Raw genomic sequence first — 225,349 nt, 5'->3', positions numbered from 1 at the left:
ACCAGTTTTCTGGCCCTGAATGGAAGTTCAGGCACGTCATGGCCCGGCATGCTCTGAACGCAAGAGTACGCGGGATGGGGCTGGACCGCCTCGCGAAGCTTTTTCCCGCGCCAGCCAGCCCGGACGAGTTGACCTAGGGCTCCGGCCTATAGGACTCAACATAGGGTCGATCGACGCGGCTCTGTGCCATCCAGAGCTTCCATGCATCTTCATGCTTGGCATATAGCTCCAGCCAGCGCTGCTCGCCGGGAGCAGGCGGAGAGCTCTGCTCTTTCCAGATCGCTTCGGTTCGACCGCCATCCGGTTCGCTGTCGAGCCGCTCGAACTCAAAAGTCTCCTCGGGCGTAAGACCGATCAGAACGCGCCTGCCGACCGCATCGACGAAATATCGCCGCGGCGCATTGGTGTTCCTGACGCTCGTCATGCCGCACCACCTCTTTCGCAATCCACGGGCCGCTCAGACCAACAGGACAACGCCTGCAAGAACTGTGCGCAACTCAATAAGGAGATCCAAGGGGAACAATGTCCGGCACGGTCCAACCTGTCAGGTATGGTTGCTTTCGCGCCGTATGCTTTCGGCGGAATCCACTCAGAATGCACGGCGCGCCCTGGCAAACGACACGTGCTGGCGCTCCCATGCAGCATGGCCCGGTCGCTGCTCCCTGTGCGCCCGCCGCGCGCGCATCGCATAGCCGACGCAGAAGCCAATGAAGATCGAAATCAGAATCGAAACCAAACCCATCCGAACGTCTCTCTATTTATTTGGCCGCGCGTCCGTCGCCTCCATTCGGCGAGCAAACATTCTCATCTTCGAGTTGTGTCGAGATCGTGATCACGGTCGCTGATTTTGTCGTCACAGGCGGGAATTTTTGGGCAGCAGCGTGCTTGCTTCCTGGCCGTTCGCATCAACCAACCAGCCAGATGAAGAACTTCACTGACAGCAGAATGATGAAATAGGCCCACCCCGCCATTGCGATCAGCGCAACGCCGAGAAAGGCACCTTCGAATGCCCGCTCTCTGATCTTCGCCAGAGGCTTGGCAGATAGCGTTTTTTGAAGCATCTCGATCTTCTTTTTTATTCGTATCGCTCGCACGATCATAGCCGAACGAATTCGACGATCTCGTGACAGGTGCAGACGAGAAACGGACGATGCGCACGCGGACTCCTTCACGACATCGATCTTCAACGAATTTTGAATCGATTCGGCGCGCAGCATCGGGTGACGGAACAAATTTTCCCAAGGGTGCGCCCAAGCGGGATTTGAACAACACAATGGTTTGCAACTTTTACGAGAGACCGTCCGACTGCATGTGAAATTTTCGCAAGCGGTCTTGTCGGGAGAGCCGAGACCGGCTCGGCGGCAACCGGACATGGTGGCGGAACGTCAGGCCGGATGGCTGCGACCGTCGTTGATCGGCGCGCGAGGCAAGAAAAACCCCGGAGTTGTACGGAGCGCCAGACGCCGATTTCCTCGCGGTAAGGTTGAGGGGTTAGCTTAATCCCGGTTGTTTGTTGCGAAGTCTCACCGATCGCATATCCATCTTCGCACCCGGGTTTCCCCAAGCCCGGCCCCACCCAAGCAAAGCCGTCGAGCGACATGGGTCCGCTTGGCGGCTTTGTCGTTGTGTCGATGCAAGAGGATCATTTCGGTTATGGCGCGGAAGCCCTGGTCGTTCAAGGAAGACCGCCGGCTCATGGAGCTGGCCAAATCTTCGACGTCGTTGGAGGAGGCGGCAAAGCAGCTCGGGCGATCGCCCGACGCGATCAAGCGCATGGCCTTGCGTCTCGGCCTGGCGCTCAAGTCAAAGGCCGCAAAGAAGAGCTAGTCGGCGTACGCAGCGCGAGCTGCGTACGCAGCGCGAGCGACAATTCGTGGACGCGGGCCAATGCCGTCGGCACCAGCCGAATGCAAGTCGCAAAACGACGCATTCCAGACGCTTCAGCACCCTCGATCTCTCCGCGTGCGGATGTTAGACTCTTCAATTGAACGTCGGCTGTTTGCCGCCGAGGACGATCGCTCGGCGGCCTCGGTACCCGATCGATGATTCGTTGGAGGATTGCACCATGTTGTCCCGCGTTCTCGTCGTAGCCTTGCTGCTGGCTCTGCCCTCCGTGGCGTCGGCGCAAGTCCCCGTGGGGTTCGGATTCCCAAAAGGCGCACCCTGGTGTGCGTTCGGCTTCGATTGCAGATTCCTGAATTTCCACGAATGTGCGGACCGGATCTATGATCCCGCGCGCAACTGCCTCAAGAATCCCTACTTCGCGGCCCGCTACCCGACCGATGTCGACAAGGGCTGGTCCTACAATCGGCGTTGAACGCCGCGCCTCGCCGGCGCCATCGTCTTGCAATGAGACGATCGTCGTCGCGCCTGCCCCGACGGGCCAGACCCGCGGATGACGAGAATTTGGGCAGCGCCGATGGGCTGGCCTTTACTTGACAAGCGGAACTCTCGGACCGCCTCAGCATTGTTCCCTAAAGGAATGCGGAAGGCGGAGGCCGTCATGGCAAACTCTTTCCTAATCACGATGTCGATTTGGTTCGCAGTTAATATCCTGTTCGTGGCGTGGCGATTGTGGGTGACCAGGCCGGATAGCTGGAAAATGGGCACCGGCGCTCGCCATCTCAGTCCCGTCAGCGTGAAATCGCATTTGCGCCGCCACTTCTGACGCTGCCGAGACCACCGGTCGCGGCAGAGATCTTCGGGCGCTGCCGCGTCGCTTGATCCTGACGTTCACGCAACCGCATGCGATCGCCTTAAACCCTATCTTAGCGCCTCCAAGCTTAGAGTTCTGGTCATTCTCTCTTAACCTCTGCGGGCCGGATGAAAGCAGCACGGCCGAAATTCCTACTGGCGGCGCTCGTGCTTGCGGGCATGGCTGCGTTTGCGCTCGTCGGTCATATCGCGGCGACGCGGTTCATCCGGGATCAGCAGACGCGCCAGCTCGACGAGTTGACCGAAGTCGTGCTGCGCCGGTCCGAATTCGCCGTCGACTTCGCGACCGCGAGCCTTGACGAGCTGGCCGGCCGCGGGCTCGCCACATGCGCCCCCGCCTCGCTCCAGGCAATCCGCCTCCACGTCTATCAACGCTCCGCCGTGAAGGACGTCCGCCTCGTCAATTCCGACGGCTCGGTGATCTGCTCGGCCTATTCCGAGACGCTCGAATTCGACAAGGGCTGGGTCGATCGGGCCGACATGCTTGCCTCGCGCGATTCGAAGCTGATGCTGTTCCGTGTCGAGCAGTTCGGCGGCGACGCGCTCGGCGTGCTCAGGGACATCGGCGACAACAAGGCACTGGTCGCCATCCCTCGGCATCAATCCCAGCCTGTTCGACATCATGCCGGCCGAGCTGCGCGCCCATGGCGAAGTGCTGCTTGCGCTCAAGAACGGCGCGCAGCTCGGTGAGTTCGCGCTCGAGGCCGACAAGACCCTGGCGCATCCGGTCGATTTTGAGAAAAGCTCAGCGCGCTATCCGTTGCGCGCGGTCATCCGCATTGACAAATCCGTGCTGTCGACATGGAACAGCGAGGTCTACTGGCCGGCGATGGCGGTCGCGGTCGCACTCGGCGTGCTGTTCGGTATCCTGCTGTCGCGGACGCGGCGCATGGAGGGGCCCGTCGCCGATCTCGATCGTGCGCTGGCTCGGGGTGAATTCAAGCCTTACTTCCAGCCCAGCTCTCGTTCAATGTCGTGCCTAGGCATATCCTCAGCGCCGGCTTCGAGTTTTTCGTCGACACCATCACGGTGGACGCCTCGACGACGACAATCGTGGAGATGCTGGTGGCGCTCGCCAGGGATTTCCACATGACCGTGGTTGCGGAAGGCGTCGAAACCGAGGAGCAGGTCCGCGCGCTGATCTCATGCGGCGTCGAGGAAGGGCAGGGCTATCTCGTCGCCGCGCCCCTGCCCTTTGCGAAATTCAGCGAATTGATGGCGTCGCGGCGTGCCGCGCCCGCAGTCGCGGCTCCGGCCGGCGACACACTGGTGGCCTGACCGGGCCGTCTGGCCCGAATTCGAACAGTTGTCATCCGAACATGTCCCGGCGCGAACCACCAGTCATGAACACACAATCGACGACATACGCCCCTTAACGATATTCTCCGCTTTCGAGAGCGGCACGCAGGTCGACCGGCTATGATGCTGCAATGCGCCGAAATCATCTCATCGCAGCTGCGGCCATCTGCCTTGCGCTGATCATCTATGCCACGCTGGCTACGCTTGCGGGCAGGCCGGTGCTGATCGGCCATGCCGAGGCCTATTGGGTCGTCGTGATCGAGCGCTTCAGCGCCTATTGCCTGCTGGGCTTCCTGCTGTCCTTCCTGCTGCCGGGACGCTTCGGGCTGGCTTGCGCATTCGTGATCGCCGTCGCCGTCGGGCTCGAAATTTTGCAGGCGATGGTCCCCGACCGCGATCCGCGGTTCTTCGACGTGCTGCAAAAGTCTGCCGGCGGCATTCTCGGCGTCAGCCTCGCCCAGACCATTCTGGCCTTCCTGCCCAGACCGCCGTCCTGACGCGAGCGGCGTCAAATCACATCGCGGCCGCGATGTGCGGGATAAACCTGACAGCCTATTTCGTCATCTGCCCCCGCAGCTCGCCACCCGGATTGGCCGCGGTGTGGACGTTCGCATACCATTTGCTGGCCAGCAGATCAGCAGCCTGCGCCTCGGTAAGGGTCGCCGTTCCCTGGATCGGGCTTTGCGCAGATTTGAACGGAAGCGCGATGCCGGCATTCTTGCCGGCCTCGCTCGGTCCATGGAAATGCGCGCCGAGCGCGGGACCGGTCAGATTCGCGTAGGTGACCGTGTAGGTCAGGACCTTTGGTATCGGTGTCGAAAGCCGCCTCGGCCTTGCCGGAGCCGGAGCTTGTGTTGGGCGGCACCTCGTTGCTCCCCTTGAGTTCCGCCTGCAATTTGATCACTTCGGCACTGGCGGCCGTCACGAGAAGAGGCGGGAGCGCAAATACCAACGCACCCGCCAGGCACACGGCTCTCATCATGGCAACCTCCCCAGCCCGGATCGCGTTGGCTTCGACCTGTTCCGGTGTGAAACACCAGAGGTCGCGCCAAATTCCGGCTGGATGATTATGCCTGATTCGAACGGAGCCGACTGCTGCCGGAGCGACGGACTTACGCCACGCCGCGCCTGAAGCTGTCCTGATCGGAGCTGAGGCCGCCGGACATCTGCCGATGCGCTTCCCGCAACGCCATGATCGCGTCATCAAGGCCGAATTCGCCTTCGCGAATGGTCTCGAAGAACCGCGCCATCAAGGCGACGTCCAGCTTGACGCGGGTGTTTCCATCGCGGCTCTTGCGGCGATCGAGCGACAGATGCAGCGCCTGCACCCTGGCCTCGGCGGCAGTGCAGCCGCTGAGTGTCGCGAGTTCTTCATAAGTCATCCAGATCTGAGGCATATCCCTGTCCGCCTTTTGTTATGGGCCTCAACCTAGATTTCACATCTAAAAGCACTGTTGCCGCGGCGCGGTCTCCAGGCACTTTCGCGCCAACAGCGTCAACGCAAAGCTAAGGCGCAAGGCACACATCAGGACGCGGGGGGCCTGGAAGGCGTAAACGGCGGTCGCGGCCGCGACCGGCTGTCGAGCCCCTTGGGCAGTTTGTCGGGATTGAGCTTGAGGACCGCGCATTTGGCGTCGGCTGGCAGCGCTTCTTCCTGGCTGTAGATCAGCGTGCAGTCGAACCTGACCTCAGGCGCCTCTCGCGCCGTACCCGAGCATGTCGCCATCGCGCCGCTACACAGGCCGGTGAGATCGACCTCGACTTCATCGGGACCAAACACGCTCGGATTGCCTTCGGCATGGCGCTTCACGGTCAGCACAGCCGAGAAACGCTGCTGATCGAGCTGATAGGAACCGCCATAGGTGAAGAAGCTGTCGCGGCCCGAGATCCGCCCCTCGACCAATTCGACGAGGCCTGTGCCCTGGCCGCGCGGGGTTCTGAACCAGGCCGCGTATTTGCCGTCTCTCAGCATGAGAATCATCCGTCGCAATACCCAAACGTATTTGCGACCAACTCTGGGGCGCGGCAATGACAAATAAGGCGCGTATTCCGCGACGGTTAACGCCCTGCAAAACCAACTCATCAAATTGCCGGTGCCGCATGTACGCGACGTCGGCACAAACTCAAAACAGTTCGATGCCGTCATCCGCAGGCGCGACCGCCTCGACCCGGCGGGCGGCGGCGCTCGACGACAGTCCGAGAGCTTGCAAGAACTCCCGGTGGACGTCGCGCTCGCGCTCCATCGTGTAGCGCGCGAAGAGATCGTCGAGCAGCGCCGCGTCCTGCGGCTGCGGCCGACGCGTGCCGGCGCTTGCCGTCTCGAGACGCGCAGCGACGGTCGGCAGTGCCGCAGAGCTCTCGCCAAGCGAGCTCATCAAGCCTTGCGCCGAATTCATCAGGCCCTCGAACTCGGCGCCTTCGTCGACGAGCCGGCTCATCAGCTTGCCGAGCCGTTCGTTGCCGGCTTCGACCTCGCGTAGCGCCTGGAGAATCTGCGGCTCTAGATTGGCGAGCTGCGTGGGATCGCCCTGGATGCGGAGCTCCTTCAACTCGTTGGCGGAGCGCTCGATGCCGTCGAGCACGGGCCGCAAACGCCCGGCGCCGGCCGAGACGTGGTCGGCGGTCGCCTTGAGCTCGTTGGCGATGACGACGAAGGCGCTACCGCGGCTGCCGAGATGGCTCGCCTTGAGGCCAGCATTCATGCCGATCAGCGTGATGTCGACAGAGGCTTCAGCCAGTCCCGCAATGGCCTGGCGGAATTTCGCCAGCGTATCCTCGACGACCGCGAGCGCCTCATCGACCGAGCGTCCGGCGCTCTCGCAAGTGCCGATCAGGATCGAAGCCTGCGCCAGCGTCTGCTTGATGCGGGTCAGGAACGAGGAGGACGAATCGTTCTCGCCGCCGAACAGCGAACGACCGTGACCGACGACGCCACTTGCATCGTTCAGGATCGCTGTCAGCGCGCGGATGATATGGCCGATGTCGCCGCCGAACTCGCGCTGCGCGTCCCTGAGCTGGGCCGCCTGCAACTTTCTGATCGCATGCGCGCCGTCATCGCTTGTGACCGGCTTCGGGGCAAGGCTCGGCGCGGTGTCGGACGAGAGGCGTAAGCCGTGGCAGACATGTTCGAGGCGCTGCCGCGTGCTGTCGCCGGCTTGCAAAGAAATGATCGCGCCACCGACCGCCTCGGCGATCTTTCGCGTGCTGCCGCTGGCGAGATCGGCGAGATGGCTGCTCTTGCTGCGCTGATCGCGCAGGCCGGAATAGGCGGCACCGAGTTCGGCGCTCTCCGCGACCAGCTGATCGCCGTAGCTTCTCTCGAACTCCTTCTGCCGGCCGGAGGCGGTGGCGACCGCGTCCGACAGTCGCTGCTGGTCTCGCGCGCATCCCTCGATCGAACCCTGCACGGCCTTGCCGAGATCATAGGCCTCCTGCGTGAAGGCGAGAAAGCCCTCGCGATCACCATCGAGCGAAGCCGCCTCGATCCGCGCGCTGCGCGCGATGATGGTGATCATCTGGATATGCTTGAACAGCGGCTTGAGGAGCGCGGAAGCCTCGCTCGTGCTCTTGCCGATCGTCGCCAGCAGCGCACTCTCGGCCGGCAGCGCCCGCGCCAGCTCGCTCAGCCGTGCCGCGATCTCCTGCAGGGCGGTCGCGGCGCCCTCGATCTCGGCACCGGAGAGTTCTCTGGAGAGAGACGCAAGACCTTGATTCAGCTCCTTGAATATGATGTGGCCACGACCGAGCTCGTGGCCGACGCGCGCGAACACGTCCTCGATGCGCGACGAGACGTCCTCGACTGCGGCGATCGCATCTGTCAAACTGCTGGCCGGAATGGCAGACATCGCGATCAACCCACCGCCGCCGCGTGTCCGGCCTGGTACCACTGCATGATCTCGCGCGGGATCTGGTGCAGCGCGACCACCTTCTCGACCCCGCCATGGGCGATGGCTTCCTTGGGCATGCCGAACACCACGCAGCTTTCTTCGTCCTGCGCACGGGTCGAGGCGCCGAGCTTGCGCATCTCCAGCATGCCGCGTGCGCCGTCATCGCCCATGCCGGTCATGATGACACTAAGCGCATTGGCACCGGCATGCTGGGCCGCGGAGCGAAACAGCACATCGACGGAGGGCCGATGCCGCGACACCGGCGGGCCGTCCTTGATCGCGACCTGATAGCGCAGGCCGATGCGCTGGAGCAGCATGTGGCGGGCGCCCGGCGCGATATAGGCCCAGCCCGGCAGCACCGGCTCGCCGTCCTCGGCCTCCTTGACGCGGATCTGGCAGACGCCGTCGAGGCGCTTGGCGAAGGCAGCGGTGAAGCCCGCCGGCATATGTTGGACGATCAGGATGGGAGGACAGTTCGCCGGCAGCATTTCGAGGACGTCGTTGAGCGCCTCCGTTCCCCCGGTCGAGGCACCGATGCACACGATGCGCTCGGTCGTCGGCCGAGCCTTGCCCTGCACCGGCGGCGGGATGATGGCGTCGGCCGTCAGCTTCTTCTCGATCACACGCCGTTCCGTGCGCGGCCGCACGCGCGCGCGCGCCGCCGACTTCACGGACTCACGCAGTCGTGTGGAGCATTCCAGCAGCGCCTGCCGCGTGTCGATCTTCGGCTTGGGCACGATATCGACAGCGCCGGCCTCGAACGCCTCGAACATCACATTCGAGCCTTCTTCGGTCAGCGACGAGCAGATGATCACCGGGATCGGACGCTGCGCCATGATCTTGCGCAGAAACGTCATGCCGTCCATGCGCGGCATCTCGAGGTCGAGGATCATGACGTCAGGGATTTCGTCCTGGAGACGCCGCGCCGCGACGAACGGATCGGACGCCGTCGCCATCACCTCGATATCAGGGTCGTCGTTGAGGATCGTGTGAAGAATTTGGCGCACCGACGCCGAATCGTCCACGATCAGTACGCGAACTTTCCCTTTCGGCATATTCGGCGGCGCTCCAATCAGACCTGAAAAATGGTGGGTTGAACCTGCTTCAAACCCGGAACGGAACTGTGAACCATGGATTCCGAATGGCCGACCAGCAAATAGCCGCCGGGCCGCAGATGACTGCAAAGCTGCTCGACGACCTTGCGCTGCGTCGGCTTGTCGAAATAGATCAACACATTGCGGCAGAAAATCACGTCGACGTCCCGGTCGACGGGATAGGATGTATCCATCAAGTTCATCCGCATGAAATGCGTCATGCGCCGCAATTCCGGCACGACCCGCACTTCGTCGCGCGACTTGTCGCGCGACGACAGGAAATATCGCTTCACGAACGGCTCGGGCACCGGCGCCAGCACATCGCGGGTGTAGATCGCGGTCTTGGCGAGGCGTAGCACCGCAGTGGAGATGTCGGTTCCGAGGATGCGGTACTGAAACCGCGATCCGTTCCGCGTCATGTCGTCCAGCACCATCGCGGTGGTGTAGGCCTCCATGCCGGTGGAGCTCGCCGAGCTCCAGAATTTCAGGTTCGCATTGTTGCGGCCGTGCGACTTGAGCAGCGCCGGGATGGCAATGTCCCGCATGAACGTGAAATGCTGCGGCTCGCGGAAGAAGTCGGTCTTGTTGGTGGTCACCACATCGATGAGATGGGTGAGCTCGGTATCGAAATGATCGGCCTCGAACAGGTTGTCGACATATTCGTTCAGGTCGGAGAAATTCAGTGCGCGCACGCGCTTGTGCAGGCGTCCCTCCAGCATCAGCCGCTTGCCCTGCGGCAGCTTGATGCCGACCTGGCCTTCGATCAGTTCGGCAATGGTCCGGAAATGACGATCCGACAGATGCACGGCCATATTCAGCGCGGCCGGCATCATGGCCGCCTGCCCCGGCCCTGAAGGCCCGCATGCAATGAATGTCGGGCCAACCGGGCCATTTTGAATCCTGGCGTTTACACAACAGCAGAAGAGCACAGGCCCCCCGGGGGACGGACGTATCCCCGGAAAATCTCAGCGCTGAAAATCGGCGTCCCGATCATCCTCACCGTCGTTCATGTCGAAGGCAAAGCCACTGCCGCCGCCTGCGGCCTTGATGGTACGCCCCGGCCTGGCCTGCGGCTTCTTGGCAGGGCGCTCGGCCGCCGCCATGGTCGCGGCCTTGGCGCGGAGCTGATCGACCGCCCGGTCGATCGGCGCCGGCGCATGGCTCTTTCCGCCATGCTCGATGCGGAAATAGGCGATCGTCGATTGGAGCTGCTCGGCCTGCGAGGCCAGTTCTTCCGAGGTCGAGGACACCTCTTCGGAAGCGCTGGCGTTCTGCTGGCCGACCTTGTCGAGCTGCTGGATGGCCTGGTTGATCTGGGCCGAGCCGACGTCCTGCTCGCGGCAGGCCGCGGTGATTTCCTCGACGAGCTCGGCGGTTTTCTTGATGTCGGGAACGAGCTTCGCGAGCATGGAGCCCGCTTCCTGCGCCACCTTGACGGTGTCGGCCGAGAGCGTGCCGATCTCCGCGGCAGCCGCCTGGCTGCGCTCGGCGAGCTTGCGGACTTCGGAGGCGACCACTGCAAAACCCTTGCCGTGCTCGCCGGCGCGCGCCGCCTCGACCGCCGCATTGAGCGCGAGCAAGTCGGTCTGGCGTGCGATCTCCTGCACGATGGTGATCTTCTCGGCGATGGTCTGCATCGCGTTGACGGCACGGCCGACCGCAGCACCGCTGGCCTCGGCGTCCTTGGCCGACTGCGCGGCGATCTTCTCGGTCTGGTTGGCGTTGTCGGCGTTCTGCTTCACGTTCGAAGCCATCTCTTCCATCGAGGATGAAGCTTCCTCGGCGGACGAGGCCTGCTCGGTCGCGCCCTGCGAAAGCTGCTCGGCGCTGGCCGAGAGCTCCTGGCTGCCGGCGGAAACGTTTTGCGCCGCGGTCAAGGCTTCCGACACGATCTGACGGAGCTTTTCCACCATGCGCACGAGCGCGAGGCCGAGCGTGTCCTTGTCCGACAGCGCCTTGGCTTCGACGGTGAGGTCGCCCTGTGCGATCTGGTTGGCGACCGCCGCCGTGGCGTTCAGGTTCACCGTCATCGCGCTCAGCGACTTGATGAGATCGCCGATCTCGTCATTGCTCGAGGACTCGATCTTCTGGCTGAGATCGCCGATCGCGACCGCGTCGGCAAGGCCGACGGCCTGGGCCAGCGCGCGACTGATATTGAGCGCGATCCAGGTGGCCGCAACAACGGCGATCAGGAGCGAAGCAATCACCAGGCCCATCAGCAGCATCTCGGCGCGGGCACCGTCCTGCTTGGACTGCTCGGCCTGCTCCGCCATGTTCTTCTTGACGTTCTTGATGTAGCCGTCAGCCGCCTCCAGGACATCCGCGACGACCTTGCGGCCGTCATGCATGGAGCGGTCCAGTGCCTTCGGCTTGTCGGTCTTCGCAAGCCTGACCGTCTCGTCCTGATAGGCGTTCAGCCTGGCGAACGCGACGGAGAAATTCTCCATCAGCTTCTTGCCGCTTTCGCTGGCCGCCGCGGTGATTTCGTCCTTGGACTTGGTCAGCGCTTCGCGATTCTTGGCGAGGTCGGCGACGAACTGGTCGTATTCGGCATCGCTTGCCGCGAGGATCGAGTTCTTCTCGGCGCGCACCAGGAACAGCGCGCCTTCCTTGAGCTCGGCAGCCTTTTCCATCCGGCCCGCACGGCTAACCAGCACCTCGGTGGTGCCGACCATATCCGACAGCTTCAAATAGCCGACAGCACCGGCGATCATGGACAGCAGGATGACGACGCCGAAGGCGCTGGCGAGCTTGGCTTTGACGGTGAATCTCATGTCAGTCTCGTTGGTTCGAATTGAGGTGGTACGCTCATCCACGCATACTCTCGTAAAACTCAGGCGGCGCGAGGCGCCTCGCCCGGTAGCTCATCATTCGCCATCAGCTTGGCGAGATCGAAGATGACGACGAATTTCTCGCCCTTGCGGCCGATGCCGGCGGCATAGTCGGACTGCCACTTGCCGCCTACCTCGGGGATCGGCTCGATCGCCTGTTCGTCGATGTCGGTGACCTCGAACACGCAGTCGGCGACGAAGCCGACGCCGACCAGGCGCTCTTTCATCGGCACATCGAGGATAATGATGCGGGTCGCCTCGGTGGCAGCCACGGCCGGGAGGCCGAGCTTGGTCCGGAGATCCACGATCGGGTAGCCCGCGCCGCGCACGTCGATCATGCCGAGCAGGAAATTCGGCGCATGCGGCAGACGCGAGATCGGCCGCATGTCGAGAATTTCCCGCACGTTGCGGATCGAGATGCCGAACGTCTCGCCGGCGAGCCCGAGCGTCAGATATTGCGAGGTTGCGGCCATTGCTCAGTCCAGGGTCCGATGGTTCTAGTGGTCAGCGCTGAAACTCGGCGTCGCGATCGTCTTCGCCGTCATGCATATCGAAAGCGAAGCCGCCGCCACCCGCGACCTTCATCGCGCGCGCCGGCTTGCGAGCGGGCACGGGCTTCTTCGCGCCACGATCAGCGGCCTGCATCTGCCCCGCCTTGCTGCGGAGTTGGGTGACGGCGCGGTCGATCGGCGCGGACGGAGCGCTCTCCCCGCGCCCGCCCTGCTCGATGCGGAAGAACGAGATGGTCGACTGCAGCTGCTCGGCCTGCGAGGCCAGTTCTTCCGAGGTCGAGGACACCTGCTCGGAAGCGCTGGCGTTCTGCTGGCCGACCTTGTCGAGCTGCTGGATCGCCTGGTTGATCTGCGAGGTGCCGACGTCCTGCTCGCGGCAGGCGGCTGTGATCTCCTGCACCAGCTCTGCAGTCCTCTTGATGTCGGGCACGAGCTTCGACAGCATGTCGCCGGCTTCCTGCGCAACCTTCACGGTCTCGCTCGAGAGCGTGCCAATGTCGGCCGCGGCGGCCTGGCTGCGCTCGGCAAGCTTGCGCACTTCGGAGGCGACCACCGCAAAGCCCTTACCGTGCTCGCCGGCGCGGGCGGCTTCGACCGCGGCGTTCAAGGCAAGCAGGTCAGTCTGACGCGCAATCTCCTGCACGATGGTGATCTTCTCGGCGATGGTCTGCATCGCCTGGACGGCGCGGCCCACCGCAACGCCGCTGGCTTCGGCATCCTTGGCCGACTGCGCCGCGATCTTCTCGGTCTGGTTGGCGTTGTCGGCGTTCTGTTTCACGTTCGAGGCCATCTCCTCCATCGATGAGGACGCTTCCTCGGCGGACGACGCCTGCTCGGTCGCACCCTGCGACAGTTGCTCGGCGCTGGCCGAGAGTTCCTGGCTGCCGGCGGAGACGTTATTGGCCGCGGTGAGCGCTTCGGCAACGATCTGCCTGAGCTTCTCGACCATTGCGTTCAGCGATTTGATGAGATCGCCGACCTCGTCGTTGCTGGCAGAGGGAATGGTCTGGTTGAGATCGCCACCGGCGACTGCGCCTGCGAGTCCGACCGCACGCCCCAGCGAACGGCTGATGCTGATCGAAATCCAGAGCGCCGCGGCGATAGCCACGGCAAGCGAGACTCCGATCACGCTCATCAGCATGAATTGCGCCTGTTGGCCCTCCGCCTTGGACTGGACCGCCTGCTCCGCCATCTGCCGCTTCGTGTTGACGACATAGGCGCCCATCGCTTCCATCGCGTCGGCGACGACCTTGCGGCCGTCACCCATCGAGCGCTCTGTCGCCTTGGCCTTGTCGATCTTGCCCAGCCTGATCGTCTCTTCCTGGTAGGCATTCATCTTGGCGTAGGCCACAACGAAGCTGTCCAGGAGCTTCTTGCCGCCTTCGCTCGCCAGCGCATAAACCTCGTCTTTGATCTTCGTCGCATTTTCGCGAAGCTTGACTGCATCGGCGGCGAACTGTTCGGCCTGGGCTTCCGTGCCGAGAATGGAGTTTTTCTCCGCACGAAGCTGGAGCAGAATGTCCTTCTCGATCTGCGTCGCCTTCTCCATACGCGTGGCGCGCAGGACCATGCTGTCGGCGGTCGCCATCATGTCGCCGAGCTTCATGTAGGCCACGCCTCCTGCCACCATGGATAGGACAATGATGGCGCCAAAAGCGCTTGCCAGCTTGGCCTTGACCGTAAATCGCATGTGCTGCCCCTAATCCCAGCCTCAGCCCTCGAGACCTTGGTTTAATTCAGAATACGTTCCATGTTCGGAACGATGACGAACTCTTCACGCCACTTGGCGATGAAGCGAATGAATTCCGGCTTCCAGTGCATGCCGACGCGCGGCGTCTGCTGCACGTCGGTCTGCGAGATTTCCGTGACCTCGTAGACCTTGTCGGCGGTGACGCCGACCAGGACCGGCTCGTTGTCGAGCTCGATTTCGATGACGACGATGCGGGTGTCGGCCGAGTTGTCGAGCTGCGGCATCCCGAAGCGGATGCGCAGGTCAGCCAGCGGAATGACGTTGCCGCGCACGTTGATGACGCTGGGAACGAAGGCGCGCGCGCCTGCAACCCTGGTCACGGGCACGGGATCGATGATCTCGCGCACGAGACCCGCGTCCAGCGCGAATTTTTCCTCGCCGAGCCCGATCATCACGACCTGCATCGCGTCGGCCTGGTGTTCACCTGCCAAACCGTCGGTCATCACGCCGCCTCGCTGATGTGCTGCTTCTCGATCTTCGACTGCGCCATCGCGACGAGCTGCGCGACGTCGAGGATCAGCGCAGCCGTGCCGTCACCCAGGATGGTCGCACCGGAGAAGATCGTAACGTCGGAATGGAGCTTGGAGAGCGACTTGATCACGGTCTGGTGGTTGCCGATGATCTGGTCGGCGACGAGGCCGACGTGAGTTTCGCCGGTCGAAATGATGATCGTCTTCTGGTGCCGATCAGGCGTACCCGACGCCGACATGATCTCGCGCAGGCGGAGGAAGGGCACGAGGTTGCCACGCACGTTGAGGAAGTTGCGGCCGCGGGAGCGTTCGTCCTCGGCGGTCAGCTCGATGCATTCCTCCACCGCCGACAGCGGGATGATGTAGCGGCCTTCGCCGACGCGGATCAACAGGCCTTCGATGATCGCGAGCGTCAGCGGCAGGCGCAACGTCACCGTAGTGCCCTGGCCCGGCCGGGTCGACAGGTCGATCGAGCCACGCATGTTCTCGATGGTGCGTTTGACCACGTCCATGCCGACGCCGCGGCCGGACAGCGCGGAAATCGTCTGCGCGGTCGAGAAGCCCGGATGGAACAGGAATTGATGGATCTCGTGATCCGAGAGCACGGCACCAGCCGCGATCAGGCCCTGCTCTTCGGCCTTGGCGCGGATGCGGGCGGTGTTGAGGCCGCCGCCATTGTCCTTCACGGTGACGAGCACCTGCGCGCCGGAATGCACGGCCGCGAGCTCGATGCGGCCCTGCTCGGTCTTGCCGTTGGCGGAGCGGGTCGCGGTGTCCTCGATGCCGTGGTCGATGGCGTTGCGGATCAAATGCACCAGCGGATCGGCCAGGCACTCGATCATGGTCTTGTCGAGCTCGGTATCCTCGCCCGTGGTGACGAACTCGACCGGCTTCGACAGGTCGCGCGACAGGTCGTGGATCAGGCGGCGGAAGCGGCCGAACAGCGAGCCGATCGGCACCATGCGTGCGCCCATCGTGGTGTCGCGCAAGGAGGAAGCGAGGCGCTCGATCTCCTCGGCGATCATCTTGATCGAGAGATCGGAGCCGGAGGCGGCGAGCTGGGTCAGCCGCGCCTGGGCGATGACGAGCTCGCCGACGCGGTCCATCAGCTCGTCGAGGCGCTCGGCCTGAACGCGGACGGTGGCGATACCGCGATCATCGCGCTTGGCTTCGGCCTTCGGTTCGATCTTCGGGTCGGGCCTGGCATCGGATTTGGGCTCTGTCTTTGCGACAGCCGGCGCGGCGGCAGGCGCCGCGGCGGCCTCGACCAGCGGCGCGGGCATCTCGGCGACCGGCCCCTCGTCGAGGAGCTGGAACAGCGGCATCGGCGCGGGCGCTTCGACATGCTCCAGCGGCGAGAGAGTCAGCTTCATCTCGTCCGAGACGAACATGAAGACGTCGTCGATCGCGTCCTTGTCGCAGGCCGCGTGCAGCTTGACGTCCCACTTCAGATAGCAATCTTCCGGCTCCATCTCGTCGAGGAACGGGATGCCGTCGGTGACAGGCACGACGAAGCACGGACCGAGCTTGCAGAGGTCTTCCAGCAGGTCGAGCGGGTTCGAGCCGTTGCGCAGGATGTGGGACTCGAATTCCAGATAGAGATGCCAGCCGACCTGCTTGCTCTCGACGGGTGCCAGCGGCGGCGCTTCGGCGATTTCGGCAACCGGCGCGGCGGGCTGATCCGATGACACGAAGCGCTTGAGGTCGTCGAGGATGGCTTCGCCGATGATGTCGTCGGTCGACTGCGGATCCTCGATCAGCGTCCGGATATAGTCCTTGGCGGCGAGCGCGACCGAGATCAGCTCCTGGGTCGGCTTGATCTCGCCCTTGCGGACGCGGTCGAACGCAGTCTCGAATTCGTGGGTGAAGGAGGCGACCTTGTCGAAGCCGAACATCGCGCCCGAGCCCTTGATCGTGTGCAGGGCGCGGAAGGCGGAATCGACCAGCTCGCGGTCGTCGGGACGCTGGCCGAGGTCGAGCAGGGCCCCTTCCAGGACCTCGAACAGCTCGCTGGCTTCCTGGCGGAAGACCTCGGTCGGGTCCATCGCACTCATGCGCGCACCAGCTTTGCGACCACGGCGAGCAGCTGCTCGGGCTTGAACGGCTTCGTGATCCAGCCGGTGGCGCCGGCGCTCTTGGCTTCCTGTTTCACCGCATCGTTGGATTCGGTGGTCAGGAACACTATGGGCATGCCGACCGCGCTCGGCAGCTTGCGCAGCGCCTTGATCAGCTCCAGCCCGTTCATGACAGGCATATTAAGGTCGGTGATGACGAGATCGAGCTTGCCGGCCTGCGCCTTGGCGAGGCCTTGCGCGCCGTCACCGGCCTCGATCACGCTGTGACCGGCCGGCTCGAGCACGACCTTGATCATCTGCCGGATGCTGGGGGAATCGTCGACAGTGAGAATCGTGGCCATTAGACGCCATCTTTCTTTTGCGGGAAGTGCTGATCGATCATCGCCTCGCTGGCGAAGCCGGCACGGCGAAGGGTGTTGCGCAGAGACTGGGAGAATGAAGTCAGGACCACCGGGCGGCCTTGGGCATCGCCGGTCTTGGCAGCCGACAGCAGAAGCTGGATCGAGGTCACGTCGGCCTTGTCGACGCTGGAACAATCGATCTCGAGCCGGTCCTGCCGGCCGAACGCCTCGCGGATCAGGTCGTAGACACTGCGGATCGCAGCGATGCTGCAATCTGCAGGCAGTCGTAGGGACCACTTCGGCTCAGTGACATCAGACGACATTCGTCCCCCAAATTTCCCTCAGGATTCACTGCACGCATCGCGCGAATCCCGCACGACGACTATTCGCGTGGGAGAGTATGCAAACCCCTAATGGAATCCTCCGTACAACTACGGGTCACAATCCCCAAAACTTCGCGTATGCATGCAAGCGTGCATGGCCCGCTCAAATCTCATGCGCGACGCGCAACGTTGAGGCAGTTTGACGCGGCACAATTGTTTGCTTCTCGTTAAATCGCGCGGGCTATTCGTTGAGGTCACGCCTCGCCATCCGAACGAGTCCGGCCGCCGATGCTGACCCAAGCGCTTCTGGTTGACGACAGCCGCTCTGTCCTCAATTTCCTGAAACGTCATATCGAAGCAGAAGGCCTCGTCGAGGCCACCACCTTTCTCGATCCGGTCGAGGCGCTGGCTTGCGCGCGCGAGCGCGTCTTCGATCTCGTGCTCGTCGACTATGAGATGCCGCACATGGACGGCATTAGCTTCATCCGGACGCTTCGTACGCTGCCGGGATGCACCGACATCCCGATCGCGATGATCACGTCGCGGCAAACCGACGACATCAAAATGGAAGCGCTGCAGGCAGGTGCAACCGATTTCCTGCCCAAGGCACCGCAGAGCGTCGAGATGACCGTGCGGCTGCGGAATTTAATTCAGCTTGGTGCAGCCGTACGCAAGCTCAACGATCGCGCTGCACATCTGGCCAGCGAAGTCGCCGCCGCAACACGCAAGCTCGGCGAGCGCGAGGAAGAGATCATCCTGCGGCTCGCGCTTGCGGTCGAATACCGCGACAACGATACCGGCGAGCACACGCTGCGGGTCGCCCGCTACAGCCGGATCATCGCCGAGCAGCTCCGCCTCCCCGCCCGGCTCTGCCGCGACATCTATCTTGCCGCCCCGCTGCACGATGTCGGCAAGGTCGCCATTCCCGACAACATCCTGCTCAAGCCCGGCCGGCTGACCGACGACGAGATGGCGGTGATCCGCACCCATGCCACGATCGGCGAGAAGATTTTGGCCGACTCCAGCTGCGAGCTGATCCAGCTCGGTGCGCAAATTGCCGCAGGCCATCATGAGCGATGGGATGGCGCGGGCTATCCGAACGGCCTTAGGGCCGACGAGATCCCGATCGCCGCACGGGTGGTCGCGGTCGCCGACGTCTTCGACGCCCTGACGACACGGCGCCCATATAAGGAGCCGACGCCGCTGGACGTAGCGCGTGACTACCTGGTCGAGAACCAGGGACGGCAGTTCGACCCGGCCTGCGTCGAGGCCTTTCTGTCGCGCTGGGATGAGGTGGTGGGGATCGCGGCCGGGCAGGCTACGACGCCATTGCCGAAACCCGAGGCCACCCTCGCACCCTTTATAATATTAGGAGCGACCGGGAGATATTAGGAGCGACCGGGAGCCGTCCGAACCTGGACCGCACGGGCGAAGCCGCCGCGGCGGTCTGATATTGCGTCGACAGTAATGGTTTGCCGCGGCACCGTTTTCTGCCATCACCGGTTTGAACCTGTTCCTGCCGGGGTGCACCAATACCAAGAGTGATTCTGATCACACTTGCCTGGGCGATCGCCTGCTAGGCTCCCGCCGGGACGTGGATCAGTCGGGTATATCGTTCGAACTGGATGAAAAAGTCATGAGAAGCCTGATCGGTACGGTCGCCGGCGTGTTTTGCCTCGCGGCTCCCGCCATTGCCGAGACGCCCGCCGCCATCGTCGAGGACGTCCAGGGCAAGGTCGACGGCATCGAATTCATGGACTATGTGGCGCCCGGCAAGATCATCAAGCTCGGCCCCAAGGCCGGCATCACGCTCAGCTATCTCAAATCCTGCCTGCGCGAGACCATCACCGAGGGCGTCGTGCTGGTTGGCGCGGAGCAGAGCACCGTGCAGCTCGGCAACGTCCAGCGCGTCAAGGTGCCTTGCGACGCCAACGCCGCACAGCTCTCCGAGCGCGAGGCGAACCAGAGTGCGGCGACCACGTTCCGCAGCATGCGATCCGATGCCGGCAGCGCGCCGGCCAAGCTGCCGACGATCTACGGTACTGCGCCACTGATTCAGGCCAAGAGCGGCAGCACGCTGGTGATCGAACGCACCGACGGCAAGGAGCCCACGATCAGCCTCCCGCTCAAGACCGACATCGTGGTCGCCCGGAAATTCTATGACCTCTCGAAAGCCGGAAAGGCGCTGACTCCGGGCGGCAGCTATCTCGCGAAGCTCGGCACCAAACGCTACACTTTCCAGGTCGACGCCAGCGCGACCTCGTCGCCGACGCCGATCGTCGGCCGCCTGCTGCGGCTCGAATAGACGGCCCGCGACAGCAACGATGCGGCGGATCGGCAGGCGGGACATCGTTGCGGCGATCGTGATTGCGCTCGTTGCGGGCGCGGCTTTCACGTCTCCGCCGTTCCAGAGGCTGCAAGGTCTCTCGCTCGACATTCTCACGACGCTGCGCTGGAAGCTCATCGGCGATCGCCGCGATTCCGCGACGTCGCCGGTGGTCGTCGTGGCGATTGACGGCGAGACCTACGACACTCCGCCCTTCAAGGGATCGCCGACCCAGACCTGGACGCGCGAGATCGGCCGGGTGCTCGGCAGCATCACCGAGGGCGGCGCCAAGGTCATCGGATTCGACGTCATCTTTCCGAGCTCGATCGAGCAGTCGGAAATCCCCTTTGGCGACGCGTCGTTCGGCAGCCGTGTGAAGGGCTTCGATCGGGACTATCTGATCGCCCTGCGGAAGCTCTCCGACAGCGGCAAGCTCGTGCTTGGCGAAATTCTCAGCAACGACCATCCGGACAGGCCGGATCACGCGCAGCAGCTGGCGGTGAAAAATAACATCCGCGCGCTCAACGTCCATACCGACCCGGACGATGTGATCCGGCGGATGCCGCTGAGCTTCTCCATCGCGGGCCAGCCGGTACCAGCAATGGCCGTCGAACTCGCCTCGCGCGCGCTCGGCGCACAGCCCGAGACCGGGCCGGCCGGCGCGACGAATTTGTCCGGCTATGCGATCCCGAGCGCGGTCCCCAACGCGCTCACGCTCAACTTCCGCGGCATGGGCCGTGACGTTCCGGCCTATTCCTTCGCCGATCTGCGCGCCTGCGTCGAAAAGGGAGACATCGACTTCTTCCGCCGCGCCTTCGACGGCAAGATCGTGCTGCTCGGCAGCATCCTCAATTCCGATGACCGCAAGCTCACCTCGATGCACCTGTCCGGCGGATATGACGGGATACCGATGCAACGATGCGCCCGGCCCGCGCCTGCGAGCACCGCGCAACAAGCCCGCAGCGCGGTCGCCGGCGTCTTCGTCCACGCCACGGCCGTGCGAAATCTGCTCGAGCATGATGCCATTGCCGAGCTCGGCTTCCCGCCGCGCACGATCCTGACAATTGTGTTCGCGGCGATCATTGCCGCTGCCGCCTGCTTGCTCGCTCCGACGGGCGCGGCGATCACCTGGCTAGGGCTCACCGTCGCCTACGCGGCCGTCGCCGTCAGCACATTCGCGCATGCCATCGCGCTGCCCCTGACCGAGCCCGTGCTCGCGGGTCTCACCGCGCTCGCGATGATAATCGGCTACCGCTTCGTGATCGCCGATCGTGAGGAGCGTTTCCTGCGCAAGAGCTTTGCGTTCTATCTCGCGCCCGAGGTGATCGACGGCATGGTCGCCTCCGGCAAAATGCCGGTGCTCGGCGGCGAGATGCGTGACATCACCATGTTCTTCTCGGACCTCAGCGGCTTCTCCTCGATTGCCGAGAAGATGACGCCAAGCGAGCTGGTCGCGTTGATGAACGACTATCTCTCCGCCATGACCGACATCATCGAAAGCCATGGCGGCTATGTCGACAAATATATCGGCGATTCCATCGTCGCGATGTTCGGCGCACCGGCCGACGATCCCGATCATGCACGCAACGCGGTCGCTGCCGCGCTGCAATGCCGCGACCGGCTCGATGAGCTCAACGAAAGCCATCCCGCATTCCGGGGCCGCGGCCTCGCCCACCGCATCGGATTGAACAGCGGCGAAGCCGTGGTTGGCAATATCGGCTCGCGCCGGCGCTTCAACTATACCGTCATGAGCGATACCGTGAACCTCGCCTCGCGGCTCGAAGGCGCCAATAAATATTTTGGCACCGCGATCATGGCGTCCGAGATGACCGTCAACAAGAGCCGCAGCGCCTACACCTGGCGCGAGCTCGACATGGTCAGGGTGCAGGGACGCGACGAGCCGATCGGGGTGTACGAGCCGCTCGCCGAGAAGAACCAGGAGACGCAGGAGCAAGGCATCCGCGCAGCGACCTATGCCATGGGACTTGCGTACTGGCGTGCGCGCGACTTCGCCAAAGCGGCCGAGCTGTTCGAAAGTGCCGCCGGCGACGATCCGCCGTGCGAATATTTTGCCAGGCGTGCCCGGACACTGGCAGCGCATCCACCGCCGGCCGACTGGACGCCGGTGAATACGCTGGAAGGAAAGTAGCCAGGAGCGCTGACGTACCCTCTCCCCTTGTGGGCCCGCGCTGGACCCGCAGCTCCATGGCGGCGAGGGCTGATGTCTTGAGCGATCCGCGCTTTACTGGTGCGCTCGCTCCTGCACGGACTCCAACGGCGCTTCGTCCGGATGCCGCTTCTCGTAATGCAGGAAGAGATCGAGCAACGCCAGCAGCACGATGACGACGCCGAAGCCGATGCTCAGATGCATCGCCCGCGTATGCGGAAATCCGAGCAACCAGGGCGAAGCGATGAGCCAGACGCCCATGAGGACGTTGATCCATTCCTCCCAGTCCCGGTAAGCGATAATTGCTGCCAGCGAGAGCACGACGATGATTGCACTCGTGACCCAGAGGTCGATCTTGCCCTGACTATTGGTTAGCTTGAACAGCCACGGCGATATGAAGAGGACGGCGGCGAGAAACAGGTTGTAGACATCAGGGACAGTTTCGCGCTCTTGCAATCTGCTCATGACGCATCCTCCGCGGGGACCTGTCGAAGGAAAGATCGAGATGCGATTTGGTTCCCAACCAGCGGAGGCGTTCCGCCTAGACTTTGGTCGCAATCACGAACCGAACCGGCGGCGATAGTCCTGCGGCGCCGTGGCCAGCACGCGCAAAAAACTGCGGCGCATGGTCTCCTCCGACCCGAAGCCGCAGCGCTGGGATATCCGCTTCACCGGCAGGCGCGTCTCCGACAGCATCCGCCGCGCAGCCTCCACCCGCAGCCGCTCGATCGCCCGCAGCGGCGTCAATCCTGTCGCCCTGGCGTAATGGCGGCTGAAACTGCGTTCGCTCATGCCGGCCTCTCGCGCCAGTCTGGACAGCGAGAGATCGCCGGCGAGATGTTTACCGATCCATTGGTGTAGCGCGCCGAATTCGTCCTCGGCCGATTGCAGCGACAGCGCCTCGCTGAACTGCGCCTGCCCGCCCGGCCGCTTGAGGAAGACGACGAGATAACGCGCCACCGCTAGCGCTGTGGTGCGGCCGAGATCCTCCTCCACCAGGGCCAGCGCCAGATCGATGCCGGCAGTTACGCCGGCCGAGGTCCAGATTGTGCCGTCGCGCACGAAGATCGGATCGGGCTCGACGCGCACGGCCGGGAAACGCCGCGCGAGCTCGGCGCAATACGACCAATGTGTCACCGCGCGCCGTCCATCGAGTGCGCCCGATGCGCCGAGCAGAAATGCTCCGGTGCAGACCGATGCCACGCGCCGCGCTTTCTTCACGCGCTGCCGTAGCCAATCCAGCAGCAGCGGGTCGGAGGCGGCGAGATTGACACCCGGGCCTCCTGCGACCACCAGCGTGTCCAGCCCGCTGCCACCGCGCGGCAGTGCCTCCGTTGCAATCTCCAGTCCTGACGAAGCTGTCACACGCCCGCGATCTTTCGCCACCACGCGAAGCGCATAAGGCGGCGTTCCGCCTGCCTCCACGATCTGCTCGTTGGCGGTCGCGAACACCTGGAGCGGTCCAGTAACGTCAAGCAGCTGCACCGACGGATAGGCCAGCACTTCGATCACGCGCGCGGAAGTCCGCGCGGTGCGCGAAACGGAGCTTGGCGGGAAGCGAGGTGTCTTTGGCATTTGCGCCACAGCGTGCCCGGTTAGGTTGCCGCTGTCCAGCCTCGAGGAGAGACCATGACCACCAAGACCTTCACCAAGACCGCCCCGCCGGAATGGCTTCTGGCGATGTGGAAGGAGATCGACGACAAGACCTTTGGCAGGGGTTTTGACTGTTTCGCCGAAGATGCGACCTGCAATCTCGGCGTCGCCGACTGGCGCGGCCGCGAGGCGATCCGCAACAATCTGCGGCAATTCATCGACCGCGGCTTTACGGCGCTCCACGACGTGGTCGAGTTCTGGGATAGTCCGGAGCTCAAGATCTTCCACGGCAAGGTCGCGATGCGCTTCGACGACCCCAATATCGCAGCCGTGAGACCGACGATGGTCCATTTCTTCTATATGGACGAAAAGGATCCCACCAAGGTCAAGCACTGGATCGGCGCTGTGGGACCGACCGGCTTCTAGCTGATGTGCCGCCGAGATACGCTCGGCGGCGCAAGCCCCATCGCGATGACAGGACCGGCCTCGTCAACGGACGAGGCCGGTCCATTTTCGACCAGATGAACCGGACGTGTTCGGCCGGCGCGTTCGCTGTGCTAGGCGATATACTTCGAGCGCAGCACCGCGATCATCGCAACGGCGGCTGTTGCCGCCGCGTCCATCTACCTTGGTATAGTGGGTCGAACCCTTGGGATAGGCGCCGTTTACTTCCGTACAATTGAGCATGGAATGCGGAGGGCTTAACGTGGATGCATTGGGCGCCTTTGGCGCTGGTGGCATGGAACCTCCCTAACCTTGGCGCAAGGCGGCCATCCCTGTCCGGTCGTCTGCGCCGTTTTTTTTCAGCAAGCCATCGACGCCTTCAGAGTTTTCCGGCTGACACACCGCACCATTTCGGCTGGACCGTCCGGCTTTTCTGCGGAACGCGTGACGGTCGTCTCCACGCTCTCCACTTAGCCCCCCATGGTCGCCGACGACCTGCGCCGCCAGACGGATGTCTTCATTGATTTGGCGGAGCTGAAACCAAAAGTGGGTCATGATCCGGCCGACCGGCCGGGATCGCGCGAGATGCGTCAGCCACCGCAAATCCTCCCGCGCGGAACGATCAAACGCGACGACTGGGTAGAGTGATCCTGCTGGACCGCCGACGGATCAATCAAACGTCGAAGAACACCGTCTCATCCGGTCCCTGCAGGTTGATCGTGAAGGAATACACGGCCTTGCCGGCGCGCTCACTGCGCGTGGCCATCAGCGTCTTGCGGCGTGCCGGAGGCTCGACCAGATTAAGCACCGGATCGGCGGCGTTGGCCGCCTCCTCGTCCGAGAAATACAGCCGCGTGTTGAGCCCGATATTGATGCCACGCGCGACAATCCAGATGTTGACGTGCGGCGCGCATTTGCGCCCTGCCTTGTCGGTGATGGCGCCCGGCTTGATGGTTTCGAAGGTGACAAGCCCACTCTCGAAATCCGAGCCGCCGCGGCCCCAGCCGCGGAAATTCTCGTCCAAAGCGCCGGCAGAGCGATCGGCCGGATGATTGTAGCGGCCGGCCGCGTTGGCCTGCCAGATCTCGAGCAGCACGTCGCGCAATGGCGTGCCGCTGCCGTCGATCACCTTGCCTTCCAGCGTGATGCGTTCGCCTTGCGTATTCGGCGTCACGAGCACGTTGGAAAAGTTCTTCTCGAAAATGTCGAAGCCGGCCATGGCCGGAATCAGGCCGATATGGACGTAGGGCCCGGCGGTCTGCGAGGCGGTTTCCTTGAGATAGTTGAGCGGCTGCGGCATTGGCTCAGTTTCCTTCGGAACGATTTTCAAAATAGGTGGAGCGCTGGCCGCGCAGCACGATGTCGAAGCGGTAGGCAAGCGAGTCGAACGGCGTCGAGGCGTTGAAGTCGAGTGGCGCCACCAGGCGATCGAGCGCGTCCTTGTCCGGGATCGTCGTCAGGATCGGGCAGACCGGGATCAGGGGATCGCCCTCAAAGTACATCTGCGTGATCAGCCGCTGCGCAAAGCCCGAGCCGAACACCGAGAAGTGGATGTGGGCGGGACGCCAGCTGTTGACGAAATTGCGCCAGGGATAGGGTCCGGGCTTCACGGTGCGGAAATAATAGTAGCCGGTGTCGTCGGTCAGCGCGCGGCCGCAGCCGCCGAAATTCGGATCGATCGGCGCCAGATACGTGTCCTTCTTGTGCCGATAACGGCCACCGGCATTGGCCTGCCAGAACTCGACCAGCGTGTTCGGCACGCCGCGGCCGGTCTCGTCCAGCACGCGGCCATGGACGATGATGCGCTCGCCGACGGGATCGCCGTCCTTGGCGTAGTTGCGGATCAGATCGTTGTCGAGCGGGCCGAGATCGTTGTGACCGAACACCGGCCCCGTGGTCTCCGAGATCGAACTCTCCAGCGACAGCAACGCCTGGCGCGGCGAACGCAGCACCGAGGATTTGTAGCCGGGCGCGTATGCTGGCGGATGGATGGTGCGGTCGCGCTGGAAGAAGCCGCCGTCACGCGGGGTGAACGGCTCTGGGCGGTTGAAGCGGGGATCCCTTAAGGCTGGCGCCTGGGCATTCATCGGCGTTGTCTCTCCCTTCGACTGCGGCTTATCGGGAGATAATGGGTCAGGCTATTCCACAGATAAATAGATCGATTATACTGCCGCCGTCCGGCATCGACATCGTGCAGAAGCGATTGCTGAGCGATCATTACGTCTGTTACTACGATCCCAAGGCGCGCGCTGCTCCGGCCAGCCGCAGCACCTATCTCGCGGCTCGTCACATCACCGTGGTCTACACCGACAACGAGCGGCTCGACTTCGACCGCCGGCTCGCCGCGAACGGCTTCCACCGCGACATCGCTGGATTCGCGCGCAACTGGAATCGGTGGCTGCGACGGTCGCCGCCTGAATCTGACGCGCCGATACGAGGTCCTGTCGGAGCGGGATCAGGCGCGGGCGCAATTGGCGGCGGTCCACGCCTCGACCCTCATGGCGGGTGACCGCGCCGCTGCGCTGGACCAAGGAGTTGTTTCAGCGGAGACGGCAATGCTTCGCCGGGTGCCAAGCGATGGCCAGCCCCTCGCCAAACCCACTGGTTGCGCGCGGGCGGCCACGCTAGAATTCGGCCATGACAGTGACCGATATTGCGAGCCGAACCTACAATCACAGCTGGCGGCTGGATCCCATCATCCGCAGCCTGCTCGATACCGACTTCTATAAGCTGTTGATGTTACAGATGATTCGGGAATCGTACCCGGATCAGCAGGTGACTTTCTCGGTCATCAATCGCTCGCGCCATGTGCGGCTTGCCGAGATCATCGACGAGGTCGAGCTACGCGCCCAGCTCGACCACGCCCGCACCATTCGCTTCACCAAGAAGGAATTGATCTGGCTTGCCGGTAACACCTTCTACGGCAAGACCCACATGTTCTCGGCGGACTTCATCCGTTGGCTCGCCGAATTCCGCCTTCCCGAATACGAGCTGCGCAAGGTCGAGGGCCAGTACGAGCTGCATTTCCACGGGCCGTGGACCCACACCACAATGTGGGAGATTCCGGCGCTCGCGATCCTCAACGAATTGCGCTCGCGCGCGGCGATGAAGGGGCGCGCCCGCTTCGAGCTCGACGTGCTCTATGCCCGCGCCAAAGCCAAGCTGTGGACCAAGGTGGAGCGGCTGCGCAAGCTGGAGAATTTGCGGTTGTCCGACTTCGGTACCCGCCGCCGCCACGGCTTCCTCTGGCAGCGCTGGTGCGTGGAAGCGGTCAAGGAGGGGCTGGGCTCGTCCTTCATCGGCACGTCCAACGTTCTGCTCGCGATGGACAACGATCTCGAGGCCATCGGCACCAATGCGCATGAGCTGCCGATGGTCGCGGCCGCGCTCGCCAAGGACGACGAGGAATTGCGCTGGGCGCCCTATCGCATTCTCGACCAGTGGCGCCAGACCTATGGCGGCAATCTGCTGATCGCGCTGCCGGACGCCTTCGGCACCAAGGCCTTCCTGCGCGATGCGCCCGAATGGGTGGCCGACTGGACCGGCTTCCGCCCTGACAGCGCGCCGCCGATCCAGGCCGGCGAGGAGATCGTCGCCTGGTGGGAGAAGAAGGGCCGCAATCCGAAAGACAAGCTGCTCGTGTTCTCCGACGCGATGGACGTCGGCTCGATCGAGGAGACCTATCACCACTTCTCCGGCCGCGTGCGGCTCTCGTTTGGCTGGGGCACCAACCTCACCAACGATTTCGTCGGCTGCGCGCCGGACGGTTCGTTCAATCTCGATCCCATCTCGCTGGTCTGCAAGGTGACGTCGGTGGACGGACGTCCGGCCGTGAAGCTCTCCGATAATCCGGAGAAAGCAACCGGCATGCCCTCGGAGATCGAGCGTTATCTGCGCGTGTTCGGCGATGCCGGCCGCGTGCGCAAGCCGGTGCTGGTCTAGTCCCGATCCAATTCCTCTCAATCGAGTAAATCGCAAAGACCGGATTCGCGGCATCGGCGCGCCGATGACGCGCTGGTTCCGGCTCTGTGGCATTTGCTACGATCTGCGCGCATCCACTTCACAACGCTTTCACTCTACGACACAGCCTCCGCGTCTTTCAGGTCGAGTTAAGCAACCTTCTCCTCTACTTTGCGTTGCAGGCGCAACGCTCCGCTGGGGTCGTTGAGTGACTTGGGGAACGCAGTGCTTCGCAGAACAGCAACGTCGGTGAAGGGACGGACCTTCCTTCACGTCATCAAGCTCGTCTCGCCCTTCGTCATGGTCGTCGTGCTTCAGGCAGCGATCGCGGGATTCAGCTTGGAGGTGATGTCATCGGTTCGCGCCTATGTCGCGGGCGAGGCGATGTGGTCGCGCTCGCAGAAGAACGCCGTCTATTTCCTCAACCTCTATCTGCATTCGGGCCAAGCCAGCCAGTTCGCGCAATACCAGACCTCGCTCGCCGTCCCGATCGCCGACGAATATGCAAGATGGGCGCTCGAGCGCGATCCGGTCGATGTCGAGATCGCCCGCATTGGCTTCCTGCAGGGCGGCAACCACCCCAATGACGTTCCCGGCCTGATCTGGCTGTTCCGCTATTTCAAGCAGGTCAGCTTCCTCCGCGAAGCGATCGGGGAATGGGCTGCCACCGATCCGATGCTGCTGGAGCTCAGCGTCTTCGGTGAAGTCATCAAGGGTGAGCTGAAAAATGGCCCCATTCGGGACGGCGACCGTGTGCAATTCCTGTCGTCGCGGCTATCCGAGTTGAACAGGCAGTTCACGGGGCATGCCGAGCGGTTCTCGACCGTGCTCGGCGAAGGTTCCCGCGCCATCAAGTTCACGCTGACGTCCTTGAACGTCGCCAGCGCCGCGAGCCTGATCCTGCTCCTGATCTGGCATACGCGGCGACTGGTGCTGCAGCGTCAGGCGTTCGAGGATGCGCTGCGTGCCGAGAAGGAGCGCCTCGCCTTTCAGGCCTCGCACGACTGGTTGACTGGTATCGCCAACCGGCGGGCCTTCGAGGCGCGCCTGCAGAGCGAGCTCGATGGCCATCGTGACGATTCGCTCAGCCTGATCCTGCTCGACCTCGACCAGTTCAAGAGCGTCAACGACAGCTGCGGCCATCTCGCCGGCGATCGGCTGCTGTGTCAGGTCGCGCGCCTGCTGCAGCAGGATCGGCACCCGCATGATCTGGTCGCGCGGCTCGGCGGCGACGAATTCGGACTGATCCTGCCGCGATGCGCGCCCTACGACGCGGTCGACATCGCCGAGCGGCTGCGGCGGTCGCTTGAGCTGTTCAATTTTGCCTGGGACGATCGCTGCTTCGCAGTGACCGCCAGCATCGGCGTTGCCTTGATTGCCGACGCCAACACTACGCTTGAAGAGGCGATGCGCCGGGCGGATGCAGCCTGCTATCGCGCCAAAGAGAAGGGGCGCAACCGGGTTCAGGTCGACAACGGAAGACCGGACGTCGTTCTCGTCACCGCGAGGCGCGAAGCTGCTCGCGCGTGACCGTCGCCTTATCGCGCCGGCAAGATCCCGAGACCCAGGAGATGCGCGTCAAGGAACTGCGTGACCTGCTGGCGCAGCATCTGCGGCGGCACGGCGACCATGCGCTCTTCAAGGCCGAGCGAGATGATCCCATGCACTGCGGAAAACAACGTACGCGACAGCAATGCGATTTTCACGTCATCCGCATCCGGTAGCACACGCACCAGAGGCGAATGCATCAACGCGAAGGCGTCCATCACCATCTGAAGAATGTCGTCGGGATAGGGACGGTCGTCCTCCATCCGATGCTCGAACAGCGAGCGCAACAGATTGGCGTTTTCGGCGAAGAATTCGAGATAGGTCTCTGCCAGACCATAGAGCTGGCGGACCGGATCCTCAGCCGGAACACCTCGCAGCCGCTCCGTCAGCGCCTGAACCGTCTCCCGGTTGACCGTCAGGATCACCCCGTCGAAGTCGCCGAACTCGTTATAGACGCTGCCGACCGAGCAGCCGGTGGCGTCGGCCACGTCCCGAACCTTTAACGATCTCAATCCTTTAGACGCGATAATGCTGCGGGCGATCTCCAGGATTTGGAGACGCCGTCGATTCTTTTTTTGGTCCCGCAGCGATTCTTCTTGAACATTGTTCATTTTCAAGCTACTCACGTGAACATTGTTCAAATTAACCTGGAGCCCTGCAAAATGCAAACGCTCGCTGTTGATATCGCCTCCACCTTCGTCGATGACGCCGCGGCCCTCGTCAGCGGTTTCGGCCGCGCGCTGCTGCGGGTCGTCATGGCCCCGATCGATCGGATCGCAAATGCCTGCGACATTGCCGGCGTACTCGCTGAGCGCCGCGCGACCTTCCGGATGTGGCGGACCAGCCGCGCCGGTGCCCGCCAGAAGCGCCGCCACTTCAGCCTGCTCGGCCGCGTCAACCCCTTTCGTCATCTCCCCCACCTCACCTGAGGAGAAGCCGGAGCGCATGCGCGTCCACTCGAATGCGAGGACCGGCCGCAACATAGGACTTACTATGTCCGGACATTCGTGGCCGATTCCGCTGATGTCAGAGATGCCGTTCAGATTTTGCTTATCGGCCAGGGCGATATCCCCGTAAGCGCGGCATTTCGGCCCGAAACTGCGGCCACAACCGGATATTTGCGAACCTAACGAGACCACCTGGAGACCAAAAGGATCGGAAGGACCGAGGGGACACAGCTGGCCGGCGACGATCGTCACCGTGCAATCGCTCTCCCACAACCTTCCGGTCGTGACGTTTCACCGACAACGCGAACAACCTCAGGCTGCCTTTCCAAAACAGGACTCGTCATGATCAGGGATTTGATGTCGTCACGCCGCTTCGCGCCGCTGTTCTGGGCGCAGTTCTTCTCGGCGCTCAATGACAACGTGCTCAAGAACGCACTCGTCATCATCCTGCTTTACAGTGCCGCGACCGGCCACGGCGATGCGCTGGTGACGGTGGCAGGCGCCGTCTTCATCTTCCCCTATTTCATCCTGTCCGGGCTCGGCGGCCAGCTCGCCGACAAATACGTCAAGTCGGTCGTCGCAAGGCGGCTGAAATTTGCCGAGATATTCGCTGCGGCCTTCGCCGCCGCCGGCTTCTTCCTGCATTCGGTGCCGCTGCTGTTCGCGGCGCTTGCGCTGTTCGGCATCATCGCCGCCCTGTTCGGCCCTGTAAAATACTCCATGCTGCCGGACCAGCTCGAGCTCGGTGAGCTCGCGACCGGTAACGCGCTGGTCGAAGGCGCGACCTTCATGGCCATCCTGCTCGGCACCGTCGCGGGCGGCCAGTTCGTGGCCGGCTCCGCCCATATGGGCTGGGTCGCATCGGCCGTGGTCGTGCTGGCCCTGTTCTCATGGGCCTTTGCCTCCCGCATTCCGCAAACAACGCCCTCCGCGCCTGATCTGCCCGTCGATGCCAATCCCTGGACCTCGACGCTCAGCCTGTTGAAGACGCTCTATGCTGACCACCGGCTGTGGGACGGCACCGTGATCGTCTCCTGGTTCTGGCTGGTCGGCGCGATCGTGCTGTCGCTGCTGCCGGCGCTGGTCAAGGACGTTGTCGGTGGCAGCGAAGGCGTGGTGACGCTGTGCCTGGCGATCTTCGCGATCGGCATCGCCGTCGGCTCGCTGTTTGCGGCCAGCCTGAGCCACGTGCGCCCGAACCTCGCGCTGGTCCCGATCGGCGCCATCATGATGGGATTTGCCGGTATCGACCTCGCCTGGGCCATCGGCGTCACCGTGAAGGGGAACGACATCGCCGCGGTCGATTTCGCAACCTCGTTTGCGGGCCTGCGCATGCTGATCGACTTCGTCGCCTTCGCTTTCGGCGGCGGACTGTTCGTCGTTCCATCCTTCGCCGCGGTGCAGGCGTGGTCGGCTCCGAACGAGCGCGCCCGTATCATCGCCGCTGGCAACGTGCTGCAGGCCGCCTTCATGGTGATCGGCTCGCTGTTCGTCGCGCTGTTGCAGGCGGGCGGATTGCATGTCGGCTGGATCTTCCTCGGCCTGGGCGTCGCAAGCTTCGGCGCGGTCTGGTTCGTGCTGACGAAATGGGGCAAGGAAGGCGTGCGCGATTTCGGCGGGCTCCTGTTCCGCTCCCTGTTTCGTACCGAGGTGCGCGGGCTCGAGAACCTGCCGCCATCAGGAACGCGCATGTTGATCGCACCCAATCATGTGAGCCTGATCGACGGCCCGCTGCTGCACGCCGTGCTGCCGATCGACGCGAGCTTCGCGGTCGATACCGGCATCTCCAAGGCGTGGTGGGCCAAGCCGTTCCTGCGTGTGGTCAAGCACTACACCATGGACCCGAGCAAGCCGCTGGCCGCACGCGATCTGATCAAGCTCGTCGCCGCCGGCGAACCGGTCGTCATCTTCCCGGAAGGACGGATCACGGTCTCTGGCTCGCTGATGAAGGTCTATGACGGCACCGCGATGATCGCGGACAAGGCCGACGCCGTGGTCGTGCCGGTTCGCATCGAGGGCGCCCAGCGCTCGCATCTCAGCTATCTCAACAGCAGCCAGATCAAGCGCTCGTGGTTTCCGCGGGTGACTGTCACAATCCTGCCGCCGGTCAAGCTTCCGGTCGATCCCGCGCTGAAGGGCAAGGCGCGCCGAAATGCTGCGGGCGCGGCGCTCCAGGACGTCATGATCGACGCGATGGTCAAGAATGCCATGCTCGACCACACGCTGTTCGAAGCGCTAGGCCACGCCTATCGCGACCGTGACACCGGCAAGGTCATCGTCGAGGACGCGCTCGGCACCAAGCTGACCTATCGCAAGCTGATCCTCGGCGCGCAGGTCTTGAGCCGCAAGCTCGAAACCGGCACCGCGGCCGGCGAAAATGTCGGCGTGCTGCTGCCGAACTCCGCGGGCGTCGCCGTCGTCTTCATGGCGCTGCAAAGCATCGGCCGCGTTCCGGCGATGCTCAACTTCTCCGCCGGCCCGGTCAATGTCCTCGCGGCCATGAAGGCCGCGCAGGTCAAGACCGTGCTGACCTCAAAGGCGTTCATCGAGAAGGGCAAGCTCGACAAGCTGATGGCAGCGATCTCCGCGGAGGCGCGCATCGTCCATCTCGAGGACGTCCGCGCCTCGATCGGCACGGCCGACAAGATCAAGGGCCTGCTTGCGGGCACTGCGCCGCGCGTCGCCCGCCAGGCCAACGACCCAGCCGTTGTGCTGTTCACGTCGGGCTCGGAAGGTACCCCAAAGGGCGTGGTGCTGTCCCACCGCAACATTCTTGCCAACGCCGCGCAGGCGCTGGCGCGGGTCGATGCCAATGCCAATGACAAGGTGTTCAACGTGCTGCCGGTGTTCCACTCATTTGGCCTGACGGGCGGAATGATGATGCCGATGCTCGCGGGCATCCCGATCTATATGTACCCCTCGCCGCTGCACTACCGCATCGTGCCCGAGCTGATCTATCAGACCGGCGCCACGATCCTGTTCGGCACCGACACGTTCCTCACCGGCTACGCTCGCTCGGCGCACGCCTACGACTTCCGTACCCTGCGCCTGGTGATCGCCGGCGCCGAGGCGGTCAAGGACCGGACGCGGCAGGTGTTCATGGAGCGCTACGGGATTCGCATCCTCGAAGGCTATGGCGTCACCGAGACGGCGCCGGTGCTGGCGATGAACACGCCGATGGCCAACCGTCCCGGCACCGTCGGCCGCCTCTCGCCGCTGATGGAAAGCCGCCTCGATCCGGTCCCCGGCATCGAGGAGGGCGGACGTCTCTCGGTGCGCGGACCGAACGTGATGCTCGGCTACCTCAGGGCTGAAAATCCTGGCGTGCTTGAGCCGCTAGCCGAGGGCTGGCACGACACTGGCGACATCGTCGCGATCGACCCGGCCGGCTTCATCACCATCAAGGGCCGCGCCAAGCGCTTTGCCAAGATCGCTGGCGAAATGGTCTCGCTGTCGGCGGTCGAGAGCATCGCCACGACCATGTGGCCGCAGGCCGCCTCGGTCGCCGTGTCGATCCCCGACCAACGCAAGGGCGAGCGCATCGTGCTGCTGACGACGGAGAAGAATGCCGAGCGCAGCACGATGCAGGCCCAGGCCAAGGCGATCGGCGCCTCCGAGCTGACCGTTCCCGCAACGATCATGGTGGTCGACAAGGTGCCGCTGCTCGGCAGCGGCAAGACCGACTACGTGACGGCAACCACGATGGCCCGGGAGCAGGCGACGGCATCGGAGCGGGAAGTTGCGTAACGCGCAGCCCATGGCCGTCGTACCGGCGCATGCGCGGTGCGATGGCGTGGTGCTGCTGCATGGCATCGGCGTCGGCTCCTGGACGTTGAAGAAACTGGATCGAGCGCTACAGCGCCGCGGCTTCGCGACGCTCAATCTCGATTATTCCAGCCGCAAGAAGCCGCTTGAGGCACTCGCGGAGGAGATCCACACGCCGATCGCCGCATTCGTCGAACAATGCGACGGCGCGATCCACTTCGTCGCCCATTCCATGGGCGGGCTGCTTACGCGGATCTACATCGCGCGATACCGGCCGGCGCGGCTTGGCCGGGTCGTGATGCTGGGGACGCCCAATGGCGGCAGCGAGGTCGCCGATCTGTTGAAAGACCTGTCGCTCTACCGCGCCGCTTTCGGTCCGGCCGGCTTGCAGCTTACCACCGCCCAAGACCCGGTGCTTGCTGATCTGCCGTTGCCCGATTACGCGATTGGCATCATCGCCGGATGTCGCACCATCGCGCCGATCGCCTCGACCTTTGTTCTGCCGCGGCCCAATGACGGCAGGGTTTCAGTCGAGAGCGCGAAGCTGGCCGGGATGGCCGACCACATCATCGTCAAGGCGTCGCACACCGGACTGCCGCGCCACGACGTTGCGATCGAGCAGACGATCGCGTTTCTGCACGACGGACGGTTCGCTCCGGTCACTTGAGCAGGAGATAGCGGACCGGGCTGTCGTCGCACTGACCTGTTCCGCACTCCAGCACGGTGGACAGGAGATTTGCGGCAACCAGCAACATGAAGATTGCGAAGACCGCGTTCGATGCCGGGCCGTCCACCGGCGCAGCGCCATCTCGCTCGCCGGCCACATCCTTCAGGACGAAGACGAGTGCGACATAGCAGACGATGCCGACGGCCGCGATCAGCGCCCAGGTGTAGAAATGTAGCCCGAACAGCGCCGAGCCGTATCCGGCATCGCCTGGCGCAAGATGCAGGGACACCTGCCGGAGCGAGATGAAACCGGTGACGAGGCTCGCGACAAGGATCATCGCATAGTGCGACCCACGCTCACCGAGGCGCAGGTTGAACAGGAAGCCCATGCCGATCGCAATAAACCCTGCCCGCTGCAGAAGGCAAAGCGGGCAAGGCAACTCGCCAAGCGCAAGCTGATAGACAAATGCGACGGTCAGGACCAGCGAGATCCCGAGCAGGCCCAGCATGTTCAGGACCGCGCCGACCGATCGTTGCCCGCTCATCTCCGCAGTGCTCATCTCGCCACCGTCAGAACGAAAATTTCAGCGGGTCGGTCGCGTGATGGAAGAACCATGCGACCGTGACGATGATGGTTGCACTCCAAAGCCCGTAGCTCAGTCCCGCGCGCGAACGCCAGACGCACACACAGCCTGCGAGCGCCAGCAGAAACGGCAGAAACATGTACATGAGCGCGGCCTCCCCAGCGATTCGCTCTCCGTGAACGGCCCAGAGATACGTCAGCCCCGCACACCCCTCAAGAGCCGGCTTCGCTGCGCCGCTCCTGCGCGTAACGCACCAGCGCCGCGAAGCGGTAGATGCCGTGCACGAACTTGCCATAAGGCATCGTGATGAACAGTGCGAACACCGCGCCAAGATGCAGCGCCAGCAGCGGCCCCATGCCGGCTGTCTCGCGCAGGAGCAGAAGCAGCATTCCCGTGAACCCGGTCAGGAACAGCATGGCGATGAAGCCGACATCCATGCCGTAGCGATTCTCGTCGAGCAGCTCAGGCGCCCGGCGCGATTTGGCGACGAGCAGCCCGATGGGACCGACGATAAGGCCGAAGCCGCCGAGCGTACCCAGCACGACCGGCAGATCCCACCACGGATACGGCGCCTCGCGGCCGAGCAGATAGTGGTACAGCGTAGCGACCGAGGTCGCGGCAAAGCACAGCAGGAAGCCGTAGAACGTCAGATGATGGAAAAGCTTGCGCCGGTCAGTCGGCTTGTCGTCTTCGTTGTAGCAGCCGACACCGCCACCATGGAGATAGCGCAACTCGCCGGCATCGCGGATTGCCTGGAAGATCGAGCCGCCGTCGGCCCGGCCGCCGATCGGCGCGCCGATGTCGCGCCAGAATGCGCGAACGCTCATGACCAGTGCGAGGATGGCATAGAGGAACGCCGCGCTGAACAGCGCGGCCATCGCGTTGTGCGGCATCAGCTTGTAGAACGCGCCCGGGCCGGTGTGGACGCCGAATAGCACGCTGCGATCGTTGAGGGCCGCGAAGCCGAAGATGAAGGCGGCCATACTGAGCGCGGCGGTGACGCTGATGACGAGCCCGTTGCGCGTGAAGGCGCCGGACAGCGCCTGCGGCCAGGCATAGGCCGCATAGGACTCGGCGCGTGCGACCGCCAGCGTCTGCGGGACGTTGACGTTGAATTCGTGCGGCGGCGAGAACTGGCAGTCGACATAGCAGGCGCCGCAGGAATGGCAGAGGTTGGCGAGATAATTGAGGTCGCCATCGGAGAAGGCGCGACGCATCTCCATCGCGGGAAATACCGCGCAAAGACCCTCGCAGTAGCGACAGGAATTGCAGACCGTCATCAGACGGTCGGCTTCGTCCAGGATTTTAGTTCCGTGCATGTTTCGCCGCTTCCCGTCCTGCGATCCGCCCGAACACGCTGCCGATGGTCATACCCATGCCGGCGGCATAGCCCTTGCCGAGCACGTTGCCGGCCATGATCTCGCCCGCCGCGAACATGTTGGCCGATGGCTTGCCGTCAGCCATCTGCATCCGCGCTTCCTTGTTCACGCGCGTGCCGAGATAGGTGAACGTGATGCCGGGCCGCACCGGATAGGCGAGATAAGGCGGCGTCTCGATCCGGCGCGCCCAGTGCGTCTTGGGGGGCGTGATGTCCTCGGTCACGCAATCGTCCAGGATCGTATGATCGAAGGTGCCTGGCCGCACCGCGGCGTTGAATTCGGCGATGGTCTTTTCCAGTACGGCCGGGTCGAGCCCGAGCTTGCCGGCAAGCTCGGCGATGGTCTGCCCGGCGATCGGTGGAAACAGCGTCGGCATGAAGCTGGTGACGACGGTGGAGTCGAAGATGATGTAGGCGATCTGGTCGGGCTGCGCCGCGACCAGCCGGCCCCAGATCGCATAACGCTTCGGCCAGATATCCTCGCCCTCGTCATAGAAGCGATGCGAATGCTTGTTGACGACGATACCGAACACGACGGAATCGTGGCGCGTGATGATGCCGCCGTCGAATTTCGGTGCGCGGGCGTCGATCGCGACCGCGTGGCATTGGGTGGGATCGCCGACCTCCTGCACGCCCTTGTCGAGCAGCATCTTCAGGATCGAGCCACGATTATAGGGCGTGCCGCGGATCAGGAAATTATCGGCGGCCTCGCCCCAATATTGCTTCAGCCATTCGATGTTGGCCTCGAACCCGCCGGCGGCAGCGACCAGCGACGTCGCGCGGATCTCGGTTTCGCCGTTGATCGGCCGCTTCAGGCACGCGGCGAGGAACATGCCATCCTCGATCACGAGGTCGATGACCTCGGCGTCGTATGCGACGTCGACACCGAGCCTCTCGGCGGTGCGATAGAGCGCGTTCAGCATGGCGCGGCCGCCGCCGAGGAAGAAGGAGTTGGTTCGACCCAGGCTCAGCGTGCCGCCGAGGGAGGGCTGCCAGCGCACGCCCTGCTCCACGATCCAGTTCAGGATATCCTTGGACTCCCGGATCATGTGACGGGCAAGCACCTCGTCGGTCTGCCCTCCGGTGACGCGCAGCAAGTCCTCCCAGAACTCCTCCTCGGTGTAGGGGCCGGTGAGGATTTCGGTCGCGGCGTCATGGGCGCAACGCATGTTGCGGGTGTGACGGGTGTTGCCGCCGCGATAGAACTTTGGCGCGCCTTCGAGCACCAGCACCGAGGCGCCGCCGCGGCGCGCGCTGATCGCTGCGCACAGCGCCGCGTTGCCGCCGCCGATCACCAGCACATCGTATTTGGTACCCATGCCGTCTGTCCGATGCGACCAAGTTAGAGACATTCTGCCCGCAGACCCTGGTCAAACCGATCCGCCATTGCGTACTATTGTATACAAATATATACAGAGGCAGCAAGCGGCGTCTCTGCATGAGCAGGATGCGCATTGCGAGCCCGAGGATTCATGGCCAGACGCCCGGCAAAGACAGGCGGATCGATCGTCCGTGGCGGTGGCGTAGCGCTGGGCGAAGCGGTGTTCCGTTCGCTCTGCGAGGCGCTCCAGGCCGGCAGCTACCGCGCTGGCGATCGCCTGCGTGAGGAAGAGGTCGCCCAGCGACTGAAGGTCAGCCGTACGCCGGTGCGGGAGGCGCTTGGCCGTCTCGCGGCGCGCGGTTTCGTCGAGCCCGCCGGCGGCCGCGGGCTGATCGTGCGTAACCTCGACATCTCCGAGGTACTCGAGCTCTACGCCATGCGCGAGATCATGGAAGGCGCCGCCGCCCGCCTCGCCGCCGAGCACGCATCTGCGCCGGAGGTCCACGCGCTCAGGGATATCGAGCAGGCCTTTGTCGAGGCGTCCGAGACCGATGCCGCGGAGATGGCGCGGCTCAACCGCGCCTTTCACGAAGCCATCTGCCGCGCCGCGCGCAATCGCTATCTCGATAATGCCTCGCGCGAATTGCAGGACTGGATCGCCTTGCTCGGCCCGACCACTTTCACCGTGACAGGTCGTCCCTCGACCAGCCACGGCGAGCACCAGGCCATCATCGAGGCCATCGCCGCGCGCGACGGCGACAAGGCCGAGCAACTCGCGCGCGCGCATATCCGCGAGGCGCTGCGCTGCCGGCTCAAGCTGTTGCAGAAGCAGTAGGCGGCAGGCTCACGCGAGCACATCCGCTGCAATCGCCTTCAGGACATCCCGCACATCGGCTGGCTTCATCCGCACCTGCAGGCCGCGCTGGCCGCCATTGAGATAGACCAGGTCATGGGCGAGAGCGCCCTGCTCGATCACGGTGCGCACCGGCTTGCGCTGCCCGAACGGGCTGATGCCGCCGACCTTGTAGCCGGTGACGCGCTCGGCCTCCGGCGGCTTCATCATTTGGGCCGACTTGCCGCTCACGGCCGCGGCGAGCCTTTTCATCGAGACCTCCTGGTCCGACGGAACGATGACACAGACCGGCTTGCCGTCGACCTGCGCCATCAGCGTCTTCAACACACGCGCGGGGTCCTCGCCGAGCGCGGCCGCGGCCTGAAGGCCAATGCTCTCGGCATCAGGATCGTAATCGTAGGCGTGGACGGTGAAAGCGATGCCGGCGGCTGTGAGCGCACGGGTAGCTGGGGTGACCTTGGACATGCGTCACGTGTACCACCGTGGGGCAGGCTGGCACCACACAATCACTGTCATCGCCCGGCTTGACCGGGTGATCCAGTACTCCGAACCGGTTGTGCGCTCCCTACTCGGCCGCGTCCCGCATCTCCGCGCGTTCCGCCCTCGCCGCGCAGAACTTGAACTCTGGAATCTTGCCGAAGGGATCGAGCGCCGGGTTGGTGAGCAGGTTCGCCGCCGCCTCCGCATAGCAGAACGGCATGAACACCATGTTCTCCGGCACGTCGCGATCGGAGCGGACCTTGACCTCGACGGCACCGCGGCGGGTCTCCAGACGAATGAAGTCGCCGGGCACGAGCTTCTTCCTGCGCATGTCCTTCGGTGACATGAACGCGACGGCCTCCGGCTCGATCTGGTCAAGCACCTGGGCGCGGCGGGTCATCGAGCCCGTGTGCCAGTGCTCCAGCACGCGGCCGGTCGAGAGGACCATCGGATATTCGTCGTCGGGCACTTCGTCCGGCGGAATGATATGGGCCGGCACGATCTTGCCGCGGCCGCTCGCGGTCGGGAAGCCCGTGGTGAAGATGATCTCGTTGCCGGGCTTGTTCGGATCGTCAGCCGGATAGGTGACGGCGCCTTCGCGCACCAGCCGCTCCCAGCTGATGTTCTTGAGCGACGGCATCAGTTCCGCCATTTCGGTATAGACCTCACCCGGACCGGCGTAATTCCACGGCAGACCCATACGCTTGCCGATCTCCTGGATGATCCAGAGATCCTGCCGCGCATCCCCGGGCGGCTTGATCACCTGGCGCGCGAGCTGAACGCGGCGGTCGGTGTTGGTGAAGGAGCCTTCCTTCTCCGCAAAGGCCGAGGCCGGCAGGATGACATCGGCGTGGAACGCCGTCTCGGTGACGAAGAGGTCCTGCACCACGAGATGATCGAGCATCGCGAGCGCCTGGCGTGCATGCTGCAAATCAGGATCGGACATCGCGGGGTTCTCGCCCTCGATATACATGCCCTTGATCTCGCCGGCGTGGATCGCGTTCATGATCTCGACCACGGTCAGGCCGCGGACGGGATCGAGATCCTGCTGCCAGAGCTTCTCGAAACTGCCGCGCAGATCGTCGCGGCCGACCGGCTGATAATCCGGAAGGAACATCGGGATCAGGCCGGCGTCGGAGGCACCCTGCACGTTGTTCTGGCCGCGCAGTGGATGCAGGCCGGTGCCGGGGCGGCCGACCTGGCCGGTGATCAGCGCCAGCGCGATCAGACAGCGCGCATTGTCGGTGCCGTGGACGTGTTGGCTGATGCCCATGCCCCAGAAGATGATCGACGATTTCGCACGCGCATAGGTTCGCGCAACCTCGCGCAGTGTCTGCGCCGAGACGCCGCAGATCGCCTCCATCTTCTCTGGCGTGAACTCCTTGATCTTCTCCTTGAGGTCTTCAAAACCCTCGGTATAGCCGGCAATGTACTGGTCGTCGGTCAAGCCTTCGGTGATGATCGTGTTGATCATCGCGTTCAGCATGGCGACGTCGGAGCCCGGCTTGAACTGCAGATGCTTGGTGGCGTGGCGCGACAGCGTCTGCCGGCGCGGATCCATCACGAACAGCTTGGCGCCGTTCTTGGCGGCGTTCTTGATGTAGGTCGCAGCGACCGGATGGTTCACCGTCGGATTGGCGCCGATCACCCAGATCACTTCGGCGTCCATGGCGGCCGAGAACGGCGCGGACACCGCGCCCGAGCTCAGGCCCTCGAACAGCGCCGCCACCGACGAGGCGTGGCACAGACGGGTGCAATGGTCGACATTGTTCGAACCAAAACCGGTGCGCACCAGCTTCTGGAACAGATAGGCCTCTTCGTTCGAGCCCTTGGCCGAACCGAAGCCGGCCAGCGCCTTCACGCCCTTCTCGTCGCGGATCTTGACGAGACCCTTGGCGGCGATGTCGAGCGCTTCGTCCCAGCTCGCTTCACGGAAGTGGGTGAACGGATTGGCGGGATCGACCTGATCGTTGGCATCCTTCTTCGCGTTCGGCAGCCGCACCAGCGGTTTTGTCAGGCGATGCGGATGGTGGATATAGTCGAAGCCGAAGCGGCCCTTGACGCAGAGGCGGTTGTGATTGGCGGGGCCATCACGGCCCTCGGCATAGATCACCTTCTCGTCCTTGACCTCATAGGTCACCTGACAACCGACGCCGCAGAACGGGCAGAGCGAATCCACCTTCTTGTCCGCGTAAGTCACGCGGGTCTGCTTGTCGTCGAGCATCACGGCCGGCATCAGCGCGCCGGTCGGGCAGGCCTGCACGCATTCGCCGCAAGCGACGCACGTCGACTCGCCCATGGGATCGTCGAAATCGAACACGATTTTCGAGCCGTGATTGCGATAGGCCATGCCGATGACGTCGTTGACCTGGACCTCGCGACAGGCGCGGACGCAGAGGCCGCACTGGATGCAGGCGTCGAGGTTGACGCGCATCGCCGGATGGCTGGCATCGGTCTCCCAACGCTCGGCCGCAGGGAAACGGCTCTCGGTCACGCCCGTGGTTTCGGCCCAGTGCCAGAACTTTGAATCCGGATCGTGCGAAGTCTCGCGCGCCGGCTGGTCGGCAACCAGCAGCTCCATCACCATCTTTTGTGCTGACACTGCACGCGCGGATTCGGTCTTCACCTTCATGCCGACCGACGGCGTGCGCTTGCAGGACGCCGCGAGCACGCGCTCGCCCTCGATCTCGACCATGCAGGCGCGGCAATTGCCGTCGGGGCGATAATCGGGCGCGGGCGAATAGCAGAGATGCGGAATCTCGCGGCCCTGGCGCTTTGCGACCTGCCAGATCGTCTCGCCGAGCTTGGCCTCGACCTGCTTGCCGTCGAGCTCGAACGTAATCCTGGTCATTCGGCCGCTTCCTTGAACTCGTCAGGGAAATATTTGATCACGGAGGACAGCGGATTCGATGCCGCCTGTCCGAGCCCGCAGATCGAGGCATCGCGCATCGCCTGGCTCAATTCTTCCAGCAATGCGCGGTTCCAGACCGGCTTCTGCATCAGCTGCGCCGCCTTCTGGGTTCCGACGCGGCACGGCGTGCACTGGCCGCAGCTCTCGTCCTCGAAAAACTTCATCAGATTCAGCGCGGCTGCGCGCACGCTGTCCTTCTGCGACAGGATCACGATCGCGGCCGAGCCGATGAAGCAGCCGTATTTCTCCAGGGTGCCGAAATCGAGCGGGATGTCGTCCATCGACGCCGGCAGAATGCCGCCGGACGCGCCGCCCGGGAGATAAGCGTAGAACTGATGGCCATCGGCCATGCCGCCGCAATATTCGTCGATCAGTTCGCGCACGGTGATGCCGGCGGGTGCGAGCTTCATGCCGGGGTTTTTCACGCGCCCAGAGACCGAGAAGCTGCGCAGGCCGTGACGCTCATGGCGGCCGTGGCCCTTCCACCAGTCGGCGCCCTTCTCGACGATGTCACGCACCCGCCACAGCGTCTCGATGTTGTTGATCAGCGTCGGCAGGCCGAACAGGCCGACCTGGAACGGATAGGGCGGCTTGTGCCGGGGCAGGCCGCGCTTGCCCTCGATGCTCTCGAGCAGCGAAGACTCTTCTCCGCAGATGTAAGCGCCGGCGCCGCGGCGCATGTGCAGCGTCGGACCACCCGCGGGGAGTTTCGCGAGCTCCCGCTCCAATATCTCGCGCGAGGCCGGATATTCGTCGCGCAGATAGATGTAGACGTCCGCGGCCTGCACCACATGCGCGCCGATCAACATGCCCTCGATGAAACGATGCGGATCGCTTTCGAGATAGACACGGTCCTTGAACGTGCCGGGCTCGCCCTCGTCGCCGTTGATCGCCATCAGCCGCGGGCCGGGTTCGCCCAGCACGGCGCGCCATTTGCGGCCCGTTGGAAAACCGGCGCCACCGAGGCCGCGCAGCGAGGCGTCGTCGAGCGCCTTCAGCAGATCGTCCTTCGATAATTCGCCGGAGCGCACCCGATTGAGCAGCTTGTAGCCACCGCCGGCGACATAGGCGTCGTAGTCGACATATTTGGGCAGATGCGCATGGGTGTCGCCAGCCTTCGCCGCCGCCATCACATTGCCGACGGTCGCATGGTCGACGAAGTTGTGCCCAACCTCTGCGGCCGGCGCGGTATCGCAGCGGCCGACGCAGGGCGCGCGCACGACGCGGATGCCGGGCCCCGCGGCGTCCTGCAGATCCTCGAGCAACTTCTCGCCGCCGAGCATCGCGCAGGTCAGCGAGTCGCAGACGCGGATCGTCAGCGGCGCGATGTCAGGCTCGCCTTCCTTCACCACGTCGAAATGCGCGTAAAAGGTCGCGGTCTCGAACACTTCGGCGAAGGCGAGCTTCATCTCGTCGGCGAGCGCGGCCAAATGCGCGGCTGAGATCTGGTGATATTTGTCCTGGATCAGGTGCAGATATTCGATCAGCAGATCGCGCCGCCGCGGCTTGTCGCCGAGCAACTGCTCGATCTCATGCGAGGCGGTCGGATCGACCTGCCGCCCCTTCGGCATGGCCTTGGCACGCCGGCGCCCCTCGCCCGGATGCTCGAATTCCCTGACCTTGTGAACGTCGTCGTTGCTGCTCATGGAAACGTCGCGTTCTCCTCAAAAGCGCGATGATCTGGTTCTCGCCGGACGCAACTCTAGCCTCTGGTATGCCAGATGCAAGGAAATTTAGAACGACTCCATAACGATTTAGGGAGTGGGCCGCGAACAACCATGCCCCCACGCAAACGTTGATCGCGGAACGATCTCAGGTCTTGTCCATGCACTCTTCGATGTAGAACCAGCGATCGTCGCCGGCGAAGCCCTTGGACTTCACCTCGGCGCGGCAGGCCTTGAGCTTCGGCTTGTTGGCGGACCACTTCGCCTTCATGTCCTTCAGCTTCTGCATCGTGAGCTTGATCTTGCCCGGCGGCTTGGCGTCGGTCGTCGCTGGCGTCGCGGGCGCCGTTGCGGTCTGCGCAGATGCGGCGTGGAGGCCTGCGGCCAGCAGCATGGCGGCGAGGCAGATACGGGCGCGAAGCATAAGTGTCCCCCTAAGTCCTAGTCTTGATCATTTTAGCAGGCAAACGCCGCGGGAAGCTGAACGATAGCGTCCTGCGGCGATGTGGGTTTGCGATCAGAATATTTTCACCGCGCTTTCAAGCGTCTTCCATACGCCCCAAGCAAGCGGAACGCCGACAAAGGCCCAGAAAAGGGCCGCCCATACGTCAAGTCCGCCCTTGCCGATGCCGAACGAGCCGTGCTGGATCGCCGCTTCACTTTTGGCGCTCGCCGCCTGGAGCCTGGCGACCTCCTCCTCGCTCATGTTCCACTTTGAATCGACCGGCTTGATCAGATAGTTGCAGATGATGCCCGCGATCAGCATCGCACAGAGAATGTACATGGTGGTGTTGTAGAGCTGGTCGCGCGGCACGCCCGCCGCGAGCTGGAACTCGCGGATGTAGTTGACCACGACAGGACCGATGATGCCCGCGGTGGACCATGCCGTCAGCAGCCGGCCGTGGATGGCGCCGACGAACTGAGTCCCGAACATGTCGGCGAGATAGGCCGGCACGGTCGCGAAGCCGCCGCCATACATCGAGAGGATGATTCCGAAGCCGAGTACGAACAGCAGCTTCGAGCCCATCGCCGCGAAGGTCGGTGCCAGCGCGTAGAGCGCGATGCCCAGGAGGAAGAACGTGTAGTAGGTGTTCTTGCGGCCCATGTGGTCCGACATCGACGCCCAGAAGAACCTGCCGCCGATGTTGAACAATGACAGCAGACCGGCGAATCCCGCGGCGATCGCTGCGATCGCCGCTTTCTGTTCAACCGAGAGCTGGCCAAAGGTCAACTCCGGATGCCCGATAAGCTTGCCGGCGAAGATTTCCTGGAGCATGGGCGAGGCCATGCCGATCACGCCGATACCCGCCGAGACGTTCAAGCAGAGCACCCACCAGATGAGCCAGAATTGCGGCGTCTTGTGCGCGTTGTCGAGATGGACATGGTGCTCGGTGATCATCGACTTCTTCTCGCTCGGCGGCGTCCAGCCATCGGGCTTCCAGCCGGCCGGCGTCACGCGATAGGCGAAAGCGCCGATCATCATGAAGACGAAATAGATCACTCCCATCGTGACGAAGGTCTCCCAGACGCCGACCGAATTGGGCGTCTTGAAGTAATTGATCAGGAGATTGGCCAGAGGCGCTCCAATCATGGCACCGCCGCCAAATCCCATAATGGCCATGCCAGTCGCCATGCCGCGGCGATCCGGAAACCATTTGATCAAAGTCGACACAGGCGAGATGTAGCCGAGCCCAAGTCCCACGCCACCGATCACGCCGGCGCCGAGCCACATGATCCAGAGCTGGTGGACGTAGACGCCGAAGGCACCGATCAGAAGACCACCGCCCCAACAGCAGGCGGCGACGGCGCCGGCCTTCCGCGGACCGGCGCGCTCGAGCCAGCCGCCCCAGATCGCGGCGGAGACGCCGAGCAAGACAAAGAACAGCGTGTACATCCATCCCAGGCTCGCGACCTTCCAGTCGCAAGTCGTGGTGAACAGCTCCTGCCACAGCGACATGTCCGGACACGCTTTGCTCTGCGTGATGCCGATCGCACGCGAGAGCGGCAGCCAGAACACCGAGAAACCGTAGGCCATGCCGATGCACAGATGGATGCAGAGTGCCGCCGGCGGCACCAGCCAGCGGTTGAAGCCAGCCTTGGCGACCGTGTGTTCGCGATCGAAAATTCCCGCGCCTGCGCCCGAAAGTTTCCCAGCGCTCTCAATTGTCGTCATGCATTCCTCCCCTGCGTCCGCCCTTCTGAGCAGCCTGCCGCTAGCATCCTGTCCTCAACCCATTGCGGTGCAGCTGTTGTCCCTGCTGCTCCGCACATTCACCCGACACGCACCAGGATCGTCACGCGTGCCTGAAAAGTTAACCCCTCGATCGGGGCTCTATGCCCGATCCCATTTGCATGCTTCGTAAGTGGCCCCGCTGATCCGCGCATCGCAGACAAGACTCGACCTCCGCGCCTGCACGGACAAAGTCAATTGGGGCAGAAGCCGTGATCGATGTCGATAGATAAATGGTCGGTATCAGCGCGGTAACGCGCTCAAGAACGCAGCGCAGCATTGACGCCGTCTATCGGGCCATTCGTTTTTTCTATCAAGAACACGATGCGCGCCTCGTTGCGCTCGGTGATCTCCACCGTATCGCCCGTCTCGCGGATCAGGTTCGGAATGTCAATCACCGACAGCGGATCGGTGCAGTGCACCTCGAGCTGATCGCCCGGCTGCAATGGCTTCAACGCCTTGCGCGTTTTCAAAGCTGGCAATGGGCATTTCAGCCCGGTGAGATCAAGCGTCGTTCTCGTCATCGGCGCAACATGGCGGGAGGGGTCGAGGACGTCAATGCAACCGCTTAGAGCAGATCAGCATAGGACAGGAAACCTACACCCTCGCCCGGTTCGACACCCGTAATGTCTTCGCCCAGTTCAATGAGGCCATCGGTCTCGACCAACGACGACAGGAGTCCAGCGCCTTCGCGCGGAAACTTGACTGCCTCCAGCGTGCCATCCGCTGCGCGCCGCAAGGACGCCCGAACATATTCGCGACGGCCGAGCTTCTTCTTGTAGGTGAATGCCGCGCGCAGCGGGATCGGCAATAGCGGTTCCGGCAGACTTCCGGCGAGCGCCAGCACGGTTGGCCGCACCACATGGACGAACGTGACGAAACTCGCGACGGGATTGCCGGGCAACCCGATCAATGGCGTACCGCCGATGATGCCCATTGCCACAGGCCGGCCCGGCTTGATCGCCATCCGCCACAGCACGAGTGAGCCGACGCTCTCGACCGCCGCCTTGACATGGTCTTCCTCGCCGGTCGAGACACCGCCTGTGGTGAGGATCAGATCGTGATGGCCTGCAACCTGCTTCAATCCGCTGGCAAGCGAGGCGCGCTCGTCACGCAGAATGCCGAGATCCGAGACCTCGCAGCCGAGACGGCGCAGCATCGCCATCAGCATGAAGCGGTTGGAATCGAACAGCTGCGAGGCCGCACGCGGCTCGCCGGGCGAGGCCAGCTCATCGCCGGTGGAGAAAACGGCGACACGGATACGCCTGACGACATCGAGCCGGGTCAGACCGAAGGCTGCGGCAAGCGCGACGTGCTGGGGCCGCAGCCGCTGGCCGGCGCGTAACGCGACGTGCCCAACAGGAATGTCCTCGCCTGCCGGGCGAACATTGGCACCCCGCTTCAGCCCGGGTGGCAGCACGATCTTGCCGGCCTGATCGATGCGGACGTCTTCCTGCATGAAGACGGTCTCAGCCCCCGGCGGCATCGGCGCGCCCGTGAAGATGCGCGCGGTGTGACCGGGCTTGATCAGTGCTTGTGCCAAGCCGCCGGCCTGGATGCGGCCATCGAGCGGGAATGCCTGTTCCGCTTTTTGCGGAAGGTCGGCATTGCCCACGGCATAACCATCGACGGCGGAATTGGTGAAAGGCGGCAACGGCAGCGGCGCCGCGATATCGCGCGCCAGCACGCGCCCGTCGGCATCGACCAGCGCGACCGTCTCGAGATCGGCAATCGCGCTGACGCGTGCCGTGATCAGGCCAACGGCTTCGTCGACCGACATCATCGGTCCGCCGAAGGCAAAACAATCGTCCGACAGTTGCGCCATGGTGCCTCGTCAGCGCGTCGCCGCGCTTCTTGCAACCACTTCCTCGACCGGCATCGCCGCCCGCAGCAGCAATGCCGCCGCAGCCTCGATATCATCGAGATGGACGGTCGGCAGCCGGGTTTCAACCGTAGTATCGGTCGCGATCCCGACAATGCCGGGATCGTCGGGAAACAGCAGCGGCTTGTCGTTGGCGGCGCGATGCACCTCGATTTTGCGATGCGGCTCGCGCTTGAAACCTTCGACCACGACGAGATCGACCGCGGACAGCTTGCTCAGGAGTTCCGGCAGCCGCGGTTCGGCCGCGCCGCGCAATTCGTGCATCAGGGCCCAGCGGTTCGCAGAGGCCACCAGCACCTCGGCTGCCCCCGCTTCGCGATGGCGCCAGGAATCCTTGCCGGGCACGTCGACGTCGAACTGGTGATGCGCATGCTTGATGATGGAGACGCGCAGGCCCTGCGCGTTGAAATGCGGGATCAGCCGCGTCAACAGCGTGGTCTTGCCCGCCCCACTCCAGCCTGCAAGGCCGATGACTTTCATTGCAGCTCCGTCTCCGCGAGCGACTTGGTCCTTGATGGAACCTCTGTCCCCTCCCCGTCATTGCGAGCACAGCGAAGCAAATCCAGACTGCCGCCGCGGAAAGATTCTGGATTGTTTCGCTGTGCTCGCAATGACGAGCGGAGGCATTTCGTTCTCTCCACGGTATGCTTATATCGGCTTGACCCGAATGTCATGCTAACGTCGCGGCCATGATGAAGATCGACAAAGCCCCGGTGCCCCTGATCGTCCCTGACACGGACGACCCGCGCCTGACCCAGAGCGTGACCGGGACCGACCAGACCGGCGCCAAGGTCGAGATCAAGGTGCCGATGGAGCGGCCGCTGACGCTCTACCTGAACTCGCAGGAGATCGTCACCATGATGACGATCGGTGACTATCCGGAATACCTGGCACTCGGCTACCTGCTGAACCAGAACATGCTGAAATATAATGACGCGGTCACCGAGGTCGAATACGACGACGACCTCCAGGTCGTGGTGGTACGCACCGAGCACCACACCAATTTCGAGGCCAAGCTGAAGAAGCGCACGCAAACCTCGGGCTGCGCGCAGGGCACCGCCTTCGGCGACCTGCTCGAGGCAGTCGAGAGCGTCGCGTTGCCAAAGGCCGAGCTACGCACCTCCTGGCTCTACCAGATGACACAGACCATCAACACCATGCCCTCGCTCTATCTCGAGGCCGGCGCGATCCACGGCTGCGTGCTGTGCAAACAGGGCGAGCCGCTCTGCTACACCGAGGACGTCGGCCGCCACAACGCCGTCGACAAGATCGCGGGCTGGATGTATCGCCACGGCGTCGATGCCTCCGACAAGATCCTCTACACCACCGGACGTCTCACCTCGGAAATGGTGATCAAGACGGTGCGGATGGGAATCCCGATCCTGGTGTCGCGCTCCGGCTTCACCGCCTGGGGCGTCGATCTCGCGAGGCAGGTGGGTCTGACGCTAGTCGGACGTACGCGCGGCAAGCGCTTCATCGCGCTCGCCGGCGAGGAGCGGATCGTCTACGACCAGAACCTCGACTACGTCGAAGAGGAATCGGCGAAACACAAGCGCAAGGGCGAAGGTGGTGACGACTGAAATTCCGCCCACGCAAGGCGTGCTGCTCGCCGGCGGCCTTGCACGCCGCATGGGTGGCGGCGACAAACCGATGCGCACCATCGGGGGCCGCACCATCCTGGAGCGCGTGATCGCGCGCTTGTCGCCCCAATGCAGCGGGTTGATTCTCAATGCCAACGGCGATCCCGCGCGCTTCGCCGCGTTCGGCCTGCAGGTCATCGCCGATGACGTGCCCGGCTTCCCCGGCCCGCTCGCCGGCATTTTGGCCGCGCTCGACTGGACCGCGACGAACCGGCCGGAGGTCGAATGGGTGCTCAGCGCCGCCGGCGACTGCCCGTTCCTGCCACGCGATCTCGTCGCGCGGCTGCATGAGGCGCGGGCACGGGAGAACGCGCAGCTCGGGGTCGCCGCATCCGGCGACCAGTCGCACCCCGTGATCGGCCTATGGCGCGTCGCCTTGCGCAACGAGCTGCGTCACGCGTTGGTGGTCGAGGATCTCCGCAAGATCGACCGCTGGACCGCGCGCTACCCGCTCGCGACGGTGACGTGGCCGGCCGAGCCGCTCGATCCGTTCTTCAATGCGAACACGGTCGATGACATCGTAGAGGCCGAGCGGCTCGCGGCGCTGGATGACGCGGCTTAATCAAGCTCAAGCCGCCAGCGGCACCGACCAGGCGTCGTAGCCGTAAACCCAGCTCGTATCGGTCCGCTCCTTCAGCCAGATGTTGGCACGCGAGGTCTCCTGCACCCGCGTGGTCCGCACCTTGCGCACCGATGCGGGCGAACTGGGAGGCCTGCTCGTAGACCATCACGTCGACACCGATGCGCCTGAGCGCTACAGCGGTCGCAAGCCCGCCCATGCCGGCACCGACGATCGCAACCGAAAGCGGCCTTGCCATCGCGTGCCCCACCCTGTTTTCCGCGCGGCTTGAATGCCACGTCGTCGTCTATGCGGGCCGGAACCCCGCCCGCTCCAGTGCCGCTCTGGCCTCGTCCGAGCCGAGTGCGTCGAGAAACGCCTGCACGGCAGGCCGCTGCTTTCGTGCCGTCACCAAGGCGAAGTCATAATGCTCTTCCGCGAGCGGAATGAAACCGAGGCCGACCGCATGGGCGACCGGCGCGATGGTCATGCCCCAGTCGGCACGGTGCTGCGCGACGGCCGCAGCAACCGCATTGTGCGAGCGCGGCTGGTTCCAATAACCTTCCGGACGGGCGCCGCCGAGCAGCCGGTCGATCAGGATGCGCGTGCCAGCGCCCTGGTTGCGGTTGACCATGATGCAGGCGGGGTCGGCGAGTGCGGCGGCAACCGCCTCTTTCGCGCCAAGACCCTCGAAGCGCTTGTCGCCCTTGCGGTACACGATGCCCTGCATCCGCCGCCAGCCCGGGACGAGTTCGAGCCCCTCGACGAGATAAGGCGTATTGTAGGTCTCGCTCTTGTCGTCGAACAGATGGATCGGCGCGAGATCGCATTCGCCGCGTTTCGCTGCCGCAAGCCCGCCGAGGCTGCCGACGGCGATCGATCGCACGGTTAGGCCGCCATGCACGAGCGGTGCGGTGACGAGATCGAGGCCGGTGCAATGGCTGCCGACGATGACGAGATCAGGCACCCGCACATGCGGCGTAAATAAAGTGACCTCGGCTTCGGTCCCCGCCGGCATCTGGTCAGCGAGCGCTTCGATGCGCAAAAAGCCGTCGGCCTGCGCGAAGGACGTGATTGCGCCAGAGCCCTTGCCGGAAGGATAGGCGATCAAACCGTCCTTACCCTCGACCAGCGAGACCATGACGAATTCGGTGCGGCCGAGCTCAGAAGCAATGCGCACCGACACGGTTGCGCTCACCTTGGCATCGGAGCGCGGCGGCAGGCCGGCCATCTTGCGCAGCGCCGGCACGATCATGTCGTGGAAGGTGAACATCGCCGAGGTCGGAAAGCCCGGCAGGATCACAACCGGCTTGCCGTCGCACACCGCGAGACATAGCGGCTTGCCGGGCTTGAGCGCGACGCCATGCGCGATGATGCCGGGCTGGCCGAGCCGGCCGATGATGCGATGGGACAGATCGCCCGCCCCCTTCGATGTGCCGCCGGAGAGCACCAGCATGTCGGCATCCATCAGCGCCTGGCGCATGGCGGCTTCGAGCTTGGCTTCGTCGTCGGGAATGGCGCCGAGGAAGACTGCCTCGCCGCCGTTCTCGTCGATCGCGGCTGCGACGATGGCGCCGTTGGTGTCGAAGATCGCCGCAGGCGCAAGCGCCTCGCCGGGCTGCACCAGTTCGTCGCCGGTGGAGATCACCGCGACGCGCGGCTTCCGCGCAACTTTCACCTCGGCGATGCCACAGGCCGCCAACATGCCGGTCTCACGCGAGCCTATGATCGTGCCGGCGCGCAGCAATGCCTCGCCGCGCGCGATGTCGGATCCGGCATAGGACACGAATTGGCCCGGCGAGACCGCGCGACGAACATCGACCGCATCGGGCCCGGCCGGCTGGGTGTGCTCGACCATGACCACAGCATCGGCGCCTCGCGGCAACGGGCCGCCAGTGGCGATTGGCGTTGCGGTCCCCACTGCGACTTGCAGCTTGGGCGCGCTGCCGCAATGAATGGTCTCGCCGTTCAGCGCGAGCAGTGCGGGTGCGCCTTCGCCAGCGGCGGAAAGATCCGCCGAGCGCACGGCAAAACCATCAACATTGGAGCGGTCGAAGGGCGGCACGTCGATCGGTGCGGTGATGTCCTCGGCGAGTGCTGTGCCGAGTGCATCGCCAAGCCTCCGCTGCTCGCTGGGGATCGCGCGCGGAAACAGGGCCGCCTCGAAGCGCGCGAGCGCCTCCTCACGCGAGAGGACCTTAAGAAATTGCTCCTGTTCGAGCGCGCTGCGATCTGGCGCTTTTGGGATCATCGTCATGCCGGAACCCATATCATTCCCGCATCATATAAGCATCGACCGGCTCGCCTGCCGCAAATCCCTCATGGCTGGCGGGAATGAGCAACCACGCATCCGCACGGGCGATGGCGTGGAGCGGCCATTCACCGACTGCAAGCGGCATCCACGCTTTACGTTCCTCGGCCAGCAGAGCAATCTCGGCAATGCCGACGTTGGAAGCGATTTTTCGCGCGAGCGGCAGGGTCACTGCGCGACGCGGCTGCCGCCCCGACATTGTGTCGATGAGCGGAAGCACCAGCGCGAACCAAACTGCGAGCGCCGGACCGGGCGCCCCGGGCAAAGCAAGGACGGGAACTTTTCCGAGCCGCCCGACGGCTGCGGTGCGTCCGGGCTGGAGCGCAAGACCATGGGTGAGCTCGGCCCCGCGCTGAGCCAGCGCCGTCACCGCAGCATCCGCGCGACCGACGCCGCTGCCGCCGATCGTCAGCAGCAGATCGCAGACGGAGACATCGAGCGCCTCCGCGATCGACGCCGCATCGCGTGTGCCGGCTTGATGCACGATCACATCCAATCCTGCCGCGCGCGCGTGGTCGGTGATCATCTGCATCGTCGCGGTTGCGCCCGGCACGTTGACGATGTGCAGCCGCGGTCGCCTGACGCTCAGCCTTTCGACGTCGGCGACACGCGCGAGCAACAGAGCGGTTGCATCGATGGGATGTCCTGCTGTGGCCGCGGGCGAGCGGTCTGCGGTGTCGCCACCGGCACGCCCGACGCCCTGCCCTGGAACGCCCTCGGCCAGGACCTGGGCGAGCGGGCCCGACATCTCGACCGCGTCGGCATCGAGCACGCAGTCGCATCCTGCCGGCATCGCATCGCCGGCGTCGACCCACGCGGGAAGCTCGGTCAGAGGCAGCGGCGAATAGGAGGACGCACCGACGAGATCGTTGGCGCGCAACGCCCAGCCATCGACGGCGGCGATGTTGCGCGGCGGATAGGCTGATAGCAACGGCATCCCCGCGGCGATACACCGGGCCGCTTCAGCCAGCGGCAATTCGACCGGCGCGACCGGACCGACGCCGCGCAGCAAAACGGCGAGCGCAGTGTCGAGCGGCGTCAGTGAGGGCAGCAGGCGCTGGGTCATGCTTCATGATGGACCACGCATCGCGCGGTTTGGCAACCGCGCGTGCCTCGGCCAATCAGCCGCCCGGCTTGTCCGCATTCGGAAAGAACACCTGTTGTCCGTCAACCTTGTAGCCGGCGATCGCCGCTTGCCCCTCCGGCGAGGTCAACCAGTCGATGAAGGTCTGGCCCAGTTCCTTCTTGACGTTCGGATGCTTCTCCGGGTTCACCAGCATCACGCCATATTGGTTGAGCAGCCGCTTGTCGCCCTCGACGACGATGTCGAGATCGCCGCGATCCCTGAAGGCGATCCAGCTGGCGCGGTCCGCGAGCACATAGGCATTCGCCTTGCGTGCCGTGTCGAGGGCGGCGGTCATGCCCTGCCCGCTCTCGCGATACCAGGCGCCCTTGGTACTGGCGATATCGATGCCGGCGACGATCCAGAGTGCGAGTTCCGCAGCATGGGTGCCGGAACGATCGCCACGCGTTATGAACGGCGCGCCCTTGGCCTCGATCGCCTTCAGCGCCGTCGCGATGTCCTTGCCCTTCACGCCGGCAGGATCGCTCTTCGGCCCGATCAGCACGAAGTCATTGTACATCACGTCGTAGCGCTTCGTGGCAAAGCCGTCGGCGACGAATTTCTCCTCCTGCGGCCGGGCATGCATCAACACGACGTCGACCTCGCCCCGTCGTGCGACGTCGAGCACCTCGTTGCTGCGGCGCGCGATCACCGTCACCTCGACACCGGTTTTGTCGCGGAAGATCGGCAGCAGATAGTCGAGCAGGCCGGAATCCTGCGTCAATGTCGTCGAGGCCAGGACGATCGCGCGATCCTCGGCAGACGAGGCTGCGATGCCCCCGGCAAGACCGCAGAGAAGCGCAAATGCAACGGTCAGTCGGCGAACAGCCATGGCAGGCTCCCATTGAAGACGACGTGATCATGATGGTCGATTGCGCCGCACTCGTGACGGACTTGCCCGTTGCGAAGCAATAGGAGATAGAGCTCTGCTATGCCTGCTACCGGAAGGCAAGTTCACGAGGGGTCGGCGACCGCGCTGAGACGAGTCATCGGGAAGTTTCGGCAATCAATCAACCGGCACGTTGATTGCAATCACGGCGCAAGGTCCGCACCATTTCGAGCCTCGCAAGATCGTCAACCAAAATCAAAACACGTGTCAGGATGTGTTGCAAAGCAGCGAGATCATCAGGCATGGTTCGCGCGGACAAAAATCGAAGTGCAGAATTCCACCTGCGTTGAACGTCAAAAAGAAGCAAGAATTTGCATAGGAATGCAGGATGGAATTCCTGACGACCAGTGAAGCCGCGGACTATCTCCGTCTCGGCGAGCGCAAGCTGTACGAACTCGTCACCAACGGCGCGATCCCGTGCACCAAGGTGACCGGCAAATGGCTCTTCCCGCGGCACGAGCTCGATCTCTGGGTGCTGTCGGGCATGGCGCGTCCGGCCGGCATGCTGACGGCGGAGCCGCCGCCGGTCGTGGGCGGCAGCCAGGACGAGCTGCTGGATTGGAGTCTGCGTGAATCCGGCTCGGGCCTGGGATCGATGACCGAAGGCAGTGCGCGCGGGCTCGAGCGCCTGCAACGCGACGAGGTCATGGCAGTCGCCGTGCACTTCCACAGCCTCGATGCCAAAGGCAATCTCGCCTCCGACGCCAGTGCGACGGCGCTGCGGGACGCGCCTGACCTGCATGACGCGCTGCTGGTTGCCTTCGTGCGCCGCGAGCAGGGTCTCGTGCTGCCGCCAGGCAATCCGAAGCGGCTGCGCGGTCTCTCCGACGTGCTCGCGCTCGGCTCGCGGATGGCGATGCGGCAACAGGGCACGGGTGCGCAGATGCTGCTCGACGTGCTGTTGACGCGCGCGGGCGCCTCGATGCGCGATTTGCGCCGGGTGGAGACGCCGGCCCTCACCGGGCCCGACCTCGCCGAGATGGTTCGCGCGGGACAAGCCGATTGCGGCGTCGCGACGCGCGTGGCGGCGCGCTCGGCCGGTCTCGATTTCGTGCCGCTGGTCTGGGAGAATTTCGACCTCGCGATGCGTCAGCGCAGCTATTTCCGTCCCGCCATGCAGGCCCTGATCCGGTTCCTCAGCGAACGGCGGCTGCGCCAGCGCGCCGAAGAGCTGACCGGCTACGATCCCTCGCCCGCCGGGCAGATCCGCTTCGCCGCCTGAGATTGACGCCCACCCCTGAATAGTTGCAAAAGAAACCAATTCAGCCGGGCCGTACCCGGACAAGCAACTCCGGCCAACGAGCCGGATCAGGGGAGGACAAGCGTGAATCCAGCGAGATTTGGACTGCCGGTCGCGGCTGCCTTTTTAGCGATGCCCTTGGCGGCGGCGCTGCTGTCGGGCACCGCAATGGCGCAGGTGTCCGACGACGTCGTCAAGATCGGCGTGCTCACCGACATGAACGGTCCGGCCTCCGCGCCGACCGGCCAGGGCTCGGTGACGGCGGCGCAGATGGCGATCGACGATTTCGGCGGCACCGTGCTCGGCAAGCCGATCAGCATCGTGATCGGCGACCACCAGCTCAAGGCCGACGTCGGCGGCGCGATCGCGCGGCGCTGGTACGACGTCGACCAGGTCGACCTGATCGTCGACGTGCCGGTCTCGGCCGTCGGCCTCGCGGTGCAGAACGTCGCCAACGAGAAGAAGCGGCTGTTCATCACCCACTCCACCGGCACCGCCGATTTCCACGGCAAGTTCTGCTCGCCCTATGCGATGCAGTGGGTGTTCGACACCCGCGCGCTCGCGGTCGGCACCGCGGACGCCGTGGTCAAGCGCGGCGGCGACAGCTGGTTCTTCATCACCGACGACTACGCCTTCGGCCATTCGCTGGAGCGCGACGCCTCAACCGTCATCACCGCCAATGGCGGCAAGGTGCTGGGCTCGGTGCGACCACCGCTGGCGACACCCGACCTTTCCTCCTTCGTGCTGCAGGCGCAGGCCTCCAAGGCCAAGATCATCGGCATCGCGGCCGGCCCGCCCAACAACATGAACGAGATCAAGACCGGCTCGGAGTTCGGCGTGTTCAAGGGCGGCCAGCAGATGGCGGCGCTGCTCGCACTGATCACCGACATCCACGGCCTCGGCTTGCAGGCAGCCCAAGGCCTGTTACTGACGACCTCGTTCTATTGGGACATGGACGACAAGACCCGCGAATGGTCGAAGCGCTATTTCGCCAAGATGAACAAGATGCCGTCGATGTGGCAGGCCGGCGTCTATTCCAGCGTGATGCACTATCTCAACGCCATCAAGGCGACCGGCACCGACGATCCGCTCAAGGTCGCCGCGAAAATGCGCGAGACGCCGGTCGAGGATTTCTTCGCCCGCAACGGTCGCTTGCGCGAGGACAATCTCATGGTTCACGACCTCTGGCTGGTGCAGGTGAAGACGCCGGAGGAGAGCAAATATCCGTGGGACTATTACAAGATCCTCACGACGATTTCCGGCGACAAGGCGTTCGGGCCGCCGGACCCGGCGTGTGCGATGCTGAAGAAGTGAGATTGGCGAATGGCGAATAGCGAGTGGCGAATGGAGGCAGATTCCATTCGCTATTCGCAACTCGCCATTCGCTACTTCACCACCCCAATCTCGCGAAAATACTTCATCACGCCCGGATGAATCAGCTCCGGCTTCGGCGCGGCCGCGACCGTGTTCGCCGCCGTGGTCTCGCAGGCCTGCGCGAGCTTCTTGCAGAAACTCGCCTCGACGCCGTGCAGCGTCTTTGCGAGACGATAGGCGACATCGTCGGGCAGATCCGCGCGCGTCAGGACAAAGCTCCAGGAGCCGAGCGAGGCGATCGGCTCGGACTGTTTTGGATAGGAGCCGGCCGGCACCGTCAGCGGCTTGAGGAACGCATGCTTGGCGCGGATGCGCGTGATCTCCTCGGCGGTGGGCGCGATGAAGCGCGCGCCTGACGCGCTCGAGGCCACCGCCGCAAAACCCGGCCAGCCGATGCCGGCGCCCCAGAGTGCTGCGACACGGCCATCCTCGACCATCGCGGGGCCGTCGCCGGCGCGGTCGAGATAAATCGCCTTGAAATCCTCGTCCTGCTTCAGTCCAAGGCCATCGAGCACATAGCGCGCCAGGATCGGCAGGCCGGAGCCCTTGGCGCCGAATGCGACCGGTTGGCCGACGAGATCGTGGATGGTCTTGTAGGGACTGTCCGCTCGCACCACGAACATGCCGGGGTTGGAATAGATCGCGGTCAAGATCTTCAGCGCGACCTTCGCGCGCCCGATGCCGGCGAAGGCCTCATAGGCCGGCTCACCCGCGACCAGCGCGAGATCGAGCTCGCCCTTCTCCAACAGCGGAATGTTTTCGTTGCTGCCCCTGGTGTTGCGCGGGGCGATGGTGAGCGCAGGATCGGCCGCATTCATCACCTCCGCAAAGGCGTTGCCATAGAGCGGGAAACCGCCGCCCGGCGTCGCGGTGCCCAAGCTGAGTGTCGAGGTCGAAATGGCGTTGCCTCCGGTTTGGGCGGTGGCGGGGCTGAACAGCAGCGCCGCACTGAGAAGGATGATCGCGAATTTCATGGCCGGTCCCTGCGGATCCGCGTCAACACCGACTTGCGACGATGTAGGCAGCGGCCCGATTTTGTGAAAGCATGCCCCATAACGACAATAGAACAATGGGAGGCGTCATGTTGCGAATTTTGCGTAACACTGTTTTCGGGCTGGTTTTTCTCCTCGGTCTTGTCGCAGCCTCGCCTCCCGCCTCCGCCGCATACCCTGACCGCCCGGTGCACTGGCTGATCGGCTTTGCCGCCGGCGGCCCGGTCGACATCGTGGCGCGCATCATGGCGCAAGCGCTGTCGGACCGCCTCGGCCAGCAGTTCATCGTCGAGAACCGCACCGGCTCCGGCGGCAATATCGCGGCTGCTGCTGCGATCAACTCGCCGGCCGACGGCTACACGTTGCTGTTCGTCGCGCCCAACAACGCGATCTCGACCTCGCTCTACAAGAAGCTGCCGTTCGACTTCCTGCGCGACACCATCCCGGTCGCCAGCATCATGCAGCTCACCAACATGCTGGTCGTCTCGAACGCGATGCCGGTGAAGACGGTTCAGGAGTTCATCGACTATTGCAAGGCCAACCCCGGCAAGATCTCGTTCGCCTCGTCCGGCAACGGCACCTCGGTGCACATGTCGGCGGAGCTGTTCAAGGCGATGACCAAGTGCGACATGGTGCATGTGCCCTATCGCGGCTCGGCAATCGCCTTCCCCGACATCATCTCCAACAAGGTGCAGCTGATCTTCGACAACCTTCCATCCGCGCTCGAGCAGTCGCGCGGCGGCAATGTCCGCGCCATTGGCGTGACCTCGCCGCAGCGCTGGCCGAGCGTGCCCGACGTGCCGGCGATCGCCGAGACCGTGCCGGGCTTCGAAGCGATCGGCTTCTACGGCATCTCCGCGCCAAAGGGCACGCCGCCCGACATCGTCGAGATCCTCAACAAGGCGGTGGGCGACGCGCTGAAGGACCCGAAGGTCATCGCGCGGCTAACCGAGAACGGCGGCATCCCCAAGCCGATGACCCCGGCCGAGTTCGGCAAGCTCGTCGCCGACGAGACGGACAAGTGGCGCAAGGTGGTGGAGTTCGCCGGGGTCTCGGTGGACTAGGCCGCGACGGAGGGGGACCTGCCGGTCCCCCTCCGGTCAAAACGCGAAAACAACCCCATGCACAGTAGAAAAATCACACGATTTCAGTGACTTGCGGAAGCGGAATCGGCACCACCGCGGAGAACGGTTGACACGTCGGGCAAAACAGGCGCATAGGGGCATCATCACAAAATTCGGTAATTTTGAAATAGCCGGCGATGCCGCGCCGACGTTTTCGGTTCGCCAGCCCCGGCATTGCACCCCCGCCTCAGGCCCTGTAAACGAACCGCGCACCGTTGCCGGCCGCACCTCCGCGGCCGTCTCGCGGCGGGGCCTGTAGCTCAATGGTTAGAGCCGGCCGCTCATAACGGTCTGGTTGCAGGTTCGAGTCCTGCCGGGCCCACCAATGAAATCAGTGGTGGCGGGTTGTTGAACCTCGCCGTGGATCGCTGCGCCGAAACGCCCTACTTTATCTCATCTATGCTCTGCCCTCAGCGGCCGGCAAACTTATGCTGCACCTTCCATCCGACCAGGGTCTTTTGCTTTTCAATCGAGATTCGGCGGTCTCTTCGCATAAAACGGATATCCGTTTTGGTCACAACTCCAAAGTGCCTACTTGCGCGCTTTCCTACCGCTTCCGAGGTTATGCGGAAATGGACGATTTATGAGTAAGTGCCCCGGCGAACCTTTGCCTCGAGTCCGATTTTCAATTTGAAGTTCTCGGGAAGCGAATAGTTGCTTGCGGCAACCTTGTCATGAGGGGCGGTCCACCATCCACCCGGCGCCGCGCACGTTGCGGATCGCGGTAGAACCAAGCTTCTTGCGGATCGTGTGGATCAAGAATTCGACGGCGTCGGTCTCCACCTCTTCATTCCATCCATAGATCTGCCGTTCAAGCTCGCTATGCGACAGAATCGTACCTGGTCTTGCCAGCAACGCCTGAAGCAGCGCGAACTCGCGCGCGGTGAGCAGCGCTCGTTGCCCGAGTAGCGAGGCTTCTCGCGTCGCCGGGTCGAGACTGAGCATTCCATTGGGCAGCACCGCCAGCGAGCCGCTGCCCTCGCGCCGAAGCACGGCGTGCATCCGCGATAGCAATTCGCGGATCTCGAACGGTTTCACCAAATACCCCTCAGCCCCGAGATCAAGCCCGTCGATCCGATCATCGACGCCATCCCGCGCGGTCACGATGATGACGGGTAGTCTGCAGCCGAGATTGCGCAGCCGGCGCAGTACCTCCTGCCCATCGACCTTCGGTAGCCCGAGGTCGAGAAGTGCCAGTTCGTAGGCCTCGCTCTCCGCCGCATGGATCGCCGCTTCGCCGTCCGTCACCCAGTCGACTGCGTAGGCCGCGTCTTTCAGCGCTTGCTCGACAGCCGCGCCGACCATCCTGTCGTCCTCGATGAGCAAGACTGGCATCCTCGATCCCTCACCCGAGACGCCGATAGCCTAATTCTACGCTCTCCTGACTTAGCCCAGGCTTAGAAGACGTCGAGCGTCCCAGCGTGTGGTTCGGACTGCCAGTTCCATTTTCAAAGAACTCTCCTTCTACGGCGGGGCCAATTCTAAGGCGGAGCTAAGTCGATTCGGTCATGATCCGGCATAGTCCTCTCGAGCCGGCTATTCGCCCCGAGGAGCTCCGATCTGGTCAACGGCACGGATCGCGCTCCCCGCAGATCCTGAAGAGATTCCGGACAAAGCGATATGGCCGGCACGAAAACGCGGATCAAGGAACTTGAGACGCAGTGAGGCTTTTAAGGAACCTGCGTTGAAGCTGCTGGCGGTTGCCGACTGGCACACGCTGGACAGGGAAATCGATCGTGCGCTGGAACCTTGCGTGCAGCTACGCCGGATCCCCAGGGCTGTTATCCGTGATGGACACGATTTGAAAATTCAGTGCCTGGCGACCATCGGATTTTCCAAGCTGTCGCGACAAGGTCGAAAGGATGGAAGACCGGAAAGGAAACGACAATGAACAGAATAGCTACGTCTGTCGTGGCTGCAGCCACGGTAACTTTCGTAGGATTCGCGCCAGCTTCGCTCTTTGCGCAAGCGAGCAGGTCGGCACCTTCGGCATCGGAAAGGCCGCTGGCACCGGAAAAAAACCCACCCGGCGACATTCCAGACAATCAGGTCTTCATTGAGTACCGCTCGCCGCAGGGCTTCAATATCAAGGTTCCCGAAGGATGGGCTCGTCGTGAGATCCCGGACGGCGTCACTTTCAGCGACAAATACAACACGATTGCGCTTGCTGCGTCGCAACGTCCCGACGCGGTGACCCTCGCCAACGTCAAACAGCTGGAGGTCGCTGAACTTGAGAAAACGGGTAGAGCGGTTCATGTGACGGCGGTCAAATCCGTCAAGCTTCCCACGGGATCTGCGGTGGTCGCGAGCTATAGCTCGAATTCGGAACCGAACCCGGTGACCGAGAAAGCGATCCGCGAGGAGAATGAGCGCTACTTCTTCTGGAAGAACGGCAAGCTGGTCACTTTGACCTTGTCCGCGCCATTAGGAGCGGACAACGCCGATCAGTGGGATCTAATGGCGAAGAGCTTCAGGTGGCAGTGACATGACTATCCTTGAGGCATTCGATGTCTACAGGTTCTTTCACACAGGGGAATCCGAGACTCTGGCGCTGCGCGGCGTCAGCCTGCGGCTTGACGAAGGTGAGCTGGTCGCACTGGTTGGTCCATCCGGGAGCGGCAAATCGACCTTGCTCGCCTGCCTAGCGGGTTTGGACGAACTGGACGGCGGATACGTGGAACTGCTCGGGGAACGCCTGACCCGGCGTCCCGAAACCGAACGCGCGCGCCGCAGAGGCGCGAACGTCGGCATCTTAATGCAATCCGGAAATTTGTTCTCTTCGCTCTCGGTGACAGACAACGTGAAGCTGGCAACGCTTCTTGCCGGGAAGAGTGACAACAAACGGGCAAAGACGCTGCTGATCCAAACAGGGCTCGCGGATCGCGCAAGCGCATGGCCGGGTCAATTATCGGGAGGCGAATTGGCGCGGGCGGGCCTTGCCGTCGCCCTCGCTGCTGCGCCGCGCCTACTTCTGGCTGATGAACCGACTGGAGAGGTCGACGCAATGACGGAACGCTCTATTCTTGACGTGTTGAACGAACAGCGTCGCACCGGAGTTGCGGTCCTGGTGGCAACCCATAGTCACGCGCTTGCCGCGTGCGCTGACCGCATTATCCATCTTCGCGATGGAAAAATCGACGATGCCTGACATCCTGGTCGAAGGCGAGAATGTGGCACGTCATTTCCGCCAAGGTGGGGCCGACATCTGTGCCCTCCAACCGGCTTCATTTGTAATTCGGGCCGGCGATCGAATAGCCCTAGTCGGCCGCTCCGGTAGCGGAAAATCGACATTGCTTCATCTGATCGCCGGCCTCGACGAGCCGACGAGTGGTCGGCTGACCTGGCAGGCAAGGGGCCGGCATGAGGCGCTTAGGCCCACATATATTGGCATGGTATTCCAGGCGCCGAGCTTGATCCCGACATTGAGTGCCGTCGAGAATGTCGAAATCCCGCTACGAATAGCCGAATCCATCCCTTCGCCCCGGGCCCGGGCAATGGAAGTGTTGGACTTGCTTGGACTCGTGGGCATCGCGGACAAAGTTCCGGACGAACTGTCGGGCGGGCAAGCGCAACGTGTCGCGCTTGCGAGGGCGATTGCGCTGAAGCCCAGGTTGATTCTGGCCGACGAACCGACGGGGCAGCTAGACCAGTTCATCGCTCGACAGACCGTGGATGCATTGCTGCAATCCCTTGAGGGCAGAGACGCCGCTCTCGTCGTTGCCACCCACGATCCCTCTGTCGCCGAACCCTTGCAAACCACGTGGTTCATGGATCACGGACAGCTCCAGTTATCAGACGCGATGTTGGGCACATGATACGGCTTTGGCTCAAAGCTATTTTCACGGGACACTCGGGCCGCCTTGCCGCTGCTATTGTGGGACTTGCGCTGCCAGTCGCATTGCTCGGGTCCCTTGGTGCATTCGTCGTCGCCTCCTCCGAGAGCATGGCCCGACGTGCGGTGGCGAGCCTCCCGGTGGACTGGCAGGTGCTGGTAGCATCTGGAGCAAATCCGGCGGCGGTGATCGACGCGGTTCATAAAGCCGCTCGGTATGACGCGCTTCAGTCGGTTGGATATGCGGACACCGAAGGATTTTCCGCCACGACGGACGCAACATCGCAGACGACAGGACCAGGCAAAGTGCTCGGCCTGGAGCCAGATTATCGTCAGCATTTTCCGGGTCAGATCCAGCTCAATCTGGGCTCATGGTACGGCGTTTTGATTGCCACCCAAACAGCCGCGAGTCTTCACGTCGCACCCGGTGACACGGTTACGATCCATCGCGTCGGTATGGGGCCGATCGACGTGAAGATCGCCGGAATCGTGGCTTTGCCGAATGCGGATTCTATGTTCCAAGCGATTGGGCTGTCCAAGAACATTGCGCCCCAAGCGCCGCCGGACAATATCCTTGTCATGCCAATGCCACAGTGGCGGGACGTTTTCGATCAGCAATCGTCCGCCCGACCGGACACTGTCCGCACCGAAATCCATGTCCGGCTCGATCATGGTGCTTTGCCACCGGACCCAAGCGCCGCCTTCATCCAGGCGCAGCGCACCGCCAAGAATTTCGAGGCGCGTGCCGCAGGCAGCGCCGCCGTGGCTGACAATCTCGCAGCGAGGCTTGATGCGGTGCGCGCCGACTCGCTGTATGCGCAAGTCCTGTTCCTCTTCCTTGGGATACCCGGCGTGGTTTTAGCGCTGCTGGTGACGCTTGCGGTCGCCTCTTCCGGTTCAGCGCGTCGGCGCCGCGAGCAGGCGCTGTTGCGCCTTCGCGGCGCATCCCTGCTGCAAGTGTTGCGCCTTGCGGCGATCGAGGCGGTTGCGGTCGGCGGAACAGGCGTCATCATCGGGCTGCTTCTCGCCGTCGTCGTAGCGGTCCTCTGGTGGCGGCTCGAAAATCTGAGGCTTGTGGCGGCATGGTTGGTTCTTGTTGGCGCTATCGGGTTTGGCTTTGGCGTCGCGGCCTCTCTCGTTCCAGCGTGGCGGGACGCAACACGCACGTCAATCTCCGCTGCCCGTGCCGAGGTGGAGCGAACGACACGTTCACTGTGGCAGCGGCTTTATCTGGACGTTGCCACTCTGGTGATCGGCGCGATCGTCTTCTGGACGGTCGCAACGGCCGGTTACGAGATTGTTCTGGCTCCCGAGGGCGTGGCCCAAACCTCCGTGCATTACGAGGCTTTCCTCGCGCCGCTGTGCTTCTGGATCGGCGCCGGCTTGTTGTGGCTTCGCCTGAGCAGATGGGCGCTCGGGTCGGGCAAAAACATGGTGGCGGCCCTGCTCGCGCCGGCTTCTGCCGCGCTTGCTCCCATCATCGCAGCCTCCCTGTCGCGTCAGCGAGGTCGCATGGCCAGGGGTGTCGCGCTCGTCGCCCTCGCATTCGCCTTTGCGACGGCAACCGCCATCTTCAACAGCACGTATAACGCGCAGTCCCGCATCGACGCTGAACTCACCAACGGCGCCGATGTCACGGTGAGCGGGACCACAACCCACCCCGCGAGCGAACTTCTGCCAGGCCTAAGAGCCATTCCGGGCGTGGTCGCAGCGGAACCGATGATGCATCGTTTCGCCTATGTGGGAGCGGACCTGCAAGACATGTTCGGGATCAATCCCGCGACCATCGGCAAGCTCACCACGATCTCAAATGCATATTTCGCAAATCACAATGCGGCCAAATCTCTCGCGCTGTTGGCCGAGACGCCCGATGGTGTTCTTGTTTCGCAGGAGACCGTCGACGACTTTCAGCTGCAACCCGGCGAGCGCCTGAACTTGCGCCTGCAGAGCGCGACGGATCATCAATATCACGTTGTCCCGTTCAGGTTCATCGGCGTCGTGCGTGAGTTTCCAACAGCTCCGAAGGACTCATTTCTCGTAGCCAATGCGAACTACATCGCGCAGAAGACAGGCTCCGACGTCAGCGAAGTTGTTCTATTGCGGACTGCGGCGAACCCGGAAGCCGTCGCCGCGGCGACGCGCAAGTTGGCGGCGATGCAGGGCGGCACGAAGGTCACCACACTCGGCGACACACAGGCGATTATCAGTTCGAGCCTGACCGCGGTCGATCTGCGTGGCCTGACCGCTTTGGAACTCGGCTTTTCTGTCCTGATGATCGCGGGCGTCACCGGACTCGTTCTGGCCTTGGGACTTTCCGAGCGGCGTCGCACCTTCACTATTCTGTCCGGGCTTGGCGCCACGCCATGGCAGCTGGGAGCCTTTCTGTGGAGCGAGGGGCTGTTCATCGTGGTCGGCGGGGCCATTATGGGCATTGTGGTCGGCTTTGGCATAGCTTTCGCCTTGGTGACTCTTCTCTCCGGTGTGTTTGACCCGCCGCCGGAGACCTTATCGATTCCTTGGCTCTATGTGATGGTGGCTCTGGCGACGGCGCTGGTCTGCGGATCAATCGCCATAACCGGAGCACTGGTGCTCTCGAAAAAGCCGGACCTCGAGGCGCTGCGGGGAGGCTAAACGAGATGAGACTGGTCCGAATGGTCACGCACCAGTTTCGCACCAGAAACGACTTCATCAAATCGCAACGAACGCGCTCGATTTCGGACGAAAAGGCAGCAAAATCAACGATCGCAACCGATATCCCGTCGCTCATAACGGTCTGGTTGCAGGTTCGAGTCCTGCCGGGCCCGCCAGCCTTCGCTCGCTTCGCGAGCTTCGGCTGGGCAAGCCAGCGCCGCACATCAAAACCGAAGCGAGTGAAGGCTGCCGCGCCAAAGCCCGAAGGCGAAGGCGGGCGGTGGGGCACTCACCAGAGACGCCTTGCCGCATTGCTGTTGAAGCGGAGATCGAATGGCGCGGCGATCACGTTGGCCGTTGCTGCGCTTGCCCTAAATTTGCGAGCTCGCGCGAAACGGTCTGCGGGAACTGTATCGCGAGCTTCGTTGGACAATCTCACCGTGGCGATATCGACAACCACCCATCGCCTTAGACTTTTTGTCAGAGGGCTTCACGCCTGAAGAGTGGCTCGCGGTCTACCGATATGGACAGGGGCTCGAATATTTCGAAGAGGCATTCGTGCTCTTTCGAGCCAGTACGGCACCTGTATGTTGCATCACATCGATTGTCGATGGTCTGCCAAAAATCGATAGACATTGCGCTTGGACCTTACCGCGGCGACGCCGCAACCTATCAGGAAGGTTGGGGAAGCATGCCGGACTATCTCGTAGAGTACGCCAGCGAGAATGGCTTCCGTTTTACCGAGCTAATTCACGACGACTATTTCAACGGTATTCGCACGCCTTTCAACGCAAAGCTTTACGTCTCATGTTCAAAGCTGCTGATGTCGTGTGTCGATACACTCGCCTTCGTTGAGTACGGTGATGTTTCGGGGAATTTCGGCAAGTGGGTTACTGTATATGTTGACCTCGAACCGCTTAGCATCTCGGCAGATGAGCTGTGGGAGTTCCGCAATTCTGTTCTGCACATGACGAACCTCTCTTCTAGAAAAGTCATTGCAGGGAAGGTTTCGCCGATCATGCCTTGCCTGGGCGAGGCTGGATTCATTAGGCCTTTGACAGGCTCGAACGCACCGAAGCCTTTTGATCTGTTCGGACTGATCAAAGCCATCGGGCATGGAATCGGGAAGTGGGGTGAGGAGTACAACGCGGATCGTGGCAAGCTGCTCAAGTTCATTGAGCGATATGACACGACAATTTCGGACCGTCGGGTAGGGAAATTATCAACCGTCGAACCGACTGCAACGGCATCGGCTAATGTCGGCTCCGTCGAATGAAAGGGTTACGGTGACAGTGCAGCCCAGAGCACCGAATGTCTCCATCCGATTAAGCGCACTGCCAGCATCATATCCATGCTTCAAACCAGCTCCAGCCGCAATGACCGCCCGACCATGCGCGCGGCGCGCTGAAGCGTTGCCAGCGTAACGTTGCCGTCCTTAGGGTCGAGCAGGCGCCCGATCTGACTGCGCGACGTCTTCATGCGCTGGGCCAGATTGTTGCGGGATATGTTGTTCTCCTTCATCGCCTGCTCGATCTGCCACGCGAGGACCTCTTTGACTGCGATGGCCTCGAACTCCTCTCGATTGCCTTCTTTGCCGAGGAAATCATCGAGTGTGGTGAGCTTGGCGACGGAACGGACTGCTTTCTTCTTTTTCGCCATGTTGGTCTCCTTCATTTCTCGAATTCACGGTTTCTGCGATGCGCCAGCGCCAAATCATCGGGCGGCGTCTTCTGGGTCTTCTTGATGAATCCGTGAAGGACCAGAATGCGACCCCGCTGCACGCTGAACAGGACACGAGCGATCCGGTTGCTCGGCAGCGACGTGCGCACCTCCCACAAGCCATCGCCTAGCGCCCGGCAAAGCGGCATACCCACCGGCCAGCGGTATTGAACGCGCATGAGGTCGAGGCCCACGGCCTGACGGTCGGCCTCGTCCAGGCTCCGCAGCCAATCCCGCACAACCTCGGTCCCGCCCTGCGTGCGGTAAAACACGACGGGCATCTTATGGGAATCATGATTTGGCATGCAGCCCTATGTAATCACTCCGTACCATATAATGTACAGTTCCGCAATGGCAATCCGACTCACCTCCTCGTTGCAGCTCGCGCACCGTCGGAGTAGATCGGCAAGACGCTACGATTATCTGTAGCCCCCATGCAAAAAAGCCCGAGGATGGATATTGAATGAAAACGGCAGCGCAATCGGCGTCCGTTTAGATTATCGCCCTCGCCAAGCGCAGCCCGTACAAATCACCAGTCGACCGCTCTCTAGCGGCAGGACAATTTCATGGTTAGTGAAAAAGGCCCGAACATCAAGAAGAAGCAGAAGTGCAAAAATTGTGAGGGCAAAGGCTTGCTCAAGAAGGGCGACAAGGTGGTGAAGTGCCAGCGATGCAAAGGCACGGGCGTGCGGTGATGTTGGGTTGATGACCTCTCATGCAAGGTAAAGGCCGTCAGGCTGCCGCACACGCTTTCGCGGCGACGCCTGCACCGATGCGGAGGGCCAGCTCACCCTCTATCCACCACGCACTCCGCGCCGTCGATGACGTAGGCCGCGTGACGAAAATCCCGGATGGTAGCGAGCTTGTCGGATGACCAGTCGAGCAGCATGAAATATTTCGGCCGCCCGTTCGGGTCGTTCGGATCGAACACCAGGATCGCGGGACGTCCCTCGACCTGCCCCGTCACCAGGTGCCAATCGCTGACCTTCGAATAATTGCCGAAGTAATTCGACACCTCGGCCTTGCCTTTCTGCCTGGTGCGATTGACGAGCTCGAGCCTGACGTCATCGGCGATCATGGCGCGGATCGCGTCGAAGTCGCGGGCGTTGAAATGACCGACATAGGCGTTGAGCCGCGACCGATCGGCTTCCGACAGGCCCGGCTGCGGCACATCGTCAGGCTGCTGCGCCAGTTCACGCAGCTGCGTGCGCCCACGATGCAGCGCGGCTTTCACCGCCGGCAGGCTGAAGTCCATGATGTCGCAGACCTCGGCAAGCGAGCAGCCGAGCACGTCCATCAGGATCACGCTGGATCTCTGCGCTATCGGCAGCCGCATGAAGGTGCGCAGGCTGGTCGCAGCGATCTGGCGGCTCTCCACATCATCGAGCCGGTCGGCGATCATGTCCACCTCCTCAGCCGAATGCAGCGCCTGTTGCCGGTTGCGGCGGCGCAGGAAATCCAGCGCGGTGTTGTGCGCGATGCGGAACAGCCAGCCCTCGGGATTGACGATGGGCGCGACCGATGGTGTCGCCTCCATCGCCTTGATCAGCGCATCCTGCAGCACATCCTCACCGTCGATGACCGAGCCGACCATGCGTGCGCAGTAGCGATGCAATTTCGGTCGCATCCGCGCCAGCAGGGCCTCGATATCGATAGTGGCCAGCGGGTCTGGCGCCATTGCTCCTCCGTCTCGTCTGTTCAGGACTCGTTCAGCATACGGTAGTTCCCGACGATCTTCACATCACGAACCAGCGGCGGCTCGGCGCAGCGGTCGCGGATGCCGTCCTGAAACGCCTGAAATGCCCTGAGCTTCGGGATCGGGCTCGAGCCGTCCTCGGCCGCGGCCTCGACGAGATGGATGAAGGTGTCGTCCTCCAGGCGCAGCGTCAGATAGCGTACGCCGTCCGGCCTGGCTGCCTTCAATTCAGCAAATACGGCCGAAACCAGCTCGGCGTTCCTGTCGGCCAGCTCCGGCTTGGCCTTGTATCTGATCAGTGTCCTTCTCATCGCGCGCTCCCTTGCTCATATTGCGACCAGCTCACCCCCAGGACGTTTGCCAGCCGGCGAAGGATGCGGTCCGGAGAAAATTATTTCCGGGCGCATCCTTTATCACGCCGGCCTCGTCTCACCCCCAGAACGCGCCGCGACAGGGCGGCGCGACACACGGAGAGAGGGCGATGCAGACCCCGACCAATCGCGCCGAGCGGAACTGGGTGCTTGGCGTCACCGCGCTGGCATCCTTCATGATGGCGCTGGACGCCATGATCATTACGACGGCATTCGCGGCCATCCGCACCGAGTTCGGCAGTCCGGTCGAGACGCTGCAATGGACCGTCAACGCCTTCAACCTGACTTTTGCTGTGCTGCTCCTGACCGGCGCCGCGCTCGGCGACCGCTTCGGGCGCCGCCGCATGTTCGCGGCCGGGATCGCCCTGTTCGTCGTTGCCTCAGCGGCCTGTGCACTCGCAAGCAATGCCACCGCGCTGATCGCCGCTCGCGCGCTGCAGGGCGCCGGCGCCGCGCTGGTGATGCCGCTGGCGATGGCGATCCTGAGCGGCACGTTCGGCCGGGAGGAGCGCGCCCGGGCGCTCGGCATTTTCAGCGGCATCACCGGCTGCGCGCTGATCATCGGCCCCGCCATCGGCGGCTTCATCACCGAACATTTCGGCTGGCGATGGGTCTTCTGGATCAACCTGCCGATCGGCCTGATCGCGATCGGGCTGGTGCTGGCACGGTTGCGCGAAAGCTTCGGACCGGCTGCCGCATTGGACATCCCCGGACTATTGCTTGTCGCCCTCGCGGCACTGGCGCTGGTCTGGAGCCTGTTGCGCGGCAACGCTGTGGGGTGGGCGAGCGCCGAGGTCATGGGCACGCTGATGTCAGGCCTGGTATTGGCAGCCGCCTTCGTGCTCTGGGAATTGCGCGCGGCCGCGCCGATGGTGCCGATGCGGCTGTTTGCATCCCGTGCGCTGGCGTCCGGCATGACCGCAAGCGTCCTGTTCTACGCTGCGATGTATGGCGTGTTGTTCCTGATGCCGCAGTTCCTCCAGACCACGCTGGGCTTCGACGCCTTCGACGCCGGACTTCGCTTGCTTCCGTGGACGGCGACGCTGTTCATCACCGCCCCGGTCGCCGGCGCGGTCGTCAACAGATTCGGCGAGCGGCTGCTGGTGGTGACGGGATTGCTGATGCAGGCGATCGGCCTTGGCTGGATCGCAGCTATCGTGAGCCCGTCCGTTCCCTATTCTGCTCTGGTCGCGCCGTTGGTGCTGGCTGGCGTCGGCGTCTCGATGGCGATGCCAGCCGCGCAGAACGCCATCCTGGGCTCGGTCGCGGTGACCGAAATGGGCAAGGCATCCGGCATCTTCAACATGGGCCGCTTCCTTGGCGGCATGTTCGGCATCGCTGCGCTGGTGGCGGACTTCGCCGCCAACGGTGCGGTCGATTCGGCTGCGCATTTCGAGACCGGATTTGCTGCGGCGATGAGCCTCGCCGCAACGCTGTCGTTGGTCGGCGCGATTGCGGGATTTTTCCTGCCGGCACGGCGACGCATCGCCGGCGCAGCCGCGCCGCAAGATGCGTGATGCTCATGACGAAAGAATCTCAATCGGCGCACGGTGACAGTGCACCAAATGCCGGGTTCGAAAGGTCAGCAATTGAGTGCACCACAATACCCGTGATACCGGACTGCCCCGCAAACTGCGTCAATCCGTTCGCTCGCCATCGCCGCGTCCAAGCTTGTTCAGCCGCTCGATGAACTTGCTCTTTTTCTCGTGGCGCGCCCGGATCGCGCGGACACGGCTGCTGAAGTCATCCTGGGATCCCTCTTCTTCGGCCAGCGCCTGAAGATCGGCCAGAAGGGCCATCGCCTGGTCATAGCCGGTTGGGTTGCGACGTTCGATCCCATCCTCGATCTCGCGCCAGACGTTCGCACCGCGTTGCTTGAGCGCCTTCAACCGCACGCGGCGCGCCTTCTCGGCCTCTGCCGCCCGACGCCGCCGCTCCGTTTCCCGGCGTTCGGCGTCGGCACGTTCACGGGCTTCCCCGATCTTTTGCGCACGCATTCGCAGGGTGCCGGCTGTACGGCGTGTCGCCGGCGCCTGGGCTTTGTCACGAAGCCTGCCTCTGAGCTCGACGCCCACATACGGATCTCCGTCGACAACGCGCAGCAGCAGCTCCGTTTTCTCATGGTCGGGAATCGTCGCCAACGCCGTCTGCAAATCGTCCCTGGATCTTGCAGCATCATTTCCGCCAAGCTCGGCAGCCGCTGCGACGAGATCCCGGTCGATGTAGAAAAACTCGGCAAACGCTTCGAGCGGGCCGGTCAGCGGAGCTATCCCCGGCAGCGGTTCGACGTCCTCGTCGGGGACATATTCATCCTGAACCGCCGACAACCAAAGCAGATAGAACAGCCTGAGATCTCCCGACAACACATCGTTTCGCAGCGGCGCGAGTCCGGCAAGCTGACCCGAGCCATCATCCCAGTCGTCGACGCCCTCTTCGTCACGTTGAATATCGACGACCACGTTATCCCCGGAGTTCCATACCCGAACGCAATCGACCTCGCTAATAATGCCGTCGATGTCGCCGCGTTTCACCAACCGCGCCGGCACACGAAGCATCAGCCGCCGCGTGCCCCAATTCGCCACATAGAGATGCAGATCGAACCAGTCCTCCATGAACTTGCAGGGGTCACCCTTGAGGTCCCCCCATTCGTAGTGATTGCTGAAACTCGTCGCGGTGATCCGCGCCCGGGACGAGATGGCCCGCAGAGCGTCCTGCGCCGCACTATCGAGCGGTCGATCGATCGCCAGAAATTCGTAATACTGATATTCGCTCATGCGGGTTGCTTGCTAGACGTCATCCGATCCTACCTGGACTCCACGCATTCGACAGCAGAGCGCGCTGCCTCTCCTCGCGACGTCGACAGTCGCACCAGAAACGATCGCATCAAACCACAACAAGCGTGAAATTGACAACTTATCGCACCTCAGCAAGTAGCGCCGACCTCGCTGCTTTGGCGAACGAGCGGACCATCGTGGAACGCGCGCGGTTTGCCGGAAAGAACAGGCCGAACGACAGCTCGATCGCCGGTCGCAGCGGAACGGCGACTAGGCCGAGCGACGCGGCGCTCTTCGCGGTGAACGGATCGACAATGGCGAGCCCCATTCCACCGGCAACGAGCTGGCAGGCCGAGAACACCGACGGCGTATCGATCGATCCGTCGTAGGAGGCTTTTGCCGCGGCGAGCGCTGCGGCGAACCGGTCTCGGTTGAGGTTCCCGGGCGGCGGCAGGATCATCCGCTCGCCGTCGAGCTCACTCAGCCGGACATAGGGCTTGCGCGCCAGCCGATGGCCCTTGGGCAGCGCGAGCAGGCAGCGGGCCGTCACGAGGTGCTCGCACTCGATGCGCGCGTCCTCGAACGGCATCACCGTGATGCCGGCATCGAATGGGCCCGTGGTCACCCAATCGGCGAGCTCGCCCATATGCTTGATCTCCAGCGAGACCCGCGCTCTGGGGTGCAAGGTCGTGAACGCCTTGATCGCTGCCGGCATCAAGCCGAACGCAACGATCATCGGCGCAACGACACGCAGATGCGCGCCCTGCAGCGTGCGGATGTCGCGCGCAATATCCACGATCTGGTCGACCGCGGCCAAAGCGCGTTCGGCCTCGCGGAAGAAGGCGCGGCCTTCGCCGGTGACGACAAGCCGTTGCCGCTGCCGAACGAACAGAGCAAGCCCCAACTCGCGTTCGAGATCGGCGATCAAACGGCTAACGGCCGGCTGCGACAGGTGCAGCCGGCGCGCAGCTTCGGTCACCGAGCCGGTGGAAAACACCGCGTGGAAGGCCTGCAGGCGCTTCAGGTTCATTGGGCCATCTCATATCAAAACCGTATGAACTTACAACATTTGTCGATTTGACTGCATCATCACGGCATCCCAAGGTCTTGGCAACCCCCGAGGGAGTGTCAACATGACCGCCGCGCGAACGATACCCGCCCCCGAAGCGCCGTCGGCCAATACAGCCGCCGCCGCGATGGCCGCCGACTGGGCCGACGCCTGGAATCGGCACGACATCGACGGCCTTACCCGGCTTGTGCACCCCGACATCGATTTCGTTACCGTTGCCGGCGTCTGGCTGCGGGGAGCTGAGGCGTTCAGGCGCCATCACGCCGAGATCCACCGCCTGCAGATGCGCGACAGCGTCTGGCGCAACATCGATCAGACCGCGCGGCGGCTGCGCGACACGCTCGTCCTCGTCCATCTTCGCTGGGCGATGCAAGGCGATCGCGATCCGGACGGGACACCGAGGCAACCGCGACGGGGAATCTTTTCCTGGCTGGTCGAATGGCCGGCCGAAGGAAACGCACGGATCATTGCAGGCCAGAATACAAATCTGCGATCGGACGTGGACGCACACGGCGACGAAGGGGCAGCACCATGATTGCAACGCGGCGACAGATCTTGCGCAACATGCCGGCTGCAACAGCGCTCGCGCTGCTCGGCGCAACGGCCCGGGCGGAGACGTTTCCCGCGCGACCATTTCACCTCCTCGTTGGCGGCGGGCCCGGGAGTGTTCCGGATCTGGTCGCCCGCGTGATCGGCGACAAGCTGTCGGCCGTCGCTGGCCAGCCGGTCGTGGTCGAAAACCGGCCGGGCGCGGGAGGGATCATCGCGATGCAGGCGCTCGTCTCCAGCAATCCGGACGGCTACACGATCGCGATCGCTTCGATGTCGCAGCTCGTCTTCAACAGCTATCTGTTTGCCAGGCTGCCTTACGATCCTGTTCACGACGTCGCCCCGGTATGTCCCTTGGTCGTTGGCGCGCTGGCGGTCGCAGCTCATCCGTTGGTCCCGGCCGCGAGCTTTCCCGAGCTCGTCGCCTACGCGAAATCTCATCCCGGGCGCCTCGCCATCGGCACCGCGAGCAACGGCTCGCCGCCCGATGTCGTCGCGCGGCTGTTGGCGCGCACCGCGGATATTGACGTGCAGTTCGTGCCGTTTCGCACCGGGCCCGAAGGCCTCACCGGCGTGATCCGCGGCGACGTTCAATTGTTCGTCGATGCGCCGCCCTTGATCGCGCCGCAGGTCAAGGTCGGCGCCGTAAAGGTGTTGGCCGTCACCGGCCGTGTACGGGAGCCTGACCTGCCTGACGTTCCGACCATCGCCGAAGCGGGTTTCCCGGGTGCGGAAGCGGAAGCCTGGTTCGGTTTGGTCGCCCCGGCCAAGGCGCCGGGCGAGGCCGTGACGGACCTCAATCGCAAGATCGCGGCGATCATGGTGGCGCCTGACGTGCAGCAGCAATTCGCCAAGCTCAGCTTCCGCCCGCTTACAGGGTCAAGCGACACGCTCCGGCAGTTGATCGATGAAGGGCACCGGCGCTGGGGCCCGGTTATCAAGGAAGCCGGCATCAGGCTCGACTAGGAGGCAGCAACGACGACGGCAAAGCAGCACGAGCACAATCGATGTCAAAACGAAAGCTCGACACCGAAGCTGCAGCAGATAGTGAGATGGACTGCCACGAGCGCAGCGCATACAAAGCGCCAGTCGACCGCTCTCTCGCGGCAGGAGGATTTCATGGTCAGTGAAAAAGGCCCGAACATCAAGAAGAAGCAGAAGTGCAAAAATTGTGAGGGCAAAGGCTTGCTCAAGAAGGGCGACAAGGTGGTAAAGTGCCAGCGATGCAAAGGCACGGGGCTGCGGTGACATCGGACTGCCCCTAGATTCCTCACACTCCGTCATTGCGAGCGCAGCGAAGCAATCCAGAATCCCTCTGCGGGACGATTCTGGATTGCTTCGTCGCAAGGGCTCCTCGCAATGACGGTGGGGAGAGATACGCGAGGCGGCACCTCGGCATGGAATCCGCAGACCGCGCCAGCTTCGCACCAGCCTCGCACCAGAAACTGCTTCAATGGCCCCTCCGATCGCGCTCGGTAGACCCGCAAGCACATCTTCTCTGGTCCCCCCATGAACCGCCAAGAACGCCGCGCCGCGGCCAAACAATCCTCAAAGGCCGCGCCGCAAAATCTGGCGGTCGCCAAGAGTCTGGAGGCCGCAAAACAGGGCCAGGCGCTGTTCAATCTCGGCCGGTATGCCGAAGCCCTGGACTACTTCAACGCATTCGCCAGGCTCAATCCGAATGTCGCGCCGCTGTATCAGACGCGCGGGCTGTGCCTGCAGCGGCTGGGACGGTTCGAGGAGGCGCAGGCCGACTTCGAGAGATCGATTGCGCTGAACCCCACTGAGGCCGAGACGCACAAGAACCTCGGCACGCTGCATGCGAGATTTGGCCGGATGGAACAGGCCTTCGCGAGCTTCGATCGCGCGCTCGCGCTTCGTCCGAATTTTACCGCGGCGCTGAACGAAAAGGCACGCGCGCTGTGGAGCCTGCAATTGCTGGACGAGGCTTTCGCGGTCTTTCGCCAATCGCAGGCCCTCGAGCCTGGCAATGCGGACACGATCTGGAATTTCGCGCTGCTGCAGATGCTGACCGGAGATTTCGAGCGGGGCTTGTCGGGGCGCGAGGCGCGCTGGAAAGCATCGTCTCTCGGCCTCGCTGATCGCGGATTTACAAAACCCCTTTGGCTTCTCGACCAGCCGCTCGAAGGCAAGACCATCCTGCTTCACGCCGACGAGGCGCTCGGCGATTCCATTCAGTTTGCGCGCTATGTGCCCTTCGTGGCCGCGCTCGGGGCCCAGGTCATCCTGGAGGTCAAGCCTGCGGTCCAGCGGCTTCTGGCCGCCGTACCCGGCGTCGCACATTGTGTCGACCGATCGTCGACGCCGTCGCTGGCGTTCGACCTGCACTGTCCGCTTGGCAGCCTGCCGCTGGCGTTCGGGACCCGGCTCGACACCATCCCGTTCGCGGAAGGCTTCCTACCTGCGCCTCCGGCGGAACGCCTGAAGGCGTGGCAAGACCGGCTTGGTCCCCGCACGCGCTTCCGCGTCGGCCTGGTCTGGTCGGGAGATCCGGGGCACAACAACGATCACAACCGGTCGATATCCCTGCGCGCGCTCGCCCCGCTGCTGGATTGCGACGTCCAGTTCGTCTCCTTGCAAAAAGGCATCAGGGATCAGGATCGCGCCTTCCTTAGCGAACGCGAGGACATCATCGACCTGACGGAGCAGCTCACCGATTTCAGCGAGACGGCGGCGCTGGTCTCCTGTCTCGACCTGGTGATCTCGGTCGACACCAGCGTCGTGCACCTCGCCGGCGCGCTGGGCGCGCCGGTCTGGACCATGCTGCCCTTCAACCCGGACTGGCGCTGGCTGCTCAACCGCGACGACAGCCCGTGGTACCAGTCCATGAGGCTGTTCAGGCAGCCGAAGCGCGACGACTGGGCCAGCGTCGTGGACAGCGTTCGGCGCGAGCTGGAGGCCCTGGTGTCCGCACGGCGGGCGGACCCACGGCCGCACCAAAGCGAGGCCGTGCCCCTCAAGCGAGAGGATGCGCTCGTCTCGAATTACCTCGGCCATCAGCTCCGGCAGCTCAAGCGCACGGACGAGGCTCTGCTGCACTTCCAACGGGCGCTACAACTGTATCCACAATACCTGGAGGCAGCGAAAAGCTGCGGCGGACTGCTGTTTAATCTCGGCCGGTATGCGGAAGCCTTGGAATGCCTGGACGTAGCCGAGAAACTGGATCCAAATTCTGCAGCCCTGTATCAAATGCGCGGCGCTTGCCTCCAAGAGGCAAACCGGTTTGAGGAAGCGGAGGCCGACTATGAGAAGTCCATTGCACTGGACTCCAGCCAGGCGGAAACGCACAACAACTTTGGCTTGCTTCATTCGAGACTTGGCCGATTCGAGCAGGCAGTTGTGCGTTTCGATCGGGCGCTTGAACTTCGTCCGGATTTTTCCGCAGTGCTTAACAACAAGGCATTGGCTTTGTTGAATCTGCAATTGCTGGATGAAGCCTTGGTGACCTTTCACAGATCGCTGGCGGTCGAACCGGGCAATGCGCCGGCGATCTTCAATCTGGCGACGCTTCAACTGCTGACCGGAGATTTTGAGCAAGGCTGGCCTGGGCGCGAGGCGCGTTGGAAGCTTCCCGTCGGTTTGCCCGATCGCGGCTTTTCCCAACCCCTTTGGCTCGGGGACCAGCCGATCGAAGGCAAGACCCTCTTGCTTCACTCTGAAGAGGGAATGGGCGATGCAATCCAGTTTGCGCGCTATGTGCCCATGGCGGCCGCGCTCGGAGCTCGAGTCATCCTGGAGGTCCAGCCTCCGATCCAGCAGCTCTTGGGGGGTATCACTGGAGTCGCTGCGTGTATCGGCCGATCGTCTTCGACGTCGCTGGCGTTCGACCTGCACTGTCCTCTTGGAACTCTGCCACTCGTGTTCGGGACGCGGCTCGATACCATCCTGTTCGCGGAAGGCTACCTTCCCGCGCCTCCGGCGGCGCGCGTGAAAGCTTGGGAAGACCGGCTTGGCCCCCGCAATCGCTTCCGCGTCGGTCTTGTCTGGTCGGGGAATCCGGATCACAAGAACGATCACAATCGATCGATGGCACTGCGGACGCTTTCTTCTCTCCTGGATTGCGACGTCCAGTTTGTCAGCCTGCAAAAGGGCGTCCGGGATCAGGACCGGGCCTTCCTTGGCGAACGTCCTGATATCGTCGACCTGACGGAACAGCTCACCGATTTCAGCGAAACAGCCGCAATGATTTCCTGCCTTGATCTGGTGATTTCGGTCGACACCAGCGTCGTTCACCTCGCCGGCGCGCTGGGCGCTCCTGTCTGGACGATGTTGCCTTTCAATCCGGATTGGCGCTGGCTGCTTAATCGCAACGACAGCCCGTGGTATCGATCCATGAGACTGTTCAGGCAACCAAAGCGAGGCAACTGGGCGAGCGTCGTGGACGACGTTCGCGGCGAGCTGGAGGCCCTGGTGTCTGCGCGGCGCAGCCGCGATAAAGTGAACGACGCGCCGGTACCTGCCCTGGCGCCCTAACCCTCAACCCGATAGAGCCGCCAGCGCGCCGGCACACCCTTGAGCTGGTGACTGCCGTGATCCCTCAGGCGGATGGTGGACTGCGTCAGGAGCAAATCCTTCACCGCACGCGAGACCAGAACTTCGCCGGCGCGGGCTTTTGCCGCGACGCGGGTGCAGATGTGGAAGGCAAGGCCGACCATCTCGCCGCCGCTGATCGTGTATTCGCCGGCGTGTAAGCCAACCCTGATATCGAGGCCGAGCGTGCGCACGGCCTCTCGAATCGCGGTCGCGCAATTGATGCCGGCGGCCGGCGCCTTGAAGGTGGCGAGCACGCCGTCGCCCGTCGTCACGACCTCCTTGCCGCGCGCGGACTTCAGCTCTTTGCGGACCGCCGCGTAATAGAGGCCCATCACCTTGGTCCAGCGCGCATCGCCGAGCTTTGCGGCTTTTGCCGTGGAGCCGACGATGTCGACGATCAGGATCGTGGCGAGCGCCTGCTTGAGGTCGGCGCTGTTGTTGGCGGATTTGCGCTGGGGCGCGATGGCGCCAGTCAGCGGCTCATAATCATGGCTGCGCCGCCGCGCGATCGCGGATTTGGTATAGTCCTGGGCGCGCTGCGCTGTGCCGCAGCGGATCGTCTTCTCTTGCGGCAGACGCCTCCAGTAGACCTTGCGTCCGTTGCCGGCGCCCTGCACCTCCACGGCGCCCCATTTCAGGAACACCGCCGAGCCGACCCGCCGCACGCACCACGCTTTTGAGGTGTATCCCGACACGTTCGACTGATGCAGGCCGATGCGAAGAAATTTGGGCATGAGTTTGCGGCGGATCGCTGGACGGGCGGAGCTGAGGCGGAGCGTAGTTGGACGCTTCCGCGTTGGCAACAGCGCGCACGCAGCGCGGCCGTTACGTCCCCGCGCCCGGCGGAAACGCAAACAGCTCGATCGGCTCGCTGAAACCGCGCACGGCGTGCTGGCCGACCCGCTCGAGCTCGAACTCCGGCGTCACCAGCTCGGCAAAATCGCGCGACAGCAGCACCGGCTTGCCAATCTGCTTGGTGAGCGCCTCGAGCCGCGAGGCCATGTTGACGGCGGGACCGATCACGGTGAAGTCGAGCCGGCTGGTCGATCCGATATTGCCGTACATGACGTCGCCGACATGGACGCCGATGCCGTAATTCAGCGGCGCACGGCCCGTGCTGTTGTTCCGCTGGTTCAGCGCGGCCATGGCCTGCCTGGCCTCGGTCACCGCGCGCAGCAGATTGGCACAGGCGTTGGGCTGGCTAAGCGGAAAGATCGCCAGCAGGCCGTCGCCGATGAATTTCAGGATCTCGCCGCCATGCCGCGTGATCGGATCGGACATCGCGTCGAAATAATCGTTGAGGAGATCGATGACGTCGTCGCGCGGCCAGTTGTCGGAGATTTTCGTAAAATCGCGCAGGTCGCAGATCATGATCGCGGCGCGCACCGTCGTGCCGGTGCCGCGACGCGTGGCGCCGGCGAGGATCAGCTCGCCGGCATGGGCGCCGACATAGGTCTCGAGCAGCGTGCGCGCCAGGCGATTCTTGACGCGGATCTCGCTGACCAGCGCCAGCACCGGCAACACTTTCTTCAGCGCCGCGATGTGCGCATCGTCGAAGCCGCCGGGGCGGTCGGTCGCGAAGGTGATGAGATGACGCTTGCCGAGGGTGTGGTAGAGCGGCCAGGCGACATAATCGGTCAGGCCCATCGCCCGCATCTCGTCATAAAGCGCATGCTTGCGGCCGAGCGCGGGATCCCGCTCCAGCTTCTCGCGCACTTCGGTTGCACCGTCGAACATCTCGTTGGCGGGACTGCCGATATATTCGGGGCGTCCCATGACATCGAAATCGACCCGCCCGATCTCGGCCTCACGCATGCCGTCGGACCACATGATACGGGCCCCCAGCCATTGCGGATGCTGGATGCGGACGTGAAGCGTCGACCGCTTGAGTGGAACCCCCGCCTGCTGCAGGCGGATGCACATCTCGGCAAAAATGTTGTCGATGAAGCGCTGGTCGCGGGTGCCGTTGGTTAGCCAATCGACGACGTCGTCGGACAGTGGCGTGGCGGCAATATTGTCTGACGCGTTCATATCGTGCCCTTCGCGGCGGTCTGCATCGGAGCACATATCGTGTTGCGGCGCGGCCGCGTCAACCTAGCCAGTTGCATGGATTGTGCGCATCGCTCTGGTGGACAAGATCGCGGCTCAGCCCACGATTTTGATCGACCCCAGCACGGCCAACCCCGAAACGAGCGCGAGCGTCGAGGTCGCGGTCAATTCGACCTTCAACGTGTTTTCGTGCGAAATCGCAAAATCCGCTCCGTCGAGACGGATGCCGCAGTCGCCGCGCGCCGCGTAAACGAGATGCGTGCCAGCGGGCAGTGCCCACTCGCCGGGCTTCTTGAGCGCCTCCAACCCGATCTCCGCCGCACCGCGCCGCGCCATCAGATTGACAACCTCGACTGGACCGGCCTCGAGCGCGGTCACGATCGCCATCTCACCGGTGAAGCGCACGGTCGTGAACGGCTCGCGCTCGTCGAACTCCTGCGTGGGCGATTTCAGCACCAGCCCGCGCCCACCGACCACCATCTGCAGGCGGTCGATGCCGGGCATGTGGGAGAACGGCCCGGGCGCCACGATCGGCGTGGAAGCGAAGCGCCACAGCAGGCTGTCCCAGTCCTTCACCGCCGCGCCCGGCCGATGCGCATCCGCGATATCGGTAAAGATGCCGCCGCCGTTCTTCCAGGGCGAGCGGGTGTAGTCTTCGGATTTCAGCAGCGTGGTTTTCATGTACGGGCGTCCCGTCGTGGATCACCGCGCATCATTAATCGCCTCATGCCTTGGCGTCGAGGCTTTCGGCGTGGTAGGCCGCGGTGTAGCCCCTGATGCCGTTGTGGTCGGGCCGGTATTCGCCGTTGCTATTTCGACGTCAGCGCGGCCACGGGCCGCCAGGCGGGATCGGGCGCGGCCGCCGCGAGCTGCCGGCAACGGTCGCGCATCAGCTCGGCCGGGCGATCGTGGCCGCGCTGCGACAACACGGTTTCGAAATCGGCGAGCGCGGCGGCAAACCGGCGTGCGCGATAATTGGCCAGCCCGCGCGCGTAGTCCGCGATCCAGCCGGTCGCCTCGCCGCTGCTTGCGCTCGCGTTCGCGATCCCGATCAGCTCGTGGACGGACAGTCCCTCCTCCCGGCCGTAAACCGCGATACTGTCGATCTCACGCGTGACGACGGCCCCGCGCGCGAGACGTTCGGTGGTCTCGCCGATCAGGATTTGCGTTCCATAGGATTTGTTGACGCCTTCGAGCCGGCTCGCGACGTTCACGGCGTCGCCGATCACGGTGTAGTTCAGCCGCAGCTCCGAACCGATATTGCCGACCAGCATGCGGCCGGAATTGATGCCGATCCGGATCTGGAGCGGCTGGCCGAGATCGTCGGCGAGGCCCGACTGCTCGATCGCCCTGCGGCAGGCGAGCGCCGCGCGGCAGCATCGCGCGGCGTGATCAGCTTGCGGCTGCGGCGCGCCCCAGAATGCCATCACGGCGTCGCCGATGAACTTGTCGATGGTCCCGCCATTGGCGACGATGGTCTCCGAGGTGATGTCGAGATAGCGCGACAGCAGCGGCACCACGCGATCACCGAGACGCTCGGACAATCCGGTGAAGCCGGCAATGTCGATGAACATCACGCTGAGCTCCTGGATGCTTCCGCCGGGCCTGGCCTCGACGCCCTGGCGCAGCAGCGCGCGGACCAGATCGGCCGGGATGAACTTGCGGAACGCGGACAGTCCCGACGCCATCTCGGCGATCGCGCCCGACAGGCTCGCGATCTCCTTCACTCGCGACGGATGCCGGCGAACCTGCTCCAACGCGAAGGCTTCGACATGACGAAGCTCGCCGACGACGCGCGACAGCGGCGCGGCAATGACGGAACGCGCAAGTACCGCCGACGCCAGTGCTGCGAGCACCGCGCCGATGGCCAGGCCAAGGATCAGGTGCCGTAGCGTGGTCTCGACCGGACCGAGGAATTCGGCCTCCGGGATGACTGTTGCCAGCGACCAGCCGGGAAACGGCAATGGCGTGAGCGCGACTTCATAGGCCGCGCCTTGCGAAGTGAGCCGGCTGCGCCAGGCTTCCTTGCGGCCGGCCTCCCCCGCTTTCGCAAGTGCCGTGCGCGCCAGCGGCAACAGCGCGGTGTCGCCCTGTGCCGAATGCAGCTCGTCGGCATTCTTGTCCGGTGCCGCGACAAGCTCGCCGCTGTCGTCGACGATGAAAGCCGTTCCCGTGCGCCCAACCTCGAGCTGCGACAGGAAGCGCGCAAGCCTGGTGTATTCGATGACCACGGCAAGAACGCCCTGCCGTTCCTGATAGACATCGATCGCTCCCGCAAAGGCGATCGACGGCCGCTGGCCGGTCGGATGGTCCATGACCCTGAACCATTGCGGGTCGTCCGCGGCGAGCCCGGCCTTGAACCAGGCCTGATCGGCGACGCGGAATCCGGTCGGCTCGAAGCGGCGATTGGCGAATTCGATATCGCCGGGCACGACGTCGTATTCATCGACGCGGCGCTCGCCCGGATGATCGGCCAGGGAAATCTCCATCATCTCCAGGCGCCGATCGCCGAGCTTGTGCGCGGCGAAGAACGAGCCATCGGGCCAGCCGAAGGCGACCCAGGAGATCGTCGCCTGCGATTGCAGCTGCGACAGGAACACGAATTCGCGCTTGTCGGCTTCGCGGGTGTCGAGCACGTTCTGGAGGAACAGGGTGCGGATCGCGGTGTGCGCGGCGCGCGCCTCGTCGACGATGGCCGCAACCTCCTTGCGGACCGCCGCCACGATCTGCTCGTTGATGGTCGAGGCAAGCTGCCGGCTGGTCGCCTCCGCCGTCCGCCACCACAGCAGGCTGGAGAGCGCTGCCGTCAGCAGGATCGCGGCCAGCACCAGCGCGGAGACGGCGAGACGGATGCTGACCGTCAACCGGGCGAGCGCGTGAAGGTGCCGTGCGGGATCAACGTTCATCGTGGTTTCCGTGCTCCGGCGAAGCCGCGACCGGCCAGATCTCCTGCCATCGCTCTACGTGGCGCGCGTGCGTTCGTTACGTGTCGCAAGCGCCATGCGCCGCCAATGCTCTGCCGCTAACGTCTCGATAGCGCCCAGGCATTGGCCTCGCCGCGCGTTTTGCCCGCAAATACCGGCCCAAGCGAACGGTCTGTGCACCCATCCAACCGTCTCACGAACTCGTGATCGGCTCGATCGGTAACGCAAGCCGAGCGCTGACCGAACCGGACAATGCGCGCCTCGCTTGCCAAGCGATGCAATCTTGAACAGGAGAATCTCGATGTCTGCCAAACTTGCCATCACCACGCTCGCTCTCGCCGGCGCCATGTCGACCGCGCTTGCCACTCTCGCGACCGCCGCCCCGCTCACCAAGGCCGAAGGCGATGCGGCCATGGCCGCCAAGAAGGAGAAGTGCTTTGGCGTCGCGCTGAAGGGCCAGAACGATTGCGCGGCCGGGCCGGGCACGACCTGCCAGGGCACCTCGACCACCGACTTCCAGGGCAATGCCTGGAAATTCGTCCAGGGCGGCACCTGCACCAGCATCGATCTGCCGAACGGCAAGAAGGGCTCGCTGAAGCCGGTCTGAGATTCCAAACCGGAACATCGCCAAGCAGGAAAGCGGAGGAGCAACATGAACATAGCGGCCGGGCCTGTCCTGTCCACACCCATGCCCCTCCGCTTTCCGATGCCAATCGGCGGCGTCGCCGGCACCAGCTTCAAGCACGAGCACCTCGCCGCCATCCTCGCCAATGGCCCGCAGCGCGGCTTCTTCGAGGTCCATGCCGAGAATTACATGGGCGCGGGCGGGCCACCACACCGCGCGCTGGAAGCGATCCGTCGCGACCATCCGCTCTCGCTGCACGGCGTCTGCATGTCGATCGGCGGACCGCAGCCACTCGACAAGGCGCACCTCGCCCGCTTCCGCGGCCTGGTGGCGCGCTATCAGCCGGCCATGGTGTCCGAGCATCTGGCCTGGTCGACCCATGAGATCAGCTTTTTCAACGACCTGCTGCCGCTGCCCTACACCGAGGCGACACTGCGTCACGTCTGCGATCACATCGACCAGATGCAGGAGGCGATCCGGCGTCCGATCCTGCTGGAAAACCCGTCGACCTATCTCGCCTTCACCGAAACGACGATGAGCGAGACCGATTTCATCCGCAGCGTCGCCGCGCGCACCGGATGCGGCCTGCTGCTCGATATCAACAATGTGTTCGTATCGGCGACCAATCATGGATTTTCCGCGCTCGACTATCTCGCCGATTTTCCGCTGTCGCGCGTTGGCGAGATTCATCTTGCCGGGCACGACGAGCAGGCGGACGACGACGGCGCGCCGCTCCTGATCGACAGCCATGACGGCCCGGTCGCCGACGCCGTGTGGAAACTCTACGAGATCGTGATCCGGCGCTGCGGCCCAATGCCGACGCTGATCGAGTGGGACTCCAAGATTCCGGATTGGCCGGTCCTGCAGGCGGAAGCCGCGGCCGCACAGGCGATCCTCGATCGCTGCGGGATCGCCGAGCCCGCGGAGGACCGTCATGCCGCCTGAGCCGGTCTCCTTTGCCGAGGCCTTCGCGCCGGCGCTGCTGGATCCCAAGCGCGCCGCGCCGCCGGTCGTGACCGGGCCGAACGGCATGGCTGCTGGAAAGCGCTACGATGTCTATCGCAACAACGTCACCGTGAGCCTGATCGACGCGCTCGCCGCAATCTATCCGGCGGTGCAGCGCATCACCGGCACCGACTTCTTCCGCGCGATGGCGCGCTTCCATGTTCGCGAGAGCCCGCCGACCTCGCCGCTTTTGTTCGAGTATGGCCGCGGCTTTCCGGACTTCATTGCGGGGTACGAGCACGCGCAGATGATGCCCTGGCTCGCCGACGTCGCCCGGATCGAGCGAGCCTGGCTCGACGCCTATCACGCCCGCGATGCGGCGCCGCTGGCGCCGGCGCAGCTCGCAGCGATCGTGCCGGAGCGACTGGCCGATCTCGTTTTCACGCCGCACCCGGCCACGCAGATCGTGCGCTCGGAATTTTCAGCGGTGACGATCTTTGCCGCCAACCGCGACAGCGCGCCCGTAGGCCGCATCGACGCTTCCACGCCCGAGGATGCGCTGATCACGCGGCCCGGGTTCGATGTCATCGTGCGGCACTTGCCTCCCAGCGGCGCCGTCTTTGCGACCTGCCTGACGGAGGGTCGGTCGCTCGGCGATGCCGCGGCATCCGCACTGAACACATCGTCTGACTTCGACATCGCCGCCAACATTGCCGGTCTGATCGAGGCCGGCGCATTCAGCGCAATTGGCTTCGGAGACGCATGATGATCACGGACCAACGCATGTCGACAGATGGAAGCCTGCCGCCGCTCGGACTTCTCGTCGATAAGGCCAATCATCTGGTGCAGGCGATCGCTGCCCCCTCGCTGGTCCAGCTCGTGCTGCGGCTGGCGTTGGCCGTGCCGTTCTGGCGCTCGGGCATCCTGAAATGGGGCGGCTTCCTCAAGCTGAATGATACCGCGGTGACGCTATTCACCGACGAATTCACGCTGCATCTGCCGGGCGGCCCCTATCATTATCCCGCGCCAGCGGTGATGGCTTTTCTCTCAGGGTGCGGCGAGATCATGTTTCCGATTCTGCTCGTCCTGGGCCTCGGCACGCGGTTCGCTGCGCTTGGGCTGCTGTTCATGACGGTGATCGTCGAGCTCACGGTGCCCGACGGCTGGCCGGTGCATATCACCTGGGCGGCGATGGCCCTCGGCATCATGGCCTACGGACCGGGGCGCGTCTCCCTCGATTATCTGATCGGCCGGATGCTCTCGCCTGAGCGATAGCGACCGCGGTTTCGTGCATCCACGACCGTCATCTTGAGGTGCGCGCCCTTGCGCGCCTCGAAGGATGAGCCGCGAGCGCCTGTGGCCCATCCTTCGAGGCTTCACCTTGCGATGCGAGTGCATCGCAAGGCTCGCACCTCAGGATGACGTCGGTGGTTGTGGTGAGCGCTCGTAGCCCGGATGGAGCGCAGCGAAATCCGGGGCAGCTCGCCAATCGGAGGACCAAGGGGCTCGGCGGCGACACCACGCCGATTCCAGAGCGGTCGATCCGTGCTATCCTCCGACGTCCAAACCTTCAGCGAGGCAAGCATGTCCAGCACCGACAAGGTTTTCGCCGGCTCGGTCCCAAAGCTCTACGACGAATATCTGGTCCCGTTGATCTTCTCCGTCTATGCCGACGACCTCGCCAGACGCGTCGCAGCGCTATCGCCCTCCGACCTGCTCGAGATCGCCGCAGGCACCGGCGCGGTGACGCGGGCCGTGGCCGCGCTGCTGCCTGCCGGTGTCCACTATGTCGCGACCGACCTCAACGAGCCGATGCTCGCAGTCGCGAAGCAGCGTCAGAGTGAAGATCCCCGCATGACCTGGCGTCAGGCCGATGCGCTGACGCTGCCCTTCGAGGATTCCGCGTTCGACGTCGTCTGCTGCCAGTTCGGCGCCATGTTCTTTCCGGATCGCAGCAAGGGCTACGCGGAAGCGAAGCGGGTGTTGAAGCCTGATGGCACGTACCTGTTCAGCGTCTGGGACCGTATCGAGGACAATGTATTCGCGGATGACGCGACGACCACGCTCGGCAAGATGTTTCCCGACAATCCGCCGCTGTTCATGGCGCGGACGCCGCACGGCTATCACGACAAGGCCGTCATCAAGGCCGATCTCGAGCGCGCGGGCTTCAAGGATATCTCGATCGAAACGCTGACGGCGATGAGCCGCGGGCCCACGGCCGAGTACGTCGCGACCGCGTACTGCCAGGGAACGCCGCTGCGCGGCGAGATCGAGGCAAGGGATGCGAGCAAGCTTCAGGCCGCAACCGATGCCGTCGCGCAAGCGATCCAAAAACGCCACGGCTCCGGACCGGTCGAAGCGAAGATTCAAGCCCTGGTGATCACGGCATGGCCGTGATTACCAGAAACTCCGCTGCACCGGCTGCGTCGACTGATAGTACTGGTACTGGCCGCCGCGCTGCCGGCGCGGATAGACCGGCTGTGGGTTGGGATCGCGCTGCCCAAAGAAGAAGAAGCCGTTGCCACCAAAACCGTTGCCCCAGCCATCGTCGGTGGCCACTTCCATCGGCGGTGCGGTCGGCTTGCGGGTGATGAAGCCGCCCTGGGGATGATTGCTCAGGACCGCGACAAACTCGGTGCGGTAGTTGGTCTCGGCGCTCAGCGGCTCGTCCGAGATGATGATCGACGAGCGCGGCAATGCGGTCGGCCCGATGCGATCCCACACCTCCTGCGGGATGGTGACGCGGTCGAGCGCGTCCTTGGCGGTGTCGCCCTCGTCGATGGTGACCACGCTCCAGCGCAGGCCGGTGTCGTTCTTCGCCATCGCCGTGAAGATGTGCGTGCCGAGCGGCTGGTCGGGATTGCGGATGGTGACGGGAACCTCGATGCTGGTGTCGAACACCTCGCCGCCACCATCCGGTGCCGGCTTGTGGGTGTTGCGCCGGACATAGAGCTTCTGCGTCGAGCGGCTGATGTAGACCGAGACCGGCTCGAGCGCGAGCTTTGCATCGGTCGCAGCCTTCACGGCCTCGGCCTTCCTGGCCGCGGCGACTTTGGCGGCTTCCTTGGTCGCAGCCACCGCGTCGCGCTTCGGCTGCGCCGCCGCCTTGGCGGCGTCCAACTGGGTTGCCGCATCCGCGGCCTTGGTCGCGGCCTTCTGCTTCAGCTCGTCAGCCTTGGCCTTGGCCTGGTCGGTCTTGGCATTCGCAACCAGCTTGTCGGCATAGGCGTTCTCGGCATCGGCGCGGGCCTTCTGCTGCTCGAGCTTGCGCAGCGACGCCGGGAGCGATTGCGCGTCCTTCGCAGCTGCCGTCGCGGCCCTCTTGGCGTCATCGGCCGCGTTCGCGGCCTCCTCCGCCTGGGCGGACAGCTTGTCCGCACGGCTCGGAACCGCCGCAATGGCCTCCTTGCTGGGCACGAACAGCGAGGGATGCGAGAAATCGACGGGAGCCGCATCGTTCGGCGAGATGATCACCCGCATGCCGATATTGGTCTTGTCGAACAGGCCCTCGGCGAAGTTGAAGGGCATGCGCACGCAGCCATGCGAGGCGGCATAGCCTGGCAGCGGTCCGCCGTGCAGCGCGATCCCGTTCCATGTGATGCGCTGCATGTTCGGCATCCAGGCATCGTCGTACATGGTCGAGTGGTGGTCCTTGTCCTTCTCGATGACGGCGAAGACGCCGGCGGGCGTCTCGCGCCCGGTCGTGCCGGTCGAGACCGGAGCGCGCAGGATCCAGCCCTCGGAATCGTAGAACGTGACCTGCTGGCTCTTGATCGACACGATCGCCATGATCGGCTCGCCGGCCTCGCGCTGCGCCACCGCCTCGACGGTCTGGCGCGGCTGCTTCGCCGCCATGGCGCCCGGGGTCAGCGCGAACAGGGCAACCGCCGCTGCGAACAGCACAAGTCCGGGAGGCCCCCAACGCCGCATCGCTCCATTGGATTGCGCCGTCGTTATCAGGTCTTTCATGCCATTCCCCGGTTGCCTGTCCGCACTTGGTCCGTCATCGATCAGATTGCGATCTTTGGATTAAGAAATCGCAGCCACCATCCGTTCCGTATTTGGCGATATTCGGTCCGTTCCGGCGATGAAACTCTCATATACGAGGGTCCGTGCCTGCGGAAAGGCGGTTCACGGCCCGGGCTGGCCCGGAGCTGGTGGGCGCGCTGCGGCGGAATGTCCGCCCACGCCAGGACAGGATGTGACCGGAATCACACCTTATCACCACCGGCTTCATCGTCTTTCCCGAAAAATATGCCAGGAGCCTGGCGAAAGGCCAATCACGGCCACGACCTTCGTGGCGATGCCCGGGTGAGTTGGCTCACCTGCTACGGCGCGGGTCGCCGTCGGGAGGCGGCGTCAGACCTCAAGCCATTCCTGCCGCACGGCGGCATTGGCCTTGAGCTCACCCGGCGTGCCTTCGAACACGACGCGGCCGTGGCCCATGATGTAGACGCGCTTGGAGATGCGCATCGCGATCGACAGTTTTTGCTCGACGAGGAGAATGGCGACGCCGGCTTGCGCGATCCGCGCGATGAGATCGCCGACTTGTTGGACGATCAGCGGCGCGAGACCTTCAGTCGGCTCGTCGATCATGATCAGATCGGGATCGCCCATCAGCGTACGGCATGTCGTGAGCATCTGCTTCTCGCCGCCGGACAGCACGCCCGCGGCCGTGTCGGCGCGCGCGGCGAGATTGGGGAACATGTCGAGCATGTCCTGCAGCCGCCATTTGCCGGGACGACGCGTGTCCTTGATGCCGAGCACGAGATTTTGGCGAACCGTCAGGCTCGGAAAGATATCGCGATGCTCGGGCACGTAGCCGAGCCCAAGGCGCGCGATCTTGTAGCTGGACAGGCCTGCAATGTCCTTGCCCTTGAAGCGGATCGTGCCTTGCGGCGCCACCTCGCCCATGATCGCCTTGACCGTGGTGGAGCGGCCGACGCCGTTGCGCCCGAGCAGGCTCACGACCTCGCCCGCACCGACGTCGAGATCGACACCCTGAAGGATGTGGCTCTTGCCGTAATAGGCGTGGAGATCCCTGACCTCGAGCATCAGTGCGCTTCCTCGCCGAGATAGGCTTCCTTGACCCTGGGATCGCGCCGGATCTCTTCCGGCGTGCCCGAGGCGATGATGTGGCCGTAGACCAAGACCGAGATGCGGTCGGCAAGGCCGAACACGACGCTCATGTCGTGCTCGACGATCACGAGCGTCTTGCCCTCGGTCAGCCGCCGGATCAGCGAGACCGCGCGGTCGGTTTCGGCGTGGCTCATGCCGGCGGTCGGCTCATCCAGCATCACGACGGTGGCACCGCTCGCAATGGTGATGCCGATCTCGAGCTCGCGCTGCTCGGCGTAGGTCAGAAGACCCGCCGGCACGTCGCGCCGGTGCGTAAGATGAATGTCGTCGAGGATCTGTGCCGTGCGCTCGCGCACCTCGGGCAGGCTGTCGACGTTCTTCCAGAACGCGTAGCGATGTCCTGTTGCCCACAGCACCGCACAGCGCACGTTCTCCCAGACCGTCATGCGCGCGAACACATTGGTGACCTGGAACGAGCGCGACAGGCCGCGGCGATTGATCTCGAATGGCCGCAGGCCAGAGATCAGATCGCCGTTCAGCTTCACCTCGCCCGAGGTCGGCGCGATGTGGCCGCTGATCAGGTTGAACGTGGTGGATTTCCCGGCGCCGTTCGGGCCGATAATGGCGTGACGCTCACCCTTGGCGACGCTGAGATTGAGGTCGCGGATGATGCCGACATTGCCGAAGCGTTTTTCGACGGCGCGGACTTCGATGGCCGCGGTCATGTTAGATACCGCTTCGCTGGTGCCAGATACCGCTCCGCTCATGCCAGATACCGCTTCGCTCATGCCAGATACCCCCGGTCACGCGCCACCGTGGCAGCCCGGTCCCATGCCTCCGCGATCCGCCGCCAGGTCAGCCGCGCGACGAACGCGCCACCGACAACAAGAATCGCAGCCGCGATCCATGTCACCGGCGACGTCGGATTGAAGGCAATGCCGAACAGGTTGATGGCGTCGCCGCCAGCGAAACGTGCGACCGTCTCGATGGTCAGGATCACGCCGCAGGCCAGCGCGACCGTCGGCACGATGGCGACGAGGTAGGACGGGATCACCGTCCACAGCGTCCCGGCGCGGATCAGCGGACGATGCATCATCAACAGGCCGGCGATGCCACCCGGCGCATACATCACGATGCCGATGAAAATGATGCCGAAATAGAGCTGCCAGGCCGTGGTGAGGTTGGTCAGCCCGAGCTGGAGATAAGTCACCAGGATCGCGCCGAGGATCGGGCCGAAGAAAAACGCGGTGCCGCCGATGAAGGTCGAGAAGAGCACGAGGCCCGACTGGATCGCGCCGAGATAGGCGGAGTTCGCGATCTCGAAATTGATCGCGGCAAGACCTCCGGCGATGCCGGCGAAGAAGCCGGCAAAGCAGAAGGCGATGTAACGGACGACGTGCGGATCGTAGCCGATGAACTGGACGCGCTCAGGATTGTCGCGGACCGCATTGCAGATCCGCCCGAGCGGCGTGCGGGTCAGCGCGTACATCGCGATCGCCGACAGCACCAGCCAGAAGGCAATGAGGTAATAAACCTGAAGCTGCGGCCCGAACGACCAGCCGAGCAACTTCGGCAGCGCGGTGCGGTCCGTGGTGATGCCGGACTCACCGCCGAACACCGAGCGCAGGATCAGCGACGAGGACGCCACCAATTCGCCGATGCCGAGCGAGATCATCGCAAACACCGTGCCGGCGCGCTTGGTCATGACCCAGCCAATGATCATCGCGAACACGAGGCCGCCGAGCCCGCCGAACAGCGGGATGAACGGCAGCGGGATCGGCCAGCCATGCGACACCACCGCATTCATCATGTGGGTGGCGGCGAAGCCGCCGAGGCCGTAATGCACGGCGTGACCGAACGACAGCAGGCCGGTCTGGCCGAGCAGGATGTTGTAGGACAGCGCGAACACGATCGCGATGCCGATCAGGCTGAAGGACGTCAGCGATCCGCCCGAGGAAAAGATCATCGGCAGGACGATCAGCGCGGCGATGCCGATCAGCCAGACGCCGTAGAAGCGCACGCTGCCGCCAGCGGGCTTCACCGTGGCCTTCGATGTCGAAGTCGTTGCACTCGTCATGACTCGCGCGTCCCCATCAAGCCCATGGGGCGAACGATCAGAATGAGCACCAGCAGCATATAGGGAACGATCGGCGCGACCTGGGCGATCGTGACGTTCCAGATGTCGCTGAGGACGGACGGTCCCGTCGACGGATCGAGCGGCCCGAAGGCGCTCGCCAGCGAGCCATCGAGCGCCACCGCAAAGGTCTGCACCAATCCGATGACGAGCGACGCGATGAAGGCGCCGGGCAAGGAGCCGAGGCCGCCGAACACGATGACCACGAACAGGATGGGTCCGAGCGAAGCGGCCATGTCGGACTGGGTCACCAGGGCGGGACCTGCAATGACGCCGGCAATGGCGGCGAGCGCGCTGCCGACCCCGAACACGGCCATGAAGACGCGCCCGACATTGTGGCCGAGATGCCCGACCATGTGCGGATGCGTCAGCGCCGCCTGGACGATGAGGCCGACCCGGGTCCGCTTCAACACGATCAGGAGCGCCACGAAAATGATGACCGACACGGCCAGCATGAAGATCTTGTAGGCGGGATAGTTGGTCGAAAAGATCGTGAAGGCCGGGAAGTCGAGCAGCGCTGGCACGCGATAGTCGAGCGGGCTCTTGCCCCAGATCATCGAGACGATCTCTTCGATCGCGAAAGCGAGACCAAACGTCAGCAAGAGCTCGGCGACATGGCCGTGCTTGTGGGTGTTGCGCAGGCCGTAGCGCTCCACCACCATGCCGATCGCGCCCACCAGCAGCGGCGCCAGCACCAGCGCCGGCCAGAAGCCGAGCCACTTCGTGAGCTGGAAGCCGAAGAAGGCGCCGAGCATGTAGAAGCTGGCATGGGCGAAGTTGAGCACGCCCATCATGCTGAATATGACGGTCAGCCCACTCGACAACAGGAAGAGCAGCATGCCGAACAGCACACCATTCAGCGTCGAAATGACAATGAGTTCAAGCACAGCGCACTCATGGATATCCGGGGCCTGACGGCCCCGGTGAACATCGGCCGATCAAAAATAGTCCGGCTGCCGTCACCCCGCGGTCCGTGATGGCGCCGCGAGGCAACGACAGGCTTCGTGATTACGGCCGCGCCATCTTGCAGGTCGTGGAGACCATGGCCTGCGGCGTATCGATCCTGGAGACCAGGTGCCAGCCCCAACCGGTGCTCTCCTCGTCGAACGGCTCACTCTCGGTCAGCTTGCCGAGGGAGGAGATGTAGATCGGCTGCAAGAACTGATGGTCGTCCTTGCGCATGATGCCCTCGCCGCCGTCGAGGACTTCGAACTTCAGGTCCTCGAGCGCCGCCGCCACCTTCACGGGGTCGATTGAATTGGCCTTCTCGGCCGCCGCCTTGAACATGCGCATCTCGTTGACCGCGCGCGGATACCACAGCGACAGATTGACCTTGGCGCGGAACGCCTTCTCGTAGTCCATCGCTGCCTTGTTGCCGGAATTCGCAAAGCCTTCGGTGATCTGGAAGACCTGATGATCCAGGCCAGTCTGCTTGACGGCAGTGGGGCCGCCGGCGCCGCCGGCATAATAAGTATACCAGTTGACCTTCAGTCCGGCATCCGCCGCGGCCTTGAGCAGCAGCGCAAAATCCTGGCCCCAATTGCCGGTGACGACGCTGTCGGCGCCGGACGCCTTGATCTTGGCGATGTAGGGCGAGAAGTCCGTGACCTTCAGCAGCGGATGCAGCTCGTCGCCGACGATCTGGATATCGGGCCGCTTGGCTCCGAGCATCTTGCGCGCATCGGTGCGCACCGACTGGCCGAACGAATAGTCCTGGTTGATCAGGTACACCTTCTTGATGGAGGCGGTGCCCTTCATGTAGCTGGTGAGCGCTTCCATCTTGATGTCGGAACTCGCATCCCAGCGGAAATGCCAATAGCTGCACTTCTCGTTGGTCAGGCTCGGATCGACAGCGGCGTAGTTGAAGTACAGGACTTCCTTGCCGGGATTGCGCGAATTGTTCTTGGTGACGAAATCGGACAGCGCCGCCCCGACCGACGAGCCGTTACCCTGGGTGATGTAGTGAACCCCGGCGTCGATCGCCTTCTGGGCCTGTACCAGGCTCTCTTGCGGATTGGTCTTGTTGTCGAGCGGGACGATCTCGATCTTGTGGCCGAGGATGCCGCCCTTGGCGTTGAGCTCGTCGGCCAGATACTGGAAGGTCTTCAAACCACCCTCGCCGACGCTGGCACCGCCGCCGGAGAGCGGATCGATATAGCCGATCTTGAGAGTGTCCTCGGCCGATGCTGGATGACCGAGCATCGGGGCGATCACGGCAATGGCTAAAGTGAGCTTGCGCATTATTTGTTTCCTCGCTGGCTATCGACTTTGGTCGATGGGCTTTTTTTGCGCATGTGTTGCAGCGCAATTTCAGCCCTCTTATGAGCAGAACGAACTTTGCTTTTCAAGCGCAACAGGACATGGCTCGGGCCGCCGCCATGTGATGAGGCTGCCCGGCCGGTCCGCAGCATTCCGCGACGAGGAATAGAACGCAAGCGGAAAGGCCAGCATCAGCGGCAGAACTGGCTACGCGAGGCCCATGCCGCCCCAGCCAAGCCGGACCGCAAGCAAGCCGAAGCCGACGCTCGACGCGCTGCGCACATGATCGCGATGGACCCCCAAATGAGGCCGTCCGGCGGGTTTCGCGCGTTAGCGTTAAATTCGCAAAGTCCTTGAGCGGGCCGACGCGATCACCGAAAAGAAACCATGATTTCAAGACGTCGCCCGGCTTTCTCTTCATGCGTGGACGTGACTGATATGGACGCTGCCGAGCGAATACAGGCAAACCCGGCCTCCTCCCTGCCCCATGATGGCACGGATGCGTCCCTGGTTCCGCCGGGCCCTGCGGACAGGGGCGAGCGGATGACGCTCAACCTGTTCTTCGAGGAGCGGGACGACCGCTGGATTCCGGGCGACCGCCACGTCCGGCCGCTGCTGCGACGGATGCTACTCGGCAAGTCCTGGATCAGCGGCCAGCGGCGCGTGTTCCTCAATCTCTGTGCCGGCCTCGACAGGGTCGGGATCCGCTATCGCGTCAACGGTTACGGCTACATCCGCAAGCACCCCGACGAGCTCGCCTGCATCATCGGACGTCCCTTCGTGCTCGACTGGTTCGCCTGGCAAAATCCGCTCCTGCTCGGGGTCGCCATGTACAACCATCCGGTGGATGCGCCTGCGCATCTCAAAGGCCCGCACGGCAACACTATCCTGGTGCCCTGCAAATGGTATGCGGAGATGTGCCGACCGTACTGGCCGCATGTCGAGATCTGGCCGGTCGGCATCGAAACCGATGTGTGGACTGAGACCGCCGCCGAGCAGAAGAGCGTCGATGTGCTGCTCTATGACAAGGTGCGCTGGGAGCACGAGCGCTACGCGAGCGAGCTGATCGAACCGATCCGCCGGCATCTCGAAGCCAGCGGCCGATCGGTCGAAGTGATCCGCTACGGCCATTACAAGGAAGACGACTACAAGGCGGCGCTGGCGCGCAGCCGCAGCATGGTCTTCCTCTGCGAGCACGAGAGTCAGGGCATCGCCTGCCAGCAGGCACTGTCGAGCGGCGTGCCTGTGCTCGCCTGGGATCGCGGCGGGCCGTGGCAGGATCCGGAGTATTTTCCGGACAAGGTGAGATACGAAGGCGGTGTGTCCTCGGTGCCCTATTTCGACGCACGTTGCGGCCGCACGTTCGTCGACGCGACCGGCTTCATCTCCGGCTGGAGCGACTTCTGGTCGCAGGTCGGCGCGGGCGACTTCGCACCTCGCGATTATGTGATGGAAAATCTCACGCTCGAAAAGGGCGCGCTTCATTATTACGGGATCGCTGAAGCGGTAATGCAACGTCAGCCGCGCTGACAAGACCGGTTCGCTGAAGTTAACCCAACAACAGGAAACCGCGGCGTCGCAAGACGCCGCTTGGTACATTGGCGCGTTGGTTCCGAAAGGACGGCCACCACGTGACGAAGCTCGACAGACGTGAATTTCTCCTCGGCAGCGCCGCGACGCTCGCAGCGGGCACATCGGCGTCAGCCCTGCCGGTGTCGAAACTTGCGCAGCGCCGTCCGGGCTTTGGCGCAGCCGCCACGCTCTGGGACCTGCAGGCTGATCCGCGGCTCGGCGAGGCCATCAGCACCTATTGCACGCAGGTGGTGCCGGTGCTCGAGCTGAAATGGCCGATGCTGCGGCCGGACGCGCACACCTTTGCCTTCGAGCGCGCCGATGCCATCTATGATTTCGCGCAAAAGAACGATTTGACGATGCGCGGCCACACGCTCTCCTGGTATCACGACATTCCGGACTGGACCAAGCAGATCAAGGATTCGAAGGGCGTCGAGCGCGCCTATGTCGATCACATCAACACCGTTGTGTCCTATTACAAGGACAAGCTGACCTCATGGGACGTCGTCAACGAGCCCATCCCTGACAATCCCAAAGGGGTCACCGACCGGCGCGACACCTTCTGGACGCAGCATCTCGGCGATCGCTGGATTCCGCTCGCCTTCCGCACCGCGGCCGCAGCCGATCCCTACGTCAAGCTCGCGATCAACGAATACGATATCGAGTCGGCGAAGGACTCGTTCATCGCCAAGCGCGCCGCCTATCGCAACCTCATCATGAGTCTGCTCGACCAGGGCGTGGCCCTGCACGCGGTCGGACTGCAATCGCATCTGCATGCCGAGCTCGAGATCGACACCCATGGGCTTGCCGAGTTCGTCACCGAGCTGCGGTCATGGGGCCTCGAGGTCTACGTCACCGAGCTTGACGTCGACGATCAGAAGCTGACGGGAAGTCCTTCGGAGCGCGATGCCATCGTCGCCAAACGTGTCGACGATCTGTTGACGGCGATCTCGACCAGCGGACCGGTGCGCTCGATCCTGACCTGGGGACTTTCCGATCGTTACAGCTGGATCAACGGCATGGTCAAGCGCCCGGACAAGCAGCCGAACCGCCCGCTGCCGCTCGACGGCGAGTTCAAGCCGAAGCCGTTCATGGACATGATCAGCAAGTTCACGAAGGACGTGTGACGTCTAGCGCCGGTCCGACGGCAGCCCCTGCGCGATGCCGCGAAAGCGCAGCGGCGCCAGCGACGATGCCCGCTGCCACCAATCGGCGACGCGGTCGTCGAGCGCCGTCCCCCCGCGGCCCTGGCCGGGGAAGATCCGGATCTGCTGCACAGCTTCGGCCTCGAAACCCCTACCCTTGCGCGTGATCCTGAGGGCGGCGCCTTCGCGGTCCCGCTGCGTCAACGGAACCAGCAGGCGGCCGCGCGGACGGAGCGATTGAAGCCAGAGCGGATGCGGATGCGAGAAGCCGGCATGCACGATGATGACGTCAGCCGGCTCGCCGATGTCCCGGCAGCCGTCGCCGTTGATAACCTCGACATTCCGATAGGCGCGAAGATGGGCCGCGGCGCGCACCGCAAGCCGTGCGTCGCACTCGATGGCCTGCACCCTGCCCTTCGGGCCTACGATCTCTGACAGGATCGCCGAGAAATAGCCGAGCCCGCACCCGATCTGGACCACGCGATCCTTCTCCCCGACGTCGAGCGCATCGATGAAGTGCGCCCACAGGCTCGGCAGCCCAGTGTCGAGATTGCGACGCGCGTCGATCGCGACCAGCACATTGTCGTAGAGATGGATGGGGTCGGCATCAGGCGTCAGCCGGTAGCTGCGCGCCGCCTCGCTCTTGATATGCCAGGGCCCCTTCGCCAGAAATTTTTCGCGCGGCACCGCCGCCAGGGCTGCGAGCAGACGATGCGAGGAGAGTCGTTCCCGCCTTGCAATCAGCTCGACGTAGCGCGCACGGGCGGCGGCGAGATCGCTCATTTCACTGGTGGGCCGGCTGACGAACGGGCATGTCCCCACCGAGCTCGTGCACGAGTTGCATGGCCTGTTTCAAATCGTGCGCCAGGAAACCTTCGTTGAACTTGCCGACGATCGGCAAGAGCAAAAGGCTCGCATGTTCGCGCTTGCCGGCGTCGTGCGACAGCCGCGCGAGGCTGACGGCGGTGCGCAGCTCCCAGGACAACGCGCCTTGCTTGCGCGCCGTCTCCAGCGACAGTTCGAACAAATCCTCGGCCTCCTGCACCGAGGCCGGATTGCCGTCCGACAAGGTGATCTCGCCCTGCAGGCGGTAGACCTCGGCGAGGTAGGAGTGATCGCCGGTCCGTCTTGCGGTCGCGAGCGCACCGTCCAGCGCACGCAAGGCGGCGTCGCGCATGCCGACCTTGGCATAGGCCTCCGCGAGCAGGCAGCGGAACCAGCAGCCGGCGAGCCAGGAATCCATCGCCTCGTATTCGTCGAGGCCGAGCCGCATCTGGCTGATGCCTTCGTCGGCCTCGCCGAGCTGGGCCAGCGCCCAACCGCGCAGGATTGCGGCCTGCTGCTTCCAGTGCAGGAAATTGTGCTCGGTGGCGATGATCATGGCGCGGTTGGCATGGTCGCGCGTACCCTCGATATCGCGCAGATGCTGGCAGAGATAGGCGCCGAACACCAATGCGAAGGCGAGCGAGAAGGGATGGCGGATCTTTTCCGCATGCAGGATCGCCTGCTCGCTGTGCTGGCGTGCCGCGTCGGGCTGGCCAAGGAACCAGAGGAGATAGCCGAGATAGGACAGCGAGACGACGCCGGGGTCGGTGCCGTGCCGCTCCATCAGGTCGGAGTGCAGGTCGGGGCTGTAAAGATTGATGCAGCGGTGCAGATGATGCTGCGCGGCGGCGAAGCGCCCGCGATAGAGCATGGTCATCGCGATCGAGCGGTGCGCCTCGATCAGATAACCGGTCTGCTGCGCCGGCTCCGCCCGCTCGTTGAGCCGCTCGCGCTTGGCGAATTTCAACAATTCGACGCTGAGGTCATGCGCGCGAGTGAGATCGGCGCGAATGAAATGGCAGACCCAGAGCCCGCGGGTGGCGGCAAAGGCCTTTTCGTCGTCGTCGAGCTGCTGGCCGAGCTCGAGGGCGCGGATGTAGTTCTCCTCGACCTCCTGCACGGCGTAGCCCTTGGCGGCGATCAACGCGTTGCCGAGCGCGATCCGCAGCTCGAGCTCCATCTCGTCGGCGCCCTGCATGCGGGCATTGGCCTGCACGACGCTCAAGCCCCGGCGCAGATGGCCGATTGCCTCGAGATTGGCGCCGCTCTTGGCCGCCTGCTTGCCGGCCTTGAGCCAGAAGCTCGCCGCGCCCTCGCTCTGACCGGACTCGGTGAGATGGTGGGCGAGCAGCTCCGGCTCGCGCTCCGTCTTCTCCGGATACATCTCGGCGAGCACCTGGGCGATGCTCGCATGCAGCTTGCGCCGCTCGCTGTGCAACAGGCTGGCATGCGCTGCGTTCTGGATCATCACATGCTTGAAGGAGTAGAGCGCGTCCGGCGGATGGCCGCGCCGCGTGATCAGGCCCGCCTCCTCCAGATGCGTCAGCGCCGCCTCGATCTGCTCCGCCGGCGTGCTGGCGACCGCATGCAGGGTCTCGTAGGAGAACTCGCGGCCGATCGTGGCGCCGATCTGCGCGATCCGCTTGAACGGCCCCATCCGGTCGAGACGTGCCATCAGCGAGTCCGTCAGCGTCGCAGGGATCGCCAGTTGCCGCCACGGGCCAGACAGCACGTAGCGGCCGTGCCGCTCGGTCAGGAGGTCGGATTCGAGAACCGTCTTGGTCAGCTCCTCCAGGAACAGCGGCACGCCGTCGGTCTTGACGATGATCTCCTCGATGACCTCCTTGGGCAGCTCGCGCCCGGCGACACGCTCGACCAGCGTCGCGCGCAACGGCCGGCTCAGCCGGTTCAGCACGAGGGTGGTGATGTGCGAATGCGCACTCCAGCTCGGCTGGAATTCGGAGCGCGCGGTGATGATGGCCAGGATCGGCCGGTTCTGCACCCGGTCGACCAGGAGGTCGACCATCTCGCGCGAGGTCGGATCGATCCAGTGCAGATCCTCGAAGACGATCACCAGCGGCATCTCGCGCGCGAGCCCCAGGAAGTGATTGACCAGCGCTGCGATCGTCGCATCCTTCTGCTGCTGCGGCGACAGGTCGAGCGGCGGATAGCGCTCGCCGGTCGGGATCGACAGCAGCGCGGCAAACAGAGGCGCGACCTGCTCGATATCGCCGTGGGCGGCGGCAATCGCGTTCTCCAGGCTCGCCAGCGACAGCGCGGACGCATCCTCGCGATCGAGGCCGAGAGAGAATTTGAGCTGCTCGACGAACGGATAGAAAGCGGTGGAGGTGTAATAGGGCGAGCACTGGAACGAGACCTGTCCGTGGCGGTCGCCTGCGATCCGCTCAAAAATCTCCTGGATGATGCGCGACTTGCCGATGCCGGGCTCGCCGAACTTGACGACGACCTGACCGTCGCCCTCCTTGACCTGCTGCCAGCGTCCCATCAGCAGCGCGATTTCCTCCTCGCGATTGACGAGCGGGGTCAGCCGCGCGCCCATGGCGGCCGCAAAGCGGGTCTCCACCCGCGTGGCGCGCACGACGTGCCAGGCCTGGGTCTTCTCCGAGATGCCCTTCAGCGCATGAGCGCCGAGATTGCGGTAATCGAACTTGCCCTTCAGCAACGACTGCGTCGACGAGGAGATCACCACGCCGTTGGGCGGCGCCAGCGCCTGCAGGCGGGCGGCCAGATTGACGGTCTCGCCGACCGCGGAATCACGCTCTTCGGTGCCCTGGCCGACGAGGTCGCCGACCACGACGAGGCCGGTCGCGATCCCGATGCGGACGGCGGGCGCGTGGCTGAGCGCGCCGCGCGGCTCGATCGCGCGTGCCGTCGAGAGCACCCGCACGATCTCGAGCCCGGCGCGCACCGAGCGCTCGGCGTCGTCCTCATGCGCGGTCGGGTAGCCGAAATAAACCAGAATGCCGTCGCCGACGAAGCGGGCGGCAAAGCCCTCGTAATGCTTGACCACGCGCACGCAGGTCTCGCGGAAGCTCGCGATCATGTCGCGTACGTCTTCCGGATCGAACTGGGCGGAGAGCGCAGTGGAATCGACCATGTCGCAGAACATGGTGGTGAGCTGACGCCGCTCGGCGCCGACCTCGGTGCGGGACGGCGGGTGCGCCGGCGCGGCCGGCACCTCCGCCGTCTCGGCCTGAAACAGCGACGCGGTCGCCCGCTGCAGCCGCTTGCGATCGCCGAGCGGCAATCCGAGCTCGGCAAGATCAGCCTCGGTCAGGTCGCCCATGACGTCGAGATCGAGGCGGTGCTGCGCGAACAGATCGGTGTAGTGACCGAGACCGATGCCTTCGAGCCAGCGCTTCAACCCGACTTCCGTCCCCGGCTCTTTCTCCAGCATGGTGATCTCGCCCGACACTCCCCCGCCGAAAGGCTTAAGGTCCCTCAACCACAGATTTTGGGGCCAAAACTTCACCTCAGACTGGACGCGTTCCCTAACTCCAGGGAAGAATAGCCCAATCAGATCAAAAGGGAATGGCATTGTCCGAGGTTGCACCGGGGGCGGGAGAGAGATCGGACGGCATCAGTGCCGAAACCGAGACGTTTGCCCACATCGGCAGCCTTCTCGCCTTCCACGCGCGAACAACGCCAGAAGCGCCCGCCCTGCTCGCCCCTGGCCGGCCGCCTCTGACCTATGGCGCGCTCGACGCTGGGATCGCGCATCTGGTCCAGACGCTGCGCGGGCTCGGCATTGCGCCTGGCGACCGGATTGCCGTTGCGCTGCCGCGCGGGGCCGACAGCGCGCTGGCTCTCATCGCGGTCGCATCAAGCTGTGCCTGCGTCCCCGTCAATCCCGACCTGACAGCGGACGAGCTGCAACGCTATTTCAGCGAATTGAAGCTGACGGCGCTCGTCACCCGAGCCGACATGAACTCGCCAAGTCGTGACGTCGCCAGGACGCTCGACATCGCGGTGATCGACTTCGTGCCCGGACCGGAGACGGACCTCGGCGGCTGCGAGTTCGTCGGGCCGACGATCGGTCCGGCAAGCACAAGCGGCAGCGCACGCGCCGAGGACGATGCGTTCATCCTGCTGACGTCAGGCACGGCCGCGCGGCCAAAAATGGTACCGCTGACGCATCGCAATGTGTGCCTCTCCGCGCAAAATGCCGGCCGTGTGCTGTCGCTCACATCGCACGATCGCCTGCTGAATGCCTTACCGCTGTTTCACGCCCACGGGCTGATCTCTGGACTGCTCACCGCACTGGCCGCCGGCTCCAGCGTGATTGTGACCGGCGGTTTCGACGCGCCGTCCTTCTTCGGCTGGATGCGGGATCTGCAGCCAACCTGGTACACGGCGGTGCCGACCATTCATCGCGCGCTGCTGACGGCCGCGGAAGCCAACCCGGAGCGCGTCCGCGTGTCATCGCTGCGCGTGATCCGCTCGGCTTCGTCCTCGCTTGCGCCCGCGATCCTCAACGGGCTGGAGGCGATGTTTGGCGTGCCCGTGCTGGAAACCTACGGCATGACGGAAGCGGCCTCGCAGATCGCGGCCAATCCGTTCGAGCTGCGCAAGATCGGATCGGTCGGCCGGGCCGCGGGTCCTGAGATTGCGATCATGGACGAGACCGGCCGCGCGCTTGCAAGCGGCGCGCAGGGCGAAATCATGCTGCGCGGACCAAACATGAGCCGCGGCTATTATAATGACGAGGCGGCGACGCAGGCCGCATTTCGCGACGGCTGGTTCCGGACCGGCGATCTCGGCTATCTCGATGCCGACGGCTACCTGTTCATCGTCGGCCGCATCAAGGACGTCATCAACCGTGGCGGCCAGAAGGTGTCGCCACTGGAGGTGGAAGAGGTGCTGCTGGCCCACCCGGCGGTGCTGGAAGCCGGGGTCTTCGCGATTCCTCACGCAAAGCTCGGCGAGAACGTCGCCGCAGTCGTCGTGCTACGGGCGAATTCCGAGGTGACCTCCGACCAGCTGCGCCAGTTCGCACGCAAGCGACTTGCTGCCTACAAGGTGCCAAGCCTGATCCGCAGCGTGGCGGCATTGCCGAAGGGTGCCAGCGGCAAGGTCAAGCGCAACGCGCTGGCCGAGCTGGTTTCCGCGTCCGATGAATACGACGAGACGCAGCTACCGCGCAACGCGCTGGAGACCCAGCTCGCGGAGATCTGGGCCAATCTTTTGGAGCTTCCGAGAGTAGGCGTCGATCAGGACGTCTTTGCGCTCGGCGCGGACTCGCTCGCGGTCACGCAGATGCGCTCGCGCCTGCGCGAGCGCTTCAACGTCGACTTCTCGTTCGAGGACATCTTTGATTGCGCCACGGTTGGCGCTCTTGCCGCCCGGATCGAGACCACGACGCATCGCGATGCGATGCTGCCGGCATGGCGCCAGGAGGCTTCCGAAGGAGACGCGCCGCTGTCGTTCCAGCAGCAGCGGATGTATGTGCTCTCGCGGCTCGATCCGACGCGGTACAATTATAACGTGGTCGAGGTCGCGCTCCTCAAGGGCGAGGTCGACATCGCCGCGCTTCAGGCGGGCTTGGCCGCGATCTGCGCGCGCCATGAAGCGCTGCGCTCGATCTTCGTCGAACGCGAGGGCGAACCCGTACAGCGCGCGCATAAGGGACCGCCGCGGTTCGAGCGGATCAAGCTAAAACCCTGCCCTCCGCACCGGTGGCCTGCGATCGTCAGGCGCGAGGCGCTCGAGCTGGCGCAATATCCGTTCGATCTCGCCCGCGAGCCGCCGCTGAAGGTCACGCTGCTGTCGTTCGACAAGTCCAGCCATGCGCTGGTGGTCAATGTCCATCACCTCGTCACCGATGGCTGGTCACAGCGGCTGTTCTGGGAGGCGCTCGCCGCCGGATATTCCGCGGCACGCAAGGGAAGCACGACGATGCTGCCCTCGCCCGGCTTCCAATATCGCGACTTTGCGCGCTGGCAGCAGAGCTGGGCACAGACACCGGCGGCAAAGGAGCAGCTCGACTATTGGCGCGCGCAGCTCGACGGCGTCACCACGCTGCCGCTGCGGACCGACCGGCCGCGGCCGGAGACCTGGAGCGGTCACGGCGCCCGTCACTATTTCGAATTCTCCAAGCCCCTTTCGGCCGACATTCGCGCGCTGAGCCAGGATCAGGGCGTGACGCCTTTCATGGCGCTGCTCGCGGTGTTCCAGTGCCTGCTGTATCGCCATACCGGGCATGAAGATGTCGCGACCGGATCGCTGATCGCGAACCGCAACCAGATCGAAAGCGAGCGGCTGATCGGGCTGTTTGCCAATACGCTGATCCTCCGCAACAATTTCGGCGGCGACCCGACTTTCGGCGAGATGCTGCGGCGGGTGCGCCAGGTTACGCTCGATGCCTATCGCAACCAGGACCTTCCGATCGAGGAAGTCCTGCCCGCGTTGCAGATCGCGCGAAGGACGGACGGCAATCCGCTGTTCCGGATCATGTTCATCCTGCAGAACGCATCGATCGAGGCGGCGCGCTTCCCGGGCCTGTCGACGCGGCGGCTGGAAATCGATCCCAAAGTCGCGCGCTTCGATATCACGCTCGAGCTGATCGAGGCCGAGGGCCGCTTCACCGGTTTCTTCGAATATGCCACCGATTTGTTCGACGCGGGGACGATCGAGGGCATGGCGGATCAGTTCAAGACCCTGCTCAAGGCGGTCATCGCCAATCCCGAGCAGCGCATCTCGCGTCTGCCGCTGCTGACGGTCGCGGAACGCCGGCGGCTGCCGGCGAGAGGCCGGCCGGCCAATTTCACCGCACGCGGCAATCTCTGCGAACGCTTCGAGCGGCAGGCGAAGAAGACGCCGAACGCCGTGGCGATATCCGATGGCCGTCTGTCCCTGAGCTATCGCGAACTGGCGCGCCGCAGCCAGGCGATCGCACGCTGGCTCGCGCGCGAAGGCGTCGGCACCGAGACGGTGGTCGCGCTGCTTGCCGATCGCGGGCCAGACCTGCTTGCGGCGATGATCGCGGTGCAACGCGCAGGTGCGGCCTTCCTGAATCTCGATCCCGAGCAGCCACCGGCAAGGCTCGCAACCATCCTCGGATCCAGTTGCGCAAGCATGCTGCTGACGGGGCGCGCGCAGTCCGCCATGGTCGACGCCCTGCTCGAGCCGCTGGTCGCGCGCATCCAGGTCGCCGAGCTCGAGGACGCGATCGCGCTGGAATCGACCAAGCCGGCCCGTGCGGCGCGGCGCGCAAGCGCGAGCCTTGCCTATCTCATCTATACGTCCGGCTCCTCTGGCGCGCCGAAGGGCGTGATGATCGAGCAGCGTGGACTGTCGAACCATCTGGCGTCGCTGATCGCCGAACTCGGCGTCACGGCCAGGGATGTGATCGCGCAGACCGCGCCACAGAGCTTTGTGATCTCGGTATGGCAGTTCCTCGCCGCTCCCATGGTCGGCGCACGCGTCCATGTCTGCGGCAATTCGGTCGTGCAGGACCCGATGCTGCTGGCGCGGGAGATCGAACGCGAGGGCATCACGGTGCTCGAGATCGTCCCCTCGCTGCTCCGCGTCATTCTCGAACGTCTGGACGAGGCGCCGATGCTGCGCGCCTTTGCAAAGCTGCGGCTCCTGATCTCGACCGGCGAGCCGCTGCCGGTCGAGCTCTGCCGCGCCTGGTTCGCCCGCTGCCCGAAGGTGCCCCTGATCAACGCCTACGGCGCCTCGGAATGCTCCGACGACGTCTCCCTGCACCGGCTGACCAGGGCGCCGGACACGGCGACGACCAACGTCCCGATCGGCTCGCCCCTGCCCAACACCCAAATCTACGTGCTTGATCCTGGACTGGAGCCACAGCCGATCGGCGTGGTCGGGGAACTCTGCATCGGCGGCGCCGGCGTCGGGCGCGGCTATGTCAATGATCCCGCCCAGAGCCGGCAGCGCTTCATCCACGATCCGTTCGCGCGCGAGGCAAGTGCGCGGCTGTACCGCACCGGCGACCTCGCCCGCCGCCGCGCCGACGGAACGATCGAATGCCTCGGCCGCGCCGACCTTCAGGTCAAGGTCCGCGGCTATCGCATCGAGCTCAAGGAGATCGAGGCTGCGCTTGGCGACCACGCAAGCGTCCACGCCGGTATCGTCGAGCCACGGCGCGATACAAATGGCGATATCAGGCTGATCGCCCATGTCATGGCCAGGGCCGGCAGCCAGATCAGCGCCAGCGAATTGCGCGACTTTCTCAAGAGCCGGCTGCCCGTTCATGCGATCCCGTCGGCGTTCCTGTTCCTGGATCAGGTCCCGCTCAATGCCCACGGCAAGCTCGATCGCTCCGCCCTGCTGGCGCCTGCGCAACAGGAGAGCGCGGGAACGGAAGCCGCCGTGCCGGCCCGCCGCTTCACCGAAAAAGTGCTGTCCGACATCTGGATCGATCTGCTGAAGGTCGAGAGCATTGGTGTCACCGACAATTTCTTCGATCTCGGCGGCCATTCGCTGCTCGCCGGCCAGGCGATGGCGCGCGTGGCCCGTGCGCTCGGAGTCTCGCTGCCGATCAAGACCATCTTCGAGGCGCCGACGATCGAAGAGCTCGCCCGGCAGGTCGACGAGGCCGTGGCCACGAAACCACAAAAGCCCGCGGCCGGCGTTCCCCGCCTGGCCGACAACGGGCCACCCACGCTGTCGATCGCGCAGGACCAGATGATGCGAATCGAGCAGAACCTGCCCGATCTGCCGCTGTTCAACCTGCCCTTTGCCTTCCACCTCGAAGGCCCGATCGATCCGCGCACGCTGGCGCAGGCCATCGACGACATCGCGCGCCGCCACGAATCCCTGCGGACGGCGTTCGGCTGGAATGGCGAGGAGCCGGTCAGCCGCATCATCGCGCCCGCCGCGCTCGGTCCGGTCCTGACCGTCGAGACCATCGGCGACGGGCAGCCCCACAACAACAAGCGCCGCAAGGCGCTCGAGCTTAGGAAGATCGAGCTCCTGATCGCGCAGGAGACCTACACCCCGGTCGACGCTGCCCGGGCGCCGCTGCTAAGGGCGCGGCTGCTGCGGCAGCACGCCGCGGATCACATCCTGCTGCTGACGCTGCATCATGCCATCGCCGATGGCTGGTCGGTCGGCGTGCTGTTCGAGGAATTGTCCAACCGCTACGCCGCGCTGGCAGGCCATCCGTCGGCGCCCTTGCCGAAGATGCCGCTTGCGTTCTCCGATGTCGCACGCTGGCAGCGCTGGTGGTGCGGCACCGAGGCGGCCCGCCGCCAGGCCGCCGACTGGACCGAGAGCTTGCGCGGTTCAGCCCCCCTGTTTGACGGCGAAGCGCGGCCGGGCGCGTCGAGCGGCCATCATCCGCTCAGCCTGGAGCGCGATCTGGTCGCCCGGCTCACGGCCTATGCGCGACAGCACAACGCCACGCTATTCATGTGCCTGCTCACGGGTCTCAAGGCCCTGCTGCTGGCGCGGACCGGACGCACGGACATCTCGGTCGCGACCGCCATGGCCAATCGCGCCCAGCCCGACACCGAGGGGATCGTGGGTCCGTTCGAGAACACGGTGATCGTCCGCAGCCGAATCACGCCGGATCTGTCGTTCACGCAAGCCCTGGGTCGGGTGCGCCAAAGCGTGCTCGAGGCGCATGCCCGGCAGGAGCTACCGTTCAACATTCTGGCCGACCATCTGGAGCAGGAGGGCATCGATCCGTCATCGCTGCTCCAGGTCTATTTCACTCTGCAAAATCCGCTGCGCCAGCCGCTCGAGCTGCCAAATGTCGCGGTGCGATCGATCGGAAACGTCGCGCGCGAGGGCCAGCCGGTGCTGCCGGTCGACCAGACCTGGCTGTCGCTGATGCTCAAGGAGCGCCCGACCGGAATCACCGGTTCATGCAATTACAAGGGCGATTTGCTGGACGGCGGCAAGGTCGGTACGTGGATGGAAGATCTCGTCGCGCTGCTGGGGGCCGCAATCACCCAGCCGAATACGCCGCTCGGCCGCCTGCTCGATCGCAGGGCAGCATGACCGGCTGATCAGAACGGGCAAATACGGGGTTCACTCGCCGAAGCTGTGAATGAACAAGTTGCATCTTGATTATTTGGCGCCCGCCGCGCAAGATTATTCCTGCGTTTTTGATTTGGACGATTATTTTCAACCGGGGGAGTGCTTATTATGGGTTTCATCAAATTTACCAAGGGTACCTCGCTGAGCGACAAGGACCGCAAGTCGCTTCAGAAGCTTCTTACCGTCGAGAAGAAGAAGCTCCAGTCCGCACTGAAGGACGTCGACGCCAGCCTTTCGATGCTGGGCGGCAAAAAGGCCAAGAAGAAAAAGTAAGACTCGTCGGCCGGGACGCCGCACGAATCTTCAATTTCATTTCCAAATTTTGGCTGCTCGCCTGTCGAGTTGGGGTCTCGCACAAGCTTGCGCCTGTAAACCGGCCAGCAATCGACAAGAATTTGCCCGGGTGGACCGCTAGGAACGGTCTGCTCAGTTGCTTCCTGCTCGGTTGATTCTTTCGGTCAGGGCCGGATTTGGCCTCCGCCTGACGCTATGGGCCCAATTGATGGCAGACGACGAAATTGAACTATTTGTCGGACTGATCGAGAGCATCGACACGCCGGGCGCGGTCGAAGCGTGCCGGCGGCTGCTCTCGGTCGACGAACGGATACGTGCCGACCGCTTCATGTTGGAGCGGCATCAGCGGCAATATATCTTCGCGCACGCGATGTTGCGCCTGGCGCTCTCGCACGCGGCGCCGGAGGTCGAACCGACCGATTGGTCGTTTTCGACCGGCCGCTACGGGCGGCCCTTTGTCGCGGCGCCTGCGACTTCGGCGGCACTGCATTTCAGCCTGTCCCATGCCGACGGCTGCGTGGCTTGCGTCGTGTCGAAGCACGAGACCGTCGGGGTCGACGTCGAGACGGTGTCGCGGCGCGTCGCGCCGCTCTCCACCGCGCTTCGCTTCTTTGCCCCGGAAGAGGTCGAGACGCTGCGCGAGCTGCCGGAACCGGTCGCGATCGAGCGCTTCTTCGACTATTGGACGCTGAAGGAAGCCTATCTGAAAGCCAGGGGTTTTGGGCTCAACCTGCCGCTCGACGCATTCGCGATGCAGGTATCGCGGGAGGCGATCGAGATCAGCTTCAAGCCCGATATCTCCGACGATCCCGCAGGCTGGCGCTTCTCGCTGTGCTCGCCGTCGCCCTCGCATCGCCTGGCGATCGCCGACGGCTCCCGTGCCGCCGGCGGGCTTCGCATCACCCGCAATGCCTGGCCGCTCCAGGGAGCGGCGGAATGACACCGGCGCGGCTACGCGTCTTTCCTGCGATTTCGCGCAACCGCGATCCCAAGAAATATGTCGGCGAGCTGATGCGGGTGGCGGAGTTCGCCGACCGCAACGGCTTCGAAGGCATTTTGCTGTTCGAAGGCAATGACGTGTTCGTCGAGCCCTGGGCCATGGCCCAGCACATCCTCGCGGCGACGACGCAATCGTCGCCGCTGATCGCCGTCAATCCGGTCTACATGCACCCGTTCACGGCCGCGAAGTTCGTCTCGTCCTTTGCGCAGCTCTACGGCCGCAAAGTTTATCTCAACATGATCACGGGGACCGCGATCAGCGATTTGCAGGGGCTGGGCGATACGCACTCACATGCCGACCGTTATGTCCGGCTCGGGGAGTTCGTCGCGATCGTGCGCCAATTGCTTTCGAGTCCGCGGCCAGTCAGCTTCAACGGGCGGCTCTACACTGCGGCCAATCTCCAACTCCGGCCAAGCCTGCCCGCCGAGCTGATGCCCGAGTTCCTGATTGCCGGCCAGTCGGAGGCGGCGCAGCGCATTGCCAAGGAGACAGGCTGCATCAAGATGCAGATGCTGCCGCCCGATCTCGATCGCGGCCTCAAAGCCCCCGGCATGAACTTCGGGATTTTCGCCCGCGAAAGCCGCGACGAGGCACGAGCCGCTGCACAAAAACGCTTCCGCGACAGTTCGGACGATCGCGAGCTTCTCGCCCTGACCATGGAGAATACCGATTCGGTCTGGAAGCGGCACCTCTATGACGGCCAGACCGGCGAGCTTCACGACAATGGCTACTGGCTGTTGCCGTTCCTCACCTTCCAGGCCGACTGCCCCTATCTCGTCGGCAGCTATGCGGAGATCGGCGCGAAGCTGAAGGATTTTGCCGCGAAGGGCCTCACCACGATCATGCTCGACATGGTCGCGGACGAGACCGAAATGCAGCACGTCTGCAAGGCGTTGAGGGCGAGTGGGATGTTTTGAGCCCTGATGCCGCCGAGCCAGTCACTCTCCCTCATGCAAGATTGCATCCACGTCGTCATTGCGAGCGCAGCGAAGCAATCCAGAGTCGCCGCAAGAAAAGATCCTGGATTGCTTCGCTTCGCTCGCAATGACGGAGAGTGGCGAACCTCACCGCGCCTCTTCGAAGCCCGCGAGCACCGAGGTCAAATTCGCGCCGAGGATGTCCGAGAGATAACCGCCTTCCTGCACGAACACGGTCGGTAAGCCCATCTTCGCGATGGCCTGGCCGATGCGGCGGAAACCGGGCGTGGTGACGGCGAGGCCCTTCAACGGATCGTGCTCGGAGGCGTCGAGGCCGAGCGCGATCACGAGCGCGCCGGGCGCAAAGGATTCGATCGCCTGGCGCGCGACATCCATCGCCTGGATGTAACCGTCATCGCCCGTGCCGATCGCCAGCGGAATGTTGAGATTGGTGCCGAGGCCGGGACCTTCGCCGCGCTCATGCGCATAGCCCCACACATACGGATAATACGCGATCGGATCGGCGTGGATCGAGATCGTGTAAACATCCGGCCGCGCGTAGAAGATGCCTTGCGTGCCGTTGCCGTGGTGGACGTCGACGTCGAGGATCACGACGCGCTCGTGCTTGAGCCGCAGATGTGCCGCTGCAATCGCGCTGTTGTTGAGGAAGCAGAAGCCGCCGGCCATGTCGCGATAGGCGTGATGACCGGGCGGACGGCACAGCGCGTAGGTCGCATCCTCGCCGTCCATCACCATCTGCGCCGCGGTGACCGCGACATCCGTCGCCGCGCAGGCCGCGGCCCAGGTGCCCGGGCCGATCGGCGCGGCGGTATCGGCGGTATGCCAGCCGAGTCGGCCGACGATATGCGTCGGATAGGTCGCGGCATGGCGCACGGGATGAATGTTGCCGATCATCTCCGGACCGGAATCGCCGAGCGCCGTCCAGGCATCCCAGGCTTCACTCAGAAACGACAGATATTCGGGGCTGTGAATCCGCGCGCGCGGACCTTGGCCGAACTTGGTCGGCTCAACCAGTCGATGCTTGCCGTCCTTCAGGCCCTTGAGCAGGCGATCGGCGCGCTCAGGCTGCTCGGTGGTGCGCTTGACGACGCCGCGGACCAGGAAGAATTGCGGATCGTGGCTGCGGTGCAGTTCGGTATGGACGGCTTTCACTCAACACTCCGTGGTCGCGTGCTCTCTGACGATGCCACGGAATGTCTAAATCCCCGCAGCGGCCAGATGCAAGCAAGAACAATGCCGCCTTCGCGCTTCGGCCCTGCGTCAAGAGCGGAGCGCCTTTGACCAGCCTAGCAGCGCCCGCGCTGGAGACAGTGCTCGCGACCCTGCTGGTCGGTGCGGAAGGATTCGATGAAGCCGCCCTGACGCTGGGTGACGAAGACGGTCTTGCCGTCGCTGCCGCCGAAGGCGAGATTGGTTGGCTCTTTGCCCTTCAGCGCGATCTCGCGCTCGACTGCGCCGTTGGGCTTCATCAGCGCGATCGTCCCCTTGAGAATGCGCGCGACGTAGAGGCGGCCGACGACATCGGTGCGCAGGCCGTCGATGGTGTCGGGCTGGAATGCCTTGACGAGCTTTGCGTCGGTGAGGTCATTGCCGCGGATGGCGTAGGACCAGACCTGTCCATTGCTGGATTCACCGACATAGAGTGTCTTGCCGTCAGGACTGAGATCGATGCCGTTGGTAGTGCCCATCGCGCGCGGCGCCGACATGATTTGTCCCTGCACCGTGCCATCGGCGGCTTTCGCAATGCGCCAGATATGGCCTTCCCGGCCTTTCCAGTTCGGATCGCTCGCATAGATCGTGCCGTCGCGGGCGATAGTGATGTCGTTGGGCTGGTTCATCTCGTCGGAGTGAAACCAGACGCTGGGCTCGGTTGCGCCCTTCGGGATCGCAAAAATGTTGTGCTTCTTGTAGTCGGCGATGAACATCGTGCCGTTGCGATCGAAGCGGATGGCGTTGCCGACGCTGCCCTCGGGGAGTGCGGTGAAGGCTTCCGACGCCGCACCGCCCGCCGGTAATCGGCCGATGGTGCCGGGCTTGCCGAAATTGACCACGAAGAGGTTGCCATCGAGATCGGCGGCGGGCCCTTCGATGCCGAACGTATACTCGCTGGCCGGCGTCACCTGCACGCTTTCGAACAGCTTCGTCTCAGCTGCGACGAGCGGCGTGGCGACCACGAGCAGGAGGCTACTGCACAGGCACCAGAAATTCCTGCCGGATGAAATAGCCATCGTCGTCGCTGCACTCGCCATTCAAATAAGGGTCGGCCGGCCGGAAGAAGCGGCTGAAGCCCGGTTTGTCTACAGCGTTCCTTTGTGTCACGACAACGACCTTGGCGGCCGGTATTTCGCCGCATTCCTTGTTCGCCTTGCTGAAGAACTTGCGCTGCGGCAGGCCGAGCTTGATGCGCATCCGCGTCCCCGGAACCATCCTGGCAACGAGCAGATCCGCGGTCGTGAGCAGCGCAGCATAACCGGGCTCGGTCTTCGGCAGGCTCTCGCCGCCGGGCGGCATCAGCTTCTCCGCGCCAATGCCGCGCAGCCGCGTGCGCAGCTTGCCGGACTCCGGATCGCCCGGATACATCCAGCCGTCCTGCGACAGCATGAAACTGAGCACGGTCGTGTCCTTGTCGGCATCCGACTGCCCGGCCTTCAGACCGAAATCGGAGTGACAGCCGACGCAGTGCTTTTCGACGAGGTTTTTGCGCAGCGTGGTGAGCCGGATCTTGTTTTGCGCATCCTTGGCGACGAAGGCGGCGAGCTGGTCGATCAGCGCCTGGCTGCGCGTATCGCAGGGCAGCGGCGGCGGTGGATCGCCCGCGGCGCGATCGATCCGGATGATCGTCTGGTTCTTGTCCTCGACCAGCCAGATCGCACCGTCGTCTGCGACCGTCATGCCGACCGGCGCGCCTTGCGGCCGCGCACCATTGACGCGGTGCCAGCCGGCGATCAACTCCTCGAACGGCGCGGCGGCGACATCTCCGGCGTCGGTCTGAAAATTGTGGGTCGGATCGGCCGCACAACTGACGTGGTAGCGCACCGGCGCAGGCGCAGGCTTCGGGAAACCGTGGTCGTCGACCTCGTAGATGACGACACGGCTGCCGGTCGGGCGATAACCGTGCAGGCCGACCAGCAGCTTGCCTTCGAGCTCCGGAAATTTGGCGCCGTGATAATACAGCATCGCGAGCGGCGCACCGTGGGGCGGCAGCAGCGAGAACGGCTGTTTATAAAGCGCGTTCGCCGTGCAAAGCGATTTGTAGACGCCGGATTGCAACACGAGCTTGAACTCGGGACTCGGCGTCGACAGATCATAACAATAGGGCCAGCCATAATGTCTGCCCTGCTCGATCGCGTTGATCTCCTCGTTGGGCTTGAAGATATCGGGCAGGTCGTGGCCGTTCTCGCCTTGCAGGAAAGCGTAGCCGGCATCGGGAAAGTTCGGGTGCAGCGCCAGCGCCATCGAATTGCGCAAGCCACGCGCGTAAACCGTGTGCGGCGGATCCGGATCGTTCGGCTTCAACGCCGGGAAGGCGCCGCCCGACGGCGGCGTGAACAGCCAGATCGCAGCCATGGCGGAGGGGCCTTCCGCCGGCGCGCAAGGCCGCGTGATCGGCGTGCGTGTAATGCAATCGTCGCTGTGGGCGCCGACATTGACGAACAGCCGCCCGTTCCTGTCGAACACGAACTGCTTGAGCGGATGCGCGCTCTCGTCGAGCCTGGTGCCGTCGGGCAGCGTGATGCGGCGGCCCGGCATGTGACGAATGATGGTCTCGACCGTGCCGCGGGGATTGTCCGCGAGCGGATCGAAACGGAAGATGGTCTCGGCGGTCGAAGCGTAGAGCTTCTTGTCCGGACCGATCACGAGGCCGAACGGATATTCGACCCCGGTCAGGAGCTCCTTGAACCGCTGGCCGCTGGCGGCGTGGGGATCGAGCAGCAGCAGCCGGCCATCGGAATGGCCCCAGCCGCCCATATCGGCGACCACGAACAGGTCGTGGCCGGGCACCTGCATGATCGACCGCGGAAATTTCAGATGGTCCTCTTCGCTGGCGACGAGGCCGGCACAAAAACCGGCCTTCATGTCGATCTGGACCTTGGGAAAGGCGAGATCGCCGCTACCGCAGGTCTCCGTTCCCACCGCGTAACCGCTTTTCCTCACGGGATCGGACGCGGCCAGTGGAGCAAAGCCGAGCAAGACCGCCACGAAGGCGACGACGCCCACGCACAAGCTTCGGCATCCAATCTGAAATGTGAGCTGATTCACAGCGGCCCCCCGGCTTCCGGCCGGGAGTTGTTCCACGCCGCTTCGGCGCCGTCCAGTTGAACATCACCCCCCTGTGATCAAACCCGCAGGGCTCTTCGTGCCGACCAATCCCCGTAGATTCCCTTACCGGGCTTGGCCCGAATATTCTTCGTTCTGCGCGGATGGTATCGATATGCCGTCCAAATCGCTTTGCAGAGGAGGCGTGTATGGTTCAGATGTATTTCCACTGCTCGAATGCCGAAGGCACGCTGATCGATCACTACGGCATGGCAGTCGCCAACCTGACCGAAGCGCGCGACCGCGCCGCCCAGCTCATGCGCTCGATGATCGAGACGCCCGGCGCCGAGGATTGGCGTGAGTGGGTGATCCATATCAGCGACGACGACGGCGAGGAGATCTTCGATCTCCCCTTCACCGCCATGCTCGGCAAGCCGCATTGAGGTGATGCCATGCTGTTGGCTTCTTTGACCCTGCTCCGCCAGCCCTTCAGTTTCGTCGCCACCAAATGGCAGAAGCTGGTGCGGATCGCAGGCAACCCCTACCGCCCCGAGCTTCACTACATGCGCGGCCCTGGCCCGAAATGGCACGCCAAATATCAGGCCAGCCGGCTGAACCGCGGGCTCTGAGCGCGGCGCCTTCGCTGCTTCCCCACAAATCGGTCTCTCCGTTCGTCATGCCCGGGCTTGTCCCGCCTGCGCGGCCGAAGCCGCTTCGGCGAGGCGAAGGCCCGGGCATCCACGTCTTTGCCTCCAGCGCGGAAGAACGTGGAATGGCCGGGACAAGCCCGGCCATGACGGTGCGGAGACAGGGTCACCGCCCGGCGCCTGATTCACACCTGCCATGCCGCGTCTCCCTTTCGATGTTCTCATTGGCGGCAATGTGCCATTCTTCGCGCGCTCCGCGTCAGCGCAACGAAGCCAAGACAACTCGACAAGCACAATCGACAAGACAAGCACAAGCGACATCATGCCTCATCAGTTCAGCCTCAACCAAACCGTCCGCAAACCCGCCGTCACATCCAAGGGCGGCATTGTCGCGTCGCAATCGCGGCGGGCGGCCGAGGTCGGAGCGCAGGTGCTGGCGGCGGGCGGCGATTGCGTCGACGCGATCGTCGCGACGACCTTTGCGCTGAATGTTCTGGAGCCCTGGAACAGCGGCATCGGCGGCGGCGGCGCGATGGTGCTCTACCGCGCCAAGGAAAATCGCTACCAGGTGATCGACTACGGCATGTGCGCGCCGCAGAGCCTGCGCGTGTCCGACTATCCGCTCAGCGGCGAAGGCGCAGCGTCCGATCTGTTTCCCTGGTCGCCGGTCAAGGACGACCGCAACATCCACGGTCCCGGCGCGATTGCCGTGCCCGGCGTCGTCGCCGGCATGGAGGAAGCGCATCGCCGCTACGCCAAGATGCCGTGGAAGGATCTGGTCGCACCGTCAGTCGCACTCGCGGGCGAAGGCCTGCTGGTCGATTGGTGGACCGCGCTGACGATCACGGCATCGGCGGCCGATCTGCGGCGTTATCCCACAAGCGCTGCAGCATTTTTGAAGGACGGCCTGCCGCCGAGCCCGCCATGGGGCATCAAGTCCGAAGTCCGGCTGCCACAGGATACACTCAAGGCGACACTCTCGCACCTCGCCGAAGCCGGTCCGCGGGACTTCTATGAGGGCGATCTCGCCAGGAGCATCGCCTCCGACATCAGGGCTGACGGCGGCTCGCTGTCGGTCGAGGATCTCGCCGCATTCCGCAGCCATTTGCGCGAGCCGCTGGCGATCCCCTATCGCGACGGCAAGGTCTATGCGACGCCCGAGCTTACGGCCGGCCCGACCATGGCGCATGCGCTGCGCCTGTTGCAGCAGGGTCTGAAGCCGGCGGGCACGCCGGACGCGGCCGCCTATGTCGAATACGCGCTCGCCTTGCAGGCGGCCTTCCGCGAGCGGCTCAAGGACATGGGCGATGCCGACGGCAAGCGCTCGCTCGGCGCCGACTATCTGGCGCCCGCCTGCACCACGCATTTCTCCGTGGTCGACCGCCGCGGCAACATCGCGGCGGTGACGCAAACGCTGCTCTCGTCGTTTGGCTCGAAATACGTGACGCCGCACAGCGGCATCGCCATGAACAACGGCATCATGTGGTTCGACCCGACGCCCGGCACCACCAATTCGCTCGCGCCCGGCAAGCGCTGCCTCTGCAACTACACGCCTGTGATCGCCGAGACCAAGGACGGCAAGCGCCTTGCGGTCGGCGCGTCCGGCGGCCGCCGCATCCTGCCGTCGGTGATGCAGCTCGTCTCCTTTGCCATGGATTTCGGCATGGATCTCGATGCCGCCATCCACCAGCCGCGCATCGACGCCAGCGAAGGCGCGGTCGTGGTCGGCGATATCAGGCTGCCAGCGGAAGCACGCAAAGTCCTGGCGGAACGCTTCGACTATGAGGAGAGCCGGGTGCAGGCCTTGCCGCAAAAATTCGCCTGCCCGAGCGTGGTGATGCGCGACGGCGACACGAACTCCGGCGCGGTCGAGATCTTCCAGCCCTGGGCCGACGCGGTGCCGGAGGCCTAGATCCCCAGCCTATCTCGGATGCGGCCGGCAATCACCGCCGTGGTCACGCCGACCGGCCAGAACGCATGCATCGGGATCGGCTTGATGCCGGTGACGGGCATATCGATCTCCGCCTTGGCGCCACCGATCAGGCGACGCGCGAGCTGCGCGCCCATCGCGGTCGAGAGCGCGACACCGCGGCCGTTGCAGCCGAGCGAGATCAGGAGGTTCTCCGCGGGCTCATGCACATGCGGATAATAATCGTTGGTGATTGCGAGCCGGCTGTTCCAGCCATGGGTCCAGGCCGCGTCCTTGAGCTGCGGCCAGAGCCGCTCGGCGTAACGCATGAGATAGGCGACGTCGGACGGCGAGTTGATCCAGCGCATCGGGCCGCGGCCGCCCATCAGCAGACGGTTCTGCTGATCGATGCGGTAATAGACCGTGATGTGGCCGCTTTCGTAGAGCACCGGCCGCGTCGGCATGATCGAGCGGGCGATATCGTCGGAGAGCGGCGCGGTGGCAGCGATCGAGGAAAACACCGGCACGATGGTGCGGCGAAGCCCCGGCCAGAGATCGTCGGTAAAACCATTGGTAGCAAGCAGCACCTTGTCGGCATGCACGACCGCGCGCGGCGTCTCGATGCGCCAGCGGCCGCCGTCGCGCCGGAGCGACAGTGCCGGCGTCTCGCCGTGCACTTTCGCACCGGCGGAGATCGCGGCGCGCGCGAGGCCGCGGGCGTAGCTGAGCGGATGCAGGTCGCCGCCGCGGGTGTCGAGCATGGCACCGATATAGCGATCCGTGCCGGTCATCTCGCGCAACTGCTGGCGGTTCAGATAGGTCACCGGCATGCCGCGGCGGATGCATTGCTGCGCGGTCTTCTCGATCGCAGCAGCGCTGGCCTCGTTATAGGCCGCGCGCAGCGTGCCGTTCTGCCGCGCCTCGCACGGGATCTGGTAGCGGCGGATCAAATCATGCGTGAAGTTGGTCGTGCCGTAGGAGAAGTCGATCATGCGGCGGCCGAGTTCAGCGCCGAAATCGGCCTCGATCTTGTCAGGGTCGTGCTTCAGGCCCGGATTGGTGTGGCCGCCATTGTTGCCGGACGCGCCCCAACCTGGCTCCTGCGCCTCCAGCACCAGCGCTTCGACACCCTGCTCCGCCAGATGCAACGCCGCGGAGAGGCCGGTGTAGCCGCCACCGACGATCGCGACGGAAACGCTCTTGTCCGTATCGAGCAGCGGCGTGGCCACCGGCGCGACGGCGGTGTCGGCATAAAGCGAGGGCGGCAGAGGCAGGCGCGTCATTGTAAAAGTCCGATTAGAGCGGATGCAGCACGCGGCGCAAAAAATCCTGCGTGCGCGGATGCTGGGGTTGGTTGAGCAGCGTCTTCGCCGGCCCCTGCTCGACGATGACGCCGCCATCGATGAACAGCACGCGGTCGGCGACGTCGCGGGCAAAGCCCATCTCGTGGGTGACGACGACCATGGTCATGCCGTCGTCGGCGAGCTTGCGCATCACGCCGAGGACGTCACCGACGAGTTCCGGATCGAGCGCCGAAGTCGGCTCGTCGAACAGGATCGCCTTCGGCTGCATCGCCAGCGCGCGAGCTATGGCGACACGCTGCTGCTGGCCGCCGGAAAGCTGCGGCGGATGCGCGTCGGCTTTTTCCGCCAGGCCCACCTGGACAAGCAGCGCGCGGCCACGCTCGAGCACCGCGGCACGTTGCTCCTTCTTTACATAGAGCGGCCCCTCGACGACGTTCTCCAGGACTGTCCGATGCGGGAACAGGTTGAAGCGCTGGAACACCATCGAGACCTGGGTGCGGACTTTCACGATCGACGACGCATCGCGGTCGACCTTCAGGCCTTCGACGCTGATCTCGCCGCGGTCGTAGCTTTCGAGCCCGTTGATGCAGCGCAGGATGGTGGACTTGCCGGAGCCGGACGGCCCGATGATGCAGACCACCTCTCCCTTCTCGACCTTCGCCGTGATGCCCTTGAGCACCTCGACCTTGCCAAAGCTCTTGTGGACGTCGCTGAGCTCGATCATTTCTTGCCCGCCCGCTTCTCGAAGTGACGGACCAGCAGGATCAGCGGAATGCTCATGGTGAGATACATCAACGCAACAAGCGTGAACACGTTGGTGTTCTTGAAGGTCGATGATGCGATCAGCTTGCCTTGAAGGGCGAGCTCCGCGACCGTGATGGTCGAGGCTTGCGAGGAATCCTTCAGCATCATGATCATGACGTTACCATAGGGCGGCAGCACGATGCGCACCGCCTGCGGCAGCACCACGCGGCGCATGGTGAGCCACCAGCCCATGCCGATCGACTGCGCCGCCTCGATCTGGCCCTTGTCGATGGCTTCGATCCCGGCGCGGAAGTTTTCGGCCTGGTAGGCCGAATAGGCGATGCCGAGCCCGAGGATCGCGGCCTGCAACGCCGACAGTGTGACGCCGAGATCAGGCATCACGAAGTAGAGGTAGAACAGCAGCACGATGATCGGGATGCCGCGGATCACGTTGATCAGGCTGGCGCTGAGCATCGACAGCGCCTTGATGCCGGAGACCCGCATCATCGCCCAGATCAGGCCGAGCACCGTCGAGAGCAGCAGCGAGCCGATGGTGACGAGGATCGTCAGCGCGACGCCGCTCATCAGGATCGGGAAGAACTCGACGGCGTCGTGCCAAAAACCTTTCATCGGGCGGCCTTCGATACGCCTCTCATCAGCCCTGTGCCTTCAGGCCCCATTTGTCGAGGATCTTGTCGATGGTGCCGTTGGCCTTGAGCTTCGCCAGAGAAGCATTGATCTTGCCGAGCAGCGCGCTCTCGCCCTTGCGGACGCCGATTCCGACCGAGCCGACGGTGACGGGCTTATAGCCGTCAACCAGGCGCACCTCGGGGAAGCCGCCCTGCTTCAGATTGTAGGCGAGGATCGGATAGTCGGCGTAGCCGGCCTTCAGACGGCCGGTGTTCACGTCGCGCAGGATGTCGGGGATGGTGTCGTAGGCCTTGACGTCGGCGAACAGGCCGGACTTCTTCAGCGCATCGACGAAGGCGGTGCCGACCTGGGCGCCGACCGTCTCGCCCTTCAGATCGTCCTGCGTGGCATAGGCCTTGGTGTCGCTCTTCGGCACGACCAGGCCTTCGCCGTAGGTGTAGATCGGGTCGGAGAAATCGACGACCTCTTTCCGCGGTGCGGTGATGAACATCGCAGCCGCGATGATATCGATCTTGCTCGAGGTCAGCGACGGGATCAGCGCCGAGAACTGCATCGGCTCGATCTGCACGTTGAAGCCGGCATCCTTGCCGATCTCGGTGACGAGATCGACCATGATGCCCTGGATGGTGTTGGTCTTGGTGTCGAGGAAGGTGAAGGGGATGCCCGTCGGGGTCGAGCCGACCTTCAGCACCTGCTGCGCCGAAGCCGGCGCAATGGCTGCAAGTGCGAGCGCCGCGACGGCGGCCAGACCAAAACGCTTCATCGCATCCCCCTTTGGGTCCCGGCCGATGGCGGCGCTCGCACGTCGTGATCGCAGACGTTGCGGACCGAGCCGTTTCGGCCTATTTTCACCAATATGAAAATTTGGTCACACTTTCGCGGATCACGCAAGCGGTTTTCATGCACATGAAGGAAAGCGGTTTGACGTGAGCGGTGGCAAAAGGATGCGCAAACCGGCCGCCGCAAAGCCGGCAAAGAAGGCCAGGAACGGCAAGAAGGCGAAGCCGGCGGAGCCTGCCATGGACGTCGCGGTCGGCCGCCGCATCCGCGATCTCAGACGTGTCAGGCAATTCTCGCTCGAGACGGTTGCCGCGCGCACGGATCTGTCGATCGGTTTCCTCAGCCAGATCGAGCGCGGCCTGTCATCACCGTCGCTGCGCGTGCTGGCCACGCTCGCGGACGTGCTCGGCGTCGGCATCGCCGCGCTGTTCGGCGCAAGCCCGAGCGCCGATGGCGCATCAGATCAGGTGGTGACGCGCGGGCTGCAGCGGCCCGAGCTGAAACTCTGGCGCACCGGCGTGTCCAAGCAGTTGCTCAGCCCTGCGAGTGCCGACAACAAGCTCAATCTGTTTCTGGTGCATCTGGAGCCCGGCGGCTCGACCGGCGACGAGCTCTACACCCATGACGGCGAAGAGGCTGGCCTCGTGCTCGAAGGCGAGATGATGCTGACGGTCGACAGCGAGACGTGGTCGCTGAAGACGGGCGACAGTTTTCGCTTTGCGAGCCGAAGGCCGCACCGGTTTTCAAATCCGGCTGAGGATGCGAAGGCCGTGGTGTTGTGGGTGAATTGTGTGACGGGGACGGGGTAGCTCGATCCTTCCGAGCCCGCTCCTCTCCGCCCCGTCATCCTGAGGTGCGAGCCACGCGACGCAAAGCGTCGCGCGGAGAGCCTCGAAGGATGAACGGCCACCGATGCAGCTGGGCCGTCGCCCTTCGAGGGCCGCTGAAGAAGCGGCCACCTCAGGGTGACGGTGATGGACTTGGTGCGCGGAGAGACGCTCACCCGAACCGGTGCGCGTACCGATCCACCGTCAGCGCACTGACATCGACCTCCGGCTTCTTGCCCGACAGCATGTCCGCAAGCACGCGCCCCGAACCGCAGGACATGGTCCAGCCGAGCGTGCCGTGACCGGTGTTGAGGTGAAGGTTCGCGTATTGCGTCGGGCCGATCACGGGCGGGCCATCCGGCGTCATCGGACGCAGGCCGCTCCAGAACGTCGCCTTGGAAAGATCGCCGCCGCGCGGGAACAGATCCGTCAGGGAGTGATCGAGCGTGGCGCGGCGGGCATCGTACAGCTTGGTCGAGAAGCCCGAGATTTCGGCGGTGCCGCCGACGCGGATGCGATTTCCCAGACGCGTGATCGCGACCTTGTAGCTCTCGTCCATCACCGTCGATTCCGGCGCGCCGGAGGCGTCCTTGATCGGCACCGTGATCGAATAGCCCTTCACCGGATAGACCGGCAGCGAAAGCCCGAGCGGCGCGACGAGCCGCGACGACCAGCTTCCGAGCGCAAGCACGTAAGCGTCAGCCTGCAACATCCCCGCACTGGTCGCGACACCGCTGACGCGCGTGCCGTCGGTGACGATGCGGTCGATGCCGGTGTTGAACATGAAGCGCACGCCAAGCGCCTCGGCATGCTTGGCCAGCGCCTGCGTGAACATATGACAGTCGCCGGTCTCGTCCTGCGGCAGGCGAAGCCCGCCGGCGAACTTCTCCTTGACGCCGGCAAGCGCCGGCTCGACCGCGATGCAGCCCTCGCGGCTCAGCACTTCGAACGGCACGCCATATTGCTTGAGCACGGCGATGTCTTCGCCGGTGCCGTCGAGCTGGGCCTGGTAGCGGAACAGCTGCAGCGTGCCCTGCGAGCGCTCGTCATATTGAATGCCGATGTCGCGGCGCAGATCGCGTAAGGAGTCGCGGCTGTATTCCGCGATCGGGATCATCCGGCTTTTGTTGACCGCGTAGCGCGCGCTGGTGCAGTTGCGCAGCATCTTGAGCAGCCAGACCCACATCACGGGGTCGAGCTTCGGCCGAACCACCAGCGGGCCGTGCTTCATCAAGAGCCACTTGACCGCCTTCACCGGCACGCCGGGGCCGGCCCATGGCGAGGAGTAGCCGGGCGAGACTTCGCCGGCATTGGCAAAAGAGGTCTCCAGTGCCGGCTCGGGCTGACGGTCGACGACCGTCACTTCGTGGCCAGCACGGGCGAGGTAGTAGGCAGAGGTGACGCCGATGACACCGCTGCCGAGGATCAGAACTTTCACGCTTGGTCAAACTCCCGCGGCATTACGCTCGCCGCTGCAAAAGAAACTCGGCAACGGCGAGAGCAATTATCAGGCCACCTTCTTGATGGCGTCACCGAGGATCGAGACCATCTGGTCGATGTGGCTCTTCTCGACGATGAGCGGAGGCGACATCGCGAAGCTGTCGCCGCTCATTCGCAAGTAAAGGCCGGTGTTGAAGCAGTCGACCATGACGTCGTAGCCGCGCGCGCCGGCGACGCCGTCACGGGGCGCCAGCTCGACCGCGCCCATCAGGCCGCAATTGCGGATGTCGACGACGTTCGGCAGACCCTTGAGCGAATGCAGCGCATCGCGCCAGTATTCGGCCATCGACGCACCGCGCGTCAGCAGGCCCTCGTCCTTGTAGATGTCGAGCGTCGCGATACCGGCGGCGCAGGCGGTCGGATGCGCGGAATAAGTGTAGCCGTGGAACAGCTCCATCTGGTTCTCAGGGCCGACCATCATGCCGTCGTGCACCTTGCGGCTCGCGAACACCGCGCCGCAGGGAATGGTGCCATTGGTGATGCCCTTGGCCGTCGTCATCAGGTCCGGCGTGACGCCGAAGAAGTTCGCGGCGAACGGCGTGCCGAGACGGCCGAAGCCGGTGATGACCTCGTCGAAGATCAAGAGAATGCCGTGCTTGTCGCAGATCGTGCGCAGGCGTTGCAGATAGCCCTTCGGCGGCGGCAGCACCGCGGTCGAACCCGGCACAGGTTCGACGATGACGGCAGCGATGGTCTCGGCGCCGTGCAAGGCGACCAGACGCTCGAGATCGTCGGCAAGCTCGGCGCCATGCTCCGGCTGATCCTTGGCAAACGCGTTGCGGGTCAGATCGTGCGTGTGGCGGATGTGATCGACGCCCGGCAGCAGCGTCGCGAAGGCACGGCGGTTGGCGACCATGCCGCCGACCGAGGTGCCGCCGAAGCCGACGCCGTGATAGCCGCGCTCGCGGCCGATCAGGCGGGTGCGGCTCGACTGGCCGTTGGCGCGATGATAGGCGAGCGCGATCTTCAGCGCGGTGTCGACCGATTCAGAGCCGGAGTTGGTGAAGAAGATGCGGTCGAGGCCCTTCGGCGCGATCTCGGCGAGACGCTCGGCGAAGTCGAACGCCAGCGGATGGCCCATCTGGAACGTCGGCGCGAAGTCCAGCGTCATCAGCTGGCGTTCGACCGCAGCCGCAATCTGCTTGCGGCCGTGGCCGGCATTGACGCACCAGAGGCCGGCGGAGCCGTCGATCACCTTGCGGCCGTCGACGGTGGTGTAGTGCATGCCCTCGGCCGAGGAGAACAGGCGCGGCGCCTTCTTGAATTGACGGTTGGCCGTGAACGGCATCCAGAACGAGTCGGTCTTGATAGTGTTCGGAATCTGATGAAGGCTCACGGACCACGCTCCTTTGCTGACCACCTAGCAGAGGCACGGCTTCGATGAGGCAACAAGTCCTTTTCTGGCGCCCTGCAAGCCATTGATTTCACTAGGGCGGCCGGTCCATATTTGCGCGATCCGCAACACCTGCAACAGGGACCAGGGGCATGAGCGTCGACATCGGTGGACGGCTGCGATTCATCCGGGCGCGCCACAAGCTGTCGCAGCGCGAACTCGCCAAGCGCGCCGGCGTCACCAATTCGACGATTTCGCTGATCGAATCCAACCAGATGAACCCGTCAGTCGGCGCGCTCAAGCGCATCCTCGACGGCCTCCCGATGGGGCTCGCCGAGTTCTTCGCGCTTGAGCCGGAGAGCCGCCGCAAGATCTTCTACCGCGCCGAAGAGCTCACCGAGGTCGGCAAGAAGCCGATCTCGTATCGGCAAGTCGGCGACAATCTGTTCGGCCGAACCCTGCAGATCCTGAAGGAGCGCTACGAGCCCGGCAGCGACACCGGGCGCGTTCATCTCGTCCATGACGGTGAGGAAGGCGGCATCGTGATTTCGGGAAAGCTCGAAGTCACGGTTGAGGACGAGCGCCGCATTCTCAATCCAGGCGATGCCTATTACTTCGAGAGCCGCCGCCCGCATCGCTTCCGCTGCGTCGGCGGAAAACCGTGCGAAGTGATCTCGGCCTGCACACCGCCGACATTCTGAACGCGGCGGTTGCCCCCTCTTCCGCTTGCGGGAGAGGGTTGGGGAGAGGGTGTCTCCACCGAAAGATTCCCTCTGCGGAGAAAGCCCTCACCCGGCGCTTCGCCATAGCCGAGGCTTCGCCTCGGCGTCTCTTAGAAGGACGGCCGCCAGGGGCGGCCTATGCCTCTCCCGCAAGCGGGAGAGGTCAAGAAGAAGCCTCAGCGCCCCGTCAACAACTCCTCGATCCTGATCGGGAAGCGCCGCACCCGCACGCCGGTCGCATGCCAGACGGCATTAGCGACCGCACCGGCGCTGCCGGTGATGCCGATTTCACCCACGCCCTTGATGCCGAGGGCATTCACATGCGGGTCGTGCTCTTCGACCGTGATCACGTCGAGCGGCGGCACGTCGGCATTCACGGGGATATGGTACTCGCCGAGATTGGCATTCATGATCCTTCCGCTGCGGCGGTCGGTGATGGCTTCCTCGTGCAGCGCAAAGGACATGCCCCAGATCATGCCGCCGAACAGCTGGCTCTTTACCAGATGCGGGTTGACGATGCGCCCCGCGGCAAAGGCGCCGACCATGCGGGCGACGCGGATCTGGCCGAGTTCGGGATCGACCTTCACCTCCGCGAACACCGCGCCATGCGCGTGCATCGCATACTCTTCCATCGCCGCCGGATTCGGCGCACCCGTGCCGCGCGCCTCGACCTCGGCGACGCCGGCGCGCGCGAGGATCTCGGTGTAGCTCTCGCTGCGGCTCTCGTCGTCGCGCCGGATCAGCCGGCCATCGCGCGCGATCACGCCGGCGTTGCCGGCGCCGAACAGCGGCGAGCGCTCGTCATGGGTGGCGAGATCGGCGAGCTTTGCGATCACGGCAGCACCCGCGCTGTGAATCGCAGCACCGGCGGTTGCCGTGTGCGCCGAGCCGCCGGCGATGCCGGCATCGGGCAGGTCGGACGTGCCGGCCTTGAACGCGACGCGATCGATATCGAGCCCGACGGCATCGGCTGCGATCTGGGCGAGCGCCGTCCAGGCGCCCTGCCCCATGTCATGTGCACCGATCTCCATGGCACCGGTGCCGTCACGGCGGATCGCCGCACGCGCCTCGGCCTGGAACATCAGGGCCGGGAACGTCGCGGTGCCCATGCCCCACCCGACCAGCAAACCGGCATCGTCGCGCATCTGCCGCGGCTGGAGCGGACGCCTCGACCAGCCGAAGCGTGCCGCGCCCTGATCGTAACAGGCGCGCAGCGCTTTGGACGAGAACGGCTTGCCGGTGATCGGCTCGACCTCGGCGTAGTTCTTCAAGCGGAAGGCGAGCGGATCCATACCGCAAGCCCAGGCCATCTCGTCGATCGCGCTTTCCAGCGCAATCGATCCGGTCGCCTCGCCCGGCGCGCGCATGAACAGCGGCGTGCCGGTGTTGACGCGCACGGCATCGTGCGCGGTGCGGATCGCAGGCGCCGCATAGAGCGTGTGCGAAGCGTCGGCGGCCGGTTCGTAGAAATCGTCGAACGTGCTCGATACGGTGCGCGCGTGATGGTCGAGCGCGATCAGTCGTCCCTCGCCATCGGCGCCCATGCGCAAGCGCTGACGCGTCGGCGCACGATGGCCGACCGGACCATACATCTGCTCACGGCGCAGCACGAGCTTGACCGGCTTGCCGACCAGCTTCGCGGCCATGAGGCCGAGGGTCTGCGGCCCCGCCAAGAATCCCTTGGAGCCGAAACCGCCGCCGAGGAACGGGCTGCGGATGTGGATCTTGTCGTGCGCGATGCCGAACAGTTCAGCGATGCGCGCAAGCGACAACATCAGGCCCTGGGTCGGCATGTCGACCGACAGATTGTCGCCGTCCCAACGGGCGACGATCGCATGCGGCTCCATGGCGTTGTGAAATTGCGGCGGCGTCTCGTAGACAGCCTCGATCCGCTTGTCCGCGGCTGCAAGGCCAGCCTCGACATCGCCGCGATGGTTTTCCGCGGGATTGCCGACACCAACGACCGGCGGAACAAAACTCACGCCAGCATCGAGGCCGACAAGCGCAGGCAGCGTCTCATAGCGCGGCGCCAGCAGCACCGCGCCTTCCGTCGCTGCCTCGAGCGTCTCGGCGATCACGACCGCGATGGGCTGGTTGGCGTAGCGGACCTCGTTGCTCTGCAACACCTCCATCCGGAACACGAACGGATTGGTCTTGATCTCGGGATCGATCGCGAGCTGCGGCTTGTGGTCCGGCGTCATGACGTCGACGACGCCGGGATGACGCTTGGCCGCCGCGACATCGAGCGAGGTCACGCGGCCATGCGCGATGCTGGACACCGCCATCACCGCAAACAGCATGCCGGGCGGATGATTGTCGGCGGCATAGGTCGCCTGCCCTTTGACCTTGAGCACGCCGTCGCGCCGGGTCAGCGGCTGGCCGATGCTCGAACCGTGACGGAGATGGGCGGGAGCGCTGGTGAGATTGAGCTCAGGCATGGATGGCTCCAGACGTCGAAGCAAAGGGTGAAGCCGGCAGCGCGGGGATACGCGCGGGCGTACCGGCTGCGGCAAGGGTCAGCGCGCGCACGATGATACGGCGCGCCAATTCGATCTTGTAGGCGTTGTCGCCGGACGGTTTTGCGGCGGTGAGCGCGCGCCGGGCGGCCTCCTGGAAGGCATCTGCCGTTGGTGCGACGCCCCTGAGCACATCCTCCGCAGCCCGGGCACGCCAGGGTTTTGCGGCGACGCCGCCAAGCGCGAGCCGCGCCTCTACGATCTTGCCGTTCTCGATCCGCAGCGCCGCCGCGGCCGAGACGATGGCGAACGCATAGGACGTACGCTCGCGAACCTTGAGATAGCGCGCATGCGCGGCAAAACCGCGCGCCGAGGACGGCAGGCGTACTGCGACGATGAGGTCGCCGGGCTCGAGCGCGGATTCGCGCTCGGGCGTATTGCCGGGCAGGCGGTGCAGTTCCTTGTGCGATCTCGCGACGACCGCTCTTGCCTTCGATCTCGACGATGGCGTCGAGCGCCACCAGCGGCACGCAGAAGTCGGACGGGTTCGTCGCGATGCAGCCGTCGCTCCAGCCAAGCACGGCGTGGGTGCGGTTCTCGCCGTCGCGGGCGTCGCAGCCGCTGCCGGCCTCGCGCTTGTTGCAACGGCTGGCGGTGTCGTAGAAATATGCACAACGCGTCCGCTGCAGCAGATTGCCGCCCACGGTGGCGGCATTGCGCAGTTGCGCCGACGCGCCGGAGAGCAGTGCTTCGGCCACGGCTGGATAGGATTTTGCGAACTCCGCATCATGCGCGAGATCGGCATTGCTGACGAGCGCACCGATTCGTACGCTTCCATCGGCGAGGCGTTCGATCTGATCGAGCCCATCGAGATGCGTGACATCGACGAGGCGATCCGGACGGCTGACGCCGCCCTTCATCAGGTCGAGCAGATTGGTGCCGGCCGCAAGATAGGTCGCGCCCGGCTGCGCGGCGGCGGCAACGGCTTCAGCGACCGTGGCGGGCCTGACATAATCGAACTGTTTCATGCGGACCGCCTCTGGTTGGATTCGTCGGCACCGGCCTGCGCCTCGAGCACGGCATCGACGATGCCGGCATAGGCGCCGCAGCGACAGAGATTGCCGCTCATGCATTCGCGAATGCGTTCGGGATCGTTGCCGGCCTGCGCTTCCTGCATCATGCCGATAGCGCTCATGATCTGGCCGGGCGTGCAGAAGCCGCACTGAAAGCCGTCATGGGCGATGAAGGCGGCCTGGACCGGATGAAGCTGGTCGCCGCGCGCAACGCCCTCGATGGTGAGGATGTCGGCGCCGTCATGGCTGATGGCGAGCGCGAGGCAGGAGTTGATGCGCTTGCCGTCGACGAGAATCGTGCATGCTCCGCACTGGCCGCGGTCGCATCCCTTCTTGGTTCCGGTGAGATGGAGGCGCTCACGCAGGAGATCGAGCAGCGTGACGCGCGGATCGTCGAGGACGAAATCGCGCCGCGCACCGTTCACGGTGAGGCTGATGGAGTGGTTCATACAAGGCTCCGATCAGATATGGACATGAGTCTCCGAGCGGCGCGCCACCGCCGTGGCCGCCGTCGATATCGCGCCGCCCGGACGCGGGTCCGGGCCGACACCAGCGAAGATACGGAGGCATCCTCCGCTTAACAAGGGCCGCAAAGAAATATTTGGAATTCGTCAAAAGCCCGTGCGCAGACAACGCGATGCGGCGAGCCAAGGGTTCAATCTAACCAATTCGTGATCTACATTGCCGGCATGGACGACCACACCGACCAGCCCCGGAAGCCCCGCGCCGATGCCGTGCGCAATCGCGAGCGCGTGCTCGAGGCAGCCAAGGTCGTGTTCAATGCCGGCGGCCCGGAGGCCAGCCTGGAGGCCGTGGCCAAACGCGCGGGCGTCGGCATCGGCACGCTCTACCGGCATTTTCCGACGCGCGAGGAGCTGTTTGAAGCGGTGTATCGGCGCGAGGTCGAGCAGCTCAGCGAGTTCGCCGAGCAATTGAAGAACGCCAAGGACCCGGTCGATGCGCTCAGGCGCTGGCTGCGTTCGAATGTCGAATTCGTTGCGACGAAAAAGGGCATGTCGGCCGCATTGGCGCTGACGTTCCAGAGCTCGTCGGACCTCGCTGCCTTCTCGATGGACCGTCTGACCAAGGCGATCGGCTCGCTGCTCGACCGCGCGGTCGCGGCAGGCGAGATGCGCGGCGACGTCAGCCCGCACGACCTGCTCAGAGCCCTCGTCGGCATGTGCTACATGCACGACCAGCCCGGCTGGCAGTCCTCGGTGCTGCGGATGCTCGACGTATTCGTCGACGGCTTGCGCGCGCAGCCCGGCGCGAAGGCCAAATCACGCACCGCCAAGTCACATACGGCCAAGTCACGCACCGCCAAGCGCGCGAAGCCGGCGCCGAAACCGAAGCGATAGCGCGTCCGTATTTGCCAAGGTCATGCTAGGATTAGCATCGCCGGGATTTCAACGCGGAGCCTGCCATGCGCATTGCCGCCTTGCTGGTCGTTCTCAGTATTGCTTGCAGCTCCATCCCCACACGCGCCGACGATGTCGCGACAGCGCAAGGCGTGATCCGGGCCCAGGAGCAGGCCTTCGTCCATGACGATGCCACGGCCGCCTATTCCTACGCAGCACCCGCGATCAAGCAGATATTCCCCGCGCCCGACATCTTCATGGCCATGGTGCAGAACGGCTACGCGCCGGTCTATCGTCACAGGAGTTTTGAGTTCGGCGAGAGCAAGATCGAAGGCAGCTCGGTCGCCCAGCGCGTTCACATCATCGATGCCAATGGCGAAGCCTGGGAAGCGCTCTACACGCTCGAGCAGCAGTCGGATGGCAGCTACAAGATCACCGGCTGCTCGCTGCTGAAGGCAGGACAGGCGGTCTAGGTTGCGAAATTCGGTCCCGCCTTGACCGAATTCATCCGCGAGCGGATCAGCAGCGTCAAGACGATGCCGATATTGAGGGCATTCCACGCCACGCCATTGGCGAACGCAGCCGCATAGGAGCCGGTGGCATCGAAGATGATGCCGGAGACCCAACCGCCGAAGGACATGCCGAACACGGACGCGAAGATCACGATGCCGACGCGGGTCGCGGCTTCGCTGGCTGGCATCGCCTCGCGCACGATGATGGCATAGCTCGGCACGATGCCGCCCTGGAACAGGCCGAACATCGCGGAGATCAGATAGAGCGAAGTGAGGCTGTCGAAGAAAAGGTAGAACACCAGCGCAAAGCCCTGCGCCAATGCCCCGATCAGCAGAGTCGGAATGCCGCCGATCTTGTCCGCAAGATAGCCCGAGCCGATGCGGCTGACGATGCCGCAGGCCATCATCAGCGACAGCATCTCGGCGCCGCGCGCCACGCCATAACCGAGATCGCCGCAATAGGCGACGATATGCACCTGCGGCATCGCCATGGCGACGCAGCAGGAAATGCTGGCGATCGAGAGCAGCACCGTCAGCGTGTTGGTCGAGAGCCTGAGATCGACCCGCGGCGGCGCCGCATTGGCGTGATTGCGGACCTTGTCGTCGCCCATCTGCGCGCGCAGGACCAGGACCAGGATCGACATCAACACCACGCAGACGACGGCAATGCCGATATGGGTGGTGCGCCAGCCGATCCTCTCCGTGCCCGTGCTGATGAGCGGCGGCCACATCGTGCCGGCAACATAATTGCCGCTCGCGACGATGGTCACGGCCAGTCCGCGATAGCGCTCGAACCAGTGCGAGGCCTCTGCCATCAGCGGCGCGAAGGTCGCTGACGTGCCGAGCCCGATCAGGAAATAGGCGGCGACGAACTGCCAGAGCTGAGTCGAGAGCCCCGCCAGCGTATTGGCAACGCCGAGGAAGGCGATGCTGATCGCCATGGCGGGCACGATGCCGAACTTGTCGGTGATCTTGCCGGCGATCACGCCGCCGAGCCCGAATCCGAACATCATCAGTGTGAAGGCCAGCGACACCGCACCGCGCGTGGCGGCGAATTCGGCCTGCACGACGGGAATCACCACGACGACCGCCCACATGCCGACGCCGCCGATCGAGCCGATCAGCAGTGCGAGCAAAAGCCGCACCCAGGCCTGACGGGAGTCTGGGCTGAATGAAGCCGGTTTTTGTCCTGGATGATTTGGTGCGTGCACGGCGCGGAACATGTTCGCTGATCGCCTTGCGGTCAAGCATCGTGCCGCGATATTGGGCATGCGCGGTGCACTGCGGTAAGAAGAGCTTGGCGAAATCGCGCTTTGCCGTTAGTTTGCAATCTGCGTGTGCAACAATGCCGCGCGAGGAGCGTGACGGCGGAATGTTGTTGCAATTGACGCGATCGATGCGGATCAAGGTGGGGCGCTTCATTGCGCTAGCCTATCTGTTCTGTGTGCTCGCGCCGGCGGCAGGCCTCGCCTGGGGCAGTGGTCCAGCGCCATGCCTTGGCGACGAAGCCCTGCTCGCCGACGTCGTGCCTTTGCATCATCAGATGTCGGCCAGCCACACGCATGGCGGCGTGACGCATGACCATTCGGGGATGCATGCGCATCACCAGGCCGCCGCGCAGGACACGCCTGCCCCGCATCATCATGACGGCAAGGGCAAGGTCGGCCCGTGCTGCGCCATGATGTGCGTCAGCGCGTTACCGGTCGATCTGCCGAGCTTCGCAAAGCCGGTTCAGCCGGTTTCCAGCTGTGCGCCCGAGATCGTGGCCAGCCTGCACAGCGCGGCGCCGCCCTTGCTCTACCGCCCTCCCATCATCTGATCTGAGTCCACGACGTCAGGCCAGGCGCGCAGTCCGCGCGTGCGAACCTGTGGTCTTCAGACAGATCAGGGATAAATCATGCTTATGCTTCTCGGGGCGAAGTCCGCCGCCGCGTCTGCGGCGCGTGGAGATCACTTTCGATTCAATTGGCTGCTGCTGACCGCAGCCGTACTGGCGTTGTCCGGCTGCATGCCGGCCACAACGTCCGGGGCCGGCGCGGATCCGGCCGATCCCGCGGCAAAGGCAGCGCGCGTCGCCTATCGCTCGACAGTCGCGCCCTACACGAGCCTGCGGCCTGCAGCGCCGGCGCCATGGCGCGAGCGCAACGACGCTGTCACTCCGCAGCCGAAGCAGGACCAATAGGAGCGCGCCATGGCACGGTATTACGCACGGAGCCTGCTCGTTCTCGGCGCGCTCGGCCTCTCCGGCTGCGCTGCGTTCTCGCCCGACAGCGGCATGACAGCGGTCTCCGAGCTGACGAGCCAGACCATCAGGAAGGACGTCGCCTTCGTGCGAACGGCCGAGGGGGCCAGCGCGGTCGACGCACGCGTGCACCAGCTGCTGTCGCGCACGCTAAGTGCATAGACCGCCGTGCAGGTCGCGCTGCTCAACAACAAGGGGCTGCAAGCCGCCTACAACGAGCTGGCGCTGGCCGAGACCGATCTGGTCGAGCAGAGTCTGCCACCCAATCCGGTGTTCTCGGTCTCGCGCATCTCGGGCGATGGCGCCAGCGAGATCGAGCGCCAGGTCGTCGGCGACATCCTGGCGCTGGCCACGCTGCCGTTCCGATCCGACATCGCGCGCGAGCGCTTTCGTCAGGCGCAATTGCGCGCGGCGCTGGCGACACTGCGGCTCGCCGCCGATGTCCGGCGCGCTTACGTCCGCGCCGTCGCCGGAAACGAGATGGTGGCGCTGCTGACCGACGCGAAGGCGACGGCGGAATCGGCCGCGCAGCTCGCGGCCAAGCTCGGCGAAACCGGCTCGATCAACAAGCTCGACCAGGCCCGCGAGCAGGTGTTTTACGCCGAGACCACCGCCGATCTCGCCACCGCACGCCAGGCGACGACGAGCGCGCGCGAAAAGCTGGCGCGGCTGATGGGGCTGTGGGACGACGGTCTCGACTTCCGTCTGCCCAACGCGTTGCCGCCGCTGCCACGCCGGCCGCTGGCGTTGCCCTCGATCGAGGCCGATGCAGTCGGCCATCGCATCGACTTGCAGATCGCGCGACTGGAGCTTGCGGCGCTGGCGAAGTCGTTGAACCTCACCGAAGCGACACGCTTCGTCACGCTGCTCGATCTCGCCGGCATCTCCCGCCGGACTCGGGATCCGGGAGGCGCCCCGTTCCGCGAGCGCGGTTTTGACGTGCAGTTCCAGATCCCGATCTTCGACGGCGGCGAGGTCCGCGTGCGGCAGGCGGCGGAGACCTACAATCTCGCCTTCAACCGCCTGACCGAGCGTGCCGTGAACGTCCGCTCGGAAGCGCGCGATGCTTACCGTGTCTATCGCTCCACCTACGACATCGCGCGCCACTATCAGCGCGAGATCATCCCGTTGCGAAAAATCATCACCGAGGAGATGCAGCTGCGCTTCTCCAGCATGCAGGTCGACATCTTCGCGCTACTCACCGAAGCACGGCAGCGCCTCGCATCGCTGCGCGGTGCGATCGACGCCAGGCAAAACTTCTTCCTCGCCCAGTCCGAGCTGCAGACCGCCGTCAACGGCGGCGGCACGCCTGCTTCCGGCATGGACAATCCAACCAATATCGCCGCGGCAGCACCTGCTGATGGCGGCCACTGACATGGAGGCCAGCATGTTTTCCCGCCGACGATTTTTGGGTACCGCCGCGCTCGTGAGCGCGTCAGCGGTCAGCGGCCGCGTCCAGGCCGCGTCGATTCCGGAAGCAGCCCATATGGACAAGGCGGTGATGCAGCCGCCGCTGCATCCCATTGGCGGTCCCGACTACCGCCCGGTCGTCACGCTCAACGGCTGGACACTGCCGTTCCGCATGAACGGCGACTGGAAGGAATTCCATCTCGTCGCCGAGCCCGTGGTGCGCGAGTTCGCCGAGGGCATGAAAGTGAACCTGTGGGGCTATAACGGCCAGTCGCCAGGGCCGACGATCGAGGCTGTCGAAGGCGACAAGGTCCGCATCTTCGTCACCAACAAGCTGCCCGAATATACGACCGTGCATTGGCACGGCATGATCGTGCCGAGCGGCATGGACGGTGTCGGCGGACTGACCCAGCCGCATATCGAGCCGGGCAAGACCTTCGTGTACGAGTTCGAGATGAGGAAGAGCGGGACCTTCATGTACCACCCGCATTCCGACGAGATGGTGCAGATGGCGATGGGCATGATGGGCATGGTCGTCGTGCATCCACGCGACCCAAACTTCCGCCCCGTCGACCGCGACTTCGTCTTCGTGATGAGCACCTATCGCGTCGATCCCGGCGCTTACCTGCCGCGGGTCAACGAGATGACCGATTTCAACATGTGGACCTGGAATGCGCGGGTGTTTCCAGGCATCGATCCGCTGCCGGTCAGGCTCGCCGACAAGGTGCGCGTGCGCATCGGCAATCTCAGCATGACCAACCACCCGATCCATCTGCATGGTCACAGCTTTGCCGTGACCTGCACCGACGGCGGCTGGATCCCCGAGAGCGCGCAATATCCGGAGACGACGACCGACGTGCCTGTCGGCGCGGTGCGCGTATTCGACGTCCTCGCCGACAATCCCGGCGACTGGGCGCTTCACTGCCACAAGTCGCATCACACCATGAATGCGATGGGGCACGACATGCGCAACATGATCGGCGTCTCGCGCAAGGATCTCGCCAGGGCTGTCGGCAAGCTTGCGCCCGACGCCATGGTGATGGGCCAATCCGGCATGGCGATGGGCAACATGGAGATGCCGGCGCCTGACAACACGCTGCCGATGATGACCGGCAGCGGCCAATTCGGCCCGATCGAGATGGGCGGCATGTTTACGGTGATGAAGATCCGCGAGAACCTTGCGCGCGACGATTATCGCGATCCCGGCCCCTATCAATTCCCGCAAGGCACCGTCGCCTACGAGGTCGCCTCGCCCGCGGCGGAGCCGGCGCGGCAGCCGGCCTCGCCCGCGCACAAGATGAAGATGTGAGCGTTTCGATGAACCACCAACTGGAGACCACAATGAAGAAGACGATCAAACTCGCCTTGACGCTGGCCGCGCTGTCGATCGCACCCGCGCTCGCGCACGAGGGGCACGACCATCACGGCTTCTCGGCCGGCGAGCCCGGCGACCCCAGGAAGCCGGCGCGCACCATCGAGATCGCGTTGAGCGAGATGTCCTACGAGCCGTCGAAGATCGACGTCAAGCGCGGCGAACAGATCCGCTTCGTGCTGCGCAATGTCGGCAAGGAGGACCACGAATTCCTGCTCGCCACCACCAAGGAGAACCTCGCCCATGCTGAGGTGATGAAGAAGCACCCGCACATGGAGCATGACGATCCGAACGGGGTGCGGCTCGCGCCGAACAAGACGGCCGAGATCGTCTGGAAGTTCAGCAAAGCCGGCACCTTCGAATTTTCCTGCCTGATTCCCGACCACCGCGACTACGGCATGGTCGGCCACGTCACCGTGAAATGAAGACAAGGGAGACAGCCATGACACCGATCACCCGCATCGCCGCAGCGTTCGCACTGACGCTGGGCCTGACCGCGAGCGCGCTGGCGCAAGCCGCTTCCATCAGCGGCGAGGTCAAGAAAATCGACGAAAGCGCAGGCAAAATCACGCTCAAGCACGGGCCCGCGAAGAGCCTCGGCATGGATGAACCCATGACCATGGTCTACCGCGTCAGGGATCCCGCGATGCTCAAGCAGGTGAAGGTCGGCGACAAGGTGTCGTTTGAAGCCGAGGAGGCACCATCGGGCTACACGGTGACGAGGATGCAGAAGGCGAGGTAGGCGGCTCTGGTCCGTCATTCCGGGGCGATGTGTAGCATCGAACTAGGGTGCGCCCTTGCGCACCTGAGAATCTCGAGGTTCCGGGCTCGGCTCTGCGCGCCGCCCCGGAACGACCCGGGACAGCCTCCAAAATATCCCAGCCTGACCGCCTCCCCACTGCCTCCGTTAACCCTTTGCTAACCATACACCGGGCAAAAATTGCCGGGTGGAGTCGAGTGTCGTCAGCCGCGTAGAACGGGAGCCCCCGTGGACGCCAGTGCGGTGCCTCACTTTCGGAACGGCGGCCCACCGGCCGCCGCGCAGACGTTTGGGGCGCGTGGACGTCAGTCGCGCGGGGAGGCAGCTACCATGGTCGACGTTACCGCCGGACAAGGCGTAGGCAGCGCAAAGCCCGGCCTCCCCTCGCTTTCCGAAATCGTCAACATCCTCAAGCGCGGCGACATCGCGCTGGCGCTCGGCATCCTCACCATCCTGGTGGTGCTGATCCTGCCGCTGCCCGCGATCGTGCTCGACCTGTTCCTGGCGATCTCGATCACGCTCTCGATCCTGATCCTGATGACGTCGCTGTTCATCCAGACGCCGCTGGAATTCTCCGCCTTCCCGACCGTCCTGCTGATCTCGACCATGCTGCGGCTGTCGCTCAACATGGCCTCGACCCGCCTGATCCTGTCGCACGGGCACGAGGGCACGGATGCCGCCGGTCACGTCATCGAGGCCTTCGGCAGCTTCGTGATGGGCGGCAATTTCGTCATCGGCATCATCGTCTTCGCCATCCTGATCATCGTCAACTTCGTCGTCATCACCAAGGGTTCGGGCCGTATCGCCGAAGTCGCCGCCCGCTTCCACCTCGACGCGATGCCCGGCAAGCAGATGGCGATCGACGCCGACCTCTCCGCCGGCCTGATCGACGAGAAGGTCGCCAAGCATCGGCGCAAGGAGCTGGAGGACGAGAGCGGCTTCTTCGGCGCCATGGACGGTGCCTCGAAGTTCGTCCGCGGCGACGCCATCGCCGGCCTCCTGATCGTCTTCATCAACGTCGTCGGCGGCATGATCATCGGCGTCGCACAGCAGGGCCTCTCCTTTGCCGACGCCGGGCGCAGCTACACGCTGCTGACGGTCGGTGACGGCCTCGTCACCCAGGTGCCGGCGCTGATCGTCTCGACCGCGGCGGGCCTGCTCGTCTCCAAGGCCGGCGTCTCTGGCGCCGCCGACAAGGCGCTGATGAAGCAATTCTCCGGCTATCCGCAGGCGCTGGCGATGTCCTCGGCGGTCATGCTGGTGCTGGCGGCGCTGCCGGGCATTCCGACGATCCCTTTCCTCGCGCTCGGCGCCGGCGCTGGCGCGCTCGCCTGGCACGCGCGCAAGCGCAATCGCGCGACCACCAAGGCGGAGGCCGCCGCCAACGCCGCGCCCGCGCCGGGAACGCCGGGTGCACCGGGTGCCGCTGCCGCAGAGGAACCGATCTCGGCGGCGCTGAAGATCGACGACCTCAAGATCGAGCTCGGCTATGCGCTCTTGCCGCTGGTCAACGGCCCCGACGGCACCGACCGCCTCACCGAGCAGATCAAGGCGCTGCGCCGCTCGCTTGCGATCGAGATGGGCTTTGTCATGCCGGCGGTGCGCATCCTCGACAACGTCCAGCTCGAAGCCAACACCTACATCATCAAGATCAAGGAGGTCGACGCCGGCACCGGCAAGATCTGGCCGAACCAGTTCATGGTCATGGATCCCGGCGGCAGCCAGGTGCAGGTGCCCGGCATCCACACCACCGAGCCGACCTTCGGCCTGCCCGCGACCTGGGTCGATGCCAGCTTCAAGGAGGAGGCCTCGCTCAAGGGCTACACCGTCGTCGATGCCGCGACCGTGCTCTCGACCCACCTCACCGAGCTGCTCAAGGCCAACATGTCGGACCTGCTCTCCTACGGCGAGGTGCAGAAGCTGCTCAAGGAGCTGCCGAAGGAGCAGAGCGAGCTGGTCAAGGACATCGTGCCCGGACAGGTCACGGTCTCCGGCATCCAGCGCGTGCTCCAGCTGCTGCTCGCCGAGCGCATCTCGATCCGCGACCTCTCGACCATCCTCGAAGGCATCGCCGATTCGCTCGCCTTCTCGCGCAATCCCGCGACCATGGTCGAGCATGTCCGCGCCCGTCTGGCGCGGCAAATCTGCGCGCAGAATACGTCGTACAACGGCTATCTGCCGCTCATCGCGTTGTCGGCGCGGTGGGAGCAGGCCTTTGCCGAATCCATCGTCGGCCAGGGCGAAGAGCGCAGCCTCGCGATGCAGCCCTCGAAACTGTCGGAGTTCATGACCGGCGTGCGCGAGGCGTTCGAGCGCGCCGCCCGTGAAGGCGAGGCGCCGGTGCTGGTGACCTCTGCGGCAATTCGTCCCTTCGTCCGCTCCCTGGTCGAGCGGTTCCGGGCCCAGACGACCGTGCTGTCGCAGGCCGAAATCCACCCCAGGACGAAGCTGAAAACGGTCGGAAGCATCTGATTTGCCTTAAGAAGGCATGTGTTTTTCGGTCACAGGCAAATGGTTTTTGAGTTTCTGGCGCCTTGTCGACCAAAGGCTGACAAGGTGCCTGAGAAGCACATTAGATCTTTGAAATAATTGCGAAATCGAACGATCAAGCCGCGTTTTTGATCGCGATCTTTCACGTCCTGTCACGCTCTTGTGATGACCCCTTGGGAACGAATCCCGCCAATACTAAGTTGTTGGGCACCGGAAGCATGAACCTGCCGAACAAGGGTGGCGACTACTTCGGGTAGATGGCGGCAGGAGCCTTCCATGAACCACTCGATTTACAGCGCGGACCGCTCGACCCACCTGAAGGTGGTGGCCGTTGCGCTCGTTGCCGGCATCGCGCTCGCGGGCTTTGGCATCTCGGCGCGCTCGAGTTCGGATGAACGCCTCACGCAAACTGCCCGCGTCATCAAAGCCGGCAAGCCGGTTGTGATCACCAGCTCGAGCGCTTCGCTCGTTCGCTAAGGAGATTTTGAGTTTCAGGAATTCACGCGGCTCTTTACCAGCCCCCCAAAGTCGCCACGTGGATATGTAGACGACCCCAACCCCAAGTCGACTACAGAAAGCGCCCGCCCCCCACGGGCGCTTTCTCATTTTCGCGTAGTATGCACAAATTGCTCTCGCATTCGCCAGCAATGGCTTTCGCGCTGTTAATTCACTCGGGCCAGCAGCACGTGGCTCGTCGGCAGCGATGCTCTCTTCTGCTTTGCCGGAGATGACGAGGCCACTGCCGGGCCAGGCGACCTATCGGTGGGCCACGCACCTTCGAACGGCGGCGCGAAATTTCGCGACTTCAGTGCTGCAATTTCCCAGGAATTTAGGCATGTCTTTCCGGCGTAATCCGTCGAATTGTAGAAGGCGTGATAGCCGACACCCAATGCCGTCGCAAATCTGTCGCCTTTGGTGACGTTGTCTAAGAAACCGCGAAGCTTACTACAGAACTTTGGCAGATTGCCCGACCAAGGTGAGTCAGCCGCGCTTTGAGCATTGTTAAACTGGTTGGACAGATCGCCGTACCTTTGTGTAAAGGCGCCGTATACGCCCGGCCACCCATTGAGGCCCTCTACGATAACTCCGGTGCCGCGAACATTTTTGACGATCGTAATGACCGGTACGTTACGGCTGCGATAAACAACCGTGCTCGCTGTTGATCCAATCTCGTATTGTCTCGGGTCCGGGGCCCTATCATCAGCGAATGATTCCATGATCTCATTGACGCCGGTATTCAGCGTTGTGATGGCGGACGTATTTTTTTCGAGAAAAGATACCGCAGGAACCAGGACTGCGCCAATACCGCCCGCCGAGGCTGGGAGCGCGCTTAGCGCGACGGCGCTGCTGCCGACTTTTGCAATACCACCAAGGAGCTTCGCTGGGTCATTGAAACGAACTTTCTCGCTTCTCTTGAACTCAAAATGCATCTTCAATCGTGCATTGGCTTGGACGTTGTTGATAATCGTCCCTTCGCAGTTCTGCACAATCGCGTCACCAAAATTCGTCTTCGCTATTAGAGGGACCTTTACCTGCTTTATCTGATCGCCTTTCGCGTCCGGGAAGGTGACCACTGCGGCCAAAGCAATCGATCTATCCTCTATCTCCCAGAATTCATGACTGAACGGATTCGAGCCACCTCGTTTTGGACCAACCCAGTGAGACGCAACCGTATTGAGACTCATCGTCGCATCACACAAGTCTTGGACCTTCAGATCATACTCGAAAACCTCTTGCGGACGCGCGAAACTTGTAACGCGCGGCGAAACGGAGGCCGCCTTCTGAATATCGTTGACGTCGTATGCGTTCGCGGTGGTCGCAGCCAAAAGGCAGATGGCACTCGAAAAGGCGAAAGCGAGTCTCTTGATCATTATGCAATCCTGCTCTTTAAAATAGCGCAAATAAACCACGACAATTATGGATTGACAATAGTCTTGGTTTTCCAGGAGGCCGCAATCGTTCGGTTATCCAGCGCTACCGCGCCCCATAAGTCGGCGGCGGCGCCTGCACGTTCGGGGCTGCCGCAGCGAACAGATCCTCTTGCTGCAGGTGAGCGGGGGATAGATGCGCTTGCGGTTGATGGTCTGCTTGGTTTGCCTTTGCAGCCTGGCCGGTCGTTCGCACCTCGCGATCCCAGCCTTCCGTGTAGAGCGCGCGCAATCGCCGAGATCGAGCACGGTGACGTACCAGTCGATCCGCAACGGCAGCATCGGCTGGCCGACCAGTAGGGTCGTAGGATGGGTAGCGAAGCGAAACCCATCAACGTTTCCTCCGCGCGGAAACATGATGGGTTTCGCAAGTGCTCTACCCATCCTACGCCCCCACTCAATTCGTATCTCCATCGCAGACACACGTTCGCATCCTCGCGGCTCGTCTCGCCCGAGTCTTACTCGTCCGCCTTGCCCTCAATTGAAAGAAGGCGCAGGGAAGACCGGGTGCCGGCTGGCACCCGCGGTCCACTGTGCGAAATTGCAGCGAGAGAATTTGCACAGCGGCATACAGGTGAAGCCAGGACATCCGGCCTTCCCTGCGCAGTGGTTTGACGGCTTATGTCGCGCTCTCCCCGGGGAGCGATGCACTATTGCCCCCGTCGCCTTGCCGATCACTGATGCAAGAGCCCGGTTGGGCACCCCACATCACCACAAGACTTGGCGCACAGACCCCGGGCGCCAGGACCACACGATTTTGCCGTACGCAGATCACACCGGTCGTGCGCGCGACGCTTTCGCTCACGGTTGCCCGCCCTGCGATTGCTTGTCGCGCCGATGTGACCCACGTCCACCGCCGTCCGGCCCGCGTTCGTGACGATCGCGATACGCCCCTCTTCCTTGGGCCGGAGTGAGACGACGTATACGTTATTTCCGAATTTCGGTAAAGTGAAATATTTTTGGCCGCGCACATTGTCCCACGGCTAGCGTGTTTTGCCCGTCAGGCAACGCTAGGGCTTGTAGAACGGGCGGCGATGCCTTGACAACGAATGGCTTTGCTTGGCTAGGTTCACAACCCTGATGAAGCGGAGTACTCCATGGAGCAGCGCTTTACATTCGATCAGATCGCGCGTGTCTATAGGGCCTCACGCCCTGATTATCCCGAAGCTCTCGTCGATGACGTGGTTTCATACGCCGACCTGAAGCCCGGCGATCCCGTTCTCGAAGTTGGCTGCGGCACGGGGCAGGCAACAAAGAGCTTCGCGACGCGAGATTTGCAGATCGTTGCGATCGATCCCGGACCCGAAATGGTCCGCGCTGCGCGTGAGAGCTTGGCACATTTTGGTAATGTCGAACTGGTCGAGACGACGTTCGAGGCGTGGTCACAGGATAAAGCACCGTTCCGGCTCATCATCGCTGCGCAGTCGTGGCACTGGGTCTCGCCGGAGTTGCGGTTCGTGAAGGCGGCGAAATTGCTTTCATCTGACGGATCATTGGCCGTCTTCGGACATGTTCCGACAGGACTGCCCGCTCCATTGCTCGAACAGTTCAGGGACATAACCCTGCGTCATACCGGCCGCTCGGGGCCGCCACCGGAAGCCTGGTACCTGCCCAGCGGTCCATTCAAAGGCTGGTTTGACCAGTCGGCACTATTTGGACCGGTGGAGCACCGCTGCTATCCATGGAAGTGGCGGCACACAACATCAAGCTACGCCAATTTCCTGGGGACGCGCTCAGATATTCGGATGCTCACGCCAACGATGCGCGAAGAGCTGCTCAACGACATTTCCAAAGCGGTCGATCGTCACGGTGGAGAATTCGAAATGGACTACGAAACTCACCTCTACATGGCCCGCCGAACTGGTCTCGATCAGTAGCGGTTCAAATGTCTGGAATCGGGTCAGAAGCTGTCGGGCCGGCGGGCGGCACGGCAAGGTCAGCGATGGGCCAACAGCGGGAACTCAAACCGGTCGAGCGCTCGGCCTAAACTGGGTCACGGCAACACCAGAGATCGCCAGCAGCGCACCAACAATCAACTTCGGGGTCATCGGCTCGCCAAGAAACAATGCGCTCGACATCAAGGCGAACACCGGCAGCAGCAGACCGAAGGGAGCGACGCGCCCCATGGAGCAGCGAGCGATCAGCCAGAACCAAAGGCCAAATCCAACAATTCCTCCGATAAAAATCGTGTAGGCGAGTGCCAGCCAGCCACGTTCATCCGCAGCGACGAGGCTCGCCAGTTGCCCATATTCAAGGAGCAACGACATCAACATCACCTGCGGCACCGTGAACAGCGACGCCCAACCCATCAACATCAAGGGGTCGAAAGGGCCGTAGCGTTTCGTCAAGACGTTGGATACCGCGAAGGCGAAGGCAGCTCCGACCACCAGCAGCAGTGGTAGGCCGTTTGACGACAGGCCGGGCTCCGTCCTCAACACAAAGACGCCGGCAAATGCAAGCACTACCCCGGAGACGGTAGTGAGAGATGGCCTCTCCGCCAGCAGCGGCCAGGCCAGCAGGACCGTGAAGGGTGTGGAGAGTAAATATGCGACAGCCGTCATGCTTCCCGAGCCGAGCCCTAGACCAACGTAGAAGAGCCCGAAGTTCAGTCCACCAAGAAAAAGCGAGATGGCTGCGATAGGACGCAGCTGTTCACGCGTGGGCTTTTTGACGAACGGAATAAGCAGGAGCGCGGTGGCCAGGAAACGCAGCGCTAGGAAGAAGAACGGCGGAAACTCCGTAATGCCCACTTTGATGACCACGAACTGATAACCCCAGAGCAAAGGAACGGCCACCGCGCAAACAATCTGGATCGCGGACATGGTATTCTCCTTTAAAGACCGATTGGTCTAGATATCGACGCGCCGATCGTGGGGACGGCCCCGGGTTTGCTTACCTGATGAAACGATCGAGCAGAGCGTCGGCCGCGGCTTGGGTTATGGCTCCCGTCGGCGCCGTTTTGCTGATCACTCGCAGCCCCTCAACGAAACAGACGAGAATGCGGGCAGCATTTGCAGGGTCGACACCGTCGGCTAACTTGCCCGCCGCCTTCGCACGGGAAAGTGCATCCGCCACTCGCGCCTCCATGACTTTGAAAAAGCTCGCGATACGACGATTAACGTCAGCGTCACGCCCGGCGAGTTCCATGGTTGTGGCAATCACCAGACATCCACGCCGACCGTGGGCGCCGCTCGTGCGGTCAACATATCCAGCAAGATAGGCCCGCAGGCCGTCCACCGGCTCCTTGCGAGGGTCAAGCTCGATATCCATCCGTGTCACGGCATCGGCAATGTAACGATCGAGCGCGCGCAGGAAGAGCGAGTGCTTGTCACCGAAAGCAGCATAAAGGCTGCCACGCGAGAGCTTCGTCACACGAAGAAGGTCTGGCAGCGCTGTGGCATGATAGCCACGCGACCAGAACACACCCATCGCGCGTTCAACAGCGGCTTCTGCATCGAAACTCCGCGGGCGACCGCGGGGCAACGGCACTGAGGTTCGGTTGCTCATTGGAAAGATATAGACCAAATGGTCTTTAAATCAAGTGACCGCTTTGGGTCGTGTGGACGACGCCGCGGCCCAGAGCTGAGCAACGGAATGACCGCCGGCAAGTCGATAGTCAGGGCTACAATTGGGATGTCCCCGTCGCTTCCCTAGCCGCAATAGCGGCAAAGCGGACATTGCCTTTCGTCGCATCGTTTCGCACGGCCAGGCTCAATTCCGCCGCGCCCATAAGTCGGCGGGCAGCACCTGTTGCGTGTCGGGCGCAGAACTATTGGTGGGCTACAAAATCAAAGGCAGTGCGCCTACCCAGCGGTTCGTGGCTTCGTGCTGTAACTCAGGCATGTGACGGATCATTGGCCGTCTTCGGACATGTTCCGACAGGACTACCCATCCAATTGCTCGAGCAGTTCAAGGGAACATCCCTGCGACATACGAGCCGCTGGTTTGACCAGTCGGGCTTGTTTGGACCGGTGGAGCGCCGCTGCTATCCATGGAAGTGGCCGCACACGACATCAAGCTACGCCAGTTTCATGGGGACGCGCTCGGATATCCGGATGCTCACGCCAACGATGCGCGAAGAGCTGCTCAACGACATTTCCAAAGCAGTCGATCGTCACGGAGGAGAATTCGAAATGGACTACGAAACTCACCTCTACATGGCCCGCCGAGCTCGTCTCGATAAGTAGCTCTGTGTTCGCTTCAAACGTCTGGAAGTGGGCCCATCGCCGACCTTGCCGCGCAGCAGGACGACCGGCAGCTTTTGTGAAGGGTTTCGGATGCCGGCCGCTGGAGTGACGGCGCGGCGTATTCGGGCGGCCGGCGTCCGAAAGCCTCCAAGGGAGGAAACCGCGCATGGCGGGCAGGAATGGTGCGGCAGGCTCTATGGGGATTTGAGCGCTGCGGGCGAGTTGGCCGATGGAATTCGAGCCGATGCAGCGAGCTGCGCGACGGTGGCGCGACAGGTGAATGTATATGGGACGGGGTCGAAGGCGATAAATTGTTGTCGGATAGGCGGCGACCGATGAGCGTATTGGCGCATTCCGCCGTGGCCGGTCGATGGGCGGCGGGCACGACGAGCAGTTTTGCAGAACGACAGTTGCGCGCTCATGAGGTGTCGATCCTGATGGCGCTGGTTGGCGCGGTCGGCTGGTGGCGAGGCGTTGCGCCGCGCTCAAAGACTTCGATGACGATCATGCGGCCGCCGCAGCATGGACACGGCGGCTTGCTGGTGTCGACGATGGTCTCGGTGGGCTCACGCTCACGATCCTTGATGGCGAGCAGCTCGCGCGCGCGTGCGATGTTGTCGGCGCAGGCGCTACGCGCGAGCAGGCCGTAGTGGCGGATGCGGTGGAAGCCCTTTGGCAGGACGTGGATGAGGAAGCGGCGGATGAACTCGTCTGTAGCGAGCGTCATCTGCTTTAGACGGTCGTGGCCTTCGACCCGGTAATCCTTCCACCGGAAGGTGACGCCGTGCTGGTCGAAGGCGATCAGGCGGCTGTTGGCGATGGCGACGCGGTGCGTATAGCGCGACAGATAGGCCAGCACGGCTTCGGGACCGCCGAACGGACGCTTGGCATAGACGACCCATTTCGTCTTGCGAAGCGCTGCAAGAAATGCGGCAAATGGTTGCGCCGCGGCGAGATGAGCGTCATTGCCGAAGAAGCTTAGGCGCCCGGCTTGGTGGAGGGCGGCAAAGCGCTCCAGGAACAGCCGCCGAAACAGGCGTGAGAGCACCCGCACCGGTAGGAAGAAGCCCGGCCGGCAGGACACCCAGCGCTCTCCGTCGGGCGAGATGCCGCCGCCCGGCACGATCATGTGGACATGCGGGTGGTGGGTCATGGCCGAGCCCCAGGTGTGCAGCACGGACGTGATGCCGATCCTGGCTCCCAGATGCTTGGGGTCGGCGGCGATCGTCAGCATCGTCTCGGCCGAGATCTTGAACAGTAGATCGTAGATGGCCGCCCTGTTGTGATAGGCGATGTCGGCGATCCGGGCCGGCAGCGTGAACACGACGTGATAATACGGCACCGGCAGCAGCTCGGCCTCGCGGTCGGCGAGCCACTGCTTCGCCGCAGCGCCCTGGCACTTCGGGCAATGCCGGTTGCGGCAGGAATTGTAGGCGATGGACGTATAGGCACAGTCTTCGCAGCGCGCGACATGGCCGCCGAGGGCTGCCGTGCGGCAGTTCTCGATCGCCGACATCACCTTCAACTGATCGAGGCGGACGTGGCCGGCATGGGCCTGTCGCCATGCCGGACCACGGTCGCGGAAGATATCCGCAACCTCCAGAGCCGGACAAGACACGCCGGCCTCGCGTCAACCTGGCGGCCGGGCCTTCAGCTTGACCGCGATGTGCTCCAGCGGGCTCATGACCTCGCTGATCGTCTTGGTGGCGACCCGGGTATAGAGCGCGGTCGTATCGAGCTTGGCGTGACCGAGCAGCACCTGGATGACGCGGACGTCGATGTTCTGCTCCAAGAGGTGGGTGGCGAAGCTGTGCCGCAAAGTGTGCAACGAGACGCGCTTGTTGATCTCCGCCATCCCTGCAGCGGCATGGCAGGCACGATTGAGCTGGCGGGTGGTCATTGGCTGCGCCGGATCGCGGCCCGGGAACAGCCAGCCCTGTGGGCGCGCCGCCTTCCACCAGGCGCGCAACAGGTCGAGCAGGCTCGGCGACAGCATGGCATTGCGGTCCTTGCCGCCTTTACCCTGTTCGACGCGAATGATCATGCGCTTGCTGTCGATATCGGAGATCTTCAGCGAGACGACCTCGTTGGCACGCAGGCCCGCGCCATAGGCCACGCTGAGTGCCGCCTTGTATTTGAGCCCCGGTGCCGCATCGAGCAGCCGCGCCACTTCCTCAACGCTCAGCACCACCGGCAGCTTGCGTGGCTCGTGGATGAAATGGGTGTGTTCGACGATCTCGTGACGCCGCAGCGTGACCTTGAAGAAGAACCGCAAAGTCGAGACCGCCTGGTTGATGGTCGGCACGCCGACGCCGCTCGATGCCAGATGGAGCTGATAGCGGCGCACGTCCTCGAAGCTGGCCAGATCCGGCGATCGTCCGAGGAAGGCTGCGAAGTCCTTGACCCGCTGCACATAGTCATGTTGGGTCTTGGGCGCGAACTTGCGGATCGTCATGTCTTCGATCATGCGCCGGCGCAACGGGCTCATTGCCTCGTCGGTCATGAGGATGCTCCTGTCTTGTGTGAAGGTTGCGAACCCCTCATCTCAAGACAGGACGCCTCGTTGCGCTATCCCCTCAGCCGTGCTGCTTGTTGTCTGGCCCTACCGCGCGAGCGGTTTAGTCCTTTGACCCGTAGGCGACATGGGCCGTGTGTGGGCACGGCCAGGCCGTGCGCTGCGCAGTAAGGCCAATTGCGGTCTTCCATGATCGCGTGGCGCACGGCTCTCGCGGCCATTCTTCTCGCAGCCTTTCTGCACAGGTCCTCTTGAGATGCGTCAATCATCCGGCCCAACCATGACTTTGGATTAAGCTGTATTCATCGCGAAGATCTCCTCGACCACGAGACGCTGGGTATCGTGGCATTCGCATGCCACCGCCGCGAGCCGCGATCGGTCGATCTCGATCTGGCCTCGTCGATCAGATCTGATCGCTCCGGACGCGCGCAGATTGCGCATCAGGAGCGTCACCGTCGTTCGTCGCACGCCGAGTATTTGTGACAGCGCCTCCTGGGTGAGCGGGAGGACGTCATGGTCGATGTGGTCGCGAAAATGGAGCAGCCAGCGTGCCATGCGGGCTTGGACCGGATGCAGCGCATTGCAGGCCGTGCCGAGCTGAAACTGAATCAGCATCGCCCTCATGTGCATCTGGATCGCGTGCCGGATCGCGGGGCTCCGGTTGAACGCGGCGTGAAATCGCGATGCGGGGATCCGCGAGGCGGTGCCCGCCGCACGAACGATGGCGGTAATGGCCGAAGGTGACGGCCCGAGCACGGAAAGGACGCCTACCGCTCCCTCGCGCCCGACTCCGGCGGTGGCGACCGTCTGTCCGTTCGCCATGTCGAACATCAGCGAGATGGCGCCGCTGTGAGGGAAGAACACATGCTCGATCTGGTCGCCCGCTCGCGAGAGGACCGCGTCCTGTTCGAGCGTGACCGTCTCAAGCTCGGGCGCGAGCAGACCGAAGTCCGACGGCGGCAGTGTTGCCAGAAGGCGGTTACGAATTCCGCGAGCCGTCACTGCGCGGAACCCGCCGAGAAGCATCCGCCACCTTCTCCATTCAGAGCGGCGGGGAAAGGCGGCCTTAGCATTGTTTGAATCTGCCCTCTCTGCTCGTACCGAAATCCAATTTCTCACTCGCGATGCAGCAATCGTCCGGTTCGATCAATTACCTGTGATGGCTAGTATGGCCGTTTGATCGATTTAACAACTCGTGCAACTACGAGGTCGCGAGACTGGGGGGCTCTGCGTTACCTGTCGAACGAGCTACCTTAACGATGTTTGAGCCTAAAACGTCTGCGACAAAGTCTCAGGGTTTGTGTCGGACCGGTATCCGGCCGCTTGGTGATAAGCCTTGGGGGACCCACGCCTGCTTATTTTATGAAACAGCGCAGGACCTTCTCGACGTTCACGCCGGATATTTTGGCGCAGGTCTTGCGGACGGCGAGTTCTGCATTTGGGCTCTTTCGGGGCCCCTCAGCCAGGAGATGGCAATTAAAGGTCTGCGCGAGTCCATTCCGGATTTCGAGCATTATCTTCGTCAAAACCGGATTGAGATCGTTCCGGGTTACGAGTGGTATCTCCCGGGAGGCGACTTCGACCCCCAGCGTATCACCGACGCCTGGAACGCCAAGCATGACGAAGCGCTTGCGCGAGGCTTTGCAGGGGTGCGGGTCAGCGGCAATGCGTTCTGGTGCCACACGCCCATCTGGCAAAGCTTCTGTGAGTACGAAGCTGCACTTAACGGTGCGCTGGTTGGGCGGAGGATGATCATCTTATGCACGTACTCATTGGGTGAAAGCCGGGCGGCTGACATGCTGGACGTCGCACGCACGCATGACATCTCAATTAGCATCCGCAACGGCAAATGGGAATTTCTTGAGAGCCCCAAAGATGACGAAACGAATACGCCACGATTGAACCCAGCGGACTTTCTGTCGAATCAGTTTCCCGGAAATGGATCCTTGAGCGACCGGGAAAAAATCATTCTGACGCAATTGGTCAAAGGGGCTTCCAACAAGCAAGTGGCGCGCGTGCTTCTAATCAGTCCACGCACTGTGGAGTTTCATCGCGCGAACATCATGCGCAAGCTAGGCGCTCGGAATTTTACGGAAGTCATGGGAATGGTACTCGGAATGCGATAGCCGAGGTGCTGAAGGTCACCAGAAATCAACCCACCCACAGCAAGAGCAGGAGAAGGCGGCTGACAAGCACGGCCAACCCGACGATAATGATGGTCAAGAGCAGCCGATCCATGAAGACCAAATGCGAGATCGGATGACCCGTTCCGGCGGGAGAATTGCTAGGTCGCCCAAACCAGTGATCGCGAGCGGTCTGCCTGCCCACGCTGTGTCGGTTATTGGCCCCCGAGCCGACATGCCGTGAAAGCTTGGCATGTCGGCGATCAAAGACAGAGCAGACCAAGGACTTGGCAGCCCAGACTTCCGCTTTGCCCATGGCGGACCACGAACACAGATTGTTCGACTTCGATCTGCCATGCTCGTAGGGGCCGTCAGATTTCACAGGCGGCCGAATTCAACGCCTTACGCAAGCCACCAAAGGCCATAAGCCGACAGGGCTCGGTACCGCTGACGGGCTTTGAACGCTGGAAAATGGCAGTTCGTTTGATAACGGTTGCCTTTGGCTTCGGCTTGGGGCGTGCGGCGGTAGCGGCCTTCTTCGTATCGTGCCGACGACGGGCGATCGGCCTCGGAGGCTCCGACGAATCGATACTAACGTCTTCTGGCAGGACAATGCGTTCGTCGACTGAAACAGCCTCTGTCGGCCTCTCGCTGCTCAGAGCGATAACTTCAAGGCGGTCCGCCTTCGCCAACACGCCATGTGAATTGGTGTCCGCGTTTGGCTCGGCAAGGGGCTGGACGGCCGCAACTGCGCTGTGCCGTGGAGCTCTCAACTCCATGGCTGACAGTGCTCCTACGCCCAACAGGATAACGAGGCCCAACAACGCCGTTCTCAGCATAATGTGCCTCCAATCTGAGTTGGTGCCGCTGAAAATTCTCCGCCCCAAAAAGGCAACTTGTTGGCGGCTGCCGACCCGCTTAGGGATCATTTGTCGACAGGGTTAACGTCGGCGATGCCCCCACCGCGTTGTGCCGCCATAGCGACAAAGCGGACATCGCGCCTTCGTCGCAGCGTTTCGCTTGGTTTATGGATGCACGGCCCGGCTCAACGACGTGTCGCCCCATAAGTCGGCGGCGGTGCCTGCACCGTGGGAGCGGCGGCGGCGAAGAGATCATCCTTGCTGCCGGTGAGCGGGGGATAGATGCGCTTGCGGTTGATGGTCTGCTTGGTCGCCTTGGCGGCGGCGCCCGTGGTCCGCACCTCGCGATCCCAGCCTTCCGTGTAGAGCGCGCCCCAATCGCCGAGATCGAGCACGGTGACGTACCAGTCGATCCGCAGCGGCAGCATCGGCTGGCCGACCAGATCGGCCACCACATTGTGACCGGCGAAACGGCCCATCGGGCGAGCGAATTGGCAGGACATCACGGTCGGATGCAAGCCATCGACCACACTGGAGGCGACGTCGCCGGCGGCAAAGACGCCGGGCAGATCCGCGACCCGCATGAAGGGATCGACCAGAAGGCGCCCGAGGCGGTCGCGCGCGCCCGGAAAGTTTTCGGCGAGCCGGCTCGCACGCAGCCCGGCGCACCAGATCACCGTCTGCGTTGCGATGAATTCGCCTGAGCTCAAGCGAACACCGGCAGCCTCGACCGACGCGACGCGCACGCCGAGCCGCGTTTCGACATCGAGCGACGACAGCGCCGTCTCGATGACGGCACCAGCTTGCGCGCCGATCGTGGCACCGACCGCGGAATTGGGATCGACCAGGACGATGCGGCGGCTGCCGGTGATGCCCGCACGCACCAGCCGTTCAGGCAATTCGGCGGCAACCTCGATGCCGGTGAAGCCGGCGCCGACCACCACGATTGTCGACCGTCCCGGCAACGGCGCGCTGCGCCCGAGCGAGATGAGATGATCCTCGAGACGAAGCGCCGCGGCATAGGTGTCGACATCGAACGCATGCTCGGCCAGGCCCGGAACATCCGGCCGCATCACTTCGCTGCCGAGCGCAAGCACGAGGCGATCGTAGCTCAGCGTCTCCTCACCGCGGCTTGTGACCAGCGAGATCTGGCGCCGCGCCGGATCGACCGCCTCGACCTCGCCGAGACCGTGCGTGACGCCGATCGGATCGAGCAGCTGCGGAAGCGGCAGCGCGACCTCGCTGAGGTCGACCTCGTAGTTACGCACGCGGATGTTGTGATAGGGATTGCGGTCGACGACGCGGATCTCGATGTCACGGCCGGCGGCACCGATTTCGTCACGCAGGCGCGCGGCACCGATGGCCGCCCACAGGCCCGCAAACCCGGCGCCGAGCACGACGATACGCGCCATGTCCGTTGACTTCGCTGTTCCCTGGAATCCGGCGATCTGTCTCGTGCAGACAGATATAGCTCATTCATCCGGATCGACCAACTGCGGCAGCAGTGCGCCGCTGCGCAAAATCGGGCCTCAGGCCTCGCGCAGTTCCGACGGCGTCGCGCCAAAACGCTTGCGGAAGGCGCGGTTGAAATAGGACAGGTCGGCGAAGCCCGAGGAATGCGCGATGTCGCTGATCTTGCGCGCCCGCGCGCGGGGATCGCCAAGCAATTTGCGTGCGAGCAGCAGGCGCTGCTCGAGCACGAATTCGGTGAAGGTGGTGCCGGCCTGCTCGAACAGCCGCTGCGCCTGGCGCGGGCTGAGCCCTGAGCGGGTGGCGACCTCGGACAGGCAGAGATCGTTGCGGCCGAGTGCGGCCATCACGTCGGCGCGCATCAGATCGAGACGGGCCGCCGCATGGCCGCGACCGCGCGCGAGCGCCGCGTGCTCGGCGTCGGTGCCAAGCAGGAGGCCGACGAGATCGACCATGTGCTGCGCGGTCAGGCGCTGGCCGACAGCGTCGAGATGCGGCGCGTGATGGGCGGCAAGCGCGTGATAGCGGAAGATGGTCTCGGCCACCGCGCCGTCCGACAGAACCTGGGACAGCTTCTCCTCGGCGCGCGGATTGATGTCGAGCAGCGCGCGGCGCCGCATGCGGATGGTGGTGAAGCGGTTCTCGTCGGTGTGACCGACGCTGCCGGTGATGCTCATGTCGGCGAGAACCATCTGCGCCGGCGCAAGCTCAACCGTATGGCCGTTCTGCCGGACGCTGACGAGGCCGGTATGGGCTGCGATCAGCACCAGATCGTCGCTGCCGTCGGCGAGCCCGCTCTGCGTGCGCGCATATCGTGCGGAGGCACCTTCGGGAATGGCGAGCGCGATATTGTCGACCACGCTGATCTGCAGCCGGCAATCGATGCTGTCGCCCTGGCTTGGTCCGATCTCGAGGCCACAAGACCCCAAGGCCCGGTCGCGCCAATGCTCGAACGCCGGCCCCTGCGGCAGGCCGGCATATTGGTGGACAAAGATGCCCGGCGGCTTGGCTGCATCCATCTGATTTCTAGCCCCTCTCCGGCACCATGATCGGCGGCGCCGACTGCAAATTCCGGGGATTTGACGCCGTGAAATGGATGGAGGTTCAAATCACAGGTGGATTCAGCAGGACTTGTCGGATTGCGACGGCGAAATGGACCGCAGCGACAATTATGCGCCCTTGCGGCGGCTACTTCTTCGCCGGCACCTGCGGCTGGGACGGCGGCACGGTCTCGATCAGCTTGCCGGAAAACACCGGCGCCGAGGTCGGTTGACCATTGGGCGAGCCGCCCGACTGCTCGACGGTGACGGCATAGGTCGCGCCGTTGACGACATCGGCATCGAAGCCGGCGAGGACCGGACGCGCGGTGAAGTCGCCGCTGCCGATCACGCCCAGCGAACGCGGGCGCGGCAGCCTGTCGGAGATCAGCCAGAGCTCAAAACTCTTGCCCGGCTCCGGCGTCGCGCCGACCTTGCGCACCGTGAAGTTCTTGGTCGCCCCGTCAATGGTGAGGATGAAGGCGGGGCCGCCGCTCTGGCCCTGCAACAGCGCGACATATTGCGCGGGCGAAGACAGCGGCGCGGCCGGCGTCTTCACCTCGACCGTCTGAATGCGCGGTGCGGGCCGCAGCACGCCGGGCAACGCATCGGGCAGGAAGATCTGAAGCGACAGCGTCACCAGCAATGCGGCCGCGAGCGCGCCCACGGCGGAGGCGATGGTGCGCCAGCGTTTCACGCGGCTCTCTAGATAGATCACGTTGCTGTCGTCGACGACCGGCGCCGGCGTGACGGGCGCAACGCGGGGGTCTGGCGCGTGGGTCTGCGGCACGAACTGCGGCGGGAAAATCGGAATGGCATCGGAATTGGATTCGGGCGGCGGAGGCTCTGGCGCCGGAGACTCTGTCGTCGAAGATTCGGGCGATGAAGGCTCCGGTGAATAGAACTCCGGCGGTGGCGGCGGCGCATCCGACAGCACCGGTGGCGTCCCTGACGAATCCTGCGACGATATTGCCTGCGCGATCTCGCGCTGGATGTTCTCCCACACGATCGGCCGCGGCTCGATGGTGCCGACCATCTGGTTGAGGACGCCGAGCCGGAATTCCCAGGCCTGCACGATAGCGGCGAACTCCTGGTCCACCGCCATCATGGTCGCGACCTGCGCGCGCTCGTCGGCATCGAGTGTGCCGAGCGCATATTCCGCGGCGAGCGCGATATGGTCCTCGCTGTAGGCCATCAATTGCGGTCCAAAACCACCCTCATAGTCCGAGGCACTCCCGGATATCCAGCATGCTGCGCCGCAGCCACGTCTTCACCGTGTTGACGGGCGCAGCGAATTTCTCCGCCAATTGCTCGCGGCTCCAGCCGTTGTAATAGGCGAGAAGCACGAGCCGCTGACGGTCCGGCTCGAGGCGGCCAATACATTCCAGCAGCCGCTTCAATTCCTCGGACATCTCCCGGCGCGCCAGGGGATCGGGACTGTCGGCGGCGACCTCCATCGCCTGCGGTTCCTCCTCGATGGAGGCCTCCGTCTTCTTGCGCACGATATCGATGGCGCGGTTGCGCGCGATCGACGCCATCCACGTGATCGGCGATGACAGCGTCGGATTGAACTGGCCGGCGCTGTTCCAGATCTTGACGTAGGTCTCCTGAATGACCTCCTCTGCGAGATCCTGTCGGCGCAAGATACGGAGGACGACGCCATAGAGTTTCGCGCGCGTGGCGCCGTAGAGGCGCTCGAACGCGGCCTGATCGCGCTTCGCCACCGCCTCAATCAGCCCGACCAGCTCTGCTGGCGTCAGCATTCAGCCCCCCAACGCGCGGCCCCGTCGCATCCGCGCCGACCCCTGCGCGCCACTACCATAGCGCGCAGCCAAGCCCGTCACCAAGGGGCGGCGAACCACGCTGTGGACGGCACACGCAAAAACCCGGACCTTGCGGGTCCGGGCTCGCAAATTCTCGTCGGTTTTGACCGCTAGAGCGTTTTCGAGCGAAGTGGATACCGGTTCGCGTAAAGAAAACGCGTCAAAACAAGAATCTAGAGCCCCGTTCCGATTCCATCGGAACGGAAAAGGCTCTAGATGCCGTTTAGGCGACGGCGCCGATGCGGGAACGCATCAGGCCGATGCTGTCGAGATCGGCCTGCTCGCGGGCGTTTTCCTCGGCGCGCTCGCGGGCCTGGTCACGCTCGTCCAGGAGCTCGACCTTCTTCAGTTCCTCGAAGGCCTCGCCGAGCGCGGCCTTGGCTTCCTCGAGCTGGCCTCTCAGCTCGTCGGCCGAGCGGGTCAGGTTCTCGCGGCGCTGGATGGCAGCCTTGGCATAGGTCGGATAGGCGAAATGGGCGGGATCGTTGATCCCGGCGCGGTCCTGCTCGGTCTGGATCTCGCGATCCAGATCGGTCGACATCCGCTGGAAGTCGGCGATCATGGACTCGATCTGGGCGACCCGGCGGCGCTTCTCGTCGACCTGAAACTTCTTCAGGCGGATGAGGGTATCACGTGACTTCATCGACTCGTACTCCCCAGAAGTCCCCTAGCTGCACGTGGGACGACACCAGTCTCCCCACAGGCCCGATGGGGCCAAGACCGGCTCTGCTACTTTGTGTGATCGGATGATGACGGGACAAAGTTAGCGTTCCGTTTCCAAATTGCCGAGGATTTGCGCCAACTGGCGGTAGCCGTCGGCCAGCGAGGCATTTTCGTCCTTGCGCTGGCGCAGGAAGGCCTCCAGCGGCTCGTGCAGCCGGATCGCCTCGTCGACCTCGGGGCTGGAGCCGGCCCGGTAGGCGCCGAGCCGGATCAGCTCCTCCATGTCGGCGTAGGTCGCCATCACCGCCCGCGCCTTCTGGATGGTCGGCCAGAACTGCGGATCGGCCGATTTCGGCATGGTGCGGGAGACGGATTTGAGGATGTTGATGGCGGGGTAGCGGCCGCGCTCGGCGATCGAGCGCTGCATCACGATGTGGCCGTCGAGGATACCGCGGACGGCGTCCGCGATCGGCTCGTTGTGATCGTCGCCGTCGACCAGCACCGTGAAGATCGCGGTGATGGCGCCGACATCAAGGCCGGGACCTGCGCGCTCCAATAGCTTCGGCAGTTCGGTGAAGACGGTCGGCGTATAGCCCTTGGCGGTCGGCGGCTCGCCGGCGGACAGTCCGATCTCGCGCTGGGCCATGGCGAAACGCGTCACCGAGTCCATCAGGCAGAGGACGTCCTGACCCTCGTCGCGAAAATATTCGGCGACCGCGAGCGTCAGATACGCGGCCTGCCGCCGCATCAGGGCCGGCTCGTCGGAGGTCGCGACCACCACGACGGAGCGCGCCAGGCCCTCCTCTCCGAGGTCGTCCTGCAGGAATTCCTGCACCTCGCGACCGCGTTCGCCGATCAGTCCGATGACGCTGACCGCGGCATCGACGTTGCGCGCGAGCATCGACAGCAGCACCGATTTGCCGACGCCGGAGCCCGCGAAGATGCCCATGCGCTGGCCGCGGCAGCAGGTGAGGAACGTATTCATCGCGCGCACGCCGAGATCGAGCGGCGCGCCGACGCGCTTGCGCGAATGCGCCGGCGGCGGCGAATTGCGATACGGCATCGGGGAAGCGCCTTGCGGCAATGGCCCCTTGCCGTCGATCGGTTCGCCCAGCGCATTGACGACGCGGCCGAGCCAGGCCGACGACGGACGGACCTGATTGGCGGCATTGGCGATCACGGCCTTGCAGCCGCGACGCACACCGTCGAGGCCGGCGAACGGCATCACGACAGCGTTGTTGCCGGAGAAGCCGATCACCTCGCAGGGGATGGAACGGTTGGCGCCGGTCTCGATCACAAGCCGCGCACCGACCGACATCGCGTGGATCGGGCCGGCGACCTCGACCATCAGGCCGCGCACGCCGACCACACGGCCATAGATATTGACGCCGTCGATATCGCCGATCTGTTCGGCAAGAGCTTTCATAGGGCAGCCTTCATAAGAGGGCCTTCATAGGGGACGCGCCTTCCTCATTCGGGCCTTCATGGCGAAACCTTAAGTTTCGCCATATTTCTGAACGGCGCTTAACTCCGTGTTTACCCGCATCATTAATCATTGCGTCACTGTCTTTGTGACTGAGCGTGGCTCCCCTTCAGAAGAAGGCTGAGTCGCGGGAGTCGGTTAGGTCCGTCTCTTAAAGTGGAACTTGAACGGAGCCGGATAACGAAAGCTGCTTCAGCGCAAGACCTTAGGGCGATTCGACAAAAATTGCACCGGGGGGACTTGCGTTCCAGAATCAGGATTTGTTAACCATCTGTTGTCAGGATCCGAATCAGTTGTTCAAAGGCGTTTTGTTGAGTGCCGCGAATGCGGCCGACCTGACGCCCAGGAGCGGCGACTATGGGGAACTGGCATGCGCGTTTTGCTGATTGAAGATGACAGCGCCGTCGCGCAGTCGATCGAGCTGATGCTGAAGTCTGAGAGCTTCAACGTCTACACGACCGATTTGGGGGAAGAAGGCGTCGATCTCGGTAAATTATACGATTACGACATTATCCTTCTCGACCTCAACCTGCCCGACATGTCCGGCTACGACGTGCTCAAGCAGCTTCGGGTCTCCAAGATCAAGACACCGATCCTGATCCTCTCCGGCCTCGCCGGCATCGAGGACAAGGTCAAGGGTCTCGGCGTCGGCGCCGACGACTACATGACCAAACCCTTCCATAAAGACGAGCTGGTTGCCCGCATCCACGCGATCGTGCGCCGCTCCAAGGGTCACGCCCAGTCGGTCATCCAGACCGGCGACCTCGTCGTCAACCTCGACACCAAGACGGTCGAAGTCGGTGGCCAGCGCGTGCATCTGACCGGCAAGGAATACCAGATGCTGGAGCTGCTCTCGCTCCGCAAGGGCACGACCCTCACCAAGGAAATGTTCCTCAATCACCTCTATGGCGGCATGGACGAGCCCGAGCTGAAGATCATCGACGTCTTCATCTGCAAGCTCCGCAAGAAGCTCGCCAATGCTTCCGAGGGACGCAACTTCATCGAGACCGTGTGGGGCCGCGGCTACGTGCTGCGCGAGCCGCACGAGCACGAAGAGCGCATCCCCGCCTGATCCGTTTACGTCGCGCGCCCTTGTCGGGCTCGCTCCTCCCAGCCTGGACCCCGCCGCAAATGGCGGGGTTTTGTTTTTTGGGGGCGTCAGGCACTCGCCAGCTCATGTCAGCGCCGGGTCAATTCCTCCAGCGCCTCGATCGTAGCCGCACCAGCGGCGAGCGCCTCCAGAGCAGGCCTGTTCCTGGGGATCGAACCTGTTCGACCGATGCGGCGACGAAGCGATCGTGCCAGAATTCGCGGCGCCAACGTCGGACCTCCCCATGATCCTGCAATCGCTCGCCGGCCTGCCCGCCTTCCTGGTCTATTTCTGCACCGGGCTGGTGGCGGTCGTGGCATATCTCTTCGTTTACACGCGGATCACGCCGCACAACGAATTCCAGCTGATTCGCGACAACGATCCTGCGGCTGCAATTGCGCTCGGCCTCAGCCTGCTTGGCTTCGTGGCGCCGCTGTTCAGCGCGATCGCGCATTCGGCCAACGTGCTGGATTGCCTGATCTGGGCTGCAATCGCGCTCATCGTGCAGGTCGCCGTGTTCTACATCGTGAAAATCCCGGTGCCGAACCTGTCGGGGCGAATCGCCGCCGGCGAGCTCGCCCCCGCGATCTGGCTCGGCCTGTCCTCGCTCGCCGCGGGCCTCCTGAACGCTGCCTGCATGATCTACTGATATGGCGAACAAGCCGCCCAACAAGGAGTTCGGCAAGCGCCGGCCGGCGGCCCTGCCGCTGCCGCCGCGCGAGCCGGTGAAGCGCTCGGGCCATGTCGCGCTGCTGGTGATGGGGACAATCGCGGTCGGCGCCACCGCCTATACGCTGATGCCACGTCGGAACTGCGACCCCTCTCCTTCCGGGGCGTCAGTCCCCGGGGCGTCAGTCCCCGGGGCGTCAGTCCCCGGGGCGTCAGTCCCCGGGGCGTCAGTCCCCGGGGCGTCAGTCCCCGCGGCATCAGTCCCCGGGGCAGCGGCGCCGATGCAGACGACAAACTGCAGCAGCAGCTCGTCGAGCAGCGGCTCGCACTGGTCCTCGCGTTCGAGTTTCTACAGCAGCGACTCCTCAAGCCATTCCTCGTCAGGGACCTCGTCCGATTCCGGCTCCAGTGGCGTCACGCGCGGCGGCTTCGGCTCGTTTGCGCATGGCTTCTCGGGTGGCGGCTGACACATGCAACGCATCACCTGTCCCGAGCGCGACGACTGGCAACAGACCGCCGAGCAATGCGGCTTCGCCTTCCACACCATCGACGGCGAGCGTTATTGGGACGAGCGCGCCTATTATGCCTTCACGCTCGACGAGATCGAGCGCTCCATCGAAACGCCGACCGGCGAGATCGATGCGATGTGCCTGGAGCTCGCCGGTCGCGTGATCGGCGACGAACGCCATTTGCGGCGGCTCAAGATTCCGGAAACGTTTTGGGACCTGATCGCGGAAAGCTGGAAGCGCGACGACCGCAGCCTCTACGGCCGGCTCGACCTGAAATTCGACGGCGAAGGCCCGGCAAAACTGCTCGAATACAATGCGGACACACCGACCTCGATCTTCGAGGCCGCGGTGTTTCAATGGACCTGGCTCGAGCAGGCGATCGAGCGGCGCATCATCCCCGCGCGCGCCGACCAGTTCAACTCGATCCACGAGCGGCTGATCGAGGCGTGGAAGACTATCGGTGCGGGCCGCCATCTGCACCTCACCGGCACCACCGGCAGCGAGGAAGACGCCGGCACGCTCGCTTATCTCGAAGACACCGCGCGCCAGGCAGGCCTCTCGACCACGCTGCTCGACATCGAGGAGATCGGCTGGCGCGACGAGGCCGGCGGCTTCGTCGATCTCGACGACCGCGACATGGCGCTTGTCTTCAAGCTCTACCCCTGGGAATGGATGTTTCACGACGCCTTCGGTGCCAAGCTTGCCGGCGCTCCGACGCGCTGGATCGAGCCGCCATGGAAGGCGGTGCTCTCCAACAAGGGGATCCTGCCGCTGCTCTGGGAGATGTTTCCGAACCATCCCAATCTGCTGCCGGCCTTCTTCGAGGACGATCCGCGCGCAGCCGAGCTCGGCAGCTCCTACGTCCGCAAGCCGCTGCTGTCGCGCGAAGGCGCCAATGTCACGCTGCTGTCGGGCGGAATGTCCCTCGACGATCACGCCGGCCCCTACGGCGCCGAAGGCTTTGTGCGCCAGGCGCTGTCGCCGCTGCCGAACTTTTCAGGCGTCTATCCGGTGGTGGGGAGCTGGCTGGTGAACCACGAGCCGTGCGGGCTTTCGATCCGCGAGGACGAAAGCCCGATCACGGGCAACAGCTCGCGGTTTCTGCCGCACGCGATTCTGTGAGATGCGCTCGCGACCCCGCCGCAAGGGGCGCGAGCGCAGAGATTCGCAGCGCCCGCCTAGGGTGTCTTGACGATGAATCGACCGTCGTACAGGAATGCGCCCTTGAATCCGCTTTGCACGCTTTCGAAGCCGCCCGTGCCCGTCGCGTTGGCGTACATGCCGGTGCCCGACAGGATCATATATTCGCCCTTTGCCTTCCCCTCCTTGATCGCGCCGCTGTAGCGCGCCGTGATCGAGGATCCGTCGTCGAAGGTGTAGGTGCTGTAGCCGAAGATCGGTCCAGAGCCCTTGAGCAAATCACTGGAGTTGACAAAGTCCTTCACGGCAATGCGGCCATCCTTGAAGAAGGCGACGCCAAACATCTTGCCGGACATGACCGTCTGGCCTTCGACGTTCGCGACCTCGGTGACCTTGACGTCCACCGGCTTGGTGACGAGCTTGAATTCGAGCACCTGCTCGCCAGCGAAAGCCGTCGCCGGCAACGACAGCGCCGCCAACAGGAAATAAGAGGCACAAGACATTCGCATGGTATGTCCTCCTCAAAAACAGTTCATGATGGAATGAAATCCCGCCTCAGTCCGACGGGACGATCGGGAGCATAGCACACTCCTCAGGTACTGAGAGGGCCATGATCGCGCCGCGTCGCGGCACGAATTCTACGCGCGCGGTAGCTGAGTAATCCGCAGTGGTGAAACGTCACGCACAATGACGGAGAAGGGACGCCGTCAGGTGCTGCCGGTCATCCACAACAACAATGCTCTCTCGGATCGACGATCGCTCGGCTGTTCACCTCGCCGCGGCGACTTTCAGCGGCTGCGGCATCAGTCCCCCCATCGGGCGGCCGGAGCGCGCCGGATTGAGCTGGTAGAGACCACGGCGGTCGGAGATCGGACGGAAGGCGTCGGTGATACCGACGACGGATTCGGCGGCGCCCAACAACAGCGCGCCATCCGCTTCCAAGACCTTCGCCATGCGCTCGAAGATCACGGCCTTGGTGTCCTGGTCGAAATAGATCAGCACGTTGCGGCAGAAGATGACGTCGAACGTGCCGAGATGGGAGAAGTCCTGCAACAGATTGAGCTGACGGAACTGGACCATCGCACGGACATCGGCCTTGAGCTGCCAGACGTCGCCGGACTGGGTGAAGTATTTCATCAGCAGCTGGATCGGCAGGCCGCGCTGCACCTCGAACTGGCTGTAGACGCCGGCCTTGGATTTCTCCAGCACCTCCTGCGACAGATCGGTGGCGACGATCTCGATGCGCCAGCCCGCAAGCGCGGCGCCCATCTCCTTCAGGCACATCGCGATCGAATAGGGCTCCTGGCCGGTCGACGAAGCCGCCGACCAGATCCGCAGCGATTTGCGCGCGGCCCGGGCCTGGATCAGGCGGGGCATGATGCTGTCGCGCAGGTGATCGAACGGGATCTTGTCGCGGAAGAAGAACGTCTCGTTGGTGGTCATGGCTTCGACCACGTCGGTCGCAAGCCGGCCATCGCCGTTCCTGATCTTGAGCACGAGATCCGGGATGCCTGGCAAGCTCGCCTTGCGGGCCAGCGGCAGCAGCCGACTCTCGACCAGATACTGCTTGTCGGGTGAGAGATCGAGACCGGAGCGCTCTTTCAGGAACTTGCGCAGGTACTCATAGTCCGTGGGCGTCACGAGCGGTCTCCCGCGAACAGGCGGTTGACCTTGGCGCCGATCTGGTTGAGCGGCAGGATCGCTGCGCAGATGCCGGCATTGGCAGCTGCGCCGGGCATGCCCCACACGACGCTGGAAGCTTCATCCTGCGCGATCACACTGCCGCCGGCAGCGACGATGTCCTTGCCGCCGCGCATGCCGTCCGAGCCCATGCCCGTCAGGATCACGGAGAGGATGTTGCCATGCCAGATGTCGATGGCGGAGGTGAAGAGCGGATCGACCGCGGGCTTGCAGAAATTGACGGCGGGCCCGTCGTCGAGCGCGATTGCCGCTTCAGCGCCGCTGCGCACCACACGCATGTGCTTGCCGCCGGGCGCGAGGTAGATGCGCCCCGGCTTCACCGGCTCGCCATCGACCGCCTCGGCTGCGGGCCGGCGGCTCGAACGCGCGAGGTGCTCGGCGAGAATGGTGGTGAAGGTTGGCGGCATGTGCTGGGTGATCAGCACCGGAACGCGGTCGATCACCGAGCCGAGTTCGGTGACCAGCGCCATCAGCGCCTGCGGGCCACCGGTCGAAGATCCAATCAGTAGCACCTTCGGCGCCTGGCTCGAGAATGGGCGCGTCGTGAGCGAGCCCGATGACGGCGCATGCACGGCCGGAGCCGATGCGGGCGCTGCGGGCCGCACAACAGCCGGCGCGCGCGCAGCCGGGCTCGCCGGCGCCAGCGGCGGGCTCACCACGGCCGGCTTCCGGCGCAGCCGTGCGCCGAGGTGACGGATCTTCTGGATCAGATCGTGATGGAAGACGTCCGCGGCGGACGTCTCACGCGTCGATTCCGGTTTCGGGATGTAGTCGGCTGCGCCGAGCGACAGCGCCTTGAAGCTGACCTCCGCGTTGCGACGGGTCAGCGTCGAGGCCATGATGATGACGAGATCGCGCTTCTTCGTCAGCAGTTGCGGCAACGCCGAGATGCCGTCGAGCTCCGGCATTTCGATGTCGAGCACGGCAACGTCGGGATTGATGCGTTCGAGCTGGTTGACCGCCTCGAGGCCGGTGCGCAGCGAGGCTGCGACCTCCATGTCGTGCTCGGCGCCGATCCAGCGCGAGATCAGACCGCGTATGACGACGGAGTCGTCGACGATCATCACCCGCAGTGGTCCCGCTTCGCGCGACGAGCCAGTGGCCGAATTACCTGCGAACGCAACACTCATTACTCACCAACTCAGACTGAAACGGTTTAGTTGAAAACAAACGCCGAAGGAGCCGTTCAGCCTCCAGTGTTCGCTCAGATCAAGCCGACTTCCTGGAATTTCGCCATCACGATGTCCTTGTCGAACGGCTTCATGATGTACTCGTTGGCACCGGCGTGCAGTGCGCGCGCAATATGGGCCACGTCGTTCTCGGTGGTGCAGAACACCACTTTGGGCTGGTCGCCGCCGGGCATACGGCGCAGATGGCCGAGGAACTCGTAGCCATCCATGACCGGCATGTTCCAGTCGAGCAGCACGGCGTCGGGCAGCCCGCGCTTGCAGGCCTCGAGCGCCTTCTCACCGTCCTCGGCTTCGAGAATCTGAAAGTCGAGGCCTTCCAGGATCCGGCGCGCAACCTTGCGGATGACGCTGGAATCATCAACGACGAGACAAGTTCGCATGTGAACCTCTGCTTCTGATCCCCTGTGCGGGGGCACTTCCAATTGCGAGTACGTCGGCGGCGATGCCGCCGTATCAGGCCGCCATCATCTCGGGCGCGAGCTCGAGGACGCGATCGACGTCGAGGACGACCATGAGCTGTCCGTCGAGACGGTGGACGCCGCCGGCGAGCTTGGCCATGCGGGGGTCGAGGTTGACCGGGTTGTCTTCCTTGCCGTCCTCGGACAGGCGCAGCACTTCGCCGATCTGGTCGATCAGGAGGCCATAGGATTCACCGCGCATGTCGACGCCGACCGCCATCGCCGTCTTGCCGTCTTCCGGCTTGGGCAGGCCGAGCCGGGCGCGCATGTCGACCACGGTGACGATGCGGCCGCGCAGGTTCAACACGCCCGCGATCTCGCGCGAGGACAGGGGGACGCGGGTGACGCGCTCGGGCATGAACACGTCCTGGACGCGGGAGATCGGCAGGCCGAACAGCTGGCCGCCGATCATCGCGGTGACGTACTCGACCATGGCGCCTTCGCCGGTTTGCATCTTCTTGCTCATCGATGTGTCTCCTCAGGTCCGGCTCAGGCCGCTGCCCGGCTCAGATCGGAGGCGCCGGCGGCGCCCGCGGTCTGTTCCTTCAGCGCCGCGATCAGACCGGGACGGTCGAACTTGGCGACATAGTCGTGGAAGCCGGCCTGACGGCCGCGCTCGATCGCGGCCGGCGACACCAGCGCCGAGAGGCCGATGATCGGCATCGCGCCCAGATTGCTGTCGGAGCGGATCACTTCCGCAAACTCGAACCCGTTCATGTCGGGCATCTCGATGTCGGTCAGGACCACGTCGAAGCTCTGGGCGCGGAGCGCTGCCAGGCCCTCCTGCGCGGTCGGCGCGGTGCGGACGCGGTAGCCGGCGGCCTTGAGCACCGGCGCCAGCATGTTGCGGAAGAAGGCTGAGTCGTCGACCAGCAGCACCGCCTGCGAGTGCATCGACGGCTTCATCTCCTTGCGGGTGAACCAGTCGGCGAACGCCATCGGCAGGAAGTGGCCGACGTCGATCACCTCGGTGGCCTGGCCCTTGATCACGGCCGAGCCCAGGATGCCGCTAGCCGAGCCGCCGACCTCGATGTTGAGCCGCTCCTCGACGATGTCGATGATCTCGTCGACGACGAGACCCATGGAGCGGCCGTCATCGGCGAACACCAGGATCGGTTGCGCGCCCTGGGACGCGATGGTGACGCTCTCCATCGCCACCAGCGGCATCAGCTGCTCGCGGTACTGCACCATGTAGCGGCCGTTGGAGAACTCGATCTTGTCGGCCGGAAGCTCTTCCAGACGGGTGACGAGCCCGAGCGGAACCGCCTTGGGCTGGGACGAGCCGGCGCGGAACACCAGCAGCGAGGTGGTCTGCTCGCCACTTCCGATGTGGTGCGCACCATTGTCGTCGGCCATGTCATGGGCCGAGGAGCCGGCGGCGCCGAGCGCCTTGGCAATGCCGTTGGGGTCGATGATCATGATGACCGCGCCATCGCCCAAAATGGTATTGCCCGAGAACATGTCGATGTGACGGAGCTTCGTCGACATCGGCTTGACCACGATCTCTTCGGTGTGGAACACGCCGTCGACGACGATGCCAAAAGTCTGGCTGCCGACCTGCGTGACCACGATGAAGCCGTTCTCGGGATCGGAGGCGGCACCGTCGTCGATCTTGAGGAGCTTCTTCAGATGGATCAGCGGCAAGAGCTTGTTGCGCAACCTGAGGACGGCCGTGTCCTTGATCCGCTCGATGCGGTGCTCCGAGTTGGCGCGGGCGCGCACCAGCTCGACCACCGAGAGCTGCGGGATCGCGAAACGATCGCCGGCGGCCTCCACGATCAGTGCCGAGACGATCGCCAAGGTCAGCGGGATCTTGATGGTGACGGAGGAGCCCTCGCCGGCCACCGACTTGATGTCGATAGTGCCGCCGATCTGGTCGATATTGGTGCGGACCACGTCCATGCCGACGCCGCGCCCCGACACCGAGGTGATGGCGGCCGCGGTCGAGAAGCCGGGCGCGAAGATGAACTTGTGGATCTGGGCTTCCGACATCTTCTCCAGCTCAGCCTCGGTGACGAGACCTGAGGAGATCGCCTTGGCCTTGATTCTCTCGGTGTTGAGGCCGCGGCCGTTGTCGGCGATGCAGATGATGATGTGGCCGCCCTCGTGATAGGCGGAGAGACGGATGGTGCCCTGCTCGCCCTTGCCGGAGGCCAGACGCTCGGCGGGGGTCTCCAGGCCATGATCGGCGGAGTTGCGCACCATGTGGGTGAGCGGGTCCTTGATCAGATCGAGCACCTGGCGGTCGAGCTCGGTGTCGGCGCCGTGCATCTCCAGATCGATCTGCTTGCCGAGCTCGCTCGAGAGGTCGCGGACGATGCGGGGCAGCTTCTGCCAGGCATTGCCGATCGGCTGCATGCGCGTCTTCATGACGCCTTCCTGCAGCTCGGCGGTGACGTTGGAGAGACGCTGCAACGGCACCTTGAACTCGGTGTCCTCGTTGCGCCGTGAGATCTCCAGCAGCTGGTTGCGGGTCAGCACCAGCTCGGAGACCATGGTCATCAGATGCTCCAGCGTATCCACGTTGACGCGGATCGACTGGTTGGCGACGCGGTCGCCTTCGGCGGCCCCCTCGTCGGCCATCGACTTCTTCGGCGCGGCCTTCTCCTTGGGCGCCTTCACAGCTTCCTTGGCAGTTTCCTTCACAGCTTCCTTGGCAGCTTCCTTGGCGGCGGGGGCCGGCGCTTCAGCAGCCGGCGCAGGCTGAGCCTTCACTTCAACCTTGGCGACCGGCGCGGGCACCGGCGCTTCGATCGCGGTCTCGCGGAAGGCGCGCTCGAGATCGTCGAGCGAGACCTCGCCCGGACGCAGCGGACGCTCCAGGGTCTGGTCGATCAGCGTGCCCGTGCTCATCTCTTTGGCGGGCGCGGGCGCCGCGGCGGCGGGCGCTTCCGGCACCAGCGGCGGCGCTTCAGCAACGACAGCGGCGGCACTGGCTGAGGCGATCGGCTGCGCCGAGCCTGACGGCATCGGCTGCGCCGAGCCTGAGGCGATCGGCTGCGCCGACGCTGACATAGCCGCCATGCCCTGCTCGACCATCGCTTCGAGCTTGTCGATGAGATCGCGGTCGTTGCCTTCGGGCTCGGCTTCGGTCGCCTCCAGGCCTGCGAGAATTTCCTTGATGCGGTCGATCGAGGACAGGATCAGCGTCACCGCCGGTCCCGTCACCGGCATGCCGTCGCGGAACTTGCCCATCAGCGTCTCGCCGGCATGCGCCAGCGCTTCAAGCCGCGGCAGTCCGAGGAAGCCGCACGTACCCTTGATGGTGTGGACCAGGCGGAAGATGTTATCCAGGATCTTGGCGTTGTTCGGCTCCTGCTCGAACTTCACCAGCTGATTGTCGACGGTGTCCAGGCTCTCGCTGGTCTCCGTCAGAAACTCCCGCAACAGATCATCCATGAAAACAGGCCTTCATACAGAGAGGGCACGCACGAATTGTGATGCGCCATTTCAGAATGGGGCCAGCTTCACCGCAAAGCGTTTAATATTGGTTGAGTATGTGCAAAAGAACGGAACCAACAAAGAGATAAGGCGCTCCGGACAAGCCGAAGCGCCTCGTAAAGATTCGATTAACCTCTGAAAGCGACGGGCGCGTTTACGAAGCGGTAACGATGACGGCTTCGCCCTCCAGCTTGAGCGTCACGGTGAGCCCGCAGGCCTGCGCCAAGAGCCGCGTGTAATAAGGCTGGATCGCGTGCGCATCCGCAGCCGGCCCGCGTTCACCGCTCAGAAGCTCGGAGATGTTCTGCGGCAGGCGTGCATTGTGTCCGGTCGCAGTGATGCGGAAACTCATCGTCTCGCCCTCGCCGATCGGATCGATCGTGAGCATGCCGCCGCGCGGGATCGTGTGCTGGGACACGACAAGCATATTGAGCAGCAGCTTGACGCGATTCTTCGGCAGCAGCAGCCGCGGCAGATTCCACGTGATCGTGCACTTGCCGTCCTCGATGTGGCCACGCGCCATGGTCTGGGCATCGCCGAGGTCGATCTGGGCGCCGGAGGAGCCGGCCGCACCGAAAGCGAGGCGACAGAATTGCAGGCGGGCGGAGGCCGTCTTCGCACTCTTGCGGATCAGGTCGAGCGCGAATTCGCGGTCCTCGGGCTTGGGGTCGTCATCGAGCACTTCGAGGCCATTGACGATGGCGCCGACAGGGCTGATGAGATCATGGCAGACCCGCGAGCACAGGAGCGCCGCGAGTTCGAGCGCATCGGGAGCAGTAGCGGTAGCGGGTGACGGAGCGTCAGACATAAAGGGTTCCTGGAATTGCACGGCGCGAACGCGGCGAATCAAGCATGCTTGACGGATGGCAGGGGTTCTAACATTCGCAAGCCTGTGGCAGCTAGCTTGCGATCGGATCGAGGCGGTCATAAAGCCGCGGGCGAATCAGTCGAGTGGGGATGGAATTGCCGATGAATGAGGCATGCAGGTGAGGATTATCGACGGCGAGGCCGCATCCCGGCTGATGGAGCCGCTGACCGCGCTGGTGGTTCAGGCCGGCGAAGCGATCCTTAGCGTCAACCGCGCAGCGATGCGGGTCGACGGCAAGCAGGACGGCTCGCCGGTCACAGAGGCCGACCTCGCCGCCGACCGAATCATTGCGGAGGGCCTGGCCAGGCTTGCGAACGACGTGCCGTCGCTCTCGGAGGAGCGGTGCCAGCTCGCCTCGCCGCCGTTTCGCGGCAGCTTCTTCCTGATCGACCCGCTCGACGGCACCAAGGAGTTCGTCGCCGGGCGCGACGAGTTCACCGTCAACCTCGCCCTCGTGACCGAGGGCGTGCCACTGCTCGGCATCGTCGCCGCGCCCGCGCTCGGGCTGCTCTGGCGCGGCATCGTCGGCCGCGGCGCCGAGCGCCTGACGTTTGACGGCACCACCATCGGCGCTGCCGAGCCGATCCGGACCCGCAAATTGCCCGGGCCCGGCGAGCCCTGGGTCGCGGCGGTGAGCCGCTCGCATGGCGACCCGACAAGCGACGCGTTCATCGACAGCCGGCCCAATGCGGTCAGAAAGACGTGCGGCTCGGCGGTCAAATTCGGCCGCATCGCCGAGGGCAGTGCCGATATCTATCCCCGCTTCGGGCCGACCTCGGAATGGGACGTCGGGGCGGGCTGCGCCGTGGTCACGGCGGCCGGCGGCAAGGTGACCGACGGCAAGGGCGGCGAGATCCGGTTCGGCGAGCGTGGCGACACCGGCTTCATCATCCCGGCATTCATCGCCTGGGGCGATGCCGGGGCGGTCATGCCTACTGGCTGAGCTTGTCCTGAAGCGCCGGCCAGCGCTTGCCGACGTCATACAGGAAGCGTTCCGGATCGGCGGCGAAGGCGTCGCGGTTGGCTTCGCGGCTGAACAGATAGAGCCGCTGCGCCGAGATCACGAAGAAGCGGGGATTGCCAGCGACGGTCACGCCGCGCGCGATGTCGGCGGGATCGTAGCCGCCGAATTGCGGGCCGTAGATTTCGGGATGGGCCAGGAAGGAGGCGCGGTTGCCCTCGTTCCGGAAGCGCCAGACCGCGCCCCAGAGATTGGCCTCGAACTCCGCCGTCCCCTGCTCGGGGCCGCCATCAACGAAATAGGCCACGGGATCAAAGCCTTCGATGGCGACGCCCGAGAAGCGATTGACGACGATCCGCTCGGTGGCGGCAGCCTGCGTCGGCAACCCGGAGCAGGCGAGCCAAATGCCCGCAAGCAGACAGACCAGGCGGCCGATCAAGGCAATTCCGGGGCGCAAAGGGCTATCTTCCTGCCGTTGTGCCGTCATAGTTGCTGCGGATAACATCCGAGTCGAGGGGACATCCGGCGCAACCTAGGACCGTGCCTGTTGGCGTCAGGTTAAGGGAAGCGGACCGGAATCGATACCAGGGGTTCTTTTATGACTTTCGCATCACGCCTTGCCGCAGTGGCGCTCGTAGCGCTGGCTGGCTGGATCGTGCCGGCCTCCGCCCAGACGGCTGCGCCGCCGCCGGACCTGCCGCCGCCGCAGCGGACCCCGACGCCCAACACCTACGGGCCGGACGAGCTGGTCACCGCCGGCCATCGCTTCTTCGGTAACGTTTCGCGCGGCCTCGCCTCGATCATCGAGAAGGCGGTCAGCCAATGGGGCCTGCCGAACGGCTATATCCTCGGCGAGGAAGGCTCCGGCGCGTTCGTCGCCGGCCTGCGCTATGGCGAAGGCACGCTCTACACCAAGAACGCCGGCGACCTACGCGTCTACTGGCAGGGTCCGTCGCTCGGCTTCGATTGGGGCGGCGACGGCGCGCGCACCATGACGCTGGTCTATAATCTGCCGGCCACCAACGCGATCTACCAGCGCTTCGCCGGCATCGACGGCTCGGCCTACATCATCGGCGGCTTCGGCATGACGGCGCTCACGTCCAACAACATCGTGCTGGTGCCGATCCGCTCAGGCCTCGGGCTGCGCCTCGGCGCCAATATCGGCTACCTCAAATACACGCCGCGCGCGACCTGGAACCCGTTCTAGGTCCCCTTCTCCGATTCAGTTCCGGATTCACGTTAACAACAGGGCAGGGCTGGCTTTTTGCTGGCCCGCCATGCATTGTCTTTGGTAAATTTTTCCTTAGCTCTGGGAGTTCTGGCCCATGGTCGAACCGATCATGTACCTGGCGATCGGTTTCCTGCTGTCGATGCTGTGCGGGCTTGCCATCGTGCCGCTGGTGCATAACCGCGCGGTCCGCCTGACCACGCGCCGGCTTGAGGCCGCCACGCCGCTGTCGATGGCGGAGATCCAGGCCGACAAGGACCAGCTCCGCGCCGAGTTCGCCATGTCGGCGCGCCGGCTGGAGATGAGCGTCGACCAGCTCAAGAGCAAGACCACGAGCCAGCTCGCCGAGCTCGGCAAGAAGAGCGACGCCATCAACCGCATGAAGATCGAACTCGGCGAGAAGAACGCCACGATCTTCGCGCTGGAGGCGCGCGAGAAGGCGGTCAAGGAGCAGCTCCGCGCCACCGAAGAGGAATTCAACGCCAAGACCGTATCCTTGCGCGAGGCCGAGATTGCGCTGAGCAACAAGCAGGGCGAGCTCGCAAAAATCAATTCCGAACTGTCCGACCGCTCGATGATGGCGGAGAGCCGCCAAATCGAGCTGGTCGCGGTGCGCGCCCAGATCGAAGAGCTGAAAAACCGCGTCGGCGATGCCGAGAAAGAGTTCACCGCCACGCAGGCGCGGCTGACGCAGGAGCGCGTCGAGTCGGAGACCGCCTCGCGCGAGCTTGGCGATGCGCGCGGCCGCGTCGAGAATTTGAGCCAGCGCGTCACCGAGCTCGATCGCCAACTGATCGTGCAGGTGAAGGAGGCCGAGATGCTGTCAAGCCGCGTCGCCGACCTCGAAGGGCGGCTCGCCACGCAGGGCAAGCTGCTTGCCGAGCGCGACTATGAGAACAACCAGCTCCGCCAGACCAATGAAAGCTCCGAGCGCACCATCAAGGAGCTGCGCGTCGAGATCGCCGGCTTGAGCGGCGGCAAGTCATCGGCTGCGTTCGAGACGATGCGCGCGGAAAAGGCCGCGCTGGAAGAGCAGCTCCGTACCGCACGCGACGAGCGCGCAAAACTTCAGCGCGACATCAATGCGATCCAGCAGCAGGCGGAAAGCTCCTGGGCGACCGAGCGGATGGAGAACGCGCTGCTGCGCGAGCGCATCAACGACATCGCCGCCGAGGTCGCAAAACTCGCGATGCAGCTCGAGGGCCCGAACTCGCCGATCGAGGCGCTGCTGGCGGCCGAGGCCGGCCAGCCGCCGAAACCCGCGCCGCGCCCGGCCAACGGCGTCGCGACCAATGGCGCGGCCGCGGCCGCCCTTCCCGAAGGCGGCGGAACGCTCGCCGAACGCATCCGCGCGCTGCAGGCGCACGCCTCCCGCGCCCGCCAGCAGGGCGCGTAAGCAGCCCGAAATCCGGCCTCGCCGCCGAATTTAAGAGACTGGCCCAAGGTTTTCGGGCCCCAAGCCGCCTGAAAACTTGACACTTCTAGCCCGCACTTCTAAATCGCGGGCTCCAATGCGACGGCCGGCCGACAAGGTCCGGCCGTCTGCATGATGGTCCCGGGCGCATAGCTCAGCGGGAGAGCGTTCCCTTCACACGGGAGAGGTCCAAGGTTCGATCCCTTGTGCGCCCACCATTAGCTCTTTCTTTTCAGCGACTTAGCAGCGCCTCTCCCCCACAGTGTGCCCCCAAAATTCTGGGGCACAACCGGGGCACGCTGGCGCCCACCTCACCTGCCGCACCGGTCTCGACGGCCATCAAGAAGACTTAGCTGCAGTCCGCGCTGCTAAGACGAGGTGTCGAAGTTCTAGCTAGGCGCTCTTCGGTGGCTGGGTTCGAGTCTAGCGGTTTCTGGCTAGCATGCGCCGTGTTTACACGAACGGAATCAACTGCCGCGGCTATGTCGATCCTGACTTGATGCGCAAGCACCCCTGTCCGACCAAACCGGATCTCGGTCTTGTTTAGAAAGTCAACGGCGTTCCGCCCGTACCGCGATCGATGCAATGGTTCGCGCACCGCAATGCACAGATGTGCCCCTCTGCCGGATAAACGAGCTTTTCCGAGGCTCGTGGCGCATTCGATCAAGCGGAAGAGTTGCCGGATGGGAGAGAGCAGCGGTCGTCCTTGATTGACTTTGCGTCGGAGCCATAGCCCTTTACCGTGGCAATCAACGAGCAGGTGGTATCCGTCCGCTGAAGCTTTCAATTACCCACAATTTCTGCTCCGACCATGGCGCCCAGCGCGATATCGGTGAGGCGTGACAACCCGCGCCACATGACGGTATTGCCAGGCGGCGGATCGCTGGTGCGGGCGAGATAACCGCCGAGCCGTGCGATCTTGGTCAGGTAATGTGAGAGGGTCTTCCGTCGAGCTTGCGGTTTGTCATTCACGAGGCGATCGAGCAGGGCGATTTCAGTCGCGGTCAACGCAAGAGTCGGCAGTGCCCGTGGAGCTGATCGATTGAGCATCGTCATCCAGAAGACCCGCCAACTGAGGATGCAAAAGACCGATATCAGGTTGGTCAGACGCTGGGCAGTCCGGAGCTTCGATTCTTCAGCTTTGCAGCCCGATTTAAGGATCTTGTGGAAGACTTCGATTTTCCATCTCAAGGCATACCATTCGAGCTTCTCAATAGCGTCCGCGCGGGAGCCAACGGGCAGATCTGTGATGAGCTTCCACTCGATTTTCTTTCTGTTCTTCGGCGTCACGCGCTCTTCGGCATGGATCACCGTCAAGGTCTGCGCGGGATAGCGCTTCTGCTTTCCAATCGGCGGCAGGACGCGAATCTTGCGATATCTGATCTCGAGGACGGCTTCATCGGTATCGCCGTTGTTGTCTCTGACGTCGATGCGATGCAGTCCTTTGACCGCGACCTCGTCCATTTCGTCGGCGATCGTGTGATCCCCATCCCCAGCCAAGCGGTCAACGCAAGTCCTGATCACGAAATGCGTTCCAGCTTCTCGAGCCGAGCAGAACAACTCATAGATGTCGCTCTCGCGATCGCCGACATGGATGCATCGTTCCGGATCACCCAGCAGCTCTGTGGATTGCCGGACATTGTCCAGCCACCGAATGCTCTCCTTCTTCTCGATGGGAACGCGCGTCGGATTGATCTTCTTCTTAAGCGCGGCAGTCCCCTTGAATTTCTTCCGAGTCCAGAATTTGACAGCCGTCAATCCAAGCGGCAGCCCTTCCGTCGTCACCGCCAGGCTCGAGTGCATCAGGATGCCGCAGACCGTGTGCGATCTCAGGCGGCCTGCCTTGTCGCGCCCGCTGTTTATGCTTTTGGTGATCCCGATCGCGTCCTTGTTTTCTCTTTGATAGGTGAACTCCGTCGTGTCGTGGAGCACAAGGACGGGACCATCGGTGGCAACCATGCGGTCACGCGTCGATTGAAAGTGACCACCCAGGATCTCCGCCTCGCTGACCCGGTCGTTGGAGAAAAAGCGATAGGCCGCCTTGGTGTTGGCCCAGTCCTGGCACACCAGCGGAATGCTTTCGCCCATGGCGCTCCCGATCTGCGCTACCAGTTTGCGGAGACGCTTATTCAGGCGCTCGTCGGCAAGGCTGCAGCCAGCGAGCTCGCGATCAAACCATGCGTCGGCTTCTTCGTCCATTGGCACCGCCCCCCTGCGAATCGGTGCCAGACAAGGAATCACGGTCGATTCCTGCGATGCAATAGTTGGTGCGCTCCCTCAGCCCTCTCGGCTAAATGTGGGTAATTGAAAGCCGCTGAAGGCCGCCTTGCCGGGCAAAGCGCGGTATTTGAGAACGGTCCTTGACGAGCGCGTTAGTGAAGAATCCTACGAAGAACTCGTCGAAGTCTGCCAAACGCGCGCCAGAGGGCGCGACAAAGCTCTGGGATCAGTTACTTTCGGCTATCGTGACGGATCACGGACGAGGCGAGGAGACCGCTGGGCTTATTAGCCGTCCCCGACGGCACATGGCTGCTCGAGGGTCCAGTGGTTGTCTTGATAGTGCGACTGCGAAGAGTGTCTGTAAACTAACGGATACCGCGCCAAGACCCGGAATAGATTATGGCCCTAGAAAAGCTTGATTTTGAATGCTTGCGAGAAGCGATGAGGGAAGGAAGTAGCGCGTGGCGTCCATGGAAAGGCGTCTATGGTCGCGCCAGACGTCTATGCGAGTTAGGCTGTCTCCTGGAAGCCGGAATCTCGGCTATGCCTCCACACGTCGTCTATGTTGTTTCTGATAAAGGGAAGACAGCTCTCAGCATTAGAGAGGCATCACAACTCAGACGACCGCGCCAGAATAGAGAGCGGATCGATAGCTGACAGGCGACGTCTCGCAGCCAATCTTCGTCTTCACCGAGGTCCATCGCGACCTTAGTGATGGTGGTGACGTGGCGGACCTTGTTGAGCTGGCTGGTCATGCCAGCTTGAGCGGAGAGCGCTGATTGCTCATCCGAGTTTAAGAGATAGTTCAAGATTGTCCCCTGTTAGAAGTTGACCAATTCCGTACAACATCGACATCGCAACAATCACAGCGCAGAGATAGGCTGCAAGTTGAGACCAGAATTCGCCGTCACGGCTGAACATTAGCGCGCCACTGAAGCTCAGAAGCCATTGCTGCTATCGCCTACAACGAGGCGCGGTTGCTCCGTCCAGCCCGTCATCAATGTGTCTCCAGACCTATCCCGCGCTTCCAACTAAAAATTAGGAGCTCCGCCTCCTGGAGCACAAGGGCGGAGCCGCTTCCCATGCCCCCAAGGCGGGAAGCCGCGCTGCTGGGAAACAGCGCGCCTCTTCGGGGTCACTCAGAGACCCACGGGCGTGCCAATTGTCGCCCCTCGTCGCTCTCTACGACGTTGCGCAAGACAATTTCAGAAAGCTGCACAACCAACTGTCTGAGATGCGCAATCTCTTGCTTGCAGCGCTCCAGCTCGCGTTGTTCGTCTGTCATCGCCGGTGCTTCACGGCGATTCCTCCTTGCATCATGATTCATGTAGAACCATTGTCCGCGAACGGGCTCAAACCATTGCGTTCGGCAGACGCCTTTTCGACCACGAATTGCGCGGGCTCGCCGTGATTGCCTTCGACAAAGCCCCTCGCCACCAACAGCTCGCGGGCATCGCGCACCAGTGCAGGGCTGCCGCAAATCATGACGCGGTCATGCTGCGGCTGGAGTGCCGGCAGCTCAATGTCCGTAAACAGCGTGCCTGACGCGATCAGATCGGTGATCCTACCGCGGTTGTGGAAGGGATCGCGCGTGACGGTCGGATAATAGATCAGCTGGTACCGCACGAAGTCGCCGACCAGCTCATCGCTCGGCAGTTTTTCCGTGATCATCTCGCCATAGGCGAGCTCGGCGATCCGGCGGCAGCCATGTAGCAGCACGACATTGTCGAATCGCAGATAGGTTTCGGGATTCTTGATCACGCTCAGGAACGGCGCAAGCCCGGTGCCGGTGCCGATCAGATAGAGATTGCGCCCGTCCTCGAGATTATCGATGACCAGCGTCCCCGTCGCCTTGCGGCTGACGATGATCTCGTCACCCTCCTTCAGATGCTGCAGACGCGAGCTTAAGGGACCATCCGGCACCTTAGTCGAGAAAAATTCGAGCCGGTCCTCGTAATGGGCGCTGGCGAGACTGTACGCACGTAACAATGGCTTCTCGTCGACCTTGAGCCCGATCATCGTGAATTCACCGCTGCGGAAGCAGAATGATGGATCCCGCGTGGTGGTGAAGCTGAAGAGATTGTCGGTCCAGTGATGAACGCTCAGCACGCTTTCCTGGTTGAAATTGCTCATTGTGACCGCCTGCGAAAAAATTAGAGCACAATCATCGATTCTGAGTTGCAGAGCATCTCATCCTCAAACGGAGCCTTCATTGACAAGAGCGCAAAACGCGCCAACGCGTTCTCCTTAGGCAAAGGCGAGCAGGCTTGAACTGAGCACTACGAGACCGACTGCGGTCAGCGCCAGGAAGCTGTCGGAGACAAGGTCATGATTGCCCATGAAATACTGTCGACAAGGCGTCGCCACTGGAAGGATACGCAAGTCACGCTCGGGTCGCCGCGGAAACAGGATCATGACCGTGCTTCCGTCACACTGAGATGAAGCCTCTGTCCACCCTCCAGCAAGAGAGATAGCAGTGGGCAGTCGCTGGTTGGCTTACTGATAGAAATCGCGACTTTGCGCCGCCCAGAATAGTATCTCAGAAGGGCTTCCTTCACGTCCTCTGCAAGGATTTCTCGAGGATCTGAAAGCACGGTGGTTGTCATGGCTTTTGCTTTCCCGGTTTGCTGTGGGCTCGAATCTGCAAAGTGGCGACCGCCGGGTGGTTGGGTCGATGTCCTAATTGGCATCGTTCAGCAGCAGAGGTGTCGTAAAACTGTCATTCAACATACTCGTGTTGCATAACTGTTTTCGTTGCATTTTCCTGTCATTCGGAGGACTTTCTGCATCGCATCGTCACATGGCGACGGAATCCACCTCAAAGGGGGGAGCCGGTAGCGCGATACGACCGAAGGGATGTCCGCATCCTCAAGATTGTGCAAAAGAACAACCGTCTAACTTCCGAGGGATCAGCGAATTGGCCGGGCTTTCTGCGACCGCATGTCAAGGACGGCTGAAGAGGCTCCGCTCGGAAGGCATCATCGAGGCCGATGTCTCGATCGTTTCGCCGAAGGCGGCAGGAAGATCCATTGAAATGTTTGTGGAGGCTTCAGGCACCCCCACGATATGCCGCCTTTCCGATTCCCCCGTCACAAATTTTCAGCGATAGCTCCGGGATAGAAGCACCCTTTCATAGCTCTCAGAGGCCTGTGTCACGGCTTGAGGTGGTAGGAGCCGCACGAGCAACGCGCTTGTGAACATTGGCAGCGCGGAAGCAAGATAGACCGACCTCCAGCACCGAGGTCGGCAATCACTCCAGATACGAAACGGCCAGCGAGAAATCCGATTACGACGCACCGCTGGTGCGAGTCCCACCGAACGCCCGCGTTCGGACGGCGCGGCGAGCTGCCGGCCTCGACCTCGGCTGTCGTGCCAGCATGAGCGCGATTAGCGAGACCGGAGCGGTGCGGTAGGTCGCAATCCTCAGGCGTGGCGACAAGCGTCTTCCTACGCTATGGCTTCAAGAAACTGTCAACGGACGACGTTTCGCGCCAGGGCCTGTGGGGCCGTGGTCACGTACCTCCTGGGGTGAATGGAGCGCGTGCTCGGCGCCTTTGAGGCCCTTCACGGCAGCGCAGTCGGTGTCGAGCACCTCGGCGAACTCACCGTGGCTACGCCGATCCACAGCATGACGTACACGTTGCTCAACCCCTGCACGATTGGGACGCCGAGGAATGACGCTGGGTCGGCAGACGATCGGGCGTATCGATGGTAATGCAACCGCTGACCGCGCGCGACACGCAGGTGCACAGCTTCTCGTTCGTCGCCTGCTCCTCGCTGCTGAAGAACACGTCGCGATGATCGACCGGGGCCGACGCCTCCAGAATCGGCAGGACGCACAGCCCACATTCCCCGCGTCGGCAACCGAAGATCATGTCGACGCCTGCATCTTCAAGCGCATCCAGCATGGACCGGTTGGCGGGGACCTCGATTTCGAGACCCAGCCGGGGAATCCTAATCTTGAACGGCACGTCCGCAAAGTTGCCAGCATTGCCAAACGTCTCGTAGCGGAGGTGCGCCACGGGCCTGCCTACTTCGCACCACAGGCGCCTGGTCGCCTCCATCATGCCGAACGGGCCACACACATAAAGCTCGCCCCGCCGATCGAGTTGGGCGATCTCGCCGGCGATGTCGATGCGCTGTCCCTCTTCACCGACGAAGAGCTGGAGCCGTTCGCCGATGTAACGGGCTAGCTCGTCTGCGAGAGCCAAGTCGCCGCGGCTGCGCGCGGCATAGAGCAGGCGAAAATTCGCGCCCGCTTGCTTCAGCGCCAGTGCCATTGTGTAGATCGGCGTGATGCCGATGCCGCCGGCGAGCAGCAGATATTCCGGCCGGCCGTAGCTCAATTCGAAGCTGTTGCTCGGCGCGGAGATCGTAAGCCGTTCGCCCACCTTGAGGCGCCACATGCCAGTAGACCCGCCCCGGCTAGACGCGAGCCGCTTGACGGCGATGCGATAGAGTCCGTCCGGACAAGCTCCTATCAGTGAATAGCTGCGAAGCTGCGGCCGGCCGTCAATGGGCACAACGACGTCGATGTGACTGCCGGGCGTTGCGGTGACGAATGCGCGGTCCGGCTCGATCTCGAAGAGACGGACGTCAGGCGTAAGCTCGCGCGTGGCGCGAAGGCGCGCGGCTGCCCATTCGATCGGCTTGGTCATGACCTTTCGCTCACTCGGCCGCAACATTTGCGATCACGCGGGCCTGTTCGTCGGCCAGCATCCGATCGATCAGCCGCCGCGCCCAGAGCGAGCCCGCATCGATGTTGAGATCGTAGAAGGGCGAACGCGGGTTCTTGTCGATCGCGGCCTGCTGCGCCTCCAAGATCCTGTGATCCTGATCGTAGACGCCCGCTCCGCCATTCACGTGGGCGAGCTGGAGCTCTTTCGTCAATTGCGCATCATCCCTGCGATAATTTCGGACGAAGTTCCAGAAATAATGGCAGGTCATCTCGGTCTCGGGGGTGATCGCCGCCAAGAACGCGCCGTTGGCGCCGTGCGAGCGGTCGCCTTGCGGCGCGCCCGTACCCGTCAACGCCACGCCGACATCGCCGACGACGACCGACGGTGCCTGGAACGTCACGATTTGCCAGCGATCGACACGGCCCGGCCGTCCGAGCTGGCGCGCCCAGAACGGGGGCGGCTCGATGTCGATCATCCAGCGCGTCATCGTCGCCGTGTCGTCGGTGTGGGTCACATCGAAGGGCGCGGCCGTGATCGCCTCGTCACCGATGCTGCCGGCGTGAACATACGTCTCGTGAGTGAGGTCCATGAGATTGTCGATCACAAGGCGATAGTCGCATCTCAACTGATAGAACGTGCCCCCCTCGCCGACCCATTGCGTGCCGTCGTTCCGGTGAAAATCCGGAATTGTGGCAGGGTCCGCCAGCGCGGGGTCACCGGGCCACAGCCAGACCAGGCGATGCCGCTCGACGACCGGATAGGCGCGCACGCAGGCTGACGGATTGATCGTCTTCTGCGCGGGCATGTAGGTGCAGCGGCCGGCCGAATTGAAGATCAGCCCGTGATAGCCACACATGACGTCATCGCCCTTGAGATGTCCGAGCGACAGCGGCAGCAGCCGGTGCCAGCAGGCATCCTCCAGCGCGGCGATCACCCCGTCGGTGAGCCGGTAGAGCACGACGTTCTTGCCGCAGATGATGCGGGCGGAAAGCTCGCGGCCGATTTCGTGGCACCATGCAGCAGCGTACCAGGCGTTGAGCGGAAAAGGCTTTGATGCGTTCATGGTAACGTCTCTCCCTGGTCGGGTCGATGGTCGCGGGCTTGTCTAAGCCCATTCCAATAGCCTGCGCCTTGCCACCCTGGCATGAGATGTTCCTCGACGATCACTCATCACCCTCAAATGACAAGCGCTGACAATAGCCACGCCGCTCGAATTGGTTTCTCAATGAGCTGCAGGCGCCGCCAAGGCTACAACCTGATGCTACGTCAGGTTCAAGTTATTTCGTGCTCATCTTAAACGCACGGCGATGTAGAGCAGAGCGCCAGAGGCCGCGCCCTTTTCGCACTGCTCGATCTCAATTAGAACCGCAGCACGGCGGCGCATCGTGCGACTAAGGCCACATGATGTGCTTTCGCCTCATTTCTCAATTCGATCAGAAGCCAATTTCGGATCATATTTGGGCAGGCCGATATTCACGTAAGGGAAATCCGTCGATCCGTCTGCACTCGCCAATGGTGTACGGCGCAGCCAAGACAGGAAATTTCCGGCGAACCGGCAGGGATTCCATTTCGCAGAGCCCGAGAAGCAGGTGTCTCTAATTGCGATGTCTGTCAGCGGACCAAGTTGCTTTCTCTACTTCCTTTGGAAGTTACGTATTCTTTGGAGGCAGACGATGGAAGCGCTCTGTTATCATCATTCCACCATCAACCGAGCCCATGAAGACGTAGATGCAAACCTTGCTGTTGACTGCGACGGAGGCGACGTCGGTGAGCTGCCAGCCATCCGATAGCTTCGCCCAATTGTCGACGACGCGGTACCGATGCTCGCCCGAGCCGCGAATGGCTGCCACTTGTCTTCCCGTTATTGCGCGCCGGCGGCGCGTAACCCCTTAGGCGAATGTGCAGCCCTTGGACTCCAGCACCTTGCCGATGCCGGAGAGTTCGAGGATGTCACCGCCGGCCTTGAGGGCCTTCATGATGCCGGCCTCCTTCTCCTCGCGCGCCGCCGACTTGACGCAAACGTCGGCAATGTTCTCTTTGGGCACGATCACCACACCGTCGTCGTCGGCACTGACGATATCGCCGGGACGAACCGTAATCCCGCCGATGACGATTGGCTGATTGATGGTGCCAAGCGTCTCTTTAACAGTGCCCTTCATGCAGAGGCCGTAGGAGAAGACGTTGAAGCCGGTGTCGCGCACCGCGAGACCATCGCGAACGCCGGCATCAGTGACCAGCCCGACGATGCCCTTGGCGACGCAGGCCGTCGCCAGTACCTCGCCGAAGCCGCCCTGCTCGGGATGATCGCCCGCGCTCACCACGAGCACGTCGCCCGGCTTGGCCAGCGAAATCGCCGTGATCAGCATCATGTTGTCGGCTGGATGGCAGCTCACCGTCAGCGCCGGTCCGCAGGCGCGCATCCCGGAATAGATCGGCTTGATGCGGGAAGTCAGCGCGCCCAATCGCCCCTGCGCCTCGTGAAGGGTGGACGGAGGAAACTTCTTGATGCGCTCGACAAGCTCGGCCGCGGGCCGATCGAATGTCCTGATCACATGCACCATGATAACCTCCTTGCAGCCGCGATTTCCGTTACACCTCCATAACTAACCGCCTTGGCGCGGCAAATTCAGATTTTAGGATTGCCGCATCGTGTTTCGTTATGGCTCAGCCTTCGACCGGCCCAGAGGCGACGTTGAGCCCCCCGTGGCGATGGTCGCCGGGCCGAGATGGAGATCGAGCGGCCCCCAGGTCTTGACGATGATCTCAAGCAATATTTTGTAAACGGCGAATGCGGCATCGGACAACGCAGCGCCATCTGAAATGCACAGCGACATCTGTTGTGAGGCCGACGGCGCATTGATCCGCCGAATGCAGAGTTCGTCGACGTTCGGCAATTCTTTTGCGATCGACATGGGCAGCACTGCCGCCCCCACTCCGGCTGCAATCGCCGAAGATAGGGTCGATTGAGAATGGATCTCGGCAACGATGCGCGGGCGGAGTCCCACCTCGGCGCAGACGCGCTCGACCGTTTGTCGCAGGAAGGATTCCCGATATGGCAGAAGCAGGTCGAATTGCGCGACCTCCGTCGCCGATACTTCCTCTGCAGGCATCTGCTCCGGATACATGCTGCGGGGCACGACAAGATAAAAGTACTCGCGCATCAGCGGCTTGTAGTCGAGACCGGTCACCGGGCGTTCGCCGTAGAGGACAGCGATATCCATGCTCCCCTTCAGGATCATCTCGCTGAGCATGACCCCGGAGCTGTCGTAGATGTGCGGCACGATGCCGGGATAGCGTTCACGCACCTGCATCAGTAGCGGGGTCGCGAGCAATGCCGCCGAGCTGAGCGGGGCCAGACCGATCGTGACATTGCCGGTTAATTCCGGCTTGCTGTCCAGAATGGTGCGCCTGGCCTCTTCGATCTGCCGCTGGATCGACTTGGCATAGCGGTAGAGGATTCGTCCTGCTTCGGTGGGCTTGACCCCGCGGGCACTGCGATCGAGCAGCTTGCACTTGAAGTCCGCCTCCAGGCTCGCGATATGCTGACTCAGCGCCGGCTGCGCGACATTCAGCACCTTGGCCGCGCTCGTCATGCTGCCGAGATCCACAACCTTGATGAAGGCCTCCAAACGTTTCGTATCCAATACGGCGTCTCCGGATATCCAGACAGGAAGCAATGCAGCAACAGCAGCAATAGGCTGAAGCTATGGGATCAGAAGGAATTGTTCTTACCACCGGGAACCTGAGTGGCCTATAGCTAGTGCTGAACTCGTCCTCCGCTCGCGTTACAGCCGACGCCACCAGCGGGTCGGACGGTAGCAGAGGAGCCCTCGCGGATGGGATTTTCGGATTATCGGACGGCCTTGGTGACGGGCGCGTCCTCTGGGATTGGGGCCGCGACGGTTCGGCGCCTGAGCGCGGAAGGGCTCCAGGTTCACGCCGTGGCACGCGACGCCGCTCGCTTGAGCGCCTTGGCCGCGGAGACCGGATGCCAGCCCTGCGCCGTGGACGTCAGCGATCTCGACGCGCTTGCGGCACTGGCGAAGTCGGCCGAGTTCGATGTCCTCGTCAACAATGCCGGCCAGTCCCGGCGCGGCAACATCCTGGATACCACGCCGGAGGATATCGACACGCTCATCGACGTTAATCTGCGCGCGGTCCTGCACCTGACGCACCTCGTCGTGCCGGGCATGGCAAGTCGCGACCGCGGCCACGTCGTCAATATCTCCTCTATCGCTGGCCACTATGCATTCGCCGGCGGCAACACCGTGTATCACGCCACGAAAGCCGGCATTCACTCCCTGTCGCAGCAATTGCGCGTCGATCTCTACGGAACCAGGGTTCGCGTCACCGAGATATCGCCGGCACGGGTCGAGACCGAAGTCTTCGGACGGCTGCTGGGCGATCTGGCTGAAGCCAAGCGCCGCTTCTTCGACGATTATGATGCTCTCCAGCCCGAAGACATCGCCAATTCGATCGCATTTGCGATTGGATCGCCGGCGCGCATGAATGTCGCCTTCATGGAGGTCCTGCCGACCCAACAAGTGGTCGGCGGCCTCAACTTCGCGCAGAAGAGCAGGCCGCCGGCTGAGTAATGCGTGACGCCCCGAGCGCGATAGGCCGTCAACGCGGAGCGTGACCGTGGACTTCGCCAAGATCGAACAACTCGTGGATCTGGTTGCCCGCTCGTCCATCGCGGAGCTGGATCTGACGCAAGACGGAACCCGCATCCGCATCCTCAAGCGCCCGTCTGCGGAAGCGCCGCCGGCCCCGGCTCGCCCTGCCGGCGGAAGCGATCCGCAAACTCCCTCCGCCAATCATAAGGACGGCCCAGCGCCCGGCGCTCCCGCCGATATCGTCGTCTCCGCGCCGATGCACGGCGTGTTCTACCGGTCTGCAGCGCCGGACGAGCCACCGCTGGTCGAGGTCGGCGCGAGGGTCGAGGCCGGGCAAAAGATATGCACGATCGAAGCGATGAAGACCTTCATCGACATCGCCGCCGAGACGTCCGGTGTCGTGCTTGCGATCCTTGCCGAGAATGGTGACGAGATCGCAGCGGGGCAAGCGCTGTTCCGGATCGGTCCTGCGGGTTCATCCTGATGTTCGACAAGGTCCTGATCGCCAACCGCGGCGAGATCGCGCTCCGTATCCAGCGCGCCTGCCGGGCCATGGGTCTCAAGACGGTCGTCATTCACTCGGAAGCGGACAGCGACGCGCGCTATGTCGCGCTCGCCGATCAGGCGCTCTGCATCGGGCCGGCTCCGGCGAACAGCACCTATCTCAACGTGGCGGCGATCCTGCTCGCGGCCGAAGTCAGCGGCGCCGAGGCGATCCACCCGGGATACGGGTTTCTGTCGGAAAGCGCGGAGTTCGCCGATCGGGTCGTGCGCGCCGGTCTCACCTTCATCGGCCCTCCCGCGGAGTGCATCCGGACCATGGGCGACAAGGTTGCCGCCAAGCGCGCGATGCGACTGGCGGGTGTGCCTTGCGTACCCGGGCCGGACAGCGCCCTTCCGGATGATCCGGCGGAGGTGCGCGCGATCGCGCGGGACATCGGATATCCCGTCATCATCAAGGCTGCCGGCGGTGGCGGCGGCCGCGGCATGCGGATCGTGCGCAAGGAATGCGCGCTGGACGAGGCGCTTGCGCTGACGCGCGCGGAAGCCGGCAAGGCCTTCGGAAACGCTGCGGTCTATATCGAGAAATTCCTCGAGAAGCCGCGCCATATCGAGATTCAGGTGCTGTGCGATCAGCACGACAACCATCTCTGGCTCGGCGACCGCGACTGCTCGCTCCAGCGCAGGAACCAGAAGGTCGTCGAGGAAGCTCCCGCGCCGGGCATCGATCGCACGCTGATCGAGCAGGTCGGCGCGAGCTGCGTCGAAGCCTGCCGGCGGATCGGCTATCGCGGCGCCGGCACGTTCGAGTTCCTCTACGAGAACGGGCAGTTCTTCTTCATCGAGATGAACACGCGCGTCCAGGTGGAGCATCCCGTCACCGAGATGACGACGGGTATCGACATCGTCAAGGAACAGATTCGCATTGCGCGCGGCGAGCACCTCGGGATCGCGCAAGGCGACATCGCGCCTGCCGGCCATGCCGTCGAATTTCGCATCAATGCCGAAGATCCCGCCACCTTCACGCCCTGGCCCGGCACGGTGACGCGCTGGGACGTGCCCGGCGGCATCGGCATTCGCGTCGACTCCCATATCGCGGCGGGCGCCACCGTACCGCGTCACTATGATCCCCTGATCGGCAAGCTGATCGCCCACGGCAGCACTCGCGAGGAGGCTCTGGCCCGCGCGCGCGTCGCCTTGTCCGAACTGCGCGCCGAAGGCATCCGGACCAACGTGCCCTTGCACCAGGCGATCCTTTCGGACCCGACGTTCTGCCGTGGCGGCTTCGATATCCACCATCTCGAACACTGGATGAATGCGAAGATGGCCGCACAATGACGGTGCCCGACCGGCCGCGGATCAGCCTGCTCGGTACATCGGCTCTCCTGTTCGAGGCCCCCGGGGCGTTCGACCTGCCGCACCAGCGACGCATCTGGGCACTGGCCGCCACGGCATCGAAATGGCCTGACATCCGCGAAGCCGTTCCCGGCATCACCAACCTGATGCTGACCTTCGAAACGCCTCCTCGCCAACTCGACGCCCTGATCGCCGCTCTCAACGACGGCTGGGAGACGGCGGAAGGCCTCGCCATTGGCGGTCGCGAGATCAGGCTGCCGGTCACCTATGGCGGCGAGATCGGATCGCAGCTCCAGTCCGTTGCCGATCATTGCAGCCTGTCCATCGACGATGTCGTGGCCATCCATGCCGCGCCGCTCTACACGGTGTTCGCACTGGGTAGCCATCCCGGCTATTGCTACCTCGGCGGCATGGATCCGCGCATCACTATGCCGCGACGACAGACACCATTGCAACGCTCCGCCGGCGGTTCGGTATCGATCGGCGGGTCGCAGACCGGCGTCTCCGCCTCGCCCGGCCCCAGCGGCTGGCATGCTATCGGACACACGAGGTGGACCTTCTTCGACCCATCCTGGCCGACGCCAGCCGCGCTAGTCCCGGGCGATACGATCCGTTTCGAGATCGAACGGGTGATCCGGTGATCGAGATCCTGTCAGTCACAGGCCCCGCAAGCATCCAGGATCTCGGGCGCTTCGACCAGTACCGCTTCGGGGTTGGCACCTCGGGTGCGATGGACGATGTCGCCCTGCGCGCCGGCAACATCATGCTCGGCAATGACGAGAATGCCGCCGCCGTCGAAATCCCGATGATGCCGTTCAGGCTCCGCTTCGATCGGAACATCGCTTTTGCGCTCACCGGCGCCGCCGTCGAGGCCGAGATCGCAGGACGCGCCATTCCGCCGTGGTGGCGCTCGTACGCGCGCGCCGGAGATATTCTGAACATCAAGGCGATGTCTCACGGCGCACGAAGCTATCTGGCCGTCAGCGGCGGCATCGACGTACCGATGGTGATGGGCTCGCGCAGCACACAGTTTCGCGGCGAGTTCGGCGGCTTGCACGGACGGCCGCTGCAGGCGGGCGACATCCTGCCCTGCGCTGCGTCCACCGCAGTCTTTGGCGAGCTCGGGATCGAACCCGCCGGCATCACGCTGGCGCGAACGAACGGTGCTGCGGACGAGACCATCGTCAGGGTCATCGTTGCCGGTGAATATGAGGCGTTCGATGCCACGGCGCAGGACTTGTTCTGGTCCAGCAGCTGGACGATCACGCCCCAAAGCAATCGCTACGGTTACCGCCTGCAAGGCCCCGCGGTGCAGCCGAAAGCGCCGGTCGAAAAGCGCTCGCACGGCATCGTTCCGGGTGTCATCCAGATTCCCCCCAACGGACAGCCCATCATTCAGATGCGAGATGCGCAGACATCCGGGGGCTATCCGAAGATCGCGACCGTGATCGGGGCCGACCTGTGGCGCGTTGGGCAGGCGCGGCTCGGCGGTAAGCTGCGGTTCGAGCAGACCGCCTACACCGATGCGCTTGCAGCCGAAGGCGAGATGTCGGCCTATCTCGATCGGCTGCGGGCCAATATGCGTCTTGTCGAGGAGGCCCGAACATGCCGATAGAGACAACCGATATCGCGCGGCTGGCGCAGATCCTCGAAAACTCCGGCGTCGACACGATCGAGATCGAGGAGCCGGGACTGACCCTGAAGCTCGTTGTGGCCACAAGGCTCCGCACGGCAGCGTCTGCATCGCGTGCCGCCGCAACCGCCCCTGCCGCCGATCATTTCGTCATGGCGAAAGCCGATGTCGCGGGACATTTCCGTGCCGCCCATCCCTGGCAGGACAAGCCGTTCGTCGCGCCCGGCCAGCGCATCGAGGCTGGCGCGACGCTCGGCCTGGTGAAGATCGGGCTATTGTATGCACCCGTCGTTGCGCCCACCGCGGGCATCGTCGATGCCGTGATCGCGGAAACCGGCGCCATGGTCGGCTATGGCACTCCGATCGTGCGCATCCTTCCGCGCGCGCCAGGCAACCCGCTCAATTGAGCAGTACGGTTGCAGGCGTGACTTCGCCGCCGCCCTGTTCGATCACGCGGCGAACCGTGCCGGCGAGATCGACCGATCCAGGCGTGTCACTGTGGATCAGGATCGAGCGAGCCTCGATCTTGATCGACTTGCCCTCGATGGTCTTCACCGTTCCGCTGTCCAGGAACCGCTTGACCCGCTCAGCCACCCCTTCCTGCGAGGTGATGACGGAATTGGGAAGCTTGCGTGAAACCAGATGGGCGTTCTCGTCATAGGCCCGATCGGCCAGGAACAACGTCAAGACGCGCAAGCCAACCTCGCGCGCGGCGCGCACGATCTCGGCGTCGGGCTGCGAGAACACGATGAAATCGCGGTTGATTGTCGCGATCGCGCGCGCGACGACATCAGCCATGTCGGGGTCCGCGTTGACCATATTGCCCATCGCGGCGTGGAAGCTGACATGGGTCACGCGGTGGCCGGCATTGGCCGCGATCGCCTGCAAGGCGCCGATCTGATAGACCATATGCTTCTCGAGTTCGGCGGCATCCATCTGGATCACGCGGCGGCCAAATCCGAGCAGGTCGGGCAGGCCCGGATGGGCACCGACCTCAACTCCCTTCTGCTTTGCCAAGCGGACCATGCGATCCATGATCATGGGATCCCCGGCGTGGAAGCCGCACGCCACGTTGGCGGACGAGACGATGCCCATCAGCGCCTCGTCATCGCAGATGCGATAATTGCCGAAGCCTTCGCCCATGTCCGAATTGATGCCGACTTTCATGTTCGCACCCTGCTCTTGTTCTCGTTGACGTTCACTCAAAGCTGTCGATAAAGATCCGCGACAGCCCGCAAGCTGGCGAGATAGTCATTGACGGGGGCCATGGCCGCGACCGCGTCCTGGTAGCTCACATCCCTGAAGGCGATGAATGATCCTGGCGCCGCCTGGCCCAGGCGCCAGAGATCGGCCTGAATCACGGCCGCCATCTTGGGATAGCCGCCGGCCGTGTTGGCGTCGCTCATCTGGATGATCGGCTCGCCGGCCGGCGGCACCTGCACGACGCCGGCCACGACGCCATGCGAGCGCATCTCGATCGGCGCGTCCAATGTCAGCTTGTCTCCAGTGAGGCGGTATCCGCCGCGGTCGCTCCGGGCGCTGACCTTCCACGCAGTGGACCAGAACCTCGCCTGCATCGCCTCTGAAAACAGATCGTATTCACCGGCCCGCATGACACGTATCCGCAGCACGCCGTCATCTCGCGGGCCGGCGCCTGGGATCGCGACGTCCGGCGGCGCGGCGCCGAAGTCGAAGCGGCGGGCAGCCTCTTGCGGTGGCTTGCCGACCGGAATGACGTCGCCCGTCTGCAAGCTTCGCCCCTCGAGCCCACCGAAGCCGGCGCGCAGATGCGTGCTGCGCGAACCCAGCACCCGCGGAACGTCGAGGCCACCGCCGAACGTCGCGTAGACGCGCGCACCGCGGCGCGGCGTTCCGATCGCGAGAATGTCGCCAGCCCTCGCCCGCTTGCACCACCACGGGCGCATGGATAATCCGGCCAGCGTCGAGACGTGATCGGCGCCCGTGAGCGCAAATGTCGTGTCCTCCTGGAAACGCAGGCGGAACGGAAATGTCTGGATCTCGAGGCCGGCCGCACCGTCCTCATTGCCGAGCAGTGCATTTCCGGCCGCGAGCGCGACGGGATCCATGGCGCCGGACGTGCTCACACCGATGCCGCGCGCGCCATGCCGGCCGAGATCCTGGATCGTGTTGAAGGCGGGGCTGGCCAGGATCTCGATCATAGCTCGATCCGATCGATCCTGAATCTGACACGGTCCCCCGGCAGCATGAGAGACGGTTGCTCGCGCTGCGGATCGAACATGGCGACAGAGGCCCAGCCGATCGCGTTCCATCCATTGGGGCTCGACAGCGCCGCGACGCCGGTCTGCATCCCGCCGATGGTCACCGAACCCGCGCGCATGTTGAGCGAGGGCACCGATTTGCGCGGCATGTGGATGCGCGGATCGAGGCCATGGAGATAACCAAACCCCGGCGAGCTCGCGACGGCGCAGACCGTGTAATCGCCCTCGCTATGAATTCTGATGACCTCGCGCGGCGGCAATCCCGTGTGCTCCGCGACCGCCGGCAAGTCGAAGCCGAGCTCGCCGCCATAGATCACAGGAATTTCGATGACCTTGCCGTCGGCCTTGCGGCCGGGCAAGCGATGCCACAGCTCGACGATCGAAGCGGCGAGCATGCCGATATCAGCAGGCGGCTGCTCGAAGACCAGCATCACATTGGTGACGCCGATGACGGCTTCCTGGACGTTCGGCCAGGACGACGCAGCATCCGCGAGCGCCCAGATGCGTCCCTGTTGAATCAGGTCAAAGTCACCCGGCGCCTCGACCAGCATCGCGAGCGTGCCGATCAGGCTGATCTTCGGGCTTTTCTCGATCGCGCCGACAAGGGGAGCGCTGGGCTGATTAATCGACAAAAGGGCCTCATTGGTCCAACGCCTGCGGCGCCGCCGTCTCCATTTCTAACCAAACAGCCCAAGTCGATCCAAGACGATGTTCGTCTACGGGTATAAGGGATGTCGATTGCCCGCACCCGCTGCGCCAGTCTCGCGCGTCAGTGACGGGCAATGATATGATTGCTCGGCGACTCCCACCGCGCGACAACTTCCTCGCCCACAGCGTATCGAAGTCCCGCGTGTTGCGACTGATTCTGCTCGAACACGATGATCTGCCCGCCACTCGGCGTCCTGAGGTAATAGTGACTGACGAAGCCGCGATAGATCGCCTGGTCGACACGCGCCATCACGCTGTTCGCAGGTTGCGCCGCCGAGGCCTGACCAGCCCTCTCGACGATGATCGCCTCGGGCCTGATCGAGACCATCGCGTCGCTCGCCGATGCTGGAAGCTGGTCGACCTGAATGCTCAATTCGGGCGACACGCGAATGACCGCTCCACTGCCATTGCGCTGCTCGACCGGACCTTCAAACAGGTTTGAGGCGCCGATGAACTGCGCGACGAATTTTGAAGCCGGACGCTGGTAAATTTCGGTGGCCGAGCCGACCTGCTCGAGCTTGCCATCGCGCATCACCACGATCTTGTCAGCCATGGTCAGCGCTTCGTCCTGATCGTGGGTCACCATGATGGTGGTCAGGCCGAGCCTGCGCTGCAGGGCGCGCAGCTCGACCTGCATGCTCTCGCGAAGCCCCTTGTCGAGCGCCCCGAGCGGCTCGTCAAGCAGCAGCATTGCCGGCTCGATCACCAGGGCACGCCCCAGCGCGACGCGCTGTTGCTGGCCGCCGGAGAGCTGGGCCGGATAGCGTTTTCCGAAGTTCGACAGCTGGACGAGGCTGAGAGCTTCGCTCACCTTCCTCGCGGCATCCGCCTTGGACATCCCGCGCATCTCCAGGCCGAATACGATGTTCTCCTCGACAGTCAAATGAGGGAACAAGGCATAGTTCTGGAACAGCATCCCAACGTTGCGGCGATGCACCGGCACGCCGGTCATCCTCTTGTCGTTGACGAAGACGTCGCCGGACGTCGGACGGATCAGGCCCGCAATCATGCGGAGGCAGGTCGTCTTGCCGCATCCGCTCGGACCGAGCAGAGCGACCATGTGCCCCGGCTCGATCGCGAGCGACACGTTGTCGACCGCGACCATGCGGCCGTATTCCTTGCTGAGGCGCTCAAGCCTGACTTCAGAAGATTTCATGACGACTCCGCTCAGCTCGTGAACACCTCGTTATATTTCTCCAGCCAGGGACCGCGGCGCGGGACGATGAAATTCCAGTCCGGCGTGAAGAGCCCGAGATCGGTTGCCTTCGTATCGGGATAAGCGAGGTATTTTGCCGTCTCAGGCTTGAAGTCGATGCCGCCGACCGAGGGCGCACTCAGCGTCTGCTCGGAGAGCATCTTGGCGACCGCCGGGTCCAGGATGCGGTTGATGAAGGCAGCTCCGAGTTCCGGCTCCGGGGCATTCTTGACGATCGTCATGCTGTTGATGCCGGTAAACGCGCCTTCCTTCGGGAAGGTCATATCGAGCGGCAGGCCCTTCGCGGTGTGGGGATAGATTGCCTTGGAATATTCGATGCCGCCGATCGTCGCCTGCCCCTGAGCGACCTGGAGCACCTGCGCCTCGCTGTCATAGATCGTCAGCACGTTCGGCTTGAGCGTCGCCAGCTTGTCCCAGCCTTGATCGACCAAATATTGCGCCTCCTTGAACGGCTTGCCCGTGACGAGCGAGGCCGCAACGATGAGCATCAGCACGCTCTGGGTATTCTTCGGCGTGTTGAGGAGGATCTGCTTGCGATATTTGGCGTCGAAGATCTCTTCATAGCTCTTGAGCGGCTTGGTCACCTGCGGATTGATGAACATAGCCGCGCTGGAGATCGAGAATCCGACGCCGTATCTGTCCTCGAAAATATATCGCGGATAGACCTTCGCGAGATTGGGGATCTTGTCGGCGTCGAGCTTGCCGATCAGGCCCTCCTGCTTTGCCTGGGGAATGCCGACGTCATCCATCATCATGACGCTGAACCGCGGCGTATCGCGCGTTGCACGAAGCGCGGCGATGTTGGAGAGCGTCGCGCCTTCAATCGTGAAGACCCGGCATTTGAACTCGGCTTCGAACTTGGGAATGACCTCCTTCTGGATCAGTTTACCCAGCGCGGAGTTGTAAACGCCGACGTGCAGCTGCCTGGCGTCCTGCGACCACGCCCGGCTGATGATGGTCGGGAAAGCGACCGCGGATGCACCGGCCTTGATGAGAGTCCTACGCGTCAGTCTCATGGTCCTATCTCCATCTACAAGAGTACATCAGGCGGCCAGCGCGCGGCGGAGACCGACCAGCTTCTCCAAAACCAGGACGCCGACCATCGCCATCAGGATGATGATGGTCGACATCGCCGGCACGGACGGATCGAAAACGTTGACGAGCTGCCGCATCAGGATCAGCGGCACGGGGGAGTATTCGGAGTTCGCGAGCCACATCGTGACCGGGTAGTTGTCGAACGACACCATGAAGGCAAACAGTCCGCCGGCGGCGACGCCAGAGGCGATCTGCGGCAGCGTCACCCGCCAGAAGGTTCGCAGCCGGCTGGCCCCGAGGGTGCGTGCGGCATCCTCCAGATTCTCGTCGACTAATTGCAGGCTGGTAACCACTGTCCGGATGACATAGGGCGAGGTCACGACGATATGGCCGATCAGAAGATTCAGCCGTGCGTCCGTCGAGCCGAGCTTGTTGAGGACCTGGAGCAGCGCGAGGCCCGTTATCAGGGCCGGAAATATCAGCGGCGAAAGCAGGAAACCCTTGATTGCCGCGAGGCCGACGAAATGTCCGCGCACCAGCGCGAAGGCCGCGGGCACACCGAACAGCAGCGAGCCCACCGTCGTGCCGAGCGCGAGCAAAATGCTGAGCCGCATCGCTTCAAGGAAGTCGCGGTCCTGGAGAACCTTGGCATACCATTTCAGCGTGAAGCCCTGCGGCGGAAACGTCACGAAATAGGAATCGGAGACCGACGCAGCCATGACGAGGAGCAGCGGCGCCAGGATAAACAGCATCATGCCGGCCGTGATGGTGTAGAGGATGAAGGCACCGAAGCCGGAAAACCGCTCGTCCATCAATCAGGCCTCCTGAGACGCCGGCCTTCCAGAAGCCACATCGAGACGCCATTGACCGCGAGAACGAGGCCGACGAGTACGACGGCAATCGCAGCACCGAACGGCCAGTCGTAGACGACGAAGATCTGCTGCTCGATCAAATTGCCGAGCATTACCGCCGAGGCCCCGCCCAGGATCGCAGGAATGACGAAGGAGCCGGCGGTGAGCGAAAATACCAGGGTGAAGCCCGCCACGAAGCCAGGCATGCTCAACGGCAGCGTCACCCGAAGAAAGACCTTCCACCAAGGCGCCCCGAGCATGCGAGCCGCGTCCTCCAGGTTGGGATCGATCTTGCCAAGCGCGGACGCCAACGGCAGAACCATCATCGGGAAGAACACGTGCAGCGATCCGATCACGACGGCCGTTTCGGTGTAGAGGACGGATATCGGTGCGTCGACGACATGCAGCGTCATCAGGATCCAATTCAACATCCCCTTCGGGCCGTTCTGGAGCACCAGCTGCCAGCCGTATCCACGAACGACCACGCTGACAATCAAGGGCGCGATCACGATCAAGGTGATGACCCGCGTGACTATCGGACGGCTCTTGACCATCACCAGGGCGACCGGATAGGCGAGCACCGTCGCAAGCGCCGAGGTGATGATGCTGATCCGCAGCGTCGTCCAAAGCACGCGCGCGTAGAGTTCGACATTAACGAGGCGTGCGTAATGCGCCAGCGTGAACGGGCGGCCGATGATGCCGCGGCTGTCCTGCGTCTGGATGCTCGAGAACAGCAGGGCGAGCGCCGGATAGAAGAAGAAATAGGTCAGGAAAGCCAACATCGGTATGGCGAGAACCCCGACGGGCAACGCCAAGCGCCAGCGCGATCTCTCCCGGGCGACCGGTGGCGCCTCAACAGTTAAAACTGCCACCGCCTCGTCACTGGTGGTCATCGCTGGCCGTCCTCGACTGTGCGATACCAAGACTACCCCTCTTTAGAACAAAGCTTATGCGTTGGCATTCTACAGGACCAAGAACATCTTCGTTTAGGGGCATCAGGAACGATTATGACAACCTCGGCATATTGCTCCGATCTTGATCTGCGAAGGCCGCTGGTTACAGCTTTCGCCGACCGTCCGGGGGCCCTCTCCCTTGCATTTCGAATACCCGGTCAGCGCAGGCTTTCGCAGAAGCTTGCGATGCGCTGGCAGCCTTCCCTGAGCGATCCGATATCGGTCGCGTAGGAAATGCGGAAATACGGGCTCATGCCATAGGCGCCACCGTGCACCGCAGCAACATGCTGCTCCTCCAGCAAAGCCGAGATGAAGTCGGCATCGGTGTCCAGCCGCCGCCCACCCTTCGTGGTCTTGCCGATGCAGCCGGCGATGTTCGGAAACACGTAGAACGCCCCTTGGGGCTTGTGGCAGGTGATGCCGGGGATCTGATTCAGAAGCTTGACCACGAGATCGCGCCGATCACGATAGATGTCCGTGCGCTCCTTCAGGAAATCCTGCGGACCGTCCAGGACCGCAACCGCCGCCGCCTGGCTCAAGGTGCAGATACCGCCGGTCGCCTGGCCATGGACGTTATTCATCGCCGCGATCAGGTCCCTGGGACCTCCGCAATAGCCGACCCGCCAGCCGGTCATGGCGTAGGCCTTCGACGCGCCGTTGACGGTCACGACGCGGTTCTTCAGCCGTGGCTCAACCTCGGCGATGGTACAGAACTCGAAACCATCATAGGTGAGATGCTCATAGATATCGTCGGTGAGAATCCACACGTCCGGGTACTTCAACATGACGTCGGCGATCGTACGCATCTCCTCGCGCGTGCATGCCGCCCCGGTCGGATTGTTGGGAAAATTCAGGATCAACCACTTCGTCCTGGGCGTGATCGCCGCATTGAGGTCCGCCGGGCGGAGCTTGAACCGGTTGTTCTCCGGACAGGGCACGGCGACCGGCGTCGCCTCCGCGAGGAGAACGATGTCCGCATAGGTGATCCAGCCGGGGGCCGGAATGACCACCTCGTCGCCGGGATTGCAGGTCGCAAATAGCGCGTTGAAGATGATCTGCTTGCCGCCGTTGGCGATCAGGATCTCGTCAAGAGCATAGTCGAGATTGTTCTCGCGCTTGAACTTGCGTTGCACCGCGGTCCTTAGCGCGACGGTCCCAGGCTGCGCCGGATATTTGGTATCGCCGGCAAGTGCCGCCCGATGAGCGGCCTCGATCGCATGCGGCGGCGTCGGAAAATCGGGCTCCCCGGACGACAGGCCGACGATCTTGACACCTGCGTCACGGAGCTCACGCGCCTTGTCCGTCATCGCCGCCGAGGCCGACACCTTCACGGTCTTGAGGCGGTTTGCAAGTTCAGGCATTGTCGGCTCCGCTTGTCATTTCTCTCAATCGCGTGGTGTCGGATCGGCTGGCGAATCGCAGTTCGCCGACAACCTGGAACGTGGGGACGACCTCGATCATCGCGAAGTTCATCCGCGCCGGCGCCCCCACCGCGAAAGCAATGGCTTCCGCGATGTCTTCGGACTGGAGCGTCTCGAACGCGCCGACGAAGCGGGCATCCGGATTGTCGGCGGCATTCTGGTTCTGGAAGATGCTCGTCGCCACGCGCCCGGGCGAGACTTCGGTGACGCGAATGCAGGTTCCGTAGAGATCGATGCGCACTTGCTGCGACAGCGAATGAATGCCCGACTTGGTCGCGTGATAGGCCGCCGATGAATTGAATGTCATTGCATTCTCGCCGAACGCATAATGGCCGGCGATCGACGAGATGTTGATCACGTGGCCGCGGTTGCGCTGTGCCATACCGGGTACGATGAGCCGCGTCAGATGCAGGACCGCGCGTAGATTGACGTCGACCAGCGTGTCGACATCGTCCGATGCGGTAATCCAGGATATTGCTGCGCCGCGACTGACCGGCACTATTGACGAGGACGTCGAACTCGGCCGAGCCGCCAAGCCGCGTCAGGGCAGCGAGATCGTTCACATCGAGCGCGCATACTCGACAGCCCGTCTCAGCCGAGAGCCTCGCCAATCGCCGATGGTCTCGCCCCAGCGCGTGAACCTCGAGTCCCTCGGCGCAGAGCCGCCGAACCGTCGCAGCCCCGATACCCGAGGACGCGCCCGTCACCAACGCCGTTCGATAGTCCGAAAATCCCATCTGTGGGGGCTCTTTTGCAGGCAGCCAAAACTACGTGCATGGGCCGATCTAGGCATACAGCAGATTTGTTCTGCCCTCATAAGGACATCCAATATCCCGGCCGGATGCGCCGCCCTGCCAGCCATAAGCACGCCCGATGCCGGCAGAGCGAATTTCTCTTACTCGCTGTCGGTCGCGTCCCCTTACATTTCGTGATGCACTTGGTTCACTTATAGGAGACGGACTCGGATGTTGGAGGTCGGCAATCGGATCGTCATGGTCTCGGGAGCTTCGCGCGGCATCGGACGCGCCGTCGTCGACCGGCTGCTGTCGTCGGGCTTCCGCGTATCGGCGGGGCTTCGCGATGCGAGCCGTCTTGCGGAAAGCGATCGCCTCATGACGCATCGCTATGACGCCGAAGATGCCGCGAGCCCGATCGCGTGGGTCAATGCCACGGTCGCACGATGGGGCGGCGTCGATGCCATTATCAATGCGGCGGGGATCAACCCGAAAGTTCGCGTCTGCGACGAGGGCGAGGACGACCTCGACGACATGTGGCGCGTTAACGTGAAGGGTCCTCTGCGCCTCGTCAGGGCCACTCTGCCTCATCTTGCCGTGTGTGGCCACGGCAGGGTCATCAATCTGGGCTCCCTCGCCGGCAAGCGCGTGGGTAGCAATGTCGGCTACGCCATGACCAAATTCGCGGTGGTCGCACTAACCCACGGCATTCGCCGCGAAGGACGCGCGGCCGGCATTCGTGCAACGGTGATTTGCCCGGGCTACGTTGCCACCGACATGACGCTGAACGACGACGAGATCCCTCGCCACGAGATGAGCCAGCCAGGCGACATCGCCCGCCTGGTGGAAACCGCACTCATGCTGCCGAACAACGCGTCGGTGTCCGAGATGCTCGTGCACTGCCAGTTCGAGCCGACGCTGTAGGCCCTGGGCGTGAGGGGCGACGTTTATGACGCCCGGCGAACTATGCCGAGTAGGGTCGTTCTGCCCAGATTTCTCGCTGACTTCAGAGGCGGGCCGCACGGATAGCTCGCCGAGTGCTATGCCGCTCGTCTCTTCGAAGAGAGGCTCGTTCGGCACGGCGCGTGGCATTGCTCAACCGCCGGTACAACCGGCTTCCGCCTAAATACTCTTCAAGTTCCATCTTCCTGTCGGCCTGCTGCCCGGTAGAAGCGCGGCAAGCCCTATGTCTACAGCGAAGATCGATGCGTTGTTGACGCGGCGCTGGCTATGCCAGCCGACGGGGTGCGCAAATCGCCTACCATACCTTGTTCGGGCTGATCGCGGTGACAGGCATGCGCATCCGAGGCGATGGGCCTGGAGCGTGATGTCGACCTCGACGTCGGAGTGCTGACGTCTTCGAGGAAGGTGTTATCGCGGGACCCAACGCGGTGCGCAGCATGCGCGCGCCACGCGAGAACGCTTCCGAATGGATTGAAGTGCTTGCCACGATCGTACCCGTCGAGCGCCAATCGCGGCAGGCGATCAGCGACGAGGATAGATAGAAAAGGCAGCGAATGGATCAGTTCAACAAGCATTCAGCCGTCGTAGCGAGCCAGCGTAGAGGAGAGAAACACTACTTGGTGTGTAGAAGGCGATAACCTCACTCGATGTGACGTTATGAGCCCATCGCCAGGCCTTGCCCCCGGTCCGGGCGCGGTCACTCTCCGGACACTGCATCGACAAATCCGACCACAGCGTGGCCCCCCAGACAATGGCAGCGGCCGGGCGAGCCATCATCTTGCCAAAACAGGCAATTCCCTGTGGCCTGACCACGAGCGCATTCTTGTCAGAATGCGAGCGCGCCTTATGTCTGAAACCCGCCTCCGACTGTCTTCGAACACCCCATTGCGCCAAAAAACACGCGAGCCTGCCCTTCTACAGTGCTGGCCCAAATCCTGCACCGGCTCTCCGCGCCGGAAAGTTGGGCGTCAGCAACAAGACGGGAGTTGCGCTTGGTCATCGATCTGTCAATCGACAATGCGGTTGTCGCACCCGAGCTCGACTGTCTGCATCCCGCTGGGAGAAGCGGAAGACGCTCTTGCTTGCCATCGGTCATGCCGCTGGAAACCTGTCTTCAGAAGATGGCCGGCGTATCTTCATTTGCGCGCGGCAATCCTTCGGTGGCGGGCGATGTCCGTGGGATTCGGAGGCAGACAACCGTATCTAGGTCGATCAAGGCATTGGTCGGACGGTGTCGCACGCTACCCCCGAGGTCGGGAACGGCTTGTTCGCGATCGCTACAAGCATTGATCCACAATGCCGGCATTTTGCCACCGGACCGTACCCCGCGGACGTCTTTGACGGGGTCAGCCGAAAGCGGGATGAGGCTGTTCCCGCTCAATCTGCTCGGCATGATCCTGCTCGCTCAAGACCTCTTTCTCGAGCTGAAGGCGACCTCGCTGTCGATCGTCAACGTGAGTTGATCGGCGCCTTGCCGCGCACCCGTTTTCCAGCACCGCCAATGCTTCCCGCGTCGAGGTTGACGGTTGCTTGCTCACTTGAAGCGAGGCGTCAATACATGATCGATGAACTGGATCTGCGAACCTTCACGCCACATCCGCAACGCGACGCCGTGCTCGGCGAAGTGCACGCGCGCCCTTTCACGCGCCTTGCTTCGCCATTCAGCGTGATCCACTTGGCTTTTCTTGCGCAGGGCGAGGCGGCCGCAAGCGATCGCTGCCGCTTTATCGATTTCTGCGTAGACCGCAATCTTCCGCCGCCTGCGCAATCGGCGAAACACCATCAGATTGTCATCGGTCCCGCGACGCTACGCTGGGAGCAGCATGCGGAATTTACGACATTCACCTGGTTCTGGACTAACGCAAATCGTCCTGCCGCTCACCAAGTCGGCAAAGTTGATGATGCCGTCCGATCGCTGATCCGCGCGTTGCGGCAGTCCGGACAATTGCTGGTCGCCATCAGGTTGGAAGTGGAGCAGGAGGCCTCGCCGACCAAGCGGGCCGAACAGATTTTTGACAAGAATAGCCTGGCGATGGTTGCCACAAAGAGCGGTGCAGGCGTTGCCGCGTCAGACTTCCGCGTGGACGAAAAAGGCTTCACGAAAATCCTCGTCTGCGACCTCGGGTTGACGTCGCACGATCTCGGAGCGCTGGTGCAACGGCTCCTGGAAATAGAGACCTACCGTCCTTTGGCGCTGCTTGGCCTGTCGGCGGCCCTTGAGCTTGCACCGTCTGTTGATCGCATCGACCGCCGTCTCGTCGAGGCCCTCGAAAAAATGCAAAGCGGTGCGGGGCTGCAATTCAATAACCATCTGCTTGCCGAGCTGACGGCGTTGGCCGCCTCCTTCGAAAGAGGCGCGACCGCCAGCCTGTTTCGCTTCGGGGCCAGCAGGGCCTATAACGAGCTGGTCCAATCGCGATTGTCAATCATTGAAGGCAACGACGTCTCGGGCTATCCGACCTGGTCGTCGTTTCTGGCGCGCCGCATGGCGCCTGCGATGCGAACTTGCGCGACCGTGGAGGATCGTCAGGCGACCCTGTCGGTCAAGCTCGCGCGTGCCGCCGATCTGTTGCGAACCCGTGTCGACGTCGAAATTGAACGACAGAATCGTGACCTCTTGCACGCTATCAACGAGCGCGCGAGGCAGCAACTTCGGATGCAGTGCACGGTCGAAGGATTGTCGGTCGGGGCGATCGGATATTACGTGGTCAGCCTGTTTGGCTATCTGGCCAAGGGCGCGCACGACGTCGGACTGCATGTAGAGCCCTCGTTCCTAACCGCAGCCTTCGTGCCAATCGCGGTCGGCGTGATCTGGCTGGTGAGTTACAACATCCGGAAGCGACACCTCAAGCACGACGACGCGCCTTCGGTGGCTCGCGACTAGAGCTCCTTGAGGGAATCAGTGCGTCCGTCCTACGAAGCTCGCATAGCGACTGTTCCTATTCATTCCCGCCCGTCCCGGATTGGGTTGGCGATCTCGATATCGAAGAACTCTTTTTCGTTGTCCGTCACGACGACGCAGTCGTAGGCTGCCGCAACAGCGGCGATAATCGTGTCGAGTGCGCTTCTAGGTCGCCCCTTGGTCCTGGCATCGGCCATGAGCCGCGCCCATATCAGTCCGGCTTTCTCGTCGAACGAGAGAACCCGGCCTGCGAACACGGCCTGGGGTCCCTCAGGTCCGGCGAACCTAGCGTTAAGCGCCTCACGCTTTCGACCTTTTGGCTTTTTCAAGAATGCCGCGATGGATTTCAGCGATAGTCAGCGCGGAGATAAAGAGATCCTGATCTTTCTGCTCCCCCATCCAGGTCGGCAGCGATCTCGACGGCTCCGGCTTGATGACGTTGCCAATGATGTTGGTATCAAGAAGGTAGCGTGTCACAGGTCGACCTTGCGCCCCTTTTCGCGCGGCCGGCTGAGGTCAAGATCGGCGCTGACCAGCGGTGAGCGGCGCAGCGCGGCAAGTACACCGCCCGTTTTTGGCGGCTCCCCCGCCACTGCCTGCTGTATGGTTCGGCGAAGCAGTCCCGGCTCTGGCCCCTCTGACGTCAATTTCCGGGCAAGGGTCCGGATTAGCTCACGATCGGCATCGAGCGCCTGGATCTCGAACCGTGCGATACCGCGTTTAGTCTGGCGCGATCGATAATTCTCGATGGCTCTTTTTTGCGCGCTGTCGCTCATCGCTCGCCCTCCATGTTATATCTGGATATATAGCCGTGTTTGCTGGACGTGAAGACGCTGACGCTAGAGTGGTCTCCGGCTTGGATAGCGCTCACCCCCGCACGTCACAAATTTCTGGTAAGCAGAATTCCACTTGCAGCGTCGGGCAAAACAGTGGTTAATAGGGTGCTGGTAGCCGCCACCGGGAGCCAGCATCGTGACCCGTGAATACGATACGTCTTCAGACCTATCAAAGATTGCCAAGCTCAATGGAGACTTCAGGAGGAACTACGGGAAGCTATTAGGAGCATTCCTGTATCTGCATTCCATCAATGCCGGACGCCGACGTTCTTGGTTTTTGGGCGGCTTGACTTCACTCGTCTGCTCGGTGGCGATGACTTGGCTCGGGAAACACGGGCTTTCTTGGTTAGTCGCCGGGTGATTGCTCGAACAAGTGCATCGGGCGTCTTGAAGCACATTATTGCGCGGCGTTCGCGAGCGGCCTCCGAAAACCTGATAGTCCGTTTCACAGTGCCATCGGTTGGCATCAGAACGTAGTCAAGCACGGCCTGATTGTGCTGAGACAGCCTGATGGCGGCGATCCATCCAGCGGGTACGTGTGCGTCACACTGGATCGTCCAATGTGGAGAATGACTCTCTAACTTCCCAGGAGTCCAGCGCGCTGCTCTGACGGATATATAGGTCGATCCGTTCACGCGCATTGAGTCTGTCCACCCGCCTGTGCTGGTCCGACCACCGGCCTTTCTAATTGCAGTACCAATTCGAGACGCAAGCATTGTCTTCTGCTTGGACCAAACCCTACGGGAGTCGAGAAATTCGTAGTTCCGCTTCGGAGTATACCCGAGCAGCCGATAGAGATTCCGCATGCTGCCAAAATGCGTTTGGCAAGTCGCCACACAGGGCAAGCCCGGCGTCCGGTCGATGATGTTAATGCTAAGACGTCCTTCCTTGAGCAGCGTCTTGCGTAACCGCAGGAGCATCTCTTCATCGGTAAGATCGACGCGACGCTCTCTGATGACTTTATTGGCTCTTAGAAAGATATCGCGATCGACGATTGGTTCGATGCAACCTTCACTTCTGATCCACTGTTCGGGAGGATTGTACGTGCGAGTTTGGCGAAGCTTCCATGACCGCCGATTGAATACAAGATTCCCGATGTAACTTTCGTCTCTAAGAATGGCACCAACCATCGCTCGCGTCCACGGCTTGCCTGGCCTCGTGGGCACCTTCGCTTTGTTCAGCTCCCAGGCAACAACTGTCTCACACTTTACTTCCAGGAAACGTTCAAATATCCACCTGACGACGGCAATCTCCTTCGTATCGCCCGGCCGGACTCGGATGTGATCGGTCGTGAGATATTTGCGGTCGCCACTCTTCATCACCCCCTTTGATTGATCCTTCTCGTCGACAAGCTCTCGTACCAGCCCATATCCAGCCACGCCGCAAGGCTTGTAGCCGAGGCGAGCAAATCGGCACTGGCCTGCGTATACCTTCGCCGACAGCTCCCGACTGTATTCGGCTGCCATCACTCGTTTGATGTTTTTGACGATGCTCGCCAGCATGCTGCCGTCATTATCGAATTGTTCGGCGCAATAGGCGATCTTGATGCCGGCGCGCTTACACATGAATTCGTAGTGTGCGCTTTCGTCGACGTCCTGGAAGCGTCCCCATCGACTTACGTCGTACACCAGGAGATGACCAAAGTCGGTCTGTCCGCCTTCAACGTCCTCAAGCAATTGTAGGAGACCGGCTCTATTTTTAATCAATAGTCCGCTCTCACCCTCATCCTTATAGGTCCGTACGAGCGTGAAGTTATGGGCGTGAGCGTAGGCCGCGATCACAGCAGCCTGATTTTGTATCGAATACTGCTGCCGGTCCGTAGACATTCGGACGTATTGAGCGGCCCGAAGACCAAGGACAGCTTTCGGTAGATGACTCTTGTGAACGACGAGGGCATTGCTCATTCATCGCCTCCGCCAGACAGCCATTTCCGAGTGACGCCCTGAATGCGCGGCTATTCAAGAGAGACTCCCAACGCACGCCGGCCGGGTCAAGGGTTTTCGGGAGAACGGTCCGGACGGGTATCGCCGATAGAGTCCAGAACTTCCCGTATCTCCCTATGAATTTGTCGCTCTCTTCGACCGCGTGTGGCCTGGCGTAAGCGACGATCTCACCCCTCGTGGTCCCGAGAGGAAGCCGCGAAGCTAGCCGCGCCATATTTTATGTATCGGCTTTTTTACGGCCGCATCGTGCGAGCTTCTTCAAGTCTTGCACAGGTACGCGGAACACGTGGACAAGCGCGAGCCCTGCCGATCGCGAATCCCTGCTCCGTGCTAAGCGCCTGGAACGAGCAGGCGGGCGGAAGGATTCGTCCAGGCAGGAGTGGTCTCGATGCTGATGGCGAAAGAAAGACGGCCGGCGATCCGAACGCTGCGCGGCTGGGCGATCTCCGTGCTGCAGGAGGCTGGCGCCATCCGAGAATGCGAGGAGCACGGCTGGATGCAGGACCTGGCCGACCCGCATGCGCGCGAACGCGCCTGCGACATCGCCCGCCGGGATCCGCCGCCTGGCGTCTCGGTGGAGGCAGCGTCCGTGGCGATCGCAGAAATGCTGGACTCGATCGGCGATAACTGTCCGGAGTGCCCGCCAGAGTTCGCCTAGGCCGCCTCGTCGGCGCCGCCGGACGTCGGGGGCGCCCGCATGCGGGCGAGCTCCTGCCAGGCCATCGCCAAGCTGATCAAGCGTTGCCGCTCCAGCCCGTCGGCCGCCATCGCGAGCTTCATGGCCGCTATCGCCTCGCTCTCGGGTTGGTAGTCGTTGCCCATGCTCCCGATATCGTAGCTGGACAACGTAAACGGCAGGTGGCCGGCGCCCCGTAGGATTCCCGTTCCGACAAGTCATCTCTCAGGGTTTGCGCTTCCGTCCCGCTTCCGGATTCGCCGCCGCCTCGCGAGCCAGACGTTCTGCCTTCAGCCGCTCGCGGTTGGCGTGGAAGGCCTGCTGGGCGCGCTCATGCTCGGACAGCGCCACCTTTACCTCCGTCTTCCGAAAGACCTTGTGAGCCTCCCGTTCCGCCGCGGTCGGCGGCCTCCGTTCGGATATGTGGTTGCTCATTTGCTCCCTCCGTCGGTCGCAAACGGTCCTTGGCGCCAAGTGGTGCGCGCATCAGGACCGCCAACCTAGGTGGTAGGTTTTCCTCCGGCTTGGGGCTTTGGGGAGTAGGGTGCCAGAGGCAGGGAATCGACGCCTGACGGGCCGGTTCGTTCCATCCCGCGCACCGCTCGGCCAGTCACATTCGTCGCAGCAGGATGCGGCTCGCGCTGCGAATGAGGCTGCCGCTGCCGCCCGGTCCCGGAGCATCGTGCTCTAGCCTTCGTCCGGCTCGCGCACCACCGGCGGTTCTTCGGCACCTTCGTCCTCGTCGCCTTCCTCTTCGTCCTCGTCGTCGTCGTCTCCGTCTTCCTCGGGATCTCGGGGTGGTGTCATGTCACCTATGGCCACGAAGGGACTGCGGTCGATGAAGCTGGCTGACAATTCCTCTGGGAAAAGTGGGGTCATGCGTTGCTCCTCGGTTTCCAATCTGCGGGACGGCGCCCGCCGCGCGTTGGTCTGCCACTCACGCGGACTTCCGCTGTCGACCAGCCGCGGGCTTCTTCGCCGCGGACTCCTTGGCCGGCTTCTTGCCGGCGATCGGCATCAGCATCTCCTTCTGGCCGGCCGCCGCCTTGCGCGGCGTCTTGGCCGTCTTCCTCGGGGCCGCCTTGGTATGGACCTTGGCCCCGGCCGCAGCGCTTCCCACGCTCTTTCGCAGCGCCTCCATCAGATCGACCACATTCTCGCCCTTGGGTCGCTCCTTCGGCCTGATCGTCTTGCCCGCGCGCTTCTGGTTGATGAGGTCGACGAGCGCGGTCTCATAGTGGTCCTCGAACTTGTCCGGATCGAACCGCCCCGCCTTCTGGTTCACGATGTGCTTCGCCAGGTCCAGCATGTCCTTCGTGACCTTCACGTCCTGGATCTCTTCAAAGTATTCCTGCTCGCTGCGCACCTCGTAAGGATAGCGCAGCAGCGTGCCGACGAGGCCCTTGTCCATCGGCTCGAGCGCGATGATGTGCTCGCGGTTGGTCAGCACCACACGGCCGATCGCGACCTTGTCCATCTCGCGGATGGTCTCGCGGATCACGGCGAAGGCGTCGTGGCCGACCTTGCCGTCCGGACGCACGTAGTAGGGCCGGATCAGGTAGCGCGGATCAATGTCGGTCCTGTCGACGAACTCGTCGATCTCGATGGTGCGCGTGGACTCCAGCGCGATCTCCTCGAGCTCCTCCTTGGTGACCTCGATGAACTGGTCCTTCTCGAGCTGGTAGCCCTTGACGATATCTTCGTTGGGCACCTCGTCGCCGGTATCGGCGTCGACCTTGAGGTACTTGATGCGGTGACCGGTCTGCCGATTGAGCTGGTTGAACGAGATCTTCTCGCTGTCCGATGTCGCCGGATACAGCGCCACGGGACAGGCGACGAGGGACAGACGCAGGAAGCCTTTCCAGTTGGCGCGCGGGGCCATGTACGCAGAACTCCGGTCGCGGCGGCCTGGATTCAAGACGAACGGCGGGCGCCAGTTCCGACAGGCATGGGTCGCCTGGTCGAGATTCATGCCGGATCCTACGGGCCGCGCCGGAGGAATCCGCCGCCGACCCTTGACTCCGCGAGAACGAAAAGGGAACATGTCGCCATGCCCGCTGCACCCCAACCGTTCGCGCCCGCCAAGGGCGATCTCGAGTTCGCCGCCGACCAGGCGATCGAGGCCTGCGGCGGGGACGCCCGGGAGGCGGTGAAGGCGCTGCTCGTCGCGGTCGACTTCCTGGAGTCCAAGGTCGACGAGCTCAAGGGCGCGGTGTCGAACGGTTATGCGCGCGGCCGCTACGTCGCGCCGCACGATCGCAAGGAGTAGCGATGGACGTCACCTACTACGTGGCACTGCCGTTCGTCATGGCAGACGACGGGCTCGCGCCTGGCGAGGCGGTGGAGTGCCTGAGCGCCAACGCCGCCGTCATGCGCGCCGAAGCGCTGTCGCGGAAACCCGGCTGCGCCGGCGCGGTCGCCTTCTCGCGGACCGGAGACCCATCCAGCGGCGACTTCGGCGACGCCAAGGTCATCCGGAAGTTCGGCGAGGTGCCCGACGATCTGAGCACGCTCTGACGGGCGGCGGCTTCGGTTAACTCGTCGCTTGGACCGGCCGCATCTCTCGGATCGAGCAGGTTCAGCGCCGTCTCGATCTGGGCGAGCAGCGCCTGGATTTCCTCTCGTTCGTTCGGTCCGGGATCGCTCTCCAGCCGCTCCATGAGCGCCTGCTTCCGCGCAAGCAGCTTCGCAACCGTCGACATCTCGTTCCCCGCTTCTGGACGCCTAAATTAGGAAGCTGGTGCGCCCGCGACGAATTTGCCAGTTATGGCTTTGCGAGGCCGGATCACCGGCTAAGGCTGATTTCTTCCGGATCACTATTTGGCCGGCGGCCGCAGCGGGCCTTCCACCCACTTCCGGGCGTCGGGATCGTGCAGCGGATCGTCGTCGCAATCGGGGCAGACGTAGCGCTCCACGCCTCTGGCGGCCTCCTCGCAGGCAAGCTTCATTGGCCGCCCGCAGTGCGGGCACGGCTTCCGGATTGGATGTAGCAGCGACATCTGGCTTCCCCTGCCGCGCTTAGACTATTCCCGGTCGCTGCGCCGACACAAGCGAGCTCTTGACGCGAACCGCGCCACCCAATCAAATCCAGCTTCGGTGATGTTGTGGGGTGGCGTCATGGAAGAGTTCTACAGCGGCTTCGCGCAGCGGGCGCGCGATCTGGCGGAGAAGGCGGACCCGTTCACACGAAGACGGCTGCTCGACTTGGCCAAAAGGTACGACGCCAAGAGCAAACCCGGCGGCAGCGCCCGGCCGCTGCCGCCGCCCCGCACCACGCCGCCGGCGACACTCTTCGCCCGCCCGGGCGAGGCATGAGGAAAGGCGGCTCCGCCGAGGTCAAATGCGACGTCTGCAATGGCGCCGGGCACCAGCCGGCGCGCGAGACCGAACCCGGTCGCAGGATCTTTCCTGGCCGCTGCACGAAGTGCGACGGCAAAGGGCGAATGCCGAAGCAGGAGTGACCCTACCCGAATTCAGCAGCCGAGCGTCCTCACGGCGGCCGCGGTCGCAACGATCCACGGGCCTCTCGGCGGCCTTGACGCGGTCAGCGTCGATCCGAACCGGTCTGTTCGTGAACCAACGATCGCTCCTGCCGTTGTGCCGCATCCGGGTCCGCCTTCGACTGCGTGCGCCGAGGAACGACCATGAGGACCGATTCGCGCCAGCATTTCGTTTCAGGCACCGAAGATCGAATCTACCTCGAGTCGCTCATCCGTGAGGATTTCGAGCGATGCCATCCCGGCGAGACCTTGGAAGATCTCAAGCGGCGCGCATCCTTTTCGAAGGAGGACAGAGACCTGCTGCGGGACTGGATGGCGGTAGCAGCGGCTCGCGCAGCGGCCGCATCCAGGCCCAACGCATAGCCGGCGTTGCAGGCGCGAACAGGGATTCAACCCGGCTAAGCCGCCGTATCGAGCAGCTGCGACACGGCGGCAGCCAATTGCGCTGGCGCAAAGGGCTTCTCGATCAGGACGCTACCGTCAACGCCCTGCGATTTCCAATCCGGGGCGCTGGCGCTCGTCATGTAAATCACGGGAAAGCCGGGCGTGATCTCCCTGACCCGCCGGGCCAGCTCCCAACCCGTGATGCCATCACCCGGGTTGACGTCCGTGAGCAGCGCCCGACACCCCTCCCGGCCGTCGCGATAGGTGGACAGGGCCGCCTCTCCCGAACGGACCGAGCAGGCTAGTCCTCCTCGGGTGCTGGCAATCAATCTGTCTTAGAGACCATTAGTGTCGGCGATCAATATGGAGCCGGTAGATGATTCTGTGGTGAACAGAGCGCCATTTGGACCCAATGCGACATTCGTGCAGGTTGGGCCAGCGCAGGATTTGACGCGCGCGATACATTCACCGTTGGGCGCCAGCACGAAGACATGACCGAGCGAGGCATGCGCAACGAATAGTCGCCCATTCGCGTCCATGGTCAGCCCGTCTGGACCGCTTATCCCGAAGAACACGCTGAACCTGCCGACCTTGGCGACTCCTCCATCGCGCACGAGCGGCACCCGCCAGACGCTGTTGTCACGCGTCATTGCCACGAACAGCGCGGTTTCGTGGGGGTCGAGCACGAGACCATTCGGGCTTGGCCCATTCGAGATCAGGCAATCCAGCCGTCCATCGGGACGCAGGCGAAATACGCGGCCGGTTGGATCGTGTAACCCGGTCTGGCCTTGGTCGGTAAAGTAGATGTCGCCGATCGACGAGATATGCAGGTCGTTGCAGCCCTTGAAGGACTCGGAAATGCGATGACCAAGCAGGGTCCGGACCGTGCCGCGCCGTGCATCCAGCTCCATCAGGCCATTCATGTAGTCGGCGACCAGAATGCGGCCGTCCGGCGCGATCTTCAGTCCGTTTGGCCAACCGTCATACTCGATGATCAGGGACCAGGCGCCATCCGTTGCAATTCTGAAGATGCGGCCGAAGGGAATATCGACCACATAGAGATTTCCGGACGCGTCGAACGATGGCCCTTCGATGAAGCAATCGACCGGCTTGCCGCCGCGGTTGGCGTCGGCCCAATCCGAGCGGACGCCGGGCCTGCGAAATTCGGCCGGCATGGTCGCCCAGACGCGCGTTTCGATGACCTGTGGTGGCCCATCGAGATACATCATGGCGCGCCGGTCAACCTTCGCTTCGGCTGCCCCTCATATTTGTAGGCGAACTGCTTGGGCATGGGTCCCTTGTTGCGGTCCTTGCGTCCGGTCTGCTCCCAGGCATGTGCCAGGATGCCGACCGCGCGCGACAGGCAGAAGATGCCACGCGCGAGCGGCGCGGCAAATCCCAACTCGCCATAGATCACCGCGGTCGCGCCATCGATGTTCATCGGGATGAGCTTGCCCTTGCGCCGCTGCATGACGCGCTCGATCGCGCGCGCGGCGCTGGCGTAGTGGCCACTGACCACGCCTTCACCCACGGCAGCATCGACGAGGGCCAGCAGCGGTGCGGCACGCGGATCGACGGGATGGAAGCGATGACCGAAGCCAGGCAGATATTTGCTGCGTATGGCGATGAACCGGTCGATGGCATCATTGGCGGCTCGGTCGGTTTCCGCGGTCTCGCTGCGTCGCAGGACGTCCTCGTACAGCTCGATCGCCTGCTCTCCGGCTCCGCCATGCACGTCGTCGAGCGTGTTAATAGCAGACGCCATCGCACCATTGAGCGGCAGCCCGCAACTGACCGCCATCTGGGCGATTGCAATCGATGGCGCGTGCGGACCGTGATCGACGGAGGCGACGAGCGCAGCTTGCAACAGTTTCTCCTGCGCAGGTAGAGGCAATTCGCCCCGCAGCATCAGCCAGATCATGGCGGGGAACGAAATCTGCCCGATCAAGTCCTCAATCGGGTATCCGCGATAAGCGATCCGCCCTGGGGCGATATCGCATATGGAGGTTCGCCACCAATGGGCAGCCTGTTCTCGCAGCTCTGTTTCGCTCATTCTGCTTTTCCAATCCAAATTGGCTGGTGGCCGAACTGGCCACCACTTGCATGCAACTGCTTCACGCAGCGCCATCGGTTGCGGCGCGAACCTGCGGAAAGTGTGCCTCGCCCTGGCGTGGCGTCCCGACCACGCCACTGGAGATCAACTGCTCAGCCTCCTGAGCGGTGTAGCCAAGCCGCGCCAACCATCGTTCAGTGTCGGCACCGAGGGTCGGCGGCCGCGATGGGACGGGAAACTCTTCGTCCAGCAGAAAACCTGGGCGCGTGACCCGCAAGGACGGCTCACCTGCCCTTTCAGCAGGTAACCTCTCCACGAAGTTACGATCCAACACATGCGGCTGCTGCAGAATTTGGGGAACGGTCAGCACACAGCCGGCAGGAACACCCGCGGCATTCAGCAGCATCTCCCATTCCTCTGCCGGCCTGGAGTTCAAGGCCGCGTTGAGCTCCTCGGTCAGCGACGCGCGGTTCAACTTGCGCGCCTCGCGCTTTGCAAAACGCGGGTCCGCTTTCAGATCTTGCCGGCCGATCAGGTCGCAAAGGGTCTGGTACTGCTTTTGCTCGTTGGCGGCGATATTCAGGGGACCCGTAGCGGTCCGAAAAGTGCCTGACGGCGCGGCGGTGAAGTTCTCGTTGCCCATCGGCTGCGGCTCGACGCCGGCGTTCAGATGATTGGATACTACCCATCCCATCGCCGCGATGGTCGCCTCGAGCAGCGAGACGTCGATGAAACGGCCGCGCTTCGTATGCCGCTGCTCGACGAGCGCGGCGGCGATGGCAAAGGCGGCCGTCAATCCGGCGATGGTGTCGGAGATCGGGAAGCCGGTCCGCAGCGGCGCCGTGGCCGCATCGCCCGTCACACTCATCGCACCTGAAAGGCCCTGGACAATTTGATCGTACGCCGGCCGGCCGGACCACGGGCCGCTCTGCCCAAAGCCCGAGATCGCGCAATAGACGAGGCGTGGATTGCGCTTGCTCAAGATGTCGAAGTCGAGACCAAGCCGCTCCATCACCTTGGGTCGGAAGTTTTCGAGAACGACATCGGCCTCGGAGACGAGCCGCAGAAATACCTCCTTACCCGGTTGCGACTTCAGGTCGAGCGCGACGGATTGCTTGCTGGCATTGACGGCCACGAAAGAGAGGCCTTGCAGACGCTCTGCCCTTTCCGGATCGGCGCCGAGCCGGCGGGCAAGATCACCGCCGTTCGGGTTTTCAACCTTGATGACCTCCGCGCCGAGGCGCGCAAGATGGTAGCCGCAGAACGGACCTGCCAAGACATTAGACAGGTCGAGGACGCGGATGCCGGAGAGCGGCAGAGACATCTGACAAAGCCTTCCTTGAGACGCGCGGCCAACACCCGGACTTATTTCGGCAACTTGGCTGCATGTTCGGCAAAACGATTGGTGAAGGTCTTGCCGAGATCGATGTTGGCCGCCGCAATCTTCGGGTCGAAATCACTCAGCACCGCGAGCGGAACCTTGGCCGCTTCGGCGTCCATGAGGCCGGTCTGGGAAAACAGCGCCTTCGAGGCCTTCAGAATCTCGATGTTCACCTCGCGGTTGTCCGTCTTGTACCCGGGCGGAATTGCATCGACGAGTTGCTCGGTCGACGCCGAGTTGATCCAGCGGTGGGTCTTCAGCAAGGCATTGACCAGGCGCTGCACGGTCTCCGGATTCTTGTCGATGAACGATTGCTGCAGGTAAAGGCACGCCGTCGGATAGACGCCTCCAAAGGCGACCTGGGAGCCTTCCACCGTGCGCGCATCGAACAGGGGCTTGGCCGTATTCTTCCGCGCCAGCAGCGTGGCGATGGGATCGAAATAGACCAGCGCGTCGATGTTCTTGGCTTCGAGCGCCACCATGCCCGGCGCGCCACTCCCGACCGCGATGATATTGACGTCGCGCGGTCCCAGGCCGGACTTCTTGATGTAGTAGCGCGCCATCGTGTCCGTCGATGAGCCGGGCGCCGTGATGCCGAGCTTCAGACCCTTCAGGTCGGCGCCGTTCTTCACCTTGTAAGCGAGATCGTTGCGTACCCCGAGAAGAACCCCGGGGATATCGTTGAGCAGGAAGACGCAGGAAATCGCCTTGCCCTGCGCCTGCATCTGGATCGTGTGGTCATAGAATCCCACGGTGCCATCGACCGAGCCGCCGATCAGGGCCTGCAGCGCCTTCGACCCGCCTGCCTGGAAGTTCTCAACGGTGACATCGAGGCCTTCTTCCTTGAAGTTGCCGAGCTTCACCCCGAGTTCGAGCGGCATATAGTTGAGGATCTGGGAGCCGACAGCAATCTTCAGTGTCGCCTTCTCCGGTTCGGCGGCACAAGCCGACGAGAGGCCGAGGCCGATAGCCGCCACGCTCAGGATGACTCGCATCAACGCGCGCATGTGGATCTCCATAATTGACGATGCATCAGTTCAGGTTTCGTGAGCGGGCGCTGGCCGCCAGACCAGGAGCCGTTTCTCCGCACGGTCGACGACCGCGTCGAGAGCAATGACGAATGCGGACAAGACGATGATTCCGGCGAACACGCCGGTTGCGTCGAGCACGCCTTCGGCCTGCGCGATCAGATGGCCAAGACCTGCGGACGAGCCGAGGTACTCGGCCACGACAGCCCCCATGACCGCCATGCCGACGGACACTCGCAGGCTCGACAGGATCCAAGTCGTAGCGGACGGCAGATAGACGTGGCGCAACAACGAGGATTTCGAGGCCCGCAAAAGCCGCGCATTTGCGAGCACGACCGGATTGACCTCGCGCACGCCCTGGAAGGTATTGAAGAAGGCGACAAACAGCACCAGCGTCACACCGAGCGCGACCTTGGAGGTCAGCCCAAGGCCGAACCAGATGACGAAGATTGGCCCCAGCAGGATGCGCGGGATTGCGTTGAACATCTTGATGAAGGGCTGAACGACGTCAGCAGCGAACGGGCTAAGGCCGAGCCAGATTCCGAGCGCGGTGCCGATCGCAATCCCAGCGACAAAGGACAGGATCGTCTCGACCAGCGTGATGCCGACATCGGTCCAGAAATCGCCGGTGGACATCCATTCCCTTATCCGCTGGACCAGAGTCGACGGCGCAGGGAAGAAGAACGAGTCGATGACTTCCGACCTCACTCCGAGCTCCCAGATCAGGAGGAGCGCAAGGATGATGGCGGCCTGCGTGACGGCGACCTTAGTTCTGCGTGGCATAGCTCTTCTCCACTTCAGCGCCGAGCAGCGACCAGATTTCGCGATAGAGGGCGACGAATTCGTCCGTGGTCTGCAGCGCGGAGACATCCCGCGGACGCGGCAGGGTGATCTTGACATCGCCCACCATCCGGCTCCCGGGCCCCGAAGACATCACGACCACGCGGTCAGCCAGCGTGATCGCCTCGTCGAGATCGTGAGTGATGAAGATCAGTGAGCGGCGCTCGGCCTGCCAAAGGTCGAGCAGGATGCGGTGCATGAGCCTGCGGGTGTGAACGTCGAGCGCCGAGAACGGCTCGTCCATCAGGACGATTCTCGGCTCCATGATCAGCGTCTGCGCCATTGCGACGCGCTTGCGCTGCCCGCCCGAGAGCTGATGTGGATAGCGCTCCTCGAACCCTTTGAGGCCGACCTTCGCAAGCCAGGGCCGCGCTTCGGCACGCGCGGCTTCGACCGACTTGCCCTGGAACACCAACCCGAGGCCCATATTGTCCTGCGCGGTCTTCCACGGCAGCAGCCCTTCCTGCTGGAGCATGTAGCCTGACTGGTCATTCAGTCCGGCGAGCGGCTTGCCGAAGATGCGAACCTCCCCCGACGCGGGCCTCAGAAGCCCCGTGACAGTGTTCAGGATTGTGGACTTGCCGCACCCCGTCGGTCCCACGACCGCGACGAACTCCGTATCGCCGACCTGGAGGTTCATGCTCTCGACGGCGGTGAAGGCGCCAAAACGGATCATCACCTCGCGCAAATCAACGGCAAGCGCTGGCTGCCCTTCCATAGTTTCGCTCCGTAGAACTTATTCTGTGGTGTGAAATCAGTAGCCGCATGAGACGGACCGGTCAACCATATTCTGTGGGTCAGAACTACTCCGCACGATAACGATGGATTCCACCTTGCATCGACGATAAGAGTTCTATTCCATAGAACCGGAGCAGATATGGGCAAGACTGGCGTTGACGCCGTTGGCAGGGCTCTCGCGATTCTGAAAGCCTTCGGCGCGGAACGCACCGCGATGACGCTCACCGAAATTGCTGTCGCAACCGACCTCTATAAGAGCACGGTGCTGCGGCTGGCCGCTTCGCTGGAAGCCGACGGTTTCCTGGTTCGGGGTCCGGACCGGTTGTTTCGGCCGGGACCGGAGCTGTGGCGGCTCGGCGCGCTCTATCAACGCGGCCTGGACCTCGGTGAAGTGATCCGGCCGGCGCTCCGCCGACTGGTCGAAGCAACCGGGGAAACCGCGTCCTTCTATGTCGCGGATGGCGATGAACGCATCTGTCTTTACCGCGTCAATTCTCCACGTTCGGTTCGACACCACCTTGAAGAGGGTCAGCGGTTGCCTATCGATCGCGGCGCCGCGGGCCGGGTTCTCACCGCCTACCGCGAGTCATCTGATCCGGCGGGGAAGAAGATCCGCGATCGCGGCTTTTACGTTTCGATCGGCGAGCGGGATCCGGAGGTTGCTGCTGCAGCCGTGCCCTTGGTCGACGTGCATGGCAAGCTGAGGGGAGCCCTCTCACTGTCAGCGATCAGAACGCGGTTCGATGCTGACGCGCGCAAGACCGCAGTCGATGCTCTGAAATCAGAAGCGAAGGCCTTGGTGGGCTTGTTGCCTGCGAGCGAAGAATGACGCCCGAAGCGCCCGCTGTTGCTGCTCCGGAGCCGCCGCCCACGATGCCCGTCTTGCAGGAGCTAAGTTGATCCTTCCAGATCGCGCCTCGACAACGTGACGCCGACACAAGGCCTCGGCTTGCCGCCAGCCCTGGAGCTAAGGCCTCTTTGTGCCTGTGTACATTTTTGTACAAAGCACCGGAACGCAATCCGGGTTCCTGACTCATCTCAATGGGACTTCGCTAGGATGAAAGACGTGCCGCGCTACACCTCCTTTGCCCGAGAGGCCGCAGCAACGCTGCTGCGCATGGCAAAAACAACAAAGGACCCGCAGGTTGCGTCCGGTTTGATCCAGCGTGCAGCCGATCTGAAGGACCGCACGGGCGAACTGCCCGGGATTGATGTTGAGGCAGTCGCCGAGCAGCCGAAGAAGCCACTGACGAAGAACTAAAGACCAATTGTCGCAGAGATGTTCGCGGTCGAAGCAAGAGCCGACGCTTCAGTCGCCGCTTTATTACCGCGATTCAGTCTTCGCGCTCATACGTCGTTCAGAAAGGGACCTCTATGCTGTGCCTGCGGCGACTACAATCAACGGGAGAAACCAGATGAGAATTAAATTGGCGTTTCTCGCATTGGCGACTTTAGGTGGCGCAGCAATTTCGACCGGAGCCGCTTCAGCGTTGCCGCTCGTCCCTTTGGGACAGTTCCAGTCTTCGAACGTCGAGAGCGTTGCAGTGGTCTGCGGTCCGCGCGGTTGCGTCCGCACAAGGCCCGTGTATCGGCGTGGGGTTTACGTCGTCCGCCGCCCCTACGTACGTCGCGGCTACGGCTACCATCGGGGCTATCGTCGGTACTAACGTTGAAAAGAGGGCTTCGGCCCTCTTATTTGCGTTGCGGGCGCGCGCGCGACTTCGTCGGTTGAATGAAACGGGTGATTATGACCTAACGGATGACAGTGGTGGGCAGCCTGCTGATTACGCTTCCGCCTTCCGCTGTAATCCGCAACGGTCCATCGCTCATTTCGAAAGTGTATTCAAAGCTGCTCGCGCCGCCGCCTTGCGCATTCCGTGCAGGACTACGAACCACCCAATCCACGATCCCACTTGCTTTACACGCACCGACCGCCTCGTTGCATTCGACAGCAAGTGATCCTTCACGCAACTTATATAGGCGCTGGGGCCAGCGATTTATTGATTTCATCTTGTCCGCGAGGACCTCGTCATCCGAGAGATTACGACCGTAGAAGAGGACATGTGCGCCGTACAGCCGCGGAAGAATGGCGGCGACTTTGTCGTTAGGGCCGGACCATACGGCGAACAAGAGGCTTACGAATTCACCGACCTTGGCGCGGAGCGAGGACGGTGAATGTGACGGACCTATCTGTGGGGCGCCGTAGCCTGAACTTGTATTGGACGGTTCAAGGATTTTCACATCAATGTCGTTCTTCTTTGCATCGTCTGCGCTCAACCAAGTCATCGATGCAGGTGATGCTTGCGTGATATAAATTACTGCCGAGTACGACAGGCCAAGTTTGTTGACGTAAGCTCCCAAGATTGCATTTCCCACACCGGTCTCGTTCCCGGAGGAGCCATCGTAGGCCGCGTGAAACCCAACTTGAGCATTTGTCGCCATATATCGTGGAATCCCACCAAGCCACGCAAGAGCGCACGCCGATGCACAACGGCTGTTAGCAGGCACTAAGGTCGCGAACCCCTTCGATCGGATAGTTTCGCCGATCCCGATCCCAGCTAGAAGGCTGCCACCGTCGCTTAGGAGCGTTACGATGGCTTTTGGTACATTGGCTGTCCTTTCCGCGAAGAGACGAGCGTCTCCGCCTTCGAGGTCGCCCGACACTTCGATGAAGGTGAATTCGCCAAGAGGGTGGATGGCTATTTCGGCGCCATTGCACGGAAGCCAAGTTCCAAAGACAAGCACGATAGCGCTCGAAATCGCACGACGGCCTGTAAACTTGGCAAGTGACCTTCGAAGCCAACTGCCACCTGAAGAAATCAGCTTAATGAGCATTCTGATCTAAGCACAAGCTCGATTTGCAATGCGGATCAGCAAATCCGGAAACGCGCCAGGATGCCGATTGGTCCGGGCCCTCAAGCTCCAGCCGGTCCTTGAGCGATATCGATCACGTGCCGATCAGTGCCAACAGTAATGACGATGGTGTAAGTCTTCGGTCCTCCGGACTCACTGGCAACTGGTGGCGCGAGATGCAATTGCCCTCCGTACCACTCACCGGGCATGAGCGTGTTGTCCTTGATGATTGACTGCTCAAGGACCGCCATATTGCGTTGCCCAGCCTCGACGGTGGAAGCGATCATGGCTTCGTTCTGCGCGCTCGCATTGCTCTGCGCGATGACGGCCGCCGTTGGGCTATAGAATGTCCCTGTCCGTCCGCTTGGGGCCGTGTAGTGGCCGTAACCAGCTTGCGACGCGCTGTAGGCGTTTCCTGCCGCGGCTAAGCCTGTGAAGATTGCCGCTGCGACCTGCCGGTTCTTTTCCTCTTGGACCAGCATCTCGTAGGTGACGACCTGCATCCCATAGTCGGACCCGCCCGCATGCTGGGTGGCTTCCACTTGGGATACCCGGAAATCTACGGGGCCCTTGCTGAGGTTGTTTATTGCAACAACGAAGACTGGTCGTCCGTTCGCTCGCACCTGCCTAGAGGCGGGGCGGACGAGAATAAGCGAAGCCTTCTGACGAGAGACTAGGGCCGGTTGCCCATCTCGCATAAGTGCCTGCTGTTGTGGATTGGATGGCCGAAACTGAACAGTTTCGGCGCTGGTGACGCAGCCACCTAATGCGGTGCACAGCACCGCAATACCTAATTTACGCATAACTCACCCCCAGACCCAAGCACGATACAACATCAACCACCGCGGCAAATCAATAGTCCGGGGAATCCCGGGGTTGGCCAAAGTAGCATTGCCCTATCGGTGCTACTTTGGGAGAGATTCGCCTTATTCAACTTAGGGGGAAAGATCATGTTGAAAAATGTTGCGCTGCTCTCGTTTGTTCTCCTTTGCTCAATATCAGTTGCCCATGCCAGGGGTGGACACGGGGGCGGAGGGCGCGTCTCCTACGGTGGTGGCTATCATACATCGAGCCATGGAGGGCACTATTCGGGCGGTCTAGGGTCTTCTCATCGAGGCGGCAGCTATAGAAACGTGAACACTGGCAACCGCTACGGCACGCACCAGTAAACGAACTGCGAATCGCGACGCGGCGTCCGATGGGACGCCGCGTGGAGCGATCACTTCTCGGAAGATGGCACGCTGATCGAGGCTTGGGCCTCGATAAAGAGCATCAAGCCGAAGGACGGTTCTGGCGAGCCGCCGGCTCAGGGCGGCGGGCGCAATGCGGAAGCGAGCTTCCATGGCCAGAAACGCTCGAACGACACCCATGGTTCGACCTCTGATTCGGTGCCAGGCTCTACCGCAACGGTAAAGGCAAAGATACAAAGCTGTGCTTCATCGGGCACGGGCTGATCTCGAACCGCCACGGCCTGCTGTGATGCCTGCCTGACACTGGCCCACGGGCATGCCGAAAGGGTGGCGGCCCTGCACATGATCGAGCCTCATGCCGACCGGTCGACAGCGATCAAGCTTGATGCCGACAAAGTCTACGCAGAACACTTCGTCAACGAGCTGCGTTCGATGAACGTGACGCCGCATGTTGCGCAGAACACCAGCGGCCGCAGTTCTGCGATCGACGAGCGAACGACCCGGCACGGCGGCATCGCGAGCGCATTCGCACAAAGGACGTCCGATCATGCGGACTCCAACGTCTTCTCAGCCTTGATGGAAGACCGATCTACACGAGCAACGGAGGGATACGTCGATCACGCTTGACGATCATACATCAGCGCAATTGTCCTCTCTGTCGCTGGAACGCGTAGATCGGATTCATACCGCAATAAGCGTAAGTGCCGGATGCAGTGGCCATGCACTGGTCATAGGTCGAGAACTGGCAATTGCCCGGATATCCCCAGCTACGTCCCTGCAGGCAATAAATGTCCTGCCGAGCCGGCGGAATGTGCCCCCGCGGAGCGGCGACCGAAGGGGATCCAGAGTCAACGAGAATGGCAAGTGCAAGCACACCAATAGTCGGAAGATTGGCCATGAGACCTCTAGCCTCCTTTTACTCTTGCTGAAGATAGAAGATTCTCACTTGGTGTTTTGATCCTAGTCAATGGCAAAGACCCGATCGCAGTGCGTCCGGCGATCGCCTCCGAAGAAGCTCAACCGTGGTGGCACCCCGAGCTCGGAGCAGAACTCGTGCTGTTGTAGAAACAAAGGCAGTTTTCCAGCGCGATCGGCTAGATGTTCGGTGGAAACCTGCAACCGAACAATCGATCGGGCTTGAAAGCTTTCGCGGTCCGGAATGAGTTCGCGTCCGCCCCGAAGCATATGGTGAGCTTACCAGCGATCGAAACGGGCGGAAAGTTCACCCATCTTCACGTTTGAGAGCCCGTGTTGCGTGACTTGCATAACTCAAGGGGCTGTACGGGCTGCTGAACTTCCAACGAGCTCTCTAGCGCTTCGTGATCGGCTTGATCCGTCGCAGCAAGGAATCGGCATATTCCTCGCGCTCGCGCATGTAGCGCTCTTGATGCGCTTTGAAACTCTCGACGCGCTTCTTGATCTCATCGCGTTCGCTGCCGCCATAGTCAGGTCCGCTGGAGGTACCCTGCGCGACGGCTTCGTTCGGCTGAGGCCGCTCGATCTCCACCTTCAGCGATCTGGCGAATGCCGTGGTTTCAGCGACAAGCGCATCGAGTTCGCTCTTCCAATCATGCATTGACGCCCCCACGCGATACGGCCCGCTAGATGAGCCAGTTTATCACAAGCCAAGCTGCGATCCGCAGACGCCAATTACCAGATAGGGCACCCCAACCAGCATCTGCTTCTCGTTAAAAAAGCCAACCGACAATAATGATCGGCGATGGCCTTCTGCGTTCAAAATGCTCATGGCCAAAAAGCACAGTCAAGACCCGAGGCAACAATTCTAGACCCGAAATATCTGGCTTCCTAGTTATACCGTTCAGCACGCTTAACGCAGGCCGATGCTGTTTCCGCCGAGGAAGGGCGCGCAGGGATTTCTCCCTCTCATATAACCTCTGCGATCCGCGCCAACTGCTCCGAGCGGCCTGCATCAAGGGTCACAACGGTCTTGTGGCGACCCGATCAGTTATGTCACGGCGCCGCAAAGATGTGGGGGCAAGATGAACGTCCGGTGATGATACATGAAACCGGCTTTCCGAGCCGGTGGCATCTTGAAATGACGAATTGTGCGATTGCACAGGCGCATCGAGGACAATTACATGATTTGCGCGGTGGGTATCCCGCAGCGCACGAGACGGCAAAAATATATTGGTGGCTTGAGCGGGTCGTGAAGGGCTGCGTTTTTCAGGCGTGGTTCGCATGACTGGCAGGGAAACTATGGCTCTTGGCGCGCTGTCGACCAGGGGCTTTGTTCTCGCCGTCCTGATACAGCGCCGAAGGGACTCGCGCGCGGAGGAGCGGCTCATGAAGAAGCTCTTGAAATCCGCCGGCACGCCGCCGCGCGTCATGATCACGGACAGCTCCCTTCATATGGCGCTACGATGTCCGCGGCAGCTAGGTGTGCTAGTACTTCATGATCGCTTCGATCTCTGCGCGAAAGGCACGGCGCGAGGAGTCGCGTGAATAGAACATGTGTCCGCCCGGATAGACCACGAGTTTGACTCGCGGTGCCGAGGCAAAGGGGGGCAACTGATCGAGCGCCATCTTCGAGCCGAAATAGGGCGTCGCAATATCGAAAAGGCCATGTCCAATCAGCACATTCATTGTCGCGTCCGTCGCAAGGATCTGGCGCAGGTCCGAGAGCGATTCTGGAGAGCTGCCGTGGCCGAAATCCCACGCCCCAATTACCGCGCTGTTGGCCAGTTCATAGGAGCCGTCCGGCCGCCAGTTGAGCTTGCGGGTCAGGACCTCGACTGCGGCACTCGTCAGCGGCGCCCGCAGTGCATCGGCCGAGGGGTCGCCGAAGCGGTGGACATCGGAATCCGGATAGGGATCAAGGCCGCGCACGGATGCGTCATAACGGCCGGTCACGTTGCCGCTCTCGCGATCGAACTCGCGGCAGAATTCGCCGACGTCAAGGCGCCCGGCAAGCCGTCGGCTGATGGCCCGGTCTATGCCGATCAAGCCGGCAACCTTGTCGGCGAGACGGCTTGTGGCCTCCTCGTCGGCCTTGCCCTTGACGAGGTCGGCTAGGAATTCGCCACGTGCGTAATCTTCCACGTCGGCGATGTCGGCTCGACTGACCGCTCCCTTGCCCTCGCCCTTGGCTTTACGGGCCACCGCGACATAGCTTGGCAGCGTCGCAACATATTTCAGAAGGCTCCTGCCTGTGAACTCGCTGTAGTCGAACAGCGGCGAGATCAAGATCAGACCCTTCACGCCAACGCCCTGCCGCATCTGCAGATTGCGCACGACCTTCGGTCCGCGAATGCCGCCATAGCTTTCGCCCGCGACATATTTCGGCGAGGAGAGCCGCTCGTGCCTCTCGAGCCAGCGGCGGATCACCAGCGCGATTGAACAGGCATCGCCGTCGACTGAATAGAATTGCTTGCTCACATCGTCGTCCGTCGCTGCGAAACGGCTATAGCCGGTGCCGACGGGATCAATGAAGACGAGGTCGGTAAAATCCAGCCAGGTCTCGGCGTTGGGCCTGATCTCCGGCGACGCCGACGGCGTGACGAACTCCGCATCGATCGGCAACCGCCATGGCCCGGCGCTGCCATATTGCAGCCAAGCCGAGGCCGCGCCCGGGCCGCCATTGAAGAGGAATGTGACTGGACGCCTGGCACGATCTGTGCCGCCGAGCTGATAGGAGGTGTAGGCGATGTCCGCCTGCGGCTCGCCCTTGTCGCCGAACACGCGGATCGAGCCCGCAGTCGCGATGAAACCAAGCGTTCGCCCGGGCAGCTCGAGCGTCTGTGGGGTGGTAGAATCTGGCGGCAGGCGGTGCTCGATGGACGATAGGGGACTTGGCGTGCCAGCGCTGCGCGCGTCCGTGCCACTGGCCTTCGCCGTGGTGTCGTGGCACGAGGCGGGATCGTCGCCCCCGGCGCTTCCCGTCACGGGCAGCCAACCAGGGCCAGTGCAACAGAGATGCGGCGCAGCGGGGTCAAAACCCAACTGGATCGAGATTCTGCTATCCCGGCCGTACTTCGCGTTGTCGCGCAAAAGCAGTGGGCCGGCCTAGTGGCCAGTTTGGGTTTGCGTTCAGGGACAGGCCGAACTAACAAGCATTTATTCACGTGGGTCTGGCCTTGTTGCACGACGCGTGTCTCGCAAAATGGCTCTACTCACTTCGCTGAGAGCGGGGAACCTACTAATTCTAGCAGGCCTCGAGGGTGCTCGCCGCAGATCGGCGGCGTATTCATTGGCTTCGACAAGATTCGGAGACGCGTGCGCGCCGGCAACAAGAGAACGATCGATCTGCTCAGCTCCCTTGATTTTGAGGTGCAGGTGCGGCGAGATCGTCTGGCGCGAGCGATCCGCACGATTGAGAAAGGCCCTTCCACGCCAGAACTCGATTGGGCGCGCACTATTCGGCGATGCGGCCGTCGATCCGCCGGGGCCCTGCCAGGTGCAGCGCACAGCCAGCGAGGCGAACAAACTCCAATGCCATGCTGCAGCTTCATAAATCAGCCCTGCCTTCGATCGGACTTGGAGCAGTGACTTGGGCCTGACACTGCTTAAAGCCTGCCGGACAAGTTGCGCGATGATGACAGACGGCTTGTTCGGAGCTCATCCGGTTTCCAGGGGCGTTGTTGCAGGCCCGCAGTTCAACCAAGCCGCGTTTCGTTTGGAGCTGTGAGCTTTCAATCGAACCTATAAGAGGCTTGAAAGAACGTGCCCCAGCGCTCTGCGCTGAACTTCGAAAGCACAGTCTCAGTGGTTCCCGGGCCATCACAGCCTGTGCATGTCACTTCGCTGTCTTTTTTGGTCCACATGGCCCAATAGCGCGCGCCGACGCCGACGCTGAAGTTCTTGGTAATGAAGTAGGACAACACGCCTTCGACCTGTACACCCCCGCCTCCGCTCCCGCGTTGATCAAGGAATGTGGTCGGCGGTCGCGCAAGGTGATTGTCACGTCCGTTGAAATCGGTCCAAGGCAGGTAAGCGACGTCGCTACTCAAACGCCAACGCTCGGTGAGCATGGTTTCGGCGCTTAGGCCGACACGAGGTGCATTCCACTGGGAATTCTGACTTCCAGCGATCGTGTCGTCATCACCTGGATGTGGCCGCGAGCATGAACCCATCGGGTTGGCGATCTGTACACAATCGATGGAGTCGGAGCTCTGTTCGTAGTAGGTCCAGCCGATAAAGCCCCCGACCTTGTAGTTGGCGCCGCGCAGGAAATCGTAACCTACGTCGGCGGTGTAATAGGTGAACCTCCCGTTTGCCTGGCGTGATACCGTGTTGACGTAGGAGAGGACGTCATCGATGCCCCAATCTTCATCGTTGGTGCTTCCTTTGTCGAAGCGACCGATGCCAACGTTGCTCTTCAAAAACACTCCCCACGGGCTGTCAAGACGGCCAAACAATTCCCCGGAAAGTCCGTTGAGACCGTGGTGGGTGATCCTCGATACAAGAATGTCAGGATCTCCAGTAGGGATTTGATTAGGCAAATTCCATTGGAATCGTCCGCGGCTGAGCCAGAGCCGCGAGCCGCCTTCGAACGACCACCCGGCTGTGTCAGTCGTCGGCGGCACGCTGCCCGTTGCTTTCGTGAACAACGGCGCATCGGACCGTTGCGCACCCCAAGGGTCGGCGTCAAAATGGTAATTTAGACCGATCGTTCCGATGTGATAGCTGCTAGACAGGCTCGTTGTATTCGCCGGAAGGATTGCGAACGGCGGAAACTGCACCGTCGGAGGCGTCACGATACTCGGCCCACCGAAATGCAGGTAGTCATATTCGACCTTGAGCGACCATGCAGACGTCAGCGCTTGCTCGACACCCAGCCCGATGATGCCACCGACCCGACCATAGTCGAAACTGGTGTTCTCTTGACTCCCGCGGCCACTGAACTCGTTGTTGTTGACGACATCGCCACGATTGTTTTGCCAAGCCACGCCTCCCTTGAGATAGGCCAGCGTGCGGCCATGCGGGCCAAAGGTGTAACCGACCCGGCCGGTCCCGGTCGCAAAGACGTTGGGACCTGCCTTGCAGTTTGCGCTCACAACAAAGCCGGAGGCGGCGAGGCAGGTACTTGTGCCCTCGGAGACAACACCGCTGGCATCGAGCTCGACGCCAAAAACCCAGCTGTTCTTCTGCCAATTAAAGCCTATCTGACCACCTGCGAGGAACACTGGGGTGTCAACCACGCCGCCATAGATTGAGGGACCGTAGGGATTGCTGAATGAGGTTCGTCCGTACCCACCGCCGACGTGCCCGCCAATATAGCCTCCGGACCAGCTCCACACTGCCGCTGGCAATTTCACGTCTGGCCAAAGATCTACCGCATTGGCTGCACCGCTTGCGACGAGCGCAATCGTTGCGACTCCCGAAAGAAGAACTCCAGATCGCATTCCAAACACTTCCCTGCATTTTGCGCCGTCCACAACCAAGCGCCTTAACTTGTCGCCACAGCAAACCGACGGGGCCAGACCACACGCTTGCGACGCGCGCCGTAGTCCGCCCGGAAAATCACCGCTTGCGATTGGCAATGATGGCGTAAGCAAAGCAAACCGCGAGCCAATTGAATTCGGCTGTGCGGCAGGCACTTCGTAATGGTGTGTAGCGTCAAGTTGCTGACATTTGTCTCAAGACTCACAATCTAAGTTGCCATCGCCGACCGCTTGATCGTGAGGCGCATCTGAAGCAGGCCAATAGAGCATTCACCGCAACTCTGCCGATGCCCGCGTAATAAGGAACGGGGCCGGCTGGCAAGACCAGCGTCTTCACTCCAGGGACCCACGTGTGGATCGGCATTGAGGCATGTCCCTCCATGGTCGCATGGATCACTGATTTATGGCGGCGATCGGGATCGGGACCCCGCACCGATACACAGACAAGGCTTAGGTCAGGATTGCTCAAGCCTTTGCGTGAGGCGTCGCGAAGAGTCGTCCGGCCTCGCGATCAACCGGATGGGATCCGGTGCGCACGTCGCATCATGACGAAAAACCTGTATTGCCGCCAGCATGCGTCAGGAACGGCGCTGCCGTTTGTCAGATTTCCGACATCGCCGTTTTCAACCCGACGTGGCTCTGATTTCGCCGCATCGAACGCGTTTCGCGGATGATTTCGCTCGAGGCGCACGCATGACGCGCTTCAAGGCGACGTGATGACGACCTTCTAATCGAATCTTCGCGCAGGAAGCATGTGGAGCGCCGCGAGCAGCAGCGAACCGTCGTCGGCGAACAGGTCCCAGATCATGATCCCGGCGAGTCCATGGGCGCATGCGTACATCGTCTTGCGTGCGATGGAGAGCGGATCGTCGTAGCTGATCCATATCCGCCGTTCGGCGTCATAGAGCCACGGCACCTGCGCCTCATCACTCCAATAGCGGCGAAAGCCCCGCTCTTCCGGTCGCCTGGCAACGAGATCGCGATAATCGATGCCATCGCTCCCTCCCCACTGCTCGCTCGCCCTCGTCCCCGCTTGCAAAAGTCCCGCATTCTCCTGCGGAACGTCTGCCACAGCTCGGCCATAGAAGGCTACGCCGAGTGTGACCTTGCCCGGCGGCACCCCGGCCCGGATCAAGGCATTCACACTTGCATCGACATTGAGATCGGGATTTGGATCGCCGGCGCTGGCGAACAGCGGGGCATTGAAGCCGGCAAAAGCCGAGCCCGCATGATAGTCGTAAGCCATCAGATGGATCCGGTCGACCAGCGGGGCCAGAGCGGCCGCATCCAGATTGACAATCTTATTGGGGGCGGCAGATACGGCAATGGTGAGCTCGAGCTCCCTGCGCTCCAATGCGGAAAACTCAATGAGTCTTCGGCGAAGCCCCGCAATCAGGAGCGTGAAATTCGTACGGTCGTCGAGGCGGGCGAGATTTCCTGGACGTCCTCCTGAGACGGGAAACTCCCAATCGACATCCACACCATCGAACAGACCAGGATACGGGCGAAAGAACGCCTCGATAACGGATTGTGCGAACCGCGCGCGCGACATCGGTGTGGCAGCGGCGGCCGAGAAATATTTCGACCCGCTCCAACCGCCCAACGAAATCAGGATGCGAAGCTCTGGACTGCTCCGCTTCAATTCGGCGAGTTGGGCGAAATTGCCGCCGAACGGGGGCGAGGGCGCGGTTCCGTCGCAGGCTCCTGCGTCGAGGCAACGATCCGCAAGTCCAGCCAGTCCTTCTGCCGAAACGGTGCCGAACGCGTACATCAAGTGGGTCAGCTCGCGCGCCGGGATCGTCTTGATGTTTGGACCGCCCGTCCGGGCTTTCCACGGGGCGACATAGCCGGCGACCACTGGCCTCCTGGACGGCGTGGTCCGCCCCTGCTGCATCAGTGCGTATCCGCACACGAGCGTCGAAAACCCGGCTGCAGCGAATGTTCGACGATTAATTGCCACGGCCTACGACCTTATGCTCTCTGTCTGATTGTACCCTGCGCCGTTCGATAACGCGATCATCTCAGCGAGCCTTCGATATGCAATGGCACTGCTCCTTTCCTTTCACCAATCGTTACGACGTCATTGCGGCATTCTTGATCGAGAGCTGTAGT

207 protein-coding genes, 2 tRNA genes and 12 pseudogenes are annotated in these 225,349 nt (G+C 63.3%); 90 read left to right on the top strand and 131 right to left on the bottom strand.

Annotated elements, in window-relative coordinates:
- Positions 1 to 133: 133 nt before the first annotated feature.
- Entirely contained in the window at positions 134 to 424 is a 291-nt protein-coding gene (locus JJC00_RS10315) for a hypothetical protein (RefSeq protein ID WP_200472465.1), read from the bottom strand.
- Positions 425 to 905: 481 nt separating this feature from the next.
- On the bottom strand, positions 906 to 1,217 hold the full coding sequence (locus tag JJC00_RS10310; RefSeq protein WP_200474387.1) for a hypothetical protein: 312 nt from the start codon (positions 1,215 to 1,217) through the stop codon (positions 906 to 908).
- Positions 1,218 to 1,653: 436 nt separating this feature from the next.
- Here JJC00_RS10310 and JJC00_RS10305 point away from each other — a divergent pair, with 436 nt between their 5' ends.
- From JJC00_RS10305 to JJC00_RS10290, 6 genes are all read left to right on the top strand, one after another.
- Complete coding sequence (locus JJC00_RS10305; protein ID WP_187437049.1) at positions 1,654 to 1,827, top strand: hypothetical protein; 174 nt, start codon at positions 1,654 to 1,656, stop codon at positions 1,825 to 1,827.
- A 238-nt stretch (positions 1,828 to 2,065) separates the two neighbouring features.
- On the top strand, positions 2,066 to 2,317 hold the full coding sequence (locus tag JJC00_RS10300; RefSeq protein ID WP_200472464.1) for a hypothetical protein: 252 nt from the start codon (positions 2,066 to 2,068) through the stop codon (positions 2,315 to 2,317).
- A 506-nt stretch (positions 2,318 to 2,823) separates the two neighbouring features.
- A complete protein-coding gene (locus tag JJC00_RS38060; protein ID WP_246774162.1) occupies positions 2,824 to 3,405 on the top strand; it encodes a CSS-motif domain-containing protein in 582 nt (193 codons plus the stop codon).
- Positions 3,338 to 3,808 (top strand): hypothetical protein, encoded by a 471-nt coding sequence (locus tag JJC00_RS38055; protein WP_246774333.1) that lies wholly within the window; start codon positions 3,338 to 3,340, stop codon positions 3,806 to 3,808. The genes JJC00_RS38060 and JJC00_RS38055 overlap by 68 nt, the downstream gene beginning before the upstream one ends.
- On the top strand, positions 3,775 to 3,993 hold the full coding sequence (locus JJC00_RS38050; RefSeq protein ID WP_246774270.1) for an EAL domain-containing protein: 219 nt from the start codon (positions 3,775 to 3,777) through the stop codon (positions 3,991 to 3,993). Before JJC00_RS38055 ends, JJC00_RS38050 begins: the two co-directional genes overlap by 34 nt.
- Positions 3,994 to 4,145: 152 nt before the next feature.
- Entirely contained in the window at positions 4,146 to 4,511 is a 366-nt protein-coding gene (locus tag JJC00_RS10290) for a VanZ family protein (protein ID WP_200472463.1), read from the top strand.
- A 55-nt stretch (positions 4,512 to 4,566) separates the two neighbouring features.
- Here the strand turns inward: JJC00_RS10290 and JJC00_RS10285 are convergent.
- The 13 genes and pseudogenes from JJC00_RS10285 to JJC00_RS10225 form a co-directional block, all read right to left on the bottom strand.
- Positions 4,567 to 4,996 (bottom strand): annotated as a pseudogene (locus JJC00_RS10285) (CHRD domain-containing protein).
- A 130-nt stretch (positions 4,997 to 5,126) separates the two neighbouring features.
- Complete coding sequence (locus JJC00_RS10280; RefSeq protein WP_200472462.1) at positions 5,127 to 5,411, bottom strand: hypothetical protein; 285 nt, start codon at positions 5,409 to 5,411, stop codon at positions 5,127 to 5,129.
- A 128-nt stretch (positions 5,412 to 5,539) separates the two neighbouring features.
- On the bottom strand, positions 5,540 to 5,986 hold the full coding sequence (locus JJC00_RS10275) for a hypothetical protein (RefSeq protein ID WP_200472461.1): 447 nt from the start codon (positions 5,984 to 5,986) through the stop codon (positions 5,540 to 5,542).
- A gap of 151 nt (positions 5,987 to 6,137) precedes the next feature.
- Complete coding sequence (locus tag JJC00_RS10270) at positions 6,138 to 7,859, bottom strand: chemotaxis protein (protein WP_200472460.1); 1,722 nt, start codon at positions 7,857 to 7,859, stop codon at positions 6,138 to 6,140.
- Between the two features lie 5 nt (positions 7,860 to 7,864).
- Positions 7,865 to 8,956, bottom strand: coding sequence for a protein-glutamate methylesterase/protein-glutamine glutaminase (locus tag JJC00_RS10265; protein WP_200472459.1), 1,092 nt, complete (start codon positions 8,954 to 8,956; stop codon positions 7,865 to 7,867).
- Positions 8,957 to 8,973: 17 nt separating this feature from the next.
- Positions 8,974 to 9,828: a CheR family methyltransferase gene (locus JJC00_RS10260; RefSeq protein ID WP_200472458.1), complete on the bottom strand. Its 855-nt coding sequence runs from the start codon at positions 9,826 to 9,828 to the stop codon at positions 8,974 to 8,976.
- 132 nt (positions 9,829 to 9,960) lie between these two features.
- Positions 9,961 to 11,769: a methyl-accepting chemotaxis protein gene (locus JJC00_RS10255; protein ID WP_200472457.1), complete on the bottom strand. Its 1,809-nt coding sequence runs from the start codon at positions 11,767 to 11,769 to the stop codon at positions 9,961 to 9,963.
- 59 nt (positions 11,770 to 11,828) lie between these two features.
- Positions 11,829 to 12,299, bottom strand: a complete 471-nt coding sequence (locus JJC00_RS10250; protein WP_200472456.1) for a chemotaxis protein CheW — start codon at positions 12,297 to 12,299, stop codon at positions 11,829 to 11,831.
- A 31-nt stretch (positions 12,300 to 12,330) separates the two neighbouring features.
- A complete protein-coding gene (locus tag JJC00_RS10245; protein WP_200472455.1) occupies positions 12,331 to 14,028 on the bottom strand; it encodes a methyl-accepting chemotaxis protein in 1,698 nt (565 codons plus the stop codon).
- A gap of 41 nt (positions 14,029 to 14,069) precedes the next feature.
- Entirely contained in the window at positions 14,070 to 14,531 is a 462-nt protein-coding gene (locus JJC00_RS10240; RefSeq protein WP_200472454.1) for a chemotaxis protein CheW, read from the bottom strand.
- Positions 14,531 to 16,612, bottom strand: coding sequence for a chemotaxis protein CheA (locus tag JJC00_RS10235; RefSeq protein WP_200472453.1), 2,082 nt, complete (start codon positions 16,610 to 16,612; stop codon positions 14,531 to 14,533). Before JJC00_RS10235 ends, JJC00_RS10240 begins: the two co-directional genes overlap by 1 nt.
- Complete coding sequence (locus JJC00_RS10230) at positions 16,609 to 16,974, bottom strand: response regulator (RefSeq protein WP_194477495.1); 366 nt, start codon at positions 16,972 to 16,974, stop codon at positions 16,609 to 16,611. Before JJC00_RS10230 ends, JJC00_RS10235 begins: the two co-directional genes overlap by 4 nt.
- Positions 16,974 to 17,297 (bottom strand): STAS domain-containing protein, encoded by a 324-nt coding sequence (locus tag JJC00_RS10225; RefSeq protein ID WP_027532866.1) that lies wholly within the window; start codon positions 17,295 to 17,297, stop codon positions 16,974 to 16,976. The genes JJC00_RS10230 and JJC00_RS10225 overlap by 1 nt, the downstream gene beginning before the upstream one ends.
- Positions 17,298 to 17,585: 288 nt before the next feature.
- Between JJC00_RS10225 and JJC00_RS10220 the strand changes: the two genes are divergently transcribed.
- From JJC00_RS10220 to JJC00_RS10210, 3 genes are all read left to right on the top strand, one after another.
- Positions 17,586 to 18,689: a response regulator gene (locus JJC00_RS10220; protein WP_200472452.1), complete on the top strand. Its 1,104-nt coding sequence runs from the start codon at positions 17,586 to 17,588 to the stop codon at positions 18,687 to 18,689.
- A gap of 244 nt (positions 18,690 to 18,933) precedes the next feature.
- Complete coding sequence (locus JJC00_RS10215) at positions 18,934 to 19,602, top strand: hypothetical protein (RefSeq protein WP_200472451.1); 669 nt, start codon at positions 18,934 to 18,936, stop codon at positions 19,600 to 19,602.
- Between the two features lie 19 nt (positions 19,603 to 19,621).
- Positions 19,622 to 21,772 (top strand): adenylate/guanylate cyclase domain-containing protein, encoded by a 2,151-nt coding sequence (locus JJC00_RS10210; protein WP_200472450.1) that lies wholly within the window; start codon positions 19,622 to 19,624, stop codon positions 21,770 to 21,772.
- 93 nt (positions 21,773 to 21,865) lie between these two features.
- Here JJC00_RS10210 and JJC00_RS10205 read toward each other — a convergent pair whose 3' ends face one another.
- Both JJC00_RS10205 and JJC00_RS10200 read right to left on the bottom strand, forming a co-directional pair.
- Positions 21,866 to 22,255: an SPW repeat protein gene (locus JJC00_RS10205; RefSeq protein WP_200472449.1), complete on the bottom strand. Its 390-nt coding sequence runs from the start codon at positions 22,253 to 22,255 to the stop codon at positions 21,866 to 21,868.
- A gap of 93 nt (positions 22,256 to 22,348) precedes the next feature.
- The gene (locus tag JJC00_RS10200; protein ID WP_200472448.1) at positions 22,349 to 23,365 is read right to left on the bottom strand and encodes a GlxA family transcriptional regulator; all 1,017 of its coding nucleotides are present in this window, start codon (positions 23,363 to 23,365) and stop codon (positions 22,349 to 22,351) included.
- 54 nt (positions 23,366 to 23,419) lie between these two features.
- Here JJC00_RS10200 and JJC00_RS10195 point away from each other — a divergent pair, with 54 nt between their 5' ends.
- Together JJC00_RS10195 and JJC00_RS10190 are read left to right on the top strand one after the other, a co-directional pair.
- Positions 23,420 to 23,809 (top strand): nuclear transport factor 2 family protein, encoded by a 390-nt coding sequence (locus JJC00_RS10195; RefSeq protein ID WP_200472447.1) that lies wholly within the window; start codon positions 23,420 to 23,422, stop codon positions 23,807 to 23,809.
- Between the two features lie 459 nt (positions 23,810 to 24,268).
- Positions 24,269 to 24,475 (top strand): annotated as a pseudogene (locus JJC00_RS10190) (NYN domain-containing protein); the annotation flags it as partial.
- 25 nt (positions 24,476 to 24,500) lie between these two features.
- On the opposite strand, the gene pcaG reads toward JJC00_RS10190, so the two are convergent.
- Together pcaG and pcaH are read right to left on the bottom strand one after the other, a co-directional pair.
- Entirely contained in the window at positions 24,501 to 25,127 is a 627-nt protein-coding gene (pcaG, locus tag JJC00_RS10185; protein ID WP_200472446.1) for a protocatechuate 3,4-dioxygenase subunit alpha, read from the bottom strand.
- A gap of 4 nt (positions 25,128 to 25,131) precedes the next feature.
- The gene (gene pcaH, locus JJC00_RS10180; RefSeq protein WP_200472445.1) at positions 25,132 to 25,914 is read right to left on the bottom strand and encodes a protocatechuate 3,4-dioxygenase subunit beta; all 783 of its coding nucleotides are present in this window, start codon (positions 25,912 to 25,914) and stop codon (positions 25,132 to 25,134) included.
- A gap of 80 nt (positions 25,915 to 25,994) precedes the next feature.
- On the opposite strand from pcaH, the pseudogene JJC00_RS10175 reads away from it, so the two are divergent.
- The 3 genes and pseudogenes from JJC00_RS10175 to JJC00_RS10165 form a co-directional block, all read left to right on the top strand.
- Positions 25,995 to 26,198: pseudogene (locus tag JJC00_RS10175) on the top strand (LysR family transcriptional regulator); the annotation flags it as partial.
- A gap of 266 nt (positions 26,199 to 26,464) precedes the next feature.
- Positions 26,465 to 27,769, top strand: a complete 1,305-nt coding sequence (pncB, locus tag JJC00_RS10170; protein WP_200472444.1) for a nicotinate phosphoribosyltransferase — start codon at positions 26,465 to 26,467, stop codon at positions 27,767 to 27,769.
- Positions 27,770 to 28,012: 243 nt separating this feature from the next.
- Positions 28,013 to 29,317 (top strand): GGDEF domain-containing protein, encoded by a 1,305-nt coding sequence (locus JJC00_RS10165; protein WP_200472443.1) that lies wholly within the window; start codon positions 28,013 to 28,015, stop codon positions 29,315 to 29,317.
- An 8-nt stretch (positions 29,318 to 29,325) separates the two neighbouring features.
- On the opposite strand, the gene JJC00_RS10160 is transcribed toward JJC00_RS10165, so the two are convergent.
- A complete protein-coding gene (locus tag JJC00_RS10160; protein ID WP_200474065.1) occupies positions 29,326 to 29,946 on the bottom strand; it encodes a TetR/AcrR family transcriptional regulator in 621 nt (206 codons plus the stop codon).
- Positions 29,947 to 30,624: 678 nt separating this feature from the next.
- Here JJC00_RS10160 and JJC00_RS10155 point away from each other — a divergent pair.
- Both JJC00_RS10155 and JJC00_RS10150 read left to right on the top strand, forming a co-directional pair.
- The gene (locus JJC00_RS10155; protein ID WP_200472442.1) at positions 30,625 to 34,029 is read left to right on the top strand and encodes an acyl-[ACP]--phospholipid O-acyltransferase; all 3,405 of its coding nucleotides are present in this window, start codon (positions 30,625 to 30,627) and stop codon (positions 34,027 to 34,029) included.
- A gap of 10 nt (positions 34,030 to 34,039) precedes the next feature.
- Positions 34,040 to 34,714 carry an esterase/lipase family protein gene (locus JJC00_RS10150; RefSeq protein ID WP_200472441.1) on the top strand — a complete coding sequence of 225 codons (675 nt, stop codon included), beginning with the start codon at positions 34,040 to 34,042 and terminating at the stop codon, positions 34,712 to 34,714.
- Here the strand turns inward: JJC00_RS10150 and JJC00_RS10145 are convergent.
- The 4 genes from JJC00_RS10145 to tcuA all read right to left on the bottom strand — a co-directional run bounded on the left by JJC00_RS10145 (position 34,707) and on the right by tcuA (position 37,994).
- Positions 34,707 to 35,258, bottom strand: coding sequence for a disulfide bond formation protein B (locus tag JJC00_RS10145; protein WP_246774161.1), 552 nt, complete (start codon positions 35,256 to 35,258; stop codon positions 34,707 to 34,709). The genes JJC00_RS10150 and JJC00_RS10145 overlap by 8 nt on opposite strands.
- A gap of 25 nt (positions 35,259 to 35,283) precedes the next feature.
- Entirely contained in the window at positions 35,284 to 35,442 is a 159-nt protein-coding gene (locus tag JJC00_RS10140) for a DUF5993 family protein (RefSeq protein WP_200472439.1), read from the bottom strand.
- 67 nt (positions 35,443 to 35,509) lie between these two features.
- Positions 35,510 to 36,616 (bottom strand): tricarballylate utilization 4Fe-4S protein TcuB, encoded by a 1,107-nt coding sequence (gene tcuB / locus JJC00_RS10135; protein WP_200472438.1) that lies wholly within the window; start codon positions 36,614 to 36,616, stop codon positions 35,510 to 35,512.
- The gene (gene tcuA, locus JJC00_RS10130) at positions 36,603 to 37,994 is read right to left on the bottom strand and encodes an FAD-dependent tricarballylate dehydrogenase TcuA (RefSeq protein WP_200472437.1); all 1,392 of its coding nucleotides are present in this window, start codon (positions 37,992 to 37,994) and stop codon (positions 36,603 to 36,605) included. Before tcuA ends, tcuB begins: the two co-directional genes overlap by 14 nt.
- Positions 37,995 to 38,147: 153 nt before the next feature.
- Here tcuA and JJC00_RS10125 point away from each other — a divergent pair, with 153 nt between their 5' ends.
- On the top strand, positions 38,148 to 38,831 hold the full coding sequence (locus tag JJC00_RS10125; protein WP_200472436.1) for a GntR family transcriptional regulator: 684 nt from the start codon (positions 38,148 to 38,150) through the stop codon (positions 38,829 to 38,831).
- Positions 38,832 to 38,840: 9 nt separating this feature from the next.
- On the opposite strand, the gene ybaK is transcribed toward JJC00_RS10125, so the two are convergent.
- The 8 genes from ybaK to mobB all read right to left on the bottom strand — a co-directional run bounded on the left by ybaK (position 38,841) and on the right by mobB (position 48,496).
- On the bottom strand, positions 38,841 to 39,314 hold the full coding sequence (gene ybaK / locus JJC00_RS10120; protein ID WP_200472435.1) for a Cys-tRNA(Pro) deacylase: 474 nt from the start codon (positions 39,312 to 39,314) through the stop codon (positions 38,841 to 38,843).
- A 100-nt stretch (positions 39,315 to 39,414) separates the two neighbouring features.
- Positions 39,415 to 42,180 carry a formate dehydrogenase subunit alpha gene (gene fdhF / locus JJC00_RS10115; protein ID WP_200472434.1) on the bottom strand — a complete coding sequence of 922 codons (2,766 nt, stop codon included), beginning with the start codon at positions 42,178 to 42,180 and terminating at the stop codon, positions 39,415 to 39,417.
- A complete protein-coding gene (locus JJC00_RS10110; protein WP_200472433.1) occupies positions 42,177 to 43,886 on the bottom strand; it encodes an NADH-ubiquinone oxidoreductase-F iron-sulfur binding region domain-containing protein in 1,710 nt (569 codons plus the stop codon). The genes fdhF and JJC00_RS10110 overlap by 4 nt, the downstream gene beginning before the upstream one ends.
- A 166-nt stretch (positions 43,887 to 44,052) precedes the next feature.
- Positions 44,053 to 44,328 (bottom strand): hypothetical protein, encoded by a 276-nt coding sequence (locus JJC00_RS10105; protein ID WP_200472432.1) that lies wholly within the window; start codon positions 44,326 to 44,328, stop codon positions 44,053 to 44,055.
- Positions 44,329 to 44,421: 93 nt separating this feature from the next.
- Positions 44,422 to 46,077 carry an OFA family MFS transporter gene (locus JJC00_RS10100; protein ID WP_200472431.1) on the bottom strand — a complete coding sequence of 552 codons (1,656 nt, stop codon included), beginning with the start codon at positions 46,075 to 46,077 and terminating at the stop codon, positions 44,422 to 44,424.
- A 317-nt stretch (positions 46,078 to 46,394) separates the two neighbouring features.
- Positions 46,395 to 46,658, bottom strand: a complete 264-nt coding sequence (locus tag JJC00_RS10095; protein WP_200472430.1) for a sulfurtransferase TusA family protein — start codon at positions 46,656 to 46,658, stop codon at positions 46,395 to 46,397.
- Positions 46,659 to 46,702: 44 nt separating this feature from the next.
- On the bottom strand, positions 46,703 to 47,959 hold the full coding sequence (locus JJC00_RS10090; protein WP_200472429.1) for a molybdopterin molybdotransferase MoeA: 1,257 nt from the start codon (positions 47,957 to 47,959) through the stop codon (positions 46,703 to 46,705).
- Positions 47,960 to 47,968: 9 nt separating this feature from the next.
- Complete coding sequence (mobB, locus tag JJC00_RS10085) at positions 47,969 to 48,496, bottom strand: molybdopterin-guanine dinucleotide biosynthesis protein B (RefSeq protein WP_200472428.1); 528 nt, start codon at positions 48,494 to 48,496, stop codon at positions 47,969 to 47,971.
- A 209-nt stretch (positions 48,497 to 48,705) separates the two neighbouring features.
- Between mobB and fdhD the strand changes: the two genes are divergently transcribed.
- Together fdhD and mobA are read left to right on the top strand one after the other, a co-directional pair.
- Positions 48,706 to 49,596 (top strand): formate dehydrogenase accessory sulfurtransferase FdhD, encoded by an 891-nt coding sequence (gene fdhD, locus JJC00_RS10080; protein WP_200472427.1) that lies wholly within the window; start codon positions 48,706 to 48,708, stop codon positions 49,594 to 49,596.
- Positions 49,583 to 50,218 (top strand): molybdenum cofactor guanylyltransferase MobA, encoded by a 636-nt coding sequence (gene mobA / locus JJC00_RS10075; protein WP_200472426.1) that lies wholly within the window; start codon positions 49,583 to 49,585, stop codon positions 50,216 to 50,218. Before fdhD ends, mobA begins: the two co-directional genes overlap by 14 nt.
- Positions 50,219 to 50,522: 304 nt before the next feature.
- Here the strand turns inward: mobA and JJC00_RS10065 are convergent, their stop codons facing one another.
- Genes JJC00_RS10065 through JJC00_RS10055 form a run of 3 tightly spaced genes read right to left on the bottom strand, consistent with a single transcriptional unit; the run spans position 50,523 to position 54,481 of the window.
- On the bottom strand, positions 50,523 to 52,472 hold the full coding sequence (locus JJC00_RS10065; RefSeq protein ID WP_200472424.1) for a molybdopterin biosynthesis protein: 1,950 nt from the start codon (positions 52,470 to 52,472) through the stop codon (positions 50,523 to 50,525).
- A gap of 13 nt (positions 52,473 to 52,485) precedes the next feature.
- A complete protein-coding gene (locus JJC00_RS10060) occupies positions 52,486 to 53,592 on the bottom strand; it encodes a molybdopterin-binding protein (protein WP_200472423.1) in 1,107 nt (368 codons plus the stop codon).
- 55 nt (positions 53,593 to 53,647) lie between these two features.
- Complete coding sequence (locus JJC00_RS10055; RefSeq protein ID WP_200472422.1) at positions 53,648 to 54,481, bottom strand: substrate-binding domain-containing protein; 834 nt, start codon at positions 54,479 to 54,481, stop codon at positions 53,648 to 53,650.
- 385 nt (positions 54,482 to 54,866) lie between these two features.
- Between JJC00_RS10055 and JJC00_RS10050 the strand changes: the two genes are divergently transcribed.
- Together JJC00_RS10050 and JJC00_RS10045 are read left to right on the top strand one after the other, a co-directional pair.
- On the top strand, positions 54,867 to 55,760 hold the full coding sequence (locus JJC00_RS10050) for a helix-turn-helix transcriptional regulator (protein ID WP_200472421.1): 894 nt from the start codon (positions 54,867 to 54,869) through the stop codon (positions 55,758 to 55,760).
- A gap of 102 nt (positions 55,761 to 55,862) precedes the next feature.
- Positions 55,863 to 57,092, top strand: coding sequence for an ABC transporter substrate-binding protein (locus JJC00_RS10045; protein ID WP_200472420.1), 1,230 nt, complete (start codon positions 55,863 to 55,865; stop codon positions 57,090 to 57,092).
- Between the two features lie 71 nt (positions 57,093 to 57,163).
- On the opposite strand, the gene JJC00_RS10040 is transcribed toward JJC00_RS10045, so the two are convergent.
- Positions 57,164 to 58,126, bottom strand: a complete 963-nt coding sequence (locus JJC00_RS10040; protein ID WP_200472419.1) for a TAXI family TRAP transporter solute-binding subunit — start codon at positions 58,124 to 58,126, stop codon at positions 57,164 to 57,166.
- A gap of 107 nt (positions 58,127 to 58,233) precedes the next feature.
- Here JJC00_RS10040 and JJC00_RS10035 point away from each other — a divergent pair, with 107 nt between their 5' ends.
- Complete coding sequence (locus JJC00_RS10035; protein WP_200472418.1) at positions 58,234 to 59,208, top strand: Bug family tripartite tricarboxylate transporter substrate binding protein; 975 nt, start codon at positions 58,234 to 58,236, stop codon at positions 59,206 to 59,208.
- A 73-nt stretch (positions 59,209 to 59,281) separates the two neighbouring features.
- Here the strand turns inward: JJC00_RS10035 and JJC00_RS10030 are convergent, their stop codons facing one another.
- Positions 59,282 to 59,443, bottom strand: coding sequence for a hypothetical protein (locus JJC00_RS10030; protein ID WP_200472417.1), 162 nt, complete (start codon positions 59,441 to 59,443; stop codon positions 59,282 to 59,284).
- 74 nt (positions 59,444 to 59,517) lie between these two features.
- Between JJC00_RS10030 and JJC00_RS10025 the strand changes: the two genes are divergently transcribed.
- Positions 59,518 to 59,593, top strand: a tRNA-Ile gene (locus JJC00_RS10025).
- Between the two features lie 347 nt (positions 59,594 to 59,940).
- Here JJC00_RS10025 and JJC00_RS10020 read toward each other — a convergent pair.
- Positions 59,941 to 60,603, bottom strand: coding sequence for a response regulator transcription factor (locus tag JJC00_RS10020; protein WP_200472416.1), 663 nt, complete (start codon positions 60,601 to 60,603; stop codon positions 59,941 to 59,943).
- Between the two features lie 349 nt (positions 60,604 to 60,952).
- Here JJC00_RS10020 and JJC00_RS10015 point away from each other — a divergent pair, with 349 nt between their 5' ends.
- The 7 genes from JJC00_RS10015 to JJC00_RS09985 all read left to right on the top strand — a co-directional run bounded on the left by JJC00_RS10015 (position 60,953) and on the right by JJC00_RS09985 (position 67,007).
- Positions 60,953 to 61,159 carry a hypothetical protein gene (locus tag JJC00_RS10015; protein WP_200472415.1) on the top strand — a complete coding sequence of 69 codons (207 nt, stop codon included), beginning with the start codon at positions 60,953 to 60,955 and terminating at the stop codon, positions 61,157 to 61,159.
- Positions 61,156 to 61,752 carry a hypothetical protein gene (locus tag JJC00_RS10010; protein ID WP_200472414.1) on the top strand — a complete coding sequence of 199 codons (597 nt, stop codon included), beginning with the start codon at positions 61,156 to 61,158 and terminating at the stop codon, positions 61,750 to 61,752. The genes JJC00_RS10015 and JJC00_RS10010 overlap by 4 nt, the downstream gene beginning before the upstream one ends.
- A 1-nt stretch (position 61,753) precedes the next feature.
- Entirely contained in the window at positions 61,754 to 62,416 is a 663-nt protein-coding gene (locus tag JJC00_RS10005) for an ABC transporter ATP-binding protein (protein WP_200472413.1), read from the top strand.
- On the top strand, positions 62,409 to 63,083 hold the full coding sequence (locus JJC00_RS10000; RefSeq protein WP_200472412.1) for an ABC transporter ATP-binding protein: 675 nt from the start codon (positions 62,409 to 62,411) through the stop codon (positions 63,081 to 63,083). The genes JJC00_RS10005 and JJC00_RS10000 overlap by 8 nt, the downstream gene beginning before the upstream one ends.
- Before the next feature lie 158 nt (positions 63,084 to 63,241).
- Positions 63,242 to 65,731, top strand: a complete 2,490-nt coding sequence (locus tag JJC00_RS09995) for an ABC transporter permease (protein WP_246774160.1) — start codon at positions 63,242 to 63,244, stop codon at positions 65,729 to 65,731.
- A 20-nt stretch (positions 65,732 to 65,751) separates the two neighbouring features.
- Entirely contained in the window at positions 65,752 to 66,231 is a 480-nt protein-coding gene (locus tag JJC00_RS09990; RefSeq protein ID WP_200472410.1) for a hypothetical protein, read from the top strand.
- A 191-nt stretch (positions 66,232 to 66,422) separates the two neighbouring features.
- Positions 66,423 to 67,007: a hypothetical protein gene (locus JJC00_RS09985; protein WP_200472409.1), complete on the top strand. Its 585-nt coding sequence runs from the start codon at positions 66,423 to 66,425 to the stop codon at positions 67,005 to 67,007.
- Positions 67,008 to 67,087: 80 nt separating this feature from the next.
- On the opposite strand, the gene JJC00_RS09980 is transcribed toward JJC00_RS09985, so the two are convergent.
- From JJC00_RS09980 to JJC00_RS09965, 4 genes are all read right to left on the bottom strand, one after another.
- Positions 67,088 to 67,390 carry a helix-turn-helix domain-containing protein gene (locus JJC00_RS09980; protein ID WP_200472408.1) on the bottom strand — a complete coding sequence of 101 codons (303 nt, stop codon included), beginning with the start codon at positions 67,388 to 67,390 and terminating at the stop codon, positions 67,088 to 67,090.
- 11 nt (positions 67,391 to 67,401) lie between these two features.
- On the bottom strand, positions 67,402 to 67,731 hold the full coding sequence (locus JJC00_RS09975; protein ID WP_246774159.1) for a type II toxin-antitoxin system RelE/ParE family toxin: 330 nt from the start codon (positions 67,729 to 67,731) through the stop codon (positions 67,402 to 67,404).
- 506 nt (positions 67,732 to 68,237) lie between these two features.
- Positions 68,238 to 69,128: a sigma-70 family RNA polymerase sigma factor gene (locus JJC00_RS09970; protein ID WP_200472406.1), complete on the bottom strand. Its 891-nt coding sequence runs from the start codon at positions 69,126 to 69,128 to the stop codon at positions 68,238 to 68,240.
- A 20-nt stretch (positions 69,129 to 69,148) separates the two neighbouring features.
- Positions 69,149 to 69,457 (bottom strand): hypothetical protein, encoded by a 309-nt coding sequence (locus tag JJC00_RS09965; RefSeq protein WP_200472405.1) that lies wholly within the window; start codon positions 69,455 to 69,457, stop codon positions 69,149 to 69,151.
- Between the two features lie 170 nt (positions 69,458 to 69,627).
- Between JJC00_RS09965 and JJC00_RS09960 the strand changes: the two genes are divergently transcribed.
- Positions 69,628 to 71,034 (top strand): DHA2 family efflux MFS transporter permease subunit, encoded by a 1,407-nt coding sequence (locus tag JJC00_RS09960; protein ID WP_200472404.1) that lies wholly within the window; start codon positions 69,628 to 69,630, stop codon positions 71,032 to 71,034.
- A gap of 120 nt (positions 71,035 to 71,154) precedes the next feature.
- On the opposite strand, the gene JJC00_RS09955 is transcribed toward JJC00_RS09960, so the two are convergent.
- The gene (locus tag JJC00_RS09955) at positions 71,155 to 72,291 is read right to left on the bottom strand and encodes a hypothetical protein (protein WP_200472403.1); all 1,137 of its coding nucleotides are present in this window, start codon (positions 72,289 to 72,291) and stop codon (positions 71,155 to 71,157) included.
- A 139-nt stretch (positions 72,292 to 72,430) separates the two neighbouring features.
- The gene (locus tag JJC00_RS09950; protein ID WP_200472402.1) at positions 72,431 to 73,321 is read right to left on the bottom strand and encodes a LysR family transcriptional regulator; all 891 of its coding nucleotides are present in this window, start codon (positions 73,319 to 73,321) and stop codon (positions 72,431 to 72,433) included.
- A 103-nt stretch (positions 73,322 to 73,424) separates the two neighbouring features.
- Here JJC00_RS09950 and JJC00_RS09945 point away from each other — a divergent pair, with 103 nt between their 5' ends.
- The 4 genes from JJC00_RS09945 (at position 73,425) to JJC00_RS09935 (ending at position 78,403) form a co-directional block, all read left to right on the top strand.
- The gene (locus tag JJC00_RS09945) at positions 73,425 to 73,895 is read left to right on the top strand and encodes a YybH family protein (RefSeq protein WP_200472401.1); all 471 of its coding nucleotides are present in this window, start codon (positions 73,425 to 73,427) and stop codon (positions 73,893 to 73,895) included.
- Complete coding sequence (locus tag JJC00_RS09940) at positions 73,892 to 74,875, top strand: Bug family tripartite tricarboxylate transporter substrate binding protein (protein ID WP_200472400.1); 984 nt, start codon at positions 73,892 to 73,894, stop codon at positions 74,873 to 74,875. Before JJC00_RS09945 ends, JJC00_RS09940 begins: the two co-directional genes overlap by 4 nt.
- Before the next feature lie 153 nt (positions 74,876 to 75,028).
- Positions 75,029 to 75,157, top strand: a complete 129-nt coding sequence (locus JJC00_RS38575) for a hypothetical protein (protein ID WP_283816809.1) — start codon at positions 75,029 to 75,031, stop codon at positions 75,155 to 75,157.
- 261 nt (positions 75,158 to 75,418) lie between these two features.
- On the top strand, positions 75,419 to 78,403 hold the full coding sequence (locus tag JJC00_RS09935; RefSeq protein ID WP_200472399.1) for a tetratricopeptide repeat protein: 2,985 nt from the start codon (positions 75,419 to 75,421) through the stop codon (positions 78,401 to 78,403).
- On the opposite strand, the gene JJC00_RS09930 is transcribed toward JJC00_RS09935, so the two are convergent.
- From JJC00_RS09930 to JJC00_RS09915, 4 genes are all read right to left on the bottom strand, one after another.
- A complete protein-coding gene (locus tag JJC00_RS09930) occupies positions 78,400 to 79,197 on the bottom strand; it encodes an adenylate/guanylate cyclase domain-containing protein (protein ID WP_200472398.1) in 798 nt (265 codons plus the stop codon). The genes JJC00_RS09935 and JJC00_RS09930 overlap by 4 nt on opposite strands.
- 91 nt (positions 79,198 to 79,288) lie before the next feature.
- Positions 79,289 to 80,494, bottom strand: a complete 1,206-nt coding sequence (locus JJC00_RS09925; protein ID WP_200472397.1) for an adenylate/guanylate cyclase domain-containing protein — start codon at positions 80,492 to 80,494, stop codon at positions 79,289 to 79,291.
- A gap of 114 nt (positions 80,495 to 80,608) precedes the next feature.
- Positions 80,609 to 81,193: a HutD/Ves family protein gene (locus JJC00_RS09920; protein WP_200472396.1), complete on the bottom strand. Its 585-nt coding sequence runs from the start codon at positions 81,191 to 81,193 to the stop codon at positions 80,609 to 80,611.
- Between the two features lie 128 nt (positions 81,194 to 81,321).
- The gene (locus JJC00_RS09915; RefSeq protein ID WP_200472395.1) at positions 81,322 to 83,418 is read right to left on the bottom strand and encodes an adenylate/guanylate cyclase domain-containing protein; all 2,097 of its coding nucleotides are present in this window, start codon (positions 83,416 to 83,418) and stop codon (positions 81,322 to 81,324) included.
- A 319-nt stretch (positions 83,419 to 83,737) separates the two neighbouring features.
- Between JJC00_RS09915 and JJC00_RS09910 the strand changes: the two genes are divergently transcribed.
- From JJC00_RS09910 to JJC00_RS09890, 5 genes are all read left to right on the top strand, one after another.
- Positions 83,738 to 84,043, top strand: a complete 306-nt coding sequence (locus JJC00_RS09910; RefSeq protein ID WP_200472394.1) for a BufA1 family periplasmic bufferin-type metallophore — start codon at positions 83,738 to 83,740, stop codon at positions 84,041 to 84,043.
- A gap of 45 nt (positions 84,044 to 84,088) precedes the next feature.
- On the top strand, positions 84,089 to 85,006 hold the full coding sequence (gene bufB / locus JJC00_RS09905; protein WP_200472393.1) for an MNIO family bufferin maturase: 918 nt from the start codon (positions 84,089 to 84,091) through the stop codon (positions 85,004 to 85,006).
- Positions 84,996 to 85,772, top strand: a complete 777-nt coding sequence (locus JJC00_RS09900) for an HvfC/BufC N-terminal domain-containing protein (protein WP_200472392.1) — start codon at positions 84,996 to 84,998, stop codon at positions 85,770 to 85,772. The genes bufB and JJC00_RS09900 overlap by 11 nt, the downstream gene beginning before the upstream one ends.
- Complete coding sequence (locus JJC00_RS09895; protein ID WP_200472391.1) at positions 85,772 to 86,281, top strand: DoxX family protein; 510 nt, start codon at positions 85,772 to 85,774, stop codon at positions 86,279 to 86,281. Before JJC00_RS09900 ends, JJC00_RS09895 begins: the two co-directional genes overlap by 1 nt.
- Positions 86,282 to 86,590: 309 nt before the next feature.
- Positions 86,591 to 87,403 (top strand): class I SAM-dependent methyltransferase, encoded by an 813-nt coding sequence (locus JJC00_RS09890; protein WP_200472390.1) that lies wholly within the window; start codon positions 86,591 to 86,593, stop codon positions 87,401 to 87,403.
- Here the strand turns inward: JJC00_RS09890 and JJC00_RS09885 are convergent, their stop codons facing one another.
- The 6 genes from JJC00_RS09885 to JJC00_RS09860 all read right to left on the bottom strand — a co-directional run bounded on the left by JJC00_RS09885 (position 87,404) and on the right by JJC00_RS09860 (position 94,460).
- Positions 87,404 to 88,975, bottom strand: coding sequence for a L,D-transpeptidase (locus tag JJC00_RS09885; protein WP_200472389.1), 1,572 nt, complete (start codon positions 88,973 to 88,975; stop codon positions 87,404 to 87,406).
- Between the two features lie 390 nt (positions 88,976 to 89,365).
- Positions 89,366 to 90,061, bottom strand: coding sequence for an ABC transporter ATP-binding protein (locus tag JJC00_RS09880; protein WP_200472388.1), 696 nt, complete (start codon positions 90,059 to 90,061; stop codon positions 89,366 to 89,368).
- On the bottom strand, positions 90,061 to 90,810 hold the full coding sequence (locus JJC00_RS09875) for an ABC transporter ATP-binding protein (RefSeq protein WP_200472387.1): 750 nt from the start codon (positions 90,808 to 90,810) through the stop codon (positions 90,061 to 90,063). Before JJC00_RS09875 ends, JJC00_RS09880 begins: the two co-directional genes overlap by 1 nt.
- Positions 90,811 to 90,869: 59 nt before the next feature.
- Positions 90,870 to 92,162, bottom strand: coding sequence for a branched-chain amino acid ABC transporter permease (locus JJC00_RS09870; protein ID WP_200472386.1), 1,293 nt, complete (start codon positions 92,160 to 92,162; stop codon positions 90,870 to 90,872).
- Positions 92,159 to 93,106: a branched-chain amino acid ABC transporter permease gene (locus tag JJC00_RS09865; RefSeq protein ID WP_200472385.1), complete on the bottom strand. Its 948-nt coding sequence runs from the start codon at positions 93,104 to 93,106 to the stop codon at positions 92,159 to 92,161. Before JJC00_RS09865 ends, JJC00_RS09870 begins: the two co-directional genes overlap by 4 nt.
- 121 nt (positions 93,107 to 93,227) lie before the next feature.
- The gene (locus tag JJC00_RS09860; RefSeq protein ID WP_200472384.1) at positions 93,228 to 94,460 is read right to left on the bottom strand and encodes a branched-chain amino acid ABC transporter substrate-binding protein; all 1,233 of its coding nucleotides are present in this window, start codon (positions 94,458 to 94,460) and stop codon (positions 93,228 to 93,230) included.
- Between the two features lie 456 nt (positions 94,461 to 94,916).
- On the opposite strand from JJC00_RS09860, the gene JJC00_RS09855 reads away from it, so the two are divergent.
- Both JJC00_RS09855 and JJC00_RS09850 read left to right on the top strand, forming a co-directional pair.
- Positions 94,917 to 96,008 (top strand): glycosyltransferase, encoded by a 1,092-nt coding sequence (locus JJC00_RS09855; protein WP_200472383.1) that lies wholly within the window; start codon positions 94,917 to 94,919, stop codon positions 96,006 to 96,008.
- A gap of 101 nt (positions 96,009 to 96,109) precedes the next feature.
- A complete protein-coding gene (locus JJC00_RS09850) occupies positions 96,110 to 97,177 on the top strand; it encodes an endo-1,4-beta-xylanase (protein WP_200472382.1) in 1,068 nt (355 codons plus the stop codon).
- Between the two features lie 3 nt (positions 97,178 to 97,180).
- Here the strand turns inward: JJC00_RS09850 and JJC00_RS09845 are convergent, their stop codons facing one another.
- Both JJC00_RS09845 and JJC00_RS09840 read right to left on the bottom strand, forming a co-directional pair.
- Complete coding sequence (locus JJC00_RS09845; protein ID WP_200472381.1) at positions 97,181 to 97,978, bottom strand: protein-L-isoaspartate O-methyltransferase family protein; 798 nt, start codon at positions 97,976 to 97,978, stop codon at positions 97,181 to 97,183.
- Between the two features lies 1 nt (position 97,979).
- Positions 97,980 to 101,438, bottom strand: coding sequence for an ATP-binding protein (locus JJC00_RS09840; RefSeq protein WP_200472380.1), 3,459 nt, complete (start codon positions 101,436 to 101,438; stop codon positions 97,980 to 97,982).
- A gap of 134 nt (positions 101,439 to 101,572) precedes the next feature.
- Between JJC00_RS09840 and JJC00_RS09835 the strand changes: the two genes are divergently transcribed.
- The 4 genes from JJC00_RS09835 to JJC00_RS09820 all read left to right on the top strand — a co-directional run bounded on the left by JJC00_RS09835 (position 101,573) and on the right by JJC00_RS09820 (position 110,260).
- Entirely contained in the window at positions 101,573 to 108,010 is a 6,438-nt protein-coding gene (locus JJC00_RS09835; protein WP_200472379.1) for a non-ribosomal peptide synthetase, read from the top strand.
- A gap of 147 nt (positions 108,011 to 108,157) precedes the next feature.
- Positions 108,158 to 108,322 carry a hypothetical protein gene (locus tag JJC00_RS09830; protein ID WP_198029491.1) on the top strand — a complete coding sequence of 55 codons (165 nt, stop codon included), beginning with the start codon at positions 108,158 to 108,160 and terminating at the stop codon, positions 108,320 to 108,322.
- A gap of 229 nt (positions 108,323 to 108,551) precedes the next feature.
- The gene (locus tag JJC00_RS09825; protein ID WP_200472378.1) at positions 108,552 to 109,283 is read left to right on the top strand and encodes a 4'-phosphopantetheinyl transferase family protein; all 732 of its coding nucleotides are present in this window, start codon (positions 108,552 to 108,554) and stop codon (positions 109,281 to 109,283) included.
- Positions 109,280 to 110,260 (top strand): LLM class flavin-dependent oxidoreductase, encoded by a 981-nt coding sequence (locus JJC00_RS09820; protein ID WP_200472377.1) that lies wholly within the window; start codon positions 109,280 to 109,282, stop codon positions 110,258 to 110,260. Before JJC00_RS09825 ends, JJC00_RS09820 begins: the two co-directional genes overlap by 4 nt.
- Positions 110,261 to 110,407: 147 nt before the next feature.
- On the opposite strand, the gene JJC00_RS09815 is transcribed toward JJC00_RS09820, so the two are convergent.
- The 3 genes from JJC00_RS09815 to JJC00_RS09805 all read right to left on the bottom strand — a co-directional run bounded on the left by JJC00_RS09815 (position 110,408) and on the right by JJC00_RS09805 (position 114,541).
- On the bottom strand, positions 110,408 to 111,433 hold the full coding sequence (locus JJC00_RS09815) for a histone deacetylase family protein (RefSeq protein WP_200472376.1): 1,026 nt from the start codon (positions 111,431 to 111,433) through the stop codon (positions 110,408 to 110,410).
- Between the two features lie 134 nt (positions 111,434 to 111,567).
- The gene (locus JJC00_RS09810; protein WP_200472375.1) at positions 111,568 to 112,509 is read right to left on the bottom strand and encodes an SMP-30/gluconolactonase/LRE family protein; all 942 of its coding nucleotides are present in this window, start codon (positions 112,507 to 112,509) and stop codon (positions 111,568 to 111,570) included.
- Positions 112,466 to 114,541, bottom strand: a complete 2,076-nt coding sequence (locus tag JJC00_RS09805; RefSeq protein ID WP_433996500.1) for a PQQ-dependent sugar dehydrogenase — start codon at positions 114,539 to 114,541, stop codon at positions 112,466 to 112,468. The genes JJC00_RS09810 and JJC00_RS09805 overlap by 44 nt, the downstream gene beginning before the upstream one ends.
- A gap of 206 nt (positions 114,542 to 114,747) precedes the next feature.
- Between JJC00_RS09805 and JJC00_RS09800 the strand changes: the two genes are divergently transcribed.
- The 3 genes from JJC00_RS09800 (at position 114,748) to JJC00_RS09790 (ending at position 117,097) form a co-directional block, all read left to right on the top strand.
- A complete protein-coding gene (locus JJC00_RS09800) occupies positions 114,748 to 114,981 on the top strand; it encodes a DUF6894 family protein (RefSeq protein ID WP_200472374.1) in 234 nt (77 codons plus the stop codon).
- Positions 114,982 to 114,990: 9 nt separating this feature from the next.
- Positions 114,991 to 115,167, top strand: coding sequence for a hypothetical protein (locus JJC00_RS09795; RefSeq protein WP_200472373.1), 177 nt, complete (start codon positions 114,991 to 114,993; stop codon positions 115,165 to 115,167).
- Positions 115,168 to 115,507: 340 nt separating this feature from the next.
- Positions 115,508 to 117,097: a gamma-glutamyltransferase family protein gene (locus JJC00_RS09790; protein ID WP_200472372.1), complete on the top strand. Its 1,590-nt coding sequence runs from the start codon at positions 115,508 to 115,510 to the stop codon at positions 117,095 to 117,097.
- On the opposite strand, the gene JJC00_RS09785 is transcribed toward JJC00_RS09790, so the two are convergent.
- From JJC00_RS09785 to JJC00_RS09770, 4 genes are read right to left on the bottom strand one after another with little or no spacing between them, the layout of a single operon-like run.
- Positions 117,094 to 118,377, bottom strand: coding sequence for an NAD(P)/FAD-dependent oxidoreductase (locus tag JJC00_RS09785; RefSeq protein ID WP_200472371.1), 1,284 nt, complete (start codon positions 118,375 to 118,377; stop codon positions 117,094 to 117,096). The two genes, JJC00_RS09790 and JJC00_RS09785, sit on opposite strands and share 4 nt — an antisense overlap.
- A gap of 13 nt (positions 118,378 to 118,390) precedes the next feature.
- Positions 118,391 to 119,122, bottom strand: a complete 732-nt coding sequence (locus tag JJC00_RS09780; protein ID WP_200472370.1) for an amino acid ABC transporter ATP-binding protein — start codon at positions 119,120 to 119,122, stop codon at positions 118,391 to 118,393.
- Positions 119,119 to 119,772, bottom strand: a complete 654-nt coding sequence (locus JJC00_RS09775) for an amino acid ABC transporter permease (RefSeq protein WP_200472369.1) — start codon at positions 119,770 to 119,772, stop codon at positions 119,119 to 119,121. The genes JJC00_RS09780 and JJC00_RS09775 overlap by 4 nt, the downstream gene beginning before the upstream one ends.
- 25 nt (positions 119,773 to 119,797) lie before the next feature.
- Positions 119,798 to 120,556, bottom strand: a complete 759-nt coding sequence (locus JJC00_RS09770; protein ID WP_200472368.1) for an ABC transporter substrate-binding protein — start codon at positions 120,554 to 120,556, stop codon at positions 119,798 to 119,800.
- A gap of 181 nt (positions 120,557 to 120,737) precedes the next feature.
- On the opposite strand from JJC00_RS09770, the gene JJC00_RS09765 reads away from it, so the two are divergent.
- A complete protein-coding gene (locus JJC00_RS09765; RefSeq protein ID WP_200472367.1) occupies positions 120,738 to 121,382 on the top strand; it encodes a helix-turn-helix domain-containing protein in 645 nt (214 codons plus the stop codon).
- Positions 121,383 to 121,572: 190 nt separating this feature from the next.
- Here JJC00_RS09765 and JJC00_RS09760 read toward each other — a convergent pair whose 3' ends face one another.
- Together JJC00_RS09760 and JJC00_RS09755 are read right to left on the bottom strand one after the other, a co-directional pair.
- Complete coding sequence (locus tag JJC00_RS09760) at positions 121,573 to 122,838, bottom strand: D-amino acid dehydrogenase (RefSeq protein WP_200472366.1); 1,266 nt, start codon at positions 122,836 to 122,838, stop codon at positions 121,573 to 121,575.
- Between the two features lie 69 nt (positions 122,839 to 122,907).
- Positions 122,908 to 124,236 (bottom strand): aspartate aminotransferase family protein, encoded by a 1,329-nt coding sequence (locus tag JJC00_RS09755; protein WP_200472365.1) that lies wholly within the window; start codon positions 124,234 to 124,236, stop codon positions 122,908 to 122,910.
- 149 nt (positions 124,237 to 124,385) lie between these two features.
- Here JJC00_RS09755 and JJC00_RS09750 point away from each other — a divergent pair, with 149 nt between their 5' ends.
- Positions 124,386 to 124,934, top strand: coding sequence for a cupin domain-containing protein (locus JJC00_RS09750; RefSeq protein WP_200472364.1), 549 nt, complete (start codon positions 124,386 to 124,388; stop codon positions 124,932 to 124,934).
- Positions 124,935 to 125,131: 197 nt separating this feature from the next.
- On the opposite strand, the gene JJC00_RS09745 is transcribed toward JJC00_RS09750, so the two are convergent.
- The 3 genes and pseudogenes from JJC00_RS09745 to JJC00_RS09735 form a co-directional block, all read right to left on the bottom strand.
- A complete protein-coding gene (locus tag JJC00_RS09745; RefSeq protein ID WP_200472363.1) occupies positions 125,132 to 127,393 on the bottom strand; it encodes a xanthine dehydrogenase family protein molybdopterin-binding subunit in 2,262 nt (753 codons plus the stop codon).
- Positions 127,386 to 128,439, bottom strand: a pseudogene (locus JJC00_RS09740) (FAD binding domain-containing protein). The gene JJC00_RS09745 and the pseudogene JJC00_RS09740 overlap by 8 nt, the downstream one beginning before the upstream one ends.
- Positions 128,436 to 128,933 carry a (2Fe-2S)-binding protein gene (locus tag JJC00_RS09735; RefSeq protein WP_148753302.1) on the bottom strand — a complete coding sequence of 166 codons (498 nt, stop codon included), beginning with the start codon at positions 128,931 to 128,933 and terminating at the stop codon, positions 128,436 to 128,438. Before JJC00_RS09735 ends, JJC00_RS09740 begins: the two are co-directional and overlap by 4 nt.
- 240 nt (positions 128,934 to 129,173) lie before the next feature.
- Here JJC00_RS09735 and JJC00_RS09730 point away from each other — a divergent pair, with 240 nt between their 5' ends.
- Together JJC00_RS09730 and JJC00_RS09725 are read left to right on the top strand one after the other, a co-directional pair.
- Complete coding sequence (locus tag JJC00_RS09730) at positions 129,174 to 129,842, top strand: TetR/AcrR family transcriptional regulator (protein ID WP_246774269.1); 669 nt, start codon at positions 129,174 to 129,176, stop codon at positions 129,840 to 129,842.
- Positions 129,843 to 129,907: 65 nt separating this feature from the next.
- Positions 129,908 to 130,315: a DUF4864 domain-containing protein gene (locus JJC00_RS09725; protein WP_200472361.1), complete on the top strand. Its 408-nt coding sequence runs from the start codon at positions 129,908 to 129,910 to the stop codon at positions 130,313 to 130,315.
- Here the strand turns inward: JJC00_RS09725 and JJC00_RS09720 are convergent.
- Complete coding sequence (locus tag JJC00_RS09720) at positions 130,312 to 131,577, bottom strand: MFS transporter (protein ID WP_200472360.1); 1,266 nt, start codon at positions 131,575 to 131,577, stop codon at positions 130,312 to 130,314. The genes JJC00_RS09725 and JJC00_RS09720 overlap by 4 nt on opposite strands.
- Here JJC00_RS09720 and JJC00_RS09715 point away from each other — a divergent pair.
- The 8 genes and pseudogenes from JJC00_RS09715 (at position 131,526) to JJC00_RS09680 (ending at position 139,105) form a co-directional block, all read left to right on the top strand.
- Entirely contained in the window at positions 131,526 to 132,173 is a 648-nt protein-coding gene (locus JJC00_RS09715; protein ID WP_246774157.1) for a hypothetical protein, read from the top strand. The two genes, JJC00_RS09720 and JJC00_RS09715, sit on opposite strands and share 52 nt — an antisense overlap.
- Before the next feature lie 78 nt (positions 132,174 to 132,251).
- On the top strand, positions 132,252 to 132,536 hold the full coding sequence (locus JJC00_RS09710) for a hypothetical protein (protein ID WP_200472359.1): 285 nt from the start codon (positions 132,252 to 132,254) through the stop codon (positions 132,534 to 132,536).
- A gap of 9 nt (positions 132,537 to 132,545) precedes the next feature.
- Positions 132,546 to 133,970, top strand: a pseudogene (locus JJC00_RS09705) (TolC family protein).
- A 13-nt stretch (positions 133,971 to 133,983) separates the two neighbouring features.
- Positions 133,984 to 135,315 carry a copper oxidase gene (locus tag JJC00_RS09700; RefSeq protein ID WP_200472358.1) on the top strand — a complete coding sequence of 444 codons (1,332 nt, stop codon included), beginning with the start codon at positions 133,984 to 133,986 and terminating at the stop codon, positions 135,313 to 135,315.
- Between the two features lie 32 nt (positions 135,316 to 135,347).
- Entirely contained in the window at positions 135,348 to 135,803 is a 456-nt protein-coding gene (locus JJC00_RS09695; protein ID WP_200472357.1) for a cupredoxin domain-containing protein, read from the top strand.
- Positions 135,804 to 135,820: 17 nt separating this feature from the next.
- Positions 135,821 to 136,120, top strand: coding sequence for a copper-binding protein (locus JJC00_RS09690; RefSeq protein WP_200472356.1), 300 nt, complete (start codon positions 135,821 to 135,823; stop codon positions 136,118 to 136,120).
- A 348-nt stretch (positions 136,121 to 136,468) separates the two neighbouring features.
- Positions 136,469 to 138,610 carry a flagellar biosynthesis protein FlhA gene (gene flhA, locus JJC00_RS09685; RefSeq protein WP_200472355.1) on the top strand — a complete coding sequence of 714 codons (2,142 nt, stop codon included), beginning with the start codon at positions 136,469 to 136,471 and terminating at the stop codon, positions 138,608 to 138,610.
- Positions 138,611 to 138,904: 294 nt separating this feature from the next.
- The gene (locus JJC00_RS09680) at positions 138,905 to 139,105 is read left to right on the top strand and encodes a hypothetical protein (RefSeq protein WP_200472354.1); all 201 of its coding nucleotides are present in this window, start codon (positions 138,905 to 138,907) and stop codon (positions 139,103 to 139,105) included.
- Positions 139,106 to 139,290: 185 nt separating this feature from the next.
- On the opposite strand, the gene JJC00_RS09675 is transcribed toward JJC00_RS09680, so the two are convergent.
- Positions 139,291 to 140,499: a hypothetical protein gene (locus tag JJC00_RS09675; protein ID WP_200472353.1), complete on the bottom strand. Its 1,209-nt coding sequence runs from the start codon at positions 140,497 to 140,499 to the stop codon at positions 139,291 to 139,293.
- A gap of 103 nt (positions 140,500 to 140,602) precedes the next feature.
- Positions 140,603 to 140,880: pseudogene (locus tag JJC00_RS38040) on the bottom strand (NAD(P)/FAD-dependent oxidoreductase); the annotation flags it as partial.
- A 773-nt stretch (positions 140,881 to 141,653) separates the two neighbouring features.
- Between JJC00_RS38040 and JJC00_RS09670 the strand changes: the two are divergent.
- The gene (locus JJC00_RS09670) at positions 141,654 to 142,433 is read left to right on the top strand and encodes a class I SAM-dependent methyltransferase (RefSeq protein WP_200472352.1); all 780 of its coding nucleotides are present in this window, start codon (positions 141,654 to 141,656) and stop codon (positions 142,431 to 142,433) included.
- Positions 142,434 to 142,517: 84 nt separating this feature from the next.
- Here JJC00_RS09670 and JJC00_RS09665 read toward each other — a convergent pair whose 3' ends face one another.
- The gene (locus JJC00_RS09665; RefSeq protein ID WP_200472351.1) at positions 142,518 to 143,378 is read right to left on the bottom strand and encodes a DMT family transporter; all 861 of its coding nucleotides are present in this window, start codon (positions 143,376 to 143,378) and stop codon (positions 142,518 to 142,520) included.
- 70 nt (positions 143,379 to 143,448) lie between these two features.
- Positions 143,449 to 143,985 (bottom strand): TetR/AcrR family transcriptional regulator, encoded by a 537-nt coding sequence (locus JJC00_RS09660; protein WP_433996499.1) that lies wholly within the window; start codon positions 143,983 to 143,985, stop codon positions 143,449 to 143,451.
- A gap of 467 nt (positions 143,986 to 144,452) precedes the next feature.
- Between JJC00_RS09660 and JJC00_RS09655 the strand changes: the two genes are divergently transcribed.
- Positions 144,453 to 144,743, top strand: coding sequence for a hypothetical protein (locus JJC00_RS09655; RefSeq protein ID WP_200472350.1), 291 nt, complete (start codon positions 144,453 to 144,455; stop codon positions 144,741 to 144,743).
- 418 nt (positions 144,744 to 145,161) lie between these two features.
- On the opposite strand, the gene JJC00_RS09650 is transcribed toward JJC00_RS09655, so the two are convergent.
- From JJC00_RS09650 to JJC00_RS09640, 3 genes are all read right to left on the bottom strand, one after another.
- A complete protein-coding gene (locus JJC00_RS09650) occupies positions 145,162 to 146,361 on the bottom strand; it encodes an IS91 family transposase (protein ID WP_200472349.1) in 1,200 nt (399 codons plus the stop codon).
- Between the two features lie 12 nt (positions 146,362 to 146,373).
- The gene (locus tag JJC00_RS09645; protein WP_200472348.1) at positions 146,374 to 147,246 is read right to left on the bottom strand and encodes a tyrosine-type recombinase/integrase; all 873 of its coding nucleotides are present in this window, start codon (positions 147,244 to 147,246) and stop codon (positions 146,374 to 146,376) included.
- Between the two features lie 303 nt (positions 147,247 to 147,549).
- Entirely contained in the window at positions 147,550 to 148,284 is a 735-nt protein-coding gene (locus tag JJC00_RS09640) for a Crp/Fnr family transcriptional regulator (protein ID WP_200472347.1), read from the bottom strand.
- A gap of 233 nt (positions 148,285 to 148,517) precedes the next feature.
- Between JJC00_RS09640 and JJC00_RS09635 the strand changes: the two genes are divergently transcribed.
- Entirely contained in the window at positions 148,518 to 149,384 is an 867-nt protein-coding gene (locus tag JJC00_RS09635) for an MEDS domain-containing protein (RefSeq protein ID WP_200472346.1), read from the top strand.
- 1,042 nt (positions 149,385 to 150,426) lie between these two features.
- Here the strand turns inward: JJC00_RS09635 and JJC00_RS09630 are convergent.
- From JJC00_RS09630 to fliI, 6 genes are all read right to left on the bottom strand, one after another.
- On the bottom strand, positions 150,427 to 151,653 hold the full coding sequence (locus JJC00_RS09630; protein WP_200472345.1) for an NAD(P)/FAD-dependent oxidoreductase: 1,227 nt from the start codon (positions 151,651 to 151,653) through the stop codon (positions 150,427 to 150,429).
- Between the two features lie 117 nt (positions 151,654 to 151,770).
- On the bottom strand, positions 151,771 to 152,730 hold the full coding sequence (locus JJC00_RS09625) for a helix-turn-helix transcriptional regulator (protein ID WP_200472344.1): 960 nt from the start codon (positions 152,728 to 152,730) through the stop codon (positions 151,771 to 151,773).
- Positions 152,731 to 152,899: 169 nt separating this feature from the next.
- On the bottom strand, positions 152,900 to 153,943 hold the full coding sequence (locus JJC00_RS09620; RefSeq protein ID WP_200472343.1) for an anti-sigma factor: 1,044 nt from the start codon (positions 153,941 to 153,943) through the stop codon (positions 152,900 to 152,902).
- 22 nt (positions 153,944 to 153,965) lie between these two features.
- Positions 153,966 to 154,511 (bottom strand): sigma-70 family RNA polymerase sigma factor, encoded by a 546-nt coding sequence (locus JJC00_RS09615; RefSeq protein WP_195800050.1) that lies wholly within the window; start codon positions 154,509 to 154,511, stop codon positions 153,966 to 153,968.
- Positions 154,512 to 154,794: 283 nt separating this feature from the next.
- Entirely contained in the window at positions 154,795 to 155,214 is a 420-nt protein-coding gene (fliJ, locus tag JJC00_RS09610) for a flagellar export protein FliJ (RefSeq protein ID WP_027532755.1), read from the bottom strand.
- Positions 155,215 to 155,334: 120 nt separating this feature from the next.
- A complete protein-coding gene (fliI, locus tag JJC00_RS09605; protein WP_200472342.1) occupies positions 155,335 to 156,660 on the bottom strand; it encodes a flagellar protein export ATPase FliI in 1,326 nt (441 codons plus the stop codon).
- A gap of 427 nt (positions 156,661 to 157,087) precedes the next feature.
- Between fliI and ctrA the strand changes: the two genes are divergently transcribed.
- From ctrA to JJC00_RS09585, 4 genes are all read left to right on the top strand, one after another.
- Positions 157,088 to 157,789: a response regulator transcription factor CtrA gene (gene ctrA / locus JJC00_RS09600; RefSeq protein ID WP_008138878.1), complete on the top strand. Its 702-nt coding sequence runs from the start codon at positions 157,088 to 157,090 to the stop codon at positions 157,787 to 157,789.
- 262 nt (positions 157,790 to 158,051) lie between these two features.
- Positions 158,052 to 158,456, top strand: coding sequence for a DUF350 domain-containing protein (locus tag JJC00_RS09595; RefSeq protein ID WP_200472341.1), 405 nt, complete (start codon positions 158,052 to 158,054; stop codon positions 158,454 to 158,456).
- A gap of 1 nt (position 158,457) precedes the next feature.
- Positions 158,458 to 158,943, top strand: a complete 486-nt coding sequence (locus tag JJC00_RS09590) for a hypothetical protein (protein WP_200472340.1) — start codon at positions 158,458 to 158,460, stop codon at positions 158,941 to 158,943.
- 3 nt (positions 158,944 to 158,946) lie between these two features.
- On the top strand, positions 158,947 to 160,107 hold the full coding sequence (locus tag JJC00_RS09585) for a glutathionylspermidine synthase family protein (RefSeq protein WP_200472339.1): 1,161 nt from the start codon (positions 158,947 to 158,949) through the stop codon (positions 160,105 to 160,107).
- A 56-nt stretch (positions 160,108 to 160,163) separates the two neighbouring features.
- On the opposite strand, the gene JJC00_RS09580 is transcribed toward JJC00_RS09585, so the two are convergent.
- From JJC00_RS09580 to chpT, 7 genes are all read right to left on the bottom strand, one after another.
- On the bottom strand, positions 160,164 to 160,634 hold the full coding sequence (locus tag JJC00_RS09580) for a hypothetical protein (protein WP_200472338.1): 471 nt from the start codon (positions 160,632 to 160,634) through the stop codon (positions 160,164 to 160,166).
- A 259-nt stretch (positions 160,635 to 160,893) separates the two neighbouring features.
- Positions 160,894 to 161,766, bottom strand: coding sequence for a CheR family methyltransferase (locus tag JJC00_RS09575; protein ID WP_200472337.1), 873 nt, complete (start codon positions 161,764 to 161,766; stop codon positions 160,894 to 160,896).
- The gene (locus JJC00_RS09570) at positions 161,763 to 162,956 is read right to left on the bottom strand and encodes a protein-glutamate methylesterase/protein-glutamine glutaminase (protein WP_200472336.1); all 1,194 of its coding nucleotides are present in this window, start codon (positions 162,954 to 162,956) and stop codon (positions 161,763 to 161,765) included. The genes JJC00_RS09575 and JJC00_RS09570 overlap by 4 nt, the downstream gene beginning before the upstream one ends.
- Before the next feature lie 74 nt (positions 162,957 to 163,030).
- Positions 163,031 to 163,396, bottom strand: a complete 366-nt coding sequence (locus JJC00_RS09565) for a response regulator (RefSeq protein WP_200472335.1) — start codon at positions 163,394 to 163,396, stop codon at positions 163,031 to 163,033.
- 73 nt (positions 163,397 to 163,469) lie between these two features.
- On the bottom strand, positions 163,470 to 163,940 hold the full coding sequence (locus JJC00_RS09560; RefSeq protein ID WP_200471247.1) for a chemotaxis protein CheW: 471 nt from the start codon (positions 163,938 to 163,940) through the stop codon (positions 163,470 to 163,472).
- A 23-nt stretch (positions 163,941 to 163,963) separates the two neighbouring features.
- Positions 163,964 to 166,873, bottom strand: coding sequence for a hybrid sensor histidine kinase/response regulator (locus JJC00_RS09555; protein WP_200472334.1), 2,910 nt, complete (start codon positions 166,871 to 166,873; stop codon positions 163,964 to 163,966).
- A gap of 196 nt (positions 166,874 to 167,069) precedes the next feature.
- Positions 167,070 to 167,723, bottom strand: a complete 654-nt coding sequence (gene chpT, locus JJC00_RS09550) for a histidine phosphotransferase ChpT (protein WP_200472333.1) — start codon at positions 167,721 to 167,723, stop codon at positions 167,070 to 167,072.
- Positions 167,724 to 167,895: 172 nt separating this feature from the next.
- Here chpT and JJC00_RS09545 point away from each other — a divergent pair, with 172 nt between their 5' ends.
- Complete coding sequence (locus JJC00_RS09545; protein ID WP_200472332.1) at positions 167,896 to 168,726, top strand: 3'(2'),5'-bisphosphate nucleotidase CysQ family protein; 831 nt, start codon at positions 167,896 to 167,898, stop codon at positions 168,724 to 168,726.
- Here the strand turns inward: JJC00_RS09545 and JJC00_RS09540 are convergent.
- Positions 168,716 to 169,201: a YHS domain-containing (seleno)protein gene (locus JJC00_RS09540; protein ID WP_200472331.1), complete on the bottom strand. Its 486-nt coding sequence runs from the start codon at positions 169,199 to 169,201 to the stop codon at positions 168,716 to 168,718. The genes JJC00_RS09545 and JJC00_RS09540 overlap by 11 nt on opposite strands.
- Before the next feature lie 141 nt (positions 169,202 to 169,342).
- On the opposite strand from JJC00_RS09540, the gene JJC00_RS09535 reads away from it, so the two are divergent.
- The 3 genes from JJC00_RS09535 to JJC00_RS09525 all read left to right on the top strand — a co-directional run bounded on the left by JJC00_RS09535 (position 169,343) and on the right by JJC00_RS09525 (position 171,604).
- Positions 169,343 to 169,951, top strand: coding sequence for a DUF1134 domain-containing protein (locus tag JJC00_RS09535; protein ID WP_200472330.1), 609 nt, complete (start codon positions 169,343 to 169,345; stop codon positions 169,949 to 169,951).
- A gap of 118 nt (positions 169,952 to 170,069) precedes the next feature.
- Positions 170,070 to 171,368 carry a hypothetical protein gene (locus JJC00_RS09530; RefSeq protein WP_200472329.1) on the top strand — a complete coding sequence of 433 codons (1,299 nt, stop codon included), beginning with the start codon at positions 170,070 to 170,072 and terminating at the stop codon, positions 171,366 to 171,368.
- Between the two features lie 161 nt (positions 171,369 to 171,529).
- Positions 171,530 to 171,604 (top strand) — tRNA-Val (locus JJC00_RS09525).
- A gap of 565 nt (positions 171,605 to 172,169) precedes the next feature.
- Here the strand turns inward: JJC00_RS09525 and JJC00_RS09520 are convergent.
- The 4 genes from JJC00_RS09520 to JJC00_RS09505 all read right to left on the bottom strand — a co-directional run bounded on the left by JJC00_RS09520 (position 172,170) and on the right by JJC00_RS09505 (position 175,739).
- A complete protein-coding gene (locus JJC00_RS09520; RefSeq protein ID WP_200472328.1) occupies positions 172,170 to 173,585 on the bottom strand; it encodes an IS4 family transposase in 1,416 nt (471 codons plus the stop codon).
- 581 nt (positions 173,586 to 174,166) lie between these two features.
- A complete protein-coding gene (locus JJC00_RS09515) occupies positions 174,167 to 174,415 on the bottom strand; it encodes a hypothetical protein (protein WP_200472327.1) in 249 nt (82 codons plus the stop codon).
- A gap of 326 nt (positions 174,416 to 174,741) precedes the next feature.
- Positions 174,742 to 174,891: a hypothetical protein gene (locus tag JJC00_RS09510; protein WP_246774156.1), complete on the bottom strand. Its 150-nt coding sequence runs from the start codon at positions 174,889 to 174,891 to the stop codon at positions 174,742 to 174,744.
- 38 nt (positions 174,892 to 174,929) lie between these two features.
- A complete protein-coding gene (locus JJC00_RS09505) occupies positions 174,930 to 175,739 on the bottom strand; it encodes a ferredoxin--NADP reductase (protein ID WP_200472325.1) in 810 nt (269 codons plus the stop codon).
- 659 nt (positions 175,740 to 176,398) lie between these two features.
- On the opposite strand from JJC00_RS09505, the pseudogene JJC00_RS38035 reads away from it, so the two are divergent.
- Positions 176,399 to 176,658 (top strand): annotated as a pseudogene (locus JJC00_RS38035) (winged helix-turn-helix transcriptional regulator); the annotation flags it as partial.
- Positions 176,659 to 177,250: 592 nt separating this feature from the next.
- Here the strand turns inward: JJC00_RS38035 and JJC00_RS09500 are convergent.
- From JJC00_RS09500 to JJC00_RS09480, 6 genes and pseudogenes are all read right to left on the bottom strand, one after another.
- Complete coding sequence (locus JJC00_RS09500; protein ID WP_246774267.1) at positions 177,251 to 178,012, bottom strand: PDR/VanB family oxidoreductase; 762 nt, start codon at positions 178,010 to 178,012, stop codon at positions 177,251 to 177,253.
- Positions 178,013 to 178,264, bottom strand: a pseudogene (locus JJC00_RS38030) (PDR/VanB family oxidoreductase); the annotation flags it as partial. It lies immediately after the preceding gene.
- A gap of 10 nt (positions 178,265 to 178,274) precedes the next feature.
- Complete coding sequence (locus JJC00_RS09495; RefSeq protein WP_200472323.1) at positions 178,275 to 179,348, bottom strand: aromatic ring-hydroxylating dioxygenase subunit alpha; 1,074 nt, start codon at positions 179,346 to 179,348, stop codon at positions 178,275 to 178,277.
- Between the two features lie 586 nt (positions 179,349 to 179,934).
- Positions 179,935 to 180,135: a hypothetical protein gene (locus tag JJC00_RS09490; protein ID WP_200474386.1), complete on the bottom strand. Its 201-nt coding sequence runs from the start codon at positions 180,133 to 180,135 to the stop codon at positions 179,935 to 179,937.
- Between the two features lie 39 nt (positions 180,136 to 180,174).
- Positions 180,175 to 180,846 (bottom strand): 4-carboxy-4-hydroxy-2-oxoadipate aldolase/oxaloacetate decarboxylase, encoded by a 672-nt coding sequence (locus tag JJC00_RS09485; protein WP_200472322.1) that lies wholly within the window; start codon positions 180,844 to 180,846, stop codon positions 180,175 to 180,177.
- A gap of 96 nt (positions 180,847 to 180,942) precedes the next feature.
- Positions 180,943 to 181,929, bottom strand: coding sequence for a LysR substrate-binding domain-containing protein (locus tag JJC00_RS09480; RefSeq protein WP_200472321.1), 987 nt, complete (start codon positions 181,927 to 181,929; stop codon positions 180,943 to 180,945).
- Positions 181,930 to 182,121: 192 nt separating this feature from the next.
- Between JJC00_RS09480 and JJC00_RS09475 the strand changes: the two genes are divergently transcribed.
- Genes JJC00_RS09475 through JJC00_RS09450 form a run of 6 tightly spaced genes read left to right on the top strand, consistent with a single transcriptional unit; the run spans position 182,122 to position 186,798 of the window.
- Positions 182,122 to 182,880, top strand: coding sequence for an SDR family oxidoreductase (locus JJC00_RS09475; protein ID WP_200472320.1), 759 nt, complete (start codon positions 182,122 to 182,124; stop codon positions 182,878 to 182,880).
- A 46-nt stretch (positions 182,881 to 182,926) separates the two neighbouring features.
- Positions 182,927 to 183,385: an acetyl-CoA carboxylase biotin carboxyl carrier protein gene (locus JJC00_RS38025; RefSeq protein ID WP_246774155.1), complete on the top strand. Its 459-nt coding sequence runs from the start codon at positions 182,927 to 182,929 to the stop codon at positions 183,383 to 183,385.
- Entirely contained in the window at positions 183,385 to 184,740 is a 1,356-nt protein-coding gene (gene accC / locus JJC00_RS09465; RefSeq protein ID WP_200472319.1) for an acetyl-CoA carboxylase biotin carboxylase subunit, read from the top strand. Before JJC00_RS38025 ends, accC begins: the two co-directional genes overlap by 1 nt.
- Positions 184,737 to 185,399 (top strand): 5-oxoprolinase subunit PxpB, encoded by a 663-nt coding sequence (gene pxpB / locus JJC00_RS09460; RefSeq protein ID WP_200472318.1) that lies wholly within the window; start codon positions 184,737 to 184,739, stop codon positions 185,397 to 185,399. The genes accC and pxpB (JJC00_RS09460) overlap by 4 nt, the downstream gene beginning before the upstream one ends.
- A complete protein-coding gene (locus JJC00_RS09455) occupies positions 185,396 to 186,373 on the top strand; it encodes a biotin-dependent carboxyltransferase family protein (protein WP_200472317.1) in 978 nt (325 codons plus the stop codon). The genes pxpB (JJC00_RS09460) and JJC00_RS09455 overlap by 4 nt, the downstream gene beginning before the upstream one ends.
- Complete coding sequence (locus tag JJC00_RS09450; protein ID WP_200472316.1) at positions 186,364 to 186,798, top strand: acetyl-CoA carboxylase biotin carboxyl carrier protein; 435 nt, start codon at positions 186,364 to 186,366, stop codon at positions 186,796 to 186,798. Before JJC00_RS09455 ends, JJC00_RS09450 begins: the two co-directional genes overlap by 10 nt.
- Here JJC00_RS09450 and JJC00_RS09445 read toward each other — a convergent pair.
- The 9 genes and pseudogenes from JJC00_RS09445 to JJC00_RS09405 form a co-directional block, all read right to left on the bottom strand.
- Complete coding sequence (locus tag JJC00_RS09445; protein ID WP_200472315.1) at positions 186,791 to 187,558, bottom strand: LamB/YcsF family protein; 768 nt, start codon at positions 187,556 to 187,558, stop codon at positions 186,791 to 186,793. The genes JJC00_RS09450 and JJC00_RS09445 overlap by 8 nt on opposite strands.
- 35 nt (positions 187,559 to 187,593) lie before the next feature.
- Complete coding sequence (locus tag JJC00_RS09440) at positions 187,594 to 188,571, bottom strand: biotin-dependent carboxyltransferase family protein (RefSeq protein WP_200472314.1); 978 nt, start codon at positions 188,569 to 188,571, stop codon at positions 187,594 to 187,596.
- The gene (gene pxpB / locus JJC00_RS09435) at positions 188,568 to 189,263 is read right to left on the bottom strand and encodes a 5-oxoprolinase subunit PxpB (RefSeq protein WP_200472313.1); all 696 of its coding nucleotides are present in this window, start codon (positions 189,261 to 189,263) and stop codon (positions 188,568 to 188,570) included. The genes JJC00_RS09440 and pxpB (JJC00_RS09435) overlap by 4 nt, the downstream gene beginning before the upstream one ends.
- Before the next feature lie 137 nt (positions 189,264 to 189,400).
- Positions 189,401 to 190,495: an ABC transporter ATP-binding protein gene (locus JJC00_RS09430; RefSeq protein ID WP_200472312.1), complete on the bottom strand. Its 1,095-nt coding sequence runs from the start codon at positions 190,493 to 190,495 to the stop codon at positions 189,401 to 189,403.
- 11 nt (positions 190,496 to 190,506) lie between these two features.
- Positions 190,507 to 191,571, bottom strand: a complete 1,065-nt coding sequence (locus tag JJC00_RS09425) for an extracellular solute-binding protein (protein WP_200472311.1) — start codon at positions 191,569 to 191,571, stop codon at positions 190,507 to 190,509.
- 27 nt (positions 191,572 to 191,598) lie between these two features.
- A complete protein-coding gene (locus JJC00_RS09420) occupies positions 191,599 to 192,402 on the bottom strand; it encodes an ABC transporter permease (RefSeq protein WP_200472310.1) in 804 nt (267 codons plus the stop codon).
- The gene (locus tag JJC00_RS09415) at positions 192,402 to 193,223 is read right to left on the bottom strand and encodes an ABC transporter permease (RefSeq protein ID WP_246774154.1); all 822 of its coding nucleotides are present in this window, start codon (positions 193,221 to 193,223) and stop codon (positions 192,402 to 192,404) included. The genes JJC00_RS09420 and JJC00_RS09415 overlap by 1 nt, the downstream gene beginning before the upstream one ends.
- A 329-nt stretch (positions 193,224 to 193,552) precedes the next feature.
- Positions 193,553 to 194,755, bottom strand: a complete 1,203-nt coding sequence (locus JJC00_RS09410; RefSeq protein WP_200472308.1) for a pyridoxal phosphate-dependent aminotransferase — start codon at positions 194,753 to 194,755, stop codon at positions 193,553 to 193,555.
- Positions 194,748 to 195,552 (bottom strand): annotated as a pseudogene (locus JJC00_RS09405) (SDR family oxidoreductase). The gene JJC00_RS09410 and the pseudogene JJC00_RS09405 overlap by 8 nt, the downstream one beginning before the upstream one ends.
- Before the next feature lie 228 nt (positions 195,553 to 195,780).
- Here JJC00_RS09405 and JJC00_RS09400 point away from each other — a divergent pair.
- A complete protein-coding gene (locus JJC00_RS09400; RefSeq protein ID WP_200472307.1) occupies positions 195,781 to 196,473 on the top strand; it encodes an SDR family NAD(P)-dependent oxidoreductase in 693 nt (230 codons plus the stop codon).
- A gap of 1,597 nt (positions 196,474 to 198,070) precedes the next feature.
- Positions 198,071 to 199,396, top strand: a complete 1,326-nt coding sequence (locus JJC00_RS09395; protein WP_200298549.1) for a DUF3422 family protein — start codon at positions 198,071 to 198,073, stop codon at positions 199,394 to 199,396.
- 59 nt (positions 199,397 to 199,455) lie between these two features.
- Here the strand turns inward: JJC00_RS09395 and JJC00_RS09390 are convergent.
- The 3 genes and pseudogenes from JJC00_RS09390 to JJC00_RS09380 all read right to left on the bottom strand — a co-directional run bounded on the left by JJC00_RS09390 (position 199,456) and on the right by JJC00_RS09380 (position 202,154).
- Positions 199,456 to 199,891, bottom strand: a pseudogene (locus tag JJC00_RS09390) (PIN domain-containing protein).
- Positions 199,888 to 200,190 carry a hypothetical protein gene (locus JJC00_RS09385; protein WP_200472306.1) on the bottom strand — a complete coding sequence of 101 codons (303 nt, stop codon included), beginning with the start codon at positions 200,188 to 200,190 and terminating at the stop codon, positions 199,888 to 199,890. Before JJC00_RS09385 ends, JJC00_RS09390 begins: the two are co-directional and overlap by 4 nt.
- 308 nt (positions 200,191 to 200,498) lie before the next feature.
- Positions 200,499 to 202,154, bottom strand: a complete 1,656-nt coding sequence (locus JJC00_RS09380; protein WP_200472305.1) for a recombinase family protein — start codon at positions 202,152 to 202,154, stop codon at positions 200,499 to 200,501.
- Positions 202,155 to 202,581: 427 nt separating this feature from the next.
- Here JJC00_RS09380 and JJC00_RS09375 point away from each other — a divergent pair, with 427 nt between their 5' ends.
- A complete protein-coding gene (locus JJC00_RS09375; RefSeq protein WP_200472304.1) occupies positions 202,582 to 202,851 on the top strand; it encodes a hypothetical protein in 270 nt (89 codons plus the stop codon).
- Here the strand turns inward: JJC00_RS09375 and JJC00_RS09370 are convergent.
- The 4 genes from JJC00_RS09370 to JJC00_RS09355 form a co-directional block, all read right to left on the bottom strand.
- Positions 202,848 to 203,015, bottom strand: a complete 168-nt coding sequence (locus JJC00_RS09370; protein ID WP_200472303.1) for a hypothetical protein — start codon at positions 203,013 to 203,015, stop codon at positions 202,848 to 202,850. The two genes, JJC00_RS09375 and JJC00_RS09370, sit on opposite strands and share 4 nt — an antisense overlap.
- 79 nt (positions 203,016 to 203,094) lie before the next feature.
- Entirely contained in the window at positions 203,095 to 203,304 is a 210-nt protein-coding gene (locus JJC00_RS09365) for a hypothetical protein (protein WP_200472302.1), read from the bottom strand.
- A 252-nt stretch (positions 203,305 to 203,556) separates the two neighbouring features.
- A complete protein-coding gene (locus tag JJC00_RS09360) occupies positions 203,557 to 203,748 on the bottom strand; it encodes a hypothetical protein (RefSeq protein WP_200472301.1) in 192 nt (63 codons plus the stop codon).
- A gap of 58 nt (positions 203,749 to 203,806) precedes the next feature.
- A complete protein-coding gene (locus tag JJC00_RS09355) occupies positions 203,807 to 204,751 on the bottom strand; it encodes a Ku protein (RefSeq protein WP_200472300.1) in 945 nt (314 codons plus the stop codon).
- 168 nt (positions 204,752 to 204,919) lie between these two features.
- Between JJC00_RS09355 and JJC00_RS09350 the strand changes: the two genes are divergently transcribed.
- Entirely contained in the window at positions 204,920 to 205,138 is a 219-nt protein-coding gene (locus JJC00_RS09350) for a hypothetical protein (RefSeq protein WP_200472299.1), read from the top strand.
- Between the two features lie 2 nt (positions 205,139 to 205,140).
- On the top strand, positions 205,141 to 205,386 hold the full coding sequence (locus JJC00_RS38020) for a hypothetical protein (RefSeq protein WP_200495969.1): 246 nt from the start codon (positions 205,141 to 205,143) through the stop codon (positions 205,384 to 205,386).
- 299 nt (positions 205,387 to 205,685) lie between these two features.
- Here JJC00_RS38020 and JJC00_RS09340 read toward each other — a convergent pair whose 3' ends face one another.
- Positions 205,686 to 205,868 carry a hypothetical protein gene (locus JJC00_RS09340; RefSeq protein ID WP_200472298.1) on the bottom strand — a complete coding sequence of 61 codons (183 nt, stop codon included), beginning with the start codon at positions 205,866 to 205,868 and terminating at the stop codon, positions 205,686 to 205,688.
- Positions 205,869 to 205,986: 118 nt separating this feature from the next.
- On the opposite strand from JJC00_RS09340, the gene JJC00_RS09335 reads away from it, so the two are divergent.
- Together JJC00_RS09335 and JJC00_RS09330 are read left to right on the top strand one after the other, a co-directional pair.
- Entirely contained in the window at positions 205,987 to 206,184 is a 198-nt protein-coding gene (locus JJC00_RS09335; protein WP_200472297.1) for a hypothetical protein, read from the top strand.
- Positions 206,185 to 206,513: 329 nt separating this feature from the next.
- Positions 206,514 to 206,732: a hypothetical protein gene (locus JJC00_RS09330; protein WP_200472296.1), complete on the top strand. Its 219-nt coding sequence runs from the start codon at positions 206,514 to 206,516 to the stop codon at positions 206,730 to 206,732.
- A gap of 35 nt (positions 206,733 to 206,767) precedes the next feature.
- Here JJC00_RS09330 and JJC00_RS09325 read toward each other — a convergent pair whose 3' ends face one another.
- From JJC00_RS09325 to JJC00_RS09295, 7 genes are all read right to left on the bottom strand, one after another.
- Complete coding sequence (locus tag JJC00_RS09325) at positions 206,768 to 207,082, bottom strand: response regulator (protein ID WP_246774153.1); 315 nt, start codon at positions 207,080 to 207,082, stop codon at positions 206,768 to 206,770.
- A 6-nt stretch (positions 207,083 to 207,088) separates the two neighbouring features.
- Positions 207,089 to 207,982: an SMP-30/gluconolactonase/LRE family protein gene (locus JJC00_RS09320; RefSeq protein ID WP_200472295.1), complete on the bottom strand. Its 894-nt coding sequence runs from the start codon at positions 207,980 to 207,982 to the stop codon at positions 207,089 to 207,091.
- Entirely contained in the window at positions 207,979 to 208,806 is an 828-nt protein-coding gene (locus JJC00_RS09315) for a citryl-CoA lyase (RefSeq protein WP_200474060.1), read from the bottom strand. Before JJC00_RS09315 ends, JJC00_RS09320 begins: the two co-directional genes overlap by 4 nt.
- Positions 208,807 to 208,867: 61 nt before the next feature.
- Positions 208,868 to 210,130, bottom strand: a complete 1,263-nt coding sequence (locus JJC00_RS09310) for a CaiB/BaiF CoA transferase family protein (protein ID WP_200472294.1) — start codon at positions 210,128 to 210,130, stop codon at positions 208,868 to 208,870.
- A 41-nt stretch (positions 210,131 to 210,171) separates the two neighbouring features.
- On the bottom strand, positions 210,172 to 211,194 hold the full coding sequence (locus JJC00_RS09305) for an ABC transporter substrate-binding protein (RefSeq protein ID WP_200472293.1): 1,023 nt from the start codon (positions 211,192 to 211,194) through the stop codon (positions 210,172 to 210,174).
- 30 nt (positions 211,195 to 211,224) lie between these two features.
- Entirely contained in the window at positions 211,225 to 211,998 is a 774-nt protein-coding gene (locus JJC00_RS09300; RefSeq protein ID WP_200472292.1) for an ABC transporter permease, read from the bottom strand.
- Positions 211,982 to 212,773 (bottom strand): ABC transporter ATP-binding protein, encoded by a 792-nt coding sequence (locus JJC00_RS09295; protein ID WP_200472291.1) that lies wholly within the window; start codon positions 212,771 to 212,773, stop codon positions 211,982 to 211,984. The genes JJC00_RS09300 and JJC00_RS09295 overlap by 17 nt, the downstream gene beginning before the upstream one ends.
- 159 nt (positions 212,774 to 212,932) lie before the next feature.
- Between JJC00_RS09295 and JJC00_RS09290 the strand changes: the two genes are divergently transcribed.
- Both JJC00_RS09290 and JJC00_RS09285 read left to right on the top strand, forming a co-directional pair.
- Positions 212,933 to 213,622, top strand: coding sequence for an IclR family transcriptional regulator (locus JJC00_RS09290; RefSeq protein WP_200472290.1), 690 nt, complete (start codon positions 212,933 to 212,935; stop codon positions 213,620 to 213,622).
- A 228-nt stretch (positions 213,623 to 213,850) separates the two neighbouring features.
- Positions 213,851 to 214,054, top strand: coding sequence for a hypothetical protein (locus tag JJC00_RS09285; RefSeq protein WP_200472289.1), 204 nt, complete (start codon positions 213,851 to 213,853; stop codon positions 214,052 to 214,054).
- Between the two features lie 491 nt (positions 214,055 to 214,545).
- Here the strand turns inward: JJC00_RS09285 and JJC00_RS09280 are convergent, their stop codons facing one another.
- Together JJC00_RS09280 and JJC00_RS09275 are read right to left on the bottom strand one after the other, a co-directional pair.
- Positions 214,546 to 215,628, bottom strand: a complete 1,083-nt coding sequence (locus tag JJC00_RS09280; protein WP_200472288.1) for a hypothetical protein — start codon at positions 215,626 to 215,628, stop codon at positions 214,546 to 214,548.
- 80 nt (positions 215,629 to 215,708) lie between these two features.
- A complete protein-coding gene (locus tag JJC00_RS09275; protein ID WP_200472287.1) occupies positions 215,709 to 216,149 on the bottom strand; it encodes a hypothetical protein in 441 nt (146 codons plus the stop codon).
- A gap of 711 nt (positions 216,150 to 216,860) precedes the next feature.
- On the opposite strand from JJC00_RS09275, the pseudogene JJC00_RS09270 reads away from it, so the two are divergent.
- Positions 216,861 to 217,355 (top strand): annotated as a pseudogene (locus JJC00_RS09270) (IS5/IS1182 family transposase); the annotation flags it as partial.
- A 118-nt stretch (positions 217,356 to 217,473) separates the two neighbouring features.
- On the opposite strand, the gene JJC00_RS09265 reads toward JJC00_RS09270, so the two are convergent.
- Positions 217,474 to 217,734, bottom strand: a complete 261-nt coding sequence (locus JJC00_RS09265; RefSeq protein WP_200472286.1) for a DUF3551 domain-containing protein — start codon at positions 217,732 to 217,734, stop codon at positions 217,474 to 217,476.
- Between the two features lie 411 nt (positions 217,735 to 218,145).
- Positions 218,146 to 218,412: a hypothetical protein gene (locus JJC00_RS09260; protein WP_200472285.1), complete on the bottom strand. Its 267-nt coding sequence runs from the start codon at positions 218,410 to 218,412 to the stop codon at positions 218,146 to 218,148.
- A 649-nt stretch (positions 218,413 to 219,061) separates the two neighbouring features.
- Here JJC00_RS09260 and JJC00_RS09255 point away from each other — a divergent pair.
- Positions 219,062 to 219,194: pseudogene (locus JJC00_RS09255) on the top strand (DDE-type integrase/transposase/recombinase); the annotation flags it as partial.
- A 45-nt stretch (positions 219,195 to 219,239) separates the two neighbouring features.
- On the opposite strand, the gene JJC00_RS09250 reads toward JJC00_RS09255, so the two are convergent.
- The 3 genes from JJC00_RS09250 to JJC00_RS09240 all read right to left on the bottom strand — a co-directional run bounded on the left by JJC00_RS09250 (position 219,240) and on the right by JJC00_RS09240 (position 225,095).
- Positions 219,240 to 220,739, bottom strand: a complete 1,500-nt coding sequence (locus JJC00_RS09250) for a S10 family peptidase (RefSeq protein ID WP_433996498.1) — start codon at positions 220,737 to 220,739, stop codon at positions 219,240 to 219,242.
- Between the two features lie 746 nt (positions 220,740 to 221,485).
- On the bottom strand, positions 221,486 to 223,198 hold the full coding sequence (locus tag JJC00_RS09245) for an outer membrane beta-barrel protein (protein WP_200472284.1): 1,713 nt from the start codon (positions 223,196 to 223,198) through the stop codon (positions 221,486 to 221,488).
- A gap of 766 nt (positions 223,199 to 223,964) precedes the next feature.
- Complete coding sequence (locus JJC00_RS09240) at positions 223,965 to 225,095, bottom strand: glycoside hydrolase family 18 protein (RefSeq protein ID WP_200472283.1); 1,131 nt, start codon at positions 225,093 to 225,095, stop codon at positions 223,965 to 223,967.
- Positions 225,096 to 225,349: the final 254 nt, after the last annotated feature.

The organism is Bradyrhizobium diazoefficiens (assembly GCF_016616885.1).
GTDB classification, from domain to species: domain Bacteria; phylum Pseudomonadota; class Alphaproteobacteria; order Rhizobiales; family Xanthobacteraceae; genus Bradyrhizobium; species Bradyrhizobium diazoefficiens_F.
The sequence above is the reverse complement of the archived record's forward strand: the minus strand, read 5'-3'. Positions and strand labels throughout refer to the sequence as shown.

What these genes read in the sequence shown, in the direction of transcription:
- JJC00_RS10315 (WP_200472465.1), bottom strand. Translation starts at nt 424, where the DNA reads ATGACGAGCGTCAGGAACACCAATGCGCCGCGGCGATATTTCGTCGAT.
- JJC00_RS10310 (WP_200474387.1), bottom strand. Translation starts at nt 1,217, where the DNA reads ATGCTGCGCGCCGAATCGATTCAAAATTCGTTGAAGATCGATGTCGTG.
- JJC00_RS10305 (WP_187437049.1), top strand. Translation starts at nt 1,654, where the DNA reads ATGGCGCGGAAGCCCTGGTCGTTCAAGGAAGACCGCCGGCTCATGGAG.
- JJC00_RS10300 (WP_200472464.1), top strand. Translation starts at nt 2,066, where the DNA reads ATGTTGTCCCGCGTTCTCGTCGTAGCCTTGCTGCTGGCTCTGCCCTCC.
- JJC00_RS38060 (WP_246774162.1), top strand. Translation starts at nt 2,824, where the DNA reads ATGAAAGCAGCACGGCCGAAATTCCTACTGGCGGCGCTCGTGCTTGCG.
- JJC00_RS38055 (WP_246774333.1), top strand. Translation starts at nt 3,338, where the DNA reads ATGCCGGCCGAGCTGCGCGCCCATGGCGAAGTGCTGCTTGCGCTCAAG.
- JJC00_RS38050 (WP_246774270.1), top strand. Translation starts at nt 3,775, where the DNA reads ATGCTGGTGGCGCTCGCCAGGGATTTCCACATGACCGTGGTTGCGGAA.
- JJC00_RS10290 (WP_200472463.1), top strand. Translation starts at nt 4,146, where the DNA reads ATGCGCCGAAATCATCTCATCGCAGCTGCGGCCATCTGCCTTGCGCTG.
- JJC00_RS10280 (WP_200472462.1), bottom strand. Translation starts at nt 5,411, where the DNA reads ATGCCTCAGATCTGGATGACTTATGAAGAACTCGCGACACTCAGCGGC.
- JJC00_RS10275 (WP_200472461.1), bottom strand. Translation starts at nt 5,986, where the DNA reads ATGCTGAGAGACGGCAAATACGCGGCCTGGTTCAGAACCCCGCGCGGC.
- JJC00_RS10270 (WP_200472460.1), bottom strand. Translation starts at nt 7,859, where the DNA reads ATGTCTGCCATTCCGGCCAGCAGTTTGACAGATGCGATCGCCGCAGTC.
- JJC00_RS10265 (WP_200472459.1), bottom strand. Translation starts at nt 8,956, where the DNA reads ATGCCGAAAGGGAAAGTTCGCGTACTGATCGTGGACGATTCGGCGTCG.
- JJC00_RS10260 (WP_200472458.1), bottom strand. Translation starts at nt 9,828, where the DNA reads ATGATGCCGGCCGCGCTGAATATGGCCGTGCATCTGTCGGATCGTCAT.
- JJC00_RS10255 (WP_200472457.1), bottom strand. Translation starts at nt 11,769, where the DNA reads ATGAGATTCACCGTCAAAGCCAAGCTCGCCAGCGCCTTCGGCGTCGTC.
- JJC00_RS10250 (WP_200472456.1), bottom strand. Translation starts at nt 12,299, where the DNA reads ATGGCCGCAACCTCGCAATATCTGACGCTCGGGCTCGCCGGCGAGACG.
- JJC00_RS10245 (WP_200472455.1), bottom strand. Translation starts at nt 14,028, where the DNA reads ATGCGATTTACGGTCAAGGCCAAGCTGGCAAGCGCTTTTGGCGCCATC.
- JJC00_RS10240 (WP_200472454.1), bottom strand. Translation starts at nt 14,531, where the DNA reads ATGACCGACGGTTTGGCAGGTGAACACCAGGCCGACGCGATGCAGGTC.
- JJC00_RS10235 (WP_200472453.1), bottom strand. Translation starts at nt 16,612, where the DNA reads ATGAGTGCGATGGACCCGACCGAGGTCTTCCGCCAGGAAGCCAGCGAG.
- JJC00_RS10230 (WP_194477495.1), bottom strand. Translation starts at nt 16,974, where the DNA reads ATGGCCACGATTCTCACTGTCGACGATTCCCCCAGCATCCGGCAGATG.
- JJC00_RS10225 (WP_027532866.1), bottom strand. Translation starts at nt 17,297, where the DNA reads ATGTCGTCTGATGTCACTGAGCCGAAGTGGTCCCTACGACTGCCTGCA.
- JJC00_RS10220 (WP_200472452.1), top strand. Translation starts at nt 17,586, where the DNA reads ATGCTGACCCAAGCGCTTCTGGTTGACGACAGCCGCTCTGTCCTCAAT.
- JJC00_RS10215 (WP_200472451.1), top strand. Translation starts at nt 18,934, where the DNA reads ATGAGAAGCCTGATCGGTACGGTCGCCGGCGTGTTTTGCCTCGCGGCT.
- JJC00_RS10210 (WP_200472450.1), top strand. Translation starts at nt 19,622, where the DNA reads ATGCGGCGGATCGGCAGGCGGGACATCGTTGCGGCGATCGTGATTGCG.
- JJC00_RS10205 (WP_200472449.1), bottom strand. Translation starts at nt 22,255, where the DNA reads ATGAGCAGATTGCAAGAGCGCGAAACTGTCCCTGATGTCTACAACCTG.
- JJC00_RS10200 (WP_200472448.1), bottom strand. Translation starts at nt 23,365, where the DNA reads ATGCCAAAGACACCTCGCTTCCCGCCAAGCTCCGTTTCGCGCACCGCG.
- JJC00_RS10195 (WP_200472447.1), top strand. Translation starts at nt 23,420, where the DNA reads ATGACCACCAAGACCTTCACCAAGACCGCCCCGCCGGAATGGCTTCTG.
- pcaG (WP_200472446.1), bottom strand. Translation starts at nt 25,127, where the DNA reads ATGCCGCAGCCGCTCAACTATCTCAAGGAAACCGCCTCGCAGACCGCC.
- pcaH (WP_200472445.1), bottom strand. Translation starts at nt 25,914, where the DNA reads ATGAATGCCCAGGCGCCAGCCTTAAGGGATCCCCGCTTCAACCGCCCA.
- pncB (WP_200472444.1), top strand. Translation starts at nt 26,465, where the DNA reads ATGACAGTGACCGATATTGCGAGCCGAACCTACAATCACAGCTGGCGG.
- JJC00_RS10160 (WP_200474065.1), bottom strand. Translation starts at nt 29,946, where the DNA reads ATGAACAATGTTCAAGAAGAATCGCTGCGGGACCAAAAAAAGAATCGA.
- JJC00_RS10155 (WP_200472442.1), top strand. Translation starts at nt 30,625, where the DNA reads ATGATCAGGGATTTGATGTCGTCACGCCGCTTCGCGCCGCTGTTCTGG.
- JJC00_RS10150 (WP_200472441.1), top strand. Translation starts at nt 34,040, where the DNA reads ATGGCCGTCGTACCGGCGCATGCGCGGTGCGATGGCGTGGTGCTGCTG.
- JJC00_RS10145 (WP_246774161.1), bottom strand. Translation starts at nt 35,258, where the DNA reads ATGAGCGGGCAACGATCGGTCGGCGCGGTCCTGAACATGCTGGGCCTG.
- JJC00_RS10140 (WP_200472439.1), bottom strand. Translation starts at nt 35,442, where the DNA reads ATGTACATGTTTCTGCCGTTTCTGCTGGCGCTCGCAGGCTGTGTGTGC.
- tcuB (WP_200472438.1), bottom strand. Translation starts at nt 36,616, where the DNA reads ATGCACGGAACTAAAATCCTGGACGAAGCCGACCGTCTGATGACGGTC.
- tcuA (WP_200472437.1), bottom strand. Translation starts at nt 37,994, where the DNA reads ATGGGTACCAAATACGATGTGCTGGTGATCGGCGGCGGCAACGCGGCG.
- JJC00_RS10125 (WP_200472436.1), top strand. Translation starts at nt 38,148, where the DNA reads ATGGCCAGACGCCCGGCAAAGACAGGCGGATCGATCGTCCGTGGCGGT.
- ybaK (WP_200472435.1), bottom strand. Translation starts at nt 39,314, where the DNA reads ATGTCCAAGGTCACCCCAGCTACCCGTGCGCTCACAGCCGCCGGCATC.
- fdhF (WP_200472434.1), bottom strand. Translation starts at nt 42,180, where the DNA reads ATGACCAGGATTACGTTCGAGCTCGACGGCAAGCAGGTCGAGGCCAAG.
- JJC00_RS10110 (WP_200472433.1), bottom strand. Translation starts at nt 43,886, where the DNA reads ATGAGCAGCAACGACGACGTTCACAAGGTCAGGGAATTCGAGCATCCG.
- JJC00_RS10105 (WP_200472432.1), bottom strand. Translation starts at nt 44,328, where the DNA reads ATGCTTCGCGCCCGTATCTGCCTCGCCGCCATGCTGCTGGCCGCAGGC.
- JJC00_RS10100 (WP_200472431.1), bottom strand. Translation starts at nt 46,077, where the DNA reads ATGACGACAATTGAGAGCGCTGGGAAACTTTCGGGCGCAGGCGCGGGA.
- JJC00_RS10095 (WP_200472430.1), bottom strand. Translation starts at nt 46,658, where the DNA reads ATGACGAGAACGACGCTTGATCTCACCGGGCTGAAATGCCCATTGCCA.
- JJC00_RS10090 (WP_200472429.1), bottom strand. Translation starts at nt 47,959, where the DNA reads ATGGCGCAACTGTCGGACGATTGTTTTGCCTTCGGCGGACCGATGATG.
- mobB (WP_200472428.1), bottom strand. Translation starts at nt 48,496, where the DNA reads ATGAAAGTCATCGGCCTTGCAGGCTGGAGTGGGGCGGGCAAGACCACG.
- fdhD (WP_200472427.1), top strand. Translation starts at nt 48,706, where the DNA reads ATGATGAAGATCGACAAAGCCCCGGTGCCCCTGATCGTCCCTGACACG.
- JJC00_RS10065 (WP_200472424.1), bottom strand. Translation starts at nt 52,472, where the DNA reads ATGACGATGATCCCAAAAGCGCCAGATCGCAGCGCGCTCGAACAGGAG.
- JJC00_RS10060 (WP_200472423.1), bottom strand. Translation starts at nt 53,592, where the DNA reads ATGACCCAGCGCCTGCTGCCCTCACTGACGCCGCTCGACACTGCGCTC.
- JJC00_RS10055 (WP_200472422.1), bottom strand. Translation starts at nt 54,481, where the DNA reads ATGGCTGTTCGCCGACTGACCGTTGCATTTGCGCTTCTCTGCGGTCTT.
- JJC00_RS10050 (WP_200472421.1), top strand. Translation starts at nt 54,867, where the DNA reads ATGGAATTCCTGACGACCAGTGAAGCCGCGGACTATCTCCGTCTCGGC.
- JJC00_RS10040 (WP_200472419.1), bottom strand. Translation starts at nt 58,126, where the DNA reads ATGAAATTCGCGATCATCCTTCTCAGTGCGGCGCTGCTGTTCAGCCCC.
- JJC00_RS10035 (WP_200472418.1), top strand. Translation starts at nt 58,234, where the DNA reads ATGTTGCGAATTTTGCGTAACACTGTTTTCGGGCTGGTTTTTCTCCTC.
- JJC00_RS10030 (WP_200472417.1), bottom strand. Translation starts at nt 59,443, where the DNA reads ATGCCGGGGCTGGCGAACCGAAAACGTCGGCGCGGCATCGCCGGCTAT.
- JJC00_RS10020 (WP_200472416.1), bottom strand. Translation starts at nt 60,603, where the DNA reads ATGCCAGTCTTGCTCATCGAGGACGACAGGATGGTCGGCGCGGCTGTC.
- JJC00_RS10010 (WP_200472414.1), top strand. Translation starts at nt 61,156, where the DNA reads ATGAACAGAATAGCTACGTCTGTCGTGGCTGCAGCCACGGTAACTTTC.
- JJC00_RS10005 (WP_200472413.1), top strand. Translation starts at nt 61,754, where the DNA reads ATGACTATCCTTGAGGCATTCGATGTCTACAGGTTCTTTCACACAGGG.
- JJC00_RS10000 (WP_200472412.1), top strand. Translation starts at nt 62,409, where the DNA reads ATGCCTGACATCCTGGTCGAAGGCGAGAATGTGGCACGTCATTTCCGC.
- JJC00_RS09990 (WP_200472410.1), top strand. Translation starts at nt 65,752, where the DNA reads ATGGTCACGCACCAGTTTCGCACCAGAAACGACTTCATCAAATCGCAA.
- JJC00_RS09985 (WP_200472409.1), top strand. Translation starts at nt 66,423, where the DNA reads ATGCCGGACTATCTCGTAGAGTACGCCAGCGAGAATGGCTTCCGTTTT.
- JJC00_RS09980 (WP_200472408.1), bottom strand. Translation starts at nt 67,390, where the DNA reads ATGGCGAAAAAGAAGAAAGCAGTCCGTTCCGTCGCCAAGCTCACCACA.
- JJC00_RS09975 (WP_246774159.1), bottom strand. Translation starts at nt 67,731, where the DNA reads ATGCCCGTCGTGTTTTACCGCACGCAGGGCGGGACCGAGGTTGTGCGG.
- JJC00_RS09970 (WP_200472406.1), bottom strand. Translation starts at nt 69,128, where the DNA reads ATGGCGCCAGACCCGCTGGCCACTATCGATATCGAGGCCCTGCTGGCG.
- JJC00_RS09965 (WP_200472405.1), bottom strand. Translation starts at nt 69,457, where the DNA reads ATGAGAAGGACACTGATCAGATACAAGGCCAAGCCGGAGCTGGCCGAC.
- JJC00_RS09960 (WP_200472404.1), top strand. Translation starts at nt 69,628, where the DNA reads ATGCAGACCCCGACCAATCGCGCCGAGCGGAACTGGGTGCTTGGCGTC.
- JJC00_RS09955 (WP_200472403.1), bottom strand. Translation starts at nt 72,291, where the DNA reads ATGAGCGAATATCAGTATTACGAATTTCTGGCGATCGATCGACCGCTC.
- JJC00_RS09950 (WP_200472402.1), bottom strand. Translation starts at nt 73,321, where the DNA reads ATGAACCTGAAGCGCCTGCAGGCCTTCCACGCGGTGTTTTCCACCGGC.
- JJC00_RS09945 (WP_200472401.1), top strand. Translation starts at nt 73,425, where the DNA reads ATGACCGCCGCGCGAACGATACCCGCCCCCGAAGCGCCGTCGGCCAAT.
- JJC00_RS09940 (WP_200472400.1), top strand. Translation starts at nt 73,892, where the DNA reads ATGATTGCAACGCGGCGACAGATCTTGCGCAACATGCCGGCTGCAACA.
- JJC00_RS38575 (WP_283816809.1), top strand. Translation starts at nt 75,029, where the DNA reads ATGGTCAGTGAAAAAGGCCCGAACATCAAGAAGAAGCAGAAGTGCAAA.
- JJC00_RS09935 (WP_200472399.1), top strand. Translation starts at nt 75,419, where the DNA reads ATGAACCGCCAAGAACGCCGCGCCGCGGCCAAACAATCCTCAAAGGCC.
- JJC00_RS09930 (WP_200472398.1), bottom strand. Translation starts at nt 79,197, where the DNA reads ATGCCCAAATTTCTTCGCATCGGCCTGCATCAGTCGAACGTGTCGGGA.
- JJC00_RS09925 (WP_200472397.1), bottom strand. Translation starts at nt 80,494, where the DNA reads ATGAACGCGTCAGACAATATTGCCGCCACGCCACTGTCCGACGACGTC.
- JJC00_RS09920 (WP_200472396.1), bottom strand. Translation starts at nt 81,193, where the DNA reads ATGAAAACCACGCTGCTGAAATCCGAAGACTACACCCGCTCGCCCTGG.
- JJC00_RS09915 (WP_200472395.1), bottom strand. Translation starts at nt 83,418, where the DNA reads ATGAACGTTGATCCCGCACGGCACCTTCACGCGCTCGCCCGGTTGACG.
- JJC00_RS09910 (WP_200472394.1), top strand. Translation starts at nt 83,738, where the DNA reads ATGTCTGCCAAACTTGCCATCACCACGCTCGCTCTCGCCGGCGCCATG.
- bufB (WP_200472393.1), top strand. Translation starts at nt 84,089, where the DNA reads ATGAACATAGCGGCCGGGCCTGTCCTGTCCACACCCATGCCCCTCCGC.
- JJC00_RS09900 (WP_200472392.1), top strand. Translation starts at nt 84,996, where the DNA reads ATGCCGCCTGAGCCGGTCTCCTTTGCCGAGGCCTTCGCGCCGGCGCTG.
- JJC00_RS09895 (WP_200472391.1), top strand. Translation starts at nt 85,772, where the DNA reads ATGATCACGGACCAACGCATGTCGACAGATGGAAGCCTGCCGCCGCTC.
- JJC00_RS09890 (WP_200472390.1), top strand. Translation starts at nt 86,591, where the DNA reads ATGTCCAGCACCGACAAGGTTTTCGCCGGCTCGGTCCCAAAGCTCTAC.
- JJC00_RS09885 (WP_200472389.1), bottom strand. Translation starts at nt 88,975, where the DNA reads ATGAAAGACCTGATAACGACGGCGCAATCCAATGGAGCGATGCGGCGT.
- JJC00_RS09880 (WP_200472388.1), bottom strand. Translation starts at nt 90,061, where the DNA reads ATGCTCGAGGTCAGGGATCTCCACGCCTATTACGGCAAGAGCCACATC.
- JJC00_RS09875 (WP_200472387.1), bottom strand. Translation starts at nt 90,810, where the DNA reads ATGACCGCGGCCATCGAAGTCCGCGCCGTCGAAAAACGCTTCGGCAAT.
- JJC00_RS09870 (WP_200472386.1), bottom strand. Translation starts at nt 92,162, where the DNA reads ATGACGAGTGCAACGACTTCGACATCGAAGGCCACGGTGAAGCCCGCT.
- JJC00_RS09860 (WP_200472384.1), bottom strand. Translation starts at nt 94,460, where the DNA reads ATGCGCAAGCTCACTTTAGCCATTGCCGTGATCGCCCCGATGCTCGGT.
- JJC00_RS09855 (WP_200472383.1), top strand. Translation starts at nt 94,917, where the DNA reads ATGGACGCTGCCGAGCGAATACAGGCAAACCCGGCCTCCTCCCTGCCC.
- JJC00_RS09845 (WP_200472381.1), bottom strand. Translation starts at nt 97,978, where the DNA reads ATGAGCGATCTCGCCGCCGCCCGTGCGCGCTACGTCGAGCTGATTGCA.
- JJC00_RS09840 (WP_200472380.1), bottom strand. Translation starts at nt 101,438, where the DNA reads ATGCTGGAGAAAGAGCCGGGGACGGAAGTCGGGTTGAAGCGCTGGCTC.
- JJC00_RS09835 (WP_200472379.1), top strand. Translation starts at nt 101,573, where the DNA reads ATGGCATTGTCCGAGGTTGCACCGGGGGCGGGAGAGAGATCGGACGGC.
- JJC00_RS09830 (WP_198029491.1), top strand. Translation starts at nt 108,158, where the DNA reads ATGGGTTTCATCAAATTTACCAAGGGTACCTCGCTGAGCGACAAGGAC.
- JJC00_RS09825 (WP_200472378.1), top strand. Translation starts at nt 108,552, where the DNA reads ATGGCAGACGACGAAATTGAACTATTTGTCGGACTGATCGAGAGCATC.
- JJC00_RS09820 (WP_200472377.1), top strand. Translation starts at nt 109,280, where the DNA reads ATGACACCGGCGCGGCTACGCGTCTTTCCTGCGATTTCGCGCAACCGC.
- JJC00_RS09810 (WP_200472375.1), bottom strand. Translation starts at nt 112,509, where the DNA reads ATGGCTATTTCATCCGGCAGGAATTTCTGGTGCCTGTGCAGTAGCCTC.
- JJC00_RS09800 (WP_200472374.1), top strand. Translation starts at nt 114,748, where the DNA reads ATGGTTCAGATGTATTTCCACTGCTCGAATGCCGAAGGCACGCTGATC.
- JJC00_RS09795 (WP_200472373.1), top strand. Translation starts at nt 114,991, where the DNA reads ATGCTGTTGGCTTCTTTGACCCTGCTCCGCCAGCCCTTCAGTTTCGTC.
- JJC00_RS09790 (WP_200472372.1), top strand. Translation starts at nt 115,508, where the DNA reads ATGCCTCATCAGTTCAGCCTCAACCAAACCGTCCGCAAACCCGCCGTC.
- JJC00_RS09785 (WP_200472371.1), bottom strand. Translation starts at nt 118,377, where the DNA reads ATGACGCGCCTGCCTCTGCCGCCCTCGCTTTATGCCGACACCGCCGTC.
- JJC00_RS09780 (WP_200472370.1), bottom strand. Translation starts at nt 119,122, where the DNA reads ATGATCGAGCTCAGCGACGTCCACAAGAGCTTTGGCAAGGTCGAGGTG.
- JJC00_RS09775 (WP_200472369.1), bottom strand. Translation starts at nt 119,772, where the DNA reads ATGAAAGGTTTTTGGCACGACGCCGTCGAGTTCTTCCCGATCCTGATG.
- JJC00_RS09770 (WP_200472368.1), bottom strand. Translation starts at nt 120,556, where the DNA reads ATGAAGCGTTTTGGTCTGGCCGCCGTCGCGGCGCTCGCACTTGCAGCC.
- JJC00_RS09765 (WP_200472367.1), top strand. Translation starts at nt 120,738, where the DNA reads ATGCGCAAACCGGCCGCCGCAAAGCCGGCAAAGAAGGCCAGGAACGGC.
- JJC00_RS09750 (WP_200472364.1), top strand. Translation starts at nt 124,386, where the DNA reads ATGAGCGTCGACATCGGTGGACGGCTGCGATTCATCCGGGCGCGCCAC.
- JJC00_RS09745 (WP_200472363.1), bottom strand. Translation starts at nt 127,393, where the DNA reads ATGCCTGAGCTCAATCTCACCAGCGCTCCCGCCCATCTCCGTCACGGT.
- JJC00_RS09735 (WP_148753302.1), bottom strand. Translation starts at nt 128,933, where the DNA reads ATGAACCACTCCATCAGCCTCACCGTGAACGGTGCGCGGCGCGATTTC.
- JJC00_RS09730 (WP_246774269.1), top strand. Translation starts at nt 129,174, where the DNA reads ATGGACGACCACACCGACCAGCCCCGGAAGCCCCGCGCCGATGCCGTG.
- JJC00_RS09725 (WP_200472361.1), top strand. Translation starts at nt 129,908, where the DNA reads ATGCGCATTGCCGCCTTGCTGGTCGTTCTCAGTATTGCTTGCAGCTCC.
- JJC00_RS09715 (WP_246774157.1), top strand. Translation starts at nt 131,526, where the DNA reads ATGAAGCCGGTTTTTGTCCTGGATGATTTGGTGCGTGCACGGCGCGGA.
- JJC00_RS09720 (WP_200472360.1), bottom strand. Translation starts at nt 131,577, where the DNA reads ATGTTCCGCGCCGTGCACGCACCAAATCATCCAGGACAAAAACCGGCT.
- JJC00_RS09710 (WP_200472359.1), top strand. Translation starts at nt 132,252, where the DNA reads ATGCTTATGCTTCTCGGGGCGAAGTCCGCCGCCGCGTCTGCGGCGCGT.
- JJC00_RS09700 (WP_200472358.1), top strand. Translation starts at nt 133,984, where the DNA reads ATGTTTTCCCGCCGACGATTTTTGGGTACCGCCGCGCTCGTGAGCGCG.
- JJC00_RS09695 (WP_200472357.1), top strand. Translation starts at nt 135,348, where the DNA reads ATGAAGAAGACGATCAAACTCGCCTTGACGCTGGCCGCGCTGTCGATC.
- JJC00_RS09690 (WP_200472356.1), top strand. Translation starts at nt 135,821, where the DNA reads ATGACACCGATCACCCGCATCGCCGCAGCGTTCGCACTGACGCTGGGC.
- flhA (WP_200472355.1), top strand. Translation starts at nt 136,469, where the DNA reads ATGGTCGACGTTACCGCCGGACAAGGCGTAGGCAGCGCAAAGCCCGGC.
- JJC00_RS09680 (WP_200472354.1), top strand. Translation starts at nt 138,905, where the DNA reads ATGAACCACTCGATTTACAGCGCGGACCGCTCGACCCACCTGAAGGTG.
- JJC00_RS09675 (WP_200472353.1), bottom strand. Translation starts at nt 140,499, where the DNA reads ATGATCAAGAGACTCGCTTTCGCCTTTTCGAGTGCCATCTGCCTTTTG.
- JJC00_RS09670 (WP_200472352.1), top strand. Translation starts at nt 141,654, where the DNA reads ATGGAGCAGCGCTTTACATTCGATCAGATCGCGCGTGTCTATAGGGCC.
- JJC00_RS09665 (WP_200472351.1), bottom strand. Translation starts at nt 143,378, where the DNA reads ATGTCCGCGATCCAGATTGTTTGCGCGGTGGCCGTTCCTTTGCTCTGG.
- JJC00_RS09660 (WP_433996499.1), bottom strand. Translation starts at nt 143,985, where the DNA reads ATGGGTGTGTTCTGGTCGCGTGGCTATCATGCCACAGCGCTGCCAGAC.
- JJC00_RS09645 (WP_200472348.1), bottom strand. Translation starts at nt 147,246, where the DNA reads ATGACCGACGAGGCAATGAGCCCGTTGCGCCGGCGCATGATCGAAGAC.
- JJC00_RS09640 (WP_200472347.1), bottom strand. Translation starts at nt 148,284, where the DNA reads ATGCTTCTCGGCGGGTTCCGCGCAGTGACGGCTCGCGGAATTCGTAAC.
- JJC00_RS09635 (WP_200472346.1), top strand. Translation starts at nt 148,518, where the DNA reads ATGTTTGAGCCTAAAACGTCTGCGACAAAGTCTCAGGGTTTGTGTCGG.
- JJC00_RS09630 (WP_200472345.1), bottom strand. Translation starts at nt 151,653, where the DNA reads ATGGCGCGTATCGTCGTGCTCGGCGCCGGGTTTGCGGGCCTGTGGGCG.
- JJC00_RS09625 (WP_200472344.1), bottom strand. Translation starts at nt 152,730, where the DNA reads ATGGATGCAGCCAAGCCGCCGGGCATCTTTGTCCACCAATATGCCGGC.
- JJC00_RS09620 (WP_200472343.1), bottom strand. Translation starts at nt 153,943, where the DNA reads ATGGCCTACAGCGAGGACCATATCGCGCTCGCCGCGGAATATGCGCTC.
- JJC00_RS09615 (WP_195800050.1), bottom strand. Translation starts at nt 154,511, where the DNA reads ATGCTGACGCCAGCAGAGCTGGTCGGGCTGATTGAGGCGGTGGCGAAG.
- fliJ (WP_027532755.1), bottom strand. Translation starts at nt 155,214, where the DNA reads ATGAAGTCACGTGATACCCTCATCCGCCTGAAGAAGTTTCAGGTCGAC.
- fliI (WP_200472342.1), bottom strand. Translation starts at nt 156,660, where the DNA reads ATGAAAGCTCTTGCCGAACAGATCGGCGATATCGACGGCGTCAATATC.
- ctrA (WP_008138878.1), top strand. Translation starts at nt 157,088, where the DNA reads ATGCGCGTTTTGCTGATTGAAGATGACAGCGCCGTCGCGCAGTCGATC.
- JJC00_RS09595 (WP_200472341.1), top strand. Translation starts at nt 158,052, where the DNA reads ATGATCCTGCAATCGCTCGCCGGCCTGCCCGCCTTCCTGGTCTATTTC.
- JJC00_RS09590 (WP_200472340.1), top strand. Translation starts at nt 158,458, where the DNA reads ATGGCGAACAAGCCGCCCAACAAGGAGTTCGGCAAGCGCCGGCCGGCG.
- JJC00_RS09585 (WP_200472339.1), top strand. Translation starts at nt 158,947, where the DNA reads ATGCAACGCATCACCTGTCCCGAGCGCGACGACTGGCAACAGACCGCC.
- JJC00_RS09580 (WP_200472338.1), bottom strand. Translation starts at nt 160,634, where the DNA reads ATGCGAATGTCTTGTGCCTCTTATTTCCTGTTGGCGGCGCTGTCGTTG.
- JJC00_RS09570 (WP_200472336.1), bottom strand. Translation starts at nt 162,956, where the DNA reads ATGAGTGTTGCGTTCGCAGGTAATTCGGCCACTGGCTCGTCGCGCGAA.
- JJC00_RS09565 (WP_200472335.1), bottom strand. Translation starts at nt 163,396, where the DNA reads ATGCGAACTTGTCTCGTCGTTGATGATTCCAGCGTCATCCGCAAGGTT.
- JJC00_RS09560 (WP_200471247.1), bottom strand. Translation starts at nt 163,940, where the DNA reads ATGAGCAAGAAGATGCAAACCGGCGAAGGCGCCATGGTCGAGTACGTC.
- JJC00_RS09555 (WP_200472334.1), bottom strand. Translation starts at nt 166,873, where the DNA reads ATGGATGATCTGTTGCGGGAGTTTCTGACGGAGACCAGCGAGAGCCTG.
- chpT (WP_200472333.1), bottom strand. Translation starts at nt 167,723, where the DNA reads ATGTCTGACGCTCCGTCACCCGCTACCGCTACTGCTCCCGATGCGCTC.
- JJC00_RS09545 (WP_200472332.1), top strand. Translation starts at nt 167,896, where the DNA reads ATGCAGGTGAGGATTATCGACGGCGAGGCCGCATCCCGGCTGATGGAG.
- JJC00_RS09535 (WP_200472330.1), top strand. Translation starts at nt 169,343, where the DNA reads ATGACTTTCGCATCACGCCTTGCCGCAGTGGCGCTCGTAGCGCTGGCT.
- JJC00_RS09530 (WP_200472329.1), top strand. Translation starts at nt 170,070, where the DNA reads ATGGTCGAACCGATCATGTACCTGGCGATCGGTTTCCTGCTGTCGATG.
- JJC00_RS09520 (WP_200472328.1), bottom strand. Translation starts at nt 173,585, where the DNA reads ATGGACGAAGAAGCCGACGCATGGTTTGATCGCGAGCTCGCTGGCTGC.
- JJC00_RS09510 (WP_246774156.1), bottom strand. Translation starts at nt 174,891, where the DNA reads ATGACAGACGAACAACGCGAGCTGGAGCGCTGCAAGCAAGAGATTGCG.
- JJC00_RS09505 (WP_200472325.1), bottom strand. Translation starts at nt 175,739, where the DNA reads ATGAGCAATTTCAACCAGGAAAGCGTGCTGAGCGTTCATCACTGGACC.
- JJC00_RS09500 (WP_246774267.1), bottom strand. Translation starts at nt 178,012, where the DNA reads ATGTGGCGCCTCAAGGTGGGCGAACGGCTTACGATCTCCGCGCCGAGC.
- JJC00_RS09495 (WP_200472323.1), bottom strand. Translation starts at nt 179,348, where the DNA reads ATGAACGCATCAAAGCCTTTTCCGCTCAACGCCTGGTACGCTGCTGCA.
- JJC00_RS09485 (WP_200472322.1), bottom strand. Translation starts at nt 180,846, where the DNA reads ATGGTGCATGTGATCAGGACATTCGATCGGCCCGCGGCCGAGCTTGTC.
- JJC00_RS09475 (WP_200472320.1), top strand. Translation starts at nt 182,122, where the DNA reads ATGGGATTTTCGGATTATCGGACGGCCTTGGTGACGGGCGCGTCCTCT.
- accC (WP_200472319.1), top strand. Translation starts at nt 183,385, where the DNA reads ATGTTCGACAAGGTCCTGATCGCCAACCGCGGCGAGATCGCGCTCCGT.
- pxpB (WP_200472318.1), top strand. Translation starts at nt 184,737, where the DNA reads ATGACGGTGCCCGACCGGCCGCGGATCAGCCTGCTCGGTACATCGGCT.
- JJC00_RS09450 (WP_200472316.1), top strand. Translation starts at nt 186,364, where the DNA reads ATGCCGATAGAGACAACCGATATCGCGCGGCTGGCGCAGATCCTCGAA.
- JJC00_RS09445 (WP_200472315.1), bottom strand. Translation starts at nt 187,558, where the DNA reads ATGAAAGTCGGCATCAATTCGGACATGGGCGAAGGCTTCGGCAATTAT.
- JJC00_RS09440 (WP_200472314.1), bottom strand. Translation starts at nt 188,571, where the DNA reads ATGATCGAGATCCTGGCCAGCCCCGCCTTCAACACGATCCAGGATCTC.
- JJC00_RS09430 (WP_200472312.1), bottom strand. Translation starts at nt 190,495, where the DNA reads ATGAAATCTTCTGAAGTCAGGCTTGAGCGCCTCAGCAAGGAATACGGC.
- JJC00_RS09425 (WP_200472311.1), bottom strand. Translation starts at nt 191,571, where the DNA reads ATGAGACTGACGCGTAGGACTCTCATCAAGGCCGGTGCATCCGCGGTC.
- JJC00_RS09420 (WP_200472310.1), bottom strand. Translation starts at nt 192,402, where the DNA reads ATGGACGAGCGGTTTTCCGGCTTCGGTGCCTTCATCCTCTACACCATC.
- JJC00_RS09415 (WP_246774154.1), bottom strand. Translation starts at nt 193,223, where the DNA reads ATGTTGGCTTTCCTGACCTATTTCTTCTTCTATCCGGCGCTCGCCCTG.
- JJC00_RS09410 (WP_200472308.1), bottom strand. Translation starts at nt 194,755, where the DNA reads ATGCCTGAACTTGCAAACCGCCTCAAGACCGTGAAGGTGTCGGCCTCG.
- JJC00_RS09400 (WP_200472307.1), top strand. Translation starts at nt 195,781, where the DNA reads ATGTTGGAGGTCGGCAATCGGATCGTCATGGTCTCGGGAGCTTCGCGC.
- JJC00_RS09395 (WP_200298549.1), top strand. Translation starts at nt 198,071, where the DNA reads ATGATCGATGAACTGGATCTGCGAACCTTCACGCCACATCCGCAACGC.
- JJC00_RS09385 (WP_200472306.1), bottom strand. Translation starts at nt 200,190, where the DNA reads ATGAGCGACAGCGCGCAAAAAAGAGCCATCGAGAATTATCGATCGCGC.
- JJC00_RS09380 (WP_200472305.1), bottom strand. Translation starts at nt 202,154, where the DNA reads ATGAGCAATGCCCTCGTCGTTCACAAGAGTCATCTACCGAAAGCTGTC.
- JJC00_RS09375 (WP_200472304.1), top strand. Translation starts at nt 202,582, where the DNA reads ATGCTGATGGCGAAAGAAAGACGGCCGGCGATCCGAACGCTGCGCGGC.
- JJC00_RS09370 (WP_200472303.1), bottom strand. Translation starts at nt 203,015, where the DNA reads ATGGGCAACGACTACCAACCCGAGAGCGAGGCGATAGCGGCCATGAAG.
- JJC00_RS09365 (WP_200472302.1), bottom strand. Translation starts at nt 203,304, where the DNA reads ATGAGCAACCACATATCCGAACGGAGGCCGCCGACCGCGGCGGAACGG.
- JJC00_RS09360 (WP_200472301.1), bottom strand. Translation starts at nt 203,748, where the DNA reads ATGACCCCACTTTTCCCAGAGGAATTGTCAGCCAGCTTCATCGACCGC.
- JJC00_RS09355 (WP_200472300.1), bottom strand. Translation starts at nt 204,751, where the DNA reads ATGGCCCCGCGCGCCAACTGGAAAGGCTTCCTGCGTCTGTCCCTCGTC.
- JJC00_RS09350 (WP_200472299.1), top strand. Translation starts at nt 204,920, where the DNA reads ATGCCCGCTGCACCCCAACCGTTCGCGCCCGCCAAGGGCGATCTCGAG.
- JJC00_RS38020 (WP_200495969.1), top strand. Translation starts at nt 205,141, where the DNA reads ATGGACGTCACCTACTACGTGGCACTGCCGTTCGTCATGGCAGACGAC.
- JJC00_RS09340 (WP_200472298.1), bottom strand. Translation starts at nt 205,868, where the DNA reads ATGTCGCTGCTACATCCAATCCGGAAGCCGTGCCCGCACTGCGGGCGG.
- JJC00_RS09335 (WP_200472297.1), top strand. Translation starts at nt 205,987, where the DNA reads ATGGAAGAGTTCTACAGCGGCTTCGCGCAGCGGGCGCGCGATCTGGCG.
- JJC00_RS09330 (WP_200472296.1), top strand. Translation starts at nt 206,514, where the DNA reads ATGAGGACCGATTCGCGCCAGCATTTCGTTTCAGGCACCGAAGATCGA.
- JJC00_RS09320 (WP_200472295.1), bottom strand. Translation starts at nt 207,982, where the DNA reads ATGATGTATCTCGATGGGCCACCACAGGTCATCGAAACGCGCGTCTGG.
- JJC00_RS09315 (WP_200474060.1), bottom strand. Translation starts at nt 208,806, where the DNA reads ATGAGCGAAACAGAGCTGCGAGAACAGGCTGCCCATTGGTGGCGAACC.
- JJC00_RS09310 (WP_200472294.1), bottom strand. Translation starts at nt 210,130, where the DNA reads ATGTCTCTGCCGCTCTCCGGCATCCGCGTCCTCGACCTGTCTAATGTC.
- JJC00_RS09305 (WP_200472293.1), bottom strand. Translation starts at nt 211,194, where the DNA reads ATGCGCGCGTTGATGCGAGTCATCCTGAGCGTGGCGGCTATCGGCCTC.
- JJC00_RS09300 (WP_200472292.1), bottom strand. Translation starts at nt 211,998, where the DNA reads ATGCCACGCAGAACTAAGGTCGCCGTCACGCAGGCCGCCATCATCCTT.
- JJC00_RS09295 (WP_200472291.1), bottom strand. Translation starts at nt 212,773, where the DNA reads ATGGAAGGGCAGCCAGCGCTTGCCGTTGATTTGCGCGAGGTGATGATC.
- JJC00_RS09290 (WP_200472290.1), top strand. Translation starts at nt 212,933, where the DNA reads ATGGGCAAGACTGGCGTTGACGCCGTTGGCAGGGCTCTCGCGATTCTG.
- JJC00_RS09285 (WP_200472289.1), top strand. Translation starts at nt 213,851, where the DNA reads ATGAAAGACGTGCCGCGCTACACCTCCTTTGCCCGAGAGGCCGCAGCA.
- JJC00_RS09280 (WP_200472288.1), bottom strand. Translation starts at nt 215,628, where the DNA reads ATGCTCATTAAGCTGATTTCTTCAGGTGGCAGTTGGCTTCGAAGGTCA.
- JJC00_RS09275 (WP_200472287.1), bottom strand. Translation starts at nt 216,149, where the DNA reads ATGCAGGTCGTCACCTACGAGATGCTGGTCCAAGAGGAAAAGAACCGG.
- JJC00_RS09265 (WP_200472286.1), bottom strand. Translation starts at nt 217,734, where the DNA reads ATGGCCAATCTTCCGACTATTGGTGTGCTTGCACTTGCCATTCTCGTT.
- JJC00_RS09260 (WP_200472285.1), bottom strand. Translation starts at nt 218,412, where the DNA reads ATGCATGATTGGAAGAGCGAACTCGATGCGCTTGTCGCTGAAACCACG.
- JJC00_RS09245 (WP_200472284.1), bottom strand. Translation starts at nt 223,198, where the DNA reads ATGCGATCTGGAGTTCTTCTTTCGGGAGTCGCAACGATTGCGCTCGTC.